The organism is Streptomyces sp. NBC_00986 (assembly GCF_045162565.1).
Lineage (GTDB): Bacteria > Actinomycetota > Actinomycetes > Streptomycetales > Streptomycetaceae > Streptomyces.
In genome coordinates this window covers 2524103-2754788 of the sequence record NZ_CP108733.1, presented here as the reverse complement: position 1 = coordinate 2754788, position 230686 = coordinate 2524103, and the positions used below count along the sequence as shown (strand labels likewise).

The 230686-nt window shown below is 69.9% G+C and carries 187 protein-coding genes, 1 tRNA gene and 5 pseudogenes (2 of these 193 cut by a window edge); 105 read left to right on the top strand and 88 right to left on the bottom strand.

The annotated features are described in order from the left end of the window. A protein-coding gene (locus OG504_RS12010) for a glycerate kinase (RefSeq protein ID WP_405996309.1) crosses the window boundary here: on the top strand, positions 1 to 183 show its end. Its footprint begins 936 nt before the window's first position; only the last 183 of its 1119 coding nucleotides appear in the window; its start codon lies beyond the left edge, outside the window; its stop codon occupies positions 181 to 183. An 84-nt stretch (positions 184 to 267) separates the two neighbouring features. On the opposite strand, the gene pssA is transcribed toward OG504_RS12010, so the two are convergent. The 9 genes from pssA to OG504_RS11965 form a co-directional block, all read right to left on the bottom strand. After that, positions 268 to 1086, bottom strand: coding sequence for a CDP-diacylglycerol--serine O-phosphatidyltransferase (gene pssA / locus OG504_RS12005; RefSeq protein WP_405996308.1), 819 nt, complete (start codon positions 1084 to 1086; stop codon positions 268 to 270). Positions 1087 to 1108: 22 nt separating this feature from the next. Continuing rightward, positions 1109 to 1765 (bottom strand): phosphatidylserine decarboxylase, encoded by a 657-nt coding sequence (locus tag OG504_RS12000; protein WP_019062930.1) that lies wholly within the window; start codon positions 1763 to 1765, stop codon positions 1109 to 1111. A gap of 169 nt (positions 1766 to 1934) precedes the next feature. Further along, on the bottom strand, positions 1935 to 3140 hold the full coding sequence (locus tag OG504_RS11995) for an acyl-CoA dehydrogenase family protein (RefSeq protein ID WP_365307088.1): 1206 nt from the start codon (positions 3138 to 3140) through the stop codon (positions 1935 to 1937). Between the two features lie 2 nt (positions 3141 to 3142). After that, entirely contained in the window at positions 3143 to 3655 is a 513-nt protein-coding gene (locus OG504_RS11990) for a MaoC family dehydratase (protein WP_033279386.1), read from the bottom strand. Positions 3656 to 3658: 3 nt separating this feature from the next. Beyond that, positions 3659 to 4630 carry an HpcH/HpaI aldolase/citrate lyase family protein gene (locus OG504_RS11985; protein WP_405989803.1) on the bottom strand — a complete coding sequence of 324 codons (972 nt, stop codon included), beginning with the start codon at positions 4628 to 4630 and terminating at the stop codon, positions 3659 to 3661. Next, a complete protein-coding gene (locus tag OG504_RS11980; RefSeq protein WP_405989802.1) occupies positions 4627 to 6666 on the bottom strand; it encodes a protein meaA in 2040 nt (679 codons plus the stop codon). Before OG504_RS11980 ends, OG504_RS11985 begins: the two co-directional genes overlap by 4 nt. Before the next feature lie 17 nt (positions 6667 to 6683). Continuing rightward, positions 6684 to 8021: a crotonyl-CoA carboxylase/reductase gene (ccrA, locus tag OG504_RS11975; protein ID WP_405996307.1), complete on the bottom strand. Its 1338-nt coding sequence runs from the start codon at positions 8019 to 8021 to the stop codon at positions 6684 to 6686. A 423-nt stretch (positions 8022 to 8444) separates the two neighbouring features. Beyond that, positions 8445 to 9254, bottom strand: coding sequence for a TetR family transcriptional regulator (locus OG504_RS11970; protein ID WP_405989801.1), 810 nt, complete (start codon positions 9252 to 9254; stop codon positions 8445 to 8447). 136 nt (positions 9255 to 9390) lie between these two features. Next, positions 9391 to 11196 (bottom strand): 3-hydroxyacyl-CoA dehydrogenase family protein, encoded by a 1806-nt coding sequence (locus OG504_RS11965; RefSeq protein ID WP_405989800.1) that lies wholly within the window; start codon positions 11194 to 11196, stop codon positions 9391 to 9393. A 340-nt stretch (positions 11197 to 11536) separates the two neighbouring features. Between OG504_RS11965 and OG504_RS11960 the strand changes: the two genes are divergently transcribed. Beyond that, on the top strand, positions 11537 to 12112 hold the full coding sequence (locus tag OG504_RS11960) for an adenylosuccinate lyase (protein WP_405989799.1): 576 nt from the start codon (positions 11537 to 11539) through the stop codon (positions 12110 to 12112). Between the two features lie 61 nt (positions 12113 to 12173). Here the strand turns inward: OG504_RS11960 and OG504_RS11955 are convergent, their stop codons facing one another. From OG504_RS11955 to OG504_RS11940, 4 genes are all read right to left on the bottom strand, one after another. Beyond that, the gene (locus OG504_RS11955; RefSeq protein WP_405989798.1) at positions 12174 to 12707 is read right to left on the bottom strand and encodes a GNAT family N-acetyltransferase; all 534 of its coding nucleotides are present in this window, start codon (positions 12705 to 12707) and stop codon (positions 12174 to 12176) included. 62 nt (positions 12708 to 12769) lie between these two features. Beyond that, positions 12770 to 13177 (bottom strand): RidA family protein, encoded by a 408-nt coding sequence (locus OG504_RS11950; protein ID WP_405989797.1) that lies wholly within the window; start codon positions 13175 to 13177, stop codon positions 12770 to 12772. A gap of 73 nt (positions 13178 to 13250) precedes the next feature. Further along, a complete protein-coding gene (locus tag OG504_RS11945; protein ID WP_405989796.1) occupies positions 13251 to 14831 on the bottom strand; it encodes an alpha/beta hydrolase in 1581 nt (526 codons plus the stop codon). Positions 14832 to 15017: 186 nt separating this feature from the next. Next, positions 15018 to 16064: an Rv2578c family radical SAM protein gene (locus tag OG504_RS11940; RefSeq protein WP_405989795.1), complete on the bottom strand. Its 1047-nt coding sequence runs from the start codon at positions 16062 to 16064 to the stop codon at positions 15018 to 15020. Between the two features lie 180 nt (positions 16065 to 16244). Between OG504_RS11940 and OG504_RS11935 the strand changes: the two genes are divergently transcribed. The 4 genes from OG504_RS11935 to OG504_RS11920 all read left to right on the top strand — a co-directional run bounded on the left by OG504_RS11935 (position 16245) and on the right by OG504_RS11920 (position 22783). Further along, positions 16245 to 16688 carry an SRPBCC family protein gene (locus OG504_RS11935; RefSeq protein ID WP_327400181.1) on the top strand — a complete coding sequence of 148 codons (444 nt, stop codon included), beginning with the start codon at positions 16245 to 16247 and terminating at the stop codon, positions 16686 to 16688. A 166-nt stretch (positions 16689 to 16854) separates the two neighbouring features. Further along, on the top strand, positions 16855 to 19284 hold the full coding sequence (locus OG504_RS11930; protein WP_405989794.1) for an MFS transporter: 2430 nt from the start codon (positions 16855 to 16857) through the stop codon (positions 19282 to 19284). A gap of 148 nt (positions 19285 to 19432) precedes the next feature. Next, complete coding sequence (locus OG504_RS11925; protein WP_405989793.1) at positions 19433 to 21895, top strand: SpoIIE family protein phosphatase; 2463 nt, start codon at positions 19433 to 19435, stop codon at positions 21893 to 21895. A 162-nt stretch (positions 21896 to 22057) separates the two neighbouring features. Further along, positions 22058 to 22783 carry a class I SAM-dependent methyltransferase gene (locus tag OG504_RS11920; protein ID WP_405989792.1) on the top strand — a complete coding sequence of 242 codons (726 nt, stop codon included), beginning with the start codon at positions 22058 to 22060 and terminating at the stop codon, positions 22781 to 22783. A gap of 46 nt (positions 22784 to 22829) precedes the next feature. Here OG504_RS11920 and OG504_RS11915 read toward each other — a convergent pair whose 3' ends face one another. The 6 genes from OG504_RS11915 to OG504_RS11890 are packed head-to-tail and all read right to left on the bottom strand — an operon-like array spanning position 22830 to position 27745. Beyond that, complete coding sequence (locus OG504_RS11915) at positions 22830 to 23747, bottom strand: SDR family NAD(P)-dependent oxidoreductase (protein ID WP_405989791.1); 918 nt, start codon at positions 23745 to 23747, stop codon at positions 22830 to 22832. Between the two features lie 38 nt (positions 23748 to 23785). Continuing rightward, positions 23786 to 25027: a cytochrome P450 gene (locus tag OG504_RS11910; RefSeq protein WP_405989790.1), complete on the bottom strand. Its 1242-nt coding sequence runs from the start codon at positions 25025 to 25027 to the stop codon at positions 23786 to 23788. Positions 25028 to 25080: 53 nt separating this feature from the next. Further along, on the bottom strand, positions 25081 to 25275 hold the full coding sequence (locus OG504_RS11905; protein WP_033279370.1) for a ferredoxin: 195 nt from the start codon (positions 25273 to 25275) through the stop codon (positions 25081 to 25083). Between the two features lie 28 nt (positions 25276 to 25303). Beyond that, positions 25304 to 26509: an NAD(P)/FAD-dependent oxidoreductase gene (locus tag OG504_RS11900; RefSeq protein ID WP_405989789.1), complete on the bottom strand. Its 1206-nt coding sequence runs from the start codon at positions 26507 to 26509 to the stop codon at positions 25304 to 25306. 44 nt (positions 26510 to 26553) lie between these two features. Next, complete coding sequence (locus OG504_RS11895) at positions 26554 to 27294, bottom strand: SDR family NAD(P)-dependent oxidoreductase (RefSeq protein ID WP_405989788.1); 741 nt, start codon at positions 27292 to 27294, stop codon at positions 26554 to 26556. 55 nt (positions 27295 to 27349) lie between these two features. Then, positions 27350 to 27745 carry a carboxymuconolactone decarboxylase family protein gene (locus OG504_RS11890; protein WP_366429749.1) on the bottom strand — a complete coding sequence of 132 codons (396 nt, stop codon included), beginning with the start codon at positions 27743 to 27745 and terminating at the stop codon, positions 27350 to 27352. Between the two features lie 226 nt (positions 27746 to 27971). On the opposite strand from OG504_RS11890, the gene OG504_RS11885 reads away from it, so the two are divergent. Beyond that, a complete protein-coding gene (locus tag OG504_RS11885; RefSeq protein WP_405989787.1) occupies positions 27972 to 29600 on the top strand; it encodes a flavin-containing monooxygenase in 1629 nt (542 codons plus the stop codon). 66 nt (positions 29601 to 29666) lie between these two features. On the opposite strand, the gene OG504_RS11880 is transcribed toward OG504_RS11885, so the two are convergent. Next, the gene (locus OG504_RS11880) at positions 29667 to 30065 is read right to left on the bottom strand and encodes a nuclear transport factor 2 family protein (protein WP_405989786.1); all 399 of its coding nucleotides are present in this window, start codon (positions 30063 to 30065) and stop codon (positions 29667 to 29669) included. A gap of 50 nt (positions 30066 to 30115) precedes the next feature. Further along, the gene (locus OG504_RS11875) at positions 30116 to 30514 is read right to left on the bottom strand and encodes a nuclear transport factor 2 family protein (RefSeq protein WP_405989785.1); all 399 of its coding nucleotides are present in this window, start codon (positions 30512 to 30514) and stop codon (positions 30116 to 30118) included. 156 nt (positions 30515 to 30670) lie between these two features. Between OG504_RS11875 and OG504_RS11870 the strand changes: the two genes are divergently transcribed. Further along, on the top strand, positions 30671 to 31720 hold the full coding sequence (locus OG504_RS11870) for a cyclase family protein (RefSeq protein WP_405989784.1): 1050 nt from the start codon (positions 30671 to 30673) through the stop codon (positions 31718 to 31720). A 73-nt stretch (positions 31721 to 31793) separates the two neighbouring features. On the opposite strand, the gene OG504_RS11865 is transcribed toward OG504_RS11870, so the two are convergent. Then, entirely contained in the window at positions 31794 to 33776 is a 1983-nt protein-coding gene (locus OG504_RS11865) for a pyruvate dehydrogenase complex E1 component subunit beta (protein ID WP_405989783.1), read from the bottom strand. A 141-nt stretch (positions 33777 to 33917) separates the two neighbouring features. Between OG504_RS11865 and OG504_RS11860 the strand changes: the two genes are divergently transcribed. Further along, a complete protein-coding gene (locus OG504_RS11860) occupies positions 33918 to 34625 on the top strand; it encodes a TetR/AcrR family transcriptional regulator (protein ID WP_405989782.1) in 708 nt (235 codons plus the stop codon). 43 nt (positions 34626 to 34668) lie between these two features. Here the strand turns inward: OG504_RS11860 and OG504_RS11855 are convergent, their stop codons facing one another. The 3 genes from OG504_RS11855 to OG504_RS11845 form a co-directional block, all read right to left on the bottom strand. Then, entirely contained in the window at positions 34669 to 35823 is a 1155-nt protein-coding gene (locus OG504_RS11855) for an acyl-CoA dehydrogenase family protein (RefSeq protein ID WP_405989781.1), read from the bottom strand. Between the two features lies 1 nt (position 35824). Continuing rightward, positions 35825 to 36883 carry a 2,3-butanediol dehydrogenase gene (locus OG504_RS11850; RefSeq protein ID WP_405989780.1) on the bottom strand — a complete coding sequence of 353 codons (1059 nt, stop codon included), beginning with the start codon at positions 36881 to 36883 and terminating at the stop codon, positions 35825 to 35827. A gap of 73 nt (positions 36884 to 36956) precedes the next feature. Next, positions 36957 to 37727, bottom strand: coding sequence for an enoyl-CoA hydratase/isomerase family protein (locus OG504_RS11845; RefSeq protein WP_405996306.1), 771 nt, complete (start codon positions 37725 to 37727; stop codon positions 36957 to 36959). A 222-nt stretch (positions 37728 to 37949) separates the two neighbouring features. Here OG504_RS11845 and OG504_RS11840 point away from each other — a divergent pair, with 222 nt between their 5' ends. Both OG504_RS11840 and OG504_RS11835 read left to right on the top strand, forming a co-directional pair. Then, positions 37950 to 39482: an acyl-CoA synthetase gene (locus OG504_RS11840; RefSeq protein WP_405989779.1), complete on the top strand. Its 1533-nt coding sequence runs from the start codon at positions 37950 to 37952 to the stop codon at positions 39480 to 39482. A gap of 3 nt (positions 39483 to 39485) precedes the next feature. Continuing rightward, positions 39486 to 40265: an SDR family NAD(P)-dependent oxidoreductase gene (locus tag OG504_RS11835; protein ID WP_405989778.1), complete on the top strand. Its 780-nt coding sequence runs from the start codon at positions 39486 to 39488 to the stop codon at positions 40263 to 40265. 21 nt (positions 40266 to 40286) lie between these two features. Here OG504_RS11835 and OG504_RS11830 read toward each other — a convergent pair whose 3' ends face one another. Further along, the gene (locus OG504_RS11830) at positions 40287 to 41096 is read right to left on the bottom strand and encodes a thioesterase family protein (RefSeq protein ID WP_405989777.1); all 810 of its coding nucleotides are present in this window, start codon (positions 41094 to 41096) and stop codon (positions 40287 to 40289) included. A gap of 274 nt (positions 41097 to 41370) precedes the next feature. Between OG504_RS11830 and OG504_RS11825 the strand changes: the two genes are divergently transcribed. Further along, positions 41371 to 42723 (top strand): beta-1,3-glucanase family protein, encoded by a 1353-nt coding sequence (locus OG504_RS11825; protein WP_405989776.1) that lies wholly within the window; start codon positions 41371 to 41373, stop codon positions 42721 to 42723. 73 nt (positions 42724 to 42796) lie between these two features. Here the strand turns inward: OG504_RS11825 and OG504_RS11820 are convergent, their stop codons facing one another. Next, entirely contained in the window at positions 42797 to 47077 is a 4281-nt protein-coding gene (locus OG504_RS11820) for a discoidin domain-containing protein (protein ID WP_405989775.1), read from the bottom strand. 364 nt (positions 47078 to 47441) lie between these two features. Between OG504_RS11820 and OG504_RS11815 the strand changes: the two genes are divergently transcribed. From OG504_RS11815 to OG504_RS11785, 7 genes are all read left to right on the top strand, one after another. Further along, a complete protein-coding gene (locus OG504_RS11815) occupies positions 47442 to 48275 on the top strand; it encodes a M55 family metallopeptidase (RefSeq protein ID WP_405989774.1) in 834 nt (277 codons plus the stop codon). Further along, on the top strand, positions 48268 to 49578 hold the full coding sequence (locus tag OG504_RS11810) for a M20/M25/M40 family metallo-hydrolase (RefSeq protein ID WP_405989773.1): 1311 nt from the start codon (positions 48268 to 48270) through the stop codon (positions 49576 to 49578). The genes OG504_RS11815 and OG504_RS11810 overlap by 8 nt, the downstream gene beginning before the upstream one ends. A gap of 15 nt (positions 49579 to 49593) precedes the next feature. Further along, the gene (locus OG504_RS11805) at positions 49594 to 51546 is read left to right on the top strand and encodes a prolyl oligopeptidase family serine peptidase (RefSeq protein ID WP_405989772.1); all 1953 of its coding nucleotides are present in this window, start codon (positions 49594 to 49596) and stop codon (positions 51544 to 51546) included. Beyond that, entirely contained in the window at positions 51543 to 52475 is a 933-nt protein-coding gene (locus OG504_RS11800; RefSeq protein WP_405989771.1) for an LD-carboxypeptidase, read from the top strand. Before OG504_RS11805 ends, OG504_RS11800 begins: the two co-directional genes overlap by 4 nt. A 160-nt stretch (positions 52476 to 52635) precedes the next feature. After that, on the top strand, positions 52636 to 54429 hold the full coding sequence (locus tag OG504_RS11795; protein WP_405989770.1) for a CocE/NonD family hydrolase: 1794 nt from the start codon (positions 52636 to 52638) through the stop codon (positions 54427 to 54429). Between the two features lie 43 nt (positions 54430 to 54472). Next, positions 54473 to 54715: a LapA family protein gene (locus OG504_RS11790; protein WP_266864038.1), complete on the top strand. Its 243-nt coding sequence runs from the start codon at positions 54473 to 54475 to the stop codon at positions 54713 to 54715. A gap of 20 nt (positions 54716 to 54735) precedes the next feature. Continuing rightward, entirely contained in the window at positions 54736 to 55287 is a 552-nt protein-coding gene (locus OG504_RS11785) for a GNAT family N-acetyltransferase (RefSeq protein ID WP_405989769.1), read from the top strand. Here OG504_RS11785 and OG504_RS11780 read toward each other — a convergent pair. Continuing rightward, positions 55259 to 55606 (bottom strand): DUF6204 family protein, encoded by a 348-nt coding sequence (locus tag OG504_RS11780; protein ID WP_405989768.1) that lies wholly within the window; start codon positions 55604 to 55606, stop codon positions 55259 to 55261. The two genes, OG504_RS11785 and OG504_RS11780, sit on opposite strands and share 29 nt — an antisense overlap. Positions 55607 to 55765: 159 nt before the next feature. On the opposite strand from OG504_RS11780, the gene OG504_RS11775 reads away from it, so the two are divergent. Then, positions 55766 to 57760: a DUF5107 domain-containing protein gene (locus tag OG504_RS11775; RefSeq protein ID WP_405989767.1), complete on the top strand. Its 1995-nt coding sequence runs from the start codon at positions 55766 to 55768 to the stop codon at positions 57758 to 57760. A 30-nt stretch (positions 57761 to 57790) separates the two neighbouring features. On the opposite strand, the gene OG504_RS11770 is transcribed toward OG504_RS11775, so the two are convergent. After that, positions 57791 to 58138 carry a VOC family protein gene (locus tag OG504_RS11770; protein WP_405989766.1) on the bottom strand — a complete coding sequence of 116 codons (348 nt, stop codon included), beginning with the start codon at positions 58136 to 58138 and terminating at the stop codon, positions 57791 to 57793. Positions 58139 to 58272: 134 nt separating this feature from the next. Here OG504_RS11770 and OG504_RS11765 point away from each other — a divergent pair, with 134 nt between their 5' ends. Beyond that, the gene (locus OG504_RS11765; protein WP_405989765.1) at positions 58273 to 60120 is read left to right on the top strand and encodes a transketolase; all 1848 of its coding nucleotides are present in this window, start codon (positions 58273 to 58275) and stop codon (positions 60118 to 60120) included. Positions 60121 to 60192: 72 nt separating this feature from the next. Here OG504_RS11765 and OG504_RS11760 read toward each other — a convergent pair whose 3' ends face one another. The 3 genes from OG504_RS11760 to OG504_RS11750 all read right to left on the bottom strand — a co-directional run bounded on the left by OG504_RS11760 (position 60193) and on the right by OG504_RS11750 (position 62827). Continuing rightward, positions 60193 to 60363, bottom strand: coding sequence for a hypothetical protein (locus tag OG504_RS11760; RefSeq protein ID WP_033279348.1), 171 nt, complete (start codon positions 60361 to 60363; stop codon positions 60193 to 60195). 43 nt (positions 60364 to 60406) lie between these two features. Continuing rightward, positions 60407 to 61228, bottom strand: a complete 822-nt coding sequence (locus OG504_RS11755) for a class I SAM-dependent methyltransferase (RefSeq protein ID WP_405989764.1) — start codon at positions 61226 to 61228, stop codon at positions 60407 to 60409. An 81-nt stretch (positions 61229 to 61309) separates the two neighbouring features. After that, positions 61310 to 62827 carry a bifunctional phosphatase PAP2/diacylglycerol kinase family protein gene (locus OG504_RS11750; protein WP_405989763.1) on the bottom strand — a complete coding sequence of 506 codons (1518 nt, stop codon included), beginning with the start codon at positions 62825 to 62827 and terminating at the stop codon, positions 61310 to 61312. Positions 62828 to 62959: 132 nt separating this feature from the next. Here OG504_RS11750 and OG504_RS11745 point away from each other — a divergent pair, with 132 nt between their 5' ends. From OG504_RS11745 to OG504_RS11715, 7 genes are all read left to right on the top strand, one after another. Beyond that, the gene (locus tag OG504_RS11745) at positions 62960 to 63631 is read left to right on the top strand and encodes a histidine phosphatase family protein (RefSeq protein ID WP_405989762.1); all 672 of its coding nucleotides are present in this window, start codon (positions 62960 to 62962) and stop codon (positions 63629 to 63631) included. A gap of 88 nt (positions 63632 to 63719) precedes the next feature. Continuing rightward, positions 63720 to 65339 carry an ATP-binding cassette domain-containing protein gene (locus OG504_RS11740; RefSeq protein ID WP_366429772.1) on the top strand — a complete coding sequence of 540 codons (1620 nt, stop codon included), beginning with the start codon at positions 63720 to 63722 and terminating at the stop codon, positions 65337 to 65339. A 36-nt stretch (positions 65340 to 65375) separates the two neighbouring features. Then, the gene (locus OG504_RS11735) at positions 65376 to 65648 is read left to right on the top strand and encodes a DUF6158 family protein (protein WP_405989761.1); all 273 of its coding nucleotides are present in this window, start codon (positions 65376 to 65378) and stop codon (positions 65646 to 65648) included. Positions 65649 to 65792: 144 nt separating this feature from the next. Next, positions 65793 to 66611, top strand: coding sequence for an RNA polymerase sigma factor SigF (locus OG504_RS11730; RefSeq protein ID WP_405989760.1), 819 nt, complete (start codon positions 65793 to 65795; stop codon positions 66609 to 66611). A gap of 192 nt (positions 66612 to 66803) precedes the next feature. Beyond that, positions 66804 to 67400 carry a hypothetical protein gene (locus OG504_RS11725; protein ID WP_405989759.1) on the top strand — a complete coding sequence of 199 codons (597 nt, stop codon included), beginning with the start codon at positions 66804 to 66806 and terminating at the stop codon, positions 67398 to 67400. 53 nt (positions 67401 to 67453) lie between these two features. After that, complete coding sequence (locus tag OG504_RS11720) at positions 67454 to 68701, top strand: aminotransferase class I/II-fold pyridoxal phosphate-dependent enzyme (RefSeq protein ID WP_405989758.1); 1248 nt, start codon at positions 67454 to 67456, stop codon at positions 68699 to 68701. Beyond that, positions 68698 to 69756 carry an MBL fold metallo-hydrolase gene (locus OG504_RS11715; protein WP_405989757.1) on the top strand — a complete coding sequence of 353 codons (1059 nt, stop codon included), beginning with the start codon at positions 68698 to 68700 and terminating at the stop codon, positions 69754 to 69756. The genes OG504_RS11720 and OG504_RS11715 overlap by 4 nt, the downstream gene beginning before the upstream one ends. Positions 69757 to 69847: 91 nt before the next feature. On the opposite strand, the gene OG504_RS11710 is transcribed toward OG504_RS11715, so the two are convergent. Both OG504_RS11710 and OG504_RS11705 read right to left on the bottom strand, forming a co-directional pair. Beyond that, positions 69848 to 70468, bottom strand: a complete 621-nt coding sequence (locus OG504_RS11710) for a DedA family protein (protein WP_405989756.1) — start codon at positions 70466 to 70468, stop codon at positions 69848 to 69850. Next, entirely contained in the window at positions 70465 to 71238 is a 774-nt protein-coding gene (locus OG504_RS11705) for an MBL fold metallo-hydrolase (protein ID WP_405989755.1), read from the bottom strand. The genes OG504_RS11710 and OG504_RS11705 overlap by 4 nt, the downstream gene beginning before the upstream one ends. An 85-nt stretch (positions 71239 to 71323) precedes the next feature. Between OG504_RS11705 and OG504_RS11700 the strand changes: the two genes are divergently transcribed. From OG504_RS11700 to dnaK, 6 genes are all read left to right on the top strand, one after another. After that, positions 71324 to 71755, top strand: coding sequence for a hypothetical protein (locus OG504_RS11700; protein WP_051800794.1), 432 nt, complete (start codon positions 71324 to 71326; stop codon positions 71753 to 71755). 102 nt (positions 71756 to 71857) lie between these two features. Further along, positions 71858 to 73933, top strand: a complete 2076-nt coding sequence (locus OG504_RS11695) for a phage holin family protein (RefSeq protein WP_405989754.1) — start codon at positions 71858 to 71860, stop codon at positions 73931 to 73933. Positions 73934 to 74023: 90 nt separating this feature from the next. Continuing rightward, positions 74024 to 75085 (top strand): ATP-binding protein, encoded by a 1062-nt coding sequence (locus OG504_RS11690; RefSeq protein ID WP_405989753.1) that lies wholly within the window; start codon positions 74024 to 74026, stop codon positions 75083 to 75085. After that, positions 75082 to 76899: a DUF2201 family putative metallopeptidase gene (locus tag OG504_RS11685; protein ID WP_405989752.1), complete on the top strand. Its 1818-nt coding sequence runs from the start codon at positions 75082 to 75084 to the stop codon at positions 76897 to 76899. Before OG504_RS11690 ends, OG504_RS11685 begins: the two co-directional genes overlap by 4 nt. A gap of 53 nt (positions 76900 to 76952) precedes the next feature. Further along, on the top strand, positions 76953 to 77378 hold the full coding sequence (locus tag OG504_RS11680) for an OsmC family peroxiredoxin (protein WP_318019803.1): 426 nt from the start codon (positions 76953 to 76955) through the stop codon (positions 77376 to 77378). 116 nt (positions 77379 to 77494) lie between these two features. Further along, a complete protein-coding gene (gene dnaK / locus OG504_RS11675) occupies positions 77495 to 79378 on the top strand; it encodes a molecular chaperone DnaK (RefSeq protein ID WP_405989751.1) in 1884 nt (627 codons plus the stop codon). On the opposite strand, the gene narJ is transcribed toward dnaK, so the two are convergent. The 4 genes from narJ to OG504_RS11655 form a co-directional block, all read right to left on the bottom strand. Further along, positions 79375 to 79833 (bottom strand): nitrate reductase molybdenum cofactor assembly chaperone, encoded by a 459-nt coding sequence (narJ, locus tag OG504_RS11670; protein ID WP_405989750.1) that lies wholly within the window; start codon positions 79831 to 79833, stop codon positions 79375 to 79377. The two genes, dnaK and narJ, sit on opposite strands and share 4 nt — an antisense overlap. Before the next feature lie 152 nt (positions 79834 to 79985). Next, positions 79986 to 80801: an SAM-dependent methyltransferase gene (locus OG504_RS11665; RefSeq protein ID WP_405989749.1), complete on the bottom strand. Its 816-nt coding sequence runs from the start codon at positions 80799 to 80801 to the stop codon at positions 79986 to 79988. 51 nt (positions 80802 to 80852) lie between these two features. Then, complete coding sequence (locus OG504_RS11660) at positions 80853 to 81716, bottom strand: helix-turn-helix domain-containing protein (protein ID WP_405989748.1); 864 nt, start codon at positions 81714 to 81716, stop codon at positions 80853 to 80855. A gap of 86 nt (positions 81717 to 81802) precedes the next feature. Continuing rightward, complete coding sequence (locus OG504_RS11655; protein ID WP_405989747.1) at positions 81803 to 82636, bottom strand: helix-turn-helix domain-containing protein; 834 nt, start codon at positions 82634 to 82636, stop codon at positions 81803 to 81805. Positions 82637 to 82729: 93 nt separating this feature from the next. Here OG504_RS11655 and OG504_RS11650 point away from each other — a divergent pair, with 93 nt between their 5' ends. The 4 genes from OG504_RS11650 (at position 82730) to OG504_RS11635 (ending at position 86979) form a co-directional block, all read left to right on the top strand. Beyond that, positions 82730 to 83758 (top strand): ADP-ribosylglycohydrolase family protein, encoded by a 1029-nt coding sequence (locus tag OG504_RS11650; protein ID WP_405996305.1) that lies wholly within the window; start codon positions 82730 to 82732, stop codon positions 83756 to 83758. Between the two features lie 153 nt (positions 83759 to 83911). Further along, the gene (locus tag OG504_RS11645) at positions 83912 to 84217 is read left to right on the top strand and encodes a 4a-hydroxytetrahydrobiopterin dehydratase (protein ID WP_405996304.1); all 306 of its coding nucleotides are present in this window, start codon (positions 83912 to 83914) and stop codon (positions 84215 to 84217) included. A 44-nt stretch (positions 84218 to 84261) separates the two neighbouring features. Then, positions 84262 to 85041 (top strand): methyltransferase domain-containing protein, encoded by a 780-nt coding sequence (locus OG504_RS11640; RefSeq protein ID WP_405989746.1) that lies wholly within the window; start codon positions 84262 to 84264, stop codon positions 85039 to 85041. A gap of 39 nt (positions 85042 to 85080) precedes the next feature. Then, positions 85081 to 86979, top strand: a complete 1899-nt coding sequence (locus OG504_RS11635; protein ID WP_405989745.1) for a rhamnogalacturonan lyase — start codon at positions 85081 to 85083, stop codon at positions 86977 to 86979. Between the two features lie 46 nt (positions 86980 to 87025). Here the strand turns inward: OG504_RS11635 and OG504_RS11630 are convergent, their stop codons facing one another. Continuing rightward, on the bottom strand, positions 87026 to 89692 hold the full coding sequence (locus OG504_RS11630) for a cellulose binding domain-containing protein (protein ID WP_405989744.1): 2667 nt from the start codon (positions 89690 to 89692) through the stop codon (positions 87026 to 87028). A gap of 246 nt (positions 89693 to 89938) precedes the next feature. Next, the gene (locus tag OG504_RS11625) at positions 89939 to 92857 is read right to left on the bottom strand and encodes a glycoside hydrolase family 48 protein (protein ID WP_405989743.1); all 2919 of its coding nucleotides are present in this window, start codon (positions 92855 to 92857) and stop codon (positions 89939 to 89941) included. A 277-nt stretch (positions 92858 to 93134) separates the two neighbouring features. Here OG504_RS11625 and OG504_RS11620 point away from each other — a divergent pair, with 277 nt between their 5' ends. Together OG504_RS11620 and OG504_RS11615 are read left to right on the top strand one after the other, a co-directional pair. Then, positions 93135 to 94616: a cellulase family glycosylhydrolase gene (locus OG504_RS11620; protein ID WP_405989742.1), complete on the top strand. Its 1482-nt coding sequence runs from the start codon at positions 93135 to 93137 to the stop codon at positions 94614 to 94616. Between the two features lie 65 nt (positions 94617 to 94681). Continuing rightward, positions 94682 to 96397: a glycoside hydrolase family 6 protein gene (locus tag OG504_RS11615; protein WP_405989741.1), complete on the top strand. Its 1716-nt coding sequence runs from the start codon at positions 94682 to 94684 to the stop codon at positions 96395 to 96397. 88 nt (positions 96398 to 96485) lie between these two features. On the opposite strand, the gene OG504_RS11610 is transcribed toward OG504_RS11615, so the two are convergent. Further along, a complete protein-coding gene (locus OG504_RS11610; protein WP_405989740.1) occupies positions 96486 to 97271 on the bottom strand; it encodes a phytanoyl-CoA dioxygenase family protein in 786 nt (261 codons plus the stop codon). A 124-nt stretch (positions 97272 to 97395) separates the two neighbouring features. Between OG504_RS11610 and OG504_RS11605 the strand changes: the two genes are divergently transcribed. Both OG504_RS11605 and OG504_RS11600 read left to right on the top strand, forming a co-directional pair. After that, the gene (locus OG504_RS11605) at positions 97396 to 98283 is read left to right on the top strand and encodes a class I SAM-dependent methyltransferase (protein WP_405989739.1); all 888 of its coding nucleotides are present in this window, start codon (positions 97396 to 97398) and stop codon (positions 98281 to 98283) included. Positions 98284 to 98384: 101 nt separating this feature from the next. Beyond that, a complete protein-coding gene (locus tag OG504_RS11600; RefSeq protein ID WP_405989738.1) occupies positions 98385 to 99089 on the top strand; it encodes an SDR family oxidoreductase in 705 nt (234 codons plus the stop codon). Between the two features lie 56 nt (positions 99090 to 99145). Here OG504_RS11600 and OG504_RS11595 read toward each other — a convergent pair whose 3' ends face one another. Together OG504_RS11595 and OG504_RS11590 are read right to left on the bottom strand one after the other, a co-directional pair. Continuing rightward, positions 99146 to 99838, bottom strand: a complete 693-nt coding sequence (locus tag OG504_RS11595; protein ID WP_405989737.1) for a glycoside hydrolase family 75 protein — start codon at positions 99836 to 99838, stop codon at positions 99146 to 99148. Positions 99839 to 100037: 199 nt separating this feature from the next. After that, a complete protein-coding gene (locus OG504_RS11590; protein ID WP_405989736.1) occupies positions 100038 to 100874 on the bottom strand; it encodes an aldo/keto reductase in 837 nt (278 codons plus the stop codon). 495 nt (positions 100875 to 101369) lie between these two features. Between OG504_RS11590 and OG504_RS11585 the strand changes: the two genes are divergently transcribed. From OG504_RS11585 to OG504_RS11565, 5 genes are read left to right on the top strand one after another with little or no spacing between them, the layout of a single operon-like run. Next, complete coding sequence (locus OG504_RS11585; protein ID WP_405989735.1) at positions 101370 to 102545, top strand: glycoside hydrolase family 105 protein; 1176 nt, start codon at positions 101370 to 101372, stop codon at positions 102543 to 102545. 4 nt (positions 102546 to 102549) lie between these two features. Next, positions 102550 to 103335, top strand: coding sequence for a Tat pathway signal sequence domain protein (locus OG504_RS11580; RefSeq protein WP_405989734.1), 786 nt, complete (start codon positions 102550 to 102552; stop codon positions 103333 to 103335). A gap of 24 nt (positions 103336 to 103359) precedes the next feature. After that, positions 103360 to 106578, top strand: coding sequence for a glycosyl hydrolase family 28 protein (locus tag OG504_RS11575; protein ID WP_405989733.1), 3219 nt, complete (start codon positions 103360 to 103362; stop codon positions 106576 to 106578). After that, complete coding sequence (locus tag OG504_RS11570) at positions 106575 to 107945, top strand: glycoside hydrolase family 27 protein (protein ID WP_405989732.1); 1371 nt, start codon at positions 106575 to 106577, stop codon at positions 107943 to 107945. The genes OG504_RS11575 and OG504_RS11570 overlap by 4 nt, the downstream gene beginning before the upstream one ends. Beyond that, on the top strand, positions 107942 to 110008 hold the full coding sequence (locus OG504_RS11565; protein ID WP_405989731.1) for a PQQ-dependent sugar dehydrogenase: 2067 nt from the start codon (positions 107942 to 107944) through the stop codon (positions 110006 to 110008). The genes OG504_RS11570 and OG504_RS11565 overlap by 4 nt, the downstream gene beginning before the upstream one ends. Before the next feature lie 12 nt (positions 110009 to 110020). Here OG504_RS11565 and OG504_RS11560 read toward each other — a convergent pair whose 3' ends face one another. Together OG504_RS11560 and OG504_RS11555 are read right to left on the bottom strand one after the other, a co-directional pair. Then, complete coding sequence (locus OG504_RS11560) at positions 110021 to 111847, bottom strand: AMP-dependent synthetase/ligase (RefSeq protein ID WP_405989730.1); 1827 nt, start codon at positions 111845 to 111847, stop codon at positions 110021 to 110023. A 241-nt stretch (positions 111848 to 112088) separates the two neighbouring features. Beyond that, on the bottom strand, positions 112089 to 113612 hold the full coding sequence (locus OG504_RS11555) for an MFS transporter (protein ID WP_405989729.1): 1524 nt from the start codon (positions 113610 to 113612) through the stop codon (positions 112089 to 112091). A gap of 108 nt (positions 113613 to 113720) precedes the next feature. On the opposite strand from OG504_RS11555, the gene OG504_RS11550 reads away from it, so the two are divergent. Further along, positions 113721 to 114734 (top strand): Lrp/AsnC family transcriptional regulator, encoded by a 1014-nt coding sequence (locus tag OG504_RS11550; RefSeq protein ID WP_405989728.1) that lies wholly within the window; start codon positions 113721 to 113723, stop codon positions 114732 to 114734. 209 nt (positions 114735 to 114943) lie between these two features. Beyond that, positions 114944 to 116092: a DUF3500 domain-containing protein gene (locus tag OG504_RS11545; protein ID WP_405989727.1), complete on the top strand. Its 1149-nt coding sequence runs from the start codon at positions 114944 to 114946 to the stop codon at positions 116090 to 116092. Positions 116093 to 116237: 145 nt separating this feature from the next. On the opposite strand, the gene OG504_RS11540 is transcribed toward OG504_RS11545, so the two are convergent. Beyond that, the gene (locus tag OG504_RS11540; protein WP_405996303.1) at positions 116238 to 117107 is read right to left on the bottom strand and encodes a LysR substrate-binding domain-containing protein; all 870 of its coding nucleotides are present in this window, start codon (positions 117105 to 117107) and stop codon (positions 116238 to 116240) included. 196 nt (positions 117108 to 117303) lie between these two features. On the opposite strand from OG504_RS11540, the gene OG504_RS11535 reads away from it, so the two are divergent. Beyond that, positions 117304 to 118320 (top strand): bile acid:sodium symporter family protein, encoded by a 1017-nt coding sequence (locus OG504_RS11535; protein ID WP_405989726.1) that lies wholly within the window; start codon positions 117304 to 117306, stop codon positions 118318 to 118320. On the opposite strand, the gene OG504_RS11530 is transcribed toward OG504_RS11535, so the two are convergent. The 3 genes and pseudogenes from OG504_RS11530 to OG504_RS11520 all read right to left on the bottom strand — a co-directional run. Next, positions 118253 to 119491, bottom strand: coding sequence for a DUF4185 domain-containing protein (locus OG504_RS11530; protein WP_405989725.1), 1239 nt, complete (start codon positions 119489 to 119491; stop codon positions 118253 to 118255). The genes OG504_RS11535 and OG504_RS11530 overlap by 68 nt on opposite strands. A gap of 10 nt (positions 119492 to 119501) precedes the next feature. Continuing rightward, complete coding sequence (locus OG504_RS11525) at positions 119502 to 121373, bottom strand: exo-alpha-sialidase (RefSeq protein ID WP_405989724.1); 1872 nt, start codon at positions 121371 to 121373, stop codon at positions 119502 to 119504. 237 nt (positions 121374 to 121610) lie between these two features. After that, positions 121611 to 121916, bottom strand: a pseudogene (locus OG504_RS11520) (zinc-binding dehydrogenase); the annotation flags it as partial. Positions 121917 to 121919: 3 nt separating this feature from the next. Here OG504_RS11520 and OG504_RS11515 point away from each other — a divergent pair. Both OG504_RS11515 and OG504_RS11510 read left to right on the top strand, forming a co-directional pair. Continuing rightward, positions 121920 to 122258, top strand: a pseudogene (locus OG504_RS11515) (MarR family winged helix-turn-helix transcriptional regulator); the annotation flags it as partial. A gap of 19 nt (positions 122259 to 122277) precedes the next feature. Beyond that, positions 122278 to 122826: an isochorismatase family protein gene (locus tag OG504_RS11510; RefSeq protein WP_405989723.1), complete on the top strand. Its 549-nt coding sequence runs from the start codon at positions 122278 to 122280 to the stop codon at positions 122824 to 122826. A 17-nt stretch (positions 122827 to 122843) separates the two neighbouring features. Here OG504_RS11510 and OG504_RS11505 read toward each other — a convergent pair whose 3' ends face one another. Further along, complete coding sequence (locus OG504_RS11505; RefSeq protein WP_405989722.1) at positions 122844 to 123563, bottom strand: SDR family oxidoreductase; 720 nt, start codon at positions 123561 to 123563, stop codon at positions 122844 to 122846. 140 nt (positions 123564 to 123703) lie between these two features. On the opposite strand from OG504_RS11505, the gene OG504_RS11500 reads away from it, so the two are divergent. Continuing rightward, on the top strand, positions 123704 to 124522 hold the full coding sequence (locus OG504_RS11500; protein WP_405989721.1) for a LysR family transcriptional regulator: 819 nt from the start codon (positions 123704 to 123706) through the stop codon (positions 124520 to 124522). Positions 124523 to 124638: 116 nt separating this feature from the next. Here OG504_RS11500 and fdhD read toward each other — a convergent pair whose 3' ends face one another. From fdhD to OG504_RS11485, 3 genes and pseudogenes are all read right to left on the bottom strand, one after another. Next, positions 124639 to 125487 carry a formate dehydrogenase accessory sulfurtransferase FdhD gene (gene fdhD, locus OG504_RS11495; RefSeq protein ID WP_405989720.1) on the bottom strand — a complete coding sequence of 283 codons (849 nt, stop codon included), beginning with the start codon at positions 125485 to 125487 and terminating at the stop codon, positions 124639 to 124641. A 7-nt stretch (positions 125488 to 125494) separates the two neighbouring features. Further along, a pseudogene (locus tag OG504_RS11490) lies at positions 125495 to 125614 on the bottom strand (Fe-S-binding domain-containing protein); the annotation flags it as partial. 27 nt (positions 125615 to 125641) lie between these two features. Further along, entirely contained in the window at positions 125642 to 126613 is a 972-nt protein-coding gene (locus tag OG504_RS11485) for a 2-dehydropantoate 2-reductase (RefSeq protein WP_405989719.1), read from the bottom strand. Between the two features lie 245 nt (positions 126614 to 126858). Between OG504_RS11485 and OG504_RS11480 the strand changes: the two genes are divergently transcribed. The 5 genes from OG504_RS11480 to OG504_RS11460 all read left to right on the top strand — a co-directional run bounded on the left by OG504_RS11480 (position 126859) and on the right by OG504_RS11460 (position 130958). Beyond that, positions 126859 to 127383 (top strand): ATP-binding protein, encoded by a 525-nt coding sequence (locus tag OG504_RS11480; protein ID WP_405989718.1) that lies wholly within the window; start codon positions 126859 to 126861, stop codon positions 127381 to 127383. Positions 127384 to 127562: 179 nt separating this feature from the next. Continuing rightward, on the top strand, positions 127563 to 128900 hold the full coding sequence (locus tag OG504_RS11475) for an OFA family MFS transporter (protein ID WP_405989717.1): 1338 nt from the start codon (positions 127563 to 127565) through the stop codon (positions 128898 to 128900). Next, the gene (locus tag OG504_RS11470) at positions 128869 to 129003 is read left to right on the top strand and encodes a hypothetical protein (RefSeq protein ID WP_019065011.1); all 135 of its coding nucleotides are present in this window, start codon (positions 128869 to 128871) and stop codon (positions 129001 to 129003) included. The genes OG504_RS11475 and OG504_RS11470 overlap by 32 nt, the downstream gene beginning before the upstream one ends. Positions 129004 to 129153: 150 nt before the next feature. After that, positions 129154 to 130092: a beta-ketoacyl-ACP synthase III gene (locus tag OG504_RS11465; protein WP_405989716.1), complete on the top strand. Its 939-nt coding sequence runs from the start codon at positions 129154 to 129156 to the stop codon at positions 130090 to 130092. 188 nt (positions 130093 to 130280) lie between these two features. Then, the gene (locus OG504_RS11460) at positions 130281 to 130958 is read left to right on the top strand and encodes a GntR family transcriptional regulator (protein ID WP_405989715.1); all 678 of its coding nucleotides are present in this window, start codon (positions 130281 to 130283) and stop codon (positions 130956 to 130958) included. A gap of 107 nt (positions 130959 to 131065) precedes the next feature. On the opposite strand, the gene OG504_RS11455 is transcribed toward OG504_RS11460, so the two are convergent. The 5 genes from OG504_RS11455 to OG504_RS11435 form a co-directional block, all read right to left on the bottom strand. After that, positions 131066 to 132463 carry an OFA family MFS transporter gene (locus OG504_RS11455; protein ID WP_405989714.1) on the bottom strand — a complete coding sequence of 466 codons (1398 nt, stop codon included), beginning with the start codon at positions 132461 to 132463 and terminating at the stop codon, positions 131066 to 131068. Position 132464: 1 nt separating this feature from the next. Continuing rightward, on the bottom strand, positions 132465 to 133853 hold the full coding sequence (locus tag OG504_RS11450) for an OFA family MFS transporter (protein ID WP_405989713.1): 1389 nt from the start codon (positions 133851 to 133853) through the stop codon (positions 132465 to 132467). A 119-nt stretch (positions 133854 to 133972) separates the two neighbouring features. After that, complete coding sequence (locus OG504_RS11445) at positions 133973 to 136117, bottom strand: acetate--CoA ligase family protein (protein WP_405989712.1); 2145 nt, start codon at positions 136115 to 136117, stop codon at positions 133973 to 133975. A gap of 4 nt (positions 136118 to 136121) precedes the next feature. Next, positions 136122 to 137354: a formyl-CoA transferase gene (gene frc, locus OG504_RS11440; protein ID WP_405989711.1), complete on the bottom strand. Its 1233-nt coding sequence runs from the start codon at positions 137352 to 137354 to the stop codon at positions 136122 to 136124. Between the two features lie 11 nt (positions 137355 to 137365). Further along, entirely contained in the window at positions 137366 to 139048 is a 1683-nt protein-coding gene (locus OG504_RS11435; RefSeq protein WP_405989710.1) for a thiamine pyrophosphate-binding protein, read from the bottom strand. 144 nt (positions 139049 to 139192) lie between these two features. Here OG504_RS11435 and sucC point away from each other — a divergent pair, with 144 nt between their 5' ends. From sucC to OG504_RS11420, 3 genes are all read left to right on the top strand, one after another. Further along, positions 139193 to 140323 (top strand): ADP-forming succinate--CoA ligase subunit beta, encoded by a 1131-nt coding sequence (gene sucC, locus OG504_RS11430; protein ID WP_405989709.1) that lies wholly within the window; start codon positions 139193 to 139195, stop codon positions 140321 to 140323. An 11-nt stretch (positions 140324 to 140334) separates the two neighbouring features. Further along, positions 140335 to 141216, top strand: coding sequence for a succinate--CoA ligase subunit alpha (gene sucD / locus OG504_RS11425; protein WP_405989708.1), 882 nt, complete (start codon positions 140335 to 140337; stop codon positions 141214 to 141216). A gap of 187 nt (positions 141217 to 141403) precedes the next feature. Continuing rightward, on the top strand, positions 141404 to 142996 hold the full coding sequence (locus tag OG504_RS11420) for an aldehyde dehydrogenase family protein (RefSeq protein WP_405989707.1): 1593 nt from the start codon (positions 141404 to 141406) through the stop codon (positions 142994 to 142996). A gap of 32 nt (positions 142997 to 143028) precedes the next feature. Here OG504_RS11420 and OG504_RS11415 read toward each other — a convergent pair whose 3' ends face one another. Then, entirely contained in the window at positions 143029 to 143946 is a 918-nt protein-coding gene (locus tag OG504_RS11415; protein ID WP_405989706.1) for an LLM class flavin-dependent oxidoreductase, read from the bottom strand. A gap of 72 nt (positions 143947 to 144018) precedes the next feature. On the opposite strand from OG504_RS11415, the gene OG504_RS11410 reads away from it, so the two are divergent. Further along, on the top strand, positions 144019 to 144462 hold the full coding sequence (locus tag OG504_RS11410) for a MarR family winged helix-turn-helix transcriptional regulator (RefSeq protein WP_405989705.1): 444 nt from the start codon (positions 144019 to 144021) through the stop codon (positions 144460 to 144462). A gap of 253 nt (positions 144463 to 144715) precedes the next feature. Further along, positions 144716 to 144800, top strand: a tRNA-Leu gene (locus OG504_RS11405). Between the two features lie 340 nt (positions 144801 to 145140). Here the strand turns inward: OG504_RS11405 and OG504_RS11400 are convergent. Together OG504_RS11400 and OG504_RS11395 are read right to left on the bottom strand one after the other, a co-directional pair. Further along, positions 145141 to 145770 (bottom strand): hypothetical protein, encoded by a 630-nt coding sequence (locus OG504_RS11400; RefSeq protein ID WP_405989704.1) that lies wholly within the window; start codon positions 145768 to 145770, stop codon positions 145141 to 145143. Positions 145771 to 146320: 550 nt separating this feature from the next. Then, positions 146321 to 146857 carry a barstar family protein gene (locus OG504_RS11395; protein WP_405989703.1) on the bottom strand — a complete coding sequence of 179 codons (537 nt, stop codon included), beginning with the start codon at positions 146855 to 146857 and terminating at the stop codon, positions 146321 to 146323. A 647-nt stretch (positions 146858 to 147504) separates the two neighbouring features. Between OG504_RS11395 and OG504_RS11390 the strand changes: the two genes are divergently transcribed. Then, the gene (locus OG504_RS11390; protein ID WP_405989702.1) at positions 147505 to 147879 is read left to right on the top strand and encodes a PRC-barrel domain containing protein; all 375 of its coding nucleotides are present in this window, start codon (positions 147505 to 147507) and stop codon (positions 147877 to 147879) included. A 177-nt stretch (positions 147880 to 148056) separates the two neighbouring features. On the opposite strand, the pseudogene OG504_RS11385 reads toward OG504_RS11390, so the two are convergent. Together OG504_RS11385 and OG504_RS11380 are read right to left on the bottom strand one after the other, a co-directional pair. Further along, a pseudogene (locus tag OG504_RS11385) lies at positions 148057 to 148956 on the bottom strand (PP2C family protein-serine/threonine phosphatase); the annotation flags it as partial. Between the two features lie 288 nt (positions 148957 to 149244). Then, positions 149245 to 149415 carry a hypothetical protein gene (locus OG504_RS11380; protein WP_033279280.1) on the bottom strand — a complete coding sequence of 57 codons (171 nt, stop codon included), beginning with the start codon at positions 149413 to 149415 and terminating at the stop codon, positions 149245 to 149247. Between the two features lie 501 nt (positions 149416 to 149916). On the opposite strand from OG504_RS11380, the gene OG504_RS11375 reads away from it, so the two are divergent. The 4 genes from OG504_RS11375 (at position 149917) to OG504_RS11360 (ending at position 153111) form a co-directional block, all read left to right on the top strand. Next, on the top strand, positions 149917 to 150597 hold the full coding sequence (locus OG504_RS11375; protein ID WP_405989701.1) for a HemK2/MTQ2 family protein methyltransferase: 681 nt from the start codon (positions 149917 to 149919) through the stop codon (positions 150595 to 150597). Further along, entirely contained in the window at positions 150578 to 150790 is a 213-nt protein-coding gene (locus tag OG504_RS11370; protein ID WP_405989700.1) for a CDGSH iron-sulfur domain-containing protein, read from the top strand. Before OG504_RS11375 ends, OG504_RS11370 begins: the two co-directional genes overlap by 20 nt. Then, entirely contained in the window at positions 150787 to 151803 is a 1017-nt protein-coding gene (locus OG504_RS11365; RefSeq protein WP_405989699.1) for an iron-containing redox enzyme family protein, read from the top strand. Before OG504_RS11370 ends, OG504_RS11365 begins: the two co-directional genes overlap by 4 nt. Before the next feature lie 120 nt (positions 151804 to 151923). Beyond that, positions 151924 to 153111 carry an AI-2E family transporter gene (locus OG504_RS11360; protein WP_405989698.1) on the top strand — a complete coding sequence of 396 codons (1188 nt, stop codon included), beginning with the start codon at positions 151924 to 151926 and terminating at the stop codon, positions 153109 to 153111. Between the two features lie 68 nt (positions 153112 to 153179). Here the strand turns inward: OG504_RS11360 and OG504_RS11355 are convergent, their stop codons facing one another. From OG504_RS11355 to OG504_RS11340, 4 genes are all read right to left on the bottom strand, one after another. After that, a complete protein-coding gene (locus tag OG504_RS11355; RefSeq protein WP_405989697.1) occupies positions 153180 to 153326 on the bottom strand; it encodes a hypothetical protein in 147 nt (48 codons plus the stop codon). 248 nt (positions 153327 to 153574) lie between these two features. After that, positions 153575 to 154414 carry an RNA polymerase sigma factor SigF gene (locus OG504_RS11350; protein ID WP_405989696.1) on the bottom strand — a complete coding sequence of 280 codons (840 nt, stop codon included), beginning with the start codon at positions 154412 to 154414 and terminating at the stop codon, positions 153575 to 153577. Between the two features lie 200 nt (positions 154415 to 154614). Continuing rightward, positions 154615 to 154968 (bottom strand): PRC-barrel domain containing protein, encoded by a 354-nt coding sequence (locus OG504_RS11345; RefSeq protein ID WP_405989695.1) that lies wholly within the window; start codon positions 154966 to 154968, stop codon positions 154615 to 154617. A 157-nt stretch (positions 154969 to 155125) separates the two neighbouring features. After that, entirely contained in the window at positions 155126 to 155296 is a 171-nt protein-coding gene (locus tag OG504_RS11340; protein WP_405989694.1) for a hydrophobic protein, read from the bottom strand. 180 nt (positions 155297 to 155476) lie between these two features. Here OG504_RS11340 and OG504_RS11335 point away from each other — a divergent pair, with 180 nt between their 5' ends. Then, positions 155477 to 155653, top strand: a complete 177-nt coding sequence (locus OG504_RS11335; RefSeq protein ID WP_405989693.1) for a CsbD family protein — start codon at positions 155477 to 155479, stop codon at positions 155651 to 155653. Between the two features lie 141 nt (positions 155654 to 155794). Here OG504_RS11335 and OG504_RS11330 read toward each other — a convergent pair whose 3' ends face one another. Next, positions 155795 to 156184, bottom strand: coding sequence for an ATP-binding protein (locus tag OG504_RS11330; protein WP_405989692.1), 390 nt, complete (start codon positions 156182 to 156184; stop codon positions 155795 to 155797). Positions 156185 to 157233: 1049 nt separating this feature from the next. On the opposite strand from OG504_RS11330, the gene OG504_RS11325 reads away from it, so the two are divergent. After that, positions 157234 to 158187 (top strand): sugar ABC transporter substrate-binding protein, encoded by a 954-nt coding sequence (locus OG504_RS11325; RefSeq protein ID WP_405989691.1) that lies wholly within the window; start codon positions 157234 to 157236, stop codon positions 158185 to 158187. A 121-nt stretch (positions 158188 to 158308) separates the two neighbouring features. On the opposite strand, the pseudogene folE reads toward OG504_RS11325, so the two are convergent. From folE to OG504_RS11310, 3 genes and pseudogenes are all read right to left on the bottom strand, one after another. Then, positions 158309 to 158654: pseudogene (gene folE, locus OG504_RS11320) on the bottom strand (GTP cyclohydrolase I); the annotation flags it as partial. Between the two features lie 135 nt (positions 158655 to 158789). Then, on the bottom strand, positions 158790 to 160133 hold the full coding sequence (locus OG504_RS11315; protein WP_405989690.1) for an aminomethyl transferase family protein: 1344 nt from the start codon (positions 160131 to 160133) through the stop codon (positions 158790 to 158792). A gap of 796 nt (positions 160134 to 160929) precedes the next feature. Then, positions 160930 to 161862: a LacI family DNA-binding transcriptional regulator gene (locus OG504_RS11310; RefSeq protein WP_405989689.1), complete on the bottom strand. Its 933-nt coding sequence runs from the start codon at positions 161860 to 161862 to the stop codon at positions 160930 to 160932. Positions 161863 to 162308: 446 nt separating this feature from the next. Here OG504_RS11310 and OG504_RS11305 point away from each other — a divergent pair, with 446 nt between their 5' ends. From OG504_RS11305 to OG504_RS11275, 7 genes are all read left to right on the top strand, one after another. Continuing rightward, a complete protein-coding gene (locus OG504_RS11305) occupies positions 162309 to 163724 on the top strand; it encodes an NAD-binding protein (protein ID WP_405989688.1) in 1416 nt (471 codons plus the stop codon). A gap of 88 nt (positions 163725 to 163812) precedes the next feature. Next, positions 163813 to 164784, top strand: a complete 972-nt coding sequence (folP, locus tag OG504_RS11300; RefSeq protein WP_405989687.1) for a dihydropteroate synthase — start codon at positions 163813 to 163815, stop codon at positions 164782 to 164784. A gap of 113 nt (positions 164785 to 164897) precedes the next feature. Then, complete coding sequence (locus tag OG504_RS11295; protein WP_405989686.1) at positions 164898 to 166241, top strand: aminomethyl transferase family protein; 1344 nt, start codon at positions 164898 to 164900, stop codon at positions 166239 to 166241. Positions 166242 to 166467: 226 nt separating this feature from the next. After that, positions 166468 to 167340 (top strand): methylenetetrahydrofolate reductase, encoded by an 873-nt coding sequence (locus OG504_RS11290; protein ID WP_405989685.1) that lies wholly within the window; start codon positions 166468 to 166470, stop codon positions 167338 to 167340. Then, on the top strand, positions 167337 to 168245 hold the full coding sequence (purU, locus tag OG504_RS11285; protein ID WP_405989684.1) for a formyltetrahydrofolate deformylase: 909 nt from the start codon (positions 167337 to 167339) through the stop codon (positions 168243 to 168245). The genes OG504_RS11290 and purU overlap by 4 nt, the downstream gene beginning before the upstream one ends. Positions 168246 to 168449: 204 nt before the next feature. After that, entirely contained in the window at positions 168450 to 169313 is an 864-nt protein-coding gene (locus OG504_RS11280; protein WP_405989683.1) for a bifunctional 5,10-methylenetetrahydrofolate dehydrogenase/5,10-methenyltetrahydrofolate cyclohydrolase, read from the top strand. 85 nt (positions 169314 to 169398) lie between these two features. Further along, complete coding sequence (locus tag OG504_RS11275; protein WP_405989682.1) at positions 169399 to 170466, top strand: chorismate-binding protein; 1068 nt, start codon at positions 169399 to 169401, stop codon at positions 170464 to 170466. A 183-nt stretch (positions 170467 to 170649) separates the two neighbouring features. Here OG504_RS11275 and OG504_RS11270 read toward each other — a convergent pair whose 3' ends face one another. The 5 genes from OG504_RS11270 to OG504_RS11250 all read right to left on the bottom strand — a co-directional run bounded on the left by OG504_RS11270 (position 170650) and on the right by OG504_RS11250 (position 176300). Beyond that, complete coding sequence (locus OG504_RS11270) at positions 170650 to 171762, bottom strand: cobalamin-independent methionine synthase II family protein (protein WP_405989681.1); 1113 nt, start codon at positions 171760 to 171762, stop codon at positions 170650 to 170652. 102 nt (positions 171763 to 171864) lie between these two features. Further along, on the bottom strand, positions 171865 to 172470 hold the full coding sequence (locus OG504_RS11265; RefSeq protein ID WP_405996302.1) for a TetR/AcrR family transcriptional regulator C-terminal domain-containing protein: 606 nt from the start codon (positions 172468 to 172470) through the stop codon (positions 171865 to 171867). Positions 172471 to 172519: 49 nt separating this feature from the next. Further along, on the bottom strand, positions 172520 to 173545 hold the full coding sequence (locus OG504_RS11260) for an ABC transporter permease (RefSeq protein ID WP_405989680.1): 1026 nt from the start codon (positions 173543 to 173545) through the stop codon (positions 172520 to 172522). Then, complete coding sequence (locus tag OG504_RS11255) at positions 173545 to 175071, bottom strand: sugar ABC transporter ATP-binding protein (protein ID WP_405989679.1); 1527 nt, start codon at positions 175069 to 175071, stop codon at positions 173545 to 173547. Before OG504_RS11255 ends, OG504_RS11260 begins: the two co-directional genes overlap by 1 nt. Before the next feature lie 74 nt (positions 175072 to 175145). Beyond that, positions 175146 to 176300 (bottom strand): sugar ABC transporter substrate-binding protein, encoded by a 1155-nt coding sequence (locus OG504_RS11250; protein WP_405989678.1) that lies wholly within the window; start codon positions 176298 to 176300, stop codon positions 175146 to 175148. 804 nt (positions 176301 to 177104) lie between these two features. Here OG504_RS11250 and OG504_RS11245 point away from each other — a divergent pair. The 4 genes from OG504_RS11245 (at position 177105) to OG504_RS11230 (ending at position 181422) form a co-directional block, all read left to right on the top strand. Further along, positions 177105 to 178016, top strand: a complete 912-nt coding sequence (locus OG504_RS11245) for a LysR family transcriptional regulator (RefSeq protein ID WP_405989677.1) — start codon at positions 177105 to 177107, stop codon at positions 178014 to 178016. A 136-nt stretch (positions 178017 to 178152) separates the two neighbouring features. Beyond that, on the top strand, positions 178153 to 179283 hold the full coding sequence (locus OG504_RS11240; protein WP_405989676.1) for an MBL fold metallo-hydrolase: 1131 nt from the start codon (positions 178153 to 178155) through the stop codon (positions 179281 to 179283). A 175-nt stretch (positions 179284 to 179458) separates the two neighbouring features. Further along, on the top strand, positions 179459 to 180820 hold the full coding sequence (locus tag OG504_RS11235) for a glycine cleavage T C-terminal barrel domain-containing protein (RefSeq protein ID WP_405989675.1): 1362 nt from the start codon (positions 179459 to 179461) through the stop codon (positions 180818 to 180820). An 89-nt stretch (positions 180821 to 180909) separates the two neighbouring features. Then, on the top strand, positions 180910 to 181422 hold the full coding sequence (locus tag OG504_RS11230; RefSeq protein ID WP_405989674.1) for a DUF402 domain-containing protein: 513 nt from the start codon (positions 180910 to 180912) through the stop codon (positions 181420 to 181422). Between the two features lie 64 nt (positions 181423 to 181486). Here OG504_RS11230 and OG504_RS11225 read toward each other — a convergent pair whose 3' ends face one another. After that, complete coding sequence (locus OG504_RS11225; protein WP_405989673.1) at positions 181487 to 183874, bottom strand: ABC transporter permease; 2388 nt, start codon at positions 183872 to 183874, stop codon at positions 181487 to 181489. Then, complete coding sequence (locus OG504_RS11220) at positions 183871 to 184563, bottom strand: ABC transporter ATP-binding protein (RefSeq protein WP_405989672.1); 693 nt, start codon at positions 184561 to 184563, stop codon at positions 183871 to 183873. The genes OG504_RS11225 and OG504_RS11220 overlap by 4 nt, the downstream gene beginning before the upstream one ends. A 219-nt stretch (positions 184564 to 184782) precedes the next feature. On the opposite strand from OG504_RS11220, the gene OG504_RS11215 reads away from it, so the two are divergent. The 4 genes from OG504_RS11215 to OG504_RS11200 all read left to right on the top strand — a co-directional run bounded on the left by OG504_RS11215 (position 184783) and on the right by OG504_RS11200 (position 191601). Next, complete coding sequence (locus OG504_RS11215) at positions 184783 to 186105, top strand: sensor histidine kinase (protein WP_405989671.1); 1323 nt, start codon at positions 184783 to 184785, stop codon at positions 186103 to 186105. Next, entirely contained in the window at positions 186090 to 186818 is a 729-nt protein-coding gene (locus OG504_RS11210; RefSeq protein ID WP_405989670.1) for a response regulator, read from the top strand. The genes OG504_RS11215 and OG504_RS11210 overlap by 16 nt, the downstream gene beginning before the upstream one ends. 310 nt (positions 186819 to 187128) lie before the next feature. Beyond that, positions 187129 to 189738, top strand: coding sequence for a glutaminase domain-containing protein (locus OG504_RS11205; protein WP_405989669.1), 2610 nt, complete (start codon positions 187129 to 187131; stop codon positions 189736 to 189738). Between the two features lie 156 nt (positions 189739 to 189894). After that, the gene (locus OG504_RS11200; RefSeq protein ID WP_405989668.1) at positions 189895 to 191601 is read left to right on the top strand and encodes an MFS transporter; all 1707 of its coding nucleotides are present in this window, start codon (positions 189895 to 189897) and stop codon (positions 191599 to 191601) included. Between the two features lie 96 nt (positions 191602 to 191697). On the opposite strand, the gene OG504_RS11195 is transcribed toward OG504_RS11200, so the two are convergent. Next, positions 191698 to 193404, bottom strand: coding sequence for a carbohydrate binding domain-containing protein (locus OG504_RS11195; RefSeq protein ID WP_405989667.1), 1707 nt, complete (start codon positions 193402 to 193404; stop codon positions 191698 to 191700). Positions 193405 to 194157: 753 nt separating this feature from the next. Here OG504_RS11195 and OG504_RS11190 point away from each other — a divergent pair. Next, positions 194158 to 197493 carry a lectin gene (locus OG504_RS11190; RefSeq protein ID WP_405989666.1) on the top strand — a complete coding sequence of 1112 codons (3336 nt, stop codon included), beginning with the start codon at positions 194158 to 194160 and terminating at the stop codon, positions 197491 to 197493. A 37-nt stretch (positions 197494 to 197530) separates the two neighbouring features. Here OG504_RS11190 and OG504_RS11185 read toward each other — a convergent pair whose 3' ends face one another. Further along, complete coding sequence (locus OG504_RS11185; protein ID WP_405989665.1) at positions 197531 to 197782, bottom strand: hypothetical protein; 252 nt, start codon at positions 197780 to 197782, stop codon at positions 197531 to 197533. Positions 197783 to 197975: 193 nt separating this feature from the next. Further along, positions 197976 to 198227, bottom strand: a complete 252-nt coding sequence (locus OG504_RS11180) for a Smr/MutS family protein (RefSeq protein WP_405989664.1) — start codon at positions 198225 to 198227, stop codon at positions 197976 to 197978. A 245-nt stretch (positions 198228 to 198472) separates the two neighbouring features. Between OG504_RS11180 and OG504_RS11175 the strand changes: the two genes are divergently transcribed. The 6 genes from OG504_RS11175 (at position 198473) to OG504_RS11150 (ending at position 205430) form a co-directional block, all read left to right on the top strand. After that, positions 198473 to 199387: an SGNH/GDSL hydrolase family protein gene (locus tag OG504_RS11175; RefSeq protein WP_405989663.1), complete on the top strand. Its 915-nt coding sequence runs from the start codon at positions 198473 to 198475 to the stop codon at positions 199385 to 199387. Between the two features lie 170 nt (positions 199388 to 199557). Continuing rightward, complete coding sequence (locus OG504_RS11170) at positions 199558 to 201927, top strand: penicillin acylase family protein (RefSeq protein WP_405989662.1); 2370 nt, start codon at positions 199558 to 199560, stop codon at positions 201925 to 201927. A gap of 229 nt (positions 201928 to 202156) precedes the next feature. Next, complete coding sequence (locus OG504_RS11165; protein ID WP_405989661.1) at positions 202157 to 203044, top strand: glycoside hydrolase family 19 protein; 888 nt, start codon at positions 202157 to 202159, stop codon at positions 203042 to 203044. Positions 203045 to 203283: 239 nt separating this feature from the next. Next, on the top strand, positions 203284 to 203991 hold the full coding sequence (locus OG504_RS11160) for a DUF4232 domain-containing protein (protein WP_405989660.1): 708 nt from the start codon (positions 203284 to 203286) through the stop codon (positions 203989 to 203991). Positions 203992 to 204037: 46 nt separating this feature from the next. Then, entirely contained in the window at positions 204038 to 204451 is a 414-nt protein-coding gene (locus OG504_RS11155; protein WP_405989659.1) for a hypothetical protein, read from the top strand. Positions 204452 to 204563: 112 nt separating this feature from the next. Beyond that, complete coding sequence (locus OG504_RS11150) at positions 204564 to 205430, top strand: trypsin-like serine peptidase (protein ID WP_405989658.1); 867 nt, start codon at positions 204564 to 204566, stop codon at positions 205428 to 205430. 270 nt (positions 205431 to 205700) lie between these two features. On the opposite strand, the gene OG504_RS11145 is transcribed toward OG504_RS11150, so the two are convergent. Together OG504_RS11145 and OG504_RS11140 are read right to left on the bottom strand one after the other, a co-directional pair. Continuing rightward, complete coding sequence (locus OG504_RS11145; protein ID WP_405989657.1) at positions 205701 to 208022, bottom strand: LuxR C-terminal-related transcriptional regulator; 2322 nt, start codon at positions 208020 to 208022, stop codon at positions 205701 to 205703. A gap of 142 nt (positions 208023 to 208164) precedes the next feature. Next, complete coding sequence (locus OG504_RS11140; RefSeq protein ID WP_405989656.1) at positions 208165 to 209319, bottom strand: Gfo/Idh/MocA family protein; 1155 nt, start codon at positions 209317 to 209319, stop codon at positions 208165 to 208167. Positions 209320 to 209456: 137 nt separating this feature from the next. Here OG504_RS11140 and OG504_RS11135 point away from each other — a divergent pair, with 137 nt between their 5' ends. The 6 genes from OG504_RS11135 to OG504_RS11110 all read left to right on the top strand — a co-directional run bounded on the left by OG504_RS11135 (position 209457) and on the right by OG504_RS11110 (position 215859). After that, positions 209457 to 210470, top strand: a complete 1014-nt coding sequence (locus OG504_RS11135; RefSeq protein WP_405989655.1) for a LacI family DNA-binding transcriptional regulator — start codon at positions 209457 to 209459, stop codon at positions 210468 to 210470. A 46-nt stretch (positions 210471 to 210516) separates the two neighbouring features. Continuing rightward, the gene (locus OG504_RS11130; RefSeq protein ID WP_405989654.1) at positions 210517 to 211893 is read left to right on the top strand and encodes an MATE family efflux transporter; all 1377 of its coding nucleotides are present in this window, start codon (positions 210517 to 210519) and stop codon (positions 211891 to 211893) included. A gap of 249 nt (positions 211894 to 212142) precedes the next feature. Beyond that, positions 212143 to 213111: an RNA polymerase sigma factor gene (locus OG504_RS11125; RefSeq protein ID WP_405989653.1), complete on the top strand. Its 969-nt coding sequence runs from the start codon at positions 212143 to 212145 to the stop codon at positions 213109 to 213111. An 85-nt stretch (positions 213112 to 213196) separates the two neighbouring features. After that, a complete protein-coding gene (locus OG504_RS11120; RefSeq protein WP_405989652.1) occupies positions 213197 to 214120 on the top strand; it encodes an alpha/beta fold hydrolase in 924 nt (307 codons plus the stop codon). A gap of 82 nt (positions 214121 to 214202) precedes the next feature. Next, a complete protein-coding gene (locus OG504_RS11115; RefSeq protein WP_405989651.1) occupies positions 214203 to 214892 on the top strand; it encodes an alpha/beta fold hydrolase in 690 nt (229 codons plus the stop codon). 115 nt (positions 214893 to 215007) lie between these two features. Further along, a complete protein-coding gene (locus OG504_RS11110) occupies positions 215008 to 215859 on the top strand; it encodes a GNAT family N-acetyltransferase (protein ID WP_405989650.1) in 852 nt (283 codons plus the stop codon). A gap of 10 nt (positions 215860 to 215869) precedes the next feature. Here OG504_RS11110 and OG504_RS11105 read toward each other — a convergent pair whose 3' ends face one another. Together OG504_RS11105 and OG504_RS11100 are read right to left on the bottom strand one after the other, a co-directional pair. Continuing rightward, complete coding sequence (locus tag OG504_RS11105; protein ID WP_405989649.1) at positions 215870 to 218668, bottom strand: ATP-binding protein; 2799 nt, start codon at positions 218666 to 218668, stop codon at positions 215870 to 215872. A 57-nt stretch (positions 218669 to 218725) separates the two neighbouring features. Beyond that, positions 218726 to 220042: an amidohydrolase family protein gene (locus OG504_RS11100; protein ID WP_405989648.1), complete on the bottom strand. Its 1317-nt coding sequence runs from the start codon at positions 220040 to 220042 to the stop codon at positions 218726 to 218728. 159 nt (positions 220043 to 220201) lie between these two features. Here OG504_RS11100 and OG504_RS11095 point away from each other — a divergent pair, with 159 nt between their 5' ends. After that, entirely contained in the window at positions 220202 to 221131 is a 930-nt protein-coding gene (locus OG504_RS11095) for an AraC family transcriptional regulator (protein WP_405989647.1), read from the top strand. 54 nt (positions 221132 to 221185) lie between these two features. Here the strand turns inward: OG504_RS11095 and OG504_RS11090 are convergent, their stop codons facing one another. Beyond that, positions 221186 to 222169 carry a phosphotriesterase gene (locus OG504_RS11090; RefSeq protein WP_405989646.1) on the bottom strand — a complete coding sequence of 328 codons (984 nt, stop codon included), beginning with the start codon at positions 222167 to 222169 and terminating at the stop codon, positions 221186 to 221188. A gap of 114 nt (positions 222170 to 222283) precedes the next feature. Continuing rightward, positions 222284 to 222988, bottom strand: coding sequence for an alpha/beta fold hydrolase (locus tag OG504_RS11085; RefSeq protein WP_405989645.1), 705 nt, complete (start codon positions 222986 to 222988; stop codon positions 222284 to 222286). Positions 222989 to 223371: 383 nt separating this feature from the next. On the opposite strand from OG504_RS11085, the gene OG504_RS11080 reads away from it, so the two are divergent. Beyond that, complete coding sequence (locus OG504_RS11080; protein ID WP_405989644.1) at positions 223372 to 224385, top strand: glycoside hydrolase family 26 protein; 1014 nt, start codon at positions 223372 to 223374, stop codon at positions 224383 to 224385. Positions 224386 to 224453: 68 nt separating this feature from the next. Here the strand turns inward: OG504_RS11080 and OG504_RS11075 are convergent, their stop codons facing one another. Beyond that, entirely contained in the window at positions 224454 to 225500 is a 1047-nt protein-coding gene (locus OG504_RS11075) for an arabinogalactan endo-beta-1,4-galactanase (RefSeq protein ID WP_405996301.1), read from the bottom strand. A 370-nt stretch (positions 225501 to 225870) separates the two neighbouring features. On the opposite strand from OG504_RS11075, the gene OG504_RS11070 reads away from it, so the two are divergent. From OG504_RS11070 to OG504_RS11050, 5 genes are all read left to right on the top strand, one after another. After that, positions 225871 to 226806, top strand: coding sequence for an ABC transporter ATP-binding protein (locus OG504_RS11070; RefSeq protein WP_405989643.1), 936 nt, complete (start codon positions 225871 to 225873; stop codon positions 226804 to 226806). Further along, the gene (locus OG504_RS11065; protein ID WP_405989642.1) at positions 226803 to 227654 is read left to right on the top strand and encodes an ABC transporter permease; all 852 of its coding nucleotides are present in this window, start codon (positions 226803 to 226805) and stop codon (positions 227652 to 227654) included. Before OG504_RS11070 ends, OG504_RS11065 begins: the two co-directional genes overlap by 4 nt. Before the next feature lie 91 nt (positions 227655 to 227745). Further along, a complete protein-coding gene (locus OG504_RS11060; RefSeq protein ID WP_405989641.1) occupies positions 227746 to 229080 on the top strand; it encodes a sensor histidine kinase in 1335 nt (444 codons plus the stop codon). Continuing rightward, positions 229077 to 229769, top strand: a complete 693-nt coding sequence (locus OG504_RS11055) for a response regulator (RefSeq protein WP_405989640.1) — start codon at positions 229077 to 229079, stop codon at positions 229767 to 229769. The genes OG504_RS11060 and OG504_RS11055 overlap by 4 nt, the downstream gene beginning before the upstream one ends. A gap of 106 nt (positions 229770 to 229875) precedes the next feature. Further along, on the top strand, positions 229876 to 230686 hold the 5' portion of the coding sequence (locus OG504_RS11050) for a lactonase family protein (protein ID WP_405989639.1). 374 nt of this gene lie beyond the right edge of the window; 811 of the gene's 1185 nt are visible here — the first part of the coding sequence; it begins with the start codon at positions 229876 to 229878; its stop codon lies beyond the right edge, outside the window.

Here is a 230686-nt window from a genome sequence, read left to right as displayed (position 1 = left end):
GGCAAGGAAGTCGTCGCCGTCTGCGGCCGCCTCGCCCTGCCCCCGCAGTCCCTGGGCCACGCGGGCATCCGTCGCGCGTATCCCCTCACGTCGCTCGAGCCGGACGTGGTGAAGTGCATCGCCGATGCCGGGCCGATCCTGGAGCGGGTGGCGGAGAACATCGCGCGGGACTTCCTGGTCTGAGGCTCACCCCGAGGAACCCGAGGAACGTTGAAGGGCCCCGAACCGTAAACCGGTCCGGGGCCCTTCGTCAGCGCTGGAGAACGACTACGGCTGTGCCGCCCGCGCCTCACGCCGGTTGCCGCGGAAGTTGTTCACGCGGCGGGCCGTCGCGAACAGGGGGATCACCGCGCCCATGACCAACTGGAGCGCGCAGCCCGTCTGGAGGAGCAGCTGACCGCCCGGGGCGTCGAACGCCCAGGAGGCCAGCAGGCCCATCGACAGGACGATCCAGGCGAGCATCGCCACCGCGAGGCGGCCGCGCGGCTTCGGGTACTCGACCCGGCTCACCATCAGCCAGGCGGTGCCCAGGATCGCGAGCAGCGTTGCCACGAAGGGCAGTTCGAGCAGCACGATCGAGACCACCGTCAGCGCACCGAATGGGGAGGGCATGCCCTGGAACATGCCGTTCGGTGGCGTCACGCACGAGAAGCGGGCCAGTCTCAGCACCACCGCCAGCAGCACCACGATCGCCCCGACCGCGGCCACTCTCTGGTGCGCGTCGTCGGCGACCATGCCGTAGACGAGGACGAAGTACGCTGGCGCGAGGCCGAAGCTGATCAGGTCCGACAGGTTGTCCAGCTCCGCGCCCATGGGGGAGGAGCGCAGCTTGCGGGCGACGAGGCCGTCGAAGAGGTCGAAGACCGCCGCGCACAGCATCAGGATGACCGCGGTGGCCGCGCTGTGGCGGGCCATGCCGGTCGACTCGTCGTTGCCCGTCAGGTGCGGGATCAGGATGCCGGTGGTGGTGAAGTACACCGCCATGAAGCCGCAGGTGGCGTTGCCGAGGGTGAGGGTGTCCGCTATTGAGAGGCGGAGAGAAAGAGGCATCTCCTCCTCGTCGTCCACCTCATCGGCCTCGGGCACCCAGCCCGCCTGTGTCTCCGGATCAACCACGGTCAATGCGAGTCACCCCAGCCATGGTCTTCTGGCCGACCTCCACGTCCACCTCGACACCCTCGGGGAGGTAGATGTCGACGCGTGAACCGAAGCGGATCAGTCCGATGCGCTCGCCCTGCTCGACCTTCGTGCCCTGCGGGACGTAGGGGACGATGCGGCGGGCGACGGCGCCGGCGATCTGGATCATCTCGATGTCACCGAGCTCGGTGTCGAAGTGCCAGACGACCCGCTCGTTGTTCTCGCTCTCCTTGTTGAACGCGGGAACGAAACCGCCCGGGATGTGCTCGACCGACGTCACCGTGCCGGAGAGCGGCGCGCGGTTGACGTGGACGTTCAGCGGGCTCATGAAGATGGCGACGCGGGTGCGACCGTCCTTCCACGGCATGATGCTCTGCACCACACCGTCGGCGGGAGAGATGACCCGGCCCTGGGTGATCTCGCGCTCGGGGTCGCGGAAGAACCACAGCATGCCCGCCGCGAGCGCGGTGGCGGGTACGGCCACGACCTTGGCGGCGCCGGACTTGCGCGCACGTACCAGGCTGAGGGCTGCGGTGGCGACGGTCGGCAGGAGCCACGGCGATGCTCCGCGCGCGAGGCGTACGCCTGCCAGGCTGTCGCGTGGTGCAGAGGTTTGGCTGTGGGGCATGGATGACCTTCGTAGCGGATGATGCCGCGCTGTAACGGGGGACGGCGGCTTTCCCGGGATCGTACCGGTCGCGGGCCACAACTGGGCAAGCCAGGAAGCCGAGTCGGCGGCTGAGGAGCGTTGACGGGGTGTGATCTTCTTCTCGATGAAAACACCCCGAAACGGACAATCAGCCCTGGAATCGATACTCTTCGAGCAACCTGCGCCCGATGATCATTTTCTGGATTTCGGCGGTACCTTCGCCGATCAACAGCATCGGCGCCTCGCGGTAAAGGCGTTCGATCTCGTACTCCTTGGAGAAGCCGTACCCGCCGTGGATCCGGAAGGCGTCCTCGACGACCTCCTTGCAGTACTCGGAGGCGAGGTACTTCGCCATCCCTGCCTCAAGGTCGTTTCGTTCGCCGGAGTCCTTTTTGCGTGCCGCATTTACCATCATCGCATGGGCGGCCTCGACCTTGGTGGCCATCTCCGCGAGCTTGAACTGGATCGCCTGGTGCTGGGCGATGGGCTTCCCGAACGTGTGACGTTGCTGCGCGTACGAGACGCCCAGTTCGAAGGCACGCTGAGCGACACCGCAGCCACGCGCCGCCACGTTGACGCGGCCCACCTCGACTCCGTCCATCATTTGGTAAAAACCTCGGCCGGTCCCGCCGCCGAGCACGCGGTCGGCCGGAATCCGCAGGCCGTCCATGATCAACTCGGTGGTGTCGACGCCCTTGTAGCCCATCTTGTCGATCTTCCCGGGGATGGTCAGCCCGGGCCGGACCTCTCCGAAACCGGGCTCCTTCTCGACCAGGAACGTCGTCATCGACTTGTGGGGCGCGGTGCCCTCCGGGTGGCCTTCGTCACTTCGCACGAGAACGGCGACAAGTGACGACGTACCGCCGTTCGTCAGCCACATCTTCTGGCCGGTCAGGACGTACTCGTCGCCGTCCTTCACCGCCTTCGACGTGATCGCCGAGACGTCCGAACCCAGCGCGGGTTCCGACATCGAGAACGCGCCCCGGATGTCGCCGGCCGCCATGCGCGGCAGGAAGTGGTCCTTCTGCTCCTGGGTGCCGTGCTGCTTGAGCATGTAGGCCACGATGAAATGGGTGTTGATGATGCCGGACACCGACATCCACCCGCGTGCGATCTCCTCCACACACAGGGCGTACGTCAACAGGGACTCGCCCAGGCCGCCGTACTCCTCCGGGATCATCAGACCGAAGAGGCCCAACTCCTTGAGCCCGTCGACGATCTGCTGCGGATACTCGTCGCGGTGCTCCAGCTCGGTGGCGACCGGGAGGATCTCCTTGTCCACGAAGTCGCGGACGGTGGACAGGATTTCCCGCTGGATGTCGGTGAGACCGGCGGTCTGGGCGAGTCGCGCCATGGCTACTTCTCCTGCTCCTTGAGCTGGGGGCGGCCGGGCTGCTCGCCGCCGCGCTCCTTGATGTACGTCTCGGTCGGCACCATCACCTTGCGGCGGAACACGCAGACCAGCGTGCCGTCCTGCTTGTAGCCCTTGGTCTCGACGTACACGATCCCGCGGTCGTTCTTCGACCTGGAGGGCGTCTTGTCGAGGACCGTGGTCTCGCCGTAGATCGTGTCCCCGTGGAACGTCGGCGCCACGTGCTTGAGCGACTCGACCTCCAGGTTGGCGATCGCCTTGCCCGACACGTCCGGCACCGACATGCCCAGCAGGAGCGAGTAGATGTAGTTGCCGACCACGACGTTCTTGCCGAAGTCCGTTGTGTTCTCGGCGTAGTTGGCGTCCATGTGGAGCGGGTGGTGGTTCATCGTCAGGAGACAGAAGAGGTGGTCGTCGTACTCGGTGACGGTCTTCCCGGGCCAGTGCTTGTAGACCGCGCCGACCTCGAACTCCTCGTAGGTGCGTCCGAATTGCATGGCTCAGGCCTCCGGGGCTTCGAACTTGGAGGTGCGCTCCATACCGGCGGCCCGGCCCTTGCCCGAGATGACGAGCGCCATCTTGCGGCTGGCCTCGTCGATCATCTCGTCGCCGAGCATCGCGGAGCCCTTCTTGCCGCCCGCCTCGGACGTGTAGTAGTCGTACGCGTCCAGGATCAACTCGGCGTGGTCGAAGTCCTCTTGGGACGGCGAGAAGATCTCGTTGGACGCCTCGACCTGGCCCGGGTGCAGCACCCACTTGCCGTCGAAGCCGAGCGCGGCGGCACGCTGGGCGACCGCGCGGTAGCCGTCGAGGTTGCGGATCTGGAGGTAAGGGCCGTCGATCGCCTGGAGGTTGTTGGCGCGGGCGGCCATCAGGATCTTCATCAGGATGTAGTGGTAGGCGTCCGCCGGGTAGCCGGGCGGCTGCTCACCCACGACCAACGACTTCATGTTGATCGACGCCATGAAGTCGGCGGGACCGAAGATGATCGTCTCGACGCGCTGCGTGGCCTGCGCGATCTCGTTGACGTTGTTGAGTCCCTGCGCGTTCTCGATCTGCGCCTCGATGCCGATCTTGCCGACCTCGAAGCCCATAGTCTTCTCGATCTGCGTCAGCAGCAGGTCCAGGGCGACGACCTGCTGGGCCGTCTGCACCTTCGGCAGCATGATGCAGTCGAGGTTCTGGCCCGCGCCCTCGACGACCGTGACGACATCGCGGTACGTCCACTCGGTCGTCCAGTCGTTGACGCGCACGACCCGCGTCTTGCCCGTCCAGTCGCCCTCGTTGAGGAACTTGACGATGGTGTGCCGCGCCTCGGGCTTGGCGAGCGGCGCGCACGCGTCCTCCAGGTCCAGGAAGACCTGGTCGGCCGGGAGGCCCTGCGCCTTCTCCAGGAAGCGCGGGTTGCTCCCGGGGACCGCGAGACAGGAGCGCCGCGGGCGAAGCCGGTTGACGGGGGCGGGCGTGGTCATGCGGGGACCTCCAAGGGGTCGAGCAGAGGGTCGAGCTTGTTCGCTTTCCGGATCTCGTCGACGATGCGGCCGATGATTCCGGTGATGTCGAAGTCCTTCGGTGTGAAGACCGCCGCCACTCCGGCGGCCCGCAACTGTTCGGCGTCACCATGGGGGATGATCCCACCGGCGATGACAGGTATGTCTGTGGCACCGGCCACACGGAGCCGTTCGAGGACGTCCGGCACCAACTGGGCGTGCGAGCCGGACAGGATGGACAGCCCGACCGCGTGCACGTCCTCGGCGAGGGCCGCGTCCACGATCTGCTCCGGGGTCAGCCGGATGCCCTGGTACACCACCTCGAAGCCGGCGTCACGCGCGCGTACGGCGATCTGCTCGGCGCCGTTGGAGTGCCCGTCCAGGCCCGGCTTGCCGACCAGGAAGCGCAGCTTCCCGGCGCCCATCTCGCGCGCCGTCACATCCACCTTGCGGCGCACCTCGGCCATCGCCGAGCCCTCCTCGGCGGGGACCGCCACCGGCGCCGACGAGACGCCCGTGGGCGCCCGGAACTCGCCGAACACCTCCCGCAGGGCCCCGGCCCACTCGCCGGTCGTGACGCCGGCGCGGGCGCACTCCAGGGTGGCCTCCATGAGGTTGTCGGTGCCCTTGGCGGCCTCCTTCAGCCGCTCCAGCGCCTTGCACGGGCGCGGGTGGTTGAACGGTGGCTGGTAGCGCGTGTCCCGCCAGCGCTGCAACGACGCGATGACCCGGGCCTCCACGGCCGGATCGACCGTCTGGATCGCCGTGTCGAGGTCGGCGGTGAGCGGATTGGGCTCGGTCGTGTTGAAGATGTTGACGCCGACGATCTTCTCTTGACCGGACTCGATACGGGCCCGGCGCTCCGCGTGCGAGGACACGAGCTGAGACTTGAGATAGCCGGACTCGACGGCGGCCATCGCGCCGCCCATCTCCTCGATGCGGTCCATCTCGGCGAGGGACTCCTCGACCAGGGAGGCCACCTTCGCCTCGATGACGTGCGAACCGTCGAAGATGTCCGCGTACTCCAGCAGGTCGCTCTCGTAGGCCAGCACCTGTTGCATGCGCAGCGACCACTGCTGGTCCCAGGGCCGGGGGAGCCCCAACGCCTCGTTCCACGCCGGGAGTTGCACGGCACGCGCGCGTGCGTCCTTCGACAGCGTCACGGCCAGCATCTCCAGCACGATCCGCTGGACGTTGTTCTCCGGCTGCGCCTCCGTAAGCCCCAGCGAGTTGACCTGCACGCCGTAGCGGAAGCGGCGCTGCTTCGGGTTCTCGATGCCGTAGCGCTCGTGGGTGACCTCGTCCCAGATGCGGCCGAAGGCGCGCATCTTGCACATCTCCTCGATGAAGCGGACGCCCGCGTTCACGAAGAAGGAGATGCGGGCGACGACATCGCCCCTGCGGTCCTCGGGGATCTGGCCGGACGCGAACACCGCGTCCAGGACGGCGATCGCGGTGGACATCGCGTACGCGATCTCCTGGACCGGGGTGGCCCCGGCCTCCTGGAGGTGGTAGCTGCAGATGTTGATCGGGTTCCACTTGGGGATGTGGTTGACCGTGTAGCAGATCATGTCGGTCGTCAGCCGGAGCGAGGGAACCGGCGGGAACACGTGCGTGCCCCGCGACAGGTACTCCTTGACGATGTCGTTCTGGGTCGTCCCCTGGAGCTGGGTGATGTCCACACCCTGCTCCTCGGCGACGACCTGATAGAGCGCCAGCAGCCACATGGCGGTGGCGTTGATCGTCATCGAGGTGTTCATCTGGTCCAGGGGGATGTCCTGGAACAGCCGGCGCATGTCACCGACGTGGGCCACCGGCACGCCGACCCGGCCGACCTCGCCGCGGGCGAGGATGTGGTCGGAGTCGTAGCCGGTCTGCGTCGGCAGGTCGAACGCGACCGACAGACCGGTCTGGCCCTTGGCGAGGTTGCGCCGGTACAGCTCGTTGGACGCCTCTGCCGTGGAGTGACCGGCGTACGTGCGCATGAGCCACGGCCGGTCTTTCTGGCGCTCAGTCATGTACTGGACCTCAGCCCTCAGATGTTCCGGAAGCGGTTGATCGCGTCGATGTGCTTGGCGCGCAGTTCCTCGTCGCGGACGCCCAGGCCCTCCTCGGGGGCCAGGCACAGGACGCCGACCTTGCCCTGGTGGAGGTTGCGGTGGACGTCGTAGGCGGCCTGTCCGGTCTCCTCCAGGGAGTACACCTTGGAGAGCGTCGGGTGGATCTTGCCCTTGGCGACCAGCCGGTTGGCCTCCCAGGCCTCGCGGTAGTTGGCGAAGTGCGAGCCGATGATCCGCTTCAGGGACATCCACAGGTAGCGGTTGTCGTACTCGTGGTTGAACCCGGAGGTCGACGCGCAGGTGACGATCGTGCCGCCCTTGCGGGTGACGTAAACGCTTGCGCCGAAGGTCTCGCGGCCCGGGTGCTCGAAGACGATGTCCACGTCCTCGCCGCCGGTGAGTTCACGGATGCGCTTGCCGAACCGCTTCCACTCACGCGGGTCCTGGTTGTGCTCGTCGGCCCAGAACTTGTAGTCCTCGGCGGTGCGGTCGATGATCGCCTCGGCGCCCATCGCCCGGCAGATGTCCGCCTTCTGGGGCGAGGACACGACACAGATGGGGTTGGCGCCGCCCGCGAGCGCGAACTGCGTGGCGTACGAGCCGAGTCCGCCGCTCGCGCCCCAGATGAGGACGTTGTCGCCCTGCTTCATGCCGGCGCCGTTGCGGGAGACCAGCTGCCGGTAGGCGGTGGAGTTCACCAGCCCCGGGGCGGCGGCCTCCTCCCACGACAAGTGGCCCGGCTTGGGCATCAGTTGGTTGGACTTGACGAGCGCGATCTCCGCGAGTCCGCCGAAGTTCGTCTCGAAGCCCCAGATCCGCTGCTCGGGGTCGAGCATCGTGTCGTTGTGCCCGTCGCTCGACTCCAGCTCCACGCTGAGGCAGTGCGCGACGACCTCGTCACCGGGCTTCCAGGCGTTCACGCCCGGGCCGGTGCGCAGGACGACGCCCGCGAGGTCGGAGCCGATGATGTGGTACGGCAGGTCGTGCCGCTTGGTGAGCTCGCTGAGCTTGCCGTAGCGCTCCAGGAAGCCGAACGTGGACAGCGGCTCGAAGATCGAGGTCCACACGGAGTTGTAGTTGACGCTCGACGCCATGACGGCCACCAGGGCCTCGCCCGGGCCGAGTTCGGGCACCGGGACGTCGTCCAGGTGGATCGACTTGCGGGGGTCCTTGTCGCGGGTGGTGAGGCCCGCGAACATGTCCGTCTCGTCCTTGTGCACGGTGATCGCGCGGTACGACTCGGGGAGCGGCAGGGCGGCGAAATCGGCCGGAGTCGAGTCCGGCGACTGGATCGCGTCCAGGATGTCCTTCACGGTCACGGTGTTGCCTCCGGCGAAGTGCGCCCTGAGGGAGGGGCGCCGATGGTTACGTCGGTGCTGCTGCTGAGGGTGGGTGCTGAGGTGCCGTCGGTTCGGCGGGTGGTGCTTCGGCAGCGCTTTGTGGCGCGAGAGGTTGCCTGTGACGCAGGCGTCCGGGCGCGCAGCCCAGTGGTGGGTTGCGGGGACAGCCGACGTACGAAAGGTCTCTGCACGCCGGCCGCCCGGACACCTTCAACGTATGACACTGCGTGTCACCTCGCAAGGCACCGAGTGCCATGAATCGCTCTCAGGTGAAATCTTTACGTAACAAATGAGCGATGATCGATCGAACGGCGTCTGAAAGGTGCCTGAAAACCTGCTCTGACATGCCAAAACGGCCACCCCGCGGGGTGGCCGTCATCACACAGGGGCGGGGGCTCAGCGGTCCCGCAGTGCCTCTTCGATGGTCCGCATGACCTCGTCCAGCGGGGCGTCGGTGCGGGCGACCGTCACCAGGACCTCGCCGTTCTGGTGCACCGCCGCGGTTGCGGGCTTGGGGGTCGTGGTGCGGCCGGCGCCGATGCCGCTGCCGAACGTCTTCCGTACGATCCCGAAGGCGTGGTCGAGCTGTGCCTCGACGTCGCCCTGACCGTCGGCCCGCAGCCAGCGCCGCAGCACGTGGTTGTGGGCGGTGACCACGGCCGAGGCGGCGACCTCGGCGAGCAGCGGGTCGTCGTTGGCGTCGTCGTCGTGCGCGTGCTCGTCGAAGTGGCCCAGGAGATAGCGCGTAAACAGCCGCTCGTAGCGGGCCACCGACGCGATCTCGGCCTCGCGCAGGGTGGGCACCTCGCGCGTCAGCTTGTAGCGGGCGACCGAGATCTCCGGCTGGGCCGCGTACATACGCATGACTTCCTTGATGCCCCGGCAGACCGTGTCGAGCGGGTGCTCGTGCGCGGGGGCGGCATTGAGTACCGCCTCGGCCCGGATCAAGGTGTCGTCGTGGTCGGGAAAGATCGCCTCTTCCTTGGAGCGGAAGTGGCGGAAGAACGTCCGGCGCGCGACCCCGGCCGCGGCCGCGATCTCGTCGACGGTGGTCGCCTCGTACCCCTTGGTCGCGAACAGCTCCATCGCGGCCGCCGCCAACTCGCGCCGCATCTTGAGGCGCTGGGCGGCGGCGCGACTGCCCGCGGCACTCTCCGGTGCGTCGGGCGTGGCTGGTGTACGGGAGGGCTTGGCGGGCTGGGGCATGACCCGAACGTACTGCATGTGCGCAGCTTGGCGCGCACGTCCGGGGTATCCCCCGCCCGCTGTGGGCAGGGGTTCTCCGGTGGGATCGAGCAGCCCGCCCCAGTCCCCGTCGACACCGAACCCGTCGCCGGGACCCTCAGCGGCGGGCATATTCGCGGAAGCCGCGGCCCGTCTTGCGGCCGAGGCAGCCCGCGGCCACCAGGTGCTCCAGAAGCGGTGCCGGAGCCAGGCCCGGGTCGCGGAACTCGCGGTGCAGGACCTTCTCGATCGCCAGGGAGACGTCCAGCCCGACGACGTCCAACAGCTCGAAGGGGCCCATCGGGTAGCCGCCGCCCAGCTTCATCGCGGCGTCGATGTCGTCAAGGGACGCGTAGTGCTCCTGCACCATCTTGATCGCGTTGTTGAGGTACGGGAACAGCAGTGCATTGACGATGAAGCCGGCCCGGTCACCACAGTCGACCGCATGCTTCTTGATCTTGACGCAGACCTCGTGCACCGTTGATTGGACGTCGGCGTCCGTCAACACCGTACGGACGACCTCGACCAGCTTCATCGCCGGTGCGGGGTTGAAGAAGTGCATGCCGATCACGTCCTGCGGACGCGAGGTGGCGCGGGCGCACGCGACGACCGGGAGCGACGAGGTCGTGGTGGCCAGGACCGCGCCCGGCTTGCAGACCTTGTCCAGCGTCGCGAACAGCTGCTGCTTGATCTCCAGGTCCTCGGCGACCGCCTCGACGGCCAGGTCGACGTCGGCGAAGGCATCGTAGGAGCCCGCCGGGGTGATCCGTTCCAGGGTCTGCGCGGCGGCCTCGGCGGTCATCCGCCCCCGGTCCACGGAGCGCGAAAGCGACTTGCCGATACGGGACTTGGCGACCTGCGCCTTCTCCTCGCTCCGTGCGGCGAGCACGACCTCGTACCCGGCCTTGGCGAAGACCTCGGCGATACCGGACGCCATGGTCCCGGAACCGGCGACCCCGACCGAGCGGACCGTACGACCCGGGGTGAGCCGCGCGCCCTCGACCGGGGTCAGCGCGTCCCGCACGACCGTCGCGCTGTCCGGAGTCTCGTAGGAGTAGAAGCCGCGACCCGTCTTACGGCCGGTCAGGCCCGCCTCGCTGAGCTGTTTCAGGATCGGTGCGGGGGCGTGCAGACGGTCGTGGGACTCGGCGTACATGGCCTCCAGGACCGTGCGCGCGGTGTCGATGCCGATCAGGTCGAGGAGTGCGAGCGGGCCCATGGGGAGTCCGCAGCCGAGCCGCATCGCCGCGTCGATGTCCTCGCGGGAGGCGTACTTCGCCTCGTACATCGCGGCCGCCTGGTTGAGGTAGCCGAAAAGCAGCCCGTCCGCGACGAACCCGGGCCGGTCGCCGACCGCGACGGGCTCCTTGCCCAGCTCGATCGCCAGTTCGGTTACGGCGGCGACGGCGGCGGGCGCGGTCAGCACCGAGGAGACGACCTCGACCAGCTTCATCGCGGGCGCCGGGTTGAAGAAGTGCAGCCCCAACACCCGCTCCGGGCGCGCCGAATCGGCCGCCAGCCGGGTCACGGAGAGGGCGTTCGTGCCGGTCGCGAGGATGGTGTCGGGGCGCACGATCCCGTCCAGCTCGCGGAAGATCTGGTGCTTGATCTCGTACGACTCCGGGGCCACCTCGATGACCAGGTCGGCGTCGGCCGCGGCGCTCAGGTCGGTGGAGGTGCGGACGCGGGCCAGGGCGTCGGTGCGCTCCTGCTCGGTCAGCCGGCCGCGCCGCACGGCGTGGGCGGTCGCGGTCTCCAGGGCGGCGACGGCGTGGGCGGTCGCCGCCTCGCTGACGTCGATGCCGACGACCTCGCGGCCGGCCCGGGCGAGGACCTCGGTGATACCGGTGCCCATCGTGCCGAGACCGACGACGGCAATGGTCTTGAACGGGGACAGGGGAGCGTCGGACAGGGGAGCTGCCATCGCGGGACTCCTGGAATGAGGGTGACGACTGGGAGCGCGCTCCGTACGCCGAGGGGCGCACGGAGCGCGAGAAGGAGTGCGGGTGGTGCCGGGCAACGAGCGCACACGCCCGGCGAGAAGAGAGAGTTCCGACCGGCCCTGTCCCAGGCCTGGTCGTACCGCGGTACACGAGGCACCGAACCGACTGCACTCACGGCGGCTGCGTCACCAGGCCGCCGTAAGGAGATGCGCGAGTGGGTAACTCGCTCACCTGAGCTTAACCGGTGAGTAACGAGCGCGCCAGCCCCCGAGTTTGTGATGTAGGTCCCGGGCTTCCTGTGACACCCATAGGCTCGGTTTCATGGACGAAGAGTTGCGATCACTCACGGAGCGCTTACGGCAGGAGTCGGGAGGGGCGGTGCCGTACGAGCGACTCGTGGCGACCGGCGACCTCGACGAACTGGCAGAAGTCCTCACCGCCCCCGGCCATCCGCTGTGGGCAAGGGAGTTGGCCGCGTTCCGCCTCGGCCTCGCCGGTGACCGGCGTGCCTTCGAGTCCCTCGTCCTGTTCCTCAACCACCGCGACCCGTCCCGCTGCGCCTCCGCCGCGTACGCCCTGGCCCGCCTGGACGATCCCCGCACCGCCCGCGCGGCCGCCGCCCTCGCCACCAACGAACTCCGCGTCGCCTACGCCCTGCACCCCGTCCGCCTCCTGGCCGACCTCCACGCCCCCGAGTCGGTCCCGGCCCTCATCACCACGCTCCAGCGCCGCCTCCGCCCGCACGACCCGTACCGCCGCGTGGCCCTGGCCTGTGTCGAGGGCCTGGGCGAACTGGCCGACCCGCGCGCCAGACCGGTACTGAACGACGCGCTGGCTCATCCGGCGTTGGCGGAGGCGGCGGTGCATGCGTTGGGGAGGATTCCGCGGCAGCGGTGAGTGGGTCGGCATTGCACGCCTGCGGCTCGGTGGTCCAGCAGCGGCTCGGTCCCGCACCCGCTCACCCCCTCAACTCCCTGACGTACCGCACCTCGGGCACCCACACCCCCTCCACCTCGTACGGTTCCTCCGCCCCGTCCGCCCGGAAGCCCGCGCGCTCGTAGAAGCGGCGGGCGCGGGCGTTGCCCCGGACGACCCAGAGGTAGACGCGGTCGTGGCCAAGGGCCGCGCCCTGTCGTAGGGCCTCCTGAATGAGGGCCCGCCCGGCGCCGGTGCCCACGTGCTTCGGATCGAGGTAGATCGCGTACAACTCGGCGTCCTCGGTGCGGAGTTCGCCCTCGCGGTACGGACCGAGCGCGGCCCAGCCGATGATCTCGTCGCCCACCGAGGCGACCAGGTTCAGCACGCTGCCGCCGCCCTCCGCGAAACGGACCCGGCGGCGTTCGGCGTCGGCCTTCGCGCTGAGGGTGTCGAGGAAGGACTGCGGCATGAGACCCCGGTACGCGAACTGCCAGCCCAGGACGCGGATTTCGGAGACGCGGTCGCAGTCGGCGAGGGTCATCGGGCGGATCTGGAGGAGATCGGGGTCGTCCATGGCGGCACCCTAGGGAGGTGCCGACCGGGCCCGCCTCCGAATTTGCCGCGTCTGCCTACGAATTACTCGGCTTGTTCGGCGATCACCGCGAACGCCTCGATCTCCATCAGGAACTCCGGTCGCACCAGCGCGGCGACCTGGACGGCCGAGGCGGCGGGGAGCCGGTCGTCGGGTATGTGTGCCGCGCGGGCCGTGCGGATGGCCGGCATGTGGGCCATGTCCGTGACGTAGAAGGTCAGTTTGACCACGTCGTCGAAGGTGGCGTCTGCGGCGACCAGGCAGCGGCGGAGGTTCTCGAAGACCTGGCGGGCCTGGGCTGCCGCATCGCCCTCGCCGACGAGCTTGCCGTCCTCGTCCAGGGCGAGTTGGCCGGAGATCGCGACGAAGCGGCCGGTGCCCGTCACGACGTGCGTGTAGGCCGTCGCGGGGGCGACGCCGTCGGGGGCGGGAATCCTCGTCAGTTCACTCATGCGTCCATGGTGGACCACGGGTCCGACAACGAGGATTCCCGCCCCCGACGGGCGGTTGGTCTTCAGCCCGTGCTCAGCCTCGGAAACCGAGCAGGCCGTGCAGCGTCGAACCGTGTGCCGTGCTCGTCGCCGCCTTCGCCGTCGTCAACGGCTTCGGGTCCGGTGTCTTCTGGCACACCGCGTCGATCTCGCCGCCACTGCGCGGCACCTTGCCGTCGGTCAGATACGTCGCCAGGTACTTGTCGAGGCAGGCGTTCCCGCTCAGCGTGATGCCGTGGTTCCCGCCGCCCTGCTCGACCACGAAGCTCGAACCGGCCAGCATCTGGTGGACCGTAGCGCCGCCCTCGTACGGAGTGGCCGCGTCGTTCGTCGCCTGGAACAGCAGTACCGGCGGCAGCTTGCCGTTGGCGATGTTGATCGGTTCCTTCGTCTTCGTCGGCCAGAACGCGCACGGCGCGTTGTACCAGGCGTTGTTCCACACCATGAACGGCGCCTTGTCGTAGGCCGCCCAGTTGTCCTTGCGCCACTGGTTCCAGTCGCGCGGCCAGGACGCGTCACGGCACTGCACCGACGTGTAGACGCTGTACCCGTTGTCCCCGGAGGCGTCGATCGCGGCGAAGTTCTCGTACGTCTCGACCAGCGGATCGGCGTTCTTGTCGTTCACGTACGCCGCGAACGCCTCGGCCAGATAAGGCCAGTAGCCGTTGTAGTACCCGCCCGGCATGAAGGTGTCCTCCAGCTCGGAGGCCCCCACCTTCCCGCCCGCCGGCTTCTTCGCGAGTGCCTTCCGCATGGCGTACCACTTGGCCTCGATCTTGGCCGGGTCGGTGCCGAGCTTGTAGGTGGCGTTGTACTTCGCGATCCACGCCATGAGCGCCTGCTGGCGGTCGTTGAAGGCGTAGTCCTGCCCGAGGTTGTCGTCGTACCAGACGCCGGTGGGATCGACGATGGAGTCGAGGACCAGGCGGCGTACGCGCTCCGGGTAGAGCTTGGCGTACACGGCGCCCAGGTAGGTGCCGTACGAGTACCCGAAGTAGTTGATCTTCTTCGCGCCGAGCGCGGCCCGGATCGAGTCCATGTCCCGTACGGCGCTGATCGTGTCGATGTACGGCAGCACGCTCGCGTACTTCTTGCCGCAGGCGGCCGCGAACGCCTTCACGCGCGTGAGGTTGGCCTTTTCCAGCGCGGGGGTGCTCGGCACCGAGTCGGGGCGGACCGGGTTGAAGTAGCCGGGCTTGCAGTCGAGGGCGGGGGTGCTCTTGCCGACGCCGCGCGGGTCGAAGCCGATGACGTCGTACTGGGACGCCACCGCCTTGGGCAGCGAGGACGCGACGAATCCCGCGAGGGTCAGCCCGCTGCCGCCGGGGCCGCCGGGGTTGACCAGCAGCGGTCCCTGGTACGTCTTCGCGGTGTGCGGGACGCGGGACAGGGCGAGCGAGATCTGCTTGCCGTGCGGGTTCGCGTGGTCCAGGGGCACCTTGACGCTCGAGCACTGGAGCGTCGGATAGTCCGTAGTGGCGCAGCTCTTCCAGCTGAGCTTCGCCGCCTGGACGGTGGTCGTGGAGTGCGCGGTGCTCGCGTCGGCGGGGAGAGCGGTGACCGTCCCGGCCACGACGACGGCGGCACCGCACAGTACGGCTGCGCGTTTTCTCATACGTCCTCCCAGGACGGAGAGGCGGCGGACAGCGGGTTTCGCGGTCCGTCCTCGCCGCATAGTCCCGAAAACCGGGGGCGGAAGAACCTGTTCAGCCGATACTTGACCCTATTGGGCCGCCGGATGCGCTCGAACGCCCCCGGTTCGGTGAGAAGCGCCCCCGGATCGGCTCAGGGACGAACACCCTCAGATCAGAGTGAGCTGCGTCGGCTCGGACACGGCCTGATCCGCCGGTTCCGCCGGCTCGGGAATCCGCCGCGGCATCCCCGCGCGCGCGGGACCGATGCCGTACTCCTGCGCCAGGTCGTGGACCTGACGGGTGATCCGGCGCTGGTACCACTTCGGGGCGTACGCACCCTCCGCGTACAGCCGCTCGTAACGGCGCACCAGATGCGGGTGGTGCTGCCCGAGCCAGGCCATGAACCACTCGCGGGCACCGGGCCGCAGATGCAGCACCAGGGGAGTCACCGAGCTGGCCCCGGAGGCCGCTATCGCCCTTACGGTGGCGCGCAGTTGGGCCGGGTGGTCGCTCAGGAAGGGGATCACCGGGGCCATCAGGACCCCGACGTCGATGCCGTGCTCGGTCAGGGTCCGTACGGCGTCCAGGCGCCGCTCCGGGGACGGCGTGCCGGGCTCCACCGTCCGCCACAGCGCCGGGTCGGTGAAGCCGACCGAGACGGAGATGCCGACGTCGGTGACCTCGGAGGCCTGCACCAGGAGGTCCAGGTCGCGCAGGATCAGCGTGCCCTTTGTCAGGATCGAGAAGGGGTTCGCGTGGTCGCGCAGGGCGCCGATGATGCCCGGCATCAGCCGGTAGCGGCCCTCCGCGCGCTGGTAGCAGTCGACGTTCGTGCCCATCGCGATGTGCTCGCCCAGCCAGCGCCGGGAGCCGAGCTGGCGGCGCAGCAGGTCAGGCGCGTTCACCTTGACCACGATCTGCGAGTCGAAGCCGAGGCCGGTGTCGAGGTCCAGGTAGCTGTGCGACTTGCGGGCGAAGCAGTACACGCACGCGTGCGAGCAGCCCCGGTACGGGTTGACCGTCCACTCGAAGGGCATCCGGGAGGCCCCCGGCACCCGGTTGATGATCGAACGGGCCCGCACCTCGTGGAAGGTGATCCCGCGGAACTCGGGTGTGTCGAAGGTACGGCTGACCACGGCGTCCGCGCCGAACAGCGCGGCGTCGGCCGCCCGGCTGTGGCCGCCGGAATCGACGGTGAGGTTCTCCCAGCGCATGACGCCTCCTAAGTAGGCCTGCCCTCCGAGTGAAACACTTGTTCGAATTACTGTGCAAGTGTCATTCCCGATCGCTTCCGACGCCTTGAGGCACCCCGATTTGGGTGGCCGTGGGCGGGGGTGGTTGGCTTGCACCGACCCCGAGAACCCATGTCCTGACTCATGTCCTGGAGGAAACCGATGGCGCAGGTCGAGGCGACTACCGAGCGGGTCGTCGCAGCCGACGCGGAGGCTGTCTTCGACGCCCTCGCCGACTACAGCGGCACGCGCGCGAAGGTGCTGCCCGAGCAGTTCAGCGAGTACGAGGTGCGCGAGGGCGGCGACGGCGAGGGCACCCTCGTCCACTGGAAGCTCCAGGCCACCAGCAAGCGCGTCCGCGACTGCCTCCTGGAGGTCAGCGAGCCGACCGACGGCGAACTGGTCGAGAAGGACCGCAACTCCACGATGGTCACCACCTGGCGGGTCACCCCGGCCGGCGAGGGCAAGTCCCGCGTCGTCGTGACCAGCACGTGGGACGGTGCCACCGGCATCGGCGGCTTCTTCGAGCGCACCTTCGCCCCCAAGGGCCTCGGCCGGATCTACGACCTGGTCCTCGACCGGCTCGCCGCCGAGGTCGAGAAGTAGGCCTCAAGGGCCAAGCCTCCAGGGCGTGTTGACGCCCTGACCGCGTTCCTCACCGGTTCGAGTGGATCTCCGTTCGAGCCGGGCGCACGCCGTAACTCGTCGCGCTTGTTCGCAGTTGTCGCCCAAAGCGGGAATTGTGCGGCAGGTGCGACGAGGGGAGCGGTACGTGGGTGGGACGACTCTGGTGCAGGACGAGCAGGCCCCGGCGCCCCCGGAGACCCCCGTCCCCGCGCCCGTCGAGAAGGCCGAACTGAGCCCGCGCCGCGTGCGGTTGGTGTTCCTCGGCCTGATGCTCGCGCTGCTGCTCGCGGCCCTCGACCAGATGATCGTCGCCACCGCGCTCCCGAAGATCGTCGGCGAACTGCACGGCCTGGACAAGATGTCCTGGGCGATCACCGCGTACCTCCTCACCTCCACGGTCGGCCTCCCCGTCTACGGCAAACTCGGCGACCTCCTGGGCCGCAAGAGCGTGTTCCAGTTCGCGATCGGCGTCTTCGTCATCGGCTCCGCGCTCTCGGGCCGCGCCCAGTCCATGGACCAACTCATCGCGTTCCGCGCGGTGCAGGGCATCGGCGCCGGCGGACTCATGATCGGCGTGCAGGCGATCATCGCGGACATCGTGCCGCCCCGGGAGCGCGGCCGCTTCATGGGCCTGATCGGCGCCACCTTCGGACTCGCCTCCGTGGCAGGGCCGTTGCTCGGCGGCTACTTCACCGACCACCTCTCCTGGCGCTGGTGCTTCTACATCAACGTGCCTTTCGGCGTGGTGACCTTCGCCGTCGTGACCGTCGTACTCAAGCTGCCGAAGCCGACCGCCAAGGCGCGCCTCGACATCCTCGGCGCGCTGCTGCTCGCCGCCGCCTCAACGTGCCTGGTGCTGCTGACCAGTTGGGGCGGGACCGAGTACGCCTGGGGCTCGCGCGTCATCCTCGGGCTCGGCGCGGGAGCGGTGGCCGCCGCGGTTCTCTTCCTCGTCGCCGAGCGCTTCGCGCCCGAACCCCTCATCCCGCTACGGCTGTTCAAGGACGCCGTCTTCAACGTCACCGCTCTCGTGGGCCTGGTGATCGGGGTCGCGCTGTTCGGGGCCGCCAGCTATCTGCCGACCTTCCTGCAGATGGTCGACGGGGCCAGCGCCACCGAGTCCGGGCTGCTGATGCTGCCCATGATGGGCGGCATCGTCGGCGCGTCGATCATCTCCGGCCAACTCATCAGCCACACAGGGCGCTACAAGATTTACCCCCTCCTCGGGAGCGCCCTCGCAACCCTCGGCATGTGGCTGCTCTCGCGGCTCGAGGTCGACACCTCCCGGCTGCAGTACAGCCTCTGGATGGCCGTCCTCGGCGCCGGCATCGGCATGGTGATGCCCGTGCTCGTCCTCGCCGTGCAGAACTCCGTGCGGCCCGCCGACCTCGGCACCGCCACCAGCGCCAACAACTACTTCCGGCAGATCGGCGGCAGCGTCGGCGCCGCCATCTTCGGCACCCTCTTCGCCGACCGGCTCACCGATGCCCTGCGCGACCGCATCCCCGCGCGCGCGGGTGCCGGTCTCCCCGACCCCGAGTCCATCACCCCGCAGCTCGTCCACACGCTGCCCCCGGCCCTGCGCGACGGCTACATCCAGGCGTACGCCGACGCCATGCCGCGGATCTTCCTCTACCTGGTGCCGGTGCTCGCCCTCGGCCTGCTCATCGCCTTCTTCCTCAAGGAGAAACCACTGGTGTCCCACAACGCCCCCGCCGAGACGTCGGAGACCGCGCCCCTCAACTCCCCGATCCCGCAGGCGCTCCCCCAACCTTCGGCCGGGGGGACCCCCATCTCGCTTCGCTTGCCGTACGCGGCCGGAATCCCCGTCTGCGGCACGGTGCAGCATCCCGACGGGACCGTCGTACCCCGGGCCGCGCTCACCCTCATCGACGTCTCAGGACAGCAGATCGGGCGCGGCGCCAGCGGCGCGGACGGGCGGTACGCGCTGTCGACGCCCGGCTCCGGGTCGTACGTCCTGATCGCGGCGGCCGGCGGGCACCAGCCGCAGGCGGTGTCCGTGACCGTCGGCGAACGGCCCGTCGAGCTCGACGTCGTCCTCGGCGGCGCCGGACGCCTCGCCGGGAGCGTGCTGACCGCGGACGGCACCCCGGTGCGGGAGGCCGCCGTGACGCTCACCAACGTGCACGGCGAGGTCGTCGCCAGCACCCGCAGCGGGCGCGAAGGCGGCTATGTCATCAGCGAGTTGGTGGCCGGCGAGTACACCCTCGCCGCCAGCGCGCCCGCGTTCCGCCCGGCCGCGCTCCCCGTCAGCGTCCAGGCGTCCCGCGAGACCCGCCAGGACGTCGAGCTCGCCGGCGGCGCCGTGCTGCGCGGCACGGTCAGGGCCAGCGGCGGGCGGCCCGTCGAGGACGCGCGGGTGACGCTGCTCGACGCGGCGGGCAACGTCGTGGACACGCTCACCACGGGACCCGACGGAACGTTCCGGTTCGTCGACCTGTCCTCCGGTGAGTACACGGTGATCGCCGCCGGCTACCCGCCCGTGGCCACCGTGCTCCAAGTGGCGGGCGGGGGACGCACCGAGCGCGATCTCCAGCTCGGCCACGAGGACTGACTCCTGCCCCACGGAGCGCGGAGGCGTGCGCCGGTGCGATGGAGTGGAACCAATTCCAGGAATGCCACACATCGCCACCGGCCGCCCCCGTAGCGTGGTCGATGGCGGCACAGATCTTGCGGAGCCGTGGGGAGAGAGGGCCTGGGCCATGGACCGTGGCACTGAGCGGGAGACACCTCCCGGCCGCGGGGCCGGGGACGACGTGGTGCTCGAACACACCGCGACGGGCCGTGTCCCCCTCGCCGTGATCCTCGTCGACCGCGACGGCCTCGTCTCGCACTGGAGCCGCGGCGCCCGACGTCTGTTCGGAGCCGCCAAGGAAGAGGCGATCGGCCAGCCGGCCCTCGACCTGCTCCCCGTCTCCGGCGCCCTGCCCGACGACGAAGAGCCCAGCCCCTACGGCGGGTTCACCCCCTACGACGGACTCGGCCCCGACCTGGAGTCCTCCCTCGACGGACGCCTGTCCTACCCGGCCGCCGGCCGCGCCCGCCTCACCGTCCCCGAGCATGACCGCGTCGACGTGCTGTGGTGGGCGTATCCCCTGGTCGGCCCCGGACAGGAACGGCTGCTCGTGCTCGCCGCCGACGCGGGCGGCCTGCGCCAGGACCTCCCCGAAGCGGACCGCGCCGTCGAGCGCATAGCACCGGGCTTCGCCCTGCACACCGACTTCCCCGGCGCCGACGAACTCGCCCGCAGGCTCCCTGAGATCCTGCCCAGCATGAGCGTCGACGAGAGCGCCCGCATCGTCGCCCAGGTCCTCGAACTGGGCTATCCCGTCCTGGAGTTCAGCCAGAACGAGCGGGTGCCGGTGACCCCCGACTGGGGCGTCGCCCGCCGCGCCGAGCGCAAGGCCCGCCGCGAGCGCGCCGCCCTCGCGGTCGCCGAAGGCCTGCCCGTCCCGCACGAGGTCGCGGACGAGGGCGAGGACCTCGAATACGTCGCCGTACGCGAGCGGTTGGAGTTCCTCAACGAGGTCAGCGGCCACATCGGCACCTCGCTCGACCTCGCGCAGACCATCATCGAGGTCAGCAAGGCCGTCGTACCCAAGTTCACGGATGTCGCGGGGACTTACCTCCGCGAACAGGTCGTCGCCGGTGAGGGGTTCCCGGACGGCGTGCCCGACACCACCACCATGTGGCACCGGGTCGCCCTGGAGCACACCGACGAACCCGGCCGCTGGGACGACGTCGTCCCCGTCGGCGAGGCCATGCCGTTCCCGGCGCACACCCCGTTCTTCCAGTGCATGACCAGCGGCGAACCCGTCCTCGTGCCGCGCATCAGCGAGCAGATGGGGCACATGATCGCCTCGCAGTTCGAGAAGCGCGACATCCGGCCGCTGATCACGGGCCGTTCCATGCTGGTCGTCCCGCTCAAGGCCCGCAACGTCGTCCTCGGCTTCATGATCCTGCTGCGCCACCCGGAGCGCGTCGAGTTCAACGACATGGACCGCGTCACCGGCGCCGAACTCGCCGCCCGCGCAGGCCTGGTGCTCGACAACGCGCGCATGTACACCTACCAGGAGAGTGTCGCCGAGACCCTCCAGGACAGCATGCTGCCGCACATCCCGCCGCGCATGGCGGGCTGCGACATCGCCACCCGCTATCTGCCGGGCACGCTGCTCGGCCGGGTCGGCGGCGACTGGTTCGACTCGGTGAAACTGCCCGGCGCCCGCACCGCGCTCGTCGTCGGCGACGTCATGGGCCACGGCCTCAACTCGGCCGCGATGATGGGCCAGTTGCGCACCGCCGTGCAGACCATGGCCGCCATGGACCTCCCGCCCGCCCAACTTCTGCGCAATCTCGACGACTTGGCACAACGCCTCGGCGACTCTTACCTCGCGACCTGCCTGTACGTCGTCTACGACCCGATCGCGAGCGAACTCCACATCGCCAACGCGGGCCACATCCCGCCGGTGATCGTGCGCGCCGGCGACGGCCGCAGCGAGCTGCTCGACCTGCCCACCGGCGCGCCCATCGGCGTCGGCGGGGTGCCCTTCGAGGCGGTGCGTGTGCGCGTGGCGCCCGGCGACCGGCTCGTGATGTGCACCGACGGGCTCGTCGAGGTGCGCGGCGAGGACATCGGCGTAGGGCTCGCGGCGCTGAGCGAGTCGGCCGCGCATCCGGCCGCGTCCATGGACGACGCCTGCGACACCATCATCCGCACCCTCAACACCCGCGGCGGCCGCAAGGACGACGTCGCCCTCCTGATGGCCCGCCTCAACGGCATCGAGCCCGACGACGTCGCCGAGTGGCGGCTCACCCGCGACCCGGTCGAGGCCGGCCGGGCCCGCGCGGCGGTCCGCGAACAGCTGCACACCTGGGGCCTGCCCCAACTCGCCGACAACGCCGCCCTGTTGGCGGGCGAGCTGGTCACCAACGCCGTACGGCACTCCCACGGCCGACGGATCGAGCTGCGCCTGGTGCGCGGCGACACCCTGCTGTGCGAGGTGGACGACGACGATCCCACCCTGCCGTCCCTGCTCGGCGCGGGCCCCGACGACGAGTTCGGCCGCGGACTGCACCTGGTCGGCGTGCTCGCCCGCGAATGGGGCGCCAGCCGTACGGCCACGGGCAAGACCGTCTGGTTCGAACTCACCCTGCCCCGCCGCTGAAGCGGGTGCGACCGAGGGGGTGCAAGGGGCGCACAACGGCGTACACCGGTCGAATGAGCGGTGAAGGAATGCGCCGTGTGCTTGTGAGCAGGACCGGGGCGCGATAGACCGTACTGGCCCGTCACTTATGGCGGAACGGCCTCGCATCCTGGGGAGTTGGGCATGAGCGTGACCAGTCGGTACCGGGAGGCCTGGGAAGGTTTCTGGCGCGAGGCGCCCGACGGACAGGGAGCCGTCTTCTGGGACGCGGCGGCCGCACAGACGGTGGGACTCCATCTCGCCCTGTTCGAGCCGAAGTTGCGAGACCCCGGTCTGCAGATGGTGGACCTCGGCTGCGGCAACGGCACTCAGACCCGGTTCCTCGCCGACCGGTTCAGCCATGTCGTCGGCGCCGACCTGTCCGCCGCGGCCCTCGACCACGCCCGGCACGCCGACCCGGCGGGGCAGGCGGCCTACCGGTTGCTGGACGCCGCCGACAAGACCGAGGTCGAGACCCTGCACGCCGAACTCGGCGACGCCAACGTCTACATGAGGGGCGTACTGCACCAGGTCGAGCCCGACGACCGGCAGCCGCTGGTCGACGGGATCGCCACGCTCATCGGCGAGCGCGGCCACGTCTTCCTCGTCGAACTCGCCGAGGCCGCCCGCCCGATCATCGGCGAGCTGGCCCAGGACCCGGCCGGCCCGCCCGCGAAACTCGCCCCGGTCCTCCGCCACGGCATCGCCCCCGGCGACGTGTCCGACGACGAGGTGCCGGAACTCCTGCGCGCGGCCGGCCTCACCGTCCTCGCGAGCGGTGAACTGCCGCTGATCACCACCGAGTTCACCGCGGACGGCGCGCGCATCGAACTGCCGTCGAAGTGGGTGATCGCGAGCCGTACGGCCTGAGACGGCAGGGGGAGACGGGGCGGCTCACCGCCTCCCCCCACCCGCACTACCCGAACTGGTGCTTGAGGAACGAGCCGGACCACGCCATCAGGTCCGCGGGCACGTAGTAGCCCTTCTCGTCGTTGATCGCGTCCCAGTTCTTCGCCACGTCCTCGACCGACGCGTCGCCCCCCTCGTGCGCGTACCCCTCCGTCGAGGCCAGGAAGACCCGCGCGAACCGGCCCGCGCCGGCCGTGTAGATCTCCCCGCTCACCGGGCAGTCCTCGTGCGCGAGATAGGCCACCATCGGCGCGACGGCCGCCGACGGCATGTACGGCATGCCCTCCGCGGTCTCCGTCGGTTCCTCCTCGGGGCCGCCGCCCATCCGGGTCATCGCGGCCGGTGCGATCAGGTTGACCTTGATGTTGTGCGGCTCTCCGGCCAGTTTCGCGCTGCGGGCCATACCGACCGTGCCGGCCTTCGCGGCGGCGTACGACAGGTTGTTGTCCATGCCGAACATGCCGCTGGAGGTGGTCAGGACGACCCGGCCGTAGCCCTGCTCGACGAAGTGCGGCCAGGCGGCCCGCATCGTGTTGAACGAACCGAGCAGGTGGACGGCCAAGTGCCGTTCCAGGTTGTCGAGTTCGATCTCCGGCAGGCCCGCGTACCGGATGATCCCGGCGTTGTTGACGAGGACGTCGATCCGGCCGAAGGTCTCGATCGCGGTGTCGATGATGGCCTCGCCGCCCGCGGTCGTGGACACGTCGTGGGTGTCGGCCACGGCCTCCCCGCCCGCGGCGACGATCTGGTCGACGACCTTCTGCGCGGGTCCGGCGTCCGAGCCCTCGCCCTCCATCGAACCGCCCAGGTCGTTGACGACGACCTTCGCCCCGCGCTCCGCCAGCAGGCGGGCGTAGGCGCGGCCGAGGCCACGGCCCGCGCCGGTGACGACGGCGACGCGTCCTTCGAAGCCGAACTCGCTCATGGGTGACTCCAGTTGTGTGCGGGTGACAGCGTGGGTGGCTACCAGGCGACCGGCAGCGCGTGCAGGCCGTAGGCGAGCGCGTCGTCCCGGCGGAACCTCAACTCGTCGAAACCGACGGCCAGTCGCAGGGTCGGGACGCGGCGGTACAACGTGCCGTAGACGACCTGGAGTTCGATGCGGGCGAGCTGCTGGCCCAGGCACTGGTGGATGCCCCAGGCGAAGGCATGGTGGTGCCGCGCCTCGCGGGAGATGTCGAACCTCTCCGGCTCGGGGAAGGCCGCCGGGTCCCAGTTGCCCGCGGGCAGCGCGACGACGATGCCCTCGCCGGCCTTGATGGTGACGCCCTCGATCTCGATGTCCTCGGCGGCGATCCGCCGCTGCCCGAGCGCCGGGATCGTCAGATAGCGCAGGATCTCCTCGACCGCGTTCGCGACGACCTTGGGGTCGTCCGTCCCGCGCAGCAGGGCCAGTTGCTCCGGGTTCTGCAGAAGCAGGGCGGTGCCCAGGGTGATCATGCTGGCGCTGGTCTCGTGGCCGGCGATCAGCAGGATCATGCACAGCATGACGGCCTCGGGCAGGGTGACCTCGCCCGCCTTGATCCGCCCGGCGAAGTCCGAGATGACGTCGTCGCTGGGCTCCTCCATCCGCTTCTGGAGCAGCCCGGCCAGATAGCCGCCGAGCGCCTGGTTCGCCGCCCGGTCCTGCTCGGCGGTCTTGTCGCTGCGGGTCGCCAGCGAGGCGTGCTCCTGGAAGAACTCGTGGTCCTCGTACGGCACTCCGAGCAGCGCGCAGATCATCAGCGAGGGGAGCGGCAGTGACAGCGCGGCGTTCAGGTCCGCCGGGTTCGGGCCCGCGAGCATCTTGTCGATCAGCTCGTCGGTGAACCGCTGGATCTCCGGCCGCAGCTTCTCCATCCGGTTGCGCGTGAACGGAGCCGTCATCATGCGGCGGATCCGCGTGTGGTCGGCGCCGTCGGCGTTGAAGATGGTCAGCGGGTGATGGGGGGCGTTCTCCGCCATCGCCTCGTTCGGGTACGGGAACCCGGGCTGTTTGTCGTCGGAGCTGACCCGAGGGTCGGACAGGATCACGCGCTGCGCGGCGTGCCCGGTCACCAGCCACGGGGTGCTGCCGTCCCAGATCCGGCCCCGGGACACGGGCGCCGTCTCGTTCAGGGCGCGCAGCCCGGCGGGCGGGGCGAACGGGCAGGTGCGGTCGCGCGCGCCCGGATAGTCGAAGAGCTCCGCGTCAGGGGCGGCGAGTTCCGTCTCGGCCTCGGACATGGTCGTTCCTCCAGGTGAGGGTGGGGGGGGGAGGGGCGGAAGGGAGGGGGCGGTCATTCCTCGATACGGATCGCCAGCGCGGGGCACACCGCCGCGGCGTTCCGTACGTCGTCGGCCAGTTCGGCCGGCGGGTTCTCGTTCAGCAGGACGACGATGCCGTCCTCGTCGCGCTGGTCGAACACGTCCATGGCGGCGGCGACGCACTGCCCGGCGGCGACGCATTTGTCCTCGTCGACGACAACCTTCATGGCAACTCTCCTGATCGTTCCGGGTCGTTCAGTGGGCGGGAGCGGGGGAGGGGACCGCGTCGACGATCTCCTGACGGCGCTGTCTGGCCTGCTTGGGCATGTTCCAGCCGAGGATCCCGGTGACCCGGCCGCCGCTGCGGTAGCGCGCGACGAACCGGCGGGCCGCCAACTCCCCGTCCACGACGTCCACTTCGGCATCGGCCGGCAGGAACCCGTGCACCTGGAGCTTGGCGTCGAACTGGTCGGTCCAGAAGTACGGCACCGGCTCGTAGGCCCGGTCCTCGCCGAGGACCGCCCCGGCGACCGCCAGGGCTTGCTCGGTGGCGTTGGTGCGGTTCTCCAGCCGGATCAGCCGACCGAGACCCTCGTGGTGCCAGCGGGCCACGTCACCGACGGCGTAGATCCCGGGCGCGGCCCGGCAACGGGAGTCGCACACCACGCCGTTGTCGAGTTCGAGCCCGCTGTCGGCCAGCCACTCCGTCGCGGGAGTCGCCCCGATCGCGACGACGACCACATCGGCGGGCAGCACCTCGCCCGTGCTCAACTCGACGCCGGTGACCCGGCCTTGGGCGCCGGTCAGGCCCACGACGCCGTTGCCCAGCCGGAGTTGCACCCCCCGTTCCGTGTGCAACTCCGCCAGTAGTCCCGATACCAGCGGGCCCACCTGGAGGGCCAGCGGTCCCGTCAGCGGGCCCGCGAGGGTGACCTCCAGGCCCAACGTCCGCGCGGTGGCGGCGATCTCGGAGCCCAGAACTCCCTCGCCGACGACCACCAGCCGTGACCCGGCGAGCAGATCCGTGCGCAGGGCGAGCGCGTCGTCGAGGGTGCGCAGCACATGCACGCCGGTCAACTCGCCCTGTCCGGGCAGCACTCGGGGCCGTACGCCGGTGGCGATCACGATCGCGTCGGCGCTCAGTTCGCGCCCGGACTCGGTGCGTACGGTCCGGGTCGCGGTGTCCAGACCGACCGCTGGATCGCCGTACACGAACTCGGTGTCCAGGCCGGTCAGCATCTCCTCGGTGCGCAGTGCGGCCCGGGCCGGTTCCCAGGCGCCGGAGAGGATCTGCTTGGAGAGCGGCGGACGGTCGTACGGGGCGTGCGGCTCGGCGCCGAGCACCGTGATCCGGCCCGTGTACCCCTTGCGCCGGAGGGCCTCCACCGTGGTCAGCCCGGACGCGGAGGCGCCCACCACCAGCACGTGGGCCACGGACCCGGTGTCGTCCTCGATGCTCATGTTCTGCTCCGTTGCAGCGATGGTGCGATGGTCTGTGCGGGCGCTCACGCCAGATAACGCCCGCCGTTGACGCTGAGGGTCTGGCCGGTGACGTAGGCGGCTTCCTCGGAGGCGAGGTACGCCACCGCGTAGGCGATGTCGTCCGGCTCGCCGGCCCGCTTCATCGGCATCGTGGCGGCGGCTGCTTCCACGTCGACCGGACCCTCGCGGACCAGGGGGGTGTCGATGAAGCCGGGCGGCACGTGGTTCACGGTGATGCCCTTGCCGATGTACTCGACCGCGAGGGCCCGGGTGAGGGCGATGACGCCGCCCTTGGAGGACGCGTAGTGGGCCATGGCGGGCGCGCCGGTCTGCGCGGAGGACGAGGAGATGTTGACGATCCGGCCCCAGCCCGCCTCGACCATGTCGGGCACGATTTCCTTGGTGACCAGGAACGGGCCCTTGAGGTTGATCCCGATCATGCGGTCCCAGGACGCCTCGGAGATGCTCGTGAACGGCTCGTAGGCCGTGATGCCCGCGTTGTTGACGAGGATCGTGACCGGGCCGAGCTCCTCGCGGGTGCGGGCGGCGGCCCGTGCCACGGCGCCGGCCTCGGCCGCGTCGCCGGAGACGGCGATCGCCGTACCGCCGGCCTCCTGGATGGCCGCCGCGGTCTTCTCGGCGCCCTCGCTGTTCAGGTCCCACACCGCGACCGCGGCTCCCCTGGCCGCGAGCACCTTGGCGATCGCCTGGCCGATGCCGCGGCCGCCGCCGGTGACGACGGCGACCTTCCCTTGAAGTGACATGTGTGCTCCCTTGCGCTCGTGCGCGGTGCCGGCGAACCGAACACCGGTGGTTCGGCTATTCGCCCAGGGCCTCGCGGGCCGCGGTGCGGGCGGCGACGGCCCGGGGGAAGCCGGTGTACCCGGCGGAGTGGTAGAGGATCTCGGCCAGCTCGTCCCTGGTCACGCCGTTGGTGAGGGCGACCCGGACGTGGGTCTTCAGCTCGGTCTCGGCGCCGAGCGCGATCAGGATGCCGAGGGTGACCAGGCTGCGGTCGCGCGGGGCGAGGCCCTCGCGGCCCCACAGCGCGCCCCACACGGTGGACAGGCCGATCTCGACGAGATCCTCGCCGAGCTTGCCGTCCCGCATGTCGAGGTCGCCCTCGGCGGGAACCACTCCGGGCAGCGCGGCCCGCAGGGCTTTCAGGCCCGCGACGCGCAGATCGGGGGTTTCCTTGACGTCTTCGGCGCTCATGCCCGACTCCCGGTTCATGCGATTGCATTCGTCCCAAACGAAAGTTAGATCAAACGGTCGGTACAATCAATGCCTGTACGGATATGGCTGGTCCAAGCTCTCTCCGTCATCGCCATTGATCGGGCCCAGCCCCTCATCTACTCTCGGTCTGAATATTCGACCGACTGGTCGAACTATCAAACCAGGGTCATGTGCGAGCCGCAGCCCCAGTCGCCTTGGAGGGCAAATGAGCGAAACTTCGAAGCCGGCGGTCCCGGACAGGGTGGACGTGCTGGTCCTGGGCGCGGGTGTCACGGGCATCTACCAGCTGTACAAGGCCCGCGAGGCCGGGTTCTCCACCCGGCTCCTGGAGGCGGGCACCGGTGTGGGCGGCGTCTGGTACTGGAACCGCTACCCCGGGGCGCGCTTCGACTCCGAGAGCTACACCTACGGCTACCTGTTCTCGAAGGAGCTGTGGGAGGGGTGGGAGTGGTCGGAGCGGTTCGCGGGCCAGCCCGAGATCGAGCGCTACTTCAATCACGTCGTCGACAAGTTCGACCTGCGGCGCGACATCCGCACCGGCGTCAAGGTGACCTCGGCGGTCTTCGACGAGCCCTCCGGCACCTGGACCGTCCGGGGCAGCGACGGCACCGAGGTCCGGGCCCGCTACGTCGTCGCGGCCACCGGCAACCTCTCGGTGCCGTTCATCCCGAACATCCCGGGGCGTGACGACTTCCGCGGCGCGCAGCACCACACCGCGCGCTGGCCGAAGACGCCCATCGACTTCACCGGCAAGCGGGTGGCCCAGATCGGCACCGGCTCCAGCGGTGTGCAGATCATCTCCGCGATCGCCGACGACGTAGCGCAGCTGACGGTGTATCAGAAGGACGCCGACTGGCTCACGCCGCTCAACAACGGGCCCATCGCGCCTGAGGAGCAGGCCGAGTTGAAGGCGAACTTCGAGTCCATCCGCGAGACGCTGACCACCTCGCCGAGCGGCTTCCTGCACCAGATCGTCATGCGCTCCGGCCTCGACGACAGCCCGGAGGACCGCCAGGCGTTCTACGAGGAGCGGTGGAACGGCCCCGGCTTCACCAAGCTCACCGAGCACTACATGGACATGCTGTCGAACGAGACCGTCAACGCCGAGTGGTGCGCGTTCATGGCCGACAAGATCCGCAGCATCGTCAAGGACCCGGAGACCGCCGACAAGTTGATCCCCAAGGCCCATGGCTACGGCGGCCGTCGGCCCCCCTTCGGCACCGGCTACTACGAGACGTACAACAAGCCGAACGTCTCTCTCGTCGACATCAACACGACGCCGATCACCCGCATCACCGAGGACGGCATCGAAACCGCCGACGGTGTCGAGGAGTACGACGTCATCATCTGGGCGACCGGTTACGACTTCGGTACCGGCGCCCTCAACAGGCTTGGTGTGCAAGGCCGTCAGGGCCTCCCGCTCAAGGAGTACTGGGCCGACGGCCCGCGCACCTACCTCGGCGTCGCGACGGCCGGCTTCCCCAACTTCTTCTTCCCCGGCGGCCCGCACGGCGCGACCGGCAACAACCCGCGCTACGCCGGCGACCAGGTGGAGATCATCACCGACGCCATCGTCCACACCCGGGACAGCGGTTACGACGTCATCGAGGTGACCGAGGCCGCCGAGGAGGAGTGGACGGACAGCATGAACAACAGCACGATGTCCTCCTTCCTGGAGAGCAGCTACTTCTACGGCGGCAACATCCCCGGCAAGCCGGTCAAGCAGCTTCTCAACCCGACGGGCAGGTGGGCGCTCCAGGAGGCGATCAACGCCGTGAAGGAGAACGAGTTCCCGACCTTCGTCCTCACCAAGGCCGAGAACCCGGACGCCTGAACGCCCGGACGCCCGTGCCGCCCTGGACGTGGGCGGCACGGGCGTCCGGGTTCCCGCGCGCTGCTCCTACTCCGCGAAGGTCGTCACACGCTGCTGGAAGCGCCAGACGCCGTCCTCGCGGCGCAGGACATCGTCGTAGCGCCCGACCATCTGGACGCTCCAGCCGGAGTCGCCGCGCGCGAAGAACGCCAGGTTGCTGGTGGCCGTCGCCTCGTCCTCGGTCGCGGAGGTGACGACGGTGTTGGCGATCAGGTGCAACTGCGGTGCCTGGGGCGCGAATCCGCCGAAGCCCTGCCGGATCGCCTCGCGGCCCTCGAACTTGGCCATGCCGACTATCTCGGCGACACCGTCCGCCGTGTACAGCTCGGCGATGTCGTCGGCCCGTCCGGCGTCCAGGGCCTGGGCATAGGCGGCGATGGCGGTCTGTACGGCCGCCGTGACGGACGCGTCGATCGTGGTGGTCATCTCACTCCAGGGTCGGGAAGGAAGGTCAAGAAGGGTGCGGGCGACGGCAGTTACGCCTGATACGTGGTCCTCCTGCGCTGCAGCAGCCAGGTGCCGTCGTGCCGGCGCAGCGTGTCGTCGTAGTGCCCGACCACGCCCACCGCCCAGCCCGCGTCGCCGCGCTGGAGGAAGACCACGTCGCTCAGGGCGCGGGCCTCGTCCTCGCCCGTGGACGTCACGACGGTGTTGGTGACCAGGTGGAGCTGCGGCCGGACCGGCTCCCAGCCCTTGAAGGCCGCGTGGATCGCGTCGCGCCCCTCGACCGGGTCCATGCCCGGGATCTCCAGGACGCCGTCGGGCGCGTACTGCGCGACGACCTCGTCGGTGCGGCCGGCGTCCTGGGCCTGGGTGTGCGCGCCGAGGACGGCCCGTACGCCCGCCACGACCCACGCCTGTGTGGATTCGCTCATTCTTCGCTCCAAGGTCGGGTGTTTCGACCACTCAGTCTATTGATGAGTCGAAGATAAAGGGAGGGGTGCGCGTCGGATTCGTTGACCGATCGGTACAATCACAAATAACATGCGGGCGGCTGGTCAACGGGGACTGTCGCCGAAGGAGGCGTGATCATGACGAAGCGTTGGAAGCAGCGTCCGCCGGGCTCTACGTGGGGCGATTGGGGCGAGGACGACGAACTGGGCCGTATCAACCTGCTCACCTCCGAGAAGGTTCTGCAGGGGGTCCGCGAGGTCGAGCACGGGATCAGCTTCAGCCTGAGCCTGCCGCTCGACTATCCGGGCGGGAGCGAGCTGAACCAGCGGCGCTACCCTCCGATCCTGCGGCCCACCGAGGACCTCGAACACAAGCAGGACGTCTTCTACAACATCAGGGGGCGGGAGCACTTCTCGCCGCACCTCACGGATGTGTGGTCCGACGACGTGGTGACCCTCTGGCTGCAGTACTCGACACAGTGGGACGCGCTCGCCCACCAGGGCCAGGAGTTCGACGCCGACGGCGACAGCGTCGCCGAGGCCGTCTACTACAACGGGTTCCGCGCCGACACCGACATCGTCGGACCGCAGGAGGACGCCAAGGGCGACGGCAGCGGCACCCTCGGCTTCGCCCGCCACCTCGGCCTCGAGCACATGGCGGAGCACGGGGTCCAGGGCCGGGGCGTCCTGGTCGACCTGGCCCACCACCTGGGCAACACCTGGCAGCCGGTCAACCTGAAGACCCTTCAGGAGATCATGGCCGCGGACAACATCGTGGTCGAGCCCGGTGACATGCTCCTCCTCCACACCGGTTTCGACACCGCGGTGATGGCCTGGGGCAAGAACCCGGACCCCGTGGGCATCCACACCACGGCCTCCTACCTCGACGCGTTCGACCCGGCGCTCCTGGAGTGGATCGCCGAGTCGCAGATCTCCGCGCTGGTCTCGGACAACTACGCCGTCGAGGGCGTGGGGGTGGGCCCCGAGGACAACACCCCGCACTCGCTGCTCCCGATCCACAACCTCTGCCTCTTCAAACTGGGCGTCCCGCTCGGTGAGTTGTGGTATCTGGAGAAGCTGGCGGCCTGGCTGCGCGAGCACGACCGCAGCCGCTTCCTCCTCACCGCGCCCCCGCTCAACCTGCCGGGGACACAGGGCAGTCCGCTGACACCGGTCGCGACCGTCTGACGGCGGTTTCCAGCGGTTCTACGACGGGAGGGGCCCCCGGGATTCCGGGGGCCCCTCCCGTCGTACGTCCCGTTCAGACCGCGGCGATCCGCCGCAGCGTCTCCGCGATCGTGTCCCGCGACGGCAGCCACACCCGCTCCAACGAGGGTGCGTACGGCGCCGGGACCGACGGCGGTGCCACCCGGGTGACCGGGGCGTCCAGGTGCCAGAAGCCCTCGTCGACGGCCATGGCGGCGAGTTCGGCGCCGACGCCGAAGTCGCGTACCGCCTCGTGCGCGATGACCAGGCGGTTGGTCTTGGCGAGGGACGCGAGGACGGTCTCCCGGTCCAGCGGGGAGATCGTGCGCAGGTCGATCACCTCGACGCTGATGCCCTCCCCGGCGAGCAACTCGGCTGCTGCCACGGCGTCTTGGACCATCCGCGACCAGGAGACCAGGGTGATGTCGGTGCCCTCGCGGACGACCTTGGCCTTGCCGAGCGGGATCAGGTGGTCGGCCGGGGGCCTGGGGCCCTTGAGGCCGTACTGGAGCCGGTTCTCCACGAAGACCACCGGGTTGGGGTCCTGGATCGCCGCGCGCAACAGGCCATAGGTGTCAGCCGGGTTGGACGGCATCACCACCGTCAGGCCGGGGATGTGGGCGAGGATGGCCTCCAGGCTCTGCGAGTGCTGGCTGCCCGAGGAGCGGCCCGCGCCGAACTGGGTGCGGACGACCAACGGCATCGAGGCCCGGCCGCCGGTCATGAAGCGGAGTTTGGCGGCCTGGTTGAGGAGCATGTCGAGGCAGACGCCGATGAAGTCCATGTACATGATCTCGACCACCGGCTTCATGCCGGCCATGGCCGCCCCCACCGCCGTACCGACGACGGCGCTCTCGCTGATCGGGGTGTCCCGCACCCGGCCGGGGAAGGCCTGCGCGAGTCCGCGGGTCAGTCCGAAGACGTTGCCGCCCGCGCCGACGTCGATCCCGGCGACGAACACGCTTGGATCGGCGGCGAGTTCATGCTCCAGGGCCAGCCGTACGGCGTCCATGGACCGGAAGATCTCGGCGTCGGCCGGCAGCGGCGCCGGCTCGGGGATCGGGACGCGGGGCGCGGAGACGTAGTCGTGCAGGGTCTCCGGGGCGGGTTCCGGCAGGCTCCGCGCCCAGTCGATCGCGGCCTCGATCTCCTTGTCGATCTCCTCGTCCACGGCGTCGGCGGCCGCCGCGTCCAGCTGGCGGCGGGCCACCAGCAGCGGGTCGCGTTCCTTGGCGGCGGCGACCTCCTCGGCGGGGCGGTAGCGCTCGGGGTCGCCCTCGTAGTGACCGTGCCAGCGGTATGTCTCCGCCTCCAGCAGGACCGGGCCGCCGCCCGCGCGCAGCCGCGCGACGATCCCGGTCATGGTCTGCGCCACGGCCAACACGTCGTTGCCGTCGACGTGTTGGTACTCGATGCCGTATCCGGCGGCGCGCGCGGAGAGCGGGGCGCGGTGCTGTTCGGCCTCGGGCGAGAACTCGGAGTAGTGGTTGTTCTCGCAGAGGAAGACGACCGGCAGATCCCATACGGCGGCCAGGTTCACGGCCTCGTGGAACATGCCCTGGGCCACCGCGCCGTCCCCGAAGAACGCCACCACCACGTCACCGGCCGCCCGCAGTTTCGCGGCGGTCGCGACCCCGGCGGCGATCGGGAGGCCCGCGCCGACGATGCCGTTCGCGCCGTAGATCCCGAGACCGGGGTCCGCGATGTGCATCGAGCCGCCGCGGCCGTGGCAGGTGCCCGCCTCCTTGCCCATCAGCTCGGCCATCATCGACGCCGAGTCCAGGCCCTTGGCCAGGACGTGGCCGTGGCCGCGGTGGGTGGAGGTGATGCCGTCCCGCGGGCCCAGCGGCCAGCAGGCGCCGACGGCGCTCGCCTCCTGGCCGATCGACAGATGCAGGAAGCCCGGGATCTCCGTCGCCTTGTACAGGTCGGACGCCCGCTCCTCGAAGCGGCGGATGCGGCGCATCCGCCGGTACATCTCCAGGAGCCGGTCCGTCTGTGCGGAGCCGGTGCCGGTGTGATGCGATGCCTGAGTCATACGGTCCTCGCTTTAATGTACCGTTTGGTCTAGCAAACTAGAGCGACGTCCCCGGGACTGCTTCCCCCAGGCGTGCCACGATCCGGCGCCTGTGCGGACCCGGGACAGCACGCACGTCGTCACGGCAAGGGGAGAGAAGAGATGCCACGACCGCCGGGTCATGGGCCGGGCTTCGAAGTCAGACGCCAGAAGATCATCGACACCGCCGCGTCCCTGTTCGCGCAACAGGGCTACGCCGCGACCTCCATCAACGACCTGGGCCGCGCGGTCGGGCTCGCCAAGGGTGCCCTGTACTACTACATCGGCTCCAAGGAGAACCTGCTCATCGAGATCCAGTCGCGGGTGCTCGGCCCGCTGCTGGCCCGCGCCAAGGAGATCGCGGCCCTCGACGAGGTCCCGCTGCTGCGGCTGCGGCTGCTGTCCGAGTCGCTGCTGACGATCATCTTCCGCAGGCTCGACCACATCTGGGTCTACGAGCACGACTACCGCAGTCTCAGCGGCAAGGAACTGGAGACGGTGCTGCGGCAGCGCTCCGACTTCGAGCTGCTGATCACCGGCCTGCTCACGGAGGCCGTCGAGGAGGGGACCTTCCGTGCGGTCGAACCGCACCTGGCCACCCTCCAGTTCCTCAACCTCCACAACCACACCTACCAGTGGGTGCGGCCGGAGGGCAGCTGGGACGCCGCGTTCCTGTCGGGCGAGTACTGCTCGACCCTGTTCCGCGGTTTCGCCGCGTCCGTCGGCGACCTCCCGGACGTCGAGGCGCTGGCCGCCGAGTTCAAGCGGGCCCGGCCCGAACTGCCCCTCGATCCCGAGGCGTTGTGGGAAGCGGTCGCCGTGGCGAGCTGACCGGACCCGCGGTGCGCCGTCGCGCACCGCGGATCCCGCCCGCTCACGCGCCCTGGACCAGGGCCCTGGCGATGACATTGCGCTGGATCTCGTTGGTGCCCTCGCCGATCTCCAGGATCTTGGCGTCGGCGTAGAAACGGGAGATCTCCGACTCCCGCACGTATCCGTAGCCGCCGTGTATCTGCAGCGACTGGGAGGCCGCCCGGTTGGCGACCTCGGAGGCGTACAGCTTGGCCATGGCGGCCTCCGTGCTGTGCGGACGGCCCTGGTCGGCGAGCCACGCGGCGCGGTACACCATCCACCGGGCCGCCTGGTACTCCGTACCGATGTCGGCGATCTTGTGCGCGACCGCCTGGAAGTCCGACAGCGGACGCCCGAACTGGTGCCGTTCCTTGGCGTGTTTGACCGCGAGCGCCAGCGCCGCCTTGGCCAGCGAGAGACCCAGCGCCGCCACGCTGATCCGGCCGCCGTCGAGGACCGACAGGAACTGCCTGAGCCCGTTGCCCTCCTCGCCGATCAGATGGTCGTCGGAGACCCAGCAGTCCGTGAACACCAACTCCCGTGTGTCCATGGCGTGCCAGCCGAGCTTCTTCAGCTTGGCGCCGACCGTGTAACCGGGCGTGCCCGTCGGGACGTAGAAGGTCGCGTACCCCTTGCGTCCGTCCGCGCCCTTGCCCGTCGTGGCCAGCAGGGTGACGCCCTGACTGATGTCGGTGCCCGCGTTGGTGATGAACATCTTGGTGCCGTTGATCACCCAACCCCCGTCCGCCCGGCGGGCGGTGGTCGCGATGCCGGCCGCGTCGGAGCCGGCGTCCGGCTCGGTCAGCCCGAAGGCGCCGATCGCCTCGCCCTTGGCCAGCGGCGTCAGCCAGCGGTGCTTCTGCTCCTCGGTGCCGTACGCGAGCAACGGCAGCGTGCCGATGGTCGAGTGGGCGTTCCACGAGGAGGCCACCGACTGGTCGGCGGCGCCGAGTTCCTCCATCACCGCGACATAGGTGACCGTGTCCGAGCCCGCCCCGCCGTACTCCTCCGGCACGAGCATGCCCATCAGGCCGAGTTCGCCGAGCTTGGTGAAAACCTTGGTCGGGAAGATCTCGTTCTCGGACCACTCGGCCGCGTGGGGCGTGATCTCGTTGGCCGCGAACTCGCGGACCATGTCCTGGAGAGCGAGGGTCTCCTCGGGCAGGTCGAAGTCCATGTCACAGTCCCTTCGGGGTCAGCAGCACCTTCAGGTGCTTGGCCCGGTCGGCTGCCAGGTCCTCGAAGACACCGGCTCCTCCCGAGAGCGGAAAACGGCCGGTGATCAGGGCGGAGGCGTCCAGGCGTCCGGTGCTCATCAGATCGATCACGCGCGGGATGTCGAAGTTGTAACCGAGCGTGCCGACCACCGACCGCTCGTAGAACACGAGTTGGCCCATGTCGAACTCGACGCTGCCGTGCCCGACCCCGGCCAGCACGACCCGTCCGCCGCGCCGCACGATCGACACGGCCTGGCCCGCGAGCGCGGGCACGCCGGTCGCGTCGATGACGACGTCCGGGCCGATCCGGCCGGTCCGCACGAACACCTCACGCCGTACGTCCGTCTCACGCGGGTCGAAGGCCTCGGTGACGCCGATGCCGAGCAGCATCTCGCGGCGGCCGGCTAGGGGTTCGCTCACGAACAGCCCTGCGGCGCCCGCGATTTGGGCCGCCAGCACCACGGCCACGCCGATCGGGCCGCCGCCGACCACGAGCACGTTGTCGCCCGGCTTGACCCCGGCCCGGGTCACGGCGTGCAGGCCGACCGCCAACGGCTCGGCCACGGCGGCGAGTTCGTCGCTGACGTTGTCGGGGAGGCGGGTCAGGCCGGCCAGCGGTACGGTGACGCGTTCCGCGAAGGCGCCGGGTGAAGCGAGGCCTACGGAGCCGCTCTTGGGGCAGATGTGGTACTCGCCGCGCGTGCACCAGAAGCAGGTGCCGCAGCGCCAGACCGGGTCTGCGGTTACTCGGTCGCCGATCTTGATGCCGGGCGCGTCCGCTCCCAACGCGACTACTGTGCCGCTGAGTTCGTGGCCCAGGGCGAGTGGGGGCTTGGTGCCGGTGAGGGGGTGGGGGCCCTCTCGGATCATGTGGGGGCCTTCTAGGTACTCGTGCAGGTCCGTTCCGCAGACTCCGCACCACGTCACTTCTACGACGGCTTCGTGGGGCGCCGGGTCGGGAGGGTCGGCCACCTCTTCGTAGCGGAGATCCTGTGCACCGTGCCAGACGAGTGCCTCCATGTTTTCCGCCCCTTTCACGTTGATTTTTGGCTGCGGGCCCGGTGGGGGCTGGTCGCGCAGTTCCCCGCGCCCCTTAGGTGGGGTCGCTGAACCTTGCTTTGCCAGGACCGGAGTTGAGGAATGAGTTGAGGCCCGTCGCGGCATCCTTGGTCGCGAACACGCCTGTGAACAGGGCGCGTTCGAGAGCCAGGCCGGTCGACATGCTCGCGTCCGTGCCGTGGTCCACTGCCTCTTTGATGGCTTCCAGGGCTGCGGGTGGGCCCTCGGAGAGTTGGTGGGCGTAGGTCAGGGCGGCCTGCAGGGCGGTGCCGGTGGGGACGACCTCGTCCACCAGGCCAAGGCGTAGGGCCTCCTCCGCCTTTACCCTGCGGCCGGTCATCAGGAGGTTCTTCGCGCGGGACGGGCCGATCAGGCGGGTCAGGCGTTGGGTGCCGCCCGAGCCCGGCATGATCCCCAACTGGACTTCCGGCTGGGCGAAGACCGCGTCCTGTGCCGCCACGCGGTAGTCGGCGGCCAGGGCCAGTTCCATGCCGCCGCCCAGGGCGTAGCCGGTGACCGCCGCGATCACCGGCATGGGCAGGCGGGCGACCTCGTCGAAGGTGCGCTGCAACGCGCGGTTCCAGCCGCGGATCTCCTCCGGGCCCATCGCGGCCAGGGCCTTGATGTCGGCGCCGGCGGCGAAGAGCCGCTCGCCGCCGTAGAAGACCACGGCTCGTACCGAGGGGGAGTCGGCCAGCTCGCGTACGCGGGCGGACAGCTCCTCTCTCTGTGCGGAGTCGAAGGCGTTCATCGGCGGGTTGTCGAGGCGGAGCGTGGCGACCGGTCCGTCGGTGTCGAGCCGGATGCGTGGCACGTAGAACCCTCCTCGTCGGCTGAAGCGGCGGCACGTGCGCTCGGATGGTTGTCGTCGCGCACGCGCCGTCGTAAAGTGCGGCTCATAGGTTTTATAGACCAAGGGGTACACTAAATTATGTGAGTGGGCAACCGACCGGTCGGGATCCGGTTTGCCCCATGAGCCGTGGTCGAGCCGTGTTCAGCGCCGAACACCACAGAGCGAGAGTGAGCCGTGCACAATTTCGCGAGCATCCTCGATTACCACCTGGCGCAGCGGCCCGAGGCCGTCGCCGTCGTCCAGGGCGAGCGTTCTCTGACGGTCCGCCAACTGCAGGAGCGGGTGAACCAGTTGGCGGCGGGCCTGGCCGAACTGGGCGTCGGGCGCGGCGATGTCGTAGGCCTGCTGCTCTACAACCAGCCGGAGTTCCTGGAGCTGGTGTACGCGACCAACCAACTCGGCGCGGTCTTCCTGCCGCTCAACTACCGCCTCTCGGAAGAGGAGTGGCAGTACATCCTGGGCCACGCGCAGGCCAAGGTGATCGTCACCGAGCCGGAGTTCGTGCGGGCGGTGGAGCGCAGCGCCGGGTGTCTGACCGACCTGGAGCACCGGGTCGTGATCGGCGGCGACCTGCTCGACGAGCCGTGGATCGGCTACGAGGAGCTGCTGGCCCGGCACAAGGGGGAGCGGGTGGAGCCCGTGGATGTCGGGCTCGACGACCTCCAGCGGCTCATGTACACCTCCGGCACCACCTCACGGCCCAAGGGCGTCCGTATCACCTACGGAAACCTCCAGGCCAAGAACCTCGCCCACATCGTCCACTTCGGTCTGACGGCGGCGGACACCACGCTGGTGTGCGGACCGCTCTACCATGTGGGCGGTCTGGACATGCCGGCCCTCGGGGTCCTGTACGCGGGCGGCGGTGTCGTACTCCAGCGCAGGTTCGACCCGCAGGCCGTGCTGGAGGAGATCGAGAAGCACCGCGTCACCAATGTGTGGCTGGCGCCCGCCATGGTCAACGCGGTCCTGGAGGTCCCCGATCGCGAGGAGTACGACACCAGCTCGGTCCGCTTCATCCTCGGCGGCGGCGAGAAGACCCCCGAACCGGTGCTCCGGCGCATCATGACCGCGTTCCCCAACGCCTGGTTCGCCGACGCCTACGGCCTGACCGAGACCGTCTCCGGCGACACCTTCCTCGACCGCGAGCACGCGCTGTCCAAGCTGGGCTCGGTCGGGCGTCCCGTGCCGCACACGCGCGTGCGGATCGTCGACGACACGGGGGCCGAGGTCCCGGCCGGTGAGCTCGGCGAGATCACCCTGCGCGGCCCGAAGGTCTTCGCCGGGTACTGGCGGGACGAGAAGGCCACGGCGGCGGCGATCCGGGACGGCTGGTTCCACACCGGGGACATCGGGCACGTCGACGAGGACGGCTTCCTCTTCATCGACGACCGCAAGAAGGACATGATCGTCTCCGGCGGCGAGAACATCGCCACACCCGAGGTGGAGCGGGTGCTGTACGAGCACCCGGCCGTCCTGGAGGCCGCCGTGGTCGGCATCGACCATCCCCGCTGGGGTGAAGTCCCGCGCGCCTTCGTGGTGTTCAGGCCCGGCGAGAGCGCGGGGCCGGAGGAACTACGGGAGTTCTGCCGGGCGCGCCTGGCCAAGTTCAAGGTGCCGGCCCGCTTCGACATCGTCGACGAACTGCCCCGCACCCCGTCCGGCAAGGTCCTCAAGCGGACCCTGCGCGACCTCCCCGCGAAGGGCTGAGCCATGACGGACGTGAACGACGTGAATGCCCAACTCCGGCTCGACGGACGGACGGTGTGGGTGACGGGCGCGGGGAAGGGGCTGGGGCGCGCGATCGCCGTCGCCCTGTCCCAGGCGGGCGCGACCGTGGCAGCAACGGCCCGTACGGCGGCGGACCTTGACAGTCTGGAGGCCGAACTCGCCGCCCACGGCGGCAAGGTGCTGGTCCTGCCCGGCTCGGTCGCCGACTCCACCGCCGTACGGACCATCGTCGGGCGCATCACCGACGACACCGGCCGACTCGACGCGGTCGTCAACTGCGCCGGTACGAGCCCCCACTTCACCCGCAGCGAGCGGGTCACCGACGAGGACTGGCAGCAGGTCCTCGACGTCAACCTCCAGGGCACCTTCTACTGTTGCCGCGAGGCGGGCAAGGTGATGCTGGAGCAGCGGTCCGGCTCGATCGTCAACGTCTCCTCGGTGCACGCCCGCACCGGCTTCGAGCGCATCGCCGCCTACGCCGCCAGCAAGGGCGGGGTCGAGGCACTCACCAAGTCCCTCGCCGTGGAATGGGCCGACCGCGGGGTCCGTGTCAACGCCCTCGCGCCCGGCTACTTCCACACCGACCTCAGCTCCGGCCTGCTGGCCAGCCGCTGGGGCGAACGCATCGTCGACAGCACGCCGTTGGGCCGCGTCGGCGACGTGACGGAACTCGGCGGAGCCGCGGTCTTCCTCGCGTCCGACGCCTCCCGCTTCGTCACCGGGACGACCCTCACGGTGGACGGCGGTTGGACCGCGCGGTAGCTGTACTGATCATGAGCGCGGTCACTGCTCCGGCGCGGGCCGCACGGTGAGCATCTGGAGCGCGTGTCCCACCGGGCCGTCGACGTCGTGCAGCACGGTGCTCGTCAGCCCCTGCCCGGTGGGCCCGAAGGTGACCGTCGTGTCCAACCCGGTCCAGTCGCCCACGGGTTGGCGGTGCAGGTGGACGGTCAGGTCGACGTTCGGGTAGATCCAGGCGGTCGGCGGCTGTCGTACGGCGATGCCGTTCGCGGTGTCGACGAGCGCGAGATAGGACGCGAGCGGGCTGCTGGGCTCACCGGCGACGAGGGCGTGCCGGGTGGAGATCCAGGCGGTCGTACGGCCCGGTCGCGGTGGCGCGAGTGGCCGTACGTCCACGGAGGCGATGTATCCGCCGGGCCACAGAGCGCTCATCTCCCAGGGGGCCAACTCCTCGGGAGGGGTGAGGCGTTCGGTGGGGCCGCCCGCGACGGCGGAGGTGTCGATCGCGGCGAGGAACCAGGCCCGGGCCCGCACCACCGGTCGGCCGGCGACCAGCACCACGGCCTCGACCAGCTCGATCGTGCGGCCGGGGCGGACGACCTCCACCTGGATCTCGCACTCGTCGAGGGCGAGCCGCCCCAGGATGTCGTAGCTGATCCGCGTCATCACGAGCCCGTCGCCGCCCGGCCGCGTCGCCAACCGGCGCTCGATGGCGTGGACCACGAGCCCGCCGAGCGGGCTGAAGTGCAACTCGTCGGGGTCCCAGGCGCCGCCCGCGTGAGCCGTGGGCTTGTAGCGGTGCTCGTCGATGCGCTCGTAGTAGCTGTCGGGGACCGGGGTTCCGGTGTTCAACGGACTTCTCTCCCAAGGCTGTTCTCGCCGTGCGTGCCGTGCTCTGTTCCGGTGACCACTCTGCCACCTGCGGAAAGGTCCATACCGGACGCGTCAAGTGATGGAGGAACGGGGAGGGTCGGGACGCGACCCGCGGTCGGATCCTGAACGGAAGTCACGCCCTGGGCGCCCGCATCGACGAACTGCCGCTGATTCGGCTTCAGTTGTTGACGGCGGGCGGGGGCGGGACTACAACCCGGGGAGAGCGCTCCCAACCCCACTGAGGAGACCCTCCATGCAGACGTCAACCGGCATCTCCGCCAGACCTCCGACCGGAGCCGTGCGCTCCCGTACGGCTCTCGGTCTGGCCGTCGTCCTGATCGTCGCCTTCTTCGCCGCCCTGAGCCCCTCACCCGCCCGCGCCGCCGACCAGTTGCTGTCCCAAGGGCGGCCCGCCACCGCGTCCTCGACCGAGAGCGGGTCCTTCCCCGCGAGCGCGGCCGTCGACGGCAACACCGGCACCCGCTGGTCCTCCGCCTTCGCCGACCCGCAGTGGCTTCAGGTGGACCTTGGAACGGTCCAGCAGATCACCCGCGTCTCGCTCAACTGGGAGGCCGCGTACGCAACCGGCTACCAGATCCAGACCTCCACCGACGCGACCACCTGGACCACGATCTACTCCACGACGACCGCCACCGGCGGCACCCAGAACCTCACTGTGACCGGCAGCGGCCGCTACGTCCGCCTGTACGGCACCGCCCGGGCCACCCAATGGGGCTACTCCCTCTGGGAGTTCCAGGTCTACGGCCCCGGAAGCACCACCCCGCCCGACGACTTCTGGGGCAGCACCAGCGACATCCCGGCGGCCAACAACGCCGTGGAGGTGAAGATCCTCAACCGCACCAACGGCAAGTACCCCGACAGCCAGGTGTATTGGAGCTTCAACGGGCAGACGCACTCCATCGCCGAGCAGCCCTACCTGGACATGCCGGCCAACTCCGCGGGCCGCATGTACTTCTACCTGGGCTCACCGACCAGCTCCTACTACGACTTCATCGAGTTCACGGTCGGCGGCAACGTCTTCAACGGCAACACCACCCGCGTCGACGCCTTCGGCCTCAAGCTCGCCATGCGCCTGCACAGCAAGGACGGTTACGACACCGAGGTCGGTGAGAACCGGGCGACCTTCGCCGAGGACCGCGCGACCACCTTCCAGCGGTTCACCGACGCGGTGCCGGCCCAGTTCAAGGTGCTGGCGCAGACCCAGGCGCCGTACCGGATCATCGCGCCCGGCAGTGACCCGAGCTTCCGCGCGGGCGGCGCCAACGCCAACTACTTCACTTCCTACGCCCAGTCGGTGGGCGTGAACGCGGCCACCTCCGACATCTTCGGCTGCGCGGGCTCGCTGGCCGCCGACCCCAACATGTGCGCTGCCCTCAACCGCCATGTGGCGACGCTGCCGGCGTCGCAGCAGTCCGACCCGGCGCAGTTCTACAAGGCGGCGCCCGCCAACTACTACGCCAAGTTCTGGCACGACAACGCCATCAACCAGCTTGCCTACGGCTTCCCTTACGACGACGTCGCTGGCCAGTCCTCGTTCATCTCGCACGCCGACCCGCAGTGGCTGCTGGTCGCCGTCGGCTGGTAGGCACGGACGCACAGCGAAACGGGGCCGCCCTCGTCAGGAAGGGCGGCCCCGCTTCAGCTTCTCCTGGCGGGAGTTACTGGACGTTGATCGTGAAGGTGGACGTGGTGTTGCGGATGTCCTGGGCGTTGCCGCTCATCCGCAGGTTGACGAAGGTCGCCGAACCCACGGCGGGTCCCTGACCGGGTTCCGGCAGCTCGTTGGCCCAGATGCCCCACCCGGACTTGGCGTCGAACGCGTCTCCGCTCTTCTTGGAGTTGGTGATGGAGATGTCGGTGAAGATCGTGTCCTTCACCGGGAACTGGGCTTGTCCGCCTACGTAGTTGGTCTGGAACATCACTCCGCCGTACGTGGAGTTGTCGATGTCCACGTCGTTGACCCGGATGCCCTGGAACACCTTCGAGGCGGAGAACGCCCAGATGGCCGGGAAGACCTGGGAGCCCCAGAAGTGGCCGCCCGTTCTGTCCAGGGAGACGTTCTCGATCGTCGTCGGATCGGTCCCGAAGCCGTTCATCGGGTAGCCGAAGTCCAGCGAGGAGATCGTGATGCCGGAGTAGACCAGGGTGTCGGCGACCCTGATGTTGCGGAAGGTGTTGTCGAAGCCGCCGTAGACCGCGATACCGGCCGCACGCCAGGTGAGTGTCGAGGTCAGGTTCTCGTAGAGGTTGTTCTTCTCGTCGGAACCGCCCGCGTCGATCGCCGAGAAGAGCGCGAAGCTGTCATCGCCCGTGGCCCGGGCGTCGTTGTTGACGACGTGGTTGTCCGTGGAGCCGTTCGTCATGTTGATGCCGTCGGCGAACGTGTCACGGATGCGGGAGTTCTTGATGGTCATGTTGTCGGTGTTGGCGCCCCAGTACATGCACACCATGTGCTCGACCCAGATGTCGTCGATGGTGATGTTGGAGACGTTGGAGAAGTCGAAGACCTTTCCTGGACCGTCGATTCGGGACGTGTAGTTCCCGAAGTAGGCGAAGCCGGTGAACGACGAACCGTTCGCGGTGGCCTCGGCCCGGATGCCGATGTCGGTGTTCTCCTGCGAGGCGGGGGCGTGGAAGCGGGTGAACCACGATCCGGCTCCTACGACCTTGACCGCCTTGCCGTAGACCTGCAGCTTGCTGGAGGTCTCGTAGTCACCCGCGGGAAGATAGACGCCGACGAGCTTGCCCGTGGTGTCCATACGGACCGTGTCGAGCGCGTTCTGCACGTCCTGCTGCGCGAAGCCGGCCGGGACCACGTAGGCGGCCGGGTCCGGGTTCGGAGTCGCCGTCGCCTGCTCGGTGTTGATGAAGTCGATCGCGTAGGTGGAGGTGTTGGCCGCGTCCTTCTGGAGCCGGATCTTGGAACCTGCCGGAACTGTCCTGCCCAGCAGGAGATTCGCCTCGTCGTAGATGTGGCGCTGGGTACCGGCGCTCGGCGAGTTGCCGGGTGCGGTCTCGGCGCCGTACAGCCAGGCGTACTTGGAGGTGAGGTCGATGGCCTTGAGGAACTGGCCGTCGACGTAGACGTCGAGCGTGGTGTCGGTGCCGTCGGGGACGGAGAAGCGGGTGACCAGGGTGTTGGTCGACGCGCGGGTGGTCCATTCGACGTACTGGCCGGTCGAGTTGAGGGTCACCGCCTTGCGGCCGCTCGCCTCCCCGGCGATGTCGCCGACGGTGCGGTTCGGGCCGACGACCTGGGCGCCGCCGCCCACCGTGCCGTCCTCGGCCTCGTACATGTCGTAGGGCATGTCGGCGCCGCGGCCGACGAACAGGGGTTGTGTGGTGGTGTTGTTGGTCCGCTTGACCGGGAGTTCGTTCGTGTCGTCGGCGATGACCGTCTTGACGGTGAACTTGCCGTTGACGGCCGTCCAGGAGCCGAGGCTGACGGGTGCGGTCGTCTGGCCGGCCGCGATGGTGCCGTTGTAGGAGCCGGTGAGTGTCTTGACCGTGGCGCCGTTGGCGTCCAGGAGCGTCAGCGTGACGCCGTGGGTGCCGGAGGCCGAGTCGACCGTCCCCTGGTTCTTGATCGCCACGGTGAACGTGACGTTGTCGCCCGCCGAGGCGCTGGAGGGCGTCCAGGCGACCGGTGCGGCGACCAGGTCGGAGCTGGAGACCGGCTTGACGACGAGGGCGTCCGGGGCGGTGTAGACGTTGTTGCCCTCGTTCTGCTCGATGACCTTGTTGGACGGGTCCACCTCGGCGCCGAGCGGGTAACTCCCCGCGTCCCGGGTGCCGATGCTCGCCGTGACCGTCGTCGACGCGCCGGCCGCGAGCACCGGGACGTCGGCCGTGGCGGCCTTCGTGCCGCCGAGCGTGAAGTTCAGGTCGGTGGCCTTGGACGCCTTGCTGCCGCTGTTGGTGACCGTCGCCGTCAGGCTGATGGCGTCCGACTCGACCGGGGCCGCGGGCGTGTGGGTGATGCCGGTGACCTTGAGGTCCGGGTTGGCGGCCGGGGTGCCGATCACCTGGAACTCGGCGACCTGCCCGCCCGGGGCACCGGTGTTGGAGGCGAACTTGAGCTGGATGTCGGCCGCGGCGCCGGAGACCGGGATGGTCACCGTGTTGCCGCTCGACGGGTTGAAGACGTAGTCCTTCGCCGCGACGAGACTCGTGAACGCGGTCGCGTCCTGGTCCCGGCCCAGCACCTGGATGTTCTGCGTACGCGTCGACCACGCGGGGTCGGGGTTCAGCTTGACGACGACCTGACTGAGGTCGGCGTTCGCGCCCAGCTTGGTGGTGAGGGTGGCCGGGTAGGCGCCGCCCCCGCTCTCCCAATAGGTGGCTGTCTGGCCGTCGTTGGCGTTCGCGGCGACATAGGTGAAGGTGTACGAGGAGGCCTCGATGGGCTTGCCCTGCGCGAGGTCGGAGCCCGCGCCGTTACCGGCCCGGGTGACGCTGTTGCTCGCCACCGACACGTTCCCGGCGGCGTCCTTCGCCTTCACGTAGTAGGTGACCGTGGCCGTCGCCGACGGGGTGTCGGTGTACGAAGTCGCGTCACCGGCAACGGACTTGAGGAGCTGGTCGTTGGCGTAGACGTCGTACCCGGTGACCTGGACGTTGTCGCTCGACGCCTGCCAGGTCAGCTTCACGTCGCTGCCCGACTGCGTGTAGGCGAGGTTGCCCGGTGCGGTGGGCGCCTGGGTGTCGCCGGTCGAGCCCTTGCGGGTGACGCTGTTGCTGTTGGCGGAGACGTTGCCCGCCGCGTCCTTGGCCCGCACGAAGTACGTGATGTCGCTGCCGGCCGGCTGGGTGTCGGTGTACGTCAGGACGTTCCCGGCGACGCTCGACCTCAACTGCCCGTTGGCATAGATGTCGTAGCCGGTCACGGCGGTGTCGTCGGTGGCCGCTGTCCAGTTCAACTCGATCTGCCCGGTGGCCGGTTCGGTGTAGCTCAGGTTGCCCGGCGCGGTGGGCGCCTGCGTGTCGCCGGTCGCCGGTCCGTAGACCTCCAGCTCGGACACCTGCCCGGCGGGCCAGCCGGTGTTCGCCGTGATCAGCACCCGCACGTACCGCGTGGTCGTCGCGTCGAACGCGATCGTCGTCGACTGGGCGGTGGAACTGTCGAAGGTGTACGCCTTCGAGGCCGTCAGGTCGGTGAAGTTCTGGTTGTCGGTCGACCCCTGGATCTTGAGCGTCTGACTGCGGCTCGGCCAGCTGCCCGGCAGCCGCAGCGTCACCTGGTTGACCCTGACCGACGAGCCGAGGTCGACCTGGAGCCACTGCGGGAACGCGTTGTTCGTGCTCTCCCAGTAGGTGTTCTGGTTGCCGTCACCGGCGTTGGCCGCGCCGTAGACATCGGCGTGCCCGCTCTCGCTGAAGGGCTTGCCCAGGGCGAGGTTGGCGGTCTCGGCGGTGGCCGTGAGGACCTGCATCTCCGCCAACTGGGCCGTTCCGGCGACCGAGTTGGCGCTGAAGTCGGCCCGCACGTACCGGGCGAGGGTCGAGGGCACGGAGATCTTCACGGTGTTGTCGGCACCGGGGCTGAAGACGTACTGCGCCGACGACTTGAGCGTCGCGAAGCTCTTGCCGTCGTCGCTGCCCTGGAGCGCCAGCGTCTGCCTGCGGGTCTGCCAGCCCTCGGGCAGCCGCAGCACGACCTGCCGGACGCGCTCGCTCTTCCCGAGGTCGGTCTGCACCCACTGGGCCGACTTCTTCCCGGCCTGCCAGTAGGTGTCGGTGTCGCCGTCGGTGATGTTGGTGGCCTTGTGCGCGCCGCGGGTGCTGCCCGCGGTGGTCTTCGCGTCCGCGGCGACGTTGGGACCGCCGGCCGCGTGCGCGCTCACGGCGGGCAGGCCCAGCACCATCACGGCGGAGGCGAGCGCGGCGATCGCCGCGCGGCGTCTGGGGGATCTCTTCTTGTGTCGGGTCGGTCGAGTCATACGGGTCACTTCCTGCGGAGGCTCGCGCGCCGGTGGGGCGGCGAGGGCGGCTCGTTCCTGGGGCGTGGTGCAGGAGCAGAAAGGTGCGAGGTGAGGAGGTACGTGCTGCCCCTGAGAGGCAGGTTTTTGCGTTGTTTCATCGAAATATTGCAGAGCGATGGGAGGGGGTCTACAGCTGGAACAGCGCAATATTCACCAGAAACACTCATCGCCCTGGAGTGACACGGGAGTTGACTTGCGCGTACTTGCGGCGACTGAACGAAAGTGAACGCAAGTAACGCAATTTCTTGCGCGATCCAATGTCGTTGAATTCCGCGCCGCTTCTTCCTGGCGGATTCCCCGTCGGCGCGTAACGTGATGCCCCATGAAGATCCTCATCAGCGCCGACATGGAGGGTGCGACCGGCGTCACCTGGCCGGCCGACGTGTTGCCGGGGACACCGCAGTGGGAGCGGTGCCGTTCGATGTTCACCTCGGACGTGAACGCGGCCGTCCTCGGTTTCTACGACGGCGGCGCCGACGAGGTGCTCGTCAACGAGGCCCACTGGACGATGCGCAACCTGCTGCTCGAACAGCTCGACGAGCGCACCGAGATGCTCACCGGACGCCACAAGTCCCTCTCCATGGTGGAGGGCGTGCAACACGGCGACGTCGACGGCATCGCGTTCGTCGGCTACCACGCGGGCGCCGGCATGGAGGGCGTCCTCGCCCACACCTACCTCGCCAACTCCATCACCGGCGTGTGGCTGAACGACGTCCGCGCGAGCGAGGGACTCCTCAACGCGCATGTCGTCGCCGAGTACGGGGTACCGGTGGTCCTTGTCACGGGTGACGACGTGGCCTGCGAGGACGCCCTCGGGTACGCGCCCGAGGCGCTGAAGGTGGCCGTCAAGGACCATGTGTCGCGGTACGCGGCCGTGTGCCGGACACCGGCCAGGACGGCCGCCGACATCCGCGAGGCGGCGAAGGAGGCGGCGAAACTGGCGGTCCGTCAGGAACCGGTACAGGGCGGCCCGTTCACCGTCGCCCTCGAATTCGACGCCGAACACCTCGCCATGGCCGCCACCGTCGTACCCGGCGTCGCGCGGGTCGGCGAGCGGAAGGTGGCGTACACCAGCGACACCATGTACGAGGGGATCCGAACCTTCAAGGCGGTCACGACGATCGTCTCGGCCGCGGTGGAGGAGCAGTATGGCTGACATCGACGAGCGGGCCCTGGACGAGGTCGTGACGTTCACCTCGGACCTGATCCGCATCGACACGACCAACCGGGGCGGCGGCGACTGCCAGGAGAGACCCGCCGCCGAGTACGCCGCCGGGCAACTGGCCGGTGCGGGGCTCGAACCCACCCTTCTGGAACGCTCCAAAGGGCGCACCAACGTCGTCGCCCGCATCGAGGGCACCGACCCCTCGGCGGACGCGCTCCTCGTCCACGGTCACCTGGACGTCGTGCCCGCGCAGGCCGACGAGTGGAGCGTGCACCCCTTCTCCGGGGAGATCCGCGACGGGGTCGTCTGGGGACGCGGCGCGGTCGACATGAAGAACATGGACGCGATGATCCTCGCCGTCGTCCGCGCCTGGTCCCGGCAGGGCGTACGGCCCCGGCGCGACCTCGTCATCGCGTTCACCGCCGACGAGGAGGCGAGCGCCGAGGACGGCTCCGGCTTCCTCGCCGACCGGCACGCCGGGCTCTTCGAGGGCTGCACCGAAGGCATCAGCGAATCAGGGGCGTTCACCTTCCACGACGGCACCGGCCGTGAGATCTACCCCATCGCCGCCGGTGAACGCGGCACCGGCTGGCTCAAGTTGACCGCACACGGCCGCGCGGGCCACGGCTCCAAGGTCAACCACGAGAACGCCGTCACGCGTCTCGCCGCCGCGATCACCCGCATCGGCGAGCACGAATGGCCGCTCCGGCTCACCCCGACCGTCCGCGCCGCCCTCACCGAACTGGCCGCCCTGTACGGCATCGACCCCGACCTCGACGACGTCGACGGACTCCTCACCAAGCTCGGCCCGGCGGCGAAACTCGTCGAGCCCACCGTCCGCAACAGCGCCAACCCGACCATGCTGAACGCCGGTTACAAGGTCAACGTGATCCCGGGCGAGGCCGTGGCCTTCGTCGACGGACGCTACCTCCCGGGCGGCGAGGACGAGTTCCGCACCACCCTGGACCGGCTCACCGGACCGGACGTGGAGTGGGAGTTCCACCACCGCGAGGTGGCCCTCCAGGCACCGCTCGACTCTCCGGCCTACGCTCAAATGCGGGCCGCTGTAGAGGAGTTCGCACCCGAGGGGCATGTGGTCCCGTACTGCATGTCCGGCGGTACGGACGCCAAGCAGTTCTCGCGTCTCGGCATCACCGGCTACGGCTTCGCACCGCTGAAGCTCCCCGAGGGCTTCGACTACCAGGCGCTGTTCCACGGAGTGGACGAACGCGTCCCCGTCGAGGCACTCCACTTCGGCGTCCGCGTTCTGGACCGCTTCCTGAGGACGGCCTAGCAAGTGGGGGAGAACGTGCAGACTCTGGCGTACGGCTCGTGGCCCTCGCCCATCGACGCGGCCCTCGCCGCCGCGCACGACGGACACCCCGAGTATGTCGGTTTCGTCGGCGACGAGGCCTGGTGGACCGAACCCCGGCCCACCGAGGGCGGCCGCCGCACCCTGGTCCGCCGCCGCGCGGACGGCTCCGAGGAGTCGGTGCTGTCCGCCCCGTGGAACGTCCGCAGCCGCGTCATCGAGTACGGCGGACAGCCCTGGGCTGGAACGGTCCAAGACGGTCAACCCCTCGTGGTCTTCGTGAACTTCAACGACCAGCGCCTGTATCGATACGATCCCGGGAGCGAGCCGAGCCCGCTCACCCCCGTGTCCTCGGTCGGCGACGGACTCCGCTGGGCGGAACCGCAGTTGTGCCCGGACCTGGGTGAAGTCTGGTGCGTGCTGGAGGAGTTCACCGGCGACGCCCCCGGCGATGTACGGCGCGTGCTGGCCGCCGTACCGCTGGACGGATCCGCCGCCGAGGACCGGAACGCCGTACGTGAACTCACCGACGACCGGCACCGGTTCGTGTCCGGGCCGCGCGTCTCGCCCGACGGGCGGAAAGCGGCCTGGCTCGCCTGGGACCATCCCCGGATGCCGTGGGACGGCACGGAGCTGCTGCTCGCCGAGGTCGCCGACAACGGCACGTTCGGGAAACCCCGGACCGTCGCCGGCGGACCCGAGGAGTCGATCGCTCAGGTCGACTGGGCCTTCGACGGCTCGCTGCTCTACGCCAGCGACCGCACCGGCTGGTGGAACCTCTACCGCGACCACCAGCCGCTGTGCGCCCGCGAGGAGGAGTTCGGCGGCCCGCTGTGGAAACTCGGCCAGCGCTGGTTCGCACCCCTGGAGAGCGGGCCGATCGCCGTCGTGCACGGCCGGGGCGCCACCCTCCTCGGCATCCTTGACCCCGAGACCGGCGAGGTCGTCGACGCGGCCGGACCCTGGACCGAGTTCGCCTCCACCCTCGCGGTGAACGGCGAGCGGATCGTCGGCGTCGGGGCCAGCCCGCGCAGTGCCTACGAGGTCGTCGAACTCGACACCCGCACCGGCAGGGCGCGGGTGATCGGCGCCGCCCACGACGACCCCGTGGACCCCGCCCACTACCCCGAACCGCAGATCCGGACCTTCACCGGTCCCGCCGGACGCGACATCCACGCCCACATCTACCCACCGCACAGCCCGAGTTGGGCCGCGCCGGGCGACGAACTGCCGCCGTACGTCATCTGGGCGCACGGCGGACCCACCAGCCGCGCGCCGCTCGTCCTCGACCTGGAGATCGCCTACTTCACCTCACGCGGCATCGGCGTCGCCGAGGTCAACTACGGCGGCTCCACCGGGCACGGCCGCGAGTACCGCAACCGGCTGCGCGAGCAGTGGGGTGTCGTCGACGTCGAGGACTGCGCAGCTGTCGCGCTGGCCCTCGCGGACGAGGGCACCGCCGACCGCGCCCGGCTCGCCGTCCGGGGCGGCAGCGCGGGCGGCTGGACCAGCGCCGCGTCCCTCGTCACGACCGACGTCTACGCCTGCGGCACCATCATCTATCCCGTCCTCGACCTGGCCAACTGGGCCACGGGGGAGACCCACGACTTCGAGTCCCGCTACCTGGAGACCCTGGTCGGCCCCCTCGCCGACGTACCCGCCCGCTACGTCGAGCGCTCACCCGTCGAGCACGCCGACCGCGTCACCGCGCCCTTCCTGCTGATGCAGGGCCTGGCCGACGTGATCTGCCCGCCCGTCCAGTGCGAACGCTTCCTGGAACAGATGCGCGGACGCCAAGTACCGCACGCCTACCTGGCGTTCGAGGGCGAGGGCCACGGCTTCCGCCGCGCCGACACCATGATCCGCACCCTGGAGGCCGAACTCTCCCTCTACGCCCAGGTCTTCGGCATCGACCCGCCCGGCGTCCCCACCCTGGAGCTCACCAAGTGACCCCGCTCGTCCGCCCGTTCCGACTCGCCCCCGGCGCCCGCGTGGCCGTCGTCGCACCCAGCGGCCCGGTGTCCGAGGAACGGCTGGAGGCGGGCCTGGACATCCTGCGCGGCTGGGACCTCGACCCGGTCGTGGCACCCCATGTCCAGGACCGGCACGCCGAGTTGGGCTATCTCGCGGGCACGGACGCCGACCGCGCCGCCGATCTGCAGAACGCCTGGTGCGACCCGTCCGTGGCCGCCGTGCTGTGCGCCCGCGGCGGCTACGGCGTACAGCGCATCGTCGATCTGCTCGACTGGGAGGCCATGCGGGCCGCCGGGCCGAAGGTGTTCGTCGGCTTCAGCGACCCCACCGTGCTGCACCAGGCGTTCGCCACCCGGCTCGGCCTGGTCACCCTGTACGGGCCCGCCGCGGCCGGCATCGACTTCATCAAGAACGCCCGCGCACAGGAGCAGTTGAGGGCGACCCTCTTCGACCCGGAGTCCGTACGGATTCTCCACGCCGTCCCGACCGGCGGCGGCGCACTGGTCCCGGGACGGGCCCGGGGCGTCACCCTCGGCGGCTGTCTCAGCCTGCTCACCTCCGACCTCGGCACCCCGCACGCGCCCGCCGGTGCGCGCGGCGGCCTGCTGATGATCGAGGACGTCGGCGAACTGGCGTACCGCATCGACCGGATGCTGACCCAACTCCTGCGCAGCGGCTGGCTCGACGGCGTCGCGGGCATCGCGCTCGGCTCCTGGGCCGGCTGCGGACCGTACGAGAAACTGCGCCCGGTGCTCGCGGACCGGCTGGGCGGGCTGGGCGTACCCGTCGTCGAGGAGTTCGGCTTCGGGCACGGCGAGGGGGCGCTGACGATACCGCTCGGCGTGAGCGCCGAACTGGACGCGGACGCAGGCACGTTGACGCTGGACGAACCCGCGCTGCGCTAGCCGCCGTCACGCCGGATCGCTTGTTGAATCGCTGTCAAGAAACACCCTTCACGGTGATTGACCCGGCCTGACACGTGTCACACCATGGGCGTGGGCCGGTACTTACCGGTCGGTAAGTCGCTGTTGCCTCAGTCGGGTTGTCCTCAGTGTGGAGGTCCCTGTGTCCCGTCGTGTGCCCGGAATCCGCGCCGCGCTGGCTCTCACTCTCACCGCCCCGCTCACCCTCACCGCCCCGCTCGCCCTCGGCACGCCCGCCACCGCCGCCGACCAATACACCGTCACCGCACTGAAGTTCACCGTCCCCGCGGGCGGCCGCGACTGCACGGTCGACGCCGATCTGTACCGACCCGTGGGAGTGGACCGCGCCCACCCGGCACCCGCCGTACTGGCCACCAACGGCTTCGGCGGCAGCAAATCGGACGGTTCCACGGACGCCATCGGCAAGGACTTCGCGCAGCGCGGCTATGTCGGACTCGTCTACTCCGGACTCGGCTTCGGCAGGTCGGGGTGTCTCGTCTCGCTCGACGACCCGGACATCGACGGGAAGGCCGCCTCCGGGCTGATCGACTTCCTGGCCGGCACCCGGGCCGCCGACGACGGCACCAGGGCCGACTTCGTGACCCTCGACGCGAAGGGCGACCCGCGCGTCGGGATGATCGGCGGATCGTACGGCGGCGCCATCCAGCTGGCGACGGCGGCCGTGGACCACCGGGTCGACGCGCTCGTCCCCCTGATCACCTGGAACGACCTGGCGTACTCCCTCGACCCCAACAGCGCGGTGGGCCAGGGGCGTTGGACCGTTCCAGGCGCCTTCAAGTGGCAGTGGACCAACGGTTTCTACCTCATGGGCGAGACCCAGCCCCTGACCGTGCCGAGCCTCGACCCGACCCGGATCAACTCCCTCACCTGCGTCCACTTCGTCACCCGGGCCTGCGCCATAATCCGCACCCTGAACTCCGGGAGCTATCCGCCCAAGGCGACGGCCGGCCTGCTGGCGTACGCGCACAGCGTCTCGCCGGTGTCATATCTGAACCGGGTGAAGGCACCCACACTCCTCGTCCAGGGGCAGGCCGACACCCTCTTCAACCTCAACGAGGCGACGGCGACGTACAAGACGCTGAAGGCGCAGGGAACGACCGCCAACATGATCTGGCAGTCGTGGGGACACAGCGGCGGGACGACCGACCCGGCCGCCGGTGAACTCGACCTGAGCCAGGGCAACTTGGAGTCGAGTTACGTCGGGAAGCGGATTCTCGCCTGGTTCGACCGGTACCTGCTCCAGCGGAAGAGCACGGACACGGGACCGGCCTTCGCCTACTACCGCGACTGGATCACGGACCCGGCCGACACCTACGCCACCGCGAACCAACTGCCCGCCCTCGACGAGAAGTTGTACCTCTCCGGCGACGGCAAGCTGGTGGACAACCGGGCGAAGGTGGCGCGGGGCAGCCGTGGTTACTCCAACTGGCTTGTCCCCACGAGCCATTCGGAGAGCTCGCTGAGCGGGACGATCGGCCTGCCGGACCCGGCGCCGTACGACACGGCGGGCACGTACCTGGGGTGGACCAGCGAACCCCTGACCCGCACGACGGACGTCGTAGGCGCCCCGAAGGCGACGCTCAAGGTCGTCTCGCCGAAGGCGGAGCGCACCCAGAACTCCGGCGACGCCGCCGACAACCTGGTCCTCTTCGCCAAGCTCTACGATCTCGCCCCGGACGGCAGCAAGACTCTCGTCCACAGGTTGGTCGCTCCTGTCCGCATGCCGGACGTCACCAAGAGCTTCACGGTGACCCTGCCGGGGATCGTGTACCGGTACGCGAAGGGGCACCGGCTGCAATTCGTGATCGCGGCGAGCGACGACGCGTACACCGGGAACCGGGGGATCAAGCCGGTCACCGTGGTCAGCTCGCCGCAGGACACCGGGGTGCTGGAGCTGCCGGTCGTCGCGGACTGAGTCTCACCGTGCGTGATGGCCGATTCGGGCTCACCCTGGAGTCATGAGCCCGAAGACCACCGAGAGCGGCGGTAGGACCGGCCAGCGGGAACGTGTGCTGACGCCCGCCCGGATCACGGTTCTGCTGCTTGCCGTCCTGGCCCTGATCTTCATCTTCGAGAACACCCGCGCCACGAAGATCCGCCTGCTCATCCCCGAGGTCACCATGCCTCTGTGGATGGCCCTACTGGGCACGGCGATCATCGGCGCCCTGTGCGGGTGGTATTTCATGCGACGGCGCCGCTGACCCGGAACTAAGGTGACGGGATGCCGCACACCGCATCCCGTTATCTTGCCGAAGGCCCCCGCGTGGGCATACGCCACTTCACGTACGAGGACGGTGCCGAGTTCACCGCGCGTGCCCGGGAGAGCAAGGAGCTGCACCAGCCGTGGCTGTTCCCGCCGGCCAGCGGGGACGCGTACACCGCCTACGCGCAGCGGCTGATCGAGGACCGGTCCAAAGCCGGGTTTCTCGTGTGCGAGCTGGACGGCGGGGGCATCGCCGGGTTCATCAACATCAACAACATCGTCGAGGGCGGCTTCCAGTGCGGTGCGCTGGGCTACGGCGCCTTCGCGCACGCGGCCGGGCGCGGGCTGATGCGCGAGGGGATGAACCTCGTGGTGGGTCACGCCTTCGGGCCGATGCGGCTGCACCGGCTGGAGATCAACGCGCAGCCCGGCAACGCCGGGTCGATCGGCCTCGCCCGCAGCTGCGGGTTCCGGCTCGAAGGCCTCTCGCCGAACATGATCTACATCGACGGCGCGTGGCGGGACCACGAGCGCTGGGCGATCACCGCCGAGATGCTGACTTCCGGTTGACCTTCATCGTGTCGAGGTCCGTGACCGTCGACTTCAGGTCACGGAAGCCGTAGCCGAGGCCCCTCAAGGCGGTCTCGGCGCGGTCCTCCGCGAGCGCGGCCGCCATCTCGTCGCCGTCGGCCGAGTCCGACACCACCACATACCGCCACGAGAAGTGCTTGAGCGGCGCCGGTTCGTAACTGAGCGAGCCCTCCTCGGTGAACCGCATGCTCAGCATCCCGTGCTCCGCCGCCTCGCCCAGCAGCCGCTCCCGCGCCTCGTCCGTCAGCCCGTCCCAGGTACCCCGGACGATCACCCGGTACGTGTGCTGCTCGCCCATCAGCCGTTCCACTCCTCGGTCCATGTCGTCGAACGGCCCGACTGTACGTCGGCGAGCGGCGACCGCACGCGGATTTTTCCGCCCGCTCCCCGTGGGCCCCCGTCTTTGCGGAATCCTGACTGGCAATGCCCCTGGCCACCGCACCCGTTGCCGGGTTCCATGGTGATCGTGACGACGATCCGACGTGAGGTACTGACGCTCCCCGCAGCGGAGTTGGGTCCCGACAACCCGCTGCCCCCACTGCGTCCGCTCGACGGTGGGGGCACCTCCCACGCCCTTCAGGCAGTGGGGGAACACGGTATAGACGACCGGGACCGCGAGGACCTGCCCCGCGACATGGCCCGCCAGGTCGGCTACGAACCCCTCCGCAGCCTGCTGCCGACCCGCGTCCGGGACGGCTACGACAGAGACCGCGCACCCCGCCGCATCGACGCCCTCGTGATCGAGAACGACCGGCTCCGCGCCACCGTGCTCCCCGCCCTCGGCGGCCGCATCGCCTCCCTCGTCCACAAGCCCACCGACCGTGAACTCCTGTACCGCAACCCGGTGTTGCAGCCCGCGAACTTCGCCCTCAACGGCGCCTGGTTCTCCGGCGGCATCGAGTGGAACATCGGCGCCACCGGCCACACCGCCCTCTCCTGCGCACCCCTGCACGCGGCCCGTGTCCCCGCCCCCGACGGCGGCGAGATGCTCCGCCTGTGGGAGTGGGAACGCCTCCGCGACCTCCCCTTCCAGGTCGATCTCTGGCTCCCGGACGGCTCCGACTTCCTCTACGTCGGCGTCCGCATCCGCAACCCGCACGAGCGGCCCGCGCCCACCTACTGGTGGTCCAACATCGCCGTGCCGGAGGAACGCCGGGTCCTCGCACCGGCGGCGGAGGCCTGGCACTTCGGGTACGAGCGGCGGCTGCGCCGGGTGCCCGTGCCGTCGTACGACGGAGTGGACCGGTCCTATCCCCTCAACAGCCCTTACGCAGCGGACTACTTCTACGAACTGCCGGACGGACGGCGGCGCTGGATCGCCGCGCTCGACGCCGACGGACACGGGCTGGTGCAGACGTCCACCGACGTGCTGCGGGGCCGCAAGCTGTTCGTGTGGGGCAACGGCAGTGGTGGCCGGCGCTGGCAGGAGTGGCTCACCGAGCCGGGGACCGGCGGCTACTGCGAGATCCAAGCGGGCCTGGCCCGAACGCAGTTGGAGCACGTACGGCTGGACCCGGAGAGCGAGGTGTCCTGGCTGGAGGCGTACGGGCCGCTCGACGCGCAGGCGGAGGGGGAGTGGCCCGCCGTGGTGGACGGCGCCGAGGCGCGGCTCGAAACCGCCCTGCCCCGCGCCGACTTGGACGTGGCCTACGCCGCGTGGAAGCCGCATGCCGACACCGAACCCGGCGAGATCCTCGCGACCGGTTCCGGCTGGGGCGCGCTCGAAGTCCTGCGCACGGACTGGAAGTTGCCCGGCACGCCCTTCGAGGAGTCCACGCTCGGCGAGGCACAAGCACCCTGGGCGGAACTCCTGCGGAGCGGTGTCCTGCCCGAGCCGCGTCGGGTCCGGCCGCCCGGCGAGACGCTGGTCGCCTCGCACTGGCGGGACATGCTGGAGACCGCGCCCGCGACCCCGCTCACCGAGTACCACCTCGGCGTCGCGCAGTGGCACGCCGGCGATCGGGCGCAGGCGGTGCGCAGTTGGGAGCGGGCCCTCGAACTCGCCCCGTCCCTCTGGCCGTTGCTGCGCTGTCTCGCCGTAGCGGATCAGGAGGCGGGGAACCACGGGCGGGCCGCGGACCGGTACAACGAGGCCTTCGCGGACCTGTGTCATGAGCGGCGGGACGCGGGGGAGCGGTGGACCGCCGCGACGGCCGCGCTAGGGCGGGAGGCCGTCGAGGCGCTGCTGCGGGTGCGGCGGACGGCCGATGCCCGTGCCGTGTGGGAGATGCTGCACCCCGTGACCCGGGAACGCGGCCGGTTCCTGTTGCTCCAGGCCGAGTTGCTGCTCGCGGAAGGGCGGCGCGACGACGCGTGGGCCGTCTTCGACGACGGGTTCGAGGTCGCCGATCTGCGCGAGGGCGCCGAGTCGATCGGCCGGCTGTGGTCCCGGCTCACCGACGAACCACTGCCGACGCGCTACGACTTCAGGATGCGGCCGGACACGCCCTGAGCCGACGGACCGTGGACCGGCGGTCGCCGATCAGGCCCGTCGGTCCACGTACTCGTAGACCATGCCGTCCGGATGCATCGCGATCAGGTTGCGGCCCGCCGGTGAGGCGATGGGGCCCGCGACGATGTGGGCGCCCAGTTCGGTCAGGACCGCGTGGGTCTCGTCGACGTCCTTGACGGCGATGGTGGCGGCGACCTTGCGCAACACCTCCAGCTCCGTCGGAGGCCCGCTCATGAGCAGGAAACAGCCGACCGCGGCCACCGACACCCCACCGCGCTCGAAGTGGAGCGCGGTGCCACCCGCGAGCCGTTCGTAGAAGGGGACGGCGGTCTCCAGGTCGTCGACGCAGATACGCAGCGTGGCTCCCAGAATCTCCATACGGACGAGCCTAGTTGGGGCGGGCGGCCCTTGGTGATCCTTTCGGACGATCCCGGTGAGCGTTCGGCACGTGTTTGGGCGGCCTGCCCAGGGGGACGCGGAATGCCTCGCACGGCCACCCCCTAAGGAGCCCCATGGACACCGGTGAACTCGTCGAACTCGGACAGCAACTGCGCGTGGACAGTGTGCGGGCCGCCGACGCGGCGGGCTCCGGACACCCGACCTCCTCCATGTCCGCCGCCGATCTGATGGCCGTCCTGCTCGCCCACCACCTCCACTACGATTTCGATCGCCCCGCCCACCCCGGCAACGACCGCTTCGTCCTCTCCAAGGGACACGCCTCGCCCCTGCTCTACGCCGCCTACAAGGCCGTAGGAGCCGTCGACGACGCCGAACTCCTCACCTTCCGCATGCTGGACAGCCGTCTCGAAGGGCATCCCACTCCGCAGCGGCTCCCGTGGGTCGAGACCGCCACCGGCTCGCTCGGCCAGGGACTGCCCGTCGGCGTCGGCATCGCCCTGTCCGGGAAACGCCTTGAGCGCACCGGGTACCGCGTGTGGGTGCTGTGCGGGGACAGCGAACTGGCCGAGGGCTCGGTGTGGGAGGCCGCCGAGCACGCGGCCTACGAACACCTCGACAACCTCACCCTGATCGTCGACGTGAACCGCCTCGGGCAGCGCGGCCCGACCCGGCACGGGCATGACCTCGACGCGTACGCGCGCCGGTTCCGGGCCTTCGGCTGGCACACGGTGGAGGTCGACGGGCATGACGTGGACGCCGTGGACCGTTCCTACAGCGAGGCCGCGTCCACCAGCGGTCGGCCGACCGTGATCCTCGCCCGCACCCTCAAGGGCAAGGGCGTCGCCTCCGTCCAGGACCGCGAGGGCCTGCACGGCAAACCGCTGCCCGACGCGGACGCGGCGATCGCCGAACTCGGCGGCGTGCGCGACCTCCGCGTCCGGGTGCGGGAACCCCTGGACGCCCGCGCGCTGCACTCCGTACGCGCCGACCACCTGGAACTCCCGCGCTACGACCGTGGCGACGACGTCCCCACCCGCGACGCCTTCGGGCAGGCCCTCGCCGCCCTCGGCGCCGCCCGCGGGGATGTGGTCGCGCTGGACAGCGAGGTCGGGGACTCCACCCGCACCGAGTTCTTCGCCAAGGAGCACCCCGACCGCTACTTCGAGTGCTACATCGCCGAGCAGCAACTGGTGGGCGCGGCCGTCGGGTTGGCGGCGCGCGGCTGGGTGCCGTACGCCTCCACGTTCGCGGCGTTCTTCACGCGCGCGTACGACTTCATCCGGATGGCCGCGGTCAGCGGCGCGGGGATCAACCTGGTCGGGTCGCACGCTGGTGTGTCCATCGGGCAGGACGGGCCCTCGCAGATGGGGCTGGAGGACCTGGCGATGATGCGCGCGGTGCACGGTTCGACGGTGCTGTACCCGTGCGACGCCAACCAGACCGCCCGGCTCGTCGCCACCATGGCCGGCCTGGACGGCGTGCGCTATCTGCGGACCTCGCGCGGCGCAGGGCCGGTCGTCTACGGCTCCGACGAGGAGTTCCCGGTCGGCGGCAGCAAGGTCCTGCGGTTCTCCAGCCGGGACCGGCTGACGGTCGTGGCCGCCGGGGTGACCGTGCCCGAGGCGCTGGCCGCCGCCGACGCGCTGGACCGCGAGGGCATCCAGGTGCGGGTGATCGACCTCTACTCGGTCAAGCCCGTCGACGTCGAGACCCTGCGCCAGGCCGCCGAGGACACCGGCTGTCTGCTCACCGTCGAGGACCATCACCCCGAGGGCGGCCTCGGGGACGCGGTCCTGGACGCCTTCCTCGACGGCCGGCCGGTGCCGCGCCTGGTCCGGCTCGCCGTACGCGCCATGCCCGGCTCGGCGAGCCCGGCCGAGCAGCTGCACGCGGCCGGCATCGACGCGGAGTCGATCGCTGCGGCCGGGCGGCTGCTGGTGGAGACGGCGATCGTGCGCTGAACGCCACGAGCCCGCGTCACCCCGATCCGGGTGACGCGGGCTCGGCGTCTGTGTGGTTGTGGGGAAGCGCCGCTACCAGCGGTACCAACGTCCCCGTCCGCCGCCGGCCGAGGTGCCGCGCACCAGGAAGCCGAGCAGCCATACGGCGAGCACGATCAGCGCCACCCACCAGAGGATCTTCACAGCGAATCCGGCACCGAACAGGACCAGTGCCAGCAGTAGGACGATCAGGATCGGAACCATAGTGTGTTACCTCCTGACGGCCGAGTGCCCCCGATCGCGCGGATCAGACGTCCTTGCGGGCCAGGATCTCCCCGTGCAGCACGGCGAACCAGCCGTCCTCCTGCTGTCCCCACTCCCGCCACGCCTCCGCCACGGCGCTCAGCTCCTCGGTGGTTGCATGGCCACCCTCGGTGGCGACCCCGGCGTACGAGGACGCGACGGTACGGTCCGCCCACAGGCCGCTCCACCAGGCCCGCTCGTCCGGAGTGTGGAACGTCCAGGTGCTGGATGTGGCCGTGACGTCCGTCAGGCCCGCCCGCAGTGCCCATGATTTGAGACGGCGTCCGGCATCCGGCTCGCCGCCGTTGGCGCGGGCGACCCGGCGGTACAGGTCCAGCCAGTCGTCCAGCCCCGGCACCAGGGGGTACCAGGTCATCGCCGCGTAGTCCCCGTCGCGAACGGCGATGAAACCGGTCGGCTTGGTCACCCGCACCATCTCCCGCAGCGCCTGCACCGGATCGCCCACGTGCTGGAGCACCTGATGGGCGTGGACCACACAGAACGTGTTGTCCGGGTAGTCCAGCGCGTGGACGTCGGCGACCGCGAAGTCGACGTTGGTCAGGCCGCGTTGGGCCGCGGTGGCACGGGCCTGGTCCAGGATGCCCGGCGCGTGGTCGACACCGGTGACATGGCCGTCCGGGACCAGTGCCGCCAGGTCGGCGGTGATGGTGCCGGGACCGCAGCCGATGTCCAGGATCTTCATGTGCGGCTTGAGCGAACCGAGCAGGTAGGCCGCGGAGTTGGCGGCGGTCCGCTGGGTGTGCGAACGGAGCACGGACTCGTGGTGCCCGTGCGTGTAGACGGCGGTCTCCTGCGGCTTCGGCATGGCTCTACCTACCCCTTCGCGGCGGCTTCTTCGTCGTATGCATGAGGGTACGCGCGCATGCCGAATGATGAGACCTGCGTTTTACGATGTGGACTGACGGGTGATCAGGGACTCTGTCAACGGGCGGTACACGGTCAGTGCCTCGGGCTGCTCCTCCAGCGTCAAGTCCCCTTCCACGTCCGTGATTTCGCCGTCGAAGGCGAGCGGCGTGCCGGGGGCCAGGCCGCTCAGGCGCAGGCGGTGGACCTGGGCCGCCGCGTGGGCGGGGGAGCGGGTGAACGGGCCCGCGAGCGCCGCCGCGAGCAGGCGGAGCGCGGGCCTGCGGCCGCCGTGCACGATCCGGATGTCGAGACGCCCGTCCGCCAGGTCGACCCGGCGGCCGGACGCGACGCCCATGCGGTGGTAGGTGCCGTTGCCGGCGAACAACAGCCACAACGGGCGGGTACGGCCGCCCACTTCGGCCTCCAGCGGATGCCGGTCCGCGCGCAGCACCCGCAGCGCGGCGAGCACTCCGGCCGGCCAGCCGCCGATCCGGGGTGCCCAGTGCTCCCGCTCCCGCACCAGCTCCGGATAGACGCCCAGGCTCAGGGTGTTGAGGAAGATGCCCCGGGTGGCGCCGGACCTGAACCGGCCCACGTCCACGCGGACGGCGTCGCCCTGCTTGATCGCCTTGCTCAGATCGCGCGGGCCCTCCACGCCGAGGTCGTAGGCGAAGTGGTTGAGGGTGCCGCCCGGGAGGACCGCGAGGGGCAGGCCGTGGCGCAGGGCGACCGCGGCCGCCGCGTTCACCGTGCCGTCGCCGCCGCACACCCCGAGCACCCGGGCGCGGGCCGCCGCCTTCTCCAACTCGGCCTGTATGTCCGCCGGTTCGCAGGCGACGACCTCCGCTCCGGGCAGGAAGTCCGTCAGCGCGTCCGCCCGGTCCGAGGTGCCCGACGCCGAGTTGACCACCATGACCAGGCCATCGCCGTCCGGCAGCGCCGGGACCTCGGCGCGGACGCGGGCCGGCGGCACGATCCGCCCCCGGGTCGGCACCATGCCGCGCACCGCGAACGCCGCGCACGCGCCCAGGGCGGCGCCCGCCAGCACGTCGCTCGGGAAGTGGACGCCGGTGTAGACGCGGGACATGGCGACCGAGAACGCGATCGGCGCCACGACCGCGCCCCAGGCGGGGGACTCCAGGGCCACGCCGGTCGCGAAGGCCGCCGCGGACGCCGCATGACCGGACGGGAACGAGGTGGTGATCGGCTGCCGCTTCAGCTGCCGGCTCAACGGGACCTGGTCCAGGGCGGGCCGGTGGCGGCGCACGGTCCGCTTGCCGATCGTGTTGATCGCGAGGGAGGCCAGGGACAGGGAGGCGATGCCCCGGGCGGCGGCCCGACGGGCGCGCGGAGTACGGCTGGCGGCCACCGCGGCGGCCGTGGCGAACCACAGCACGCCGTGATTGGCACTCCGGCTCAGCCGCGGCAGCACGGGCTCACCGGCGGGCCAGTTCCGCTCGGCGGCCACTTCGAAGAGACGGCTGTCCAGGGAGAGCAGCCACTCGCGCAGGGCATGGCGGCCGGGGAGAGGGACCGTGAGGTCGACGTCGGGGCTCATGCGCTGCCGGGTACCCTGAAATGGCCGTTTGCTGCCCGGCGGACCGTCGGCGGACCGTTTCCACCGCCTTCCACCGTCGGCGGACCGCTTCGTTCCGACCGTCGGCGGACCGTTTCATCGGAGGACCCCCGCATGCGCCTGATCCTCATCCGCCACGGCCAGACCACGGCCAATGTGGACTACCGCCTCGACACGGCCATACCCGGCGCGGACCTGACCGACCTGGGCCGCCGCCAGGCCGCCGCTCTCCCCGAGGCCCTCGCCGACGAGGACATCGAGGCCCTCTACGCCTCCACCCTCGTCCGCACCCAGCACACCGCGGCCCCGCTGGCCGCCGCCCGCGGCCTCGACGTCCGCGTCCGCGACGGCATCCGCGAGCTCACCGCCGGTGACCTGGAGATGCTGCCCGGTGACACCGAGCCCGGCCACGAGTACATGCGGATCGTGTTCGCGTGGGCCGCCGGTGACACGGAGTTGCGGATGCCCGGCGGAGAGAGCGGCGCCGAGGCCCTCGCCCGCTACGACGGCGTGATCGCGGAGGCCGTCCACAGCGGCGCCCGCACCGTCGCCATGGTCAGCCACGGCGCCGCGATCCGGATGTGGACCGCCGCCCGCGCCGACAACATCGACGTGCCCTTCGCCGCCGCCCGCCCCCTGGACAACACCGGCATCGTCGTCCTGGACGGCTCTCCGGCCGACGGCTGGAAGGCCTTGTCCTGGGAAGGCGCCCTGGTCGAGACGGCGGCACCGGACACCGACGGCGGCCCGGCCGGACAGCCGCTCGACGAGGACCAGAAGCCCTAGCGAAGCTCCGGGCCCCGTCATGGCGACGCCCTGACGGGCACAATAAGGGTTTGCCCGGCCGCGAGGCCGCCCCACAGAATGCGTGGTCATGGGACATCTGGAAGCCGCACACCTCGAGTACTACCTCCCCGACGGGAGGCCGCTGCTCGGCGATGTGTCCTTCCGGGTCGGCGAAGGCGCCGTGGTCGCCCTGGTCGGGCCCAACGGCGCCGGCAAGACGACCCTGCTGCGGCTGATCTCCGGCGAGCTGAAACCGCACGGCGGCACCGTCACCGTGAGCGGCGGCCTGGGCGTGATGCGCCAGTTCGTGGGCTCCGTACGCGACGAGACGACCGTACGGGACCTGCTCGTGTCGGTCGCCCCGCCGCGCATCCGCGAGGTCGCCGCCGAGGTCGACAAGGCCGAGCACGGCATCATGACCGTCGACGACGAGGCGGCCCAACTCGCCTACGCGCAGGCCCTGTCCGACTGGGCCGAGGTGCACGGCTACGAGTTCGAGACCCTGTGGGACATGTGCACCATGGCCGCGCTCGGAGTGCCGTACGACAAGGCGCAGTTCCGGCAGGTCAGCACGCTGTCCGGGGGTGAGCAGAAGCGGCTCGTGCTGGAGGCGTTGCTGCGCGGCAGCGAAGAGGTGCTGCTCCTGGACGAGCCCGACAACTACCTCGACGTGCCCGGCAAACGCTGGCTGGAGGAGCGGCTCAAGGAGACCCGCAAGACGGTCCTGTTCGTCTCCCACGACCGTGAACTCCTCGCCCGCGCCGCCGAGAAGATCGTCTCCGTGGAGCCCTCGCCCACAGGCGCCGACGCCTGGGTCCACGGCGCGGGCTTCGCCACCTACCACGAGGCCCGGCGTGAACGCTTCGCCCGCTTCGAGGAGTTGCGCCGCCGCTGGGACGAGAAGCACGCCCAGCTGAAGAAGCTCGTCCTGAACCTCCGTCAGGCGGCCTCCATCAGCCACGAGTTGGCGTCCCGCTACGCCGCGGCCCAGACCCGCCTGCGCAAGTTCGAGGAGGCTGGCCCGCCCCCCGAGCCGCCGCGCGAGCAGGACATCACCATGCGCATCAAGGGCGGCCGCACGGGCGTAAGGGCCGTCACCTGCAAGGGACTTGAGCTGACGGGGCTGATGAAGCCCTTCGACCTGGAGGTCTTCTACGGCGAACGCGTCGCCGTCCTCGGCTCCAACGGCTCGGGCAAGTCGCACTTCCTGCGCCTCCTCGCCGGCGAGGACGTGAAGCACACGGGGGAGTGGAAGCTCGGGGCGCGTGTCGTGCCGGGGCACTTCGCGCAGACCCACGCCCACCCCGAACTCCAGGGGCGCACCCTCCTCGACATCCTGTGGAAGGAACACGCGCAGGCCCAGGGTCCCGCGATGTCCCGGCTGCGGCGCTACGAGCTGACCGGCCAGGCCGAGCAGAGCTTCGACCGGCTGTCCGGCGGGCAGCAGGCGCGTTTCCAGATCCTGCTGCTGGAACTTCAGGGCGTGACCGCGCTGCTTCTCGACGAGCCGACCGACAACCTCGACCTGGAGTCCGCCGAGGCTCTGCAGGAAGGGCTGGAGGCGTTCGACGGGACGGTGCTCTCCGTCACGCACGACCGGTGGTTCGCCCGGTCCTTCGACCGGTATCTGGTGTTCGGCAGCGACGGCAAGGTCCGGGAGACGACCGAGCCCGTGTGGGACGAGCGGCGGGTGGAGCGGGCGCGGTAGCCGTTTGTGCGGAGGTTGTGGGGCCGGAATGCCCGAATGTTCGTACAGTGGACTCAGGACCGTGAGACTCGACGAGCGGGGCACACCATGACCGGAGTCGACCCTGCGCGCCTGGACGATGCTCAGCTCATGAAGGAGCTGGAGACCATCCACCGCACGCGCCACGACACCCTGCTGTACGGCTCGAACGACGCGTTGCGCGCCCACAACGACCGTATGGCCGGACTGGAGGGCGAGTATCTGCGCCGCCATCCGCGTCGCCTCGTGGCCCCCGGCCGTACCCGGCAGGGGGCACGCGAGCGGGACTGAGCGCTGGGTGTTCGTGCCTTGAGGTGGTGGGTGTTTGTGCCTTGAGGCCGGGGGCAGGCGAACTTCCAGCGCTGGATCGCAAACGCGTTCCCACCGACGGTGACCGTCCAACCCGGAGCATGCTCAAGGGAGTTGTGACGCACCATGCCTACTCGGACCAATCGGCCCGCTCGCACGAGCACGCGTACGAAACGCCATTCCCACCATGACGCCCCCGACACCGCGGAGGCGTTCCGCACGCTGGCCGCGCTGCCTCCCGGACCGCGGCACGACACCGTCCGCGAACACATCGTCGAGGCGTGGCTGCCCATGGCCGACCGGCTCGCGGGGCGGTTCCGCAACCGGGGTGAGAGCGCGGAGGACTTACGTCAGGTCGCTGCCCTCGGGCTGGTGAAGGCCGTCGACCGGTACGACCCCGAGCGCGGGAACGCGTTCGAGAGCTATGCCGTGCCGACGATCACCGGTGAGATCAAACGGCACTTCCGGGATCACATGTGGACGTTGCATGTGCCTCGGCGGGTGCAGGATCTGCGGAACCGGGTGCGGGTTGCCGGGCAGGAGCTGGCCCAGACCTTGCCGGGGCGGCGGCCTACCGTGGCGGAGATCGCCGTCCACGCGTGTCTCTCCGAGGAGGAGGTGCGGGTGGGGCTTGAGGCGTTGGAGAGTTTCAGTGCGTTGTCGCTGGACGCGGTTGCCCCCGGCGGTTCGGACGGGTATTCGCTGAGTGATGTTCTCGGGGCTGCTGATCCGGCGTTGGATGTCGTTGTTGATCGGGAGGCCGTGCGGCCTCGGCTTGCCGCGTTGCCCCAGCGGGATCGGGAGATCTTGTACCTGCGGTTCTTCGGGGACATGACGCAGAGTCGGATTGCTGAGCGGTTCGGGATTTCGCAGATGCATGTGTCCCGGTTGATCAGTCGGTGTTGTCGGCGGATTCGGGAGCAGGTTCTGGAGGGTGCGGCTTAGCGGTTGTGTGTCGGGTGCGGGCCGGTGGGGGCTGGTCGCGCAGTTCCCCGCGCCCCTGAAAAGCTGCACCCAGCCCGTGTTTCACTCGCTCGGCCGGTCTCCTTAACCCCAATGGGGCCTGGCCGCGCGCGGCACTCTCCTGTCCGGGCTTCGATGGTGTTGCCGTCGTCCTCGGTCTAAGGAGACCCGCTCATGCGTCGCACCGCCCTTGCTCTGGCCGTCGTCGGCCTTGTCGGCGCCGCCGGGCCCGCTCTGGCCGCTGATCCGGGCGCCGAGGTCAGTCCGAGCAGTGTGCGGGCGGGTGGGAGTGTCACCGTTTCCGTCACCTGCGAGGCCATCGGGGGGACCGTGGCCGAGACCATCGACGCCACGTCCCAGGGGTTCGACGACGGGACCGTCCAGTTGCAACGCGTACCCGGCAACGACGACCGGGCTGCCGGAGCCGCGTACCGGGGGACCGCGCGGATCTCCACGGACGGGGTCGAGCGGGACTCCGCGTGGACGGTCGACGGGACCTGTCCGGCGCCGCCCGGGGGACAGGGGCGGCCCTGGAGCGCGACCTTCAGCATCGAGCGCGGGGGCGGGCAGCCGCCGTGCCAGGAGCCCCGGGGGGATGCCTGTGGCGATGTGCGTGGTGATGTGCCCGCCGCGGTTCAGCGTGGGGTGCAGGCCGGGGAAGGCGGTACCTTCACCGACTCCGTTCCGGCTCTGGTCGCCGGTGGTGTACTGATCGCGGGCGCCCTCGGTGGTGCCGTGTACCGGCTGCGCAGGCGGACGCCGGGGCACTGAGCGCGCGATCGGGACACGGCACGGCACTGCACGAGGGACTGCGCGGAGGCACCATGCGGCAGGCGGACGCGGTAGGCCAGGGGCCTGTGCGTTACGGTCCGGTGTTTCCCGATGACGGGCTCCCTGTGCTGCCGGAACTGGCCGCCGTGCTCGCTGCCGCCGCGTCCCGTACCGAGGAACAGCCGGTGGGCGGAGCGCCCGTACTGCTGGACGCCGCTCGCGGTTACTTCGAACGCCGGGGGCTGCCCGCCGAACCCGCGCGCGTGGCCGCCGCCCCGGGTGCCCCCGCGCTGCTGGTCGCGCTGACCGCCGCGCTCGGCGGTGACGTCCTGGTGCCCAGACCCTGCGCCGCCTGGTGGGCGCCGTACGCCCGCCTGTTGGGCAGATCCGTGTTCCATGTGGGCACCCCGGCCGAGTGCGGCGGGGTGCCCGATCCGTACGTCCTGCTGGAGACCGTGCGCCGGGTCCGGGACGAGGGCGGTGACCCGCGGCTGCTCGTCCTTTCGGTGGCCGACGACCCGACCGCCACCGTGGCACCGCCCGAGGTCATGCACGAGACCGTCGAGGCCGCCGCGGCCGAGGGCCTGCACCTGGTCAGCGACGAGACCTGGCGCGACACCCTGCACGCACCCCGGGGCACCATGCTGCTCAGCCCCGCCGAGATGCTGCCCGACAGGGTCACCGTCGTCACCGACCTGGCCGGCGCGCTCCTCCCGTCCGGCTGGCCGGCCGCCGTTGCCCGTTTCCCCGCGGGCCGCGCCGGGCAGGCGCTACGCGCGCGCGTGCTCGACGTCCTCACCGCACTCGGCGCCCGCGTCGCCGCCCCGGTCGCCGCCGCGGCCGGCCACGCCCTCGGCGAGCCCCCGCCCGTCCTCGCCCGCCGCGACACCGCCGTACGCCTCCACGCGCGCGTGGCCGCCGCCGCGCACGCCGCCGTCACCGGGGCGGGCGCGTTCTCCCGGCCGCCCCAGGCGGGACGTCATCTGTACGTCGATCTCGGGCCGTTGCGCCACGCGCTCACCCCGCAGGGAGTGGGCGACGCGCAGGACCTGGAGGAGTTCCTCACCGCCCGGCTCGGCATGCCCGCGCCGGGCGGCCACCGGTTCGGCGACGACCTGGGCGCGCTGCGCGTCCGGCTGTCCACCGGGCCGCTGCTGGGCCGAACCGATGCGGGACGCGCGGAATGCCTCACGTCACCCTTGCCGTTGGAACTGCCACACGTGCAACGCGCGTTGATGTCCTTGAGGTCGATCTTCGACGATCTCCGCGACGACGCTCAGCGATGGGAGCCTCCTCGATGACGCAGCAGTCCGAGTCGACCACCGACACCAGCAGTACGGCCATGCGCGAAGCGGCCGCCCCGACGACTCCGTTCACCCCCTCGTCCCCGCCGCTCGCCGAACCCCGCCCCCTCGGCGAGCGCCGCGTGTGGCCCCGCGCCTTCCACGACCGGCTCACCGCGCCGCTCCCCGGCCTCAACGCCTACGCCCGCTTCGCCCGCGAGGGTTCCGTACGACCCCGCCCCGAGGGCCTCGCCGACATCCCCCAACTCCCGTTCGCCCCCGAGCCGTTGCCCCAGGTGGACGCCCTGACCGTCGCCGTCACCTGGGCGGGACACGCCAGTTGGGTGATCAGCATCGGCGGCCTGACCATCCTCACCGACCCGGTCTGGTCCCGCCGCATCCTCGGCACCCCGGCCCGGATCACCCCCGTGGGCGTCGCCTGGGAAGCACTCCCGCCGATCGACGCCGTAGTCATCAGCCACAACCACTACGACCACCTCGACGCCCCCACCCTGCGCCGACTCCCGCGCCACACCCCGGTGTTCGCACCCGCAGGCCTCGGAAACTGGTTCAGACGCCGCAGATTCACCCACGTCACCGAGCTCGACTGGTGGGAAGCGGCCCAACTCGACGGCGTACGCCTCGACTTCGTCCCCGCCCACCACTGGTCCAAGCGCAGCCTCACCGACACCTGCCGTTCCCTGTGGGGCGGTTGGGTCCTGACAGCCCCCGACGGCCGGCGCGTCTACTTCGCCGGCGACACGGGCTACGGCCACTGGTTCTCCCGAATCGGCCACCGCTACCCGGGAATCGACCTGGCCCTCCTCCCCATCGGCGCCTACGACCCCCGCTGGTGGCTCAGCGACGTCCACTGCGACCCCGAGGAGGCGGTTCGGGCGGTACAGGATCTGGGGGCGCGACGGATGGCCCCCATGCACTGGGGCACGTTCGTCCTGTCGGCAGAGCCGGTCCTTGAACCCCTGACGCGGGTCAGGGCGGCTTGGGAGAAGGCCGAGTTGGCGCGCGAAGACCTGTGGGACTTGCCGGTGGGAGCTTCAAGAGTGCTGGACTAAATGCCCTGAGAGAGGCGCGGGGCCGTGCCGATTTGCGGCTCCGCCGCGGGGCGCGCCCAGCCACATGCGACCCGCACCCCGCAACGAGTCCTCAACTGGCAGCCCGAACCCGCTTCCAAACAGTCGGCGCCACACTGATCACCACGGTCAGCACAACCGCCGCGACCACTCCTTCCCACGGCTCCGGAAACAGCGAACCCCCAAGGATGCCGATCAGCTGGTACGTCACGGCCCACGCCAGACACGCAGGCGCATTGCCCCGGGCGAACCGGCGGATCGGCCACTCCGCCATGAGGCAGGCCAACATCACCGGAATACGACCGGCCGGCACCAGCCGGGACAACACCAGCACGGCCACCCCGTGGTCGGCCAACTTCGCCTGCGCCTGAGCGAGCCGCTCCTCCGGCGCCCGCGCACGGATCGCCTCCAACCACCGCGACCCGTTCTTCGACCCCATCCCCCGCCGCCCCAGCCAGTACAGCGCGACGTCCCCGAGGAACGCGGCCAGCGAAGCCGTGACGAAGACCAGCGCCAACGCGAACGGCGCCGTCTGGTGAAACGCGACCACGGCCGCCGAACTCACCAGCGCGCCGGTCGGAATCACCGGCACCAGCGCCCCGAACAACACCAGCAGGAACAACGACGGGTAACCGATGGCCTGTTGAGCGGATTCGGGCGATGTCGTGGCCGTAGCGGCCGCGATCCAGCTCACCGCGCGACCTCCGGAAGCACACTCTCCCCGTGCCCGAGCCGGTGCACCGCAACCGACGGCGCGAGCTGGGCGGCGATCCGTACGAACTCGTCGCCCGGCGTGTGGAATTCGTGCGGGCGCACCGCGTCCATCCCGATCGGCCAGTACGTGCCGTAGTGCACCGGCACCGCACTGCGCGGCGAGAGCCGGGCCAGCGCCTGGGCCGCGCGGCCCGCGTCGAGATGTCCCTCGCCGAGATACGGGCCCCAGCCGCCCACCGGCAGCAGCGCCACGTCGACCGGTCCGACCTCCTTGGCCATGTCGTCGAAGAGCCCGGTGTCCCCGGCGAAGTAGGTGCGCGCCTCGCCCTCGACGACGTAGCCCAGCGCGGGGGAGCGGTGCGGTCCGACCGGCAGTCGGCGTCCGTCGTGCCGGGCGGGGACGGCCCGTACGACCAGGTCACCGACCATCGTCTGGTCGCCGGGGGACACCTCGTCGATCCGCAGCTGCCGGAGCCGGCGCAGTCCGGGCACCGCGCGGAGTGCGCCCCGGGGCACGAGCAGGCGCGTGCCCGGGGCGAGGGCGGCGAGCGAGGGAAGGTGCAGGTGGTCGGCGTGGAGATGGGAGACGAGCGCCAGGTCCGCGCGCCGGGCCTCGGGAGGTGGCACCGCGCCCCGACGGCGCCGTAGGTGCGCGAGGCGGCGCGCGAACAGGGGGTCGGTGAGGACGCGCGTGTCCGAGTCCTCGATCGTGCAGGTGGCGTGACCCCACCAGGTGATCTCCACCGGCACCTTCTTTGCCTCCTTCGCGCGACTCCCCCGAAGCCTACGGGCAGGAGTAGGGTCGGCGGCGAAACCCGGAGGTGAGGGGGACGCCATGGGACAGGTACGCGGTGCCTCGGGTATGCCCTCGCGGCTGCGGGTCACGGCGATCGCCAGCCTGACGCCGCTGGAGGAGCTGGACGACGACCCCTTCCTGGTCGACTCCCGCAGCCAGCACGCGATGTGCGCCCGCTGGGCCGCCGACCACGGCTACGTGATCGCCCGCGAGCTTCTGGTGCGCGGACTGCGCCCCGACCACTGCGCCCTGTGGGACGGCGTCCGCCCCGGCCTCGACCTGTTCGTCGCCCCCAGCCGCCGGGTCCTGGAGAGCGCGCTGTCCTCCGTCGAGGAGTTCACCGACGAGTGCGCGCGACGCGGGGTCCGCATCGAGACGGTCGGCCGCGCGGAACCCTGTTACGACGCCCAGATGAAGGCCAGCGTGCACCGACGGCTGTCCATGCCGACGGCGGGCTACGACGGCCGCTAGTTCCGGGGCCCCGCTGTTGGCTCCGGGGGCCCCGCGTCCCGTATGACAGGCTGGGCCCAGGCCCGCCAGGTCGTCGGGCCAGGGACGTGAGGTGTACGGGGCGTGGGTGGAGCGCGTTGGCGGCGGCTCGCCAGTCAGGTCGGGCGGAGCATCGCGGTGTGGGCGGTCTCCACGATCACCATGCTGGTGCTCGCCGGGATCCTGCCGGACTTCAAGCTCCAGTCGGCGGACGGTGACAGCGCCACCCGGATCGGTGTCACGGCCGCGTTCGGCGCCGGCGCCTTCGGTCTGCTGTCGGCGCTCGTGTGGCCGCTGCTGGTACGGCTGTTGCTGCTGGTGCCCGCGCTCGTCCTCGGTCTGCTCGTGTTCGTGCTCAACGGGTCCCTGCTGCTGATCGCCCTGCGCATCAATCCCGACGGTGGGCTGCGCGGCCAGGTCGCCCCCGAGACGGCCGTCGTCGTGGCCGCCGTGATGTCCGCCGTCGCCTCCGCCACCGGCGGTGCCCTCGCCGTGCGCGACGACGACGCCTACCGCCGCCGCCTCTACCGCCTCGCCGATCGCCGCCGCAGAGCCATGCCACCCGGCCCGTCCTCGCCGGGCACCGTCTTCCTCCAGCTCGACGGCGTCGGCCACGACGTGCTGCTCGCAGCCGTGGCCAGGGGACTGATGCCGACCGTGGCGAAGCTCCTCGGCGGCGACCGCCCCAGCCACCGCCTCACCTCCTGGCGCACCGACTGGTCCAGCCAGACCGGCGCCAGCCAACTCGGCATCCTGCACGGCTCCAACCACGACATCCCCGCGTTCCGCTGGTACGAGAAGGACACCGGCGAGGTGATGGTGTGCAACCGCCCGACCAGTGCCGCCGAACTCCAGCGCCGCGCCGTCGAGTTCACCGGCGACGGCGGTCTCCTCACCCTCGACGGCGCCAGCCGCGGCAACCTGTTCAGCGGCGGCGCCGACGAACAGGCCCTCGTCCTGTCCATCGCCATCCGCCGCCGGGGCCGCGAGAACCGTTCCCGCGCGGGCTACTTCGCCTACTTCTCCGACCCGGCCAACGCCGTCCGCACCGCGATGTCCTTCGTCGCCGAGGTCGGCCGCGAGATCGGCCAGTCGACCCGCTCCCGCCTCACCAAACAGCGCCCCCGGATCAAGCGCGGCGGCCTCTACCCCCTCGTCCGCGCCTTCGCGACCGTCGTCGAACGGGACGTCGTCGTCGCGGCCGTCATGGGCGACATGCTCGCAGGCCGCACCGCCGTCTACGCCGACCTCGTGGCCTACGACGAGGTCGCCCACCACTCCGGACCGCGCAGCCGCGACGCCGCCAAGGTGCTCCAACGCCTGGACCGTTCCATCGCCTTGATCGAGAACGTCGCCGAGCACGCCCCACGCCCGTACCGCATCGTCGTCCTCTCCGACCACGGCCAGAGCCCCGGCGAGACCTTCCAGGGCCGCTACGGCCTCACCCTCGGCGACCTGGTGCGCGCGGGCTGCGGGCTGCCCGTGCCGCGCCGGGCCCGCCGTACCCACAGCGGCGCCGAGGCCCGCGCAGCCGTCCGCGCCGCGCTGCGCCGGCCGGTCGAGGAGAAGGACGGGCAGCACCGCCACCCCGGCCGCCACTCGGAGCCGGTCGTGCTCGCCTCGGGCAACCTCGGCCTGGTCTCCTTCCCGGACGTGCCGCACCGCATGACCAAGGAGGAGATCGACGCCCGGCATCCGGCGCTGCTGACGACCCTCGCCAACCACCCCGGTGTCGGCTTCGTCCTCGTGCGCAGCGAGGAGCACGGAGGGGTCGTGCTGGGGGCGCACGGTGCCGAACTCCCGGTGGCCGAACTCGACGACAAACAGGGCCCGTTGGCGGACTTCGGCCCCGGCGTCGCGGACGCCGTCCGGCGCACCCACTCCTTCCCGCACACCGCCGACATCATGGTCAACTCCTGGTACGACCCCGCCGAGGGCGAAGTCCTCGCCTTCGAGGAACAGATCGGCTCCCACGGCGGGCTCGGCGGCGCCCAGGCCAAGCCGTTCCTGCTCTCGCCGCACACCTTCTCCGCACCGGTCGACGACGGCGAGGACCTCGTCGGCGCCGAGCAGGTGCACAAGGTTCTGCGGCGCTGGCTGCGCGAGTGCAACGGACCCCAAGTGCCGGTGACGGACGAGCAGTCGGAACGCGCCGCCTGAAAATCGGCTGCGCCGGGTGGGTCGTAGGCACACACTGGGGGCATTGGAGCGCGTTTGCGCCCTTGTCGAACCCCTTGAGGAGAGCCTCTTTTGCAGGCTGCTGTCACCGTTACGCCCGCTCGCATACCGGAGCTGCTGCTCGGTCTCGCGACCGTGCGGCCCGTGTTCATCTGGGGTGCGCCCGGCATCGGAAAGTCGTCCCTGGTAAGGGAGTTCGCCGAGTCGCTGGGGCTGGAGTGCGTGAGTCTGCTCGGTACGCAGCTCGCGCCCGAGGACCTGATCGGTGTGCCGCAGATCCGGGACGGGCGGTCGGTGTTCTGTCCGCCGGAGGCGATCGCGCGGGACGAGCCGTACTGCCTGTTCCTCGACGAACTCAACGCGGCCACACCGGATGTGCAGAAGGCGTTCTACTCGCTGATCCTGGACCGCCGTATCGGCAACTACGAACTGCCCAAGGGCTCCATCGTGATCGGCGCCGGGAACCGGGCGACCGACAACGCGCTGGCCCGGCCGATCTCGTCCGCGCTGATCAACCGGCTGACCCACGTGCACCTTGAGGCGTCGCCGAAGGACTGGCTCAACTGGGCCGCCGCCAACGGGATCCACCCGTGGATCCTGGACCACCTCACCGACCGGCCCGACCACCTGTGGTCCAAGCCGCCGAAGACCGAGGAGGCCTTCTCCACGCCCCGGTCCTGGCACATGCTCTCCGACGCGCTGGGCTCCTTCGGGCCCGACCTCGACGAGGACACCCTCAAGGTCATCGCGCACGGCACGCTGACCCCGGCACACGCGATCGCGTTCTGCGGGTACGTCAAGATCGTGCGCAGCCGGTTCGGCATCGAGGCGATCATCAAGGGCGACGCCGGCTGGCCGCACCGCCCCGAGGACCGCGACCTGCTGTACTACCTCGCCGAGTCCTTCCGGGGCCGGCTGGTCAAGGAACTCCCGGTCAGCAAGGAGCACTTGTCGGCGAACGGGTTGCAGACCGCGTACCGTGCCAAGTCGCTGCTCGTGCAGCTCGCCGAGATCTCCGTCGAGGTCGCGCAGAGCGTCATCGCCCCGGACACCGACGGCAATCCGCTGCTGCCCGCCTGGTTCCTGGTCGAGGCGGCCCGTGACATGCCCCGGCTGGTCGAGGCCCGGCAGTGAGCCGCACGCAAGGGAACAAAGGGAGCAAGGGGAAGCCGAAGAAGAAGGACCTCGCCGCCGAGGCCTTCGAGGAGGGGCTGCGCCTCGTGCGGGCCAACCGCGCACTCGCCGCCATCGGCTTCAGCACCTGCCGCCGGGACGACTGCCACCACACGCCCAACTCCGGTCTGGTGCGCGTCGATTCCAACGGTGTGCTGCACGTCCACCCCACCCGCCGCGCCGAACCCGCCGAGTGGGCCTGGGCCATCGCGCACTGCATCATCCACCTCGGCTTCGGCCATGTCCCGGCCGCACCGAAGCTCCGCGAGCAGCCCGACGGCCCCGCCCTCGCGGCGCGTTGCGCCGTCGTCAACCGCTTTCTGCTCGGCTTCCCCATCGGAGTCACCCCCGAGGACCTGCCCGCCGCCTACCCGGGCGGCGACGAGGACCAACTCGCCGCCCGCTGGCGCCGCGACGGCATCCCGCCCCTCTACGAGCGCTGCGGTACGGCGGGCGGCGAGCCGGACCAGCTGCTCGTGCCGTGGGACACCTGGCAGGGCGGCAAGGCCCCCGACTGGCAGCTGAACTTCGCGAACGCGCTCACCCGTACGGTCGCCATGGCGATGGACGTGGCGGGCGGCCGGCGTGCCTCGATGCGCGGCGGACCCACCCGACTCCAGCCCTGGGAACGGGCGTTGAGCTGGTTCGTCTCCTCCTACCCCCTCCTCGGCGGCATCGCGGCCGGCATCACCCTCGTCGCCGACGCCGAACTCGCCCGCGCCCACGGCATCTCCGTCGCCGCCGTCGACACCGGCGCGGCCGAGATCTACGTCAACCCGCTGCGCCAACTCGACGACGAGGAATGGCGGTTCGTCCTCGCCCACGAGATGCTGCACGCCGCCCTGCGCCACAGTGACCGCTGCGGCGTCCGCGACCCCTACCTCTTCAACATCGCCGCCGACTACGTCATCAACGGCTGGCTGTGCGAGATGGACGTCGGCCGCATGCCCGAAGGCCTCCTGTACGACCCGGAGTTGAAGGACCTCTCCGCCGAGGAGGTCTACGACCGGATCGCCGGCGACCTGCGCCGGATGCGCCGCCTGGCCACCCTGCGCGGCAAGGGCGTCGGCGACATCCTCGGCGGCCCCCTCGGCAGCCCGCGCGACTACGTGGACCTCGACGAGTTCTACCGGCGCGGCCTCGCCCACGGCCTGGACCTGCACCAGCAGTACGAACGCGGCTTCCTGCCCGGCGGGTTGGTCGAGGAGATCCGCGCTCTGAGCCATCCGCCGCTGCCGTGGGACGCCCAACTCGCCCGCTGGTTCGACGAGTTCGTGCCACGCCCCGAGCCCGTACGGTCGTACGCCCGCCCCTCGCGCCGTCAGTCCTCCACGCCCGACATCCCGCGCGCGGGCCGCTACTTTCCGCCGGAGGAGATCGCCCGCTGCACCTTCGGCGTCGTCCTCGACACCTCCGGCTCCATGGACCGCGGCCTCCTCGGCAAGGCGCTGGGCGCGATCGCGTCGTACGCCGAGGCCCGTGACGTACCGGCCGCCCGGGTCGTGTTCTGCGACGCGGCCCCGCACGACGCGGGCTATGTGTCGGTCACCGACATCGCGGGCCGGGTCCGGGTGCACGGGCGCGGCGGTACGGTCCTGCAGCCCGGGATCGATCTGCTGCACCGCGCGGACGACTTCCCGCGGGGCGCGCCGGTCCTGATCATCACGGACGGCTGGTGCGACGTGCTGCGGGTACGGCGCGAACACGCCTATCTGATCCCGCAGAATGCTCGCCTGCCGTTCACCGCCCGTGGGCCGGTCTTCCGGGTGAGCTGAAGCGGAATGTGATCGGATGGCTCCGAAAGACATCCGCGTCGAAAGGAAACACCGTGGCTACCACGCGCACCGCACACACCGTCTGGGAAGGCGAACTCATCAAGGGCAGCGGCGAGGTCACCTTCGACTCGTCAGGCATCGGTGTCCAGCCGGTGACGTGGGCGTCGCGCGCCGAGCAGGCCAACGGCAAGACCAGCCCCGAGGAACTGATCGCCGCCGCCCACTCCAGCTGCTTCTCCATGGCGCTGTCGCACGGCCTCACCGGCGCGGGCACCCCGCCCACCCGCCTGGAGACCAAGGCCGACGTCACCTTCCAGCCCGGCGAGGGCATCACCGGCATCCACCTCACCGTCCGCGGCGAGGTCCCCGGCCTGGACGAGGCCGGTTTCGCCGCCGCCGCCGAGGACGCCAAGAAGAACTGCCCGGTCAGCCAGGCCCTCGCGGGTACGACGATCACGCTGACGGTGGAATCCGCCTGACCCCCGCTTCCCCTCCCGCCTCGATGCCGCGCCCGGAAAAACGGGTGCGGCATTGACATTCCCGCACTCAAGTTCTCAGCTGGAGATCGGGCAGCGCCTGGCGGAAGGGGACGGCGATGGGACGTGCGGTCGGGATCGATCTGGGGACCACGAACTCGGTGGTCGCGGTGCTGGAGGGCGGCGAGGCCACGGTGGTGGCCAACGCCGAGGGGGCGAGGACCACACCCTCGGTCGTGGCCTTCGCCAAGAACGGCGAGGTGCTCGTCGGCGAGGTCGCCAAACGACAGGCCGTGACGAACATCGAGCGCACCGCGCGCTCGGTGAAACGGCATATGGGCGACACGAGTTGGCGATTCCCGGACACGGGCGCCATCGACGGCACGCGGTACCGCGCCCAGGAATTGTCCGCGCGCGTCCTGCAGAAACTGAAACGGGACGCGGAGGCCTATCTCGGCGAGGACGTCACGGACGCCGTGATCACCGTCCCCGCCTACTTCGACGACTCCCAGCGCCAGGCCACCAAGGAGGCCGGCGAGATCGCGGGCCTCAAGGTGCTGCGGATCATCAACGAACCGACGGCCGCCGCGCTCGCCTACGGCCTGGACCGGGGCGAGGAACAGACCGTGCTGGTCTTCGACCTCGGCGGCGGCACCTTCGACGTGTCGTTGCTGGAGATCGGCGACGGCGTCATCGAGGTCAAGGCGACCAACGGCGACACCCATCTCGGCGGCGACGACTGGGACCAGCGGGTCGTCGACTTCCTGGTCAAGAAGTTCCAGGGGCAGAACGGCATCGACCTCGGCAAGGACAAGATGGCGCTCCAACGCCTGCGCGAGGGCGCCGAGAAGGCGAAGATCGAGCTGTCCTCGTCCTCCGAGACGACGATCAACCTGCCCTACATCACCGCCTCCGCCGAAGGCCCGCTGCACCTCGACGAGAAGCTGACCCGCGCCGGGTTCCAGGAACTCACCGCCGACCTCTTGGACCGGTGCAAGAACCCCTTCCACCAGGCGGTCAAGGACGCGGGCATCAAGCTGTCCGCGGTCGACCACGTCATCCTCGTCGGCGGCTCGACCCGGATGCCCGCCGTCACCGACCTCGTCAAGGAACTCACCGGCAAGGACCCGCACAAGGGCGTCAACCCCGACGAGGTCGTGGCGCTCGGCGCCGCCCTCCAGGCCGGGGTCATCCGCGGCGACGTGAAGGACGTCCTCCTCCTCGATGTCACCCCGCTGTCCCTGGGCATCGAGACCAAGGGCGGCATCATGACGACGCTCATCGAACGCAACACGACCATCCCGACCCGGCGTTCGGAGATCTTCACCACCGCCACCGACAACCAGCCCTCGGTCGGCATCCAGGTCTACCAGGGCGAACGTGAAATCGCCGCGTACAACAAGAAGTTGGGCGTCTTCGACCTCACCGGTCTGCCGCCCTCCCCGCGCGGGGTGCCGCAGATCGAGGTCGCCTTCGACATCGACGCGAACGGCATCATGCACGTCTCGGCGAAGGACCTGGCGACCGGCCGCGAACAGAAGATGACCGTCACCGGGGGCTCCGCCCTGGCCAAGGACGACATCGACCGCATGATGCGGGAGGCCGAGCAGTACGCGGACGAGGACCGCAAGCGGCGGGAGGCGGCCGAGACCCGCAACCAGGCCGAGCAACTCGTCTACCAGACCGAGAAGTTCATCCACGAGAACGAGGAGCGCGTCCCGGGGGAGATCAGGTCCGAGGTGGAGGCGGCGGCCGCGGAGGTGAAGTCGCTGCTGGAACACAACGCCGATACGGCCGAGTTGCGCACCGGCGTGGAGAAACTCGCCACCGTCAGCCAGCGGATGGGGCAGGCGATGTACGCGCAGGCGGCGCAGCAGGCACCCACGGAGCAGGCGGAGAGTGCGGAGGAGCCCGACTCCGCGCGGCAGCACGAGGAGGAGGAAGGTGTCGTCGACGCGGAGATCGTCGACGACGAACGGGACACGAAGGGTGGCGCCGCCTAACTCCCGGTCGGCAGGGTGGCGCAGACCGCGTCCAGGACGGAGGCGTACGGGGTGCCGAAGTCGGCCAGATGGGCGCGGAGTTGGGCCAGGGCGGCGCGGTGCTCGGCGAGCAGGTCGAGGTCGCCGGTGCGGGACGTGAACTCCAGGACCGCGGGCAGGAAGTCGGGCAGTTCCTCGCCGGTGAACTCCAGGCCGTGGGCGCGGTACAGGTCCTTGAAGCGGACCAGGGACATGCCGCGCCGCCGGCTCAGGTACAGGCTGTGCCGGTTCCCGGAGTCGAAGACCTGGACGTAGTGCGCGGCCAGTTCCTCCGCCGGGGTGAGGGCCGCGTGGTCGACGAACTCCCGTAGCTGCGGGGCGGCTTCGCGCAGCAGGGGCAGCCGGGCGCGGAAGTCGTCGTCGGGGTAGGTCAGGCAGAGCGCGGCCGCCTGGTACAGCACGGCGTCGGAGGGCATCAGGCATCCCTCGTGTCGTGGGGTGCCGGAACACCCCGGCTCGGTACCTCTCCCGGTGTTCTCGTCTCCGTCACCTGCGCTCCCTTGCTCGCCCGTCGTGTCGAACCTAGGGCGGGGCAGGGGAGCGCACCCGTTCACCGCAGCCGTACGGGTCAGGGCTTGCGGGCGACACCGCCGTAGACCGGGACGATGCCCTCCGCCTGGGCGGCCACGTCCTCCGGGGCCGGACGCCAGCCGTAGACCGGGATGACGCCCGGGCCGAGCAGCTCGAGGCCGTCGAAGAAGCGGGAGAACTCGGCCAGGGTGCGCGGGAAGAAGGGGGTGCCGCTGCGCTGGAAGTGTTCGGCGGCCTTCGCGATGGCGGCGGGGCTGAGGTCCGGGGTGACCTGCGAAAGGACCAGGTAGCTGCCCGGGACGAGCACGTCGACGTACCGCTCGATCAGGCCGTACACGTCGTCGCCGTCGGGCTCCGCGCTCAGGTAGTGGGTGAGCGCGACGAGGGACAGGGCGACCGGCCGGGTGAAGTCCAGGGTCTCGCCGGCCAGCCGCAGGATCGTGTCCGGGTCGCGGACGTCGGCGTGCACGTACTCCGTGCTGCCCTCGGCCTCACCGTGCAGCAGCGCCTCCGCGTGCCGCAGCACGATCGGGTCGTTGTCCGCGTACACGACCTTGGCGTCCGGGGCGACGCTCTGCGCCACCTGGTGGAGGTTCGGCTCGGTGGGGATTCCGGTGCCGATGTCCAGGAACTGGCGTATCCCGGCCTCGGCGGCGGTCCGGGTCGCCCGGTGCATGAACCGGCGGTTGGCCCGCGCCCCGCGCACCGCGGCGCTGTCCGTGGCGAGGATCCTGCGCGCCAGCTCCTCGTCCACCGGGTAGTTGTCCTTGCCGCCGAGCCACCAGTCGTACACCCGCGCCGGATGCGGCCGGCTGGTGTCGATACGGGTGGACGCGACGTCGGATCCGGTCATGCGGTGTCGTCTCCTCGGGAGTTCGCGTGTTCGTGCCCGGGCCGTGCTTGCTCAGAAGGTCTCGCGGTAGTCCCGCAGGATCTTCTTCGTGCGCTGTGCGGACGCGGCGTGCGCCGTCATGTGGTCGAGGACCTCCAGATGCGCGGAGACCTCCGTACGGGAGTCCAGGTACAGGGCGCCGGTCAGGTACTCGGTGAACACCATGTCGGGCAGCTCCGGTTCGGTGAAACGGAACAGCGAGAAGGGGGCGTACGTCCCCGGGTGCGGGCCGTTGTCGAACTCGGCGACCTGGAGCGTGATCCGGTCACGTTCGCCGAACTCCAGGAGTTTGTCGAGCTGTTCGCGCATGACCTCGCCGCGCATGCTCACCGGCCGGCGCAGCACGGTCTCGTCCATGATGACCCACAGGTGCGGCGGATTGTCCCGTTCCAACAGTCCCTGCCGCGCCATCCGCAGCGACACGTGCCGCTCGATGGTCTCAGGGCCGGTCTGCCCGATCGTCCCGGCCTCCAGCACGGCGCGCGCGTAGTCCTCGGTCTGCAAAAGGCCGGGCACGAAGTGCGGTTCGTACGAACGGATCAGCCCGGCGGCGCCCTCCAGGCTCACGTACAGGCTGAACCACTCCGGCAGCACATCGTGGAACCGCTGCCACCAGCCCGGCTGGTTCGCCTCCTCGGTGAGCGCGACGAACGCGTCCGTCTCCTCCTCGGACACCCCGTACGTCGTCAACAGCACCTGGACGTACGGCACTTTGAGCGCGACCTCGGCCATCTCCATCCGCCGTACGGTCGCCGGGGCCACCCGCAGAACCTGCGCGGCCTCCTCACGCTTGATGCCGGCCGCCTCACGCAGCTCCTGCAGCCTTCTGCCCAGCACCACTTGACCCACCGTGGGCGCGGGCCGCCGTTCACTCACAGCCACGCCTCCCCATACGCGCCGAAGTCTGGGGGCAGTGTGCCATGTTCCGGCCACTCTCTCAGCGGTTCGGAGGTGATCATTCGTCAGTCTCCCAGCGCGTGCAGGTACTTGGCGGTCGCCGGGTCGGCCGGGAGGAACGTCTCGATCGCCAGCTCCGAGACCGTCACGTCCATGGGTGTGTTGAACGTGGCGATCGAGGAGACGAAGGACAGCACCCGGCCGTCGTGCTCGATCCGCATCGGGAGCGCGAAGTGCGGGACGGGCGGCGGTCGTTCGGCTCCGACGTCGGCCGTCCCTGGCGCCGGGTACGCCGCGACCTCCTCGTACAGCGCCCGCAGCGGCTCGGAGCGGTGCAGGGCGATCTGCCGTTCCATCTGCGCGAGGAGATGCCCGCGCCACTCACCCAGATTGCGGATGCGCGGTGCCATCCCCTGCGGGTGGAGCGTCAACCGCATGGCGTTGAGCGGGGGTTGGAGGAGGGACTCCGGGACGCCGTCCAGGAACATCGTGATGCCCCGGTTGGCCGCGACGACGGTGTACGTCGCGTCGACCACCAGCGCCGGATACGGCTCATAGCCCTGAATCAGCCGCTCCAGACCCTCGCGCAACGCCTCCAACGCCGGGTCGTCCAACGGGGTTTCCGGATAGTGCGGGGCGTAACCGGCCGCCAGGAGAAGGGAGTTGCGCTCCCGCACCGGCACGTCCAGGTGCTCGGCGAGGCGCAGCACCATCTCCTCGCTCGGCCGGGACCGCCCCGTCTCGATGAAGCTGATGTGCCGCGCCGAGGAGTCGGCCCGCAACGCCAGCTCCAGCTGACTGACCCGCCGCCGCTCCCGCCAGGCACGCAGCAACGGGCCGACACCCCTGCCGGCCGGGGCGGCGGCAGCGGCGTCGGTGCCGGTCGGGACAATGGTCATACACACGACCGTAGTCGAAGGAGAGCGCACGTGAACGAGTCGAGGATCCCGTCCGGGCAGGCCGCCGGGAACTCCCTGGGGGAGGCCACGGCGATGTACCGGGCCAGAGTCCGCGGCTGCCTCCTCGGCGGCGCGGTCGGCGACGCCCTCGGCTACCCGATCGAGTTCGCCTCGCTCGACCGCATCCGCGCGAGCCACGGACAGCGCGGGGTGACCGGGTACGCGCCCGGCGCGCACGGCGCCCTGGGCCTGATCAGCGACGACACCCAGATGACCCTGTTCACCGTCGAGGCGCTCATCACGGCCCACGCGCGGGAACAGGAGAAGGGGATCGGCGGTGCCTGGTCCATGCTGCTGCGCGAGGCGTACGAACGGTGGCTGGAGACCCAGTCCAAGCCGGCGCCGGGCGAGAGCGCCACGTCCGGTCTGCTCGCCGAGACCTGGCTGTACTCCCGCCGCGCCCCCGGCAACGCCTGCCTGTCCGGGGTCGCCCAGATGTACGCGCCCGACCCGTGGCTCCCCCTCGACGGCAAGCCCGGCCGCGTCAACCCCGACTCCAAGGGCTGCGGCACGGTGATGCGCTCGGCGCCCTTCGGCCTGGTCAACACCGCCGACGGGGCTTTCGCCATGGCGGCCCGCGGCGCCCAGATCACCCACGGCCACCCCACCGGCTACTACGCGGCGGGCGCCCTCGCCGCCATCGTCGCGCACCTGGTCGCGGGGGAGTCCCTGGAGGGTTCGGTCCTGCGCGCGCTACGACTCCTGGAGCGCCACCCCGGACACGAGGAGACCTCGGCAGCCCTCCACCAGGCCCTCGACCTGGCCGCCGGGGGCTCGCCCACCGCCGAGAAGGTCGAGTCCCTCGGCGCGGGCTGGGTCGCGGAGGAGGCCCTGGCGATCGGCGTCTACAGCGCGCTCGCCGCGAGCGACGTACAGGCCGCGCTGCTCCTCGCCGTCAACCACTCCGGCGACAGCGACTCCACCGGCTCCATCTGCGGCAACCTTCTCGGCGCCCGGTACGGCGACCACGGCCTGCCGCACAGCTGGGTCCAGCAGGTCGAGGGCCGCGCCACGATCGCCGCCCTCGCGGACGACCTCGCCGCGGAATGCGTACCGGGCTGACCGCCGGGCACCCGTCCGACCAGGGGCGCGACCACCCGCCAGGGACACCCGGCCGGTGGCGCGCCGCCTGTGGCACGCTGAGAAGAAGCCCGTCCAGAGCCTGATCGGAAGCCCGATCCGACCCGACCCCGAGGAAGGAGCGAGGCCATGCCCATGCCCGTCGCACCGCTGTCGCAGAAGGAGATCGAGGACCGCCTCGCCGAACTCCCCGGCTGGTCCGTGGACACCGACCGGCTCACCCGCGCGTACCGCCTCGCCTCCCACTTCGCGGCCACCGCGATGGTCGTCCACATCGCCCAGGTCCAGGAGGAACTCGACCACCACTCCGACCTGGCCCTCGGCTACAACACCGTCACCCTCACCGTGAACACCCACAGCGTCGGCGGCGCGATCACCGAGCTGGACTTCCAACTCGCCCGCAGGGTCGAGGACTTGGCCCCGGGACACGGCGCGGGCTGACCGGCGGCGAAGCGGAGGGACGGGGAGAGGCAGGGCAGAGGCGCGTGCTCGACTACGACAAGGAAGCCGACGCGTACGACGCGACCCGCGGCGGTGAGCCCCGCGCCGCGGCGGCCGCCGAAGCGGTACTGGGCCTCGCCCCGCAGAACGCCCGGACCCTCCTGGACGTGGCCTGCGGCACCGGCATCGTCACCCGCCGCCTGGCCGCGGCCCGCCCCGGCCTCCAGGTGACGGGCCTCGACGCCGCACCCGCGATGGCTCACACGGCGGCTGCCCGGCTGCCCGGCGCGATCCTCCTCGCGGACAGCCGCCGACTCCCGTTCCCGGACGGGGTGTTCGACGCGGTGACGACCGTATGGCTGCTGCACCTGGTGGACGGTCCGCAGGACGCCAGGGCGATCATCGCGGAGTGCGCACGGGTGCTGCGCCCCGGCGGCGTGTACATCACCACGGTCGACAAGGCCGCCGCCCACGACGTCGGCAGCGACATCGACGCCGTCCTCGCCCCCCGTCCCCGCCGCCCCGCCCAGGACCGCCCCGGCCAAGTCCGCGCGTACGCGGGCGAGTTCGGCCTCCGACCGGCCGGCACCGCCCGCTTCCGGGGTCACGGCCAGGGCCGCAGCCCCCGCAGCACGACGGCGGACCTACGACGCGGCTGGTTCACGATGCTGCCACCCGGCGAACCACTCAGTGAACGGTTCGCCGCGGAGCTGGAGTTGCTGCCGGACCAGGAAGTCCCGCGCCCCGACCCGGAGTTCAGCCTTCTGGCGTTCCGGAAGCAGGCGGAAACACCCGGCAACTCACCTGCGCGCAGCGGCAACTGAGGGTACGCAACCCGTCCGTCCTCTCAGGAGGTACGCCACGTGAGCCACCCGCACCCGCACGTGCACCCGCGCCACCACGTCCGTGGAAGAAGGGCCGTACTCTCCGCCCTGACCACCGTCGCGGCCCTGATCGCCGCCGGACTCACCACACTCACCACCAGCACGACCGCCGAGGCCGCCACCGCCCGCCAGGTCGAGGCCCTCGACCGGGGCGTCGTCAGCGTCCACACGGACAGCGGCAACCTGGTCAGCTGGCGCTGGCTCGGCACCGACCCCGACGACGTCTCCTTCAACGTCTACCGGGCCGGTACGAAGGTCAACCCGGCCCCGATCACCGGCTCCACGAACTATTTCCACGCTGGCGCCCCCGCCCAGGCCGACTACACGGTCCGCGCGGTTGTCGGCGGTGTGGAACAGGCCGACTCGGTCCACGCGATCCAGTTCCGCACCGGCTACCAGGACGTCCCGATCACCCCGCCCGCCGGTGGCACGACACCTGACGGAGTCGCGTACACCTACGAGGCCAACGACGCCTCCGTCGGCGACCTCGACGGCGACGGCCGGCTCGACTTCGTCCTCAAGTGGCAGCCCACGAACGCCAAGGACAACTCCCAGTCCGGCTACACCGGCGACACGATCCTCGACGGGATCACCCTCGACGGCACCCGCCTGTGGCGCATCGACCTGGGCCGCAACATCCGCTCCGGCGCGCACTACACACAGTTCCAGGTCTACGACTACGACGGCGACGGCAAGGCCGAGGTCGCCATGAAGACGGCCGACGCCACGGTCGACGGAGCAGGCACGGTCATCGGCAACTCGGCGGCGGACTACCGCAATTCGAGCGGCTACGTCCTGTCAGGACCCGAGTACCTGACCATGTTCAACGGCCAGACCGGCAGGGCGATGAGCACCGTCGACTACGTCCCGGCGCGCGGCACGGTCTCCTCCTGGGGCGACTCGTACGGCAACCGCGTCGACCGATTCCTCGCCGGTACCGCCTACTTGGACGGCAGCCGCCCCTCCCTGGTCATGGCGCGCGGCTACTACACCCGCACGGTGATCGCCGCCTGGGACTGGCGGAACGGCGCCTTCACCCGCCGCTGGACCTTCGACACCAACTCCTCGACCAACACCGGCAAGGGCTACGACGCCCAGGGCAACCACCAGTTGGCGGTCGCGGACGTCGACGGGGACGGCAAGGACGAGATCGTGTACGGCTCGATGGCCGTCGACGACAACGGCTCCGGCCTGTGGACCACCAAGAACGGCCACGGAGACGCCATGCACGTAGGCGACCTGGACCCCTCCCGTCCGGGCCTGGAGGAGTTCAAGGTCGACGAGGACGCGTCGAAACCGTCCTCATGGATGGCGGATGCGAAGACAGGCGCGGTCATCTGGTCCACACCGGCCAACGGCGACAACGGCCGTGGTGTCTCCGGCGACATCTGGGCGGGCAGCGCGGGCGCCGAGTCCTGGTCGGCGTCGGAGAGCGGCGTCCGCAACCCGAAGGGCGCGGTGGTGTCGAGCCGGAAGCCCTCCAGCACCAACTTCCTGTCCTGGTGGGACGGCGACCCGGTGCGCGAACTCCTCGACGCCACCCACATCGACAAGTACGGCACGACCGCCGACACCCGCCTCCTGACCGGCTCCGGCGTCCACTCCAACAACAGCACCAAGGCGACGCCGACCCTGTCCGGAGACATTCTCGGCGACTGGCGCGAGGAGGTCGTCTGGCCCACCACGGACAACACGGCGCTACGGATCTACTCGACCCCGTACGAGACGACCACCAGGATCACCACCCTGCTCCACGACACCCAGTACCGCACGGCCCTGGCCTGGCAGAACACCGCATACAACCAACCGCCGCACCCGAGCTTCTACATCGGCGACGGGATGACGACGGCGCCACGGCCGACCGTGTACACACCGTGAGACAGGTGGCTGCGCGCGCCGCGGTGCGCGCAGCCACCCTCCGCGCTCAGGCGACCGTGCAGGCCTGGTCGCCCACCTTGAACGCGCCGGGTCTCGTGTTGGCCCCCGACCAGCTCCCCGTGAACCCGAACCCGACCGAAGACCCCGCCGCCACCGTGCCGTTCCAGCTCACGTTCTTCGCTGTCACCGCCGCGCCCGACTGGGCGTAATCGGCGTTCCACAGCTGCCCGATCTGCTGCCCGTCGGCGAAGGACCAGCCAAGTGCCCAGCCGTTCCAGGCGGTTGAGCCGGTGTTCGTCAGCTGCACGTCGGCCTGGAAGCCGCCCGCCCACTGGTTCGTGATCGTGTACGTCACCGTGCAGGCACCCGTGGGCGTCGGATCGCCACCTCCGCCACCACCCCCGCTGCCTCCGTCGCCGGCGTCGGAGGAGTCGCCGTAGACGACCCCGCGGCCGTTCGTCGACACGTACACGCGGCCGTAGACCCTGGGGTCACCGGTGATGGCCGCCCCCGTCCAACCCCATTGGTGGGCGGCGTCGTTGATGCGCGTCCAGGTCGCGCCCTTGTCGGTCGAGCGGAAGATGCCGCGTACGCCGCCGATCTTCGCGCTGGTGTAGAGCGTCCGGTACGAGGCGCCGGTCGCCGCCTTGCCGAAGCCGATGGTGTCGGCCTGGTCGACGTTCGCGAGCTTGGTGAAGGTGGCGCCGCCGTCCGTGGTGTGCCACAGCCCGTACGCCCCGTCGCTCGCCCCGCCGGCCAGCCACACGTCCCCCTTCGTACCGGGCAAGGCCTTGAACCGCACGCTGTCACCGCTCGGCAGTCCGCTCGCCGCCGACGCGGTGAAGGTCGCCCCGCCGTCCGAACTGACGTAGAAATGGCCCGACTTGAAGCCGTAGAAGGTCTTCGCATCCACCCGGTCCGACTCGACGATCGCGCCCGCCGGGATACCGCTGGACGCGGCCCAGGACGAGCCGAAGCCCGTCGCGTACTGCACACCCGCGCCCGCCGGACTCCACACAAACCGACTCCCGTCGGCCGCCGCGGCCACCGTCCCCCCACCGCTCACGCCCGAAGGGTCGGTCCCCGCGAACCAGTTGGCGCCGTTGTCCGTCGAGAACGCGATGTGCGCCCCCGAGTCCACACTGCCCACACGTACCACGGTGTTGGGGTTGGCCTCCGCGAAGTCGAGGCTCGTGGTCGTCGTGAAGGTCGGCGAAGTGAACATCATCGAGGGGACCTTGGTCAGATCCGTGTGCCGGAACCCGCCGATGTCGCCCAGGGCGCTGAGGAGTTGGGCCCCGCCCGACGGGGGAGCGGCGAGGTCGTTCACGGCCGTCTCCTCCAGCCCCTGCACCATCGGCTTCACGGTGAACTGGCCACCGCTGTCCCAGTTCGTCAGGTTCTCCGTGCCGTAGAGCGTCGCCCCCGTCCCGTACATCATCCGGTTCGAGTTGAACGGGTCGATCTCCAGCGACTCGGTCATCCAGCCCAGTTTCGGCGCCTGTTCGGGCGGCGACGGGTTCGCGCCGAAAGTCAGCCAGGGCGAGGACGACACGTCCATGGTGTAGCGGTTCGCACGGTTGGGATACGACGTGTAGTCCCAGGCCTTCGTCCAGGTGCCGCCGCTGTCCGTGGACCGGAAGATCTGCGTGTCCGGCCACCAGGAGCTGTACGCCGTGGCCATCACCGTCCCGGGATGCTGCCGGTCGACGGTCAGACCGCTGAACCCGTAGTAGGTGTCGGCCTCCGCGACCGGGCTGATGTCCGTCCAGGTGCCGGTAGCGGTCGCGTACCGCCACAACCGCCCCTTGCCCCCGTCGTACGGGCCGCCCTTGTCGCTGTATGCGATGTACAGATAACCGTTGACCGCATCCAGTACACCCTTGTGGGCCAGATACCCGGTGGGCTGCCCGGCCACCCGAGACCACGTGGCCCCCGCGTCCGTCGACCGGTACACGGCGTTGGCCTGGTCGGCGACCCCGACATAGATCGTCTTCGTCGCACTGCCGGCCGTACCCGTCGACTCGTCGAAGGTGACCCAGACGATGCCCTGGTTGTCGTTGGCGTAGCCGCTCGTGTCGGTCGGATCCTGCACGTAGTTACCGACGTTGGGGAAGTTCGTCACCTGCGACCAGGTGACCCCGGAGTCGGTGGACCGCCACAACCCCTTCCCGCTGGGCGCCCCCAGGTACAACACGCTGTCCTTGTTGGGATCGACGACCAACCGCTCACCCATACCGCGCCCCGGCATGTTGCCACCGAGCTTGAACGGCAGATCCGTCTTCTGCCAACTCCCGCCCCGATCACCCGACCTGAGCACGGCCCCGTTCGTCGGATCCCAACTGTTCGTGTACGTACCGACGGCCGCATACACCTTGTCCGGATCGACGGAGTCCGACGCGAGACTCACCACCCCCGTATGCCCCCACTCGTCCCACCCGACCGAGTCCAGCAACGGCGCCCAGGTCTTCGTCGACTCCTGCCAGCGATAGGCCCCGCCGATATCGGTCCGGGCATAGGCGAGATTCTTCTCCTTCCGGTTGAAGACAATGCCGGGCACGAACCCGCCACCGTCGATCCGGGCGTTGTGCCATGTGTAGGAGTCGGCCGCGACTGTCACTTTCGGTGCGTTCGCGGCAAGGGCGGACGGACTGCCCACCAACAGGCCGGCGGCGAGGGCGAGTACGGCCGTGAGAATTCGGGTTCTTCGCATGATGGAGTCCTCTCCTTGCGGGGTGGAAAGGCACGAGCGCCGGGCGACCCCCAGTGCGGGTGGGGGCCGCCCGGCCGGTAGGCCCCGCCGTCAGGTGACGGAGCCACGCACGCGGAGCTTCGAAGCGGTTCCGTGGGAACACGGGCGGCTGCAGCGCCCCTTCAGGGGCGCGGGGAACTGCGCGACCAGCCACAACGGACCCGCAGCCAAAAACCAACCGCCCAACCCGCGGAGCGCCTCGCGGGGCTATTCAAGAAGCTCCGCATACGACCCCATGGCCAAGGCGACATCCGCCTGAGCCCAGAACCGGTGATACGTGAAGACAGGCGCAGCCCCACCCGCCAGATAACTCTGGATCTTCGACCACGCCGGATCGTTCTTGTAGAAGGACCGCAACGAGGCAAACGTAGAAGCGGAGTTGACCGCGTCCCCGTTCGGCATCGTCCCGCTCCACCCACTCGGCACATACACACTGTCGTCGAACCGGTTGTAGTCCGCGCGAGTCTCCGGAACGGCAACCCCCAGACTGTCCTGGTAGTTGCCCCACATCCCGTCGAGCAGCGCCTTCGCGGTCGTCTTCGCCGCCGCGTTACCGGACTTCGCGCCGTAGTACGTCAGCGTCTTGGCATACGCGGCGGCCACACCAACGTCATTCGTGTAGTCGGCCACGGTGACATGAAGTCCCGCATTGGCCCCGGGACTTGACGCGTTCCACGTGTCCGGCTGCCCCGACCACTGCAACGTCGAGGGAATCAGATACGTCCCGTCCGGATTGATCGTGGTCTTGGACAACGCCCAGGCCACCCACTTGTCGAGCACCGCCTTCGCGCTCGCGTTCCCCGTCTGCTGGTAGTACTCGGCGACCCGCTCCATCGACCACGCCTGGAACCCGAACCACTGGTTGGACGGCGGGTCGTGATAGACGGGCTGCTGGTCGTAGTACATGCCGTAGAACGTCGACGTCCCGGCCGGCGGACTCGCGTACCGCCCCTGCCAACTGTTCGTCGCCCCACCGGCGATGGCACCCTCGCTCGACTGCAGCCAGCGGTAGAACTCCAGCTGCCGCGACAGCGAGGTACCCCAATCCGCCGCACCCGTAGTGGACTTGGGCTTCAGGTCCGCATACGAACTCAACGCATAGGCAGCCAACGGGTTCTGATAACCCCCGTGCACATGGCTGGACCCGATACGCCAGGCCCACCCCGCACTGGTGTCATTGGCACCGCCCCACGCGTAGTACCAGGACAGCAGATAGTCCGAGGCGTCCTTGCCGGTCCCGGCGGGGCACGTGGACGGTCCGACGCAGTTGCCGATTTTCTTGAAGTACTTGTCGTACATGGCGTACCGCAGATAGTCGCCCATCTTCGCCGCCTTGCCGACGGTCGTGGAGACGTCGGCCCCCTTGCCCTGCTCCTTCGCCCACACGTCGGCCCAGTACGCGGCCTGCACGGCCCGCGCGTCGGCGTCCGGCGCGTCGGTGTACTTCCACTGCTTGGCGTACGAGGAGTCACCCGTGAACAGGTCCAAGTACCCGTTCGTACCGCCGTACTTGAAAGCGTCACAGGTCGGCTGCGGCACCGTCTCCCACACCGACTCCTGCGCTCCGCGCTGGAAGGTGTTGATGTACGACGGCCCGCTCGCCGTCGGCCCCGCCTCGCACCCGCCGCCCGGCGTGTCGCCGTAGCCGTAGGTGTTGTCGACGTCCTCCAGCCAGTGCATACCGTAGACATCGTCCGTACCGTATGCGGTCTTCAGTTCACCGGCGATCGGATCCGATCCCACCGGCACCGAGGGGTCGAGCTTCGCCGGATACTCGTTCGGGGTGTCCAGCTCCGGCGCGTAGGTCGCCGGCTTCGAGGCGTTGTAGAACGAGTTGGTCGGCTGGTCGGCGTGGGTCGGGATCATGTACTTCTCCATGAGAGCCCAGGCGCCGTTGAACTTCGACCAGTCGCCCGTCACCTTGCCGTACATCGCCTGCAGCCACAGCAGATAGCTGTACGCCTCCGACGTGGTCTCGTGCCCCTGGTCCGGCGCCTCGACGATCAGGGTCTCCACCGAGTGGTAGGGGATGCCCTGGGGCGAGAAATAGCCGTTCGCCGGGTTGGTGATCTTCCCGTAGAGGTCCAGGAAGCGGGCGTCGTACGCGTTCGCCGCCGCCAGCTCGGTCACCGTGACCGTCGCCTTGGTGAACCCCGTCGCCGTCGACTCGAAGGACGCCGAACCGGTGCCGGACGCGTCGGCCGTGAGGGTCACCGTCTGCGCGGTGTTCCAGTTCGACGGCGTGAAGGTGAGCGACGCGCCGCCGGTGACCGACAGCCCCGTGTTGCCGCTCGCGCGGGCCGTCGTGACCGTCACGTTCGACGACGGCTGCGTGGACAGCGACACCGCGTACGTGCCCGACTTGCCCTGCTGGACGCCGAGTTGGGCCGGCGATGCCACCACCGCGGGACCCGAGGCGACCGTGATGCCGACCGGAGTCGACTCCCCGGACGCGCCGAGACTGTCGTAGGCCTTCGCCACCAGTGAGTGACTGCCCACGGTCAACCCGGAGGTCGAAAGGGAGTACGGCGAGCTCGTGTCCGTGCCGAGCAGCGTGGTGTCGTCGTAGAACTCCACCTTGCTGATCGTCGCGTTGTCGGCCGCCGCCGCGGTCGCCGCGAGCGGGACCGCCGCCCCCTGCGTGTAGATCGCGCCCGCATTCGGGCTGGTCAGCACGGTGATCGGCGGCTGGTGCGCGCCGGCGCAGGTGGTGCCGTTGACCGCGAACGAGGTGGGCGCGGTGTTGGTGCCGCTGTAGCTGAACTGCGCGCCGGTCGAGACGGCCGCGCCCGCGGCGATCGTCCCGTTGTACGACGCGTTCGTCACCGAGACCGCGCTGCCGGACTGGGACCAGGTGCCGTTCCAGCCGTTGCTGAGCTTCTGGTTGCCGGCATAGTTGTACGTCAGGGTCCAGCCGTTGATCGCCTCCGTACCCCGGTTGGTGAGGGTCAGATCCGCGGTGAAGCCGGAGCCCCAGTCGTTGGTCTTGTAGTCCACGCTGCACTGAACTGTCGCCGCCTGGGCGGGAGTTGTGCCGGTCGCCAGCATCGAGACCGGAAGTGCGAGGGCCGCCACGACAGCGGTCCAGAGTCTCCGCGTTACGCGGCGTCTCCTTCTGGGGTGCATGTGCTGGTTCCTCCTTGCGGCTCGGAGAAGTGGGGGCGGAGCAGCAACAAGCCTTGAACCAGTGGGAGCGCTCCCATCGTGGGGACGAGGGTGAGAGCCGTCAAGATGCTTACGGAGTCGAAAAGATTCGACGAGCGTGGGTTGGGGGAAAGTCAGCGAAAGTCTGTGACTCCCCTGTCCTTTACCGTCACTTGGCGCTACCTTCCTGGACACCAGTGGGAGCGAATCCGTCAGTCGACGCGTCCGTGCGACGTGTCCGAGCTGCAAGGACTCGCTCATGCGACACCCCCCGCGTTCAATGCTTTTAGCCGTCGCCGGCGCGACCGCCCTTGTCGGGGCCATGGTCGTTCCGGTCGTCACGGCGTCCGGCGCCACTCCCGCGTGCACGGTGGAGTACTCGGTCACCAGCCAGTGGGACAGCGGCTTCCAAGGTGCAGTGCAGATCACCAACAACATGGCACCGGTGAGCAGTTGGAGCCTGAGCTTCGACTTCGCCGGCGGCCAGAAGGTCACCCAGGGCTGGAACGCCAAGTGGTCCCAGTCCGCCACGACGGTCACCGCGACCAACGAGAGCTGGAACGGCGCGCTCGGCACCGGCGCGAGCGTCGGCGCCGGGTTCCTCGCCAACTGGTCGGGGAGCAACGCCGTACCGTCCGCGTTCAAGCTCAACGGCACGACCTGCAACGTCGATGCGGAGCCGACACCACCCACGTCGCCGCCTCCGACCTCACCGCCGACCGGCGGCACCGCACCCGCACTGCATGTCTCCGGCAACAAGCTCGTGGACGCCGACGGCACCAACCGCCGTCTGCTCGGCGTCAACCGGTCCGGCGGCGAGTTCATGTGCGTGCAGGGCTACGGCATCTGGGACGGCCCGGTGGACGACGCGGCCGTCGCGGCGATCGCCGACTGGAAGGCGAACGTGGTCCGCATTCCCCTCAACGAGGAGTGCTGGCTCGGCCTTTCCAACATCAAGCCCGAGTACGCGGGCGCCAACTACATCGCCGCCGTCAAGGACCTGGTGGCGAAGGTCGAGGCGCACGGCATGACCTCGATCGTCGAACTGCACTGGACCTACGGCCAGTACACCGGCAACTCGGCGGGCTGCTCCGACGTGCACGCCACCTGCCAGAAGCCGATGCCGGACGCGCAGTACACCCCGTCGTTCTGGTCCTCGGTCGCCAGCACCTTCAAGGGCGACCAGGCCGTCGCGTTCGACCTGTTCAACGAGCCCTACCCGGACCGTGCGACCTCCACGACCACCCAGGCGTGGGAGTGCTGGCGGGACGGCGGCACCTGCCCCGGCATCGGGTACGAAGTCGCCGGTATGCAGGATCTCGTCGACTCCGTACGGTCCACCGGCGCCAAGAACGTGATCATGGCCGGCGGGCTCGCGTACTCGAACGACCTGAGCCAGTGGCTGGCCTACAAGCCCACTGATCCGACCGGCAATCTCGTCGCCGCGTACCACGTGTACAACTTCAACACCTGCGCGACCGAGAGCTGCTGGAACTCCACACTCGCCCCCGTCGCGGCCCAAGTGCCGCTGGTGGCAGGGGAGATCGGCGAGAACACCTGCTCGCACGCCTTCGTCGACCAGGTCATGAAGTGGTTCGACGACCGCGGGCTCTCGTATCTCGGCTGGACCTGGAACACCTGGGACTGTTCCGCGGGTCCGTCACTGATCTCCGACTACGCCGGTACGCCCACCGCGTACGGCATCGGGCTGCGTGACCATCTGCGCGCCCTCAACGGATAGGCGCCCCCGACCAACCCAACAGCACCCGCAACCAACTTCCTTCACAGACAAGGAAACCCGCACTCATGAGCCGTACCAGAACAGCGTTGCTCGCTGCCTTGGTGCTCGTCGCCGGGGCCTCGGGGACGGCGGTCGCCGCCGCTCCCTCGGTGGGCGCCGGTATCGCAGCGATCCCGTGCAGCGTCGACTACAAGGTGCAGAACCAATGGGACACCGGCTTCACCGCCGCCGTCACGATCACCAACAACGGCGCCGCCAAGTCGAGTTGGGCCGCGAAGTGGTCGTACGCCGGTAACCAGAAGATCACCAGCGGCTGGAACGCGAAGATCAGCCAGAGCGGGACCGCCGTCACGGCGGCCAACGAGACCTACAACGGGAGCCTGGGGACCGGGAGTTCGGTCAGCTTCGGCTTCAACGCCTCCTACAGCGGCACCAACGCGCTGCCGACCACCTTCACCCTCGACGGTGTGACCTGCAACGTCGACGACGGCAGCGGCGGGGGAGGAGGCGGTGGCGGCACCGATCCCGGCACACGGGTCGACAACCCGTACGCGGGCGCCAAGGTGTACGTGAACCCGGAGTGGTCCGCGAAGGCCGCGGCCGAGACCGGCGGCAGCCGGGTCTCCAACCAGCCCACCGGCGTCTGGCTCGACCGCATCGCCGCGATCAACGGCGTCAACGGCGGGATGGGCCTGCGCGCCCACCTCGACGCGGCGCTCGCCCAGAAGGGCACCGGCGAAGAGGTCGTCCAGCTCGTCGTCTACGACCTGCCCGGGCGCGACTGCGCGGCCCTGGCCTCGAACGGTGAGCTCGGCCCGACCGAAATCGGCCGCTACGAGACCGAGTTCATCGACCCGATCGCCGCGATCCTTGCCGACAGCAAGTACGCCTCGCTGCGGATCGTCACCACGATCGAGATCGACTCGCTGCCCAACCTCGTGACCAACACCGGCAGCAAGGCCACCGCGACCCCGCAGTGCGACACGATGCTCGCCAACGGCAACTACGTGAAGGGCGTCGGCTACGCGCTGAACAAGCTCGGCGCGATCCCCAACGTCTACAACTACATCGACGCCGGACACCACGGCTGGCTCGGCTGGGACGACAACTTCGCCCCCTCCGCGAACCTCTTCTACCAGGCCGCGAACGCCGAGGGCGCGACCGTGAACGACGTGGCCGGCTTCATCACCAACACGGCCAACTACAGCGCCCTGAAGGAGAACAACTTCACCATCAACGACAGCGTCAACGGTGTCTCCGTGCGCCAGTCCAAGTGGGTCGACTGGAACCGGTACGTGGACGAGCTGTCGTACGCCCAGGCGTTCCGCAGTGAGTTGGTGTCCGTGGGCTTCAACTCCGGTATCGGCATGCTGATCGACACGTCGCGCAATGGGTGGGGCGGTTCTGCTCGGCCCACCGGTCCTGGTGCAACCACCAGTGTGGACACGTACGTTGACGGCGGGCGCTACGACCGTCGGATCCAGGTCGGGAACTGGTGCAACCAGTCCGGTGCGGGTCTGGGTGAGCGGCCGCAGGCTGCTCCGGCCGCCGGGATCGACGCGTATGTGTGGATGAAGCCGCCGGGGGAGTCGGACGGGTCCAGCACCGCCATCGCCAATGACGAGGGCAAGGGGTTTGACCGGATGTGCGATCCGACGTACACGGGGAACGCGCGCAACGGGAACAACATGTCCGGTGCGCTGCCGAACGCTCCGCTGTCGGGGCACTGGTTCTCTGCTCAGTTCCAGCAGCTGATGGCCAACGCGTACCCCCCGCTGTAGGTGCCGTTGGTTCCGTCGAGGTTTTGGCTGCGGGCCGTGTGTGGCTGGTCGTGCAGTTCCCCGCGCCCCTAAAAAAAGGGGCGTGGGGTCAGCCCTTGTTTGACAGGCCGCGGCGGATCGCGAACTCCACCACCGAATAGTTGCCGTTGGATCGGTCCAACTCGTAGGGCGCCGCCGGCATGAGCGGTGGCTGGCCCATGAAGCGAGGGCGGGTGCCGTGGTGGGGTTGGGCCGCGTGGACCAGGAAGGGGTGGCAGAGGTAGACGTCGCCGGGGTGACCGGTGGCGTAGGTGAGGGGGCGCCTGGCGGATGCCTCGGCCACCTTCGGGCCGAGCGTGAGCGACGAGGCGCCCCTCTCGCCGTACGGTTCCAGAACGCGGGGCACGTCGAGGTGGGAGCCGATCCGGATGCGGGTCGGTGCGTTCTCCTCGGTGACCTCGGTGTAGAGCATCAGCATCAGCAGGGACCGGCCGCGCGAGGTCAGATTCGCGTACGGCCACTCGTTCTCAGCGCCCTCCGCGACGTAGCTGCCCTCGATGTGCCAGCCGGCGTCGTCCGGTTCCGTCGCGTGCGGGAAGCGCAGCGGGAAACTGCCCACCGAGTACCGGGACTGCCACCGGCCGACGCCCACCAAGAGGTCGAACGCCTCATGCAGGGCAGGGGAGTTGACCGACGCGGCGAACGGTCCCTGGGCCATGTCGCTCACCCACACCACCGGGTCCTTCCAGGTGCCGGGGTCCTCCGCGTCGTAGCCCGTCTCCTGCCAGAGCAGCCGGGCGCAGTGCTCGGCGACCCGCGGTGGGAAGGCGCCCTCGATCTTCACGAACCCGTCTTCGAGGAAGCGTTCCGCCATCACGTCGGCCGTGTCGTCCATACGGGCATGCTCGGCGACGGACGACCTGTTCCGCACCCCATTTTTTGCCGCTTCGGCAACGGAAGTGGCCGTCGAACGGTGCGTCGGCGCAGGCTGGCGGCACGCGGACGAGAGGCTGACCACCATGGCGCACGAGCACGACGAGAAGCACGCACACCACCACGAGCACACCGACCTCGACTGGGCCGTCATGGGTCCCCTGCTGGAGACCCAGGCGGAGCTGTTCGCGCCGTTGTACGAGCGGGCGATGGCGTGGCTCGCGAAGGAGCGGACCGATCCGGGGCTGATCGTCGACGTGGGCAGCGGACCCGGGGTGGTCGCGTGTCTGTTCGCGGAGACGTTCCCGGGTGCCCGGGTCGTCGGGGTGGACTTCTCCGAGCCGCTCTTGGAACGGGCCAACGCCCGTGCCGACCGGCTGGGCTTCGGCGATCGCTTCGGCACGCTGACCGGTGAACTGCCCGAGGTTCTGGGGCAGTTGGAGTACCCGGCCGACCTCCTGTGGGCCAGCCGCAGTCTGCATCACCTCGGTGACCAGCGTGCCGGTCTCGCCGCGTTCGCGGAGCGGCTCGCGCCCGGCGGCACCCTCGCGATCATGGAGGGCGGTCTGCCCTCCCGGTTCCTGCCGCGCGATTTCGGGATCGGCCGCCCGGGTCTTGAGGCGCGGATCGACGCGATCGAGGCCGAGTGGTTCGCGCAGATGCGTGCCGACCTCCCCGGCGCCGTCACCGAGACCGAGGACTGGCCCGCCCTCCTGGAGTCGGTCGGTCTGAAGCACACCGGCAGCCGCAGCTTCCTCCTCGACCTGCCCGCACCGGCGCCCGACCGCGTCCGCACCTACGCCGCGACCTGGCTGACCCGGGTGCGTGACACCTACGGCGAGGCGATGGACGCCGACGACCGGGCCGCCCTCGGCCGGCTCGTCGACCCGGAGGACCCGGCGAGCGTGCACCGGCGCGCCGATGTGTTCGTGCTCGCCGCGCACACCGTGCACAGGGCGGTGCGGGCCGACTGAACGGGCCCGTGATCTCGGCGGCTTGACTTCGAGCCTGCTCAAGGTGATGAACTGCCCCTCCGACTGCGCGGAGTTCACCGACCCACGGGGGGACCATCACCATGAACGACAACTCTCACGTCGCGCTCATAACCGGCGGCGGCAGCGGAATCGGCGCCGCCGTCGCCCGTCAACTCCTCAGCGCCGGGGGCCGGGTGGCCGTCACCGGCCGCAGCGAGCAGCGCCTGTACGACTTCGCCGCCCAACTGGGCAACCCCGAGGGCCTGTTGACGATCCCCGGCAGCGCCGCCGAGTACGACGAGGTGCAGGCCGCCGTCGAGACGACGCTCAAACAGTTCGGGCGGCTCGACGCCGTCGTCGCCAACGCCGGTATCGCCACGCACGACTCGGTCGCCGAGGGCGACCCCGCCGGGTGGACCGAGATGGTGCTGACCAACGTCCTCGGTCCCGCCCTGCTGATCCGGGCGTCCGTCGACGCGCTGAAGCAGACGCACGGCCGGATCGTGCTGATCGGCAGCGTCGCCGGGTTCGTGCACACCCCCGGCAACATCTACGGCGCGACCAAGTGGGCGATGACCGGTCTCGCCGAGAACACCCGGCGCGAGGTCACGGAGTTCGGTATCGGCGTGACGCTGGTCGCCCCGGGTCGGGTGGAGACCCCGTTCTGGGACGGCAACGGCAGCCTGCCGCCCGGCCATCTCCTCACCGCCGACCAGATCGCCGACACGATCCTCTGGTCGATCCGCCAGCCCGCCGGCGTCGACATCAACACCGTCGTCGTACGGCCGATCGGGCAGCCCAACTGACAAACGCATGGGGCCGGTTGCCGCTACGGACAGCGGCAACCGGCCCCATCCGTACGTCAGTTGTTCGCCAGGAACTGCTTCGCCAGCTGGTCGCCCAGCGAGACCGCCGCGCTGTGGCTCTCGATGGGGGAGACCGTCGAGTTCTTGAACAGGATGTACGTCACGCCGGAGTCGGCGCCGCCCGTCGCCGGGTCGGGGTCGATGCCGAGGGCGTTGGCCGTGGCGTACGAGGCCTCGCCGATGATGTTGGTGGGGCCGGTGTCGCCGACGACGGCGTACTCGACCTTGTTGTTGTAGACGACGGCGACCACGCCGCCGCCCTTGATGCCGTAGCTGGAGTACTTCCAGATGCTGCTGGAGCTGGGCACCACGATGTACGGGAGTGAATCCGCCTTCAGGGGCTGGCCGTTGGACTGGTGGAACGCCGTGTCGTCCTGGTACCAGGGGTCGGCGTTCTCGTTGCACTTCGAGGTGCGCTGGCCGTCGCAGTCGATGTCCATGTCGGCCTTCCAGAACACGGCGCCGTTCTTGCCGCAGACCGGGATGGTGGCCGAAGTCTCGTCGTCCGTACGGTACTTGCCGTTCGATATCTGCGAGCAGGACGTCACCTTGGAGAGCAGGTCGGCCGCGCTGACCGAGCCCTCCTGCGCCGACTTGGGGGTGGCGCCGGAGGCACTCGCGGGGAGCACTCCGGCGGCGAGCAGGGCGGCACCTGAGGCCGCGGCGAGGGTCAGTGTTCGCATGCGCACTGTGGGGGACCCTTCTGTTAGGAAAGTTTCCTTACCGGGTGCGCAACAAGGTGGCCCCGACGACATGCCCGCGTCAAGACCCTGGTACGAACCAAGTGGGCCGGCGGCACGGAAATAGGCAGGGAAAAACGATGCGCCCCGGAGCCGACAGGCTCCGGGGCGCTCGCGCTACCTGGGGTTCAGTCCAAGTATCTTGGATTCAGGCCGCGTTGAACGTCGACGGGTCGGGACCCAGTCGCCGGTCCTCGTTCAGCGCGCTGATCGCCGCGAGGTCCTCGGGGTCCAGGCTGAAGTCGAAGACCTCGATGTTCTCCTTGATCCGCGACGGCGTCACGGACTTGGGGATCACCACGTTGCCGAGCTGGATGTGCCAGCGCAGCACGACCTGAGCCGGGGTGCGACCGTGCTTCTGGGCGATGGCCACGATCGCCGGGACCTCCAGGAGGCCCCGACCCGAGCCGAGCGGCGACCAGGCCTCGGTCGCGATGCCCTGCTCCGCGTGGTACTCGCGCCCGGCGAGCTGCTGCAGCTGCGGGTGCAGCTCGATCTGGTCGACCGCCGGGATGACCGAGGTCTCCGCGATCAGCCGGGTCAGGTGGTCCGGCTCGAAGTTGGAGACGCCGATGGCCCGCACGCGGCCGTCCGCGTACAGCTTCTCGAACGCCTTGTAGCTGTCGATGTACTTGTCCCGGGCCGGCGTCGGCCAGTGGATCAGATACAGATCCAGGTACTCCAGGCCGAGCTTCTCCAACGAGACGTCGAAGGCGCGCAGCGTGGCGTCGTATCCCTGGTCGCTGTTCCAGAGCTTGGTGGTGACGAAGAGGTCCTCGCGCGGGACGCCGGACGCGGCGATGGCCTTACCGGTGCCCTCTTCGTTGCCGTAGATCGCAGCGGTGTCGATGCTGCGGTACCCGGCCTCGAGTGCGGTGGCCACCGCCCGCTCCGCCTCGTCGTCCGGCACCTGCCAGACGCCGAAGCCCAGCTGGGGCATCTCGACACCGTTGTTGAGGATGATCGGGGGGACCTTGCTGCTCACGAGCTCTCGATCCTTCAGTCGTCGGGTGGTATTCATATCGTCAACGATCACGGGCCGTGTCGCATTCCTGACTGCGAAATCCGTCCGGACTCATCGGCGGGTCGGCGCCGTCCGCTGAAGATTGGCGAGAAATGCATCCGACCTTTTTCGGTCCGGACCATTGACCGCGGACCGTCGTGCCGCAACCCTGAAACACGCCGCCGGACGCGTCCGTGAACGCGATACGTACATGTGAACGCTGGCGCCTGTTGTGACTCCGAGAACCCCCATTCCTCAGGAGAGCAGGTATGCGCACCCGACCAGAGCGCTGCCCAGGATTCCGTAGACGGTGCATCGTATGCCAGAAACATCGGATGAAAAGGTGTGGTGAAGGCCTCGTCGCCCATGGGCGCGCACGGCGTGCGGACCTGCGGCGGCGAGCGGGTGCCTCTTCGCCCGTACCGACTGATCGGTCGGTCAATAGTCTCCGGTCAACGGACCACGAAAAGGAGGAACATGAGACGCCGACGACTGCGAACGGCCCTGACCGCGGCAGCCCTCGCCACCGCTACCTTGACCGGGGCGGCTCCGCCGCTCGAAACGGCGGTGGCGGCGAGCCGCCCGGCCGCAGCGCCCGACTGGTCCGTGGCCGTGGTCGACTCCACCACGGCCCGCTACACACCGAGCACCATCGGCGGCTGGTCGTACCCGGTCGGCCTCTACCTCTACGGCCAGTACCTCACGTACAAACGCACCCACGACGCCCGCTACCTGACCTACATCAAGAACTACGTCGACCGTTTCGTGAAGAGCGACGGCTCGATCGGCCAGTCCTTCGACAGCCTCGACAGCATGCAGGCCGGCCGTCTCCTGGTGATCCTGCACCACGAGACCGGCCAGGACCGTTACCGCAAGGCCGCCAAGAAGATCCGCGACCGCCTCGACACCTACCCGCGCACAAGCGACGGCGGCTTCTGGCACGCCGACAGCAGCAGTCGCGCCCATCAACTCTGGGCGGACGGCGTCTACATGGTGAACCCGTTCCTCGTCGAGTACGGCAAGGAGTTCGGCGGCAGTGCCTACACGAACGACGAGGCGGCCAAGCAGTTGTACGTCTACGGCAGTCATCTCCAGGTCGCGAACGGCCTGTTGAGGCACGCCTACGACGAGTCGCGCTCCGCGAGCTGGGCCGATCCGGTGACCGGACTCGCGCCGGAACACTGGTGCCGCGCGGTCGGCTGGTACGCGATGGCCATCACGAACGTCCTCGACGCACTCCCCGCCGACCATCCGCGACGGCTCCAACTCCTCGGCATCCTGCGCCGGTTGGCGGCCGGACTGGAGAAGTACCAGGACCCGGCGACCGGCCGTTGGTTCCAGGTCGTGGACAAGGGTGCCCGCGGCGACAACTGGACCGAGACGTCCTGCTCCAGCATGTTCACCTACGCCCTCTCACGTGGCGCCCAACAGGGCTACCTGGACCGGCACTACGCCGACGTCGCCCGGCGCGGCTACGAGGGCGTCCTCGCGGAACTCTCGGTCGGCACCGACGGCCGCACCGATCTGACCGACATCTCCGTCGGCACGAACGTCGGCGACTACGCGTACTACGTCGCCCGCACCCGGGCCACCAACGACTTCCACGGACTGGGCGCCTTCCTGATCATGAACGAACAACTGCGAGGTGATTAGTGTCATGAGCACGTCCAGAAGGGCCCTTCTCGGGGCCGCCGTGAGCGGAGCGGCCGGTGCCGCGGTGGGCCTCTCGGCCGCAGCCCCCGCGCACGCCGCCTCCTGGCAGCAGAAGTGGGCGCCGACCGCGACCGGCGACGGCCTCGGCGCCTTCGAGACCATCGAGGACGACCGCGCCGACTCGCACCCGGCCGGACACCCGCACATCTACGTCACCGGGGACAACTGGCGCTTCAACATGCATACCGTCGACCGCGACACGTCGACCGACCGGCAGCGCCAGGAGGTCACCGGTCTGCGCACCGGCAGCGGCTACCTCAAGTGGACCCAGGGGCAGACCTGGCGGATCACGTACTCGATGTACATCCCCGGCTCCCTGAAGGCGACCACCACCTTCACGCACATCATGCAGATGAAGCAGCCCGGCAACGGCACCTCGCCGATCGTCGTGCAGTCCCTGCGCCGGGTGAACGGCGTGCAGACCATCGAGCTGAACCTGCCGATCGCCGGTGTCCTGGTCGGCCGTACCGACCTCGAACCGCTCCACGACACATGGACCGACGTCGACTTCCAGATCAAGGTCGGTGACGGCACGGCCGGTTCGGTCCGCTGGACCCTCAAGTCCGGCTCCACGACCGTGATCGACAAGACGAAGACCGGCGTCGACACCTTCCTCGCCGACCGCGTGCGCCCCAAGTGGGGCATCTACCGCTCCCTCGGCGACACCTCCGGGTCCCTGCAGGACACCTATCTCCTGCTCACCGATCTCCGCGGCTACCAGCTCGTGTGAGGAGCACGCTCCATGAAACCCCCCATGAAATCACCCCTGTACAAACGGAGTTGGGCGGCGAGCCTGTTCTTCGCGTTCGCCGTCGTCCTCGGCCTCGCCCACCCCTCGGCCCTCGCGGCCACGCCTCCCGCACCGCGCGCCACCGTCTACGACGTCGGCGACTACGGCGCCAAGGGTGACGGCTCCGCCAACGACACCCCGGCCGTCAACAAGGCCATCACGGCGGCCAATTCGGCCGGCGGCGGCACGGTCCGCTTCCCCGCCGGCACGTACAAGTCCAAGAACACCATCCACATGAAGAGCAACGTGACGCTCCAGGTCGACACCGGCGCCACGATCCAGGGCTCGTCCGCGGGCACCTACGACGCCCCCGAGACCAACCCGTACGACCAGTACCAGGACTACGGGCACAGCCACTTCCACAACGCGATGATCTACGGCGACCGGCTCACGAACATCGGCTTCGTCGGCGGCGGGGTCATCGACGGGCTCGGCAACCTGATCACCGGCAACCCCAAGTCCGGCCAGGCCGACAAGATCCTGTCGCTGACGCGCTGCGACGGACTTCGGATCGGCGACGGACTCACCCTGCGCCGGGGCGGCCACTTCGCCGCGCTCGTCAACGGCTGCACGAACGTCACCTCGGACCACCTGACCATCGACACCGCGAGCGACCGCGACGGCTGGAACATCATCTCCACGACGAACGTCACCGTCACCGACGCCAGCATCAAGGCGAACGACGACGCCCTCGTCTTCAAGAGCGACTACGCGCTCGGCGCCAAACTCCCCAACGGCCATGTGCGCGTGAGCGATTCCTACCTGTCGGCCAAGTGCTGCAACGCTCTCATGTTCGGCTCCGAGACCTGCGGCGACTTCACGGACTACCAGTTCCAGAAGATCCGGATCGAGGGCGCCGACAAGTCCGGCCTCGGCATGGTCTCCATGGACGGCGCGAAGATCTCCGACGTCCACTACCGCGACATCACCATGACCGGCGTCCACTCACCGATCATGGAGAAGATCGGCACCCGAAAGCGCTGCGGCAACAGTCCGGGCGTCGGTTCGATCAGCGACGTCACCTACGACAACATCACGGCCACCGGCAACAGCCCCTCGTTCAGTCCGACTCTGTGGGGCGAGACCGGTCACCGGATCAGCGGGATCACGTTCACGAACGTCAACATCACCGTCCCCGGCGGCAACGGCACCATGTCCACCGGCGTGCCGGCCAACGACCCGAAGGACTACAACCCGAAGGCCATCGGCAATCGGCCGGCCTACGGCTGGTATCTGCACAACGCCGACAACGTCCAATTCACCGACAGCTCCGTGAAGTTCGCGGCGGACGACGGACGGCCGGCGGTCGTCGCCAACGCGGCGAGCGGCATCCGGTTCACGGGCTTCACCGCCCAGCGCGGCTCCAACTCGCCGTACGACCTGGGCTTCCAGGACGTGAACGGCTACTGCGTGAGCGGCGCCGGTTCGCCGCGCGTGTCCAGCACCGGCTCCACCGAGAACTGCACGACCGCGAACGCCCGCCCCCGCGACCTGGAGAACCCCCGCCAGGACTTCCTCCGCAACTCCGTCGGCGGCCTCTTCCTGCACTGGGGTCTGCGCACCGCGCCCGCCCACACCAGTTGCACCGGCTGGGAGAGCGATGTCACCAACGGCGGCTGGACTCCGGACTACTGGGTGAACGAGGCCCGGAAACTGCATACGCAATACCTCGTACTGGCGACCTTCCACAGCCGCCTCGGCTACGCCCGCCCGTGGCCCTCGAAGATCCCCGGATCCTGCTCCACGAAGCGGGACTTCCTCGGCGAACTGATCACGGCGGCGAAGGCCAAGGGCATGAAGGTCGTCCTCTACATGACCGACGACCCGCAGTGGCACGACGAGGGCGGCCACGAGTGGCTCGACTCGGCCGCCTACTCCGCCTACAAGGGCAAGAACGTCGACCTGACCACCCGCGACGGCTTCGGGCAGTTCAGCTACGACAACTTCTTCGAGGTCATGGACCGCTATCCCGACCTCGGCGGCTTCTGGATCGACAACGACAACGCGTACTGGGAGAGCCACGACCTGTACCAGCAGATCTACCAGAAGCGCCCGAACTACACGCTCAGCAACAACAACGAGGACACGCCGATCATGGACATGATCAGCAACGAGCAGAAGACGGGAATGTCGCCCGCATACGATTACCCGCAGGCTGTGTACACCGCACAACCCCGCCTGACGGAAGCCGACTTCAAGCTCCCGTCGACCGGCGCCTGGTGGTACGACGGCTCCGACCCGTCCGTCGACCGCGCGCTCACCCTCGGCCGCCTCGTCACCAACGCCGGCTCCTCGGTCAAGGCGCTCATGGCGGAGACCGCCCAGGTCAACGGCAGATTCCCGGCGAACCAGGCCGCCTTCAACACCTTCGCCGACTCCTACCTCGACCCCATCTGGGAATCCCTGCACGGCACCGAGGGCGGCGGCTACCTGTACGGCGGCCTCAAACCCGGCTTCTGGAACGACGGCGCCCACGGCGTCACCACCATCAGCCGGACCGACCCGGACCTCCAGTACATCCACGTCCTGACCCCGCCCAGCACCAGCACCCTGCGCATCCGCGACAACGGCTACCGCATCGCCTCCGTCACCAACCTCCGTACCGGCGCGGCGATTTCGTGGTCCCAGTCCGGCGGCGTGCTCACGCTCAGCGGGCTCGGCGGCTGGGACCCGTACGACACCGTCTTCAAGGTCACGACCGCCGGCCGCCAGGGCATCCTGTCCGGCGTCACCGTGAGCGCGAGCGCCTCGGCGAGCGGGCACGCGGGTTCGGCCGCAGGGGACGGGAGTTACCTCACCTACTGGGACAACGGCAAGACCCTGCCGGTCAACCTCACCTTCGACCTGGGCAGTTCGAAGAGGGCGCAGTACATCGGCCTCAACCAGCGCGAGGACTCCGTGGCCTACGCCCGCTCCGACACCGAACAGTCGGCGCGCATCAAGGACTACAAGGTGTTCCTGAGCAACGACGGCACGAACTGGGGGAGTGCCGTCAAGACCGGCCAGCTGCCAAGTCGCCGCGGAATCCAGGGAATTGACCTCACCGCGGCCAACGCCCGCTACGTCCGCCTCGAAGTCGACTCCACCTGGGCCGCCGCCACCGACACCACCCGCTACAAGCGGCTGCGGATCGACGAGGCCTGGATCGGCACGTCCTACGCGACCCCCGGGGGATCGTCATGACACATATCGGACCCAGGCCGTTCGTGGCAGCGCTCGCCGGTCTGCTGGCCGCCTCCGCGCTTCCCCTCCTGAGCGGCCCGACCTCGGCCGCGGCCTCCGACAACGGCCAGTCCACCCGCCCCGCCATGGGCTGGAGCAGCTGGAGCTACGTCCGCCGCACACCCACCGAGGCGAAGATCAAGGCCCAGGCCGACGCGTTGGTGTCGAGCGGCCTCAAGAACCACGGCTTCGTGTACGTCAACCTCGACGACTTCTGGCAGAAGTGCGACGCCAACGGCTTCACCGTCGACTCCTACGGCCGCTGGGCCGTCGACCCGGCCAAGTTCCCGTCCGGGATCAAGGCGTTGGCCGACTACATCCACTCCAAGGGACTGAAGTTCGGCTTCTACGTCACCCCGGGCATCGCCAAGAACGCGGTCACCGCGAACACCCCGATCGAGGGCACCTCCTACCACGCGAAGGACATCGCGGACACGAGCAGGACCGAGAAGAACTACAACTGCAAGAACATGTACTACATCGACTACGGGAAGCCGGGCGCGCAGGAGTTCGTCAACTCGTGGGCGAAACAGTTCGCTTCCTGGGGAGTCGACTACCTGAAGATCGACGGCGTGGGCAGCGCCGACATCCCCGACGTCCAGGCCTGGGACAAGGCGCTGCGCGCGAGCGGACGGCCCGTCAACTTCGCGCTCTCCAACAACCTTCCGATCGCCGACGCCGCCACCTGGCGTTCGCTGGCGAACAGTTGGCGCACCCAGGGCGACGTCGAGTGCTACTGCGGACCCGGCGCCAACGGCAGTGGCTATCCACTCACCGACTGGTCGCACGTCTCCGCGCGCTTCAACACCGCCGCCTCCTGGCAGCCGTACGCCGGGCCGGGCGGCTGGAACGACCTGGACTCCCTGGAGGTCGGCAACGGCGACCAGGTGGGCCTGACGGCCGACCAGCGGCGCTCGCACTTCACCCTCTGGGCGATGGCGGGCTCGCCCCTGCTGCTCGGCACCGATGTCACCCACCTCGACCCCGTCGACAAGGCGATGCTCACCAACGACCGCCTCATCGGCGTCGATCAGGACGGCGTCGCCGCGAAACGCGTGGTGAACAGCGGCGTGCAGCAGGTCTGGAGCAAGCGCGAGAGCGATGGCTCCTATGCGGTCGCTCTGTTCAACACCGGTACGTCCGGCAGCGCGACGGTCTCCGTGAACTGGTCGCAGATCGGCTTCACCGGCTCCGGCGACGTCACCGACCTCTGGTCCGGCTCCCACAAGGGCGCCATCGCGGACTCGTACAGCGCGACCCTACGGCCGGGCGAGACCCGCCTGATCCGTGTGAACCCGGCCGACAGCGCTCTGAGGGGGCACTCATGACACGCGGCAGAACACCGGCGCGGGGCGCACGGGGCCTCTCCCCGGCTCTCTCCCTCGCCCTCACCCTGGCGCTCGCGGTGCCGCTCGCCGGTCTCACGGGCCCCGCCGCGCACGCGGCGACCACCGACTACCAGGCCGAGGACGCCACCGTCGTCCAGGGCACCGTGGCCACCAACCACACCGGCTACACGGGCACCGGCTTCGTCGACTACACCAACGTGACTGGTTCGTATGTGGAGTTCACGGTGAGTGCGGCCGCCGCCGGCACCGCGTCGGTCGCCCTTCGCTACGCCAACGGCACCGCCGTGGACCGCCCGTTGGACATCTCCGTCAACGGCACGGTCGTAGCGCCCGCCGTCTCCTTCCCGGCCACCGCCGACTGGAACACCTGGGCGACGAAGACCGTGAACGTCCCGCTGACCGCCGGCACGGACAAGATCCGGGCCACCGCGACCACCGCGAACGGCGGCCCCAACCTCGACCGCATCGGCGTCGGCACCGCGACCGACGCACAGGCCCCGACCCGTCCGGGCCAGCCGAGTTGCTCGGACATCGGTGAGGACGCCCTCACGCTGACCTGGGGCGCCTCGACCGACAACGTGGGTGTCACGGCGTACGACCTCTACGAGCACGGCAACAAGATCGGTGAGGCGCCCGGGAGTTCGACGAGCAAGGTCCTCACCGGGCTCGCGCCGAACACCACCTACGACCTCACCGTCATCGCCCGGGACGCGGCCGGCAACACCTCACCGGCCAGCCCGGTCGTCGACTGCACGACGAAACCCAGTTCGGACACCACCCCACCGACCAAGCCCGGTACTTTGTCGACCGCCGACATCACATCGAATACGGTCGACCTCACCTGGGGCACGTCGACGGACGACCGCGCGGTGATCGCATACGACATCCGCAGTGCGGATACCGTCTACAAGACGGTCACCACCGGCACCTCCACCACCCTCACCGGACTCGCCTGCGACAGCCCGTACACGCTGAACGTCGTGGCACGCGACGCGGCCGGCAACCTCTCGGAGCAGAGCAACACCGTCGCCTTCACCACGAAGGCCTGCGCGACCGACGGCGGTGTCCCCTCGTCGATCGCCACGCTCTCCACCGGCTGGACCATCCCGTGGGGCACCTACTGGATGCCCGACGGCCAGAGCGCCCTCGTCACCGAGCGGGACGACTTCCGGGTCTGGAAGACGGCCAAGGACGGCACCCGGACCCAGGTCGGGACCGTGCCCAACGCGGTCACCACCAACGGCGAGGGCGGCCTGCTCGGCGTCGCCGTCGACCCGAAGTGGGCCACCAACCACTACGTGTACTTCATGCACACCGCGTCCGAGGGCAACCGCGTCGTCCGCATGACGTACGACGGCACCACCCTCACCGGCTACACGGTCCTCCTCCAGGGCATCAAGAAGAACCGCTACCACAACGGCGGACGCCTCGCCTTCGGACCCGACGGCTACCTCTACGTCTCGACCGGCGAGGCCCAGACACCCGACCTCGCCCAGGACAAGACCTCCCTCAACGGCAAGATCCTGCGCATGACGACGGACGGCAGACCGGCCCCCGGCAACCCGTTCGGCAACTACGTCTACTCGTACGGCCATCGCAACCCGCAGGGTCTCGCCTTCGACCGCAACGGCCGCCTGTGGGAAGCGGAGTTCGGCAACAGCTCCAAGGACGAACTCAACCTCATCAAGCCGGGCGCGAACTACGGCTGGCCCACCTGCGAGGGGAGTTGCAGCGTCGCCGGGATGACCAACCCCAAGGCCACCTGGAACGTCGACGAGGCCTCGCCCAGCGGGATCGCCATCGTCCGCAACGTCGTCTACATGGCGTCCCTGCGCGGCGAACGCCTGTGGCGCGTACCGATCAACGGAGACACCGAGAGCGTCGGCACCCCGACGGCGTACTACGTCGGAACGTACGGACGCCTGCGCACGGTCACCAAGGTCCCCGGCGCCGACCAGCTGTGGCTGTCGACCACCAACTGCGACAACAACGGCAGCCAGCCGGACGGCTCCGACAAGATCTTCCGGGTGAACATCGGTTAGGGAAGGGGGAGTTCAGGCCCGGTACAGGGCCTCGACCTCATTCGCGTACGTGTTCTCGATGGCCTTGCGCTTCAGCTTCAGGGACGGGGTCAGCAGACCGTGTTCCTCGGTGAACGGCTGGGCCAGTATCCGGAAGGTGCGGATCGACTCGGCCTGCGAGACCAGGGTGTTGGCGGCGACCACCGCGCGCCGCACCTCGGTCTCCAGATCGGCGTCGCGCACCAGCTCGGCCGGGGACATCTGCGGCTTGCCGCGCATGGTGAGCCAGTGCTCGACGGCCTCGTGGTCGAGGGTGACGAGGGCGGCGATGTAGGGGCGGTCGTTGCCGACGACGATGCACTGCGAGACCAGCGGATGGTCCCGCACCCGCTCCTCAAGCAGCCCGGGCGCGACGCTCTTGCCGCCGGAGGTCACCAGGATCTCCTTCTTGCGCCCGGTGATCGTGAGATAGCCGTCCTCGTCCAGGGAGCCCAGGTCACCGGTGGCGAGCCAGCCGTCGTGCAGGGTCTCGTCGGTGGCCTTCTGGTTGTTGAGATAGCCCTGGAAGACGTTGGGGCCGTTCAGCCAGATCTCGCCGTCGTCCGCAATGTGCACGGTGACACCGGGGATGGCCTGGCCGACCGTGCCGTAGCGGGTGCGGTCGGGCGGGTTGGCGGTCGCGGCGGCCGTCGACTCGGTGAGGCCGTAGCCCTCGTAGATCTGGACGCCCGCGCCCGCGAAGAACAGTCCGAGGCGACGGTCCATGGCCGACCCGCCGGACATGGCGTTGCGGATCCGGCCGCCCATGGCGGCCCGCACCTTGGAGTAGACGAGTTTGTCGAAGAGCTGGTGCTGCATGCGCAGCCCCGCCGAGGGGCCCGGGCCGATGCCCCAGGCCTTCGCCTCGATCGCGTCCGCGTACTTCACCGCGATCTCGACGGCCTTCTCGAACGGCCCGGCCTTGCCGTCCTTCTCGGCCTTGCGGCGGGCCGCGTTGAAGACCTTCTCGAAGATGTACGGCACGGCGAGGATGAACGTCGGCCTGAACGCCACCAGGTCGGGCAGCAGGGCGGCCGCGTTCAGCTGAGGCTGGTGGCCGAAGCGGACCCCGCCGCGGATCGCCGCGACCTCCACCATCCGCCCGAAGACGTGCGCCAGCGGCAGGAACAACAAGGTCGCCACCTCGTCGCCCTTCTTCGAGTGGAAGACGGACTCCCAGGAGTCGATGACCGTGTCCGCCTCGTACATGAAGTTGCCGTGCGAGATGACACAGCCCTTGGGTCTGCCCGTGGTGCCCGAGGTGTAGATGATCGTCGCGGTCGAGTCCGGGGTGACGGCCTGGCGGTGCCGGTGCACCACCTCGTCCTCGATGTGCGCGCCGGCGTCGTACAACTCCTGCACGGCGCCCGTGTCGAGCTGCCACAGCTGGTGCAGCGCGGGGAGGCGGTCGATGACGGTGGCGATGGTCATCGCGTGGTCCTCGTGCTCGACCATCGCCGCCGAGACCTGCGCGTCGTGCAGCATCCAGAAGCACTGCTCGGCCGACGACGTGGGATAGATCGGCACCACCTGGGCGCCGATCGTCCACAGCGCGAAGTCGAACAGCGTCCACTCGTAGCGGGTACGGGACATGATCGCGACCCGGTCGCCGAAGCGGATGCCCTGGGCGAGCAGGCCCTTGGCGAGCGCGAGGACCTCGTCGCGGAACTCGGCGGCGGTCACGTCCCGCCACTCGTCCTGCTCGTCCTTGCGGCCGAGGGAGACGTGGAGGGGGTCGTCCTGGGCACGCTCGAAGACGACGTCGGCCAGACCGCCCACCGGCGGTGCCAACGCCAACGGAGGGTTGTTGTACTCGCGCAAACCCCGCTCCCCGATCCTGTTGGCACTCCCCTTCAGCGCGGTGAAAGCTACCCCACGGGACACCAGGGCGGGAGGGGGTGGGAATTGGAGCGGTTCACGCGTCCGCACTGGTCAGTGGCGGAAAATGCCCGCACAAGGGGAAGGGCCGGACAGAAATCCTTACGGTTCCGTAGGTTTCGGGCCCGTAATCTCCACCGAATCTGTACGACCCGATTACCGCCGGCGTCCCGGTCACACGACGTCACCGGTGCGACGCCGTCTCCTCCCCGGAGGGCGTCCCAGCGGCTGTCTCCGCCACTCCCGGTGCGGTGCCCGCCGTCCCGCCGGTCCGCTCCGCGCGACCCGCCCTGACCAGGGCGAGCACCAGCGCGCCCGCCGCCGTCCCGACGAAGCCGGCCGTCACGAGCGCCGAGTCGAGCCCCGACGCGAACGCGGCCCGCAGCGCGTGCTCGGAGAACGTCCCGCGCAGCGCCCCGGCCCCACCGCCCGCCAGCGTGTGCGCCGCGTCGTGCGGGAGCGTGTCCCGCATCCGCGAGGTGAGTACGGTCCCTGACACGGCGACGCCGAGTGCATACCCCAACTGTCGTACGGTATTCACGGCGCCGCCCGCCATGCCCGCACGCTCGGCCGGTACCGCCGCGAGGGCCGCCCCCGCGATGCCAGGGGCCACCAACCCGGTACCGACACCCACCAGGACGAGCCCCGGCACCAGCGTCGTCCAGTCCGAACCGGCGCCGAGGACGGCCTGGCAGAAGCAGCCCGTGCCGATCAGCAGCAGCCCGCCGCCGACGGTCAGCCGGGCCGGCACCCCGTGCAGCAGCTTCCCGGCGAAGACCGACACCACGACCGCCGCCCCCGTCAGCGGCAGCAGCGTCAGCCCGCCGCGCACCGGGCTCATCCCCAGCAGCGTCTGCAGCCAGATCGACAGATACGGCATCCCGCCGAACGCCACCCCGTTGAACGCGAGCGCCCCCGCCATCACGCCCACGAAAGCGGGCTTCCGCAGCAGCGACAGATCGAGCAGCGGATGCGCCACCCGCCGCTCCACCAGCACGAAGCAGACCAGAGCGAGGGCCGCGACCGCGAACGAACCGAGCGTCGCCGAAGCACCCCAGCCGTCCTCACCGGCCCGCACCACCGCGTACGTCACCCCGCCCGCGAACCCGGCGAACGCGACCGTGCCGAGCCAGTCGATACGCATCCCGCGCGGCCCCTTCGACTCGGGCACCACCCGCAGCGTCAGCCACACCGCGACCACGCTCACCGGCAGGTTCACGAAGAAGATCCACCGCCACCCCGGCCCCTCGGTCAGCACCCCGCCCAGCACAGGACCGACCGCGGCCGCGCCACCGCTGACCGCGCCCCACACCCCGAGCGCCACCGACCGCTGCCGCCCCTGGTAGACGGACCCGAGCAACGGCAACGTCGTCGCCAGCATCGCCGCGGCCCCGACACCCTGCACGGCCCGCGCGGCCACGAGAGAGCCCGGACCATCCGCCAGCCCGCACAACAGCGACGCCACCGCGAACAGCACGACGCCCACCACATGCACCCGCCGACGCCCCAGAATGTCGGCGGCGGCCCCAACTCCCAGCAGCAGCGCGGCCAGTGCCAGCGCGTACCCGTCGACCACCCACTGCAGATCACTCAACGACGCGTGCAACGACCGCGCCATGTCCGGCAGCGCGACGACCACGATCGTCACGTCCAGCAACAACATGAACGTGCCCAGGCACACCGCCGCGAGCGGCCCCCATGTACGCATGTCCTCAACTCCCCTGTCCGGGTTGTGCAGTTCTCCGTACGATGGGCTCCACCCGGACGATCAGCGCCGTGTTGGACACCCCGCCGCCGAAATCCGACAGGAGCAGGCATGTTGGAGATGGAATCCGACACCCTGGACCGGCTCGACCTCCAACTGCTGACCGCGCTGGAGCTCAACGGCCGGGCCTCCTTCAGCCGCCTCGGCACCGTCCTCGGCGTCTCCGACCAGACGATCGCCCGCCGCTTCCGCCGGCTCACCGCCGAGGCCGGCCTGCGGGTCGTCGCGATCCGGGACCCCGAACGCCTGGGCCAGGACCAGTGGATGCTCCGCCTGCGCAGCGCCCCCGACAACGCGCTCAACATCGCCGACGCGCTCGCCAAGCGCCCCGACACCGCCTGGATCGGCCTCGCGTCCGGCGGCACCGAGATCGTCTGCCTGACCCGCCCCCGCAGCCCCGGCGACCACGACGACCTCCTGCTCGGCAAACTCCCGCGCACCCCCAGTGTCCTGGACATCCGAGCCCACCAACTCCTGCACCGCTTCTACGGCGGCCCGACGGGTTGGCTGCGTCGCTTCAAGCTGCTCGCCGACGACCAGATCGCCGCGCTCCTCCCCGAACCGGCGCCCGCACCGGGCCCCGCCCGCATCGAGCCCGAGGACGAGGCCCTGGTCGCCGTCCTCGAACGCGACGGCCGCGCCGGTTACCCCGAACTCCAGCGCGCCACCGGCCGCTCCGAGTCCGCCGTGAAACGCCGGCTGGCCTCACTGATCGGCTCGGGGGCGGTGTACATCGACGTCGAGTACGACTCGGAGGTGTTCGGGTACACGCGTGCGGCGGTTCTGTGGATCACGGCGACCCCGGCCGCGCTGCACTCGGTCGGCGAGGCGCTGGCCACGCACGACGAGGTCGCGTACGCCTCCGCCACGGCCGGCACGTCCAACATCGTCGTGACCGTGGTCGTGAAGGACACGGCGGGACTGTACGACTACCTCAGTGGGCCTTTGGGGCAGCTCGACGGGATTCGGCATGTGGAGGCGAGCCCGTTCCTGCGCAGGGTCAAACAGCTGACGTATCGGACGCTCCTCCTCAACTCGCCCTCCCTCAAAGTAAGTTCAAGATAAATCATGCGCAAAACCAAGCACCCGGAGATGGGAATCACAGTGTTCGGCGATCGACTGTGGCTTGTCCAAACCGATGCCGCAGGGATTTCCCGAAAGATCTTTTGGAAATAGTCTTCGGAAGTCCTTCCGGTGAGCCCCGTGAAGGGAATATCGAATTGAAGACCCAAAACGCTCACCGCAGGTCGCTGGGTCGCCGCAGGAAGGTGGTCATGGCCTTGGCCGCGGCGACGACCCTCCTCGGCGGCGCGATGTACGCCAACGCGAACGCCGCGTCCGTCACGCCCGACCCCTCCACCAGCGCGTCCCCGACCACCCCCGGATCGACCTCCCCGACGAACCCGGGATCCACCTCCCCGTCCACGCCGGCCTCCGCGTCCGCCCCCGTACCCACGGGCACGGCCGGTACGGGCTCGTCCGCCTCGGACGTGGTCGACGCCGCCAACACGTTCCTGAAGACCCTGGACGACGACCAACAGGCCGCCGTACTCCTCGACTTCACGCAGGCGAACGCCACCGCCTGGTCGAACGAGGCGTGCGGCGCGGACTGCCGGGTCGGCATCGAGCTGAGCACGCTCAGCGACACCCAGCTCGCCGCCGCCGAGGCGGTGGTCGAGGCGGCCACGGGCACCGGCACCGACACCGGCTACGACCAGATCAGCGAGATCCTCGCCGCCGACGACGTCCTCGGCGAGACCGACAGCAGCTACGGCAGCGGCAACTACTACCTCGCCTTCCTGGGCGCCCCGAGCACCTCCGGCACCTGGCAACTGCACTTCGGCGGCGACCAGTTGGCCGTCAACCTCACCTACAAGGACGGCGAGGTCGTCGGCACCACCCCGTACTTCGCCGGGGTGGAACCCGCCACCTGGACCGACGACGACGGCACCACCTACGCACCCCTGTCCGGCATGCACGACGGGATGGAGTCGATGCTCGAAGGTCTGAGCGACGACGAGCTCTCGGAGGCGAAGCTCTCCGACTCCACCACCGACGTGGTGCTCGGCCCGGACGAGGACGGCGCCTTCCCCGACACCAAGGAGGGTCTCGCGGTCAGCGAACTGACCGACGACCAGCAGCAGTTGGTGCTCGACGCCATCACGCCGTGGGTCGAGGCCGCGGACGACACGACCGCCGCGTCCACCCTGAGCACCTACGAGTCGGAGCTCGACGACACCTACATCTCGTACTCCGGCACCACCGCACTGGACACCGCCGGCGACTACGTCCGCATCGACGGACCCGGCGTCTGGATCGAGTTCTCGGTCAAGGACGGCGTGGTCGACACGAGTCAGCTCAACTACAGCTCCGTGTACCGCGATCACGACACCGATTACGGAGGAGAGTTCTCGTTCTCCTGAATCGTCCGCCGATGACATAACGGGCGGCGCTGCTTCCGGCGGCGTCGCCCGCTGTCGGGAATTCCCTCACGGCCGGCCGAGGAATTCATGGACGTCGGCATTCTTGTAGAAGTCGGCTTACGTTTTCCGTAATGAAAAACCTGGACTACGGACCGCGCCGGTGCAATCGATCCCCACCTGCCAGAATCGCCGCCGCCAACGCGTCCGCGGCCCCCTGAGCCGAAACCCGCCGCCGCCCGTGCACCAGCACGAAGTCGACCTCGCCCAGCTCCGGCAGCCCCGCCCGCTCCGGCATCCGCACCAACCCGGGCGGCACCAGCCCCCGCGAGTGGGCCATCACCCCCAGTCCCGCCCGGGCCGCGGCGATCAGGCCGTTCAGGCTCCCGCTCGTGCACGCGATGCGCCACGCCCGCCCCTGCCGCTCCAGCGCCTCCAACGCGAGCGCCCGTGTGATGCCGGGCGGCGGATAGACGATCAGCGGCACCGGGCGATCCGCGTCCAGGCGGAGCCGTTCCGTGCCGATCCACACGAGCTTGTCGTGCCAGACCAGTTCACCCCGCGGGTCCTCGGCGCGGCGCTTCGCCAGCACCAAGTCGAGCTTCCCGGCGGCCAGTTGCTCGTGCAGCGTGCCGGACAGCTCGACGGTCAGCTCCAGGTCCACCTCGGGATGGTCGTAGCGGAAGCCCTCCAGGATCTCGGGCAGCCGGGTGAGGACGAAGTCCTCGGACGCGCCGAAGCGGAGGCGGCCGCGCAGCCGGGTGCCGGTGAAGAACGCCGACGCCTGTTCCTGCACCTCCAGGATGCGGCGCGCGAAGCCGAGCATCGCCTCGCCGTCCTCGGTCAGCTCCACGGAGTGGGTGTCCCGCGTGAAGAGCTGCCGCCCCGTCGCGTCCTCCAGTCGCCGCACGTGCTGGCTCACCGTGGACTGGCGCAGCCCGAGCCGGCGGGAGGCCTGCGTGAAGCTCAGCGTCTGGGACACCGCGAGGAATGTCCGCAGGTGGGAGAGGTCGTACATGGCATACACCATGGCATACACCGTAACCGCTTATCGCGAAACGTGATGGCAGTCAGAGCGGTATGACGGATTCCCGATCAAGAGCCCGGAGAGGAGGATGGGGAGGGCACGAGTCCGCGCCGGAAGACGGACCGGACGTACAGCGAGACACGCGAGACAGTGGAGCACAGTGAAACGCCTGCGATGGCCGAGTCGGATGCCGATCGACCCCTACATCCTGCTGCTGCTCGGGACGGTGGGCCTCGCCGCACTCCTCCCCGCGAGAGGCACGGGCGCCGACGTCGCCTCGGGTGCCTCCACGGCCGCGATCGCCTTCCTCTTCTTCCTCTACGGCGCCCGGCTGTCGACGCGTGAGGCACTGGACGGGCTCAAGCACTGGCGCCTGCACACCACCGTCCTGGCCTGCACCTTCGTCGTCTTCCCGCTGCTGGGCCTGGCCGCCCGGGGCCTCGTCCCGGTGATCCTGACCCACCCCCTCTACCAGGGGCTGCTGTTCCTCACCCTGGTCCCGTCGACCGTCCAGTCGTCGATCGCGTTCACCTCGATCGCGCGCGGCAACGTGCCCGCCGCGATCTGCGCGGGCTCCTTCTCCTCGCTCGCCGGCATCGTCATCACCCCGCTGCTCGCGGCGGCGCTGCTCGGGAGCAACGGCGGTGGTTTCTCCGCCGATTCGCTCCTCAAGATCGTGCTGCAACTCCTCGTGCCGTTCCTGGCGGGCCAGGTGCTGCGGCGCTGGATCGGCGGCTTCATCACCCGGCACAAGAAGATCCTCGGCTACGTCGACCGCGGCTCGATCCTCCTCGTCGTCTACACCGCGTTCAGCGAGGGCATGGTCCAGGGCATCTGGCACCAGGTCAGCGCGGTCCGCCTCGCCGGACTGCTCGCCGTCGAGGCCGTCGTCCTCGCCGTGATGCTCACCCTGACCTGGTACGGCGGCAAGGCGCTGCGTTTCGACCGGGAGGACCGGATCGCCATCCAGTTCGCCGGCTCGAAGAAGTCCCTCGCCTCCGGACTGCCCATGGCCAGCGTCCTGTTCGGCGCCCACGCCTCGCTGGCCGTGCTGCCGCTGATGCTCTTCCACCAGATGCAGTTGATGGTGTGCGCGGTCATCGCCAAGCGCCGGGCCCGCGATCCGCTGCCCGAGGTCAACGGGTCGGCGGCCCCAACCGCAGGGTCACGAACCGCGGTCGGTACAGCGACACGTTCCGGCTGAGGTTCAGCGCTGCCGAAGCGGCCGTCGCGTCCAGCCAGTTGACGTCGTAGCTGAGGACGAGCCGGTCGCCGCTGCCCAACTCCGCGTGTATTTGCGGGTTGTACGCGGCGACCTGCCCCTGCGGCAGCGGCGGGCTGAAACTCCTGGCCGGTCCGTGCCACGGTCCGGTGGGCGAACAGGCCCAGTACGAGGTGACGGTGGTGAGCCCCCGGCTGCCCGCGGCCATCGTGAACAGGACGTACGTCCCACCGCCCCGCACCACCGAGAACGCGCTGCCCACGCCCGTGTGTCGGCCGTCCCCGAGCACCGACCGGGGCCCGGCCCGGGTCGTCCACGCCGACCCGTCCCAGTACTCCCAGGCACCCGGCTCCCCCAGCCGTCCCTCCGGCACCCGTGCCACATACGCCGAGGAGGTCGGCCGGGCCGCGGCCTGGGCGTCGTTCCCGCCGAAGACGTACGTCCAGCCGCCCACCGCGACCATCGCCGTCCCGAACTGCACACGCCGGGACGGGTCCTGGACCAGCTCCTGGCCGAAGACCTTCACGATCGACTCCACCCGAAGATCCGGCAGCGACAGCGTGGCGACCTCGGTCGCGATCGGCACGCCGTAGATCCACGGGTACGCCCCCGCCGTCCGCGTCCACAGCAGCACCCGTACGACCGACTCGGGCGAGCCGGGGGAGCGGGGCTCGACGCGGGCCGCGACCGGCCAACGCCACCCGTTCGGGGCCGGGTCGGGGAACAGCGGTGCGGGGAGTGTGAGTTGGGGGTGTCCGTCGCGCATCACCACCGCCGAGTTGCGGACCAGGGGCGCGGTGGTGTCCCGCCAGGCGTACGACTCGCCGACCGGGTTGGGCGGGGCGTACACCTGGCCGAGGTAGGTGTCGGAGAACAGCCACAGCACCCGGCCGTCCGGGAGCCGCACCGAGTGGGTGCCGTCGCCGCCGGTCCAGTCGTCGGCGCGGGACTCGTCGTCGCCGTACGCGGCAAAGGAGTCGGTGAGCTGCGCGTCCGGTGACCAGTCGCGGACCGTACGGGCCGTGCACGCGGCGCCGCCCTCCCGGTCGTGGTGCCTGGGGAGGGCGGCGAGCAGCACGGCCGCCAGAGCCAGGGTCAGCAGCAGGCCGACCCCGGCTCCCCGGCGCTGTCGTGCTCGTCGGTCCTCGGGCACGACCGGGACGTTAGTGGCTGCCGCTCACATGGTCCATGGGCAGCCACAGGACGGTCCCGGCGGGGGAAGGGTGCTGCGCGGCGAGTTCGTCGTCCGTCAACAGCCGGTCCCAGACGTGGACTTCGTCGATCGACCCGGTGAAGTACTGCATGCTGTCCATGCGTTGGCCGATGTGCACACCGAACGGCGAGTTGCGGCTCACCGAGCCCACGATGTCCGCGGTGCTCACCGTCGTCCCGTCGACGGACAGGCTCAACTGCCCGCCGCCGCGCCGCAGTACGGCCCGGTGCCACTGGCCGTCGTTGTAGGCGCCGGCGGTCACCACGGAGGTGGTGTGGACGGTCGTCGCGCCGACCCGGGTGGTGATCAGCGCCCGGACGTGGTTGCCCGCGGGCTCGCCACGCAGCCACACCTGCGGCTCGGTGGTGCCGACCCCGCCCATCCACAGGAACGGCTGGTCACCGGTCGTCGCGGTGTAGCGGAACCAGAGCGACACCGTGAAGTCCTTTGTCCCCAGCGGGAGTCGGTCGCTGTACGGCAGGCGCACGGCGTCGTCGACGCCGTCGAAGGACAGGGCGCCGCCGGACACGCCGTCTGTCTCCTGGGCGCCGCCGAGCACGGCCGCGCGTTTGGCGTGCGGGGCGAGGTCGGGGGTCGTCGGGTCCGGGCCCCGACGCGGTTGCAGCCAGGCCTCGTCGAAGCGGGCGAAGCGGATCTCGTCGGTCGCGGTCACGGCGCCGCCTTCGTAGAGCAGGCCCACCGTGTCGCCGTCGATGCGCGCCATGTCGGAGTAGCCCGACCAGTCCTTCGTCACGACCGTGCCGCGGTCCACGCTGTCCCAGGTGCGGCCGCCGTCGTAGGAGGAGCGGATCATCATCGTGCGGCGGCGGTCGGGGTCGGCGTCGCAGGCCAGCAGGATGCGGGAGTCGACGCCGAGCGTCGAGCACTGGACCTGCGGGGCGTACAGGTCGGGCAGGGCGCGGAAGGGCGCGGTGAAGCTGTCGCCGCCGTCACGGCTGACCGCCTGGGTGCGCTGCCCGAGGTCGGTGCCGTCCTGCTCACGGCCGCTCACCAGGATCGAACCGTCGGTGCGCTCGGTCAGCGTCACCTCGGACGGCTTCTGCCGCCAGGTCCCATCGGCCGCGATCGGATACGAGTCGGTCGCGCCGATCTTCCAGTGGTCGCCGCCGTCGTCGCTCACGATCAGCGCCGCGTTGTTCGCGGTGACCCGACTCCCGTCCCAGGTCTCGGTGTTGACGCCGAACACGAGCCGGCCCCGGTGCTTGCCGCGGGTGAGCTGGATGCCGTGCACGGGTCCTGTGGCGTACCAGGAGTTCCAGTTCGGGGGCAGGATCTCGTCGCTCAGGTCACGCGGCTGCGACCAGGTGAGACCGTCGTCGTCGCTGTACTGCAGGTGCGGGGTGCGGTCGCAGGGGACCGAGCAACCGGCGCTGTCCGTACGGCCCGTGTTGTACGTCTCGGCGATCAGGATGCGGCCTGTCCTCCGGTCCACGACGGGTGCCGGGTTGCCGTGGGTGTCGCCGCCGCCGTGGTTGACGACCTGCAACGGGCTCCAGGTGACACCGTTGTCCGTGGAGCGCTTGACGACGATGTCGATGTCGGCGGCATCACCGCAGTTGAGGACCCGGCCCTCGGCGAACGCGAGCAGGGTGCCGTCGTCGGTCTTCACCATGGCCGGGATCCGGAAGCAGGCGTAGCCCGCGTCCTGGGGAGCCTTGAAGAGGACCTGTTGGTCGAACTCGGGGGTGGGGGAGGCGGTTTGGGCGGTGGCGTGCGCGTGGCTCGGGAGCATGAGCAGCGCGGCCAGGGTGAGTGCGGCGGTGAGGGTGGATCTCAGACGTGCGCGAAGACTTGACGGCATGGTGGTGCTACCTGCCCTTCATTCGTCTGGACATCCGGACATCCCACGTCCAACGGGCGCGTCACAGACGTTAGTTGGGCCTCCGGCGCCTCACAAGAAGCGTGCAGTGCCCGTCGCCCCATAACTTCGCAACGCCGCATCGGCCGTGACCGAACGTCAGGTTCGGCGGGGTGCCTCAGGGGCGCAGTACGACCTTGCAGAGGTTGCTTGCTCCGCGACTCGATCACCTCGTGCACCTTCGCCGCCTACCGGGTCGAGTAGGCAGTCGACGGGCTCGCCCCACTCCGAACGGTCGTAGGTGATCACCTCGTCGGCGCCCAGGGCGCGCACGAAGTCGCCCTTCGCCGGATCGGAGACCGCGCCCACGATCCACCCGGCACCCCGCGCCTTCGCCAACTGCACGGCGAGATGGCCGACTCCGCTCGCCGCGGCCGTGATCAGCACGGCCTCACCGGGTTCGGGGTGGGCCGCGTCCAGTGCGCCCAGGGCCGCCGGTCCGCTGCGGACGAGCGCGACCGCGTCGACGGCGGAGGCTGAGTCGGGACGGCCGAGGGGCTGAAGATGTGGCACCACGTGGTGCTCTCCACGGTTCGCGGCCTCGCGCCCGTCGCGCAGGCCGACCTCGGCCGCGCTGTGGGGCTCGACCTCAAGGATCTGGTCGGTGTCCTCAACGACCTTCAGGCCGCGGGCTTGGTCGTACGGGAGCCGGACGCGCAGGACCGCCGTAAGAACGCGGTGTCGCTCACGCCGGAGGGGGCACGGCTGCTCAAGCACTGTGAGAAGGCGGCCCGTGCGGCCAACGAGGAACTCCTGGCCCCGCTGTCGGAGGCCGAACGCGACCAGTTCATGGGCCTGTTGATCGGGATTTCCGGTACGGACGGCTGACGGGGGCTAACGTTCCGTCATGACCCCACCCCAGACTGCCGCATCCCGGCCGGCTCTCGACCCCGAGCGCACCGCCCTGGTCCTCGTCGACCTGATGGACCGCATCGTCGCGCTGCCGCTCGAACCGTACAAGGGTCCCGAAGTCCTCGCCGTCGCCGAGGAGTTGGCCGGTGTCTTCCGTTCCGCCGGTGCGCTCGTCGTGCTGATCCGGGTCGAACGTCCCGGCATCGCCGAGCAGCCCGCCGGCAGTGGACTCGCCGACGGGCTGTTCCGGGAAGGGGACCTGGAGATCGTGAAGCGGACGATCGGAGGCTTCCAGGGCACGGGACTTGAGGAGCGGCTGCGTCAACGGAGCGTCGACACCCTGGTGTTCGGCGGGATCGCCACCAACCTCGGCGTGGAGTCCACCGCGCGTGCCGCCGGCGACCTCGGTCACCAACTCGTCTTCGTCGAGGACGCGATGAGCGCGCTCACCGCGGCCGAGCACCAGGCGTCGGTGAAGCTCGACTTTCCGCGGCTGGGGTCGGTGGTGACAGCGGCGGAGGTGCGGTTCGCGCCGGGCGGCTGACCCCGGCGGCGGAGCGGTCAGACGAGGACCGTGCCGCCGTCCACGACCACCGTCGAACCGGTCGTGTAGCCGCCGCGCATCAGATAGAGATACGCCTCGGCGATGTCCTCCGGCTCGCCGATCCGGCCGACCGGCAGCGACCCGGCGGCCGACTCGAACAGCCCGTCCCGGAGCTCGTCGTCCAACTCCCGCCACAGCCCGGTGCGGACCACACCGGGCGCGACCACGTTGACCCGCAGCGGGGCCAGTTCCAGGGCAAGCGCGCGGGTCAGCGACTCCATCGCCCCGCACAGGGCGGCGGCGACGGTCGTGCCCGGCAGCGGCCTGCGTCCGGCGGTGCCCGTGGTCAGGACCACGGAACCGCCCTCCCGGATCGACGGGGCGCCGTACTTCACCGCCGTGTAGGCGCCCCACAGCCGTGTGTCCAGGAAGGCGCGGGCCCGCCCGAGGTCGGACTCGGCGAGGCTCCCCATCAGCAGCGCCTCGCCGGCCGTGTAGACCAGGTGGTCGTAGCCGCCGAGCCCCGCGAAGAACTCCCGTACGGCCTTCTCGTCGCTCGCGTCCAGCACCCGGCCCTCGGCGTCCGCCGGGAGCCGCTTCAGGGCAGCGTCCACGCTCTCCTGCCGGCGCGAGGCGACGACCACCCGGGCGCCCTCCCGCGCGGCCGCCTCCGCGACCGCGAACCCGATCCCCGCAGTACCGCCGATGACGACGATCCGCTGTCCTCGCAGTCCCATGTCCTGCCCCTTTCGGGTTGTGCGCGTTGCTGTGACATCACCCAGCCTGCGGCCGTCGTCGCCCCGCCGTCCAAGACCTCTTTCGGTGGTGGCGATACCCTGAAGGCATCGCCGACGGCGGTACGGGAGGAGCGGCAGCCATGGACCTCGACCTGCGGAAGGTCCGCTACTTCGTGTCGGTGGCCGAGGTGCTGCACTTCGGGCGCGCGGCCGAGCACTTGCACATCGCGCAGCCGGTGTTGAGCCGTCAGATCCGGGCCCTGGAAAAGGACTTGGACGCGACGCTCTTCGAACGTGACAGTCATGGCGTGTCGTTGACGGCGGCTGGGCGTCAACTCCTGGACGACGGCCGCGCGTTGCTCGCCTCGGCGGACGCGACCCGTCGTAGGGTGCATCGGTCCGCGCGGGGTCCGCACCGGCTCGTCATCGGCTTCCGCGCGGGCGTCGTGATCACCCGCACGCTGCGTGCCTACGGCGCCGCCCACCCCGGCATCGAGGTCAAGGCCCGCCGGGTCGAATGGGACGACCAGGAGCAACTGATCCTCGACGGCACCGTCGACCTCGCCTATCTGCGCCGCCCGATCCGCGAGCAGGGCCTCATGCTGCTGCCGCTGTTCACCGAGACCCGGGTCGCGATGCTGCCCGCCGACCACCGCCTCGCCGGCAAGCAGGACCTCGTGCGGGCCGACCTCGACGGCGAGGCCTGGCTGCGGTACGCCAACCCCGGCCCGGACGACGTACCGATCCGCAGCATCGAGGAGAAGTTCGAGGCCGTGGCCTCCGGCGCGGGCATCACCCTCGTCCCCGTCTCCGTCGCCGAGAAGTACTCCCGCCCCGACATCACCTACGTCCCCGTCACCGACGCCGAACCCGACGAGGTGATCCTGGCCTGGGAGGCGGCCCGCCGGTCACCCTTGATCACGGCGTTCGTGGAGACCGCGCAGGGCGCGCGGGGCTGAGGGGACGGGCCCGGGCCGCCGGTGAGGGGGAGGGTGAGGCTGAGGCGGGGCCCCTGCGGCGCAGGGGGCGCTCCCCGCCGGTCGGGGCCCCGCCGCCGTGACGCGGGGCGCGGATCTCAGCCCTGGGCGGCCGCGGCCCGCAGGGCGATGCGGTCCTCGCCCGCGTACACGTTCATGTTGCTGCCCCGCAGGAAACCCACCAGGGTCAGGCCCGTCTCGGCCGCCAGGTCCACGGCCAGCGACGAGGGCGCCGACACCGCCGCCAGCACCGGGATCCCGGCCATCACGGCCTTCTGCGCCAGCTCGAAGGAGGCCCGGCCCGACACCAGCAGGATCACCCGGGACAGCGGCAGGTCGCCGTTCTGCAGGGCACGGCCCACCAGCTTGTCGACCGCGTTGTGCCGGCCCACGTCCTCCCGTACGTCCAGCAGTTCGCCCTCCTCGCTGAACAGGGCCGCCGCGTGCAGACCCCCGGTCCGGTCGAAGACCCGCTGGGCCGCGCGCAGCCGGTCGGGGAGGCCCGCGAGCAGCGAGGGCTCGACACGGACCGGGGGAGTGTCGGCGATGGGCCAGCGCGCCGTCGTACGCACCGCGTCCAGGCTCGCCTTGCCGCACAGACCGCACGAGGACGTCGTATACACGTTCCGCTCCAACGTGATGTCCGGAATGACGACGTCCGGTGAGGTCCGTACGTCCACCACGTTGTACGAGTTCGAACCGTCTACGGTCGCCCCCGCGCAGTACACGATGTTCTGCAGATCGTATGCGTTCGCCAGTACGCCTTCGCTGACCAGGAACCCGGCCGCGAGCGCGAAGTCGTCACCGGGGGTGCGCATGGTGATCGCGAGCGGCTTGCCGTTGAGCCGGATCTCCAGGGGTTCCTCGGCGACGAGCGTGTCCGGGCGGGTGGTGACCACCCCGTCCCGGATCCGGATCACCTTGCGTCGTTCCGTGACTCGTCCCATGTCCTGATCAGCCCCGGTTCTGTACGTGCTGGTGGCCGAAACGGCCCTTGCTGCGGAGAGTGCCGCGGGTCACCGGGTCGTCGTGCGGCGAGGTGACCCGCTCGCTCTCATTGTCCTGCATGTGCGGAGCGAGCTCACGGCCGCTCGCCTCTTCTCACGCGGCACTCCTCAGCGCGAGCAGGTCCGAGATGGCGTGCACCGTGCGCAGGGTGGGCACGTCCACGCCGGTGATCTCCGCCAACTCGACCACGGCCGCGAGGAGTACGTCGAGTTCGAGCGGCTTGCCGCGCTCCAGGTCCTGGAGGGTCGAGGTGCGGTGGTCACCGACGCGTTCCGCGCCCGCGAGCCGCCGTTCGATGGAGACGCCGACCTCGCAGCCCAGGGCCTCGGCGACGGACAGCGTCTCGGTCATCATGATCTCGATGACCTTGCGGGTGCCTCCGTGCAGACACATCTGCCGCATGGTGGCGCGGGCCAGCGCGCTGATCGGGTTGAAGGAGATGTTGCCGAGCAGCTTGAGCCAGATGTCGTTGCGCAGCTCCGGCTCGACCGGGCACTTCAGCCCGCCCGCCCGTATGGCCTCGCTCAGTGCCAGACAGCGCGCCGAGATGCTGCGATCGGGCTCGCCGACGGAGAACCGGGTGCCTTCGAGATGGCGGACGACTCCCGGTCCCGCAAGCTCCGTTGCCGCGTAGACGACACAGCCGACGGCCCGTTCGGGCGCGAGCACCGCACTGACCGCGCCGTCCGGGTCCACACTCTCGATGCGCTGCCCGTCGTAGGGGCCGCCGTGTGCGTGGAAGTACCACCAGGGGATGCCGTTCTGGGCGGCCACGACCGCCGTGGTGCCGTGCAGCAGAGGCTCGACCAACGGCCCGCACGCCGCGTACGAGTTGGCCTTCAGGCCGAGCAGGACGAAGTCGACCGGGCCGATCTCGGCCGGGTCGTCGGTGGCATGGACGCGGGCGGTGAAGTCGCCGCGCGGGCTGAGGACCTGGACACCGTGCTGCCTCATGGCCGCGAGATGCGGTCCACGGGCGACGAGATGCACATCGGCGCCCGCACGGTGCAGCGCGGCGCCGACATAGGCGCCGATCGCACCGGCGCCGAGGACTGCGACTCTCACTGGAGACTCTCCGTTCGGTCGAGGGAGTACCGCGGAGGTGGGTGCCGTCCGAGCAGTGCCAGGCAGTGCCGGACAGCGCTGGGCGGCGCCGAACAGTGTCGACTGAATATTGTCTACAGTATGGAGGATGGGTCGGCAAGGGTTCGGACAGGGACTGTGCCTGGTTCGGACCGGGACTGTGCACTGTGCCCCTGATCGTGCTGTATCCCTGAGCCCACGGGCCGGGCCGCGCTAGCGTCGGGCCCATGATCGTATGGCTCAACGGCACCCACGGCGCGGGCAAGACGACGACCAGCCCGCTCGTGCAGCAACTGATCCCGGATTCACGGGTGTTCGACGCCGAGAAGGTCGGCGAGACGCTCATGGACATCACGCCGGGGCTGCCCGCGACGGACAACTTCCAGCACTGGCCGCCGTGGCGGCCGCTCGTCGTCGAGACCGCCCGCCGCGTGCTCGACTACACCGGCGGCACGCTGGTGGTGCCCATGACGGTCCTGGTCGAGCGGTACTGGCGAGAGATCAGCGCGGGCCTCGCCCAACACGCCATCCCGGTACGGCACTTCGTCCTCCACGCCGACCAGGACACGCTCCGCGGACGCATCGCGGGTGACACCGTCCTCGGCCCCGACTCCCCGTTCCGTCTGCAATACCTGGAGCCCTACGCCGAGGCGGCCCGCACCTGGCTGCACCGTGAGGCCGAGGTCGTCGACACCACGCACCTCACCCCTGCCGAGGCCGCCCAGCGGATCGCGGCGTCCGTCCAGGGCTGAGGCCGGCCCGCCAGAGGAGAACAGGCGCGGGAGAGGGGCGAGTTCAGGCGTGAGAACCGGCGTGGGAACGGGAGTTGGAACTCCGCGGCGACCGTTCGGCGCACTCTGCATACCGTTCATCGCATACGGTCGACGCGCCGCCTTCTCAACTCCCTTGCCACTCCCTACCGTCCGGGATCATGAGTCCCCCAGTCGCACCCCCGGCGTGGAGCCGCTGGCTGGTTCCGCCCGCCGCACTCTCGGTACACCTCTCCATCGGCCAGGCCTACGCCTGGAGCGTCTTCAAGCCGCCGCTCGAGTCCTCACTGAACCTCAGCGGTACACAGAGCGCCCTGCCCTTCCAGCTCGCGATCGTCATGCTCGGCCTGTCGGCCGCGTTCGGCGGCACCCTCGTCGAACGCAACGGGCCGCGCTGGGCGATGACCGTCGCCCTGATCTGCTTCTCCTCCGGCTTCCTGATCTCCGCGCTCGGAGCGGAGACGAAACAGTTCTGGCTGATCGTCCTCGGCTACGGCTTCGTCGGCGGGATCGGCCTCGGCATCGGCTACATCTCGCCGGTCTCGACCCTGATCAAGTGGTTCCCGGACCGCCCCGGCATGGCCACCGGCATCGCCATCATGGGCTTCGGCGGCGGCGCGCTCATCGCCTCCCCGTGGTCGGCCCAGATGCTGAAGTCGTTCGGCTCCGACAACACCGGCATCGCCCAGTCGTTCCTCGTACTCGGTCTTTCGTATGCGGTATTCATGACACTCGGCGTGTTCCTCGTGCGGGTTCCGCGCATCGACGACCACAAGGACACAGCGACCGCGCCCAGCGTCCTCTCGGGCGTGCAGGTCTCGGCCAACAGTGCTGTCCGCACCCCGCAGTTCTGGTGCCTGTGGGTCGTCCTGTGCATGAACGTGACCGCGGGCATCGGCATCCTGGAGAAGGCCGCCCCGATGATCACGGACTTCTTCGCGGACACCTCCACCCCGGTCACGGTGTCGGCCGCCGCCGGTTTCGTCGCGCTGCTCTCCGCCGCCAACATGGCGGGACGCATCGGCTGGTCCTCGACCTCCGACCTGATCGGCCGCAAGAACATCTACCGCGTCTACCTCGGCGTCGGCGCGGTCATGTACGCGCTCATCGCGCTGTTCGGCGACTCCTCGAAGCCGCTGTTCATCCTGTGCGCGCTGGTCATCCTCTCCTTCTACGGCGGCGGCTTCGCGACCGTACCCGCGTACCTGAAGGACCTCTTCGGGACCTACCAGGTCGGCGCGATCCACGGCCGGCTGCTCACTGCCTGGTCCCTGGCCGGTGTCCTCGGACCGCTGATCGTGAACTGGATCGCCGACCACCAGAAGGCCGCCGGCAAACACGGCGCGTCCCTCTACGACACGTCCTTCATCATCATGATCGGGCTGCTCGTCATCGGTTTCGTCGCCAACGAACTGGTCAAGCCCGTCGACGCCCGCCACCACATCCCCGCCCCGAGGGAGGCCGCCGATGTCGAACGACAGCAGTCAGAGTCCGCCTGACCGGCGGCCGCTCATCGCCTTCGCCTGGCTCTGGGTGGGCGCACCGCTCGTGTACGGCCTGTACGAACTCGTCCTCAAGGCGAAGCAGCTGTTCACCGGCTGAATGTTCGGGCGACACCGTCAATCACAGGATGGATGACAGAAGCCGACAACCCGGACCGTTGTTTCCTGTGGCATCACCTGCCGTCGTACCCGCGAGTCACTGGCAAGACTGGTGGATCCCGCTACCCAAGGCAACGAGGGGGACCACCCAATGAACGGCACGCGGATCGCCGCCGTCGGCCACTACCAGCCCGCCAAGGTACTCACCAACGAGGACCTGGCGGGCATGGTCGACACCAGCCACGAGTGGATCACCTCCCGGGTGGGCATCCAGACCCGCCACATCGCCGGGCCCGACGAACCCGTGGACGAACTGGCCGCGCACGCCGCCGCCAAGGCCCTCGCCGCCGCGGGCCTGACGCCCGGGGACATCGACCTGGTCCTGGTCGCCACCTCCACGGCCATCGACCGCTCCCCGAACATGGCCGCGCGCGTCGCCGCCCGCCTCGGCATCCCCTCGCCGGCCGCCATGGACATCAACGTCGTGTGCGCCGGCTTCACCCACGCCCTGGCCACCGCCGACCACACCGTCCGCGCGGGAGCGGCCACCCGGGCCCTGGTCATCGGCGCCGACAAGATGTCCGAGGTCACCGACTGGAGCGACCGTACGACCTGTGTCCTCGTCGGCGACGGAGCGGGGGCCGCCGTCGTCGAGGCCGCCGACGAACCCGGCATCGGACCGGTGCTGTGGGGCTCCGTGCCCGAGATGGGGCACGCGGTACGGATCGAGGGCACGCCCCCGCGGTTCGCACAGGAGGGCCAGAGCGTCTACCGCTGGGCCACCACCCAGCTCCCGCCGATCGCCCGCAAGGCCTGCGAGAAGGCGGGCCTGACCCCGGCCGACCTCGCCGGTGTCGTCCTCCACCAGGCGAACCTGCGCATCATCGAGCCCCTCGCCGAGAAGATCGGCGCCGTCAACGCGGTCGTCGCCCGCGATGTCGTCCAATCGGGCAACACCTCGGCCGCCAGCATCCCGCTCGCCTTCTCGAAACTCGTCGAACAGGGCGCCGTCCGCACCGGCGACCCCGTCCTGCTGTTCGGCTTCGGCGGGAACCTGTCCTACGCCGGCCAGGTCGTCCGGTGCCCGTGACCTGCGCACCCGCTCAGGTGTGACCTTGGATGTGACGAGGTCGACTCCCGCACCCTCTGGCTACTGTGCGCCGTAGACTGTAGACGATAGACAATCAATACTTGGTCGTACGGCCATGTACGGCGACTGTCCGCTGGCTACTGTCCACTGTCTGCAAAGTGCCGATGTTGCCCAGGAGGGGGACCGCGATGTTGTCGCAAGGACTGCCGCAGGGGGCGGTGCCCAAACTCGAACGCCCGGGCCCGCTGCGCGACCGCGTCTACGAGGCGCTGCTCGAGCTCATCACCACGCGCGCCCTGCAGCCCGGCCAGCATCTGGTCGAGAGCGAACTCGCCGGGCACCTGGGAGTGTCCCGGCAGCCGGTGCGCGAGGCGCTGCAGCGGCTCAACACCGAGGGCTGGGTCGATCTGCGGCCCGCCCAGGGCGCGTTCGTGCACGAGCCGACGGAGGAGGAGGCCGACCAACTCCTCACCGTGCGCACGCTGTTGGAGGCCGAGGCCGCCCGGCTCGCCGCCGTCAACGCGGGCAGCGCTGGCATCGCCGTCCTGGAGGAGCTGTGCGCGGAGGGCGAGCGCGCGGTCGACGCCGACGACGTGGACGCCGCCGTCGCCATGAACGCCCGCTTCCACGCGAAGGTCATGGAGCTCGCGGGCAACGCCGTCCTCGCCGAACTCGCCGCGCAGGTCGACCGCCGGGTCCGCTGGTACTACACGCCGGTGGCCCGCCAGCGCGGCCTGTCGTCCTGGATCGAGCACCGCCGCCTGATCGACGCGATCACCGCCCGCGACGAGCTGCGCGCCGGCCTGCTGATGCGCGAACACACCGAGCACACCCGGCGGTCGTACCACGAGCGTGCCAAGTCCTGAGCCTGCGGCGGCTGTTGATGTAGCGGCGCTCGGCGCCGACGTGGCGCGATGGCCCTCCCGACCGGGGAGGGCCACCAGGTGGGCCGACGACAGTGACGTACGAACTGTCAGGCCGCGGGCTGCGGTTGGGGAGCCTGCGTCAACTCCCTGTCCCCGCGCCCTGGTTGACGGAGCAGCAACGCGATCGCCGCCGCCACCATCGAGACCCCACCCGCGAGTGCGTACGCGCCGTTGTAGCCCCAGGCCGCGACCACCATCGAGCCGAGGCCGCCGCCGAAGAGGCCGCTGACGAGCTTTCCGCTGTACACCAGGCCGTAGTTGGTGGCGTTGAAGTTCTCGCCGAAGTAGTCCGGGGTCAGGGCGGCGAACATCGGGTAGAACGCGCCGCCGCCGAAGCCGGAGAGGAAGGCGAAGAACAGGAACAGCCACTCGCTGCGCAGATGGCCGGCCCAGATCACGCCGAACTGGGCGAGGCCCAGGACCAAGATGACGAAGACCAGGGTGAGTTTGCGGCCCCACAGGTCGGAAAGCCAGCCGACGACGGCGCGGCCGATGCCGTTGATGACGGCCATGATGCCCATCGAGGACGCCGCCACCAGCGGGCCGAAGCCGACGTCCTTGGCGAAGTCGACCTGGAAGGAGATGCCGAAGATCGACACCCCGGCGGTCAGCACGATGGACAGCCACATCAGGGGCAGCATGCCGGTACGGATGGCCTCCTTGGGGGTGAACTGCTTTACGGCGGGCGGGTTCTTGGCGAGGCTCGTCGCGCTCTTGTCGTTGCCGCCGTAGGTCAGCGGGTCGATGTCGGCGGGCCACCAGTTCTGCGGCGGGTCCTTGAAGAAGAACGCGCAGCCGAACACCACGATCAGGATGTAACACCCGATCAGATCCAGGACCCGGTGGTAATTCCCGGTGTCGAAGGCGTAGTTGAAGATGAAGATGAACGGCAGCGAGCCGTACGCGAAGCCGCCGTTGACGAACCCGGTGCGGGCGCCCCGCCGTTCGGGGAACCACTTGCCGACCATGTTGATGCAGGTCGCGTAGACCAGGCCCGCGCCTATTCCGCCGATGACGCCGAAGCCGATGATCGCCAACCACACGTTGTCCAGGTGGGACAGGGCGAGGAAGCCGAGGACGCACATCACGGAGCCGGCGTACATCGCCCTGCGGGCCGACAGGATGCCCTTCTCCCGCATCCAGCCCGCCGGGAAGGCGATGCCGGCCTGGAAGAAGACCCAAATGCTCAGGATCCAGAAGGTGTTGCTCTGCGACCAGCCGTGCGCGCTGGACAGGGTGTCCTCCGCGGAGCCGTACGCGTACTCGAAGACACTGATCGCCATCATGGCGATCCACGGCAGATAGATCATGATCTTTCGCGAGTGGCCGAGGATGTCCCGGTCGGTCTCGCCGACGCGGTAGACGCGGCCGTGGGCGTCGGTCACTTCACGGTAGGGACGGTTCGCGGCGCCGGATTCGTTCGTGGTGATGGGATCTGCGGTCATGTCACGCCATCTCCTCGCCGAGCGGGTGCGGATTGGGCACGATGCGCCGGGCGTCGGGCCTGCCCGGAGCCTTGAGGAAGAGCGCCAGCACCGCGGAGGCCAGGCCCACCGAACCGGCCAGGACGAACGCGCCGTGGTAGTCCCACTCACCCACGACGACCGCGCCCAGACCGGAGCCGACGAGCCCCGAGATCAGCTTCGAGCTGTAGACCATCCCGTAGTTGCTGGCGTTGTTGTTCTCACCGAAGTAGTCGGCCGTCATGGCCGCGAACAGCGGGAAGATCGCCCCGCCGCCGAAACCCGAGACCATGGAACAGAACAGGAAGAACGGCATGCTGCCCATCTGGCCCGAGACCAGCACCCCGAACTGGGCCGTACCGAGCACGAGACACACGATGATCAGCGTGTGGCGGCGGCCGTAGCGGTCGGAGATCCAGCCGATGACACCGCGCCCGGTGCCGTTCACGATCGCCTTGAGGGACATCGCCGTGGCCACGATCCCGCCCGCGAAGCCCATGTCCTTGCCGAACGGGACCTGGAAGGCGATGCCGAAGATGTTGATGCCGGCCGTGCACAGCAGACAGAACCACATCATCCAGAGCACGGGGGTACGGGCGGCCTCCTTGGGTGTGTACTGCTTGACGGCCGGCGGGTTCTTCTCCAACGCCCGCCGGATCCTGGGGTCTTGGGCCGCTGTGAGCGGATCGACGTGCGCGGGCCACCAGTTCTTCGGCGGATCGCGGAAGAACCAGCCGGCCGACGCGACCACCAGACACAGTCCTACGCCGACCAGGCTCAGCAGCACTTTGTAGTTGCCGAGGTCGAGCACGGAGGTGAACAGGAACACGAACGGCACGGAGCCGTAGGCGAATCCGCCGTTGACGAAGCCCGTCTTGCCGCCCTTGCGCTCCGGATACCACTTGCCGACCATGTTCACGCAGGTCGCATACACCAGACCGGCGCCGATACCGCTGCACATGCCGAAGCCGAAGTAGGCGACGAGCACGTTCGGTGCGAAGGCGAGTGCCAGATAGCCCAGCAGGGTGCCGAGCGCGCCGATCAACATGGCCGTACGGGCGGGGAGTTGGCCGCTCTCCCGCAACCGCCCGGCCGGGAAGGCCACGGCCGCCTGGAAGAACACCCAGACGCCCATCAGCCAGAAGATGTGCCCACTGCTCCACAGATGCGCGTCGTGGAGCGTGTCCTCCGCCGACGTGAACGCGTACTCGGCGGAGCTGATGCCCATCATGCCCACCCAGGGCAGGACGACCATCCACTTGCGCGCCCGGCCCATGATGTCGACATCGGATTCACCGATGCGGTACACACGGCCGTGACGGTCCGTCACCTCCCTGTAGGGGACGGACGTTTGGTAGTCCGTTGTTGCCATCGCTCAGTGCCCCTTGCGTCGAAAGTCTGGCCAGCGCCCCCTGTCCAATGCCTTTCGCGTGCGCACGGGTCCCCGGGGCCGGCCGACCGCACTGTCGGCCGGCCCCGCGTCGGCTCACGTCATGAACCACCGCCCAACAGCCCTGCCGCGCGCGCCCATTGGTACTTCGCGCCGAGCACCGCCACCGGCTTCTCGGTCGTGTACGGGTACGCCACGACCCCGCGCTCGTACAGGTACTGGCAGGCCTCCTCGACCTCGACGTCACCCGCGAGCGACGCCACCACCGGCTTCTCGATGCCGCGTTGCTTGAACTCGGCGACCACGCGCGCGGTGAGTTCCGCGAAGACCATCGGGGGAGTGACGATGGTGTGCCAGTAGCCGAGCACCAGCGCGTGGATCCGCGGGTCTTCCAGCCCGAGCCGGATCGTTGCCTCGTACGTCGACGGAGGCTCGCCCCCGGTGATGTCGACCGGGTTGCCCGCGGCACCGAAGGGCGGGATGAACTTCCGGAAGGACGCGTCCAGATCGGCCGGAATCTCCATCAGGGAGAGACCGTTGTCGGTCACCGCGTCGGAGAGCAGTACGCCACTGCCGCCGGCGCCGGTGATGATGACGACGTTGTCTCCCTGGGGAGTCGGCAGCACCGGCAGCCCGCGCGCGTACTCCAGCATGTCGTTGAGCCCGGGGGCCCGGATGACACCGGCCTGCTTGAGGATGTCGCTGTACACCGCGTCGTCGCCGGCCAGCGCGCCCGTGTGCGAGCCGGCGGCCTTCGCACCCGCGGCCGTACGACCCGCTTTGAGCACCACAACTGGCTTACGGGGTACGGTCTTTCGGGCCGCCTCGACGAACGCGCGGCCGTCCTTGAGGTCCTCCAGGTGCATCGCGATGCACTCGGTGTGCGGGTCCTCGCCGAACCAGGTCAGCAGGTCGTCCTCGTCCAGGTCCGACTTGTTGCCGAGCCCGACGATCGCCGACACCCCCGTCTTCGTGGTCCGCGCGAACCCGAGGATCGCCATCCCGATGCCACCGGACTGCGAGGTCAGCGCCACCCCGCCCTTCACGTCGTACGGCGTGCAGAACGTGGCGCACAGGTCGTGCCAGGTGGAGTAGTAGCCGTAGATGTTCGGTCCGAGGAGGCGGACGCCGTAACGCTCGGCGATCTCGACTATCTCTTCCTGGAGTTGGACCTCACCGGTCTCCGCGAAGCCGGAGGGGATGAGGACGGCGTTGGGGATGTTCTTGCGACCCACCTCCTCCAGTGCCGCTGCCACGAACTTGGCGGGAATGGCGAAGACGGCCACATCCACCTCACCGGGAACGTCCGTGACACTCTTGTACGCCTTGCGGCCGAGAATGTCATCGGCCTTGGGGTTCACCGGATGGATCTCCCCGGCGAAGCCGCCGTCGACGAGGTTGCGCATCACCGAATTGCCGATCTTGCCCTGCTCGTTCGAGGCACCGATCACGGCGACCGAGGTCGGCTCCATGAGACGGCGCATGGTCGTCAGGATCTCGTCGCGTGTATACCGTCGACGAGGTACCGGCTGCGACTCGGCGAGGATCACCCGGATGTCCGCCGCGACCGCGCCCTCCGGAGTCGCGATCACCGGGTTGAGGTCCACCTCGGCGATCTCCGGGAAGTCCGCGACCAGTTGGGACACCCGGCGGATCTGCTCGGCGATCGCCCACCGGTCGACCGCCGCCTGCCCGCGCACTCCGCGCAGGATCTCCGCCGCGCGGATCGAGTCCAGCATCGAGAGCGCCTCGTCCGGGGTCACGGGAGCGAGCCGGAACGTCACGTCCTTCAGCACCTCGACGAGCACCCCGCCGAGCCCGAATGCGACCACCTTCCCGAACGTCGGGTCGGTCACCGCTCCGACGATGACCTCCTGGCCCTGGGGCAGCAACTCCTGCACCTGGACGCCCTCGATGCGGGCGTCGGCGTCGTACGCCCGCGCGTTGTCGACGATCCTGTGGAACGCGGCCCGGACGTCCGCCGCGCCCTCCACCCCGACGATCACTCCGCCGGCGTCGGTCTTGTGCAGGATGTCGGGGGAGACGATCTTCATCACCACCGGCCCGCCGAACCGGGCCGCGTACGCCACGGCCTCGTCGACGTCCGTCGCCAACTCCTCACCCGGTACGGCGATCCCGTACGCGTCGGCGATCACCTTGCCCTCCGGCGCGGTCAGCGCGAACCGTCCCTCGGCCCGCACGGAGTCGAGGAGTGCGCGCACCTTCAGGACCCGGTCCTCTGCCATCACGTCAGATCACCCCGTTCGACTTGAGGAGGCGCAACTCTTCGTCGCCCAGACCGAGTTCGCCGATGTAGACCTCTTCGTTGTGCTCGCCGAGCAGCGGTGAACTGGTCACGTCCACGGGGGAGTCGGAGAGCTTGAGCGGGCTGCCCACGGTGACGAACTCGCCGCGCTCGGGGTGCGGCACCGTCACGACCATCTCGTTGGCGACCAGCGACTCGTCCTCGATGATCTCCCTGGTCGACAGGATCGGCCCGCACGGGATGTTGTGGGCGTTGAGCCGCTCCAGCACCTCCCACTTGGGCAGCGTGGACGACCACTCCTCGATCAGCTGGAACATCTTGGAGAGCTGCGGCAACCGGGCCTCGGGCGTGGCCCATTCGGGGTCCCCGGCCAGCTCGGGCCGGCCGATCAGTTCGGTCAGCGGCTTCCAGCCGACTGGCTGCACGATGACGTACACGTAGTCGTTCGGGCCGCCCGGCGCGCACTTGACCGCCCAGCCGGGCTGCCCGCCGCCGGACGCGTTGCCCGAGCGGGGCACCTCGTCGCCGAAGTCGTCGTTCGGATACTCGGCGAGCGGGCCGTGCGCCAGGCGCTGCTGGTCGCGGAGCTTGACCCGGCACAGGTTGAGCACGGCGTGCTGCATGGCCACGTTGACGCGCTGACCCCGGCCGGTGTGTTCGCGCTGGAAGAGTGCCGCCAGTATCCCGGCTACTGTATGCACTCCTGTGCCGGAGTCGCCGATCTGAGCGCCCGTGGCCAGCGGCGGCCCGTCCTCGAAGCCGGTGGTCGACATCGACCCGCCCATGGCCTGCGCGACGACCTCGTACGCCTTGAAGTTGGTGTACGGGCCGTCCCCGAAGCCCTTGATGGACGCATACACAATCCGGGGATTGATCTCCTGTATGCGATCCCAGGTGAACCCCATACGGTCGACCGCGCCCGGCCCGAAGTTCTCGACCATGACGTCGGAGCGCCGGATCAGCTCGGTGAGGATCTCCTTGCCGCGCTCGGTCTTGGTGTTGAGGGTGATGCTCCGCTTGTTGCAGTTGAGCATCGTGAAGTAGAGCGAGTCGACGTCCGGGAGGTCGCGCAGCTGCTTGCGCGTGATGTCGCCGGTCGGTGCCTCCAGCTTGACGACGTCGGCGCCGAGCCAGGCGAGCAGTTGGGTCGCGGAGGGGCCGGACTGGACGTGCGTCATGTCGAGGACGCGGATGCCCTCAAGTGCCCTGGCGGTCATGGCCGTTCACCTCACTTGTACATCGTCTGGTTCATGGTTCCGGGGGCGTACGCGTCCGGGTCGACCCAGACGTTGATCAGCGACGGCTTGCCCGACTCACGGGCACGTCGCAGCGCGGGGCCGATGTCGGCGGGGTCGCGGACCTCCTCGCCGTAACCGCCCAGCATCTGGGCGAACTTGTCGTAGTGGACGTCGCCGAGGGTGTTGCCGACCCGCTCGCGCTCCAGGCCGTACTTGGCGGCCTGGCCGTAACGGATCTGGTTCATCGAGGAGTTGTTGCCGACGATGCCGACGAAGGGCAGGTCGTAGCGGACGAGGGTCTCGAAGTCCCAGCCGGTGAGGGAGAACGCGCCGTCGCCGAACAGCGCGACGACCTCCTTGTCGGGGCGTGCCTGTTTGGCCGCGAGGACGAAGGGGATGCCGACGCCGAGGGTGCCGAGCGGGCCCGGATCCATCCAGTGGCCGGGCGACTTGGGCTGCACGACCTGGCCGGAGAAGGTGACGATGTCGCCGCCGTCGCCGATGTAGATCGAGTCCTCGGTGAGGAAGTCGTTGATCTCGCTGACGAGTCGGTACGGGTGGATCGGCGACGCGTCCGACCTGAGACTCGGCAACCGCCTCTCGATCGCGGTCTGTTCGGCGGCGCGCAGCTCGTCGAGCCACTCCTTGCGCCGGGACGCGCCGCCGTTGATGCGTCCCGAGGCGGCCTCGGTGACCGACTTCAGGACGAGTCCCGCGTCGCCGACGATGCCGAGATCGATGTCGCGGTTCTTGCCGACGGTGCGGTAGTCGAGGTCGATCTGTACGACGGTCGCGTCGGGGGAGAGGCGTTTGCCATAGCCCATGCGGAAGTCGAAGGGTGTGCCGACGATGACGATGACGTCGGCGTGGGAGAAGGCGTACCGGCGGGACAGCTGGAAGTGGTGCGGGTCGCCGGGCGGGAGGGTGCCGCGCCCCGCGCCGTTCATGTACGCGGGGATGTTGAGCGTGCGGACGAGGTCAATGGCCGCCTCGGTGCCGCGAGTTGTCCACACCTGGCTGCCCAACAGGATCGCCGGCTTCTCGGCGTGGACCAGCAGGTCGGCGAGCTTCTCGATCGCCTCGGGGTCGCCGGCCGACCGGGTCGAGGCGCGGTAGGCACCGGGCTTCGGCACCCGCGCCCTGCCCACCGGCACCTTCGCGTCGAGGACGTCGCGCGGGATCTCCAGGAAGGAGGGGCCGGGCGCGCCGTGGTAGCACTCGCGGAACGCCATCGACACCATGTCGGCGGCGCGCGCCGTATCCGGCACGGTCGCCGCGAACTTGGTGATCGGCGTCATCATGTCGACGTGCGGCAGGTCCTGCAGCGACCCCATCTTGTGCTGGGTCAGGGCGCCTTGGCCGCCGATCAGCAGCATCGGGGACTCCGCGCGGAAGGCGTTGGCGACACCGGTGACGGCATCGGTCGTACCGGGACCCGCGGTGACCACCGCGCACCCCGGCCTGCCGGTGATCCGCGCGTAACCGTCCGCTGCGTGGGCTGCCACCTGTTCGTGGCGTACGTCGACGACTTCTATGCCCTCGTCGACGCAGCCGTCGTAGATGTCGATGATGTGGCCGCCGCACAGGGTGTAGATGCGGTCGACCCCCTCGGCCTTCAGGGCTTTGGCGACGAGATGACCACCGGAAATCACGTCCTGGGTGTCGTCGGGCATGGCGAAGTCCTGTCCCTTCGTAGGGGGTTGGAACTCTCTCGCGGTACATTGCATACAGTCGACGAATACTGTATGAAACTTGTTATCCCGCATCCGGTGGGTGGTGTCCAGGGGGCGTGCGGCACTTTTAGGTGAGGAGCCCGGATGGATCTGTACGAGCACCAGGCAAGGGAACTCTTCGAGGAACACGGCATCTTGGTGCCCCGGGCCGAGGTCACCGCCTCGTCCAAGGAGGCACGCGAGATCGCCCGCAGGCTGGGCGGGCGCGTCGTGGTGAAGGCGCAGGTCAAGACCGGCGGACGAGGCAAGGCGGGCGGGGTCAGACTCGCCTCGGACCCGGCCGCCGCCGAACTGACCGCACGGCAGATCCTCGGCATGGACATCAAGGGCCACACGGTCGGCAAGGTGATGCTGGCCCAACCCGTCGACATCGAGAGCGAGTTCTACGTCTCCTACGTCCTCGACCGCGCGGCGGGCCGCTTCCTCGCGATCGCGTCCGCGGAGGGCGGTATGGAGATCGAGGAGGTCGCAGCCAGTCGACCGGATGCGGTCGCCCGTATACACATCGACCCGGCGGAGGGAGTCACCTCGGCCAAGGCGGGCGAGATCGCCGCAGCGGCCGGGCTGCCGCCGCAGACCGTCGACGTCCTGGTGCGGCTCTGGGAGGTGCTGGTCCGCGAGGACGCCGTTCTCGTCGAGGTGAACCCGCTCGTCCGGACGAAGCAGGGGCAGATCCTCGCCCTCGACGGCAAGGTCACCCTCGACGACAACGCCCGCTTCCGGCAGGCGCGTTGGGGTGCCGAGGGGGCTGCGCACGACGATCCGCTGGAGGCGGTGGCCGCGGCGAAGGGGCTCGACTACGTCAAGCTCGACGGCGAGGTCGGCATCATCGGCAACGGTGCGGGCCTGGTCATGTCGACGCTCGACGTGGTCGCCGGTTGCGGTGCCCGCCCCGCCGACTTCCTCGACATCGGCGGCGGGGCGTCGGCCCAGATCATGGCCGACGGGTTGTCCGTCATCCTCTCCGACCCGGCCGTGAAGTCGGTGTTCGTCAACGTCTTCGGCGGCATCACCGCGTGCGACGCGGTGGCCGACGGCATCGTACGGGCCCTGGAAACCGTCCAGTTGACCAAACCGCTGGTCGTCCGGCTCGACGGCAACAACGCGGCCCGGGGCCGGGCCGTCCTCGACGGCCACGCGCATCCGCTGGTCCAGCAGGCCACCACCATGGACGGCGCCGCCCGCCGCGCCGCCGACCTCGCCAACGCACGCTAAGGAGCCGGGACATGGCGATCTACCTCACCAAGGAGAGCAAGGTTCTCGTCCAGGGCATGACCGGCGGCGAGGGCATGAAGCACACCCGCCGGATGCTCGCGGCCGGCACCAACGTCGTGGGCGGCGTCAACCCGCGCAAGGACGGCCGTACCGTCGACTTCGACGACCGGGCCGTGCCGGTCTTCGGGTCGGTCGCCGACGGTATGCGGTCGACGGGAGCCGATGTCAGCGTCGTGTTCGTGCCGCCCGCCTTCGCGAAGGCGGCGGTGATCGAGGCGGCCGACGCGGGCATCGGCCTCGCGGTCGTCATCACCGAGGGCATCCCGGTCCACGACTCGGTCGCGTTCACGGCGCACGCCACGGCGAAGGGCACCCGCGTCATCGGCCCCAACTGCCCCGGCCTGATCACCCCCGGCCAGGCCAACGTGGGCATCATCCCCGCCGACATCACCAAACCGGGCCGCATCGGCCTGGTGTCCAAGTCGGGCACGCTCACCTACCAACTCATGTACGAGCTACGGGACATCGGCTTCTCGACCTGCGTCGGCATCGGCGGAGACCCCGTCGTCGGCACGACCCACATCGACTGCCTCGCCGCGTTCCAGGACGACCCCGACACCGAACTCGTCGTCCTCATAGGGGAGATCGGCGGCGACGCGGAGGAACGCGCCGCCGCGTACATCCGCAACCACGTCTCCAAACCCGTCGTCGGCTACATCGCCGGCTTCACCGCACCCGAGGGCAGGACCATGGGCCACGCGGGCGCCATCGTGTCCGGCTCCTCCGGTACGGCGTCGGCCAAGAAGGAGGCGCTGGAGGCCGTAGGAGTGAAGGTCGGAAGCACGCCGACGGAGACCGCCCGGCTGGTGTTGGACCGGTTGAATCTCCAGTGAGAGGCGTTGGATCTCCTGTATGAGGCACTGCCGCTCACGTGGGCGGCACGTGACGTCACTCATAGTTGAGGTGACGTGACTGTTGTGCTCCTTCGAGCGCAACTAGCTTCATCTGTACGACAGTTCGTACGTTGGACCGTTCCTGCCTCACCCCGCCCCGACTGTGCACCGAGAGCGGAGCAGAAGCATGGCATCAACCCTCACGCCCGGATCGACCCCGACACCCACCTCCACGCCCAACGCTCACCCCCCGACCCTCAAGGCGGGCACGTCCTGGAGTGACGCCTGGCGGCGTTGTCTCGCCGTCGCGCCCGAGGCGTTCCAGGACGATCGTGTCCTCAACCTCTGGAACGCGGCCTGGCAGCGGGACGGCCGGGCCCTGCCCGCCACCACACCCGTCGACGGCAGCCCGATCGCAGGCCCGCCCCGCTTGGACCGGTCCACCGCCCACCAGGCCGTACGCGCCTCCCTCGACCAGCACCGCGCCTGGTGCCACGTCCCGCTCGACGAGCGGCGCGCCCGCGTCGCCGCCACGCTGGACGCCCTGACCGAGCACCGCGAACTCCTCGCGCTGCTGCTGGTCTGGGAGATCGGCAAGCCGTGGCGGCTCGCGCAGGCGGACGTGGACCGGTCCATCGACGGCGTGCGCTGGTACGTCGACGGCGTCGAGCCGATGCTCGCCGGCCGCACCCCGCTGGACGGCCCGGTGTCCAACATCGCGAGCTGGAACTACCCGATGAGCGTGCTCGTCCACGCCATGCTGGTCCAGGCGCTGGCCGGAAACGCGGTCATCGCCAAGACCCCGACCGACGGTGGCGTCGCCTGCCTCACCCTGGCCGCGGCGCTGGCCGCGCGCGAGGGGATTCCCGTCACCCTCGTCAGCGGCAGCGGAGGCGAGCTGTCGGAGGCGCTGGTGCGGGCGCCCGAGATCGGCTGTGTCTCCTTCGTCGGCGGGCGCGACACCGGGGCCGCGGTGGCCACGGCCGTGGCCGACCTCGGCAAACGCCACATCCTCGAACAGGAAGGACTCAACACCTGGGGCATCTGGAACCACACGGACTGGGACACGCTCACCGCGGTCATCCCCAAGCTCTTCGACTACGGCAAACAGCGCTGCACGGCGTATCCACGCTTTGTCGTCCAGCGTGAGCTGTTCGACGAGTTCCTCACGGCGTACCTCCCCGCGGTCCGAACTCTCCGTGTCGGCCACCCTCTTGCGGTCCGGCACGCCCAAGATCCGTCCCCGGAACTGGACTTCGGTCCGGTGATCAACGCGGCCAAGGCGAAGGAGCTCCACGACCAGGTGGCCGAGGCGATCGACCGTGGCGCCGTACCGCTGCACCGCGGCAAGCTGTCCGAGGCCAACTTCCTTCCCGGGCAGGACACTTCGGCGTACGTCCGCCCCGTCACGCTTCTCAACCCGCCTCGGTCGTCCCCGCTGCACCACGCGGAGCCGTTCGGCCCGGTCGACACCATCGTCCTGGTCGACACGGAGGCCGAGCTGCTGGCCGCGATGAACGCGTCCAACGGCGCGCTGGTCGCCACCCTGTCCACCGACGACCGCGCGACCTACGACCGACTCGCCCCGCAGATCCGCGCGTTCAAAGTCGGCCATGGCACACCACGCTCCCGCGGCGACCGCGACGAACTGTTCGGCGGCTTCGGCGCGTCCTGGCGCGGTGCGTTCGTCGGCGGCGAACTGCTCGTCCGCGCGGTGACGCACGGTCCGGTGGGGGAGCGGTTGCCGGGCAACTTCCCGGAGTACCAGCTCATGCCGTGACCAGAAGCCGGGCAGCACTCGCGTCCGCCTGACTAGGGCTGCCCGGCGATCACCTCGTCGGCCAACCACCGTGCCACGCCCCGCGGATATGGACGCGGCAGACTCAGCACGATGTGGTTCATCCCGGCGTCGACGAGCCGGGCGACCGTCTCGCGCGTCGCGGCCGGATCGTCGTACGACACCAGGACCTGCACCGAGCGCGTGATCTCACCCGGGTCGCGGCCCAGTTCGGCGCAGTGCGCGTCGAGGACGCGGGCGCGCTCGGCGACGTGGTCGACAGTGTTGTGCGGCGGCCCGGGAACGTTCCAAATGTCGGCGTGCGCGGCGACCAGCCGCAGCAGCCGGGTGCCCCAGCCGCCGATGAGCAGCGGGGGACCCGGCCGCTGCACGGGCTTCGGCTCGCACCGCGTGCCCCGGAGCCGGTAATGGCGGCCCTCGAAGTCGAAGACGTCTCGGGTCCACATCCCCTTCAGGATCTCGACGGTCTCCGCGAGCCGCGCGAGGCCCTCGCCCGGCGGGACGAGCGAGAGGCCGTACGCCTCGTACTCGGCGATCGCCGGATTGGCGCCGGAGATCCCGCCCGCGCCCGGCGGCTGATGCGTGCCCCCGACTCCCAGCCCGAGCACCAGCCGCCCGTCCGAGATCACGTCCACCGTCGACGCCATCTTGCCCAGCACGGCCGGCGGACGGATGCGGTTGCTGGTGACGAGGAGCCCGAGCCGCAGCCGCCGTGTCTGCGCGGCGAGGGCGCTGAGCAGGGTCCAGCCCTCGTGTATCTGTCCGTCCTTCGGTCCGGCGACCGGGAGCAGGTGGTCCCACAGCCAGGCGTCCGCGATCTCCGGCACGGTGTCGGCCTCCAGCCAGACCTGTCGGATGTCCTCGTACGACACATGCATGGGGGTGGTCTTGATTCCGAAGCGCACGGTGGTCGTGTCTGCCTTGTCTGCCATGGCCGTCAGCGTAGCCAATCATCAGCACTGCTGACGATCAGATGAGGGATTCAGTCGGGATACAGTCGGCGAATGGCCAACGATCAGCAGCCCACTCCCCTGGAATCCCGGCTCGGTTACCTCCTCAAGCACGCTCAGGCCAAACTGGCCAGGGCATCGGCCGAGGCGCTGGCGCCCCATGGGGTGGACGGCCATGAGCTGGCCGTACTGGTGGTGCTCGCGGCGGGGGAGCCGTTGTCGCAGGTCGAGGCCGCTGGGCAGCTCGGGGTCGACCGGACCACGATGGTGTCGCTGATCGACGGCCTGGAGGACCACGGTCTGGTGGAGCGGCGCCGTAGCCCGCAGGACCGCCGTAAGAACATCGTCGAACTGACGCCGGAGGGCCGGGACTGCCTGCGCCAGGCGGAGAAGGCCCGACGGGCTGCCGAGCGTCGTTTCCTCGCACCGCTGGACGAGGAAACGGCGGCGTCACTCGTCCGGGCACTGCAGACGCTGGTGCTCGCGGAGCGGGAGTGACGGGAGCCATGGGGGCGAGTGGGAGTGGGAGTTGGGGGTGGAAGCGAGTGGGTGCGGGTGGGTGGCGGAGCGGCCGAATCGGGCCGGCGTCCGTAGTCGATCGTTCACCCGTGGTGGAGGGTTTCCGCAGGTCGCGGGCCCTCCGCGGCCGGCTCTCCCAGGGGCGGATATGCAGGTGAAAGGCACTCCGAAAGCTTGGTATTGTTGTCCATGTCGCCGCGGGGAACACCCCCGGTCAGGCGGCAGACACCTAGTCCGGGTGGCGGAATGGCAGACGCGCTAGCTTGAGGTGCTAGTGCCCTTTATCGGGCGTGGGGGTTCAAGTCCCCCCTCGGACACAGTTTGTGTGTACAGGATGGTGCCGGCCGTGCTTCGGTCGGCACCATCTCTTTTTTTTGTGGTGGTGCGTGAGGCGCAGTCCAAGTTGCCGGTGGAGCTCAGCCGTCAACAAGGGGTGAGCGTGCTGTGCTCGATGCGCGCTGTTCCCCGTACGGGTGCCTCGGCTGACCTAAGTGACTGCTCATGTGCCCCAAACCGCCCCGAATCCGAAATGCGGACTCAAGCCACCGGGGCCGCGATCTGTCCCATCGACGGCAACCCGGTCGCTCCGAACCGATGGTCCTCGCAAACGATCTGGCTCTCGCGGATTGGTGAACTGCCGTATCGCCCAGGGCGGGTTCACACCTCGCGGAGTAGTAGGAAGCCGTCCCGCTGGCGGGTGACGCCGCCCAGGTCGGTACGTGCGCCGGGCTTCGCCCGGCAGATCAGGCTCACCCGCTCACCGGAACCGACTTCGACAGGTACTTCACCACTGGAGCGCCAGGAAATCCTCACCTGGACGGAATGCGAGCCCGCGGCGACGGGGATGTTGACCAACTCCCCGCGCCGCAGCCGGCCGACGCGCTTGCCGTCGATGTAGACCTCATAGCGCCGCAACTGCGCATAGGAGTCCGCGTCATCGCGATAGACGGACACCTCGGTGCCTGCCGAGGCAGGATCACCCGACCCGACGGACCGCGGTCTCACCCCCATGGCCTTCTCCCTCGCCAGCAGGAAGGCCGGCTGTCCGGAGACCACCACCATCACCTGGACCACAAAGGCGAGGCAAAAAACCACCAACCCCGCCAGGACGACGGCGAAGGCCGCCACCGGTCTCCCACGGTGCCCGGCTCCATCGGCGGGGAGCCAGGCACCGCCCAGAAACATCACGGACAGACCACTCAAGCACGCCGCATCGAGCAGCGAGGCACGTTCGAGCCTGGCCTGCTGCTTGGGTCCGAGGGCGAGGCGGCGTGCGAACGCCGCCACCGGTACCGCGGGCGCGTAGGGATCCGACCAGCGCCGGATACCCCTCGCCCAGGATCGAGCCGCCAGTAGCCCCAGGATGAGGGCTCCCCCCAAAGCGGCCCAGGAAGGCATCACTAGAACCAGCTTCCACCATCGGCGATGACATTGTTGGTCACATTACTGGTCACGCATCCGACGGGGAGGCCGGCGACCGCACCCGACCCCTGCTCCGGGAAACGATCACCCTCCACATGGGAAGCGATCACCAGCGGCCCCGTACTTCGCCGGCCGGACCTGCTCGTCAACGCCCCTCCCCGCGCCAGAGGTTAAACGGCAAGCTCAGTGCTTGTGTCGCATCCTCTTTCCGCAGGTCACGGCGCCCTCGAGCTGGGTGTTGATCCGCATTGCTGTTCGGCTGAGCGTCGATGGAGGCCGAACCGAACGGTACCCGGAGGGATCGTCAGGCGGCTGGTGCGAGGGGTCGTCGTAGTGCTCGCCGTGCAGGTTTGGAACGGTCCAACCCGCCGGGGCCACGAACCGCGGCTGTCGGCTGATCGGTGCCCCGCGGGAATCAGGCGGGGTGACGACTGGCGTCGGACCATTCGGCGTCGCTCCACATGACAGGCATGGCGCCGACTGGATCGAACTCGATGTCCGGGTCGTCGCTGTGGACCAGACTCATGATGCGGTGTCCGAACAGTGCCGCACTGCGGGCGCGGTCGGCGAGGATGTTCAGAACGGTGTGCGCCGTACGCGGTTCGGCGCGGGCGAAGTGGTCGTAGTCGGTGAAGGCGATGACCAGGCCGGTCGTGTCCCTGGTGCTTCCGTACTCGAAGGACTCGACGTCCCGGAGGCAGTCGTTGAGCGCGTCGAGGTTGCGTCCGTAGTAGTCCGGGAAGTCCAACGCCGAGGCGACGTCCCGGTGCGTGTCCGCTTCCGCGGTCCACTGCCCGGCATCCAGCACGACAACTTGGTAGCCGTGGTCGCGCAACCAGGCAGTGGCCTCGTCCAGCAGACTCCGGCGCCAGTACAGAGTGACGAAGGAATCCGCCATCAGGCGCAGGGCGAGATCATCGGAAAGGTCGGCGTCAGGGTCGAAGGCGGCCACCGGCAAACCCTAACTGACGGGCTTGTACGCGGTGCTGCGTCCCGAATCTCGTTGTCGTCCAGGGCTTAGACGCCGCTTCTCGGAGGGCGTTTTTTCGCTTTCATGGGTTGATGTGATGAATTCGGGTGAGTATCCGTGGGGCCGAACGCCTGTGGCCGGCGGGCGCCGCGCCCTGGCCGGCACTCCGGGGGCTGGGGGCTGTCTCCTGTGGACCGGCCTCGTCGACCTGGCGAATGGTCTCGGTCGGGAAGGTCGGCGACGTGCCGTGGAAATGAGGCTGGAAAATGCCCGCATGCCATACGGCGCAGAGGGTGCCGCGGCCTTTCGTGAAGCGGGGGCGGCATGGCTGTGTTGATTCCTTTGCTTCTCCTCGCTCTGGTATTGGGTGGCGTCGGATTCGCTATTCATATTCTGTGGTGCGTTGCCGTCTTCGTAGCCGTTCTGCGGCTCCTGGGATTCGTCTTCCGGAGGGTTGGAAGCGGTGGGTCGAGGGGGCGTTCGTGCCGGTGGTGACCTCATGCGGTGTGTAGTTGGATATTAAAATTGTGTGGGACGGGAAACGGTGGGCACTCGACCTGCCGAGGGGCGCCCACCGGAATACCGGACGGGCATCCTCGGTATTCACGCACTGCAAGGGGAGGTTTCGCATGACGGACAACGTATGGGGTTACCAGGCCGAGTCGGGCCACCAGCCGGGTACGGACCTGACCGGATTCAAGGTCGAGGCGACGGACGGCGGTATCGGCAAGGTCGACAAGCACTCCGACGAGGTCGGTGACGCCTACCTGGTGGTCGACACGGGTGTGTGGATCTTCGGCAAGGAGGTCCTGCTCCCGGCGAGCACGGTCGTGAGCATCGACCCGAAGGAGAAGAAGGTGGCCGTCGGCCTCACCAAGCAACAGATCAAGGACGCCCCGGAGTTCGACCGGGAGAAGCACCTCGGCGACCGCGGCTACCACGATCGGGTCGGCACGTACTACGGCACGGGCGGCGGCGGTCCCTTCGGCGGCCCGCTCGTCTGATCCGGCAGCTGCCGCGAGCACCACGGCCCCGGGATTCCGAGAGGAGTCCCGGGGCTCTCGCATGTCCCGTCGTACGAAGGGCCATCCGGCGACGAGGCAGGCCGCCCACGAGAACGGGGCGGTGATCAGGGCGATGTCGTCGTCCTTGTTGTGCCCGAAACGGGCGAGCGGCAGATCGCACAACTCCTCGAGATCGTCGGGGCCTTCGGTGACGGCGTCACTGAACTCGCCGAGTGTGGTGTCGAGATGGGCGGTGCGTATCTCCACGAGGCCGTCCGTGACCATGAGCAGGCGGGTGCCGGGTGGGGCCGGTAGGACGGTGGGTGGGGGATGCGGGAGCCCTGTGCCGAGTAGCGGGCCGTGGGGGGTGGTGGAAGCGTGGCCCGTGGTCCGGGCCGATCAACAGCGGGGGATGTGGCCGACGTTGGCGATGTGCAGCCGGCGGTCGTGCGAGGTGACGAGGGCGAGGCAGAGGGTGACGGTGACGCCGGGCTGCGACTGACCGAGCAGCGTTTCCAGGCGTTCCAGGATGTGGTGGGGAGGGTCGCCCTCGATGGTGTAGGTGCGCAGTGCGTGACCTACCTCGCCCATCACGGTCGCGGCCGTCACCGAGTGCCCGACCACGTCTCCGATGGCGAGCTGCAGGCCGTCGACGGGCCGCACCGCTTCGTAGAAGTCCCCGCCGATCTCGGCGTGTTCGGAGGCCGGGAGGTAGCGGAAGGCCAGTTCGACGCCGGGGACCGTCGGCAACTCCTCGGAGAGGAAGGAGCGTTGCAGGGCCGGACCCAGGATGTGTTCCTTGTTGTACGTGCGCAGGGCCTCCAGGGCCAGGGCGCTCGCGTTGGGCGGCTGCTGGAAGAGCTGGTCGTCGTCGGCGCTGCCCAGGGCGGCCGCGAGCGCTGTCTCGCCGGGCAGGTGGTCGGCCGGCAGCAGTGCTCGCCACCGGTCGTGCGGGACGCGGACGACCGCGACCCCGGTGTCCTGGTTCAGGGCCTGGGCCGCCGACTGGCCCAGGAGGCCGGGATGGGTGGGACGGTTGCGTACGGGGGTTCGCGGGTCGTCGACCCGCCTCTGCACGCGACCGACCAACCGGACGGGAACCAACCGCTACGCGTCTGATTCATCCGGTACGGCAGCCTGGGTGCTCTCCTCGGAGGGCCGGCCCTCGGCGCTGCCCGATGCGGAAGCCTCCTCCGGTGTGCGGGGTCGTGTCGCTTCCTCGGCCTCGTCCCGGGCCTCCGCGTCGCCGCTCTCTCCGGGAGCCTGCGACGGAGGGGTAGGGCGTGCGTGCTCGTGCTTGGTCATCGCTGCTCCAGGTGGTGCGTGAGGGCTGTCCGGCCCGGGTGCGGGCCGCTGTGCAGAGGACTACCAGCGATACCAGCGCCCCCGACTCCCGCTCGCGCTCGTCCCGCGCACCAGGAATCCCAGCAGCCAGAGGACGAGTACGACCAGAGCGATCCACCAGAGAATCTGGACCGCGAAACCGGCGCCGAAGAGAATCAGCACCACGAGCAACACCAGCAGAATGGGAACCATGATTGAGCCTCCTGGTCGCCGAGTGCCCTGAATCGTTCCGGTCAGACGCCCTGACGGCAGCGGATCTCGGCAGGCCGGGGCTGCAGGTAGGTCGCGGATATATGGGCACTCGGCCGTCACCCGTCGCCATGTCCCCCGGGGGAATGTGACGGTCAGGCCCTTCCGGTTCGGACCGTGTGCCGGAGGGGCCGCCCTCGACGGCCACGCCCGCGCGAAGTCGCCCCGAGTGCCCAGGCTCTTCGGGGCTCAGTCCGCCGGGTGGCCCGGGGTGATGTCGTGGGTGTCGTTCAGCGGCAGCAGAGGCGTTCGGTCATCCGTGAGGCGTTCGTGTCCGTTGTGCCGTGTGAGGTCCGAATCGTCGGGCACTCGCAGCTGTGACGCAATGGTCGGGTGTTCCCTGTGAGGTTCGCCCGTGAGGCGCCCTCTCGCATTGAGCCACCCCGACGGGTGCGTCCGGTGACACGCTCGGGGCGCGGGCTGTGAGGTGTACGGGTGCTCAGCATGACGGCGCGAAAAGACGGCGAGGGCGGCCCGGTGCTGGCGCCGTGGCGGGTGTACGTGCCCCAGCACGACACCGAGTTGTTGGCCCAGGCACTGGACCGGGAGTATGTCCGCGCCGGAGCCGCTGTCCTCGACATGGGAACCGGTGCCGGTGCCCTGGCCCTGGCCGCCGCCCGGCGGGGCGCCCACGTCACCGCCGTCGACCGGACCTACCGGGCGGTCCTCGCCACCCGCCTCAACGCCCGGTTCGCGCGCCTGCCCGTCGAAGTGCTCCGCGGTGACCTGTTCGGCCCGGTCGCCGGCCGTCGGTTCGACCTCGTCGTGAGCAATCCGCCCTACGTCCCGGCACCCGGGGCCGTTCCCGGTCGCCATCGTGCCGCGGTGGCGTGGGACGCGGGTGCCGACGGACGTCTTCTGCTGGACCGGATCTGCCGCAGGGCGCACACGTCGTTGCGTCCCGGCGGTGTGCTGCTGCTCGTGCACTCCACCCTGTGCGGCATCGCGCCGACCCTGGCCGCCCTGGAGCGGTCGGGACTCGAAGCCCGGGTGACCGACCGGCGTCTGGTGCCCTTCGGTCCCGTACTCCGCTCGCGCATTCCGTGGCTACGGGAGCGGGGGCTCGTCGACGCCGACGAGGAGAAGGAAGAGCTGGTGATCATCCGTGCCGAACGAACCCGCTGAGCCCTCGCACCGCGTCACGGTGACGAACGACGGGCCGATCCTCCTCGAAGGACCGGTTCAGGTCGTGCTCGACGACGGCCGCACCGTGTGTTCGGACCGCTTCGTCGTCGCCCTCTGCGTCTGCCGGCGCAGCCGCTCCTACCCCTGGTGCGACACCAGCCACCGTGCCCGGGACAAGAGGCGGACCCCATGACCACCACCGCACCGCCCGCCCGGGACCACACCACCGGCCCCGCGCTGCCCCGCAGCAGAGGTGAACTCTCCCGCACGGTCCGCCAGGCCCTCACCCGGCCCGCCGGGACACCGCTGCCGCAGCGGGTGACGGCGACGTACGCCGAGCCGTACGGGGACGATCTGCAACTCGCGCTCCACCTCTGCTACGAGCTGCACTACCGCGGCTTCGGCGGCGTCGATCCCGCGTGGGAGTGGGACCCCGGCCTGCTGCGGCTGCGGGCGGAGATGGAGCACCGCTTCCTGTCCGCGCTCCGCGCCGACGTCGGCCCGCCGAGAAGGGCGGAGGACGCGCTCGCTGACCTTCTCGTGGAACCCGCCGACGCCGAAGGGCCCTCCCAATTCCTCAAGGAACAGGGGGAGTTGTGGCAGTTCCGGGAGTACGCGGCGCAACGTTCCGTCTATCACCTGAAGGAAGCCGATCCGCACGCCTGGGTCATTCCGCGGCTGACGGGACGCGCGAAGGCCGCGATGGTGGCAGTGGAGTACGACGAGTTCGGCGCCGGACGGGCCGAGCGCATCCACGCCCGGCTGTTCGCCGACCTGATGGCGGACCTCGGTCTCGACACCACATACGGGCGCTACGTCGACGCGGCGAGCGCGGAGATGCTGACGAACGTCAACCTCATGTCCCTGTTCGGACTGCACCGGGCGCTGCGCGGAGCCCTGGTGGGCCACTTCGCGGCCGTGGAGACCACCTCGTCGCCCGGCTCACGACGCCTCGCCCAGGGACTGCGACGGGTCGGCGCGGGTCCTGCCGCCGTCCACTTCTACGCAGAGCACGTCGAGGCCGACGCGGTCCACGAACAGATCGTCCGGCGGGACGTCGTAGGCGGCCTCCTCGAAACGGATCCCTCCCTCGACGAGGACGTCGCCTTCGGCGTCGACGCCACCGAATGGACCGAGAACCGGCTCGGGAACCACCTCCTCACCGCCTGGCGGGACGGCCGTAGTTCCCTGCGCACACCGTTGTGAGCTGATCTCGACGCATCGGCCGGACAGGCGGGCTGTCGCGTACGCGGTACGAGCGGAGTGCCTGGGTACCCGGGACCGGTGCCGCCCAGCCGGGTCAGGCAGCCGAGGAGAGGCGTCGCGATGTCTGCGCAGTCCGAGTCCGAATCCGCCCGGGACGAGCACGGCGGGCCGGAAGGGGCGGAAGGGGCGGACGTGAACGGCTCCGACGGCGGGCCGGCGGACGCCGTACAGGAGTTCCGGAAGGCGCCGCGGCAGCCCCCGCAACGAGATGCGCGCGGCGGGCGCAGACGGTCCTGGGTGACGGTCGGCTTCGCTCTGGGGCTGGGGGCGAGCCTGGCGTGGCTCGCCGTCCAGACCGTGCTGCGGGTCAGCTCGATGCTGACCCTGCTCCTGCTGGCCGTGTTCATCGCGATCAGCCTGGAACCACTCGTCGTCTGGTTCACGCGCCGGGGTCTGCGGCGCGGCTGGGCCGTCGCGATCGTACTGACGGGGTTCGTCGTCGTGCTCGCCGGATTCCTGGCGCTGGTCATTCCGCCGGTCGCCAAGGAGATCAGCGCGCTGGTCGACGCGGTGCCCGGCTGGCTGGAGCAGGTCCACAACCACCAGTCCACGATCGGCCGCCTGGAGGACCGCTACCACGTGGTCGAGAAGGCCAAGGAGCAGATCGGCTCGGGAAACGGAGCGTCCGGTCTGGCAGGAGGCGTCCTGGGCGCCGGCCAGATGGTCCTGAGTACGGTCACGTCCACGGCGATCGTGATCACGGTGACCCTGTACTGCATGGCGGCCCTGCCGACGATCAAACAGTTCGGCTACCGCTTCGTGGCGGCCAGCCGCCGCGAGCGCGTCGAGGGCGTGGCCGAGGAGATCATGAACCGGATCGGCAAGTTCATGCTCGGCAACCTGGTCACCTCGGGGATCGCCGGAGTGGCGACCTTCGGCTGGTGTGTGGCCACCGGTGTCCCGTACGCCGCCGCGCTGGGCATCTTCACCGCCCTGATGGACCTGATCCCGATCGTCGGCTCCACCCTCGCCGGCATCGTCGTCAGTCTCGTCGCCCTGTCCGTGTCGCTCCCCATCGCGATCGCGACCGCGGTCTTCTACGTCGTCTTCCGGATCGCCGAGGACTACCTCATCGTGCCCAGGGCCATGAAGTTCGCCGTCGACGTCCATCCGCTGGTCACCGTCCTCGCGGTGCTGGTCGGCGGCGCGCTCCTCGGCATCATCGGCGCCCTCGTCGCCATCCCGGCCGCCGTCGCCGCCGGCCTGCTCCTCGACGAGTACGTCTTTCCCGAGAAGGAACGGAAGTGATGCCGCGTCGGCAGAGGACGTTCTCGGAGGCGCAGGGGCTCGAAGGGACTTCGCGCCGCCATGCTGACTCACTCCATGGCGGCGACCTCCTGGACCACCTGCCCGGCGACGACCGCGACACCGACGAGGACGAGGGCGAGGGCGAGCAGCTCGTCGCGGCCCACCACGCTTTCTACGCCACGTACTTCGAGCGGCTGTGCGCGCTGGCCGGGCACGGCTGGGACATCGGCCTGGCGACCTCTGGCAAACCCGCCCCCGGCCCGGTCTCGGTGGACGTCGACGTGCCGAGCAGGCGGACCGTGTTCGTCGGCGACACCGGCTGGGACATCAAGGCCGTCGTACGGGACGGGGTATCCCCCGCCAGTGGCGGCGCTGTCCGGCGGGATCCCGTGCGTGGACCAAGGACCCCGCCGACGTGGAGTGACCGAGGGCGACGGAGGGCGGCGGCTGCGGACCGGTGTGGTCAGTTGGTGGTGAGCATGCCTGCGCGGAGTTTGGCGAGGGTGCGGGAGATGAGGCGGGAGACGTGCATCTGGGAGACGCCGAGGTGTTCGCCGATCTGGGCCTGGGTGAGTTCGTCGACGAACCGCATGTGGATGATGTGCCGTTCGCGGTCGTCGAGTTCGGCGATCAGGGGAGCCAGGGCGTTGAAGTCCTCGACGAGTTCGAGGGCGTTGTCGTCGAGGCCGATGAAGTCGGCCAGCGCGGCTTCGCCGTCGTCGCTGGAGCTGATGGCCGCGTCGAGGGAAGCGGAGCTGTAGCCGTTGGAGGCGAGACGCGCTTCGTTGACCTCTTCCTCGCTGAGGCACATCAGCTGGGAGAGTTCCTTGACGGTGGGCGTACGGCCGAGTCGGCTGCGGAGCTCTTCGGTGGCTTTGGCGAGCTGGATGCGGGCTTCCTGAAGGCGGCGGGGGACGTGGACGGCCCAGGAGGTGTCGCGGAAGAATCGCTTGATCTCGCCGACGATGTAGGGCACGGCGAAGGAGGTGAACTCGACTTCGCGGCTGAGCTCGAACCGGTCGATGGCCTTGATCAACCCGATCGTGCCGACCTGGACGATGTCCTCCATCTCGTCCTGGCCGCGGCTGCGGAACCGCGAAGCCGCGTACCGGACGAGCGTGATGTTCATTTCGATGAGGGTGTTGCGCGCGTACTGGTACTCGTGCGTCCCCTCTTCGAGGACGGCGAGCTGGTCGAAGAACAGCCTGGTCAGCTGGCGGGCGTCCTTGGGTGCGACCCGCGAAGGGTCCGCGATCTCCGGCAGCACCCCGGTCTGTGCCTCTGCCGTCTTGGTCACCGTCATGTCGGGCCCCTCCCGTGTGTCCAGACTCCGTACCGTCGGTTCCTTGTCCACCGACAACAATCGGCCTACCCCGGTTCGGCGAATGCATACCAGGTGACTTCAGATGGGTGCTCAGGTGCGGGTCGGGGGTGGTCGCCGGCACGACCGAAGGGGGCCGGCCGGAGTATCTCCGGCCGGCCCCCTTCGGGCTGATGCTGGTGTCAGACGCATCGCTGGGTCTGGTAATAGCCGGCGACCTGCTCGTGGTAGCCGACGTCACCGACGTGCTTGTCCTTGTCGAACTCGGGGGACTCCCTGATCTGGTCCTTCGTGAGGCCGACGTAGATCTTGCCCTCGGCCGGGTCGACCGTCTTCACGGTTCCGGCGGGCAGCAGGACGTGCTTGCCGAAGATCCACACGCCGGTGTCGACGACGAGGTACGCGGAGGCGACGTCGTCCGAGTGCTTGTCGACCTTGCCGATGCTGCCGTCGGTGGCCTCGACCGTGTATCCGATCAGGTCGGTGCCCGCGGTGTGGCCGGTGGTCGACCGGTAGCCCCAGATGTTGTCACTCATGAAGAACGGCTCCCTCACTCATCGAGATTCTTTCATCGAGATTCTTTGTGGTTCCCGCAGCAGAACTGCGGAGTCGTGCAGGTGTTATTGAATTCAGTGACGTCTCTTCAGAGCCTCATGAATTCGAGTTCCCCGGCGGAACTTGATTGACGCCCGCCTACCAGCGGTACCAGCGGCCGCGCTTGCCACCGCCTGCCGCGGGGCGGATCACGAAGCCCAGGACCCACACGATCAGCACGATGACAGCGATCCACCACAGTGCCTTGAGTGCGAAACCGGCACCGAAGAGGATCAGGGCAAGCAGAAGAACAAGAAGAACAGGAATCATTGTTATCAACCTCCGCCCCCTCTTGTGCCCCGCGGAATGATCTGCACTCCTGCGTTTTTCATGGTTTCTCGGGTTGCCCGGCGCTGCTGAATGTCCGTACGGCAACTGCCCGGTTTGAAGGTGGAATCCGCGGTGAGACGGGTGGCGAACCCAATTCGAGACAGGCAGGGGTGAGTGGTTGTGGCTGCGAACGAGAAGGCCAAGGCCAAGGCCGAGCAGACCAAGGGCAAGGTCAAGAAGGTCGTCGGGGGAGTGCTGGGCAACGCGTCCCTCAAGGCCAAGGGGCGTGCCGAGGAGACCAAGGGCAACCTGCGCGCGGCCAAGGAGAAGGCCAAGGACGCCCTCAAGCCCAAGTAGGGCACCACTCCTGATCCCGGTCCCGGCAGCCCGCTGGCTGCCGGGCCTCGTGCTGTCCGGCACCGGGCGTGGGCGCAAGAGCCTCACGCGGCGTCGCCGACGGTCGGCTTCCGTGACCCGCGCCGTTTCGAGGTCCCGGCGTCACCGGGCGAGGAGGGCTCTTACCGTCTTGCCGCCGGCCGCCCGGTTGGTCACGGTGGTGGCCCGGGCGAGGCGGTTGACCATGGGCCAGCCGAAGCCCCCGGTGCCGCCGTTCAGGTCGGGGGTGCGCATGCGCGGAGGCTGTGGGCTGCGGTCGTGCACGGCCACTTCGATGCTGTCCGGGTGCGCGGTCAGGTCGAGGGTGCAGGCGCCGCCGCCGTGGCGCAGGGCGTTGGTGACGAGTTCCGAGACGACCAGGGCCACGGTGTCGGCGGCCTCGGCCGCGATCGGATCGTCGAGACCTCCGAGGAAGTCCCGGGCGCTTTCGCGTGCACCGGCGACGGAGGTCGCGGAGCGGACGGTTGCGACGTCGACGCTCATCGTGTTCATCAGGTCTCCCCGGTCTCTGGATCGTTGTCCGGTTCTGCCTGCCGGATCTTGTGCCCTGCCTGTGGCCCGTCAATCAGGTGGGGCAGCCTCGCGGCGAAGGCCCCCACTTGTCGGCAGCCGGTCCCGGAGGAGAGAACGGAGGAGCCGGATCTTTCAGGCTCGCGCCCGGTTGCCCGGTCGACTGTCGTCCCCGCGAGCTCCCCGAAGCCGCTCGCACTCCCCGGACTCTCCGCAGGGAACGGCCCCGCGCGTGCCGGCGTGGGCGATGTCGGCGGAGCAGCGTGGGCTTCCCTGGCGGGTGGTGCGGTACGGATGCGCAAGCATGCGCAGAACGCAAGCAAAGGTTGCGCTACCGTGCCCTCGCCATCCGAAGATTCACTCTGCTAACTTCCGCCTGGGCCAAATTCGGCTGTGAATTCTGCCTCGGTTTCCACCACGTCAATCACGCGGAGAAGGATTTCTCTGCGTTGCCACTAGAACGTTCCAGTTTCATGGCTGGGCGAACGTCGGACGAAAGCGAGCCTCGTGAGAACGGCCGCGCTTCAGGACGGCATCGCTTTACGCAGGGGCAAAGGGGCGGAACCGGGCGCGAGGGTGTCCATCGCCTCCGTGCTCCATCACGCCGGCCACGGTGTCGAAAGGCCACCCCGCTCGGTCAGCGCGACGATGAAGTGCGCGTCGACCGGCCCGGGCCGTACCGCATCGGTGCAGATGCTGACCGGCGATGCCTACGCCGACCCCGAAGTACCGCCGACGACGTGGTGTGGGGCGCGAGTGCCCGGGTGTCGGAACCGCGGAGTGTTCGACCCCGGCTGCCTTCACGGCCGCGCCACCGCCCCATTGGCCCCGTTGAGCAATACACGCCCATCCTGCGACCCGTCTGCGCCTCGTCAAGCCGACCGTTCGCCCTTGCCCGGATCCGCATCACCGTCGCCGGCCTCGGCGACGACAACCCCGTACCCCGTCCCCCGTCGCAGGGTTCTCCTGCAACAGCCCAGCGCTGTCTGCCTCGACACCGACGTCACGTGCAGCAGAAAGGCTCCCTACTCATGCCCCTGTCCAACAGCCGACTGCTCGCCACCGCCGTTGGCCTCGGTCTCCTGGCCACCGGATGCACTCTGGTTCCCACCGACAGCACCCACGCCACCGGCCCTGTCGTCTTAGGGTTCATCAACGGGGGCACTACGTCGTTCCACACCTGCCTGCGGACAGCGGTCACGAAGACCACGTCGAACAACCTGGCAAAACTGCGGACCGCCGACTCGAACGGGAGCAAGTCCGCGGAACTACGCAACGTGCGGGACATGATCGCGCACAAGGTCGATGCCATCATCCTGCTCAGTGTGGACGCCAGCGCCCTGGACGCCGACATCGCCGCGGCGCAGAAGGCGAAGACACCCATCGCCCTGATCGCGGTGACGCCTACGGACGACGGCAAGATCCTTGGCGCCGTCGTCAGCGACCTGCCCGGGATAGGCAAGCTGGACGCCCAGTGGGTCGACGGCGACGCCTCCGGAAAACCGGTCAAGGCCGGTGTCATCTCCGGCGACGGGAGTACATCGTCCAACTTGATGGTCGACGGATTCACCAAGAACCTGGCAGCCAACGTTCAGGTGGTGGGGGATGAGCGGGGCATGTTCGACCGGGCGACGGCCAAGGCTGCCGCAGCCACGATGATCCAGGCTCACCCCGACCTCCGGTACGCGTTCGTGGCCAACGAGGACATGGCCTTCGGCGTGCGGCAAGCGTTCGATGCGGCGGATGCGTACGGCGTGAAGATCGTGACCGTCAACGGCACCGACCAGGGACTCGCCGCGCTCAAGGACGGAAAGTTCGCGGCGACGGTCTCCAACTCGGTCCAGGACTTGGGAGCACTGGCGGTGACACACACGCTCGCTCTGCTCCGCGGGGAGGAGAAGGACAAGATCGAACACATCGACGCCCGTCTGGTGACCAAGGCCAACGCGGACACCGCGCCCCTGTACTGCGATACGGATGGCTGAGCGGCCAGGTCGAAGCGGACGGCTCGCCGCTGCGTTGAACGGCGAGCCGTAGGGGGGCCGAAGACCCGGTGGGACAGGCTGAGTCGGTGGCGGGCGCGTACGTTGATCACGGGCGCTGTCGTCAGCGAGCCAGGATGGGACTGATCGCCTCGGCGCGCGTCGCGGACCTGCGCAGTCGGCCGCTTACGGCGGATGTCGTCGTCCGGGCCCTGGGCTTGCGGATGCCGCGGGCCGACATGCACATGTGCTCGGCCTCGACGACCACGATGGCGCCCCGTGCGTCCGGGGCTGCCCGTCAAGGCGTCGGCGATCCGTCCGGTGAGGCGTTCCTGGACCTGGACTCGGCGTGCGTACACCTCCACCAGCTGTGCCGCCTTGGACAGCCTGGTGATCCGGCCGTTCGCGGCGGGGATGTACCCGACGTGGACCGTGCCCCGGAAGGGCAGGAGACGGTGCTCGCACGGGTGTCCCGTCTCTGCGTCGGGGCGCGTGCTCGCGCAGGTGCGGGGAGGGGCGCTGGGGAAATGCGGGCGGGGCATCGGGCGGGAGCCGCCTGCCTGATGCCCCGCCGGGCGCGGGGGAGTTGTCGTAGCCGGTCCTTGTCAGCGTTTGTGGCCGGCGAAGGGCCTGCGGGTCACGGTGGCGCGGATGGTGGTCTGGGCGTGGCGTTCGACGGTGGGGTTGGCGGAGCCGCCGTCGGGTTCGCCCCAGACCAGGTCGACCTGCTGTCCGTAGTGCACGTCGTCGTCGATCATCACGACCGAGATCCAGCCGCGGACGTTGGAGGTGTAGCTGCACAGTGTCGAGATGCCGACGAGGCGGCCGTTGCTCTCGACGCGGTCGAACTGGGAGGCGGCGTAGAAGGCGGCGGGCATCTCGATGTGCTTGAAGCGCCGGTCGCCCTGTTCGTACTGGGAGGCGAAGACCCGGGCGACGTCGTCGCGGTGCCAGGCGAGCCATGCCTTGCGGCGGTGCTTCTCGCCCTTGCGGCGCTCCAGGGCCTCGCGGCCGATGAAGTCGTGGTCGAACTTGAGGATGTGTCCGTAGCCGAGGTCCCAGGGGGTGACGTAGTAGTCCTCGATGTGGTCGGAGGCGAAGCTGCCGCCGAGGGAGAGGTTGGCCTCGAAGGTCCTGGCGCCGAGCCATTCGCGGTAGGTCTTCAAGCTGTCGCCCGAGTACACGGCGGGGACGGTGTTGGCGATCCAGCCGGACTCGGTGGCCACGGAGGCGTAGGCGCGGGCGCCGATCTGACGGACGCCGAAGGGCTCGCCGGCTTCCAGGACGGCGTTGCGGACGTCGTCGATGTGCTCGTAGGGGCCGAAGAACTCCAGCCCGGGGAAGCCCGACATACGGTGGTTGAGGGCGGTGACCTCGTGCTTGCCGATGGTGAACTTGCCCATGCTGAAGAAGGGGATGTCGGGCATGGGGCCGCCGTTGACCTTCTCGAAGATCGCCGAGGCGTGCGGGCCCTGGAGCTGGAGCCGGAAGAACTCGCGGCCGTCAGGGTTCTGCGCGGTGCGTTCGTCGCGGCGCAGGGTGACGTCGTAGCCGCCTGTCTCGGCGTGGAACTGGACCCAGTTGAGCGCCGGCGGGCGGCCGACGAGGCGGACGTGGTTGTCGGCGAGGCAGAAGAGGATGCAGTCGCCGATCATGTGGCCGTCGTGGTTGACCGCGATGAACTGCTTGGCCTTCATCGGGCCGAACCCCTGGAAGGTGTTGGCGCCGACGTCGGCCAACAGCCGGTAGCAGTCGGGTCCTTGGACGGTGAGGTCGGTCATGTGGTGGGAAAGATCCATCAGCGCCGCCGAGTTGCGCCAACTCTCCTGCTCGTCACGCCAGTTGGTGAACTCGGCCTTGATGGGGAACGGGTAGGCGCCGGAACGGCCGCTGCGCAGCAGGCCCAACGGGCCTCCGGCCGCCTGGAGTTGGTCTTCGAGGTGTGCCATCGGATTCTCCATGTCGTCGCGATGCGTGGGTGAGGCGGTGGCAAGGGTGTGGGGCGGCCGGCCGTTGTGGCGGTGGGGCGAAGCCGTTTGTGGCGCAGGGTGTCGTGAGCGACCCGGCTCGGGGTGTCGCGGCTGATGGGTGCAGCGCGGACGGGCGGGTACGCCGGAGGGGTGGAAGGACCCAGCCTCCGTCGGCGTGGTGAACTGTACGGTACGGTACACCTTTGATGCACTCAAGGGCCGGGCGCGGAATTTCCGGAGTGGATGGTCGACGGCGGCGGGTCGCAGGTCCCGTTCCGGATCGTACGAGCTTTTGACCTGTGTCTTTCCAGGTCGACTCCGTTGGCCCGGTGGGGAAGTTCCCGGGGGCACACGACGAGCTCAGCTATTGCTTCAGGCCGGGCGTACGAGAATGTCTCCCTGCCTTTGGACCGTTCTTGCCCGGCCGCTGTACGGCACGCACAACCCGGCCGGCACTGGTCTTCGCCGAGGTGTTCCGGAGGTCTTCGGCGTCAGTCGAGTCGGGGGCGTACACGTGAAGCCGAGCCCCCGGCCGCAGGCGCGGAGGCAGTGCTCGGCTGCGCCGGCGAGAGCGTAGGGCCTCCGGTCTGTGTGCTCCACGTCGTCGTTTCCACGATCACCGCGGGTGAAGCGCGCACGTCCCGGGAGGTGGCGCGCGGCGCACGGTCGGGTTGCGGAGTTCCGCTCTGCGGCGGAGACCGCAGTCACCACGACGGGGCGGCGAAAGTCGCCACGACGGGACGGCGAGGCCGCAACCGTGGAGTGGCCCGCCCCGTCAGACCGACTCGCGGACGACGACCCGTGCGGGCGGGGGCTCCAGGCCATTGGTGTCGAGCCCGAGGGCGAGGCGGGCGCTGAGTCGGCCGTGGGCCTCGCCGTCGACGTTGATCGTGGTCAGGGAGGGGATGACATGTTCGCCGTAGCCGTTGTCGTCGAAGCCGATCACGGCCGTGTCGTCCGGTACGCGCCGGCCCAGGTCGCGCAGGGCGGTGAGGACACGCAGGGCCACGTCGTCGTTGAAGCCGGCGATCGCGGTCACCTCGGGGGCGCCGGAGAGGAAGGTGCCGACGGCGTCGGCGCAGTAGGACCGGTCCTGCGGGGCGACGAAGGAGACGGGAGTGGGGATGCCGAGGTTCTGCGCGGCGTGCCCGGTGAAGCGCAGGCGGGTCGCGGCGAGCGGTGACTCGGTGTCCGGCAGTGCCACGGCGATGCGGGTGTGGCCGCGGTCGACGAGGTGGCGGAGCTGGAGGGCGGTGTGGGCGGCGAGACCGTTGCGCCAGCCGCCTCCCATGTCGTCGAGCGCGTGGCCGGTGAGGTAGGTCTCGCCGAAGCGGATCACCGCGCGGGGGACGATGGCGTCCAGGACCTGCTGGGTGGACTGTTCGGTGTGGTGGCCGTGCCGGACCAGGAGGACATGGTTGTGGGCGGCCAGTTCTGCGTCGAGTCCGTGGATGTAGCTGCGGGAGTACGCGCCTTCCATGCCCGCGTCGATGTTCAGGACGACGACCCGGGAGGTCCCCTCGCGCAGTGCTCGCGCCACGCCGTGCGGAACGTAGCCGAGCGTTCGGGCCGCCTCCTTCACCCGGTCACGCGTGGCCGCCGAGATCGTCTGGTGAGGGTCGTCGTTGAGAACGAAACTGACGGTGGCGCGAGAAACACCGCTCGCCGCGGCCACGTCGTTCAGCGTGACTCTTCTGGACGTCCCCATCACTCCTGCTCCGACGTTGTCGTGCGCACCTGAGTCCCAGCGACACGGCGTTCACTCATTGTAAGGAGTCCGACGGAAGCCGAAGCGCGGGCGGCTGCGGGACGCCGAGTGCACCGGTTCCGTCGGATCGAATTGCCTTGCTTCGTACGGCACTGAACCGTACGGTACGGCGCGGCGGGGGTCAGGAGACTGCAGCGGGCCCGTATCGGGAGTTCCGCGTCTCTCCCTCTCCTCGCGTCGTAGCGCCGAGCCGTCTTACAGAGACGGGCGAGGGTTGGTACGCCGCGGCGCCATCGGAAGGCCGGCCGTGGCTCCCCCGTCGGTCATCCTCGACGATCACCGTCGGCCGAAGGCCGGTCGACGACCGGCTCGGCTTCCTGGACGGGCTCCGGCCGGTCGGCTGCCCATCGGCTCACCGTCATCACTCAAGGCAGGACGTCGACCCCATGACCTCGAATCCAACACATCACACGCATCACGCGCATCACGGCCCCGTCCGTTCGTACGTCGTCATCGGTGACACGCACCTGGCCGGCCGGGTGTGCGGTGCCCTTCACCTCTCGTCCGACGCGGTGCGGCACCTCCCGCGTCCGCGTGACCCCGAACTGCGCGCGGCGCTGGCCCCGCGGCCGGCGGGCGTGGCCGTACTGCTCCACGACGACGTCGCTGCCCTGCGCTACGCGCTGGCCGTCGCGCACGTCTCGCCCGACGTACCTCTGATCGTCACGATCTTCGATCGCACCATCGCCGACGAGCTCTCCCGCCTCCTGCCGCAGTGCGACGTCACCTCGCCGGCCGACCTCGCGGCGCCGTCACTGGCCGGCCCCTGCCTGGATCCTTCCCTCGCCGCCGCCCGCCGACGCGGAGGGTGTGTCCAGGTCGTCCGAGAGCGCGACGGCGTCCTGGAAGCCGAGGAATCAGCCCTGCCCGGGCAGTGGCGTCGCCGGTACCGCGGAAGGCGGGTCGGGTTCCAGCTGCGCTCCCACGACCCGGGCACCCGGCTGCTCGTGCTGGGCATGCTCGCGATGCTCGTCGTCCTCGCAGCCGACTGGGCGTGGCTCACGGCGGTCGGTCATCGCCCGTCCGAGGCATTGTTCGAGGCCGCCCGGGTCGTGGCCGGCGTCGGTCCTGCCGCCGCGCCGCCCGATGCCCACGGCTACCAACTCTTCGCCGTCCTCGCGATGTTGAGCACGGTCGTCTTCACCGCCTTCTTCACCGCGGGAGTGGTCGAGCGGATGCTCGGGCCGCGTCTGATCGGGCTGATCGGTCCGCGCACCCTGCCCCGCGAAGGGCACGTGATCGTGGTGGGAATGGGCCAGGTCGGCATGAGGCTCTGCGTCGAGCTGCAAGGACTGGGCATCCCCGTCGTAGGCGTCGAACGCGACCCGCAGGCCGCGACCGCGCGGCTGGCGCGCACCCTCGGCATTCCCGTCATGGACGGTCACGGTGGTGATCGCCATGTGCTGGAACGGCTGCGTCTCGGTCACGCCCGGGCGCTGGCCGCCGTCGGCTCCGACGACCTGGACAACGTGGCCGTGGCCCTCGCCGCCCACGGCGTTGCACCGCACATCCGCGTGGTGATGCGCGCGGGCGAGGACGACGCCATCGCCGAGACGCGCTCGCTGCTGCCCATGGGGGTGGTCTGTGACATCACCGGTCTGGCCGCCGGTTATGTGGTCGCCCGGCTGCGCGCCGAGCCGGTCGGCGACGTGGTCGCCCATCGTGACGGGATCCGGTTGCGGGACACGTCCGGCGTCTGGCGCCGCAGCGCCCTGGTCGGTCACGACCGCTGCGCCCACGTCGAGGAGCGGCGTCGGACGAGCGGCGACGAAAATGAAGCGTCGAGGACTAGAACGATTTAGCGATCCGCTGTAACCTGTTCGCTATATCGATTTAGCTTTTCCAGCTCGCAGGGCGTACGGCCCGCAGGCGGAGGAGGTCGTTCGACCGATGATCGACATGCAGTGCGCGTTCGCGCAACCACCCCCGAGAGGCCCGACGGGGCTCCCGCAGCCCGGCCGATGTCTGGTGATGGGCATCCTGAACGTGACTCCCGACTCGTTCTCCGACGGCGGCCGGTACGCCGAGACCGGGCAGGCCGTGGAACGAGGCCTGCGGCTCGCCGAGCAGGGCGCGGACCTGGTCGACGTGGGCGGTGAGTCCACCCGGCCGGGAGCCGAACCCGTCCCGGTGGAGGCGGAGTTGGCCCGTGTGGTGCCGGTGGTGAGGGAGCTGGTGCGTGCGGAGGTGGCCGTCAGCGTGGACACCATGCACGCGGCGGTCGCCAGTGCCGCGATCGAGGCCGGCGCGTGTCTGGTCAACGACGTCAGCGGCGGGCTGGCGGATCCCGCCATGGCCGCCGTCGTCGCCGCGGCCGGGGTGCCGTACGTGGCGATGCACTGGCGAGCGCCGAGTCGTGAGATGGACCGCCACGCGGTCTACGGCGACGTCGTCGGCGACGTCACCTCCGAACTGCTGCGCCGCGTGGAGGCACTCACCGCGGCCGGAATCGATCCGGGGCGCATCATCATTGATCCCGGACTCGGGTTCGCCAAGGGTGCCGCCCACGACTGGGAACTGCTCACGCATCTGCCCGCCCTGCTGGCCGCCGGTTTTCCCGTGCTGGTGGGGGCGTCCAGGAAGCGCTTCCTCGGTGCCGCGTTGAGCGACCGGGCGGGGATCGACTCCGTGCCCGGCGACCGCGACGCGGCCACGGCGGCGGTGTCCGCCCTGGCTGCCGTATCCGGCGCGTTCTGTGTGCGCGTGCATGACGTCCGCTCCAGCCTGCACGCGGTGTGCGTGGCTGCCGCCTGGGCGGGCGACCGTCGGATCTCGGCGCCGGAGAGCGTCGTGCGAAGCCGGTGCAGAAAGGCGCTGCACGAGTCTCGCCAAGCTCCAAACGCTTCTGCTAGCTTGCGCTAGATCGTTCTAGCGATCCCCCTTTTCCCTTCCCGAAGTGAGCCGGTCACGACGTGACGAGCCGCGTCACTAGATCGATCTAGTACTTCCGGGAGATGGCTTTGAGAGGAGCCGCAATGGCAATCCCCAGTCTTCAGGACGGCATCGACAAGGCCGGTTCGGCCATCGGTCTGCTGTGGCGGCCGAACGCCGAACCGTGGACCCCCGAGGTGGTCGAGCGGGAGTACGTCGGCTGGCGTCAGGAGCAGGCGGCCTGGCACGAGGGCGTCGCGCTGCTCAACCTCTCGCACCACATGTACGACCTGTGGATCGAGGGCCCCGACGCCACCCGCGTACTGGCCGAGTACGGCGCCAACAACTTCGAGAAGTTCGCGATCGGCCAGGCCAAGCAGTACGTACCGGTCACCCGGGACGGCAAGATCGTCACCGACGGCATCCTCGCCCGGCGCGCCGAGAACAAGTACCTCCTCAGCGGTGTCCCCGCCGCCCAGCACTGGGTGCAGTACCACGCCGAGAAGGGCGGCTACGACGTCGGCTTCGAGACCGACACGTCCTCCGCCTTCCGTCCCGGCGGCGGTGACCCCAAGCTGTTCCGCTACCAGATCCAGGGCCCGCTGGCGCTGGAACTGATCGGGAAGGTCTTCGGCGGGCCGCTGCCGGAGACCAAGTTCTTCCACTCCACCCCGGTCACCCTGGACGGCCGCTCCTTCGAGGCGCTGCGCCACGGCATGGCCGGGCAGGCCGGCTACGAGTTCATCGGTCCGTGGGAGCACGCGGCGTATGTGCACGAGGCGTTCCTCACGGCAGGCGAACCGCTGGGCCTGGTCCAGGTCGGCGCGCTGGCGTACACGACGCCGAGCGTGGAGAGCGGCTGGATCCCCTCGCCGGTCCCCGGTATCTACGTCGACCCCGAACTCGCGGAATACCGCGCCTGGTTGCCCCTGTTCGGCATCGAGGGAAAGCGTCCCCTCAACGGCAGCTACTTTTCGGAGGACATCGCCGACTACTACGTCTCCCCGTACGAACTGGGTTACGGCAAGCTGATCCACTTCGGGCACGACTTCCAGGGGCGCGACGCCCTGCTCAAGGCCAGGGACGAACCCCGCCGCACCAAGGTCACCCTGGTGTTCGACGCCGACGACGTGCGCCGGGTGGTCGGTGGGGGAGAGGATCCCGGCTTCGTCCTCACCTACGCCCGCCACCGGGTGGAGACCTCGGCCGGTCTGGTCGGTACGACCATGCAGACCGCGTCGATCGACCCCGTCGGCACGGTCCTGGCGCAGACGCTGATCGACTCCGCGCACGCCGAGCCCGGCACGGAGGTGAGCGTGGTGTGGGGCGAGCATCCGGGGCTGGGTACCGACCCCGAGGCCGACCTCGGGTTCCCGCGGATCCGCGCGACCGTTCAGGTGAGCCCGTTCGACCGGCACGCCCGCACCGACTACCGGCGCAACGCGTAAGCGCTCCGCGGGGTCGGCTTGTCGTCTGCGGGTCTGTGGGGGCTGGTCGCGCAGTTCCCCGCGCCCCTTTGGAACGCGCCGGACTTCGCCGGAGCTGCCTGGCATCGCGCACGGCGAGTGGCCGGAGGCAGTGTCACGCATCCGGCCACCCGCCGCTCCCTCCGTCCTGCCCGTTTCCCCCTTCTCCGGGCCGAGAGCCCACCCTTCCCTATCGACAAGGAGCACGATGAACCCCCTCAGCACGGCCTCGGCGGCGGTGAGTACATCGCTGCTGGAGGACTTCTCCCTGGAGATGACGGGCAAGGACGTCCCCAAGCTGGAAGAGGCCCGGGACTCCATCCCGCAGGGCACTCGCATCAACGTCACCTTCCTCGGCAACGAGAACCTCGCCATGCGCCTGGAGGCGTCCCGGGCGGTGAAGCGGCTCGGCTTCGTGCCGGTGCCGCACATCTCCGCCCGGCGCCTCGGTTCGCAGGGCGAGTTCGAGGAGTTCCTCGCCGCCCTGCGGGCCGACGGCACCGCCGCCAACGTCTTCACCGTCGGCGGCGACCCCACCCGGCCCGAAGGTCCCTACGAGGACTCGCTCGCGCTGATCGAGACGGGACTACTGCGGGAGTACGGCGTCCGGCACGTCAGCATCAGCGGCTATCCGGAGGGTCACCCGGACATCGCCGGGGACGTGCTCTGGTCCGCGCTGCGGGAGAAGAGCGCGTCCATCGCCGGGCAGGAACTCGACGGCAGCGTCATCACCCAGTTCGGCTTCGACGTGGACCCCGTCCTGGACTGGCTGGAGAAGGTCCGTGCCGAGGGCATCACCCTCCCTGTCCGGATCGGCGTCCCCGGCCCGGCCGGCGTACGGCGTCTGATGTCCTACGCCGCCCGGTTCGGCGTCGGCACCAGTGCCTCGATCGCCAAGAAGTACGGCCTGTCCATCACCAACCTGATGGGCACCGCCGGCCCCGACAAGTTCCTGCGGGCGCTCGCCGACGGCCACGACCCGGCCCGCCACGGAGACATAAAGATCCACTTCTACACCTTCGGCGGGCTGCGGGCCACGTCCGAGTGGATCGCACAGTTCAGGAAGGACAACCTCGTATGACCGTCACGCAGGCCGCGCCCACCGGCACCGCCCAGAAGACCGGGGGAGCGGGGCACCAGGCGTCGCTGATCGTCCAGGGCGCCGATGCCACCGGCATCGTCGCGGCCGTGACCTCGGTGCTCGGCCGGCACGGCGCCAACATCGTCTCCCTCGACCAGTACTCCGACAACCCGCAGGGCGGCGCCTTCTTCCAGCGCACCGTCTTCGGACTGGACGGCCTGCGGGCCCAACTGCCCGCTCTGCGCGCCGACTTCGACAAGGAGTTGGTGAAGCCGTACGGCCTCAGCTACACCTTGCGCGACCTCTCCGTGCCGAAGCGGGTGGCGATCTTCGCCTCCAAGTCCGACCACTGTCTGCTCGACCTGCTCTGGCGCCACCGGCAGGGTCAACTCCCGGTCAGTATCGCCATGGTGATCTCCAATCACCCGGACACGGCCGAGGAGGTGCGGTCGTTCGGCATCCCGTTCTTCCATGTGCCGTCGATGGGCGCGGACAAGTCGGCCGCCGAGGCGGAGCACTTGCGACTCCTCAAGGACAACGTCGACTTCGTCGTCCTCGCTCGCTACATGCAGATCCTCTCCGGCGACTTCATCGAGCGGGTCGGCGTGCCGATCATCAACATCCACCACTCCTTCCTGCCCGCGTTCATCGGCGCCGGCCCCTACGCCAAGGCCAAGGAGCGGGGAGTGAAGCTGGTCGGCGCGACCGCCCACTACGTCACCGAGGACCTCGACGAGGGCCCGATCATCGAGCAGGACGTGGTGCGCGTCAGCCACGCCCACACCGCCGGCGACCTCACCCGTCGCGGCGCCGACGTGGAACGCGCCGTCCTCTCCCGCGCGGTGCTGTGGCACGCCGAGGACCGCGTCATCCGCAACGGCAAGCACACCATCGTCTTCGCCTGAACCACGTATCGGCCCAACGCTCGTGCGGGGAAAGGTAGTTGTGGGCCGCCCCCGGTTACCGGGGGCGGTGGACACGGCAGGCCCCCGCCTCCGGCGCGGTTCCGGTGCCGTACATCTGCACATCCGCGGTCGGCCCGCCGCGACCTCGGCGGGCAGTTCTCTTCACCGGGTGAAGTGCTCATCAGCAGAAAGCGGTTCGCCATCATGACAACCACCATCGACGGTGCCCGGATCGCCCGTGACATCCGGGCCCGGGTCGCCGTACAGGTCGCCGAGGCCGCGGCCTGCGGACGGGTGCCCGGGCTGGCGACCGTCCTGGTCGGCGACGACCCGGCCAGCGCCGTCTACGTCGCGGCCAAACGGCGCGCCATCCGCGAGGCCGGTATGCGCGACTTCCACCGGCACCTCTCCCGGCACGCTTCCGGGGACGAAGTCGCCGCGGTCATCGACGAGTTGGCGGCCGACCCGGACGTCTCCGGCATCCTCCTCCAACTGCCCCTGCCCGCCCAGCTCGACGCCGCGACCCTGATCGACCGGATCCCCGCGGCCAAGGACGTCGACGGTCTGACCACGGCCAGCGCCGGCCGACTGGCGCGCGGGGAAAGGGGGTTGCGCCCCTGCACTCCGAGCGGGGTCGTCGAACTCCTCGACGCCGAAGGCATCGAGCTCAGGGGCGCATGTGTCGCCGTCGTCGGCTGGGGCGAACTCGTCGGCCGCCCCCTGGCCCAATTGCTGCTGCGCCGTGGCGCCACCGTCACGGTCGCCCACGAGTTCACCGCCGACCTCGCCGCCGTCACCCGCCCCGCCGACATCGTCGTCGTCGCCACCGGCGTACGGGGGCTCATCGGCCCCGAACACGTCAAGCCCGGCGCCACCGTCATCGACGTCGGCATCCACCGCACCCCCGACGGCCTGACCGGCGACGTCCGCGCCGCCGAACTCGACGGTATCGCCAGCCGCATCACGCCCGTACCGGGCGGGGTCGGTCCGATGACCATCGCCATGCTGATGGTCAACACCCTCCGGGCGGCCGAGTGGAACGCCGTGCCCAAGACCGTTCCCGCATAAGCGAGTTGGGCGCCTCATGCCCGGCGCCGTGCCGGGCGACGAGGGCTCGCGCGGTCCGTCTCCGTGCTCGGGAAAGGTGCCGGACATGATGGAACTTCCCCCGCTGGCCCGGCTCGGCGGCCGGGTGGCGACCGGACTCGCCGACGTCACGGATGACCCCGCCGCGCTCGACTCCGCGGGCTTCTGGGCCGTCGTGGCCGACTTCGAAGGACGTCTGACCTGCGCCCGTTTCCGCGACGTACGGCCCGCCGCGCGACACCCGGCCCGAATTGCCCGTTGGAACGGTCCCGCGCCCGGGCTGTGGACGACTTCGCTGGACCGCGATGCGTACACGGCGGGCGTACGGCGGATCCGCGAGCACATCGCCCGGGGCGAGGTGTATCAGGCCAACCTCTGCCGCGTGCTGTCGGCGCCCATCGCGGCCGATGCCGACATCGAAGCCCTGGCCGACCGGCTGGCCGCGCGCCACCGGGCGCCGTACGCGGGTCTGATCAGGCTGCCTGGCCTCGGACTTGAGGTGGCCACAGCCTCCCCGGAGCTCTTCCTGCGCCGCGACGGGCGGGAGATCGAGTCGGGCCCCATCAAGGGCACCGGGCGCACCGAGGCGGATCTCCTGGAGAAGGACCACGCCGAGAACGTGATGATCGTCGACCTCGTCCGCAACGACCTCGGCCGGGTGTGCGCGACGGGCAGCGTCACCGTGCCGGAACTGTGCGCGGTGGAACGCCATCCCGGACTGGTCCACCTGGTCTCCAAGGTGAGGGGAGAGCTGCGGGACGGAGCAGGATGGCCCGAACTGCTGGCCGCGACCTTCCCGCCGGGATCCGTCACGGGCGCCCCGAAGGAGAGCGCCCTCGGCATCATCACGGCCCTGGAGACCGCGCCACGCGGGCCGTACTGCGGCGGCATCGGCTGGGTCGACGCCGATCGCGGCACCGGCGAACTGGCCGTCGGCATCCGCACGTTCTGGATCGACCGGGCCCGGCAGCGCCTGAACTTCGGCGCCGGAGCCGGCATCACCTGGGGCTCGGACCCCGAACGGGAGTGGCAGGAGACCGAGTTGAAGGCGGAGAGACTGCTGACCATCGCGTCCAACGGTTCGCCCTACGACGCGAAGCCGCACCAACAGCTCGCTGCCCGCCCCGGCGCCTGAGCCCCCGCCTGCTACGGCGCCTCAGTCCTCGGCCACCGCGGTGCGCCCGAAGCCCAGCCGCCCGGCACCCGCCTACCGGTCCGCCACCTCAGGTCCCGGGGCGGTGGGTGCCCGAGGCCCCATGCCGTACCGGCACCCGAGTACCCGCCCGCCACGGTCAGGCCCCGGGGCGGTGTTCCGCCGTCAGCCCCAGACCAGCCGTGCCGTCTCCGCGACGAGTTCCAGCTTGCGGCGCTGGTCGTCGACGGTCAGGAGATTGCCCTGGCTCGTCGAGGCGAACCCGCACTGCGGACTGAGGGCGAGCTGTTCCAACGGCAGATACTGCGAGGCCTCGTCGATGCGCCGGCGCAGCGTGTCCACCGACTCCAGCTCCGCCACCTTCGACGACACCAGTCCCAGGACGACGGTCTTGCCGGGCGGCACGAACCGCAGCGGCTCGAACCCGCCGGAGCGCTCCGTGTCGTACTCCAGCAGGAAGCGGTCGACCTCGACCTCGCCGAACACCCGCTCCGCGATGGGCTCGTAGCCGCCCCGGGCGGACCAGGCGCTGCGCATGTTGCCCCGGCAGAAGTGCATGGCCACGGTCATGTCGGGGCGCCTCGAACGGGCGGAACGGATGAGCCCGTTGTCCGTGTCGACGATGTGGGAGAGATGCCCCTCCAGGTCCGTCACCCGGCGCATCCGGGCGGCCTCGGGGTCGATGTTGGCCCAGTAGGCCAGCGAGTCGAGCTGAAGCCAGGAGACCCCGGTGTCGATCAGGTCGGCGATGTCCCGCCGGTAGATCTCGGCCAGCGCCGCCACCGCGTCCCGCCGGGTCGGATAGACGCCGTCCGAGATCCCCGGCCGCCAGAAACCCGCCACCATCGTCGGACTGGCCATGGTGATCTTGTACGGCCCGGGTGCGTTCCCGGACAGCCAGCGGGCCTCGGCGAGGGACAGCGGCGTCCGCCGGTACAGGGGTTCCGTGATGGCCACCGACGCGACATCGCCCTCGAGTTCGGCGCCGTCACTGTCGCGGATCCAACGAGGCCGGGCCGAGGACTCCTCCGCCGGTGCCAGCCCGCCGACCGTCTCCACCACCGAGGCCATGAAGTCGTCCCGGCGCACCTCGCCGTCGGTCAAGACCTGCATTCCGGCGTCCAGTTGCAGCTTCACCGCGGCCGCCGCGGCCTGGTCCTCCAGCTCGGTGAGCTCCTTGTCGGAGAGCGCGCCGCGCCGGTGTGCGGCGCGCGCCGCCAGCAGCTCTTCGGGGCGCAGCAGGCTTCCCACATGTTCGGCTCGGATCGTCGTCGGCATCGGCCGTCCCTTCACGCCTGACACTCGGGCGACTGTACGGTACGGTCCAGTACGCTTCGAGGGCAAGACATCTGGCGGCTACGGCGGGCTCCGTGGGGAAGGTCAGACCGGGTCGACGGAGACGCCGTGCAGGAAGACGCGTACCGCCTCGTTGATGGACGCGTGGATCTCGGCGTCGGTCAGCTTGACCGGCGCATCCGTCAGCAGTCGCATCTGGGCGTGGCCGAGCATGGCCTGGTAGAGCTGTTCCGCCGCTCGCACCGGATCCTCCACCTTGATCAGGCCGTCGTCGTGGGCCTGTTGGAGGCAGCGCCCGAGCACCGCGTGACCCGCGTTCGGCCCGTGTTCCGCGAAGACCTTCCCGAGCCCGGGAATGCGCACGGCCTCGGAGGTGACCAGGCGGTGCAGGGCGATCGCCTCGGGGGTGAGGACGACGCCGGCGAAATGCTCACCCAGTGCGACCAGGGTTTCGGTGAGGTTCGCGCTGCCCGGCGTGAACGTGTGCAGCGGCTGGGACCACTCGTCGCACAGCGCCTCCACGGACGCGCGGAACAGGGCGCTCTTGTCGGTGAAATACCGGTAGAGGGTCGCCTTGGACCCGCCCACCGCCGCCAGGACGTCCTCCATGGAGACACCCGCGTAGCCGCGAGCGATGAACAGCTCACCCGCAGCCCGCGTGATGAGTTGTCGCCGGTCCGTCGCTGTCATCCTCACACCGGCCATGTTAGGTGCCGGCCCGGTGGTGTCGGCGAGCCGCTTACGGACTGCGGCGGCGCAGCAAGGTCGAGATGGTGACCGCTGCCACCAGGACACCTCCGTAGAAGACCGAGGAGACCCACGCTTCCAGACCCAGGAGTTGGAGCCCGAGGATGCCGGTCGCCAGGAAGTAGATACCGATGAAGGTGCCGACCGGGTTGAAGCGTCCGGGCAGGACGATCGCGGTGCCGAGGAAGACCGAGGCGAAGACCGGCAGCAGCAGGGTGTCGGAGGTGGTGGGGTTGTAGCCGCCCAGGGCCGCGACGGAGATGACCGCGCCGACACCGCACAGGGCGCCGGAGGCGACGAAGGAGCCGAAGCGGATCCGGTTGACGCGGATGCCGGAGAGCCGGCTGACCTCTCTGTTGGCTCCGACGAAGCGGATGTGGCGGCCCAGCGGTGTGAACGCCAGCAGATAGGCGAAGCCTGCCACCAGCACCACGCCGTAGTAGAACGAGATCGGCAGCCCGCCCACGGAGTACAATGCGATCCTGCCGAACCCGGTCGGCAGACCGCTGACCGTGTTGAGGTGCGACAGCCACAGGGCGATGCCGCCCAGGAAGGTGCCCATTCCCAGGGTCACCACGATGGTGTTCACCCCGACCACGACGACGAGCAGGCCGTTGACCACGCCGACCACGATCGCGCCCAGGACGGCGACGAACGCCGCCGGCCACACTCCCCACCCGTGCTCCACGACCAGGACGGGCAGGATCGTGGCGGAGAATCCGAAGACCGCCGGGACCGACAGGTCCACGAACTCCCCGACACAGACGGTGCACAGCAGGGCCATGGTGAGGAACACCAGGGCTTGTTGGGAGCCGAAGATGGTCTGGAAGGTTCCCTTGGTCAGGAACACCCCCGGCTCCGCGGCTGCGTACACCGCGATCATGGCCACCCAGATGGCGATCACCGAGTAGCGCGACGCGAATTGCCCGGCAACGGCGGAGGCCGATGTCGGCTTCCCGGTGTGCGCCGCCTTCGGCGCGGGGGGTGTGTCGGTGTCTTGCCGGCTGGTGACGTCCATCAGTCGTCCTGCCCCTTTTCTTGAGGTTGTGTGTCGTCGCCGAAGACCGCCTGGACGATGGCGTCCTGATCCAGTTCGCCGCTCAGCTCCATGGCGACCCGGCCGTCGCGGAACACCAGCACCCGGTCGCACAGCACGGCGAGGTCGACGGGGTCGATCGAGGCGAGAACGATTCCGCAGCCGTCCCGCGCGGCCTCCCGGATCGCGTCGATGATGTCGTGGCGGGCGCCGACGTCGACAGCCTGTGTCGGTTCGTGCAGCACCAGCAGGTTCGGTGCGCCGGCCAGCCACTTGCCCAGCAGGACCTTCTGCTGGTTGCCACCGCTCAGTGTGTGGACCGGCGCTTGTGGGTGGGGCGGCCGGATGTCGAGTTTCGCGATCATCGCGGCGGTCTCCTCGGCCTGCCACGCGGAGCCGGTCCGCAGTCGGCCGCCGCGGGCGCGCACGCGCGGCAGTGTCAGGTTGTCCGTCACCGAGAGCTCGCCGGCCACCCCCGCCTCCAGGCGGCGTTCGGGTACGAACGCCACCCCCGCGTCCACGAACTCCTCGGTGCAGCCACGTCTGCGGTCCAGGGCGAGGTCGCGCCCGTGGACCGACAGCGTGCCCGCATCGGCCGGGCGTGCCCCCGCCAGCGCCTCGGCCACCTCGACGAAGCCCGAACCGATCAGCCCGGTCACTCCGAGAACCTCGCCGCGCCGGATGTCGAGGTCGAGGCCGGCCACCGGGCCGACCGCGAGGCCCTGCGCCGAGGCGACGACCTCGTCCTTGACCTGGCTCCCGACCCTCCCGTGCGGGACGAGGTGACGTCCGAGCATCAGGCGGGTGAGCGAGACCTCGTCCACCTCGCTCGTGGGCAGGCCCGCCTCGACCACGGCGCCGTCGCGCAGCACCGTGACCCGGTCCGTCGCTTCGACGACCTCTTCCAACTGGTGTGAGATCAGCAGGACCGATGTGCCCTCGTCGACGAGCGACCGGACCAGCTCGAAGAAACGGGCCCGCGCCGACCTGCCCAGCGCCCGTGTCGACTCGTCGAAGACGATCAGCCCACCCCCCGGGCGGTGGTCCTGCACCGCCCGGGCGATGGCGACGACGGCCCGGTCCTCCGCCGAGAGCCGCCCGACCTGACGGCCGACCTCCAAGGGCCGGTCCAGCCGGGCCAGGACCTGCTCGGTCGCCCGCTGCTCCTCCCGGCGGTTGATCCGCCGCGAGAGCCGGCCCGCCCGGTAGTGCCCCAGCCGCACGTTCTCCCACACGGTCAGGTCGTCCACCAGTCCGCTGTTCTGGTGGACGACCGAGACTCCCGCCTCGCGCTGCTGCATCGGGCGGACCGGCAGCGCCAACCGCTGCCCGTCCACCGCGATGGATGCTCCCGGGTCGGGCGCGTACACGCCCGTGAGGATCTTGACGAGGGTGGACTTCCCGCAGCCGTTCTGGCCGACCAGCCCGTGCAGTTCTCCGGGGGCGATCCGCAGATGGACCCCGCGAAGCGCCCGGGTCGAGCCGAACGCCTTGGACAACTCGGCCACTTCCAGACGATGGCGCGGTGCCGTGTCCGGCGGGTCGGTCCGCGAGCCGGCGCTCACAGCGTGCGCCTCGTTCGTCACCCGATGCCCCAGAGCTTGGCGAAGTCCGCCTGGAAGGAACCGTCGCCGAACCACTCACCCGAGGCCTGGGCCGCGGCCGTCACCTTGATGCTGCCGATGTTCTCCTTGGTGAACAGCCGTATGGGCTGGGCCTCGTCGATGGGCCCGGACTTGGTCATCATGCGCAGGAGTTCGTCGGTCACGCCGAAGCCCATGTAGAGCTGGTCCGCGGCCACGACGGCCTTGACCGAACCGCTCTTGATCAGGCCCAGCCCGTTCACCGAACCGGCCGCTGTGGACACGGAGATGCTCGACGAACGCCCCGACTGCTGGACGCCCTGGAGGGTGGCCTGGAGGCTGTCCTCGAACTCGGTGTAGTAGTAGTCGGCACTCGGGTTGCTCAGGACGTTGGAACTCGCCTTCGAGGCCAGCAGGGCCGGCGTCGAGGCGGTGATCTCCTTGACCGTGACCTTGCAGCCCGGGCAGTACTTCTTGTAGATCGGCAGCGAGTCGGCCACCATCTTGAGCGCTGTGGGGCTGTCGGCATTCTGCGCGATGATCAGATTGGCCTTGCCCTTGGAGGCGGCGATGATCCACCAGGCCATCGCGGTGGGCTGAGAACCCGCACCCGGCACATAGCTCACCTGGTTGCTGTTCTCGACTCCGGCCGGGGGGTTCTGGTCCGCGATGACGATCGGGATGCCCTTGGCCTTCGCGGCGTCGAGGGCGTTCTGCGCCATGCCGTAAGGGATCGCGTCCAGGATGATCCCGGCCGCGTCCGCGGTGATCGCCTGCTGGACGCAGGACGCGATCGCGGTCGGCTGGGCCTTGCCGTCGCACACCTGCTGCGAGAGGCCGACCTTGGAGAGCGCCTGCTTCGTCGACCCGGCCGTGGCGACGAAGGCGGGGACCTGCTGGACGATCGGGATGTAAAAGACCTTGCGGCCCTTGAACTTGTCCACGCCCGGCACACTCGCGGTGGGGACGGGGTAGGTCTTGGCGACGGCCTGCAGGGCCGCCACCTTCGCCTCGGCCGTGGCAAGCCCCGATGCGGAACCGTCCTTGCCCGATGTGGTGGACCCGGGGCCGGAGCTGCCGCAACCTGCCAGCATCGCCGACGCGGCGAGCACAGCCGTGCCCGAGGCCAGCCACCTTTTTCTGATAAGCGCCATTGCCTATGCCTCCGTGGCCGAGCGTCCGTACTGCCCTGAGCGGACGCTGGTGGTGTCTGGACCCGCCCACCGTCACTGCGCGGGCGGAGGAGATACGAGAGGAGTGCGTTCGGGCCCTGGTCCGCGGCTTGCGCCGCGGCGGCACCTCACACCTGAGCCAGATCGGGAAGCGGGTCGTGGCTTGGCGGGGCCGCCGAGGCGTCCTCGTCCACGTACCGCTCGTCGATCACAGGGACCGCGGATTGATTCGGATCGCGCGGTCGGCCGGTAGCCGAAGATTCCCGGCTCGGCGCCACGATGACGCCGAGCTCTTCGACGGCTCGTTCCTCCGTCAATGGCCGAAAGTGTGTGCATGCCGACAGGCGCGCGGAAGCGCATCGGCAACAAGTTAAGTTTGCGAGTCGCGCACGGCCGTGGTCTCCCCAGGGGCTTGTGGCGAGGCTGTCGGGGGGTCCGAAGCGCCGTCCGCGCGTGCGCAAGCCGGAGGCCGGTTGTTCCTTGGTCGCCACGGATGTGATCCGACTCGTTCCCGGGCGAGTTCCCTTGGCCCGCCTCCCACCCCGTGGGCAGGCCTCAGTCGAAGCCCGCAGCTCGGATCTCGCCGTCGCGAGTGGGTTCTGTTACCTTAACTAGATCGATATAGTGACGGTGATGTGTCGACCGATACGACCCGGACGGTCTTCCGCTCCGTCATCGCCTGCCGTCCAGGTTCGCCGCCTGCGAGACGGCTCCGCCCAACCGCATCGCCCCATGTTCGACGCGGCCCGGAGGGACACCGGTGCCGTGGACGACCGGAGGACCGCCATGGACCGTCTGCTTCTCATGCGTTGTTTCGTCATCGTCGCCGACCTCGGCAGTTTCAGCGGCGCGGCCAAGGCGCTGGGGTCGTCGGGCTCGCTGGTGTCGCGGCATGTCGCCGAGCTGGAGCGGCAGGTCGGCGTCCGGCTGGTCAACCGCACGGCCCGCTCGGTGAGCCTGACCGAACCGGGCCTGCGCTACGCCGAGTTCGCCTCCCGCATCGTGAAGGAGATCGACGCCGAGGACTCCAGCATCGCGGATCTGCACGACCGGGCGGAGGGTGCCCTCAGCATCATCTGCCCGAAGTGGATCGGGAGCCTGGACCTCGGGGACGCCATCGCCGCGTTCTCCGCCGAGCACCCGAAGATCCAGATCCGGTTCGAGCTGGGAGGCGTGTCCGACCGGACGTACGACTTCCTCGACGGCGGTTTCGACCTGGCGTTCCACACCCGGGACCTCAGGGACTCCAACGTCCGGCTGAAGAAGATCGCCTCGCTGCCCTTCGTCCTGTGCGCGTCGAAGACGTACATCGACCAACACGGCCCGCTGACGCACCCCAACGACCTGGCCGCCCACGACTGCCTGGTGCACGTCAACGACCCGGTCTGGCGCATCGGGCACGGCCCGACCTCCACGCTGCACAAGATCCGCAACGTGGCCTTCTCGTCCAACTCCTACATCGCCCTGCAGAAGGCGGCCGTCCACGGTCGCGGTATCGCCCTGCTGCCGCAGCGGTCCGCCTACGACGATCTCGTCTCCGGGGCCCTCCAGGTCCAGCTGCCCCACCTGGCGGCACCCGACCGGCCGCTCTACGCGATCCACGGGCCCGGGCCGGGTACCCAGCGCAAGATCACGGTCTTCCTGGACTTCCTCGCCCGGTGGTTCGCGGAGAACCCGATTCCCACGATCGGCCGTTGACATCCGCCGACACATGCGTGGAGCGAAAACTTACAGTTCGTCATGGGAACTCATACTTTGTACCGACTGATGGACAGTCGTGCTCAGGGTGGCCACTGTGGCAACGCGAACCGAGCCGCGAAGGAGCTGTCTCGTCATGTGCGAACCCCTGGGTGAACCGACGTCCCGCCGGACGATGCTGGGCGCGATGGCGGCTTCCGCCGCTGCCGCCGTCGCCGTACCACTGCTCGGCGCCGAGCAGGCCGCGGCGGTTACGAACACCGGATCCGCGCCCGCCGGAACGGGCCTGTCCGTGACGCTGCTCGGCACCAACGGCGGGCCACCGCCCCTGGCCACCCGATACGGGATCTCGTCGGCGCTGACGGCGAACGGCAGGACGTATGTGGTCGACTGCGGACGCGGAGCGGTGACCCAGTACCTGCGCGCCGGACTGTCCATGTCGGCCCTGTCCGGGATCTTCCTCACCCACCTGCACGCCGACCACATCGTCGACTACTACTCCTTCCCGCTGCTGTCGGCGGGCGCCTCGGGCGCGCAGGGCTTCCAGAACCCGATCGAGGTCTACGGCCCTGGCTCCGCCGGTGTCGCGTCGACCGTCGCCGGGGCTCCCGGGACCGTGCCGGGCACCGTCGAGATGACGAGGCTGGCCGGTCAGGCGTACGCGGCCTCACCGACCTTCTTCATGACCGAGCACGCCGGCATCGACCCGGCGACCATGCTCAACGTCCACGACGTGCTGCCGCCGTCCGGTGTCGGCGCCTCGGCGACGAACTCCGCGCCGGCCATGGCACCGTTCACCGTCATGGAGAACGACGACATGAAGGTCACCGCCGTACTCGTCCCGCACGGCGCGGTGTTCCCCGCCTACGCCTACCGCTTCGACACCGACCACGGCAGCGTCGTCTTCTCCGGCGACACGGCACCGACCCCGAACATCATCAGGCTCGCGGCGCACGCGGACGTCCTGGTCCACGAGGCCCTGTACCCGGCGGGACTCGCGAGTCTCGGCCTGCCCCAGGCGCTGATCGACCACATCACCTCGACCCACACGGACGTGGCTCAACTCGGCCGGATCGCGGCCGAGTCGGACGCGGGAACGCTGGTCGCCACCCACCTCGGCCCGGGCCAGCAGGCCGTGGTCTCCGACGCGACCTGGCGCCGGCTGCTCCGCGACAGCGCCCGCCGGGCCGACTTCGGCGGCTCGACGGTGCTGGGCACGGACCTGCTGCATCTGCCGGTACGACGGCGCGGATCCCGCCGATCCTGAACCACCAGGCGTTGCGCGGAAGTTCCGCATTGCTTGCGCCGTGGGACCGATCACCGGTGTGTCACGACTCTCGCCTCGCCCCGAAACGCCTGTTACCGTCCGACTTAATCGATCTAGCACAGGGGGTGTCGCTCCCGACGACACCCTGGACGACGGCCACTCGACGGAGAGTGAAATGGACCTTCTCTCACAACAGCGCAGTACCTACGAAGCGGTCCTCCGGCTGAACGACGCACCGTTCGTCACCGAGCGCCCGGCGATGTTCAGCCCGGCCGCCGCGGCCCAGGACGAGGGCAACACGCGGGGCACCTACGGTCGCTTCGCGCAGATCCTGCTCCCCGAGGAGTACTCGGACTGGGTCGAGGAGAGCGCCGCCCATGTCGGCTCGTGCTACGTCGGCGACTGGACCTCGCTGCACAAGGTGAAGGTGCACGGCCCGCAGGCGCTCGCGTTCCTGAGCCGGCTGGGGATGCGGGACCTGTCCCGTTTCGAGACCGGGCAGATCAAGCACCATGTGCAGCTCGACGACAACGGCTGGATCGCCTCCGAGGGCGTGCTGTGCCGGCTCGGCCCCGAGGAGTTCGTCTACACCGCGGGCAGTTGCGACTGGCTGTTGTGGCAGCTGAGCCAGGGCGGTTGGGACGCGGCGGCCACCGACATCAGCCCCGACCGGTTCATCTTCGGGGTGCAGGGACCGGCGTCCCTGGCCACGTTGGAGAAGCTGACGGGGGACGATCTCCGCGACATCGGCTTCAGCCGCAGCCGGATGTCGACGGTCGGCGGGGTCCCGGTACGGGTCCTGCGCACCGGGATCTCGGGCGAACTCGGGTACGAGCTGCACGGGCCGACCGAGCACGCCAACGAGATCTGGGCGGCGGTCGTGGCGAGCGGCCAGGACGTCGGCATCCGTCAACTCGGCTTCCGCGCCCAGCCTGTTCAGCACATCGAGGCCGGGATCGCGACCAACGGCCTTGACTATCTGCCCGCGTCGATCCTCACGCCGGGCGCGCCGAGGCAGTTCCGCAAGGGCACGCCCAGCGGCAGTTTCGTCCCGGCGGGCGGAGTGACCGACTACTTCCGCAAGCCGGGCGAACTCGGCTGGGGCTTCCGCAAGGGCGTCCCCGACCGCGACTTCATCGGCCGGGACGCACTCGTCCGGGACGCCGAAAGTGGCGTACCCGCACGGCAGTTGGTCGGTCTGCGCTGGAACGGGCAGGACGTCGCCGGCGTCCTCACCTCGCTGCTGAGCGGGGCCGAACTGCCCGACCAGATGGAGATGCCCCGTGGCCGCGGACCCCACTTCGACCAGGTGCTGGTGTCCGGTGACCCGGTGGGCGTGGCCACGGGCCGCACCGTGAGCCCGACCCTGCGGGCGATGATCTCCCTCTGCGTGCTCGACCCCGCGCACGCGACGCCCGGCACGGAGGTCGCCGTCCTGTGGGGCCGACCGGGCACCCCGCAGCGGGAGATCCGGGCGACGGTCACCACGCTGCCGTTCAAGCCGGACAACCGGCGCACCGACGTCACGGCACTGTGACCGCCCCACCCCGCTCCACGATCTCCACTCGCCACGGCAAGCGCGGCGGCCGGGGCCTGCCGCGGCCCGACGAAGTCATACTGCGACGCATGCTCCTGGAAGACGTACGCGTCCACCACCGCACCGGGCAGTGGTGCTCCGGTGTGCGGACCCGCGACAACATCGTGGCCTACGACATGGAGATCCTTCCCCCGTGGCAGGTTCCCGGCCGGCCCACGACCGACCGCTGCTTCGTCATCGCCGACGAAGGGATACAGATCACCAGGCCGGTCACCTTCGTCGGCGCGCTCGAAGGCGGTTGGTACATCGATCTGGTCGAACTGGAGGAAGTGGGTCCGCAACGGCTGGCGGTCCATGACCTCTACCTGGACATCATCGTCCCGCCTGTCGGTCGGCGCTACGAAGTGCTGGACCTCGACGAGCTCGCCGAAGCGCTCCAGGACGGTGTCATCGATGCCGCCACCACGATCAAGGTTCTGCGCAATGCCCAGAACTTCATCGACAAGCACCTGCGCAACCTGAGCCAGGACGCGCCGAGTTCGTGGCCGGACTTCCCGCCGGCCGCCCTTGTGGACCTGGCCGAACTGCCGCCCTTCGACTGACTCCGCGCCCTGACCGCCCTGACCGCCCTGACCGTCCGGACAGGTCAGGGCGCGCGGTGACGGCCTACTCCGTGCGAAGTGCCGTCGCCGTACGGGCCTTGGCCGCCCAGCCGGCCGGGAGCAGCGCCCCCAGCACGGCTGTCGCGACCCCGGCCAGCCCCAGCAGCACCAGCTGGGGAGCGTCGTACACATCGAGGATCGACGGCGGCAGATCGGTGCCCGCCGCGTGCCCCATCACCGGCAGCACGAAGCCGTGCAGCGCGAACCCGAGAGGTACCCCGATCAGTCCGCCGAGCACGCCGATCCCGGCCACCGACGCGAGTACGAGGCTCACGGTCTGCCGCGGCGACATGCCGAGTGCCTTGCAGACGCCCAGGTCGTGGACTCGTTCGCGGGTGTCGAGGACGACGGAGTTGAGCACGCCGAGGCCTGCCACGGAGACCAGCATGAGGGTGAGCAGCACCGCGATCGCGTCCAGGACGAGGATCATGTTCTCCTGCTGCGAGGGGGAGTTGGCGATGACGTCGCCGCCCATCGGCTCCACCACCGCGTGGAGCTTCCCGGCGTACGCGGCGGGGGAGACGCCGGGCTTCACCTCGATCTGGAAGACCTGGGGCTCGGCCCCGGCGAAGCTCGCCAGGTCCGCGTGGATCGACAGGCCGTCGTTCGAGGTGTCGAAGGCCTCGCCGACGATCTTCAGGGGCTCAGTGTCCTTCCCGAGGGTCACCCGGACCGTGTCGCCGATCTCGGTGCCGGTCCGTTCCAGGAAACCTGTGGGTACGACGGCCTGCCCCGCGCCGGTGATCCAGTGCCCGGAGATCATCTCGTAGCTGCCGGGACGTGAGTCGCCCTGGTAGAGGGTGGCCTGGACCGAGCCGGAGATCCCCGCCACGGTGACATCGTCCCGGGACATGCCGTAGTACGAAGCGGTGCCGGACTGCGCCTCGATGGCGGCGCGGACCTTCGCCGGGTCGGCGGACGGAGGACTGTCACTTCCCTTCTGGGGGCTCAGGTGGCGCACTCCGCCCCCGGCGCCCGGGACGGTCGGCCCGCCGACGACGGCGGTGACCGCCGCGCGGTCCTCGGGATCCGACGCGCTGCCGACCGCGTTCAGGGACGAGGTCAGTCCCACCGCGAAGGTCGCCGCGACCGTGCCGAAGGCCACCGCGAGCAGCATCGCGGCCGTACGGACCGGATGTGCGAAGGGGCCGGCGAGGCCGTAGGTCACCGCCCGCGGCAGCGGCAGCCGCCCGGCCGCCCGGTGCGCCCACTGGCCGCGCCCCGTGCGGGGTGCCCGGCCGATCGCGATGGCCTCGACCGTGCGCAGCCTCCCGGCCCGCAGCGCGGGGACCAGCGCCGCGATCCCGACGACCAGCAGCGTGCCGGCCGGCACGACGACGTCCACCCACCAGGCCACCGTCAGCGAGGCGGTGCCGTACACCTGGTCGGTGTCCTCCAGCAGTGGAACGGCCAGCACATTGCCCAGCACGACCCCGAGTGCGATACCGGCGCCGGCCGGGATCAGCGCCTGGGCCACGTAGGCCCGCACGACCTCGCGCGGGGTGAAGCCGATGGCCTTGAGGATGCCGATCCGGCGCAGGCCGGTGCCGACCGCGCCGCTGATCACACTGCTGATGATGATCACGGACATCACGATGCCGAGGACGCCGAAGGCCACCATGAACGGGACGGTAGCCGCCGCGCCCGTGTCGGCGGCACGCTTGGTGTCCAGGTAGGACTGGGTGCCCACCAGGGCCCCGGACGGTACGGCGGCGGTGAGCTCCTTGCGGTCGGCGGAGATCTGCGCCCTGGTTCCCGCGGAGTCGAAGCGGTAGAGCATCTGACTCGTGACCGGTGTGTCCTTCGAGGCCAGCGCGCGGACCTGCCCCGGGGTCGCCCAGGCATCGGCGGTCCCGGCGGCCGACACCGCGAAGCCGACGACCTTCAGCGTCGGGCTGTCGGCGGCATCCGAAGCCTTCAGGGTGGAACCGACCTCCAGGAAGGGGCCTTCGAACGACGCGGAGAGAACGACCTCGCCCGGCTTCGCGGCCCACCGGCCGGACCGCAGGTCCAGGTCGTCCACGGCGCCGTGCGGACCGGACCGCCCGACCAGACTCAGCTTCGGCAGGTGCCCGCCGTCCGGATCGACCGGGCTGATGGTCGTCGACGGATACGGCCCCGCGCTCGCGGTGACGCCGTCCAGCCGCCTCGTCGCCCTCAGCTGCGCCGCACTCACCTTGGCCGGATCGAACTGCGCGGTGACATGCGGGCCGTGCTGCTTCGCGAAGGCGTGGTCGAAGGGGGCGTTCGAGGCGACGATGAGCGACCCGGCGACCACGGCCGCGGCGACCGCCATCATGGTGGCCACGGCGATCACCACCGTCTGCACCCGGCGCCGTCCCACTCCGGAGCGCACGACCCGGCCGAGCGCGCCGGTGCCGAAGAGGCTCATCGGACGGCCTCCGCACGCGTGTCGAGGGAGACATGGCCGTCGACCAGCTGAAGGGTGCGGCTCGCACACGCCTCCGCCAGCGCCATGTCATGGGTGACCAGCACGAGGGTCTGCCCGCCGCGGTGCAACTCCAGCAGCAGCTCCCGTACGTCGTGGCCCGAGGCGGTGTCGAGCGCGCCGGTCGGTTCGTCGGCGAGCAGCAGCGCCGGCCGGTTGACCAGCGCCCGGGCGACCGCGACCCGCTGGCGCTCACCGCCGGACAGCCGGCCCGGGTAGGCGCGGGCGTGTTTGGTCATGCCCAGCAGTTCCATCAGCTCGTCGGCGCGGGCCGCCGCCTTGCGCCGCGGGGTCCCGGCCAGCTGGGCGGGGAGCTGGATGTTGTCGGCGACGGTGAGGTCGTCGAGCAGATTGAAGAACTGGAAGACCATGCCGATCCGGTCGCGGCGGAACCGGGCCAGCGCGTGCTCGCTCAGCCGGTCGATCCGCTGCCCGGCCACGGTCACGGCGCCCTCGGTCGGCTTGTCGAGGCCGGCGACCAGGTTCAGCAGCGTGGACTTGCCGCTGCCGGAGGGACCGGTCACGGCAAGCGCCTCGCCCTGGGCGACGCTGACGTCCAGCGGTCCGAGTGCGGGCGCACCGGCGCTGTCGTAGCGCTTCGTCACGCCCGCCAGTTCGATCACGTGAGTCATGGGTGCGGTCCGTCCTTGCGGTCGAGAGGGAGATGTCGGTGCCGGCCCAGCGACGGTAGGGCCGCGGTCCTGCGGGGCGCGTCGGCCGCGGCACCGACATCCGGGCCTCCCTGCGAAGGAGGTGCCCGCGGCCTCATCCCTGCGAAGTACGCCTGAGGGACGGCGATCTGGCCGCGCAGGAGGACGCGGAAGAAGGCGCGGGGACCGCACAATGAGCCGGTGGAGACGGAGGGGCGGCAAGGCTGGCGTCGGCAACTGCGGGACGCGCTGCGGTCGGAGGCGGAGGATGCCCCGCGCTCGCGGCGGGCCGTGCACGCCGATGTGGTGCTGGCGGTCGTGCTGACCGTGCTCGCGCTGATCGCGGCCTCGCGCTATCCCGGCGACGGGCCGGTCCAGGTCAGCTCGAGGGCCGAGTCCGGGTACGCCCGGGACGGGGTGCCGGTCCCGCGTCCGCCCACGCCCCCCGTACCGGGGACGCGGGTTGCGGAGGGCAAGCCCTCCTCCCCGGCCTGGCCGCTGGTCGTCCTTTCCGCGCTGCCGCTCGCGGCCCGGCGCAGGTATCCGCTGGCCACGTTCGGGGTGGTGCTGGGCGCGGCGCTGGCCATCGGCGAGGCCACCTCCTGGATCAACGTGCTGACCTGCGTCATCGGCGCCTACAGCGCCATCATGTACAGCCGTCACCGGGCGCGGGCGACGGCCGGTCTTGTCGTCGCCGCCGTGCTGGCCGGCCTCGCGTTCCGGGACACGGACCCGGTGTTCCCGGGATGGTCGAGCCCGGCGGTCGTGCTGCTGGTCGCCGGGGTGCTGGCCAGCACCGTCCGCTTCTGGCAGCGGCGGCTTGCGGCCAGCCGGGACCGGTACACCCGGCTGCAGCAGGTCCAGGAGGAGAGCATGCGCCGGGCTGTCGAGGAGGAGCGGGCCCGGATCGCCGCCGAACTGCACGACGTCGTGACCCACAATGTGAGCGTGATGGTCATCCAGGCGGGTGCGGCACGCAAGGTGATGGACGCGGCGCCGGAGCGGTCGAAGCAGGCCCTGCTGGCGGTCGAGGCAGGAGGCCGGGCCGCGATGGCCGAACTGCGGCATGTGATGGGCCTGTTGGCCGCCCCGGACACCGGCCGCCCCGACAGCCCCGCCGACGGCCTCGAACCGCAGCCCGGCCTCGGGCAGCTCGACGCCCTGATCGAGCGGGTCCGTGGAGCCGGGACACCGGTCGGCGTCGCGATGTCGCTGCCGCCCGACCCGCTGCCGCCCGGGGTGGACCTCGCGGCCTACCGCGTCGTCCAGGAGGCACTGACCAACACCATCAGACACGCGCCCGGCGCCGATGCCTCCGTCACCGTCGGCTACACCGGAGACTCACTGGAGATCGAGGTCACCGACACCGGAGCCGCCCGCGACGCCCCTCGGGCGGACGGCAACGGCCGCGGGCTGATCGGGCTGCGGGAACGCCTGGCGGTCTACGGCGGCGAACTCACGGCCGGTCCGACTCTCGCCGGCGGCTACCGCATCACGGCCCGAGTCCCGTGGCGGACGGCGTGAACCGGCCGGCGCTGCGCGCCGTCATCGCCGACGACCAGGCCCTCGTACGCACCGGCTTCGGCATGATCCTCGCCGCGGACGGCATCGAGGTGACGGCCGAGGCGGCCGACGGGGCCGAGGCGCTCGCCGCGGTCCGGCGCACCCGGCCCGACGTCGTGCTCATGGACATCCGGATGCCACAGATGGACGGCATCGAGGCGACCAGGCGGATCCTCGCCGACGGGCCGGACGGCACCAGGGTCATCATCCTGACCACCTACGACCTCGACCACTACGTCTACGCCGCGCTCACCGCCGGCGCCAGCGGCTTCCTGCTCAAGGACGTCAGTCCCGAGCATCTCGTCGCCGCCGTACGCCTGGTGCAGTCCGGCGACGCCCTGCTCGCCCCCGCGATCACCCGCCGTCTGATCGAACGCTTCGCCCAGCGCGAGGAGGACCGTCCTGACGGTCTCCACCGCGACCTGTCCGGCCTGACCCCGCGCGAACTGGAGGTGCTCCGCCTGCTCGCGACGGGCCTGAGCAACGCCGAACTCGCGGACCGCCTGCTCCTCAGCCCGACCACGATCAAGACCCACATCGGCCGCATCCTGTCCAAGCTGGATCTGCGCGACCGCGTCCAGGCCGTCGTCCTCGCGTACGAGACGGGACTCGTCTCCCCGGGAGGCGGGGGCTCCTGGCCGCACCCGCCGGAGCGGACCGGCACCCGCCCTTGACCGTCCCCCCGGACCGGGCCACCTCACTTCGCCTCGCATCACCGCACATCCCGAACTCCGTTGTGAGGGGCGGGTGTTGCGCGAGGGCTGGACACCCGCCCCGAGCGGTGCTGTCATCCATCCACACCGCACTTTCCGTCGCTGGAAAGGCAGTTGGCGCAGCACCCGCCCCCACGGCGGCCCACCCCGCGCACCGGGCCGTCCGCCGCGCCCGGATCTGTCGGCACGAAGCATGTTCTCCGTGACACCCCGTCAGCAAGGCTTGCTGACAACGATGTCGAACTCTCGTTGCCCATCGAAGGAGCCCCCCATGCCCCACTCCGAAGACGACGACCGCCGTCCCCTCACCACCGGACTGCCCCCGCTGACCAGACGCGACCTGCTGCGCTGGGGAGGAGTGGCCGCCGCAGGCGCCCTGGGCGGCCTCGGCATCGCCGGTTCGCCCGCCCGTGCCGCCACCGCCGAGGCCGCGGCCGCCGCTTCGACATTCAGCCCGCTGCGCCCGCCCGCCACCCCCCTCGCCGTACGGTCCCCGTACCTGACCACCTGGCTGGCCGGGGACAGCCTGGCCGGTACCTGGCCCACCTTCTGGAACGGGCGGATCACCGCGCTGGCCGGCATCGCCCGCATCGACGGCACACCGTACGTCTTCCTCGGCGCCCCGGCGCTGCCCGGCGGCCCGGCGCTCAGCACGATGACGCAGACGTCGTTGCAGCTCACGGCCACCCGGTCGATCTTCACGCTCACCGGGGGCGGCGTCACGCTGACGGTCACCTTCTTCTCGCCCGTGGACCTCGGCAACCTGCAGCGCCAGTGCGTGCCGTTGAGCTACATCAGCGTCCAGGCCGCGAGCAGTGACGGGGCGAGTCACACGGTCGACGTGCATGTCGACGCCTCCGCGGAGTGGGTGCACGGCGACAGTTCCACCCAGGTCACCTGGGCCAAGCAGACGACCGGCAGCATGACCGCCCTGACCTGCCAGCCGGCCTCCCCGGGTGTGCTGGCCGAGAACAACGACCAGGCCTCGTGGGGTTCGCTGGTGCTGGCCGCCCCCACCGTGAGCGGGCTGACCTGGCAGATCGGCCAGGACACCGTCGTACGGGCGGCGTCCGCCGCGAACGGGACGCTGGCCGGCACCTCCGACACCGCCCAGCCCCGCGCGATCAACGACCGCTGGCCCGTGCTGGGCCTCAACCAGAACCTGGGCACCGTCACCGCGTCCGCCCCCTCGGCGGTGTTCCAGATCGTCGTCGGCCACGTGCGCACCCCGGCGGTGAGCTACCTCGGCACCAACCTGAACCCGTGGTGGACGCACTACTGGAGTTCGTGGACCGCCATGCTCGACTGGTTCAACGGCGACCGCGCCGCCGCCCTGACAGCCGCCGTCGCCTTCGACAAGGCGATCCACGACGACGCCGCGAGCGCCGCGGGCGGCGGTGACACCGGCGAACACTATGCGGCCGTCTGCGCCCTGGCGGTGCGTCAGGCCGTGGCCGGGACGGAACTCGTCGACCGCAACGGCTCGCCGTGGGCGATGCTCAAGGAGATCTCCTCCAACGGCAACTTCTCGACCGTGGACGTGACTTACCCGGCGTCCCCCGCCTATCTGCACCTCTCGCCCGCGTATCTGCGGCTGCTGCTCGAACCGCACTTCTTCTACGCGGAGAAGGCCGGCTGGCCCAAGGTGTACGCCGAGCACGACCTCGGCTCCAGCTACCCGAACGCGACCGGGCACCTGGACGGCAACGAGGAGGCCATGCCGATCGAGGAGTCCGCCAACATGCTGATCATGGCGGCGGCCGTGGCCCAGCGCCTTCCCGCGGCCGACGCCGCCTCCTTCGCCGGCGCGCACTACGCGATCCTCCACCAGTGGGCCGAGTACCTGGTGGCCAACGCCCTCGACCCGGAGAACCAGAACCAGACCGACGACTTCACCGGCTGGATCGCGCACAGCGCCAACCTCGCGCTCAAGGGCATCATCGGCATCGGCGCGATGAGCGTGATCGCGAAGGCGGCGTCCAACTCCTCCGACGCCACGCACTACTTGACGGTGGCCCGGGGCTACATCAGCCGGTGGGTCACCCTCGCCCAGGACTCCTCCGGAACCCACCTCAAACTCGCCTACGACCAGGACGGCACCTGGAGCCTGAAGTACAACGGCTACGCCGACCGCCTGCTGGGCGTGGACCTGGTGCCCACCGGGGTGGCCGCGCAGGAGGCCGCCTGGTACCTGTCCAGGGCAGGCACCTACGGCGTGCTGCTGGACCCGCGCAACGACTACACCAAGACCGACTGGGAGGTGTGGACCGCGGCCTGGCTCGCCGACCACGCCGACGCCCGCGCCATGCTGATCAACGGCGTCTACGGCTTCGCCAACGCCACGCCGTCGCGGGTGCCGTTCACCGACTGGTACGTCGTCGCCACCGGCACCCAACGGGGCTTCGCCGACCGCCCCGTGATCGGCGGCGTCCTCGCCCTGATGAACGCCCCGGCGGCCGACTCCGTCTCCTGGAAACGTATCCAGAACAAGAACTCCGGCAAGCTGCTCGCCGTCAGCGGCATGTCCCTGGCCGACAGCGCCGAGGTCACCCAGTACGAGGACAACGGCACCGCCGACCACCTGTGGACCGTGATCGACAACGGCGACACCACCGTCAGGATCTACAACCGCAACAGCGGCAAACTCCTCGCCGTCCACAACCAGAGCCTCGACGACGGCGCCCACGTCCAGCAGTACAACGACAACGGCACCCAGGACCACCTCTGGCGCCTCGTCGACAACGGCGACGGCTGGATGAAGATCGTCAACGTCCACAGCGGCAAGCTCATGGCCGTCGACGGAGCCTCCCAGGCCAACAGCGCCCAGGTCACCCAGTGGAACGACAACGGCACCTCCGACCACCTCTGGCGGCTCCTCTGATCCACCCGCGCGACGCCCGGCCTCGGTGAACGCGCGGTGCGCGAAGTCCTGTCGCACATCTAGCCGTACCGACCAGTCGGTACTAGCCTCCGCTCGAACGGAAGGAGCCCCACCTCCCGCCGCCCCTCTGTCCCCGGCCGTTCCAAAGGGAGCCGTATGCCCTCCGCCTCCGCACCATTCGACACACGAGGCCCCGGTGCCGACGCGCCCGGCGCCGGTGCTCGCGGCTCGCTCGCCCGGCTGTACCGCCGAGACCTGCCGGCGTATCCGGCCACCGGGCGGCGCATGTCGTATCTGGCGATCGTGGTGGTCACCACCGTCGTGCTCTACTACATGCTCTACATCCAGTACGCGGTGGCGACGTCGATCATCACGCACTTCGACATGACCTACCGCTACTTCGTGTGGGTCTCGGTCATCGGCAACGCGGTCGGGGCCTTCGCCTCGCTCGTGGCCGGCCTCGCGGACCGGTGGGGGCGGGCGAACCTCGTGGTCTACGGCCTGCTCGTCGCCGCGCTCCTGGTCTTCTTCGGGCTGCCCAACGCCGGTGACAAGACGACGTACTTGGTGCTGTTCGCCGTTGTGAGCTTCATCGAGGGCATCGTGCTGGTCGCGACGCCGGCGCTGATACGGGACTTCTCACCGCAGCTCGGCCGGGCCACGGCGATGGGCTACTGGACGATGGGCCCGGTCATCGGCAGCCTCGTCGTCACCTCGGTGACCAGCAGCACGCTCGACACCGCCAGTTGGCAGGACGAACTGCGCTACTCCGGGGCGGCCGGGCTGGTCGTGTTCGTCGTCACCCTGTTCGCCCTGCGCGAGCTGTCGCCGGGCCTGCGCGACCAGATCATGGTCAGCCTGCGCGACCGGGCCCTGGTCGAGGCCCGCGCCAAGGGACTCGACACGGAGGCGGTACGGCGCGGGGAGTGGCGGCAGATGCTGCGCCTGGACATCCTCGGCTCCGCCTTCGCGATCGCGGTCTTCCTGCTCCTGTACTACGCCGCGGTCGGCAACTTCGTCGTCTACTTCTCGACCACCTTCGGCTACAGCGAGCAGCGCACCAACGGCCTGGCCAACTGGTACTGGGCCGCGAACGCCCTCGCGCTGATCGTGGCCGGACTGCTCTCGGACCGGCTGCTGGTGCGCAAGCCCTTCATGATCGTCGGCGGGATCGGTGCGATCGTGGCTACGGCGTTCTTCGCCTCATTGGCCACCCACGCGACGACCGGTTACTACACCTTCGCCTGGCTGTTCGTCGCGATCGGTGTGTTCAGCGGGGTCGCCTACGCCCCGTGGATGGCGAGCTTCACCGAGACCGTGGAGAAGCGGAACCCGGCCGCGACCGCCGCCGGGCTCGCGGTCTGGGGCTGGACGGTACGGATCGTGGTCGCCGTGTCGGCAGCGTTCATCCCGGTGCTCGTCACCTCCGTCACCCCCCTCGTCGAGCACGGCGCCGAGGTGGCGGCCGCGACGAAGCAGGCCGCCCCGGCCCTCGCCATCGTCGACGCCCACCCCCAACTCTTCGCCGAACTGGGCAAGTACACGCCGACCACGACACCTCCCGCCCTGGCCGCACAGGCGGTCAAGGAAGTCGGCGCCGCCGACCTGGCCGTCGTACAGAAGGCGCAGCCGCAGCTCAAGGTGCTCAAGGAGTACGGGCCGAAGGTGCAGAAGGCCGCGAAGGACGGGCCGGGGGAGTGGCGCTCCTGGTGGTGGATCTGTGTGGGCGGGCAAGTCCTGTTCCTGCCCTTCGTGTTCGTGATGGCCGGCCGCTGGAGCCCGAAGAAGGCCCGCGAGGACGCCCGGGCCCACCAGGAGGCCGTCGACCGCGAACTGGCCGCGCTGGCCGGGAGCGAGGCCTGACCGACGTGGAGACCGACGCCGCGGCTCGGGCGCAACTGCCCGGCCGCGGCGTGTTGGTGACGTTGTGTCAATTCCTGCCTGGTCGTGCCGGTGTGCTCAGGCGAGGGTGAAGTCGTCGGCGGTGACGGCGGATTGGCCGTACCAGCCGTGGACGAAGACCGTGACCGCTCCGCTGCTTCCGGTGGTGAAGGTGACCTTGAGCTGGTTCCAGGCCGAGCTGTTCGACCAGGTGCTCGCGGAGGCCCCGCCGGTGACGCCGAGGTAGGCGTACGGGCCCTGGACCCAAGCGGTCAGCGTGTAGCTGGTGTTGGGGGACAGGGTGACGTTCTGGTCGCACTCGCCGGTGCCGCTGGAACTCGGGGTGACCTGGAGGCTGTGGCTGCCGCTGTGCACCGGGGTGGAGACCACCGCGCTGCCGCCCGTGCAGGTCCAGGGGCTCAAACTGCCGCTCTCGAAGCCGGAGTTGGTCAGCGAGTTCCCGCCTCCTCCGCCTCCTCCCGTGGTGGTGACCGTGACGGCGTAGGTCGCGCTGTGGCTGCCCGTCGCGGCCGTACCGGTGACGGTGATCGGGTACGTGCCTGCCGCCACCGACGAACCGACCGTCGCCGTCAGTGTCGAACTGGCGCCGGAGGTAACGGAGTTGGGGCTGAAGGAAACGCTGACCCCGGACGGTGCGCCGGACGCGGCGAGGCTGACGGACTCGGCGCTCCCGGAGGTGACTGCCGTCGATACGGCCGCAGTTGCCGAACCGCCCTGGGTGACCGAGGCCGAACCCGGTGACAGGGACAGGGAGAAGTCGCTGGTGGTGCCTCCGCCGCCGCCCGAACTGCCCTCGTAGGGCACGAACGCGTCGGTGAACGCGAGGCTGTTCTGGCTGATCTCACTGCAGGTGGGCAGGGAGTTGGCGCTTCCACTGCATGCCTGGTCCCGGGTGATCGCCCAGAAGGCCAGCCGTCCGACGCTGTTCTGCGCTGCGAAGGTCTCCACCGTCTGGGCATCGGCCAGGGTGAAGGTGGAACCGTCGTCGTTCTTGCCGATCATCGGAGTGATGCCGAGGTTGGCGTAGGTGTAACCGGAGTCGACGGACTGCATCTGCGCCAGCGTGGCCTTGGCCGCGGAGACCGCGCCCTGGCCCATCTCGGTGCCGGTGCCGGCGTAGTAGTCCATGGCCATGATGTTGACCACGTCGATCTTGATGCCCGCGTTCTTGGCGGCCTTGAGGATGTTGACGCCGTCGCCGGTCAGGCCGCTCGTCAGGACGGGCAGGGTCATGGAGAACTGCAGGTTGGGGTTGGCCGCCTTGAGGTCCTTCATCGCCTGCATCTGGCGGGCCGCGGCCGCGGTGTCCGCGATGGCGGCGCCCTCGATGTCGAAGTCGAGCTGGGTGACGCCGTAGTCGTTGATGATGGCCTGGTAGCCGGCGTCGATGCTGCTCTGGGTGGAGCAGGTCCAGGCGAGAGGTTCGCCGCTGGCTCCTCCGGAGGAGACGATGACGGAGGCGCCTTCGGACTTGGCCTTGGCGATCAAGGGGTCGGTGTAGGAGTCGTTGCCGATGGGGAGCGTGTCGCCCCAGATCTGGTTGCAGCCCACGCCGAGTACGAAGGCCGCGGTGTAGGCCTTGAGCTTGTGTCCGGTGATGGCGGTGTCGAGCAGTCCTTCCTGACTGTTCGACATGTCCACGTAGGGGGCCACGGAGTAGACGCTGCTTGCCGCCGCGCTGCTCGTGGGGGCCAGGGCGATGGTGACGCCGGTCGCCGCGAGCGCGAGGGCGGACACGGTGGCCGCGAATCTTGCCAGGCGCATGACAGTTCCCCTTTCGGGGTGCCCGCTGGGGGTGAGGGGGTGCTCGGGATATTGGTACATACCAAACATCTCGTGGAGCCCTCCGTCAAGAGGACTAGACCAACTTGGTTCGGTAGGGCCGGGTCGCGTCAACTCCCGCTGGGGGAAGGGCCGTAGCGACTGTGTGTCCATGTCCGGCGCGCGAACTCGCCCGCAGGCGTGCGCTCGTCGTCGTGGCGGGAAAGGCGCCTTCCTCGGGAGCTAAAACTCCCGCAAAGACTCCGGCGGTTCGGTCCGGTCCGCTCGGTCGGTCCGGCTCCTGGCCGGTCTCGCGCGGAGGTGGTGCGGGTCTACGTCGTCGACGGCCCGGGCTCGCGCCGAAGTGTCGACCGGGTTCGGAGCCGCTTGGACCGTTCCACCCGTCGGACCAGCCAGGTTCGGCGAGTCCGTTTGGGCGTGGGACTCCTCACCGGTCCCGCCCGCGGCCCCCTGCGTCGAGGCCGTCGGGGTCACGCGCACCCCGCGCACCCATGGCCCCCCGCTCCACCCGTTCAAGAACTTCGCCCCCAGAAACCCTCGCTCGCCTCGTTGACACACCATCACCACGAGCGTTTCACTCGTCACTCGTGCATTGGCAACGTTGTCAGGCCGTGGGAGCGACCAGGAACTGTTGCCTGTCGCCGGCGTTCCGGTGTTCTCCGGTGCGCCGCCACCTGATCTGCGAAGCACGAACCGCTGCGGAGGCGACCGATGGTGAGACCCCGACGTTCAGCCGTGCCACGTGACCGCAACAGATTCCGTCAACGCCTCGCCGTGGTCTGCGTGTTGGGCCTGACCGCCCTTCCGCTCACGACGATCGGCAGCGCCGCCCAGGCCGCGGGCACCGCGACACCGGCGCTGGTGACGGACCCCGCGTCCCTCGTCAACCCGCTCATCGGGACCTCCGGTGCGGTGGACACCTTCCCCGGTCCCGACATGCCGGCCGGCATGGTGCAGTGGGGCCCGGACACGACGCCCGACCGCCCTGACGGCGGCGGCTACGAGTACAACGACAACAAGCTCTCCGGCTTCAGCCTCACCCATGTCTCGGGACCCGGCTGTCCCGTCGCGGGCGATCTGCCGATCCTGCCGGTGACCGGTGCGCTGTCGGGCGACCTCGGCAGTACGTCTGTCGGGTTCGGCCACGCCGACGAGCAGGCGGGTATCGGGAGTTACAAGGTCACCGACGCGAACGGGGTCAAGACCGAGCTGACCGACACGGCCCGCGCCGGTCTCGGCACCTTCACCTTCCCGACGGGTCAACAGGCCAACCTGCTCTTCAAGTTGAGTGGCGGCGCCACGCAGGTGGACGGGACCCGCGTCCAGGTGGTCAGCAACAAGGAGATCAGCGGCGCGATCGACAGCGGTCACTTCTGCGGCGCGAGCAACAGGTACACGCTGCACTTCGACATCAAGTTCGACCAGCCGTTCACCGCGAGCGGCACCTGGGTCGGCAGCGCGATCACTCCAAACGCGAAGTCGCTGAAGGCGGGCAAGGCCCAACTCACCCCGCAGGCCACCGAGTCGACGCCGCTGAAGGAGAAGCACTTCACCGTCCCGGCGAAACCCGCCCCCACGATCCACGGGACCGGTCCAAAGGCCACAGCCAAGGCCGCCGAACCGCCCACGACCGGCGCCAACGGCATGTACCTCACCTTCGACACCGCCTCGAACCCCACGGTCAGCGCGAAGGTCGGCGTCTCGTACACGAGTGACACCGGCGCGGCGAACAACCTCGCCACCGAGATCAAGAACTGGAACGTCGGCGCCGTGGAACGGTCCAACCACGACGCCTGGAACGCCGTACTGAACAAGATCCAGGTGGGCGGCGGGTCCGCCGACCAGCAGACGCAGTTCTACACCGCGCTCTACCACGCGCTGCTGCACCCCAACGTCTTCTCGGACGACGACGGCCAGTACATGGGCATGGACAACCAGGTCCACAAACTGGCCAAGGGACAGAAGGCCCAGTACGCCAACTACTCGGGCTGGGACACCTATCGCTCCCAGACCCAGCTGATGGCGATGGCCGAACCCAAGGTCGCCTCCGACGTCGTCACCTCGATGCTCAACGGCTATGACCAGACAGGTCTGTTGCCCAAGTGGGCCTCGAACAACGGCGAGAGCTACGTCATGGTCGGCGACCCGGCCGCCGGCATCATCGCCGACGCGTACGCCTTCGGCGCGACGAGCTTCGACACGGACAAGGCCCTCGCCGCCCTGCAGCACGAGGCCACCGTCCCGAACAACGACCGCCCCGGCGAGTCGGTGCGGGACGCGAAGGGCTACCTCCCGCTCGACGAGAACGACTACAACTGCTGCAACTTCTACGGCCCGGTCTCCACCCAACTCGAGTACGACTCCGCCGACTACGCCCTCGCCGCCTTCGCGAAGTCGCTGGGGAAGGCGTCGGTCTACGAGAAGTTCGCCACCCGCGCCCAGGACTGGATGAACGTCTTCAACCCGCAGACCGGTTACATGCAGGCCAAGAACAAGGACGGCCAGTTCGCGGGCGGCTTCACCCCCGGCACTTCCAACGGATTCGTCGAGGGCACCTCCGCGCAGTACACGCCGATGGTCCCGTTCAACCTGCAACAGCTCATCCAGGCCCGCGGCGGCACCAAGGCGTACTCGTCCTACCTGGACAGCCTGCTCGACGACATCACCGCTCCCGGCAACACCGACGCCGACCTGAGCAACGAGCCCAGTGTCGAGATCCCCTGGGAGTACGACTACACGGGCCAGCCCTGGAAGACGCAGGCGGCCGTCCGTGAGGCGCAGCAGAAGCTGTACTTCAACGCCCCGGTCGGCTCGTTCGGCAACGACGACCTCGGCGCGATGAGTTCGTGGTACGTCTGGTCCGAGCTCGGCATGTACCCGGAGACCCCGGGCACGGACACCCTGGCGCTCGGCAGCCCGGCGTTCCCGGCCGCCAAGGTGACCTTCGGCAGCGGAAAGTCGGTGCGGATCAACGCGCCGCAGGCCGCGCCCGACGCGCCGTACGTGCAGTCGCTGGCCCTCAAGGGGCAGGCTTGGAACGCTCCATGGCTGACGTACCAGAAGTTCCAGGGTGCGGGCACGCTCGACTTCACACTCGGCACGCAGCCCGACACGGCCTGGGCGTCCGCCCCTTCGGCGGCTCCGCCCTCGGACACCACGGGCGGCGGCCGGGTGCTGGCCGCGACCGGTCCCGACAACGGCCTGGTGCTCCAACCGGGTTCGGCCGGTGACGGCACGCTCGACCTGACCAACCTCGGCAGCGCGGCCGTCACGGTCGACTGGAAGGCGACGGCTCCCTCCGGCGTCACGCCGGTCCCGGCGTCCGGTTCGCTGACGGTGCCCGCTGCCGGCAGCGCCGAGGCGAAGGTCCAGGTGACGGCGGGTGCGGACGAGGGCCTGTTCCCGGTCACGTTCGCGCTGACCGACCACAGCACCGGTGCGGCACTGCCCGGGGCGACCCTCCGGGTGGCCGTGGCCAAGGCCGGCGCGCTGTGGCCCTACAACACCAACGAGGGCATCTATCCCGACGGCGCGACCTACTCCGGCGGCTTCGACGGCGGGGGTTGGGCCTTCTCGCAGAACGCGCTGGCTGCGGCGGGTGTCACGAGTGGCTCGCCGCTCACGGTCGACGGCATCAACTACACCTGGCCGACCGTGACTTCGGGTCAGCTGGACAACCTGGAGATGGCCGGCCAGACCATCTCGATGCCGGCCGGTACGTCGGGTGCGTCGCTGGGTCTGCTCGGCACGGCGACCAACGCGCCGACCGACGGCAGCGGAGTCTCCGGCGCCGTGACCGTCACCTACACCGACGGCACCACCTCGCAGGGGACGGTCGCCTTCCCGGACTGGACCCTCAACGGCGGTGGCAGCAAGCCGCTTCCGGGTGACACGACGGCCGCGACGACGGCCTACCGGAACACCGGGAGCGGCGGCCGGGACAGCGTGAAGACCTACGTCTTCGCCGCGAAGGTCGCGTTGGACCCGTCCAAGCAGGTCGCGTCGATCACGCTGCCGGTGACGGGTTCGACGGGCACCGACCACCTGTTCTCTTACGGCTTCGGTCAGTAAGGGGAACGGAGGGGACGGAAAGGGCCGGTTCCCGGGTTCACGCCCGGGGACCGGCCTCCGGCACGGCTCGGACGGAGCAGTCGTAGCTGGTGCCCTGCGTGTGCCGGTCGTCGGGTCCGGTCACGACCACGGTCACTCCGGTCCGCACGGTGTCGGGGTCCTCAGAGAGGCGGGTCTCGGCGACCGTGCAGATCAGCTGCCGGGCGGCGATCGGCACCAACGGGGCGCTGTGCGGAGGTAGTTGAACCGACACCCGGGCGCCGTCCGCACTGGTCGTCGGCGTGGACATGCGGGTGAACGCGGTCGTCAGGCCGCGCCGCCGGTCCTGGCTGTCCGGCCCGGCTGCGACGGCGACTACCTCTGCACCGCGGTACCGGGCTACGACGGCCCCACCGGCAACGGCACCCCGAACGGCCTGTCGGCGTTCTGACCGGGACCGGTCCAACGGACGGTGTCAGGCTCCGGCGCGTCGGCCGGCGGAGTCAACGGAGGTGAACCAGGATCCGGCCCGCGTTGGTCGGATCCGTCTCCATTTGGGTGTAGAGCTTCTTGAGGTGCTTCTGCGCCAGCACGGCCAGCACGCGCTTCTTCAGCTGGCCCGTCCCCTTGCCCGGGATGATCTGGACGGTGTCGACCCCGGTGGCGGCGGCCTTGAAGAGGGTCTGCCGCAGGGCCGTGTCGATGTCGCGGTCGCTGCGGAACATCGGGTGCAGATCGAGGGTGAGCAGGGCCATCGCCTCCGAGGGGATCGTCGTACGGTCGCAGCGTATGCGAGACGGTTCCCGGGGCGGAGGGTACGGGGCGTTCTCTGTCTCGGGTTCTACGCCGGGCTCGTCCCTCAGCGCGAGGACCGCGCCCCGCCCCGACCCTAGGCTCGATCACGTCGAGAGAGCGTCAGCTCCTCGTGGCACCGGCCGGCGCCTGTCCAAGTCCCCTAGCTCGAAGAGGCGTTGTGACCCCTTTCGGATCGAATCCCGGATTGGACCGTTCCCCGGGCAGGCAGTCGCGGACGCGTCGTACGGCCGCGGGAGTTCTGGCCGCCTCGGCCGTCGTGGTCGCCCTGGGCGCGCCGACCGCGGCGGCCAGGAGCACGGCGGCCACCTTCACCGACGGGCCCGCCTATGTGGCGCTCGGCGACTCCTACGCCTCCGGGGCCGGCCTTGCCGGCGTGAAGGACGAGGAGTGCGACCGTACGACCGGCGGTTACCCCAGCCTGATCTCCAGGTTCGCCTCGATGGTGGGTCTGAACCACACCTTCGACGACGTCACCTGCAGCGGCGCCACCACGAACAACTACTGGAACCCCAAAGGCAGTAAGGCTCCCCAGGCCGACGCGCTCACTCCCCGCACGAGACTCGTCACCCTGACCATGGGCGGCAACGACGTCGGCTTCAGCAGCGTGCTCGCCACCTGCGCCCGGGTCGCCGCGACGGACCGCGAGGGCACCCCCTGCAAGCAGTACTTCACGGCGGACGGCCAGGACGTACTGGCCGACCGCGTCGCCGCCATGGAGGGGCGCGTCCACGATGTGCTCGCCGACATCAGGCGCCGCAGTCCGCACGCCGAGGTGATCGTCGTCGGATACCCCGCACTCTTCCCCGACGACGGCGTCGGCTGCGCCGAAGTCCCCTTCGCCAAGGGTGACTTCGCCTATCTGCGGGACACCACGAAGCAGGCCAACGCGGCGCTGCGACGCCAGGCGACGGCCGAAGGAATCAACGCGTCCTACGCGGACACCTACACGCCGACGGTGGGCCACGACATGTGCCGGCCGCGTGAGGAACGGTGGGTCGAGTCGCTGACCCCCGCCGCGAACACCGCGGCCGCGCACCCCAACGCGTCCGGCCAGTTCGCCATGGCCATCGCCACGCTTCGGCAGATCTACAAGCCGTAGACGATGCCGGACGGCCGACAGAGCCTCAGGGCGTACATCCCCAGACTGACAGGCCGCCCGGATATCCGCCGGAGGCCCGATGACGCTCCCTCGGTCCTGCCTGCAAGGTGGCGGTCATGGGAGAACCCAGAGACCTGACGAAGCGTCATGGACGTTCCTTAGCAAGTCGGTTGGCGGCTGTCGCGGCCGTCCTGTGTCTCACCTCGGCCACTGTCGCCCTGCTGCCCGCGTCCTCGTCCGCCGTGACGGGGCAGGGCGGCCAGACGGTGGCCGAGGGCGGTCACACGGTCCGGATCAGCCGGACCGAGTACGGCGTTCCGCACATCCTGGCCCAGGACTTCGACGGGCTCGGATACGGGTACGGGTACGCGTTCGCGCAGGACAACGTGTGTGAACTCGCCGACCACGTGGTGACGTTGAGGGGCGAGCGGTCCCGGTTCTTCGGGCTCGACGAAGAGCCCGGCGAAGGCGAAGTCCAAGGCTCCAACCTCGCGAGCGACACCTACTACAGCGGGCAGCAGCGCGCGGGCACCGTCCGTCAACTCCTGTCCCAGAAGGCCCCGTTGGGTCCGACGGCAGAACTGCGCCGCATGGTCGAGGGATATGCCGCCGGGTACAACCGCTACCTCCGTGACACCGGCGTCGACCACCTGCCGGACCCGACGTGCAAGGGCAAGCCCTGGGTGCGGCCGATCACCGCACTCGACCTGTGGAACGTCGTCTACGACGTCAACAGGGTTACCGCGACAGTGCCGTTGGTCCCGGACATCGGCGATGCGAAGCCCCCGACGACGACCGCCGCCGACGGCAAGGACACGGCGGCCTCCGGCGCAACCGCCGAGACCCCCGCCGTCCCGGCCCTCGCCTCCGCCGATGTCGGCAGCAACGGCTGGGCCCTCGGCCGCGACGCCACCCGCAGCGGCAGCGCCATGGTTCTCGCCAACCCGCACCTGCCCTGGGCGGTCGGCTACTTCCGTCTCTATCAGGTGCAGTTGACGATCCCAGGCACCCTGGACGTATCGGGCGCCGGCCTCTACGGCACACCCCTGGTCGAGATCGGCCACAACAGCACCCTCGCCTGGACACACACCGCGAGCGACGCCCAACACGCTTCCGTCTACGCGCTGAAGCTCGCACCCGGCGACCCGACCAGCTACGTGCTCGACGGCAGGACCGTGCCGATGGAGCGCCGTATGGTCCCGGTCACCGTCCGGGACGCGGACGGTCACCTCTCGACCGTCGAACGAACCCTGTACTCCTCGCACTTCGGCCCCGTCCTGTCCACCGGCTGGACCGCGACGACCGCCTACGCGATCCGTGACGCCAACGCCGACAACCTGCGCTCGATGAACACCTGGCTGGCGATGGCCAAGGCACGGAATCTCGACCAACTCCGCGCTGCCCAGGACGAGTTCCAGGGCATTCCCTGGACCTACACCCTCGCGGCCGACACGAGCGGGGACACTTACTTCACCGAGTCCTCGGCCGTTCCGCACCTCACCGACGCCCAACTCGCCCACTGCACCCTCCCGAACGACGAGGGGGCGACCGCCCTGGACGGTTCGACGTCGGCCTGTGTCTGGGGGAGTGACCCTGACGCACTCGTACCCGGCATCTACGGCCCTTCGCACCAGCCGAAGTTGAGCCGCACGGACTACGTCGCCAACTCCAACAACGGTCCCCAGTACGTCAATCCGGAGGCGCCCATCACCGGCCTCCCGGGCGTGTACGACACCGATCCCCGCCTGGACGGGCGGGCCCAGCTCGGCCTCCGCATGATCGCCCAACGCCGGGACGGCGCCGACGGGTTGGGCGCCCCGGGCTTCACCGAGAGCACCCTGCGCGACTCGATGCTCGGCAACCGCGTCCTGTCGGCCGAGACGGGCCGCGACGACATCGTCGGCATGTGCCGCGCCCACCCGAGCCTGACGGCCACGGACGGCACCGAGGTCGACGTATCGCAGGCCTGCGCGGCCCTCGCCCGCTGGGACACCCGCGCCGACACCACCAGCCGGGGCATCGTGCTCTGGAGCACGTTCTACAACCGTCTCCTCGACGGCGGTCCGCCCGACACCTGGCGCCGCGTCCCCTACGACCCCGCCCAACCCCTCACCACACCAAGGGGATTCAACGGCGACGACGTACGCGTCCAACACGCCCTGGCCGACGCCGTCCAGGACCTCGCGGCCCGTGACCTCCCGGTCGACGTCGCACTCGGCGCCGTACAGAAGTGGGACGGCATCCCGCTGCCCGGCTGCGACGCGGGCTGTTTCGACGTCGTGGAGGCGAGCCCCGACTCGGGCACCGGCGCCCCGACCGCCGGGGCCTTCGGCGCCACCTTCCTGATGACCGTCGAACTGACCCCCGACGGCCCGCGTGCCCACACCCTCCTCACCTACGGCCAGTCCGCGAACCCGGCCTCGCCCCACTTCTCGGACCAGACCCGCCTCTTCTCGCACAAGCAGTGGGTCATGGAACGGTTCACCCAGGCCGAGATCTCCGGCGACCCGGGTCTGGAGGTGACGACTCTGCGCAGGTGACAGGGGTCGACGTAGCGCGGGCCGGTCGTAACTCGGCCGCCGTGGTGCGGGGTTGACTGGTCTATACCCTTGACTGGTACATACCAATGCGGTTCAGTGAGGGGCACCATCCCCCACCACGGCCGCCCCCCCACGCCGTGACCGGTCCGACCGGCCCGTGCGCACAAAGGCTCCGCTTCGCCCTGCCCTTGGCGGGGTACGGCCGTGCTCCACAGAGGAGTTGAACCCTGTGTCGAGACGCCGCATCGCCGCAGTACTGACCGCGCTCGTCCTCGGTAGCCTGACGCCCGTGGTCCTCCCCGCCGCCGGCGCGTCCGCCGCCTCCTGTTCCAGCTATCCGAACTGGGTGGCCGGCCAGTCGTACGTCACCGGCCAGATCGTCCGCTACACCGATGGCAAGGCGTACATCGCCGAGCACGACAACCCGGGCTACGACCCGGTCATCAGCACCTGGTTCTGGGAGCCGTACGCCTGCGACGGCTCCGGCACGCCCGTGGGCAACTTCGTCGTCAGCGAGGCCCAGTTCAACCAGATGTTCCCGAGCCGGAACTCCTTCTACACGTACAGCGGTCTCACCGCCGCCCTCAGCGCCTACCCGGGTTTCGCGAACACCGGCAGCGACACCACGAAGAAGCAGGAGGCCGCCGCCTTCCTCGCCAACGTCAGCCACGAGACGGGCGGGCTGGTGTACATCGTCGAGCAGAACACCGCCAACTACCCGACGTACTGCGACTGGAGCCAGTCGTACGGCTGCCCGGCCGGTCAGGCCGCCTACTACGGGCGTGGACCGTTGCAGATCAGCTGGAACTTCAACTACAAGGCCGCCGGTGACGCGTTGGGCATCGACCTGCTGGGCAACCCCTGGCTGGTGCAGAACGACTCGGCCGTGGCCTGGAAGACCGCGCTCTGGTACTGGAACACCCAGAGTGGCCCCGGCTCCATGACCCCGCACAACGCGATGGTCAACGGCGCCGGCTTCGGCCAGACCATCCGCAGCATCAACGGCTCCATCGAGTGCGACGGCAAGAGCCCCGCCCAGGTGCAGAGCCGCGTGGACGCCTACACCCGGTTCACCTCGATCCTCGGGACCAGCACCGGGGTCAACCTCTACTGCTGACCGTGCGACACGGGCACCGGCTGGACCGCTCCAACGGCCGGTGCCCGTCCCACCCACGCGTTCCAGGGACGGTACGTTCCCGCAGGTCATCCCCTATGTGAGCGTTCCAGCTTCCCGTTTCCCCCGACTGTTCTGGCGGCTGGGACGGATCGCCGCGCAAGCTGCGGTTGTTCGCAGCGAGACCCACCACGAAACCCGGTGGCTCGCCTTCCAGCACCGCACTCAGGGGGAACCCGATCATGTCCAGCACCGTCTTCCGCAGCCGTACGGCACTCCTCACCGCGACCCTCGCCGCGGCCGCCTCGCTCGCACTGACCGCCTGTGGAACGAGCCAGGACACGGGGGCCGAGAGCACCCCGACCGTCGCCGCCGACAACGGCATCTCCTCGACCGCGACGCCCAAGGCGGACGCCGGGGACATCAAGGCCGCGGCCTCCGGTACGGACTCGACCGCGACCGTCTCGAAGTCGGGCCGCGGCAGCACCACCGCCAAGGGGTCCACCGGGTCCAAGGGGTCGGCCTCGACCATCGTCACCTGCACCGGCGCCAACACCAAGGTCACCGCGCAGACCGTGACGCGTCCGCTGAACCACCTGCTGCTGACCGTCAAGAACACCGGCTCCAAGACCTGCTACCTGTACGGCTACCCGGCCCTGAACTTCCAGGACGCCCAGGCCGTGCCCCCGGTCGACGAGGACTCGCAGCCGCAGGCGGTCACCACGCTCGGCCCCGGACAGTCGGGCTATGCGGGCGTCCTCCTCTCCGCCGCCGACGGCAGCGGCACCGGCGGCTACACCGCGAAGACGCTCTCGGTGATCTTCCAGAACCGCGCGCTCGAATTCGTCGGCTCGGGCGTCAAGGTCGCGCTGCCCGCCAAGGGCGTGTACATCGACAGCTCGCTGCGCACCACCTACTGGCTGACGAACCCCGCGGACGCCCTCAACTAGGCAGTCCGTGCCGCGCAGTTCCCTGCCGCACAGAAAGGACGTAGGTGTGCCCGGTACATCGGACAACGTGAACCGGCGGCCCGATCCCGGGGCGCCCGCGCACGAGCACTTCGAGGTGGTGTGGCACACCTCGTCCGACGGCGCGTTCAAGCGAGCGGGCGTGCTGGTCTGGGAGATCATCGGCATCGCGGTCGGCCTGCGGTCCGCCGACGAGGTGCAGCCGAGCGCCATCGAGATCCGCGCCTGCGAAGGCCCGGTCGTCGTCAGGTTCGCCTACGGCGACGACCGCGAACTCGCCCGCCGGCACAGCGCGTTGGTGGAGCGCCGGCTCTGGAGCTGCACGGTGGGGGAGTTCCTCGCCTTCCTCCGCGAGACGGCTGTCGCCCCGACGACGAAACCGGGATCCGACCCGACGGCGCAACCCGAATCGCCGGATTTACCTCTCTTGGACTGCGCGTAGCCCGGCCCGACCACCCCCATATCCACCTGAACCACTCGAGGAGACATCCCTCCATGTTCGACAGCTCCCCTCCGGCGGACCGGCCCTTAGCCGCCGCGTCACGGCGCTCGCCGTGGCCGGTACGGCCCTCTCGCTCGCCGTCCCCGTCTCGGCCACAGCCGTCTCCGGCGCCGACCGCGCCGCCGCCGCTGCCCCCGACCCGGTGTCCTCCTTCTCGTTCACCGCCCAGGAACGCAAGGACGCCCTCACCTACTGGAGCCCGGCCCGGATCAAGGCCGTGGGAAAGTCGGTGGACCTCGGACCGACCGGGTCGAAGACCAAGACATGGACCGGTCCACAACTGAAGACCGTGGGACGGATGTTCATGGTCAACGCCGCGGGGGCCGACATCTGGTGCACGGCCACCGCCGTGACGAGCGCGAACCGGTCCGTGGTGATGACCGCGGGACACTGCGTCCGGCGCGGCGCCTCGCCCGCCAACACCAACATCTCGATGGTGTTCGTCCCGGCCTACAGCAAGGGCAGGCAGCCGTACGGCGCCTTCGCGGTGCGGACCGTGCTGACTCCGCGGACCTTCGGGGAGGAGGCGACGAACGACGTGGCCGCGCTCGTCGTCGACGCCGACAGGAGCGGTCGTAGGCTCACCGATGTCGTGGGCGGGACGTCGGTCGCGTTCGACCGGGCGGTCGGCGGCACGATCTCCTCCTTCGGTTACCCCGCCACCCACCCGCAGCTCGGCGAGGAAGTCCTGCGCTGTGTGGGCACGGCGAAGAAGGAGAACGGCCAGCAGGTGATTCCCTGCGACATGACCGGCGGCTCCAGCGGCGGCCCGTGGCTGGCCGACTTCAAGGAGGCCACCGGGCAGGGCACCCTCGTCTCGGTCAACAGCGGGCTGGACGGCTTCACACCGACCAAGATGTACGGCGAGATCCTCGGCGCCACGGCCAGGACGATGTACGAGCGGGCCGAGCGCGGCTGATCTCGCGGCCCTTTGAGGAGGGCTGCCCCCGCCGACAGGGGCAGCCCTACGCGAATACCGCCAGGGGAGGTGCGGTGCCGGATGCCTTGCCATGACAGCCGTGGGGTTGACCAACACTGCCGGCCCCGACACTTCCCGTTCCCCTGGCGGTAGGACCAGCTTGGGGTGCCGTGCGGGTGCGTGGGGTCCGAACTCCGGGAGATCGGTGGCGATATCGGTGCACGTAGTCGTCGGCGGGGGCCTCGGAGGGGGTACGTACGTACCGGGTACCTACGCCGACTTGGTGCCCTCGGGCTGGGCCGCGGCCAGGATCTCGGTACGGGAGGCGATGCCCAACTTGGCGAGGATGTGCTCGACATGGGCGTCCACGGTGCGCTTGGAGATGACGAGCCGTTCGGCGATCTCCCGGTTGGACAGGCCCTGGGTGACCAGCGCGGCGACCTCGCGTTCGCGGCGGGTGAGGGGATCGGCGGGGCGGGTCTCGGACGTGGCGGGGCGGGGCGTAGGGATGCCGGGCGGTTCGTCCGCGTCGGTCCGTACGGCGTCCAGGAGTTCGCGGCCCGACATCCGGGCCCCGGCCTCCCGCCATCGCTCGTACTGTTCGGCGCCCAACGCCGCCCGTACCGCCCGCTGTTGGGACTCCTGTTCCTCCAACAGCCGGGGCAGCATGCCGACCGGGTCGCCGCCCAGCCGGCGCGCGTGCTCCGCGTAACCCATCAGCCAGCAGGCCCTGACATACCGCTTCTGCCCGGCCGCGTGCCAGGCGAGGCCCAGCGACGCGAGCGCGGCGACCAGTACCTCGCCGATCTCGCTCGCCGCCTCCAGGCCCCGGCGCAACGCCGTCGCGCTCTCCTCCGGTCGGCCGACGAGCCAGAGGATGACGCCCTGGACGGAGAGCGTGGAACCGTACAACTGCCGTTCGCCGCGGCCCTCCAGATACGCCAGGCCCGTCTCGCACCACTCCAGCGCGCGGTCCGTGAAGCCCAACGCTGCGTAGAGCAGGGCGCCTTCGTAGTGGACGACGCCGATGCCCAGCGCGTCGTCCGCCGCGATCATCCGCCGACGGACCGTCTCGAGCGCGGCCGCCCCCTCCTCGACGGCCCCGCCGAGGAGCGTCAGGGCGCCCAAGTAGCCCTCGCTGAACAGCTCCACGCGGCTCTCGCCGACGCGGCGCGCCACGTCGAGGGCTTGCGGGAACCGGTCCAACGCCGTCTCCAGATCGGCCGTCCAGACCCCGAACACCCCGGTCATGAACAGCCCCCAGGCCCGCGTCGCGGAGTCCTGCGGGACGAGGCCGAGCCCCTTGTCGATCCAGTACCGGCCCTCCGACAGCGTCCCGGCCGCCCGCCAGTACGCGCCGAGCCGTGTCGCCAGCCACAGAGCGTCCGTGGCCCGTCCCTCGGTGGCGCAGCCGTACTCCAGGGCCGCCCGTACGTCGGCGATCTCCGCGCGTACGGCATGGTGCAGTCGGACCTGGCCCCGGCCCATCAGACCGTTCCAGAAGCGGTCGACGAGTGCGTCGTAGTGCGCGAAGTGCCGTTGTCGCACGGCCTCCGCGTCGTCGGTGGCGGCCAGGCGCGCGGTGCCGTACTCGCGGATGGTGTCCAGGAGCCGGTAGCGGCCGCCGTCCTCGCCGATGCGCTGGACGACCGACTTGTCGACGAGTCCGATCAGGGCCTCGACGACCTGCTCGCCGTCGAGTTGGACCGTTCCACCGGGGTCGCCGCCCGCACACACCTGCTCGGCTGCGGACAGTTCGAAGGAGCCGGCGAACACCGACAGCCGGGCCCACAGGAGTTGTTCCTGGGGTGTGCACAGGTCGTAGGACCAGTCGATGGCCGCGCGCAGGGTCTGGTGGCGGGTGAGCGCCGTGCGCCGGCCGCCGGTGAGGACCTCGCAGTGACGGTCCAGGCGGGCGACGAGTTCCGCGAGGGGGACGGCCCGCAGACGTACGGCGGCGAGTTCGAGGGCGAGAGGGATGCCGTCGAGGCGGTCGACGAGGGCAAGGGTGTGCTCCCGGTCGGCGTCGTCGAGGGCGGTGCCGCCGGTGACCGCCGCGGCGCGCTGTGCGAACAGGTCGACGGCGTCGACGCGGGCCAGTGGGGCGATCGGCAGACAGCGCTCACCGGGTACGTCCAGCGGCTGCCTGCTGGTGGCGAGGACGCTCAGCCCCGGGGCCTCGCGCAGCAGGATGTCGCAGAGCATCGCGCACGCGTCGACCAGGTGCTCGCAGGTGTCGAGGACGATCAACATCCGCCGCCCGCGCAGGTGTTCCACGATGGCGTCCAACGGGGTCATGCCGGACTGCTCGGGCAGTTCGAGGACGCCCGCGAGGGTGGGCGGCACCAACTCCGGGTCGTGCAGGGCCGACAGCTCCACCAGCCGCACCCCGTCGGCGAACCGGTCCGCGACCGCGCGGGCCGCGCGCAGTGCCGTACGGCTCTTGCCGACCCCGCCCGGACCGACCAGCGTGACCAGCCGCGAGCGCGCCAACTCGCCCTGGAGCACCGCGAGTTCCTCGGTGCGTCCGACGAAGCTGGTCAACTCCACCGGGAGTTGACCGCCCCGCCGCTGTCCGAAGCCGTATCCCATGCCGCCCCCATACCCGTCCGCCAACCGGTCACCACAGCGTAGGCGAGTGACTCCCGAGCGTGAACGGTAGTCGAGTCCGGCGGGTGGGCGCGAGATCGCGCGGGCGCCCGGCGGCGCGCCGATCAGGCGACGCGCGCGCCGTTCACGCCGGGCTCGCCCAGGTACCGGTCTCGACGGAACGCACCATGGCGTCCAGAACTGCCGCGCTGTGTACGGCATCCGGGAGCGTCGCGCCGTACGGCACGCCCTCGGCGACGGAGCGCAGGAAGCGGTACGCCTCGATCACCTTGAGGTCGTCGTAGCCCATCGCGTTCGCCGCGCCCGGTTGGAACGCGCCGAACTCGCCGTCGCCCGGGCCGACATACACCGTGGTGACGGGCTGGTCCTGGTAGGTCGTGCCGCGGCTGACCGCCAGCTCGTTCATCCGGCGGAAGTCCCAGAACACCGCGCCCTTGGTGCCGTGCACCTCGAAGCCGTAGTTGTTCTGCTCGCCGACCGAGACCCGGCAGGCCTCCAGGACACCCCGGGCGCCGGAGGCGAACCGCAGCAGGCAGTTGACGTAGTCCTCGTTCTCCACCGGGCCCAACTCGCCGCCGGTGGCCAGGGCGTGGCCCGCGGTCGCGCCGGTGGGGCGGGCTCGCTGCGGCAGGAAGATCGCGGTGTCGGCGGCCAGGGACGTGATGTCGCCGAGGAGGAAGCGGGCCAGGTCCGCGCCGTGCGAGGCGAGGTCGCCCAGGACGCCGTGGCCGCCGCGCTCCAGCTCGTAGCGCCAGGTCAGGGCGCCGTCCGGGTGGGCCGCGTAGTCGCTGAAGAGGCGGACGCGGATGTGCGTGACCGTGCCCAGATCGCCGGAGGCGATCAGGTCGCGGGCGGCCTCGACGGCGGGCGCGTTGCGGTAGTTGAAGCCGACCGCGCTCTGGACGCCGGACTTGGTGACCGCGTCGGCCACGGCGGAGGCGTCCGCCGTGGAGAGGCCCACCGGCTTCTCGATCCAGATGTGCTTGCCGGCCTCCGCCATCGCGACGCCGATCTCGCGGTGCAGGAAGTTCGGCGCGGTGATGCTCACCGCCTGCACGCGCGGGTCGTCCACCACCTCGCGCCAGTCGCGGGTGGTGGAGGCGAAGCCGAACTGCTCGGCGGCCTGCTCGGCCCGCCCGGGCACCTCCTCGGCGACCGTCACGAGCTGCGGCCGCAGGGTGAGCTGCGGAAAGTGGTGCGGGACACGGGCGTACGCCTGGGTGTGGACCCGCCCCATCCATCCGAAGCCCACGACGGCAACACCGAGAGAGGTCACCATGACTGCCCTTCTTTGGACCGGTCCATAAACTGTCCCCGCCACACTGGAACCCATTCATCCTGATGTCAATACATGCACGTCAACACCGAGTGTCCGCGCCTTTGACAGGGGGCGCGACCGCATGGAACGGTCCAGCCATGAGCGCTCCGACCATCCGTGACGTCGCCGAGCGGGCCGGTGTGTCGAAATCCCTGGTCTCCCTGGTGCTCCGCGGATCCGAGCAGGTCCGACCGGAGAAACGGCAGGCCGTGCTGGCCGCCGTGGCGGAACTCGGCTACCGCCCGAACGCCGCCGCCCGCAGCCTCAGTGAGCGCCGCACCCGCTCGGTCGGCGTCCTGCTGAACGACCTGCGCAACCCCTGGTTCGTGGAACTCCTCGACGGCCTGGGCTCCCGCCTCCACGAGAACGGCCTGCACATGATGCTGGCCGACGGCCGCCTCAACCGGCACCTCGGCGAGGACCTCACCCGCATCTTCACGGAACTCCGCGTCGACGGCCTGATCGTGGTGGGCACCCTCCCCGGCTCCGACGAACTCCTCGCCGCCGCGACCCACATCCCCACGGTGGTCGCGGGCGCCATCGAACCGGTCCTGCCCCACGTCGACGTCGTCGCCGGCGACGACTCGTACGGCGCCGCCCTGGCCACCGAACACCTCATCGACCTCGGTCACCGCCGTATCGCCCACATCGCCGGCCAGGGCGTTGCCGGCGCACTCCGCAGCATCTCCTTCGAAGAGGTCATGCACGACCACGGCCTGACCGACCTCGCGACGGTCGAACAGGGCGACCACACGGAGGAGGGCGGCTACCGCGCGATGGTCCGCCTGCTCACCGCCCCCCAACGCCCCACGGCCGTCTTCGCTTTCAACGACATCGCGTGCGTCGGCGCGCTCTCGGCGGCCGAGGAACTGGGCCTCGAGGTGCCCCGGGACCTGTCCCTCGTCGGCTTCGACAACACGTACCTCGCGCGCCTACGGCACCTCTGGCTCACCTCCGTCGACAACGGCAGCCACGACATCGGCCGTCGCGCCGCGCAGCTTCTCGTCCAACGGATGAGGGATCCGAAGCGGAATGAGGAGACGGTGTTGACGGAGCCGAGGCTTGAGGTGCGGGGGAGTACGGGGGCGCCCTCCGAGGCCGGGACGCCGTAGTAACTCACGTGCATGGAGCGGCAGTTGACTGGCAGGATGAGCGAGCGTGACTGAACGCACCGCCTTCATGACCATCGCCAGGGCCGCCGCGCCGCTGTACGTGAGTACCCTCGCCGCGTCGGCCGGGTCGCTTGTCGACACCGCGCTTCTGGGGCGGCATGCGACCGTCTCGTTGGCCGCGTTCGCCGTGACGATCGCCGTGTTCAGTCCGGCGACCGCCACTGTCGCGGGGGCGTTGCGCGGGGTGATGCCGTTCGTGGCGCCTCATCGGGACGATCCCGAGGGGCTGTTGCCGGTGGTGCGGAGTGGGATGTGGCTGGCGTTCGTCGTGGGTGGGGTGTGCGCGGCGGGGGTCGGCGCGGTGCCGTTGCTCGGTGGGGCGTTCGGGGTGCCGGGGGTCGTGCTCGATCAACTGGGGCTGATTCCCTGGATGTTGGCGGGCAGTGTGCTGCTGATCGCCGTCAACTCGTCGGCCTCGTCCGTGCTGGTCGCACTCGGGCGGTCGGCGCAGGTGATGCGGTCCGGGCTGGTGGGGACCGGCGTGTCCGTGGCGTTGTCGGTGGTGTTGGTCGGCGGGCCGGGGGCGCTGCCCAGTTTCGGGCTGGCGGGGGCCGGGGTGGCCATGCTCGGCTCCAGTGCGGTCGGGGCCGGGCTCAATCAGTACGCGTTGCGACGTCGGACCGTGCTCGCCGGGCGGCCGATCCGGCCCGGCAGGCCCGATCCGCGCGAGGTGCTGCGGCTAGCCCGGGTCGGCGTGCCGCTCGGCGCGACCGTGCTGGTGAAGTTCTCCGTGCTCGGCGTGCTGACCTTCGCCGCCGCCCGGATCGGCACCGACAGCGCCGCCGTGCACAGCGTCTCCGAGTCGCTGGTGAACGTCGTCTTCACCGCCGCCGTGGCGGTCGGACAGGCCACGGTGCCGCTGATCGCCGGGTATGCCGAGGACCGCGACCTCGCGCGCATCCGGCGCAGTGTGGACGCCGGGATCGGGGTCGCCCTGTGCGCGGTCGTAGCGCTCGGGGCCGTCCTGGTCGTGCTGCGGGACCCGGTGATCGGCCTGTTCACCAAGGATCCGGGGCTCGCGGACCAGGTCGTACGGCTGTTGCCGCTGGTCCTCGCGGTGGTCGTCACCGATGCCCTGCAGGCCGTGGCGGGCTTCGGGCTCGTCGGGCTCAAGCGCACCGTGCCGAGCCTGGTGTCCACGGCGGTGTGGTTCGGCGTGCTCGCGGCCCTCGCCGTGCCGGTCGCCGACACCGCGGGGCTGGCCGGGCTGTGGACCGCGCTGGCCTGCGCGAACCTTCTCCAGGCCGTGACCAAGTTCGTCTCCTTCCGGCGGCGCAGCGGGCGGATCGTCGGCGCGACCCCGCCGGCGGCCGTGCGGGACGGCACCGCCGACGCGGTACGAGAGCCTGGGCGCGGGCGCTGAGCAGTCCCTGAATCCCCTCCGGTCGTCAACCGGGCACGCCCGCAACGGTCGTAGGGACCGGTCCAAGTCGTTGAACAGGCACTGAACACCCTTGGTCCGGGGCGTGTCGGCGGTGTGCGGGACCCGGGTACCCGCCGCGGGCACCTGGTGCGACGTCGGTCCCGGTGCGCGTCCGTGCGATGTGACGTCGCGGCACGCGCCCATTACGGTCGTACGGACGACCGACGGTGGCGCCGGAAGAGGGGCAGCATGAGCAGCCGGAACCTGGGTGAGATCACGCGCATCGAGGACGCGGCGCTCACCCTGGCCGCGCAGGCCGGGGACGTCGCCTCCCTGGGGCTGCTGCTGGAGCGGCACCGGGCCGGGATGCGGGCCGTCGCCGTGAGCGTGCTGGGGCCGGGGCCCGATGTCGACGACGTGGTGCAGGACGCGGCGCTGACCGCGCTCCGGCGCGTGGGGGATGTACGGGACCCGGAGGCCGTAGGGGCATGGTTGCGGATGATCGTGCGGAACGCCGCCCGGTCGTTGCTGCGGGGAGGCGTCGATCTCCGGCCGCTCGACGATCTGCATGTGCCCGTCGCGGAGTCCGGTCCTGAGCGGTGGCTGGAGCGGCACGCCCTGCGGGGCTGGATCTGGGAGGCCATCGAGGAACTGTCTCCCGCGCTGCGGCTGCCGCTCGTACTGCGGCACTTCAGTGTCGGGGTCACGTCCTACGAGCAGATCGCCGAGGCCTGCGGGGTGCCCGTTGGAACGGTCCGGAGCCGGCTCAGTCAGGGGCGGGCCAAGCTCGCGCTGGCCCTCGCCGCGACGGCCGACGCTCCGCACGGTGACGTCGGGCGGCGCACCCGGGCCAGTCGGATCGAGGCGCGCGAGACGCTGCACGCGGCCGAGAGCGGGCACTTCGGGAAGCTGCTGACCGAGCGCTGGTCGCCCGAGGCCGCGCTGGTGCGGGGGAACCAACCGGTGGGCGGCAGAAGCCTGTTGGTGCGCGGGATGGAGTGCGATCTGGAGGCGGGCGTACGGCAGCATCTCGCGCACGCCGTGGCCGGGCGGTCGCTCGTCGTCTGGGAGATGGACATCAGCAATCCCGAGGACGACCCCGACCACTGCCCGCCCGCCGTGGCGTGGCTGATGAGTCTGGACGGTGCCGGGCGGGTGCACCGGCTGCGTCTCGTCCATCCCCGGCCGGTGCCCATCCCGCACGCCCTCATCGTGTGACCGGCGTCACATCATTCATTTCGAACTTCGTCCTTTCTCCCGCGTCCTGTCCGTGTCATCGCCGTATGCCGAACAGGGAGATCCCATGAGCACCACCCCCTCGACCGACCCGCTCGCCACCGGGACCCACACCGTCGAGATCGGCGGGGTCACGCAGAGCTACCACGTCCACGGCGTTGGACCGGTCTGCATCGCGCACTCCGGCGGACCGGGCATCTTCTGGGACTACCTGCGCATGCCGGCGCTGGAGGAGCACCTCACGGTCGTCTACCCGGAGCCCATCGGCACCGGCGCCTCCGGCCGCCTCCCGTCCCACCCGCACGGCTACACCCGGGCCCGCTACAGCCGCTTCCTCACCGCGCTGATCGAGCACCTCGGCGTCCCCGAGGTGCACCTCCTCGGGCACTCGCACGGCGGTTTCGTCGCCCAGTACCACGCCCTGCACCACCCCGACCGCATCGCGGGCGTGATCCTCTACGACAGCGCCCCGGTGACCGGTTCCGAGCACGGCGCCGAGGCCATGCGTCTGGTGCAGGAGTTCGCCGCCCGGCACGCGGAGAACCCGGCGCTCCCCGAGGTCGTTGGAGCGTTCCAGAGCATCCCGACCATCTCCGACGACGCGCAGATGACCGCCGTGGCGCGGGGGATCTTCCCCGCGTACTTCGCCGACTTCTGGGGCCGTGAGGACGAGTTCGGCCCCGCGCGGGCCGGGGTGACGGCCACGTACATCTCCGGTCTCGACGACGACCTCACCCCGGACGTCATCGACGACCGCGCCGACCTCGGCTCCCTCACCGTGCCTGCCCTCGTGCTCGTCGGCCGCCACGACGTCATCTGCGGGGTTCGCTGGGCGGAGGAGTTGCACGAGCTCATCCCGGGTTCGGAGCTGGTGATCTTCGAGAACAGCGGGCACTTCGGTCACCTGGAGGAACCGGAGGCCTTCGCGAAGGCGGTGACGGCCTTCGTCGAGGCCCCCGTCGGCGATGCCGGGACCCCTGCCGGCAACTAGGTCATTTGGTCGAAGCCCCGGCGGGCGGTCCGGCCTACTTTGGACTTGCCCGCAGGGTTTCCGACAAACAAGGAGCATCGGCATGAGTGCCGTGAAGAACATCGTTCTCGTGCATGGCGGATTCGTCGACGGTTCCGGCTGGCAGTCGGTGCACCGCCTGCTCACCCAGGACGGCTACAACGTCAGCGTCGTGCAGAACCCGACCGTGTCCCTCGCCGACGACGTGGCGGTCACCCAGCGGGCCCTCGACGCCCTCGACGGACCGGCCGTCCTCGTCGGCCACTCCTACGGCGGTGCCGTGATCACCGAGGCCGGCCGCCACGACGGTGTCGCCGCGCTCGTCTACATCGCGGCCTTCGCGCCGGACAAGGGCGAGTCGGTCGGCTCGCTGGTCGCCGACCCGGCACCCGGCGCGCCCGTGCCGCCGATCCTGCCGCCGGTCGACGGTTTCCTCTTCCTGGACCGTGACAAGTTCGCCGCGTCCTTCGCGGGCGACCTGCCGGCCGAGGACGCCGCGTTCCTGGCCGACGCGCAGGTTCCGTGGGGCCTGGACGCGGTGGGCGGAGCGATCACCGAGCCGGCCTGGCGGACCAAGCCGAGCTGGTACCTCGTCACGACCGAGGACCGCATGATTCCGCCGCCGGTCCAGCACCAGATGGCCGAGCGCGCCGGAGCGACCGTGGCCGAGGCCGCCGGCAGCCATGCAATCCACGTCTCCCAGCCCGCGGCGGTGGCCGACCTGATCAAGCAGGCGGCGAACCACCAGGCCTGATCGCCGACCATTGACCGTATGTCAACTCCCCGCTTCAGCCCGCCTGTTCACAGGCGGGCTGTCCGCGTAGCTTCCCGAGGGAAGCCGGGACAACCCGAGAGGGAAACAGAGACTCATGACGACCGTCGTCCAGCCGTCTGTCGCCGAGCAGTCCGAGGCGGAGGCCCTCTACCGATTCCAGACGGAGACCCCGGAGCCCGTCCGTACCGCGCTGGGCATGACCGCCACGAGGATCGGCGGCGGTGTGGTGCTGTCGATGCGCAACGACAGCACCCGCTTCTGGAGCAAGGCCCTGGGCTTCGGTGTCGCCGCACCTGTCACGGCCCAACTCGTCGAAGAGGTCTGCGACTTCTACCGCGCGGCGGGCACCCCGCAGGCCGCCTTCCAGATAGCGCCCGCCTTCCTGCCCGAGGACTGGCCGGAGATCTGTGCACGGGAAGGCATCGTCCAGTCCTCGTCCTGGGTGAAGCTCGTCGGCAGCGCCGAGGAGGCCGTCGCCCGCGCCGACGCCCTGGACGTACCGCCCGACGGCATCAGCGTCACCCCGCTGGAGGCCCAACACGCCCTGGAATGGGGCACGGTGATGATGCAGGCCTTCGGAACACCGGTCGAGCACTACGCCGAGATGGGCGCCGCGACCGTGTCCCGGGCGGGCTGGCACCCCTACGGGGCCTGGCTGGAGGGCGAGTTGGTCGGCACCGGCACCATGCTCGTCCGCGGTGACACGGCGCAGATGTTCGCCGGCGCCGTACTGCCCCACGCACGGGGACGTGGCGGGCAGACCGCCCTGCTCGCCGCCCGGGCGCGCACGGCACGGGAGTTGGGGTGCCGTGTCCTCGTCGCAGAGACGGGCGCCGAGCAGGCCGGCACCCACAACAGCTCCCTGCACAACATGCTCCGCCTCGGCTTCGAGGTGGCCTACGAACGCCCCAACTGGACCTGGCAGTCGGAACCCGACGCGAGCTGACCGGGAGGCGTCACGGCATGGGGCCGGTCAGCGCGTCGCGCAGGCCGCCCCGAGAGGTGACGTTCAACTTCCGGAAGACACTGCGGAGATGGGCCGCCACCGTGCGCGGCGACAGGAAGAGCTGCGCGGCGATCTGCTTGTTCGTCAGCCCGGTGGCTGCCAGTTGGGCCGCCACCCGCTCCTGCGGAGTCAGCAGCGCGTGCCGGTCCGGGCCGTCGGACTCGACGGGCTGGAGCGGCTTGACGGGAATCCCGCTCGCCCGCAGTTCGTTGGCCGCCCGCGCACTCCACGGGGCGGCACCGAGCCGCTCGAACGTGCCGAGCGCCGCGTCCAGGTGCACCCGGGCCGCGCCGCCCGCCTTGGCGCGGCGCAGCCGCTCGCCGTAGGCCAGGCAGATCCGCGCCCAGTCGAACGGCCAGCGTTCCGCGCCGGGCGTGGCGATGGCCGCCTCGAACAGGTCGTGGTCGATGACGTCCGGGTCCGCCATCGCCTCGGCGGCATCCGTCAGCATGGCCAACCGGGGTGAGATCAAAGGGATGTCGGTCTTGCGGACCGCCGCGATGTGCGCGGTCGCCTCCTCGTGGTGGTCGGTGTGCACGGCGGCCTCGGCGAAGTCCAGCAGGAGCCACAGCGCGTGCGGCATGAACCCCGGCACCTCGCCGGGCGTGACCAGGGCCCGCAGCAGGCGGTGGGCGGTGTCGAAGTCCGCGCCGCCGAGCGCCGACAGGGCCCGGATGTGCGAGGCGTAGATCCGCAGCGCGCCCAGTCCGCGCGGGTTGCCCCAGGACACGAGCCGGTCCGCGATCCCGCGGGCGGTGCTGCCGTCGCCGCGCGCTGCGGCCACAAGTCCCCGCTGGAAGTGGCCTGTTGAGGCCGTGAGCCGGTAGTCGTACGTCGCGCACCAGGCGAGGCCTTCTTCGGTGATCTCCAGCAGCTCGTCCCACTGGCCGCCCGCGTAGGCGTCGTTGCCCAGGAGGAACTGTGCCTGGATCGCCAGGGCCACGGCCCCGCCGTCGCGGCCGTCGTCGATGATCCGGCGCAGCGCGCCCCGGCAGCCCGGGAGGCGGTCGATGTAGGAGGAGGAGAGCGCGATGCCGAAGACCCGTACGGGATCGGGCTGTTGGTGCAGTCCGGACACGAGGTGGTCGAGCCGGTCGAGGAAAGGCAGCGCGCCGTACGCCGGATCGCCGAAGGTACCGAGGATCACCGGCAGCAGGCGGCGCGACGTGGGCGGACGCCGTCGCTTCACGACATCCTCGAAGGAGTGCCACAGCTCGGGCCGGCCGCCGTAGAAGCACACCATGAGAAGGGTGTTGAGGGCCTCGCGGAAGATGTCCTCGACCATCTCCGTGTCGTCGGGCCACGTATGGGCCTCGATGGCGCCGATGAGCAGCCGGTGGGCGGTGTCCACGTCGCCCTCGCCGTTGAGGAGGTGACTGGCCGCGGCGGTGGCGGCCGCGAGGGAGTCGACGCCGGACGGGTCGGCGTGGTCGGCGTTGACCAGCAGCGCGCGGACGTTGCGCAGATCGCCGGTGATGTTGGCGCCCAGGCAGGCCGCCTCCGCCAGCCGGCGGGCCTTGTCCGTGCCGGTCGCGCTCAACTCCGAGGCGCGCAGCAGGGCGGTGATGGCGCCGACCGCGTCACCGCGGCGCAGGATGCCGTACGCCACCTCGTGCAGCAGGGCGGCGACCTGGTCGTCGGGGCCCACGGCCGCGTCGGCGAGGTGCCGGGCCCGGTGCTCGGAACCCTCGGGAAGCTCGGCGGCGAGAGCCAGTTGAGCCGCCCGGCGCTCCTCGCTGGTCGACAGATCCAGCACCGCGGAACGGGTCAGCGGATGCCGGAACCCCAGTCTGCCGGTGACGCCGTCGACCTGGACGAGTCCGGCCCGCTCGGCGGGGGACAGCCCGGCGAGACCGCCCGGTCCGCCCGACGCCCGCTGCAGGATGTGCAGGTCACCCGAACCGTCCAGCACGGCGAGCAGCAGCAGCTTCCGGGTCGCGGCCGGGAGCGCGGCGACCCGGGTGGAGAAGATGCCCTTGAGCCGCTCGGTCAACGGCAGTACGGCGGGCAGGGTGCCCCGCTCCCGCTGCTGCAGGTCGTTGAGGGGGACGGGCAGTTCGAGCAGGGCGAGGGGGTTGCCCCGGGCCTCCGCGACCAGCCGCCGGCGGACCCGGGCCGTCATCGCGGGGAACCGCTCGGCCACCAGCTCGTTCGCCGAGACGTCGTCCAGCGGCAGGACCTCGTACTCGGGAATCCCGATGTTGCTCAGGAAGGACTCGTCGCCTGTCCGGGAGGCGCCGAGCACGGCGATCCGACCGGTGTGCAGGGAGCGGGCGAGGGTGCCCAGGACCGTGGCGCTGGGCCGGTCCACCCACGCCACGTCGTCGACGAACAGCGCGAGCGGACCGGCCTCGGTGGTGGACCGTTCCAGCAGGGCGTGCAGGGCGTTCGCGATGGCGAGCAGTTCGGTCGGCTGCTCGTCGGACAGCCCACGGACCGCCTGGAGAGTCTCCGCCTGCCGGGCGGGCAGCGCGGGGATCCCCTCGGCCAGCGGTTGCAGCAGCTGGTTCAACGCCGAGAAACTGACGCCCCGTTGGAACGGGCAGCCGGAGATCCGCAGCACCCGGAAGCCCGCCCCGGACGCGCGCGGCGCCGCGGCCTCCAGCAGGGCGGTCTTGCCCACCCCGGCCTCCCCGGTCAGCATCAGCGCTGCTCCCCGCGCACGGGAGGCGTCGAAGTGCCCGTCGAGGACGGCCAGTTCGGCCGACCGTCCGATGAGGACCGGCGGGGTGAGGGCTGCCGATGCCATGACGCCTCCCGTAGAGGTCGAGCGGGAACAGGAACGGTCCAAACGCCTGAGGTCGGATCACACGATGCGTGCGGCCGCCTCCGCGGCGGCGTGCTGGGCGGCGACACGGTCCACCTTCACCGTCTCGCCGTCCACGACGACGGGCTCGCCCGCGACCCAGACGTCCTGGACCGCGCGGGATCCGGCCGCCCACATCAGGTTGGCGAGCAGTCTGCCGTCCTCGACGTCGAGGCCCGCGGCGAAGTGCGGGCCGTCCACGGAGAGATGGATCATGTCCGCCCAGTTTCCCGCGCGGAGGGCACCGATGTCGGCCCGGCCCAGGGCCGCGGCACCGGCCGAGGTCGCCATCAGGAAGGCGTCCGCGGCGGTGAGCGCCATGGCGTCGGCCGTGGCGAGACGGCAGAACATCATCGCGAGGCGGGCCTCCTCCCAGAGGTCGAGGTCGTCGTTGCTCGCGGGTCCGTCGGTGCCGAGACCGACGGCGACGGACGCGGCACGCAGGGCGTGCAGATCGGCCGTACCGGAGGCGAGTTTGGCGTTCGAGCCCGGGCAGTGCGCCACACCGGCGCCCGCCTGGGCGAGCAGCCGGATGTCGTCGGCGGAGAGATGCACGGAGTGGGCCGCGAGCAGCCGCCCGTCCAACAGTCCGGTCTCCTGGAGCAGTTGAGGCACCGAACCGTGCAACTCCCGCTGAGTGACGTCCTCGGCGAGGGTCTCCGCGACATGGATGTGCACCAGGGCGCCGCGCTGCGCCGCCTCCTGAGCCGTGGCGCGCAGTGCCTCGGGCGGCAGGGTGTAGGCGGAGTGCGGGCCGTAGCAGAGCTCGACGCGCTCACCGGGCCCGAAGCGCAGGCCGTCCGTGTCGATCCACTTGCCGATGGCCGCGAGGTCGGTGTGCCAGTCGTCGCCGGGCCGGTCGAAGTAGGCGGGCGCGATCAGGACCCGGCTCCCGGCTTCGAGCGCCGCGTCGGCCACCTGCTCGGCGTGCGCGTACATCTCGGCGCTGGTCGTCACGCCGTAGCGCAGCATCTCGACGCATCCCAGCAGCATGCCCGCGCGGGCGTCGCTGGGGCGCATGCGGGCCTCGGCGGGCCAGACGGCGTCCTGGAGCCAGGACGCCAGCGGGAGGTCGCCGCCGAGTCCCCGCAGGAGGGTCATCGGGGAGTGCGCGTGGGTGTTGACCAGGCCGGGAGCGAGGATGCCGGACAGCGAGGTGAGGGGGACGCCGGCCGGGAGCGGGGGAGCGGTTGCCGCCGGGCCGCAGTGGGTGATGCGGCCGTCCGCGTCGACGTCGACGACGGCGTCGCGCAGGACGGAACAGGACGGGTCGGCCGGCAGGACCACGGGGGCGAGAAAGCGACGAGGCACGGACATGGGGGGAGCTCGCTTCCGGAGGGAGTGCTGTCAACGAGAACAAGATGCGGGACCGGTCCAAAAGTTCGATCCCGGAGGCGTGAACTCGATCACAGGAGTGAGGAAACGGGGCGCTCCGCTGTCATGAGCATCGCCGGTTTCGGGTGGATAGGATGAGGTGTGTCTTCCTGGAGCCAAGCTCTGACCGTCTCCTCCGCGAGTGCCTGGGACGAGGTCTTCACCGGCCTGCACGGCGCGAGCCGGATCAAGGTGCCGGACCGCCGTGCCCCGTGGACCGGCCATCTGGAGTGGCAGCGGTCGAAGACCTACAGCCTCGCCCTGTGCTCCGGCGGCGAGGAAGTCGTGGACCGGGACAACCGGCACATCCGTACCGATCCCCGCGGCACGTACGAACTCCTGGTCCCGCTCTCCGGATCGGGCTGGGTCGAACAGGGCGCGGCCTCCGGCGAGATCGGGCCCGGCCTCATGGCACTGTGCGACATCGACCGGCCCCTGACGTTCGCGCACGGCGCCGACCTCCGCAGCATCTCCCTGATCGTCTCCGGGCAGCACCTCTCCGCACGCAGCGCGCTCGCCGCCGGCGGACCGCACCTGCTCGGCGGCGACCGCGGACTCGGCCGTGTCATAAGGCAGTTGACGACAACCCTGCACGAGGAGCGCGAGCACCTCTCCGAGACGACCTTCGACATCGCCTGCGACCGGCTCCTCGACCTGGTGTGCCTGGCCGCGGAGGGCGGCGTCGACTCGGCGCCCACCGGACAGCGGGCGAGCGTCGAGGCCGCGATCCGGCGCTACGTCCGCGAGCATGCCTGCGACCGTGACCTGGACGTCGTCGGTATCGCGCGGGCGCTCGGCTGGTCCGCGCGCTACGTCCAGCAGGTGCTCCAGGCCGCGGGCACCACCTCCCGCGACCTGATCCGCCGCGAACGGCTGAACGTGGCCCGTGCGCGTCTGGGGAGCGCGAGTTGGACGACGTACTCGATCGCGGAGATCGCCCACGCCAGTGGCTTCGGCAGCCACGCCTCCTTCGCCACCGCGTTCCGCGCGGAGTTCGGGCTGACTCCGCGCGAAGCGAGGCGCAACGGCTAGGAGTCGGCCAAGTGAGCCGCGATGGCCAGCAGTTGACCAAGTGAGCCGTGACGGCTAGGAGTCGGCCGGGGTGAAGTACCGCCGCGGGTTGTCGACCAGCATGGTGGTGAGCTGGGCCTCGCCGACACCGGCGGCGCGCAGGGCCGGGAGCACCTCGTCGTGGAGGTGGGTGTGGTGCCAGTTGGGGGCGATCTGCTCCCGTACGCCCGGCGGGAACCAGTCGATGTGGCAGGACGCGTCGTGCGACAGGACCATCCGCTCGGCGAACCCCTCGCGCGCGAGGGCCGCGACGGTCGCCACCCGCTGGTCCTCGGGCAGCAGGACGTCGAGACCGAAGCGGTCCATGCCGACGTACGAGCCGTTGTCGATGAGCTGGTGCAGATAGTCCAGGTCGGCGGTGTCACCGCTGTGCCCGATGACGACGGCCCCGAGGTCGACGCCCTCGCTGCGCAGGATGTCCTGCGCGACAAGTCCCGTACGGGCGGCGGCACTTGTGTGCACCGTGATCGGAGCGCCGGTACGCAGATGGGCCTGCGCCACGGCACGCATCACCCGCTCGACACCCGGGGTGAGCTCGTTCTCGATCGCGCACTTCAGGAACGCGGCCCGGATGCCGGTGTCCGCGATGCCCTCGGTGAGTTCACGGACGAACAGGTCGGTCATGCCCTCGGGGCCGCCGAGCAGAGTGCCCGGGCCGTGGTACCGGTAGAAGTCGGGGATGTCGGCCAGGGTGTAAATGCCCGTCGCCGCAACGATGTTGAGGTCCACCTGCTCGTTCACCAGGGCCACGCGGGCGACATTGCGGCCGAGCCCGATGACGGTCGGGTCGACGAGCGTGGAGACACCGGTCGCGGCGAGGGCCTTCAGCCGGGAGACGGCGTCGGCGATGCGTTCCTGCTCGTCCCAGGTCTCCGGGAGGCTCTGCCGGAGTTCTTCGCTGACGACGAAGACGTGTTCGTGCATCAGGACGGTGCCGAGGTCGGTCACGGGGACGGGGCCGCGGACGGTCTGGACCTGGGTGACTTGAGGGGTGGTCATGGTGATCCTTCGATGCGTGCCCGGCGCGTACGTGGTGAACGGACGTCCGGGGATGGGGAGTTGCGGTGCGGGGGAGTGGAGGTCGGGTACAGCGGGTGTCGGGTGCAGCGGGTGTCAGACGGCGTCCATGGCGTCGGCCGTGGCCTGCCTGATGAGGTCGGCGACGGCGTCCGGGCGGGACACGTACACGGAGTGGCTGGCGTCGGTACCGGTGACCGTGCAGCCGGCCCGCCGGGCCATGGCCCGCTGCGCGGGAGGCGGGATCATCCGGTCGTCGGTGGCCACCAGGTACCAGCTCGGCTTGTGCCGCCAGGCCGGTTCGCCGATCGCGCCGCCGAGCGCGTCGAGCCCCCACGGCACCTGCGCGTCGGCCGTGAACTCGGCCTCGGCGACCGGGAGATCGGCCGCGAAGGACGCGTGGAACTCGGCCCGGTCCAAGAAGAGGAACCCGTCGACCGGCGGCAGGACCGGCGGCACCGGCGCGCCCGGCTCGGGGTCGGCGATCAGCGTGTTGACGGACTCGCCCTTGTCGGGCGCGAACGCCGCGATGTATACGAGCCCGGCGACCCGGTCGTGATTACCGGCCTCTGTGATGACGACCCCGCCGTACGAGTGCCCGACGAGGATCGCGGGCCCGTCCAGCGCGTCCAACACCCGCTCGGTCACCGCGACATCGCCCGCGAGCGACAGGGTCGGATTCCGCACGACGCTCACTCGGAACCCGTCGTCCGTCAGCAGCCGGTGCACTTCCCGCCATCCGGAGGCGTCCACGAACCCGCCGTGGACGAGTACGACGTTCCTCACCAATTCCGATGTCATGGAGCCGACTCTTCCAAGGGCACACGGTTGCCGTCTTTCGCGTCGGCGCGCAGTCCTTTCGCGTGGGCGCGCGTCGAGCGTGAACGAACGGCTGTTCGAGCTTTGGGGTGACGCCGCCCGGGTTCGTACCCTTCCGGGTCTCGTGGTTCAGGGTCGGCCAGCTGACGAAGCTCGTTGGACGGGTCCAACGTCGGCGGCATTCTCCGCCACACCCGGCGCTCATGTCCCCTATAGCGCGCTACATCCTCATCTTCCGCCCCACGCTGATACGTTGCTCGGGCGCCGGAGCAACCCCCGCATCTCCGCTTCCCCTGCCCCCCTGCACCCACCACATCCCCCCGCACCCCCCCGGCCCCCGCACCCCGAAGAAGGAGCCCCGCCCAGTGCCCCCGCCCGGGACGCGCCGCACCCCGTCGGCCCTGTTCACCCTCGCCCTCGCGCTGGTCCTGCTGGCCGGGCCCGCCTGCGTACCCGGTGTCGAATCCCCGTCCCCGCCCACCCAATCCGCCCCGGCGCAGTCATCCGGCCCGCCGACGGCCTACGGCGCCTACGTCGGTTACGGCGCCGACGCCGTCCGCCGCGTAGCCGGGTTCGGGGCCTGGCTCGGTCGGCCGGAGCCTCGGGTGGGGCACGCGTATCTGCCCGGCGACAACTGGAGCGACATCGAGGGCGCCTCCGACGACCTCGCCCTGTGGGCCGACTGGCGTCGGGAGGAGCAGGACCGCCTCCTCGTCCTCAACGTGCCGATGCTGGACCGCAACGAGGCCCACCTCCCCGACAGCGTGGTCCGTACCGAGCTGCGGGACGGAGCGGACGGACGTTACGACGACCACTTCCGCGCCCTCGCCGACCGTCTCGTCCAACTCGGTGTGCCCGACACCGAGATCGTCCTCGGCTGGGAGATGAACGGCACCACCTACACCCACCGCTGCGCGCCCGACCCCGCTTCCTGGAAGCGCTACTGGACGCGCATCGTCGCCGCGATGCGATCCGTCCCCGGGCAGCACTTGCGCTTCGACTTCACCCCCAACCGCGGCCGTGACGCGATCCCCTGGACCGACTGCTACCCGGGCGACGACTACGTCGACGTCATCGGCATGGACGCGTACGACGCTCCCCAGGGACTGCCCTTCTCCCGGCAACTGACGGAGCCGTACGGGCTGTTGGCGCAGGTCGACTTCGCCCGCGCCCACCACAAACCCATCGCCTACCCCGAGTGGGGCCTGTACGAGAACGGCGACAACCCCACCTACATGCGCGGCATGCTCACCTGGATGGCTGCCCAGCGCCCGCTCTATCAGACCATCAGCGACTACTGTCCCCACGGCGTGTGGCGTTGCCGCACCAACCCCAAGTCCTCGGCCGTATACCGCGCCTTGACGGACAGTCAGTCATGAGGGGGGGCGGAGAACGGCACCCGCCGTCCTCCGCCCCCCCCTCGGGCCTAGCGCCCCCAACTACCGCCCTACGGCGTCCACTTCACGTTCGGGTTCACCTGGCCGGTCCAGTTGAAGATGGCCATGTTGTCCCAACCGTCGCCGCTCCCCGAGATGTTGGCCGGGTCCCAGCCGTTGCCGGTGACCGCGTACCAGGTCGGCTCCCAGTAGAAGACGCCGATCGCACCCGCACTGCGGGCCGTGTTCTGCACGGCGGTGAACTCCGCGCCCTGGCCCGCCCAGGTGAGCGGATAGCCCGAGCAGCCCGAAGTCACCGAGTTCGCCGTACTGTCCGCGTCGGACGAGGTGAACGGGTAGGCCGTCTCCGCGATGATGACGTCCTTGCCGTAGCGCGACTTCATGTCCGAGACGACGCTGCCCATGTTGGCCAGCGTGCCGTGCCACATGCAGTAGTAACTCAGCCCGGTGATGTCCCAGTTGACGCCCTGCGCCTTGATGCCGTCGTAGAACCAGCGGGCGTTGGAGTCGCTGTCCGCGTCGGCCGTGTGGATGATCACCTGGGTGGAACTGTTGCACGCCTTGGTCGCGTTGTAGCCCGACTTCAGCAGCAGGCCGAGGTTGGTGAAGTTGTTGTTGACGACCTTGCCGTCGTCCCACAGCATGCCGACGTTGATCTCGTTGCCGATCTGCACGCTGTCCGGGGTGGTGCCCTGGGACTTGAGGCTGTTGCAGACGTCGTAGGTGTAGTTGTAGACGTCGGTCTGCAGCGCGCTGATGCCGTGGCTCGACCAGGCCGCCGGCTTGTACTGCTTGCCCGGGTCGGCCCAGGTGTCCGAGTAGTGGAAGTCGATCAGCAGCTTGAGGCCCTTGGCCTTGACCTGCTTCGCGTACGCCAGCACCTTCGCCTTGTTGTTGTAGCCGCTGGCGGGGTTGTTCCAGATCCGCAGGCGGACGTAGTTGACGCCGGCGCCCTTCAGGATGTCGAGCGGGTCCTTGGCGACCCCACTGGAGTCGTAGTACTTGGCGCCGAGGTCGATCGCGCGCTGCGCGGACGAGACGTCGGCGCCGAGCATGGTGAGCGAGTTCGCCGCGGCGGCGTCCGTGGGGGTGATCATCGCCGCCGGCAGGGCGACTGCGGCCAGGAGCAAGGCGACTTTGACTATGCGGCCCGGGCTTCTCACGTGGATCCCGACCTCCTTGGGTCGACTGACATGCGCATGCGGGTGGGTCTGAGAACGTTCACAGTAAGAGAGGTAACAAGCGCTGTAAATATGTGTGTCGGTTCTATTTCCCGCAGTTGGTGGGCGTGATGTGTGTGCGTAGGAGGTGGGAACGTACACAACACGGTGCACGCAGTGGTACCGGGGTACTACGCCCGCGCCCTCAATGACCCCCCGGTACGACGGTTTCGAGCCCCCCGCCCTCCTAGCTTTGCCGGTGGGAAGGCCCAGTGGGGGCGGCGGCACGTGAGCGCGAGGGAAACCGATGATCGAGGCACACCAACTGACCAAGCGGTACGGGGAGAAGACGGCGGTCGACCGGCTGGACTTCGTCGTCCGGCCCGGCACCGTCACCGGCTTCCTGGGCCCCAACGGCGCGGGAAAATCCACCACGATGCGCATGATCGTCGGCCTGGACGCGCCCACCGGCGGCACCGTCACGGTCAACGGCAAGCCCTACGCCGAGCACAGCGCGCCGCTCCAGGAGGTCGGCGCACTCCTCGAGGCCAAGTCGATCCACCCGGGTCGCTCCGCGTTCGACCACCTGATGGCGCAGGCCTACACGCACGGCATCCCGCGCCGCCGGGTCGACGAGGTCATCGAACTGACCGGACTGCAGAGCGTGGCCAAGAAGCGGGCCGGGGCCTTCTCCCTCGGTATGGGCCAACGGCTGGGCATCGCCGCCGCGTTGCTCGGTGACCCGGCGACCGTCATGCTCGACGAACCCGTCAACGGCCTTGATCCCGAAGGTGTGTTGTGGATCCGCAACCTGCTGACCGGGCTCGCCGCGGACGGTCGTACCGTCTTCGTCTCCTCGCACCTGATGAGTGAAATGGCCCTGGTCGCAGACCACTTGATCGTCGTCGGACGGGGACGGCTGCTGGCCGACACCACCGTGCAGGACCTGGTCCGGCACGCGGGCGGCGACACCGTCACCGTCGCCTCCGAGCAGCCCGCCAGGCTCCGCGAGGTCCTCGCCGGTCCCGGTGTCGAGATCAGCGGCGAGGTCGGCTCCGAGGAACTGCACGTCACCGGGCTGACCGCGCGGGCCATCGGCCTCAAGGCCGCCGAGCACGGCATCCCGCTCTTCGAACTCAGCGCGCGCACCGTCTCGTTGGAGCAGGCGTTCATGGACCTGACCCGGGACGCCGTCGAATACCACGGCTCCACCACCGTCGAGACCTCCGGGAGGGCCGCGTGAGCACCGTCACCGCGACCGACAGCGCCGCACCCGCACCCGCACCGGCGAAACCGGCCCGCCCGCCGTACAAGGTCACCGGGCGTCGGGTGCTGCGCTCCGAGTGGGCCAAGTTGTGGTCCCTGCGCTCCACTTGGATCACCCTGGGCCTCGGCCTGCTGTTCCTGATCGCGTTCGGCCTGATCGCCGCCGCGCACTACAAGTCGTCCTACGGCTCCGGCCACATGCGGGGGGACGACGCGAACGACACCGCGCTCGACATCTCCCTCTTCGGCACGAACTTCGCGCAGCTCGCGCTCGGTGTGCTGGGCGTCCTGGTCACCGCCGGCGAGTACTCGACCGGCATGATCCGCTCCACGCTCGCCGCCGTCCCGCGCCGCCTGCCGGTGCTGTGGTCGAAGGCCCTCGTGTTCGGGGTGGTCGCGTTCGGGATCTCCCTCGTCGGAGTCTTCGTCGCGTTCCCGATCGTGAGCGGCATCGTCTCCGGCACCCCCGCCGCCCTCACGTTCTCCCACTCCGGAGTCGTACGGAGCCTGCTCGGCGCCGCGCTCTACCTCGGCCTGGTCGGCGTGATCGGCACCGCGCTGGGCGCCCTGCTGCGCTCGGTCGCCGGCGGCATCTCGGTCCTCGTCGCCACGTTCATGCTGGTCCCGGGCCTGATCTCGCTGCTGCCCAGCTCCTGGCAGGACGACATCAGCCCCTACTTGCCGAGCAACGCGGGCGGGTCGATGTTCGCCCTGACCCACGACTCGACGACCCTGTCACCCACCGCCGGACTCCTGGTCTTCCTCGGCTGGACGGCCCTCGCGCTGGCCGGGGCGGCGTACCGGCTGGTGCGCACCGACGCCTGACGCCTGACACCCGGGGCCCTGCGCCCGCGCCCGAGGCGCAGGGCCCCCACAATGGACAGGTGACCTCCATGAACCCGGACACGTGACACCGATGAGTCTCGACGACCCCGCCCCCGCGCCCTTCGCGGAGGCGGACCTCCCGTGGAGTCACCCCCTGGCCGGCGGGCTGTCCCGGCTCGGCCGGCGGATCAAGCTGGGCGACCGGAAGCACCCGTGGGTGCTGGACGCGGCCCTGATCGTCCTGGTCGCGGTGATGTTCTGCGTGCCGGACCTGGTGAACGACGACGACGGCCGACGGCGCGGCTTCGACAACAGCTTCATCCATCTGCCCTGGCCCGCGACCATCGCCCTCCAGGCCGGACTGGTGCTGCCGCTGCTGTGGCGGCGCCGCAGACCGACGCTCGCCTTCGCCGTCATCGCCGCGGTGTTCTTCGTCCAACTCGGGCTGGGCGCCTGGCTGCGCGCCGACGTCGCCCTGCTGATCTCCCTCTACAGCCTCGCCCTGCACGGGCAGTTGAGGCGGCTGCCGGTCGCCTGCGCCGTCACCGCCTGTGCCCTGGGGCTGTTCGCCGTCCGGCTGCCGTCCCAAGTTCCGATCCTGGACGCGCTGTTCGTCCTCTTCAGCACCATCACCGCCGCCGTCGCCCTCGGCCTCGTCGTCCGCATCCGGCGCGCCCAGCTCGCCGTACTGCGCGACCGCGCGGCCCGCCTGGAGATCGAACGCGACCAGCGCAGCAAACTCGCCGCCGCCACCGAACGCACCCGCGTGGCACGGGAGATGCACGACATCATCGGCCACAACCTCTCCGTCATCATCACCCTCGCCGACGGCGGCGCCTACGCCACCGACCTCGCCCCCGAGCGAGGAAAGCAGGCCCTGCTCCTCATCGGCGACACCGGCCGCCAGGCACTCGGTGAACTGCGCCGCATGCTGGGGGTGTTGCGCGTCCAGACCACCACACCGGACGCCCCCGAACTCAGCCCGCAGCCGGGCATCACCGACCTCGACGCCCTGTGCGCCCGCATCCGCGCGGCCGGTCCCCAGGTCGTGTACCGCACCGGTGGCGACCCGGCCGCGCTCGACCGCGGGGTCCAACTCACCGTGTACCGCATCGTGCAGGAAGCCCTCACCAACGCTCTCAAGCACGCGGGCCACGACACCCGCGTCGAACTCGCGGTGAACGTCGAGGAGTCACGGGTGCGCATCGACTGCCACGACACCGGCCCCGGCACAGCCACCGCCGGACCCGCACCCAGCCACGACGAAGGACACGGACTCGCCGGCATGAGAGAACGCGCCGCCCTCTACCACGGCACCGTCACCGCCGGCCCCGCCCCCGGCGGCGGCTGGACGGTACGGGCCACCCTCGACCCCACCCCGCTCACCGCGAGCGAGAGCCGGACCGGGACCGGGGGAGCGGCATGACGACCGTGCTCATCGTGGACGACCAGCCCCTCCAACGCCTGGGATTCCGGATGCTGTTGGAGGCCAACCCCGACACCGAGGTGGTCGGCGAGGCCGGGCACGGCGGCGAGGCGGTACGCATGGCCGCCGAACTGCGCCCCGACGTGATCCTGATGGACGTACGCATGCCCGGCATGGACGGCATCGAGGCCACCCGCCGGGTCGTCGCGGCCGGCGACCGCTCCCGCGTCCTCATCCTGACCACCTTCGACCTCGACGAGTACGCCCACGAGGCACTGCGCGCGGGAGCCAGCGGCTTCCTCCTCAAGGACGCCCACCCCGAGGAACTCCTCGCCGGCATCCGCGCGGTGGCCTCCGGCGACGCCGTCATCGCCCCCGCGCTCACCCGCCGTCTGCTGGACGCCTATGCCCAGCACCTGCCGAAGAGTTCACCGGCGGGACCCGCGGCGACGCCCGCGACGGACGACCCGCGCATCCGCCCCCTCACCGAACGAGAACGCGAGATCCTCGTCGCCATCGGCCAGGGCTGGACCAACGGCGAGATCGCCGAACGCCTCTTCCTCTCCGAGTCCACGGTGAAGACCCACGTCGGCCGCGTCCTCGCGAAGGTCGGCGCCCGCGACCGCATCCAGGCGGTGATCCTGGCCTACGACCTCGGCCTCGCCCGCCCCAACTCGCCCGACCAGTAGCCCGAGTTGTCCCCGGCCATCACGCAACCTTAGGTTGCAGCGCCCGCACGCACAGCTTCGTACACGATGTGGACGCTGCGGCACATCGGGACAACTGTTGCTTCCCATGGTCGAGATCAAAGGGGCTCTGTCCCGCAGAACGATGTTGGGCGCCATGGCGGCGACGGCGACCGCGGCAACCGTGCCGCTGACCGTCGCGGCACCGAGCGCCGAGGCCGCACCGCAGGTGAGACCCGATCTTCTCTACGTCGGCACCTGGAACGGCGGTCAGGTCTACGGGGTCGGCTTCGACCCCGTCCAAGGAACCCTGACGTCCAACGGGCCGGTGGCCCAGGTCAGTTCGGGCTGGGTGACGGCACACCCCGACCGTCCGATCCTCTACGTCGGCAGCCAACTGGACGGCGGAATCGTCCACGTCCTCACCGTCGACCGCGCGACGGGCGCGCTCACGGAGACGGGGCAGGCGAGCACGGACGGCGGAGGGACGGCCGGCGGCGGACTGTCGTACCTCGGCGTGGACCGCCCCTCCGGCACCCTGCTCGTCGCCAACTTCGAGGCGGGGCTTGCCGTTTCCCTCCCGATCCACCGGAACGGCGGTCTCGGCGCACCGGTCTCGGTCGTGGCCGACACCGGATCGGGGCCCAGCCCACGGCAGTTGGGCCCGCACCCGCACGAGGTCGTCGTGGCCCCGGGCCGCCGCCACGCCCTGGTCCCGGACCTCGGCGCCGACCGCGTCTTCGTCTACGGCTTCGACGGTACGACGGGTGCGCTGTCGTCCGGCGAGAGCGGACCCGGCACCTACGCCACCGACGCCGGCGCAGGCCCGAGACGGGTCGTCTTCCACCCCGACGGACGCAAGGCGTATCTGCTGACCGAGCTGACGGCGGAGCTCCAACTCCTCGACTGGGACGGCAGAT

What these genes read in the sequence shown, in the direction of transcription:
- OG504_RS12000 (WP_019062930.1), bottom strand. Translation starts at nt 1,765, where the DNA reads ATGCCCCACAGCCAAACCTCTGCACCACGCGACAGCCTGGCAGGCGTA.
- OG504_RS11995 (WP_365307088.1), bottom strand. Translation starts at nt 3,140, where the DNA reads ATGGCGCGACTCGCCCAGACCGCCGGTCTCACCGACATCCAGCGGGAA.
- OG504_RS11990 (WP_033279386.1), bottom strand. Translation starts at nt 3,655, where the DNA reads ATGCAATTCGGACGCACCTACGAGGAGTTCGAGGTCGGCGCGGTCTAC.
- OG504_RS11985 (WP_405989803.1), bottom strand. Translation starts at nt 4,630, where the DNA reads ATGACCACGCCCGCCCCCGTCAACCGGCTTCGCCCGCGGCGCTCCTGT.
- OG504_RS11980 (WP_405989802.1), bottom strand. Translation starts at nt 6,666, where the DNA reads ATGACTGAGCGCCAGAAAGACCGGCCGTGGCTCATGCGCACGTACGCC.
- OG504_RS11970 (WP_405989801.1), bottom strand. Translation starts at nt 9,254, where the DNA reads ATGCCCCAGCCCGCCAAGCCCTCCCGTACACCAGCCACGCCCGACGCA.
- OG504_RS11965 (WP_405989800.1), bottom strand. Translation starts at nt 11,196, where the DNA reads ATGGCAGCTCCCCTGTCCGACGCTCCCCTGTCCCCGTTCAAGACCATT.
- OG504_RS11960 (WP_405989799.1), top strand. Translation starts at nt 11,537, where the DNA reads ATGGACGAAGAGTTGCGATCACTCACGGAGCGCTTACGGCAGGAGTCG.
- OG504_RS11955 (WP_405989798.1), bottom strand. Translation starts at nt 12,707, where the DNA reads ATGGACGACCCCGATCTCCTCCAGATCCGCCCGATGACCCTCGCCGAC.
- OG504_RS11950 (WP_405989797.1), bottom strand. Translation starts at nt 13,177, where the DNA reads ATGAGTGAACTGACGAGGATTCCCGCCCCCGACGGCGTCGCCCCCGCG.
- OG504_RS11945 (WP_405989796.1), bottom strand. Translation starts at nt 14,831, where the DNA reads ATGAGAAAACGCGCAGCCGTACTGTGCGGTGCCGCCGTCGTCGTGGCC.
- OG504_RS11940 (WP_405989795.1), bottom strand. Translation starts at nt 16,064, where the DNA reads ATGCGCTGGGAGAACCTCACCGTCGATTCCGGCGGCCACAGCCGGGCG.
- OG504_RS11935 (WP_327400181.1), top strand. Translation starts at nt 16,245, where the DNA reads ATGGCGCAGGTCGAGGCGACTACCGAGCGGGTCGTCGCAGCCGACGCG.
- OG504_RS11925 (WP_405989793.1), top strand. Translation starts at nt 19,433, where the DNA reads ATGGACCGTGGCACTGAGCGGGAGACACCTCCCGGCCGCGGGGCCGGG.
- OG504_RS11920 (WP_405989792.1), top strand. Translation starts at nt 22,058, where the DNA reads ATGAGCGTGACCAGTCGGTACCGGGAGGCCTGGGAAGGTTTCTGGCGC.
- OG504_RS11915 (WP_405989791.1), bottom strand. Translation starts at nt 23,747, where the DNA reads ATGAGCGAGTTCGGCTTCGAAGGACGCGTCGCCGTCGTCACCGGCGCG.
- OG504_RS11910 (WP_405989790.1), bottom strand. Translation starts at nt 25,027, where the DNA reads ATGTCCGAGGCCGAGACGGAACTCGCCGCCCCTGACGCGGAGCTCTTC.
- OG504_RS11905 (WP_033279370.1), bottom strand. Translation starts at nt 25,275, where the DNA reads ATGAAGGTTGTCGTCGACGAGGACAAATGCGTCGCCGCCGGGCAGTGC.
- OG504_RS11900 (WP_405989789.1), bottom strand. Translation starts at nt 26,509, where the DNA reads ATGAGCATCGAGGACGACACCGGGTCCGTGGCCCACGTGCTGGTGGTG.
- OG504_RS11895 (WP_405989788.1), bottom strand. Translation starts at nt 27,294, where the DNA reads ATGTCACTTCAAGGGAAGGTCGCCGTCGTCACCGGCGGCGGCCGCGGC.
- OG504_RS11890 (WP_366429749.1), bottom strand. Translation starts at nt 27,745, where the DNA reads ATGAGCGCCGAAGACGTCAAGGAAACCCCCGATCTGCGCGTCGCGGGC.
- OG504_RS11885 (WP_405989787.1), top strand. Translation starts at nt 27,972, where the DNA reads ATGAGCGAAACTTCGAAGCCGGCGGTCCCGGACAGGGTGGACGTGCTG.
- OG504_RS11880 (WP_405989786.1), bottom strand. Translation starts at nt 30,065, where the DNA reads ATGACCACCACGATCGACGCGTCCGTCACGGCGGCCGTACAGACCGCC.
- OG504_RS11875 (WP_405989785.1), bottom strand. Translation starts at nt 30,514, where the DNA reads ATGAGCGAATCCACACAGGCGTGGGTCGTGGCGGGCGTACGGGCCGTC.
- OG504_RS11870 (WP_405989784.1), top strand. Translation starts at nt 30,671, where the DNA reads ATGACGAAGCGTTGGAAGCAGCGTCCGCCGGGCTCTACGTGGGGCGAT.
- OG504_RS11865 (WP_405989783.1), bottom strand. Translation starts at nt 33,776, where the DNA reads ATGACTCAGGCATCGCATCACACCGGCACCGGCTCCGCACAGACGGAC.
- OG504_RS11860 (WP_405989782.1), top strand. Translation starts at nt 33,918, where the DNA reads ATGCCACGACCGCCGGGTCATGGGCCGGGCTTCGAAGTCAGACGCCAG.
- OG504_RS11855 (WP_405989781.1), bottom strand. Translation starts at nt 35,823, where the DNA reads ATGGACTTCGACCTGCCCGAGGAGACCCTCGCTCTCCAGGACATGGTC.
- OG504_RS11850 (WP_405989780.1), bottom strand. Translation starts at nt 36,883, where the DNA reads ATGGAGGCACTCGTCTGGCACGGTGCACAGGATCTCCGCTACGAAGAG.
- OG504_RS11835 (WP_405989778.1), top strand. Translation starts at nt 39,486, where the DNA reads ATGACGGACGTGAACGACGTGAATGCCCAACTCCGGCTCGACGGACGG.
- OG504_RS11825 (WP_405989776.1), top strand. Translation starts at nt 41,371, where the DNA reads ATGCAGACGTCAACCGGCATCTCCGCCAGACCTCCGACCGGAGCCGTG.
- OG504_RS11820 (WP_405989775.1), bottom strand. Translation starts at nt 47,077, where the DNA reads ATGACTCGACCGACCCGACACAAGAAGAGATCCCCCAGACGCCGCGCG.
- OG504_RS11815 (WP_405989774.1), top strand. Translation starts at nt 47,442, where the DNA reads ATGAAGATCCTCATCAGCGCCGACATGGAGGGTGCGACCGGCGTCACC.
- OG504_RS11810 (WP_405989773.1), top strand. Translation starts at nt 48,268, where the DNA reads ATGGCTGACATCGACGAGCGGGCCCTGGACGAGGTCGTGACGTTCACC.
- OG504_RS11790 (WP_266864038.1), top strand. Translation starts at nt 54,473, where the DNA reads ATGAGCCCGAAGACCACCGAGAGCGGCGGTAGGACCGGCCAGCGGGAA.
- OG504_RS11785 (WP_405989769.1), top strand. Translation starts at nt 54,736, where the DNA reads ATGCCGCACACCGCATCCCGTTATCTTGCCGAAGGCCCCCGCGTGGGC.
- OG504_RS11780 (WP_405989768.1), bottom strand. Translation starts at nt 55,606, where the DNA reads ATGGGCGAGCAGCACACGTACCGGGTGATCGTCCGGGGTACCTGGGAC.
- OG504_RS11775 (WP_405989767.1), top strand. Translation starts at nt 55,766, where the DNA reads ATGGTGATCGTGACGACGATCCGACGTGAGGTACTGACGCTCCCCGCA.
- OG504_RS11770 (WP_405989766.1), bottom strand. Translation starts at nt 58,138, where the DNA reads ATGGAGATTCTGGGAGCCACGCTGCGTATCTGCGTCGACGACCTGGAG.
- OG504_RS11765 (WP_405989765.1), top strand. Translation starts at nt 58,273, where the DNA reads ATGGACACCGGTGAACTCGTCGAACTCGGACAGCAACTGCGCGTGGAC.
- OG504_RS11760 (WP_033279348.1), bottom strand. Translation starts at nt 60,363, where the DNA reads ATGGTTCCGATCCTGATCGTCCTACTGCTGGCACTGGTCCTGTTCGGT.
- OG504_RS11755 (WP_405989764.1), bottom strand. Translation starts at nt 61,228, where the DNA reads ATGCCGAAGCCGCAGGAGACCGCCGTCTACACGCACGGGCACCACGAG.
- OG504_RS11750 (WP_405989763.1), bottom strand. Translation starts at nt 62,827, where the DNA reads ATGAGCCCCGACGTCGACCTCACGGTCCCTCTCCCCGGCCGCCATGCC.
- OG504_RS11745 (WP_405989762.1), top strand. Translation starts at nt 62,960, where the DNA reads ATGCGCCTGATCCTCATCCGCCACGGCCAGACCACGGCCAATGTGGAC.
- OG504_RS11740 (WP_366429772.1), top strand. Translation starts at nt 63,720, where the DNA reads ATGGGACATCTGGAAGCCGCACACCTCGAGTACTACCTCCCCGACGGG.
- OG504_RS11735 (WP_405989761.1), top strand. Translation starts at nt 65,376, where the DNA reads ATGTTCGTACAGTGGACTCAGGACCGTGAGACTCGACGAGCGGGGCAC.
- OG504_RS11730 (WP_405989760.1), top strand. Translation starts at nt 65,793, where the DNA reads ATGCCTACTCGGACCAATCGGCCCGCTCGCACGAGCACGCGTACGAAA.
- OG504_RS11725 (WP_405989759.1), top strand. Translation starts at nt 66,804, where the DNA reads ATGCGTCGCACCGCCCTTGCTCTGGCCGTCGTCGGCCTTGTCGGCGCC.
- OG504_RS11720 (WP_405989758.1), top strand. Translation starts at nt 67,454, where the DNA reads ATGCGGCAGGCGGACGCGGTAGGCCAGGGGCCTGTGCGTTACGGTCCG.
- OG504_RS11715 (WP_405989757.1), top strand. Translation starts at nt 68,698, where the DNA reads ATGACGCAGCAGTCCGAGTCGACCACCGACACCAGCAGTACGGCCATG.
- OG504_RS11700 (WP_051800794.1), top strand. Translation starts at nt 71,324, where the DNA reads ATGGGACAGGTACGCGGTGCCTCGGGTATGCCCTCGCGGCTGCGGGTC.
- dnaK (WP_405989751.1), top strand. Translation starts at nt 77,495, where the DNA reads ATGGGACGTGCGGTCGGGATCGATCTGGGGACCACGAACTCGGTGGTC.
- narJ (WP_405989750.1), bottom strand. Translation starts at nt 79,833, where the DNA reads ATGCCCTCCGACGCCGTGCTGTACCAGGCGGCCGCGCTCTGCCTGACC.
- OG504_RS11665 (WP_405989749.1), bottom strand. Translation starts at nt 80,801, where the DNA reads ATGACCGGATCCGACGTCGCGTCCACCCGTATCGACACCAGCCGGCCG.
- OG504_RS11655 (WP_405989747.1), bottom strand. Translation starts at nt 82,636, where the DNA reads ATGACCATTGTCCCGACCGGCACCGACGCCGCTGCCGCCGCCCCGGCC.
- OG504_RS11650 (WP_405996305.1), top strand. Translation starts at nt 82,730, where the DNA reads ATGTACCGGGCCAGAGTCCGCGGCTGCCTCCTCGGCGGCGCGGTCGGC.
- OG504_RS11645 (WP_405996304.1), top strand. Translation starts at nt 83,912, where the DNA reads ATGCCCGTCGCACCGCTGTCGCAGAAGGAGATCGAGGACCGCCTCGCC.
- OG504_RS11630 (WP_405989744.1), bottom strand. Translation starts at nt 89,692, where the DNA reads ATGCGAAGAACCCGAATTCTCACGGCCGTACTCGCCCTCGCCGCCGGC.
- OG504_RS11625 (WP_405989743.1), bottom strand. Translation starts at nt 92,857, where the DNA reads ATGCACCCCAGAAGGAGACGCCGCGTAACGCGGAGACTCTGGACCGCT.
- OG504_RS11620 (WP_405989742.1), top strand. Translation starts at nt 93,135, where the DNA reads ATGCGACACCCCCCGCGTTCAATGCTTTTAGCCGTCGCCGGCGCGACC.
- OG504_RS11615 (WP_405989741.1), top strand. Translation starts at nt 94,682, where the DNA reads ATGAGCCGTACCAGAACAGCGTTGCTCGCTGCCTTGGTGCTCGTCGCC.
- OG504_RS11610 (WP_405989740.1), bottom strand. Translation starts at nt 97,271, where the DNA reads ATGGACGACACGGCCGACGTGATGGCGGAACGCTTCCTCGAAGACGGG.
- OG504_RS11605 (WP_405989739.1), top strand. Translation starts at nt 97,396, where the DNA reads ATGGCGCACGAGCACGACGAGAAGCACGCACACCACCACGAGCACACC.
- OG504_RS11600 (WP_405989738.1), top strand. Translation starts at nt 98,385, where the DNA reads ATGAACGACAACTCTCACGTCGCGCTCATAACCGGCGGCGGCAGCGGA.
- OG504_RS11585 (WP_405989735.1), top strand. Translation starts at nt 101,370, where the DNA reads ATGAGACGCCGACGACTGCGAACGGCCCTGACCGCGGCAGCCCTCGCC.
- OG504_RS11580 (WP_405989734.1), top strand. Translation starts at nt 102,550, where the DNA reads ATGAGCACGTCCAGAAGGGCCCTTCTCGGGGCCGCCGTGAGCGGAGCG.
- OG504_RS11575 (WP_405989733.1), top strand. Translation starts at nt 103,360, where the DNA reads ATGAAATCACCCCTGTACAAACGGAGTTGGGCGGCGAGCCTGTTCTTC.
- OG504_RS11570 (WP_405989732.1), top strand. Translation starts at nt 106,575, where the DNA reads ATGACACATATCGGACCCAGGCCGTTCGTGGCAGCGCTCGCCGGTCTG.
- OG504_RS11565 (WP_405989731.1), top strand. Translation starts at nt 107,942, where the DNA reads ATGACACGCGGCAGAACACCGGCGCGGGGCGCACGGGGCCTCTCCCCG.
- OG504_RS11555 (WP_405989729.1), bottom strand. Translation starts at nt 113,612, where the DNA reads ATGCGTACATGGGGGCCGCTCGCGGCGGTGTGCCTGGGCACGTTCATG.
- OG504_RS11550 (WP_405989728.1), top strand. Translation starts at nt 113,721, where the DNA reads ATGTTGGAGATGGAATCCGACACCCTGGACCGGCTCGACCTCCAACTG.
- OG504_RS11545 (WP_405989727.1), top strand. Translation starts at nt 114,944, where the DNA reads ATGGCCTTGGCCGCGGCGACGACCCTCCTCGGCGGCGCGATGTACGCC.
- OG504_RS11540 (WP_405996303.1), bottom strand. Translation starts at nt 117,107, where the DNA reads ATGTACGACCTCTCCCACCTGCGGACATTCCTCGCGGTGTCCCAGACG.
- OG504_RS11535 (WP_405989726.1), top strand. Translation starts at nt 117,304, where the DNA reads ATGCCGATCGACCCCTACATCCTGCTGCTGCTCGGGACGGTGGGCCTC.
- OG504_RS11525 (WP_405989724.1), bottom strand. Translation starts at nt 121,373, where the DNA reads ATGCCGTCAAGTCTTCGCGCACGTCTGAGATCCACCCTCACCGCCGCA.
- OG504_RS11510 (WP_405989723.1), top strand. Translation starts at nt 122,278, where the DNA reads ATGACCCCACCCCAGACTGCCGCATCCCGGCCGGCTCTCGACCCCGAG.
- OG504_RS11505 (WP_405989722.1), bottom strand. Translation starts at nt 123,563, where the DNA reads ATGGGACTGCGAGGACAGCGGATCGTCGTCATCGGCGGTACTGCGGGG.
- OG504_RS11500 (WP_405989721.1), top strand. Translation starts at nt 123,704, where the DNA reads ATGGACCTCGACCTGCGGAAGGTCCGCTACTTCGTGTCGGTGGCCGAG.
- fdhD (WP_405989720.1), bottom strand. Translation starts at nt 125,487, where the DNA reads ATGGGACGAGTCACGGAACGACGCAAGGTGATCCGGATCCGGGACGGG.
- OG504_RS11480 (WP_405989718.1), top strand. Translation starts at nt 126,859, where the DNA reads ATGATCGTATGGCTCAACGGCACCCACGGCGCGGGCAAGACGACGACC.
- OG504_RS11475 (WP_405989717.1), top strand. Translation starts at nt 127,563, where the DNA reads ATGAGTCCCCCAGTCGCACCCCCGGCGTGGAGCCGCTGGCTGGTTCCG.
- OG504_RS11470 (WP_019065011.1), top strand. Translation starts at nt 128,869, where the DNA reads ATGTCGAACGACAGCAGTCAGAGTCCGCCTGACCGGCGGCCGCTCATC.
- OG504_RS11465 (WP_405989716.1), top strand. Translation starts at nt 129,154, where the DNA reads ATGAACGGCACGCGGATCGCCGCCGTCGGCCACTACCAGCCCGCCAAG.
- OG504_RS11460 (WP_405989715.1), top strand. Translation starts at nt 130,281, where the DNA reads ATGTTGTCGCAAGGACTGCCGCAGGGGGCGGTGCCCAAACTCGAACGC.
- OG504_RS11455 (WP_405989714.1), bottom strand. Translation starts at nt 132,463, where the DNA reads ATGACCGCAGATCCCATCACCACGAACGAATCCGGCGCCGCGAACCGT.
- OG504_RS11450 (WP_405989713.1), bottom strand. Translation starts at nt 133,853, where the DNA reads ATGGCAACAACGGACTACCAAACGTCCGTCCCCTACAGGGAGGTGACG.
- OG504_RS11445 (WP_405989712.1), bottom strand. Translation starts at nt 136,117, where the DNA reads ATGGCAGAGGACCGGGTCCTGAAGGTGCGCGCACTCCTCGACTCCGTG.
- frc (WP_405989711.1), bottom strand. Translation starts at nt 137,354, where the DNA reads ATGACCGCCAGGGCACTTGAGGGCATCCGCGTCCTCGACATGACGCAC.
- OG504_RS11435 (WP_405989710.1), bottom strand. Translation starts at nt 139,048, where the DNA reads ATGCCCGACGACACCCAGGACGTGATTTCCGGTGGTCATCTCGTCGCC.
- sucC (WP_405989709.1), top strand. Translation starts at nt 139,193, where the DNA reads ATGGATCTGTACGAGCACCAGGCAAGGGAACTCTTCGAGGAACACGGC.
- sucD (WP_405989708.1), top strand. Translation starts at nt 140,335, where the DNA reads ATGGCGATCTACCTCACCAAGGAGAGCAAGGTTCTCGTCCAGGGCATG.
- OG504_RS11420 (WP_405989707.1), top strand. Translation starts at nt 141,404, where the DNA reads ATGGCATCAACCCTCACGCCCGGATCGACCCCGACACCCACCTCCACG.
- OG504_RS11415 (WP_405989706.1), bottom strand. Translation starts at nt 143,946, where the DNA reads ATGGCAGACAAGGCAGACACGACCACCGTGCGCTTCGGAATCAAGACC.
- OG504_RS11410 (WP_405989705.1), top strand. Translation starts at nt 144,019, where the DNA reads ATGGCCAACGATCAGCAGCCCACTCCCCTGGAATCCCGGCTCGGTTAC.
- OG504_RS11390 (WP_405989702.1), top strand. Translation starts at nt 147,505, where the DNA reads ATGACGGACAACGTATGGGGTTACCAGGCCGAGTCGGGCCACCAGCCG.
- OG504_RS11380 (WP_033279280.1), bottom strand. Translation starts at nt 149,415, where the DNA reads ATGGTTCCCATTCTGCTGGTGTTGCTCGTGGTGCTGATTCTCTTCGGC.
- OG504_RS11375 (WP_405989701.1), top strand. Translation starts at nt 149,917, where the DNA reads ATGACGGCGCGAAAAGACGGCGAGGGCGGCCCGGTGCTGGCGCCGTGG.
- OG504_RS11365 (WP_405989699.1), top strand. Translation starts at nt 150,787, where the DNA reads ATGACCACCACCGCACCGCCCGCCCGGGACCACACCACCGGCCCCGCG.
- OG504_RS11360 (WP_405989698.1), top strand. Translation starts at nt 151,924, where the DNA reads ATGTCTGCGCAGTCCGAGTCCGAATCCGCCCGGGACGAGCACGGCGGG.
- OG504_RS11350 (WP_405989696.1), bottom strand. Translation starts at nt 154,414, where the DNA reads ATGACGGTGACCAAGACGGCAGAGGCACAGACCGGGGTGCTGCCGGAG.
- OG504_RS11345 (WP_405989695.1), bottom strand. Translation starts at nt 154,968, where the DNA reads ATGAGTGACAACATCTGGGGCTACCGGTCGACCACCGGCCACACCGCG.
- OG504_RS11340 (WP_405989694.1), bottom strand. Translation starts at nt 155,296, where the DNA reads ATGATTCCTGTTCTTCTTGTTCTTCTGCTTGCCCTGATCCTCTTCGGT.
- OG504_RS11330 (WP_405989692.1), bottom strand. Translation starts at nt 156,184, where the DNA reads ATGAACACGATGAGCGTCGACGTCGCAACCGTCCGCTCCGCGACCTCC.
- OG504_RS11325 (WP_405989691.1), top strand. Translation starts at nt 157,234, where the DNA reads ATGCCCCTGTCCAACAGCCGACTGCTCGCCACCGCCGTTGGCCTCGGT.
- OG504_RS11315 (WP_405989690.1), bottom strand. Translation starts at nt 160,133, where the DNA reads ATGGCACACCTCGAAGACCAACTCCAGGCGGCCGGAGGCCCGTTGGGC.
- OG504_RS11310 (WP_405989689.1), bottom strand. Translation starts at nt 161,862, where the DNA reads ATGGGGACGTCCAGAAGAGTCACGCTGAACGACGTGGCCGCGGCGAGC.
- OG504_RS11305 (WP_405989688.1), top strand. Translation starts at nt 162,309, where the DNA reads ATGACCTCGAATCCAACACATCACACGCATCACGCGCATCACGGCCCC.
- folP (WP_405989687.1), top strand. Translation starts at nt 163,813, where the DNA reads ATGATCGACATGCAGTGCGCGTTCGCGCAACCACCCCCGAGAGGCCCG.
- OG504_RS11295 (WP_405989686.1), top strand. Translation starts at nt 164,898, where the DNA reads ATGGCAATCCCCAGTCTTCAGGACGGCATCGACAAGGCCGGTTCGGCC.
- OG504_RS11290 (WP_405989685.1), top strand. Translation starts at nt 166,468, where the DNA reads ATGAACCCCCTCAGCACGGCCTCGGCGGCGGTGAGTACATCGCTGCTG.
- purU (WP_405989684.1), top strand. Translation starts at nt 167,337, where the DNA reads ATGACCGTCACGCAGGCCGCGCCCACCGGCACCGCCCAGAAGACCGGG.
- OG504_RS11280 (WP_405989683.1), top strand. Translation starts at nt 168,450, where the DNA reads ATGACAACCACCATCGACGGTGCCCGGATCGCCCGTGACATCCGGGCC.
- OG504_RS11275 (WP_405989682.1), top strand. Translation starts at nt 169,399, where the DNA reads ATGATGGAACTTCCCCCGCTGGCCCGGCTCGGCGGCCGGGTGGCGACC.
- OG504_RS11270 (WP_405989681.1), bottom strand. Translation starts at nt 171,762, where the DNA reads ATGCCGACGACGATCCGAGCCGAACATGTGGGAAGCCTGCTGCGCCCC.
- OG504_RS11265 (WP_405996302.1), bottom strand. Translation starts at nt 172,470, where the DNA reads ATGACAGCGACGGACCGGCGACAACTCATCACGCGGGCTGCGGGTGAG.
- OG504_RS11260 (WP_405989680.1), bottom strand. Translation starts at nt 173,545, where the DNA reads ATGGACGTCACCAGCCGGCAAGACACCGACACACCCCCCGCGCCGAAG.
- OG504_RS11250 (WP_405989678.1), bottom strand. Translation starts at nt 176,300, where the DNA reads ATGGCGCTTATCAGAAAAAGGTGGCTGGCCTCGGGCACGGCTGTGCTC.
- OG504_RS11245 (WP_405989677.1), top strand. Translation starts at nt 177,105, where the DNA reads ATGGACCGTCTGCTTCTCATGCGTTGTTTCGTCATCGTCGCCGACCTC.
- OG504_RS11240 (WP_405989676.1), top strand. Translation starts at nt 178,153, where the DNA reads ATGTGCGAACCCCTGGGTGAACCGACGTCCCGCCGGACGATGCTGGGC.
- OG504_RS11235 (WP_405989675.1), top strand. Translation starts at nt 179,459, where the DNA reads ATGGACCTTCTCTCACAACAGCGCAGTACCTACGAAGCGGTCCTCCGG.
- OG504_RS11230 (WP_405989674.1), top strand. Translation starts at nt 180,910, where the DNA reads ATGCTCCTGGAAGACGTACGCGTCCACCACCGCACCGGGCAGTGGTGC.
- OG504_RS11225 (WP_405989673.1), bottom strand. Translation starts at nt 183,874, where the DNA reads ATGAGCCTCTTCGGCACCGGCGCGCTCGGCCGGGTCGTGCGCTCCGGA.
- OG504_RS11220 (WP_405989672.1), bottom strand. Translation starts at nt 184,563, where the DNA reads ATGACTCACGTGATCGAACTGGCGGGCGTGACGAAGCGCTACGACAGC.
- OG504_RS11205 (WP_405989669.1), top strand. Translation starts at nt 187,129, where the DNA reads ATGCCCCACTCCGAAGACGACGACCGCCGTCCCCTCACCACCGGACTG.
- OG504_RS11200 (WP_405989668.1), top strand. Translation starts at nt 189,895, where the DNA reads ATGCCCTCCGCCTCCGCACCATTCGACACACGAGGCCCCGGTGCCGAC.
- OG504_RS11195 (WP_405989667.1), bottom strand. Translation starts at nt 193,404, where the DNA reads ATGCGCCTGGCAAGATTCGCGGCCACCGTGTCCGCCCTCGCGCTCGCG.
- OG504_RS11185 (WP_405989665.1), bottom strand. Translation starts at nt 197,782, where the DNA reads ATGTCCACGCCGACGACCAGTGCGGACGGCGCCCGGGTGTCGGTTCAA.
- OG504_RS11180 (WP_405989664.1), bottom strand. Translation starts at nt 198,227, where the DNA reads ATGGCCCTGCTCACCCTCGATCTGCACCCGATGTTCCGCAGCGACCGC.
- OG504_RS11160 (WP_405989660.1), top strand. Translation starts at nt 203,284, where the DNA reads ATGTCCAGCACCGTCTTCCGCAGCCGTACGGCACTCCTCACCGCGACC.
- OG504_RS11145 (WP_405989657.1), bottom strand. Translation starts at nt 208,022, where the DNA reads ATGGGATACGGCTTCGGACAGCGGCGGGGCGGTCAACTCCCGGTGGAG.
- OG504_RS11140 (WP_405989656.1), bottom strand. Translation starts at nt 209,319, where the DNA reads ATGGTGACCTCTCTCGGTGTTGCCGTCGTGGGCTTCGGATGGATGGGG.
- OG504_RS11135 (WP_405989655.1), top strand. Translation starts at nt 209,457, where the DNA reads ATGAGCGCTCCGACCATCCGTGACGTCGCCGAGCGGGCCGGTGTGTCG.
- OG504_RS11125 (WP_405989653.1), top strand. Translation starts at nt 212,143, where the DNA reads ATGAGCAGCCGGAACCTGGGTGAGATCACGCGCATCGAGGACGCGGCG.
- OG504_RS11120 (WP_405989652.1), top strand. Translation starts at nt 213,197, where the DNA reads ATGAGCACCACCCCCTCGACCGACCCGCTCGCCACCGGGACCCACACC.
- OG504_RS11115 (WP_405989651.1), top strand. Translation starts at nt 214,203, where the DNA reads ATGAGTGCCGTGAAGAACATCGTTCTCGTGCATGGCGGATTCGTCGAC.
- OG504_RS11110 (WP_405989650.1), top strand. Translation starts at nt 215,008, where the DNA reads ATGACGACCGTCGTCCAGCCGTCTGTCGCCGAGCAGTCCGAGGCGGAG.
- OG504_RS11105 (WP_405989649.1), bottom strand. Translation starts at nt 218,668, where the DNA reads ATGGCATCGGCAGCCCTCACCCCGCCGGTCCTCATCGGACGGTCGGCC.
- OG504_RS11100 (WP_405989648.1), bottom strand. Translation starts at nt 220,042, where the DNA reads ATGTCCGTGCCTCGTCGCTTTCTCGCCCCCGTGGTCCTGCCGGCCGAC.
- OG504_RS11090 (WP_405989646.1), bottom strand. Translation starts at nt 222,169, where the DNA reads ATGACCACCCCTCAAGTCACCCAGGTCCAGACCGTCCGCGGCCCCGTC.
- OG504_RS11085 (WP_405989645.1), bottom strand. Translation starts at nt 222,988, where the DNA reads ATGACATCGGAATTGGTGAGGAACGTCGTACTCGTCCACGGCGGGTTC.
- OG504_RS11075 (WP_405996301.1), bottom strand. Translation starts at nt 225,500, where the DNA reads ATGATCACCCCCACGGACGCCGCCGCGGCGAACTCGCTCACCATGCTC.
- OG504_RS11070 (WP_405989643.1), top strand. Translation starts at nt 225,871, where the DNA reads ATGATCGAGGCACACCAACTGACCAAGCGGTACGGGGAGAAGACGGCG.
- OG504_RS11060 (WP_405989641.1), top strand. Translation starts at nt 227,746, where the DNA reads ATGAGTCTCGACGACCCCGCCCCCGCGCCCTTCGCGGAGGCGGACCTC.
- OG504_RS11055 (WP_405989640.1), top strand. Translation starts at nt 229,077, where the DNA reads ATGACGACCGTGCTCATCGTGGACGACCAGCCCCTCCAACGCCTGGGA.